Origin of the sequence: Lacticaseibacillus paracasei subsp. paracasei, from assembly GCF_000829035.1 — a bacterium.
GTDB lineage: Bacteria > Bacillota > Bacilli > Lactobacillales > Lactobacillaceae > Lacticaseibacillus > Lacticaseibacillus paracasei.
Genome location: NZ_AP012541.1, coordinates 115,343 through 346,028, shown reverse-complemented (window position 1 = coordinate 346,028; position 230,686 = coordinate 115,343). Strand labels below are relative to the sequence as shown.

Sequence of the window (230,686 nt, the reverse complement as noted above, 5' to 3'; positions counted from 1 at the left end):
CCCTGCTGATAATACTTGAAATCCCAGCAGTGTCTTGAAGGTTCCAGTTAGGACCGCGCCAAAGGACTTGCGTTGTAGAAGTAAGCCAAGCATCGCGATTAACGCAATGGTGATGGCTGCCTGAGTCAGAATATTTTGAATAATAAAGTTAACCACAACCATGATTGATTCCCCCTTTTAAACGCGATCACTGGCGCAGCAACCGCCACATAGGGACCTTGGATGCAATGGCCAAAGCCCGACCATCACATCCAAGACCGCTTATACTCCGGTTTCTAACCGCGCCAGCTCACGCTCTGTTTAAACGCGATCACTGACGCAGCAACCTCCACATAAGGACCTTGGATGCAATGGCCAAAGCCCGGCCATCACATCCAAGGCCGCTTATGCTCCGGTTTCTAACCGCGCCAGCTCACGCTCTGTTGTTCAAGCCGATTTTTCTGATAACTCTTTGATAACTGGCACGAGCTTGGCTTCAATTTCGTCTGGATCAACAATGTTGTGCAGAAAGACAAACTTGATGGCTGGATCGAGGTCATATTGTTTGAACTGCGAAGCAAAATTTTCCGCCGAGACAATGATGTCCGTCCGTAAACCTGGTGTTGATGAAATCGCCTCATGTTCAAGGTTTTCATCTAATCCCAAACGGTTTAAAACATCTTCTGCAGTCATCTGGCAAGCTAAGGAAGAGCCTAGGCCGGCACCACAGATGAAGTAAATCGTTAATTTCCTGGTCATTTAAATCGTCTCCTTTGACGTTTTCTCGTTGAATAAAATGTTTTTAAAGGTTTGAATATCTGTTTGTTGCGCCAGCTGATCAACTTTTTGCTGATCATTGATGAGTTGGACAATGGCTTTCATGACATTGAGATGCGAATAATTATCGATCGCGGCCAGACAAAAGATGATCTTCACGGGATCATTGTCTGGATTGCCAAAGTTGATTGGTTTTGCCAACGTTGTGATCGTCACGCCAAGCTTCTTTGTCCCATCCTCTGGCCGTGCATGGGCTAGCGCGATGGCAGGTCCAATGACAATATACGGACCGAATTTCTTAACTGAATCAATCATTGCTTGGATATAATTTTTGGTAATGTAATCCTCGTCAAGCAATGGTTTTGCTGAAATACGGATCGCATCTTCCCAATCATCAGCTTTCTGTTGAAGCTGGATCTGGTGATCGTTGATTAAATCTTTCAACATAGGCTGAACCTCCCTTTCATTAATTTCGACATGGTTCTCCTTGAATGCTGCTTGCAGATCAGCTAATAGTCGTTTATCAACTGTCACCTGATGGGTTTTCAGCACATCCAGAACTGTGCGAAATAGTCTTGTTGGATCTAACGTACGGCCTTCGTACTTAGTTAACGTTGTGTGTTTCTTCAAAAACGCTGCAACTCGGGTCAAATCAACTTCTGAAGGAATGGGATTAACCTTCAAACTCGGGATTTTATCGATTGGCATGTCGACTGTTTTGAAAACTAAGCTGACCGGTAATTTGCGGAGAATGCCAACTTCAGACGTGCTCAAAACGGCAAGAACATCAATGTTAAACCGTTCCTCCAGTTTGGCTGCCAACACTCTGCCCGTCGCCGTGCCGAAATTGCAGACAACTGCGGCTTGATACTGATAGTCTTGGCGCTGGCGATCCTCAGCTTGTGTCGCTGAGAAATACATCGCCAGAAATGCCTTCTCATCATCAGACATGGTCAGCTGATAGCGTCCCGTCTTGAAGAAACGATCAATCGCGTCATAGATCGGCCCATAGCCCTGCTGAATGGTCTTTCTCAGCGGATTAACCACTTTGACATGCTGTGACAAGCGCTTGAACAAAGCGGTCATATGGTTATATAGCTCTTCGAAAAGCTTTTCGTTTTTAGAAAATGGAAAGCCAATTTCAGTTTCCATATGATCAATGAGCGCAACGCTGAAAATCTGGGCCTTGACCCAGTCGTCAAGATCAATCGCACCGCGGCGATTAAAACTGTTGATCAGAAAACCGACATAACCTAACTCGCTGGCAACATCAATTTGTAAGGCATAATGCTGAATGAGTTCATTGAGAAACTTGGCATTTTCCTTATTGAGATCAACGGCAGTTTCATCATCTTTGACATAGTGCCCGCTGCGAACACGGTGTAACCAGATAATGAGTAACACGGTCACTTGCTGGCTGTACATGTCGTTGGCGGCCAAGGCCCCTTTTGGAAAACAACGGCGTAGTAAGTCCCGGATATAGGTCACATCTTGTTTGGTAAAGACTTCCTTCATCTTGTCGACATACATCCCGCTGGCGATTAATTGCTGGGCAATCAAGGTGACCAAAGCATGTTGCCGTGTTAGGACATCCCCAAACATCGTTCGAATTGATCGCTCGTTGCCTTCAATCTGTGCGCCTAACTTTGGGCTGGTCGTGAGTGTTAGATTGTATTTTGCTAGATCAGCCCGCAAGTTGCGGAGATCAGAATCCATTGAGCTTTTACTAATCTGCATCTTTTCTTGTTCATCGACGAGATAAACCGGTTGGGTGGCTTGAAGCAAATCCAATAAGAGATACACAGCGCGTTGCTCAGGGGTTAAAGCGCCTTGACTGATGCTGTCAAAATCAAGGACGTCAGACAGCGAATGCCGCTGTTGCGTTGAAATATGATTGTAGGCGACACCTCTTTTGATATCGAATAAGGGCAAGCTTTTCTCCGCCAAAACTTCATTTAAAACCTGAATCTCATTTCGAATCGTCTTTGTCGTGACGTTGAATTGCTTGCCTAAATCAGATAAAGAACTTGCCGAACTGTCCAACAATGTTCGCAGAAGATTCGTCAATCTTTCTCGCATTGCTTTGCCTCCTTACAGCTTCTATACTAAGCAAGCGCTTACATGCCGAAAAGTAGAACCTTTTTCCTTAACTTGGGAAACGAAGTACACCTTGCTCATCATTCTTCAAGTTTCAGCCTCGGTAAGTGACAAAAAGCCCCATAACGGCTAGGCTTGCCTGCCTAACAATTATGGGGCATATGAATTTTTGAGGCTGAGCGGACATCGCCATTTTCAGCGCGACGAATTGTCAACTCAAGTGCAACTTTTTACCCATGAAGACTTCTGATGGCGTCTTCCAGCCTAAGACCTTGCGTGGTCGATTATTCAGTTGTTCAATGTAAGTCTCAATTTCCTGGTCGCTCTGAAGGTCTAGGTCTGTGTTCTTGGGAAAGTATTCTCTAATCAGTCCGTTGGTGTTTTCGTTAGTTCCTCGTTGTTGAGGCGCGTGTGGGTCAGGAAAGAAGACCTTTGTATTCAGACGTTCTGCCAGCTCCCTGTACCGGGCAAACTCCCTTCCACGGTCAGGAGTCACTGTTCTTACTCGGTTAGCTGGTAAGGCACCAAGCAGCTCAATCATGACGTCTCTAACAGTGTCAGCTTTTGCGTTGGCCGTTCGCTTCGAAAGCAGATAGCGTGATTTACGGTCAACTAATGTTACTAATGCAGAGTGTCCTGTTTTACCGCGTACTGTATCGCCTTCCCAGTGACCAAACCAGCTGCGATTTTCTGCCGACCGGGGTCGGTCGTGAATTGATGGCACGTCATTGAAGCGCCCCCGGCGTTCATTTATGGTGCCTTTGATTTTGCGCGTCTTGCCTCGGTGTCGAAGCAGCCTTGGTAGCCCGCGAGCACCATGGCTCTTCAATGGAACACCGAGATTATCTAGGTAGATACCTCTGTAGATAGTCGAATAGCTGATGCGAATAGGACTGCCTTCTAGTGACAAGCGACCGGCAATCTGCTCAGGCGACCAATGTAGCACCGTGATATATCGAATGACAGCGTCACGAGTCCCCGGTCGATCGAGGATCCGAGGACGCCTGCTAGCCAAGCGAACCCGCCGGTAGCGGTCCTGAGCGGTGGCTGCCGAATAGTTCCGCCAGCCGCCGTTACGTGCAATTTCACGGCTGACTGTACTCTTGGAACGACCTATCTCTTTGGCGATGGTATCAAGAGTTTTGCCTGTAGAGATACCAAGCAGTATCGATTCACGGTCTTTTAAGGTAAGATGGGTGTACGGACTCATAGTCGAGTTCTCCTTGTAGTTGGTCTTGTGGTGATTCCATTTTACAAGGACTCAGGCTATGAGTCTTTTCTATTTGACTAATTTGTTGCACTTGAATTGTAAATCCATCGCATCAAAAAAAGGGTCTACACTTTCTGGTGTTGAGAAATAATCAACACTGAACGTGTAGGCCCTTTTTGGATAACGCAAAAAGACACCTACTCAGTGTCCATGCTATGCTTGTTAGCGTCGAAACCAAAAGCAAGCGAGGTTATGAGTAAATGTCCCAATACGATCCTACACTGTCCGTCCTTGGAATACCAGACCATAATATCAAAGTTGCCTTTGTTCGTCATGAATATCGCGGCAACGGGGTACGTCGCCGCCAGTATCATGTGATTGATGCCGAGCTGACTTACCGGTTAACCCGGTGCCCACTGTGTGGCTTTGAGGCCTTGCACCCTAACGGGTTTTATACGGCCCACGTGCGCGTCCTCAATGGGGTTGAAATGCCGACAGTCATTGACTTGCACAAGCAACGATGGCGCTGTCATAACTGTTACCACACAGTCAGTGCCAAGACGCCACTCGTGCAACCCAACCACACGATCGCCACTCACATGACAGAGCGAATCATGAAGTTAGCGCATGAACGGTTGCCAGTCAAAACCATCGCCCGTATTATCGGAATCTCAGCTTCCTCGGTTCAACGGATCATTGACCAAAATCTCAAACTCCGACCGGCTCGCCGGCTGCCCACGCGACTCTGCTTTGATGAGTTCCGTTCTACTCATGGCATGATGTCGTTTATCTGTCTTGATGCCGATTCACATCGTCTGATTGCCTTGCTTGGTGATCGATTCAACCGCACGATTAAAAACTTCTTCATCGCTCATTATTCACTCGCTGAACGCACTCGGGTCCAGACGGTCACCATGGACATGAATGCAGCTTATCAGACGATTATTCATGAGGTTTTCCCCAAGGCCCAAGTCGTCATTGATCGGTTCCATATCATTCAACTTGCGGCTCGTGCCCTTGATCAGGTACGCGTCCAAGCGCTCAAACAGCTTGATGACAAGCACAGCCGTCCTTATAAGATCATGAAGACAAACTGGCGGCTTTTTCATCAAACTGCGCCTGACGCTAAACACAAACAGTTCCTGTTTGGTTTGAATGAATACGTCACGCAACAGGAGGCCATCGATATCGCACTTGATACTGAGCCCAAGCTCAAGCAAACCTACGAGACCTACTTAGCGCTTCATGATGCCTTGATGGTGAAGAAACATCCCACGGAACTGGCAAACCTGTTAGCTACTTACGAGCCAAACGGTACGGCAATGGACATGACGATCGCGACGCTTAAGCGACACAAAGTCGCTGTTCTCGCCGCTGTCACCAGCCCTTATTCCAACGGTCCGATCGAAGGGGTTAACCGCCTCATCAAGTCACTCAAACGATCCTGTTTTGGCTTCAAGAATCAGCTGAACTTCTTCAAACGAATCTACCAAATCACGGCATAACATGACAAAGACGGCTCCCCAAATGGAGAACCGCCTCAAATGATAAATTTATTCTTCAACACCAGTTGACGTAGAGCCCAAAAAAAGCGATTCTCATCTGACGAGAACCGCCTTTAAGTCATTCAAGTTACTGTTGTGCTTTCACGTAAGCCGTCGCCTGCGTTCCTGCTTGGCGACCAAAGATCACAATATCGGCGACGGAATTGCCACCGATTCGGTTGTCGCCGTGTAGGCCGCCGGTGACTTCACCGGCTGCGTATAGTGCTGGGATTGGTTGCTGCTTCTTTGTCAGCACCTCAGTCTTGGTGTTGATCTTCACGCCACCCATGGTGTAATGGATGCCTGGGGCGATTTTGAAAGCATAGTATGGGCCGGTGGTGAGGCCATGGTCCATCCCAGTTGTCCGACCAAACTCGGCATCCTTTTTGTTGGTGACCGCTTCGTTCCAAGTTGAAACCGTCTTGGATAACGTGGCCGCTGGCACCTTCATTTTCTTGGCGAGTTCATCAAGGGTTTTGCCTTCGACACCGAGCTTGTCCTTGATATAAAAGTCAATGGCACTCGACCGTTGGCGGACGCCTGTATCAATCACGACCCAAGCATCCTTACCTTTTTGCTTGTTAATGGCAGCGGAAACCTTGTCACGGGTATTCATTTCGTTATAGAACCGCTTCCCGCTTTGGTTAACTAAAATGCCGCCTTCACCGCGGGTCGCTTCACCAATGAGAATATGCTTGCTTTGGTTAACAGTTGGGTGAATTTGGATCTTATTCATGTCGATCGCATAGCCGCCGACTTTCTCGATCATCTTGATGCCATCACCGGTTGCGCCAGCTTGGTTAGTGGTGACGTAATGAGCCAGATCAGGGCGATATTTCTTGATCATTTGCTTACTTGCCCCGAAACCGCCAGTGGTCACAATCACAGCCTTGGCTGCGATTTTTTTCGTCTTGTCTTGATTGATCTTGACGGTGACCCCGCTGATTTTACCATCTGTTTCATTCAACTTGGTAACATCTGAGTTCACAAACAGCGGAATCTTTTCTTTTTTGACTTCTTTCACGAGCCCATCAACGAGATAACCGCCAACGGCTGAACCATCGTGTGGCCGATGCGTGCGCTTGACCGACATCCCACCGGAAATCGTCAATTTGTCCAGCTTAATCCCAATCGAATCAAGCCAGTCAATGGCGCTGGCTGAGTTGTCGACAAAATAGCGCAGCAGTGCTTTGTCATTCGTCCCGCCGCCACCTTTTAGCGTTTCTTCATAGAACTGATCATTGCTGTCCTTAACCCCTTGGGCAGCTTCAACTTTCGTCTGACTGGCATTCATACCGCTAGAGGCTTTCAGCGTATTCCCGCCAGCAACGGGCATTTTTTCAAGAATGACGGGATTCATCCCTTGCTGCTTCGCCTCGATGGCAGCTGTCATCCCGGCACCACCAGCACCGACAATCACGATGTCATACTTGCCCTTCATCGTTTTCGGATCTGTGTAGGCCTGCTGTGAAGCCCCGCTAGTGACCTTGCTGCTAGCTGCTTTGTTTGCTTTTGAACTTGACGAACTCGACTTTGAACTCGCCCCGCTACTGCAACCAACCAGCACGACACTCATCAGCGCCAACAGCCCTGCGATTTTAACCCACTTTTTCAAAACATAGTCCCTCCCTTATGTTGTTGTCTACGTGAATAGATTAACAAAGTAGCGAAACCATCTCAACTTAACCTTGAGTTTGATGATATAAACGTTAATCGTTTTGCAAGAAAGCGAGCTTAGAAGCAGGAACGAAGGAAGACGACCGCTACAAACATGATTGCTGCTAGGACAGATAGACCAAGGCCTAACCACGTCCAGCCGCGATGTTTTTGCTGTAAGCCTACCAGGAACACCGAGATACCAACTAGGAAAAACAACAGCATCAATAGCGAAAAGCTCATTTTGATCACCCGTTCACCTAACCTGATTGCTATGACTGTATCAGAGTTTTCTTATTGGCTGAGGGCGGTTTGACAACTTTGCCTTAATCTTAACTTATAAGACGAATTGTCAACTCAAAGAGGGACATATTCGTCTTCATCATCAATTCAAAATTTAACATTTCCACAACTCAAACAATTTACAAGGCGTTCGTGCCCTCCTGATTTCAAACACATCAGCGTGATCAATCATTTTGATCGACTTGAAAAAGAGAACATCTTCTCCCGATGCTTTATTATCAAGATGACCAATACACAGAAAAGGCCTACAAGAAGGCCGCATGAATGCGCCACCTGAACATTTTTTTCAATATCTGACATGGCTAGATTCGGCCAATATCCCACTGTGACGTAATAAAGAGTCGATGTAAACGCAACAATCTTCGTCATAAAGGAAAATGTGGGTTTTTCGATTAAAAATGCCAATATAGCTAGTGGAAATAAGGCATATCCAGACAATGACACACCGTAAAACGATTCAATATAGGTGCCTATTCCAAACGCTGATTGAATGAACCCGCCGAATCCGAAGCAAAACAGCAAGACACCAAGCCAACTAGAAACAAAAAAACTAATGACGAATGGTGTACTGCCAATTTTCCACTCGATAAATGGCCCAAGCACAATCACTGCAAGCATATTCTTCATTAAGTGCGGCCATTCATAGTGGTAAACTGTGCTCGTTACAATTGCCAAAGTTCCCCTCTTAAAATTGAAGGTATGCTCCCGACAAAGTTGGCTGATGGTATTAAAAGAACATTCGTTAAAAACGAAAACAAAAGATAACAAACTATCAATATGCAGCAGATAAGGAATGTTCCTCTAGCATTCAAAAATACGGATAAAAGATTGGGTCTTCTCAACTTTAACAACATAAAATTCACCCGTTTTCTTTTCATTAGCATCATTAGCACCAAATTTTCTTAAGTCTTATAAGATCAGTTGCTCGGTTTGGCAGAAAAGAAGGGAACTTTCTTCCAATTTCTTAGCGCCACGACTATAAGGGCACAGAAAAGGCCGGAAAGAACACCGCATAATTGACTAATCTGTACAATGACTGCAGGCTCTGGTGTATCTGAATTCGGCCAAAACCCCACTGTAAAGTACAACAGAAGACCGCCAACTAAAACGCACTTTGCCAACAAAGAAAAGGCAGGTTTCTTTATCAAGAACGCTAATACTGCCAGTGGAAATAACGCATAGACTGACAGTGTGCCGCCATAAAAAGCATAAACGTAGGTGTTTATGCCAACTGTTGACCGAATGATACCGCCAAATCCAAAGCAAAATAACAAAATGCCGATCCAACTAGAAGCAAAAAAGCTCATAACAAGCACAGGACTGCCAATTTTCCATTCTATAAAGGGGCAAAGGACCAAAACTATAAGAACCGTCTTAATTAAGGGCGTCCATTCAGAAAAGTACACAGTACTCGTTATAACGCGCCAGAGTTCTCCTTTTAAAATTGAAGCCACATCCCCTAAAAGGTCGTTCGTGGGAATTAAAAACGTATTTGTCAAAGTTGAAAATAGTAAATAGCAGAAGAGCAATAGACAGCATATCAGAAGCGTTCCTCTGGCAGCCAAAACTATCGCGACAAAAGTCGAGTTTCTCAGCTTTTGCAACATAAAAGTCACCCATTTTCTCTTTCAAGTCAAACCTACGAAGTTGCAAACATATTGGCTCATTGATAAGTATTCAAAAAGGCGGATTTGCTCAGATCCGCCTTTTCTTCAACTCATAGACCTAGGTTTCATTCGATTGTTGCTTTAACTGTCCAATCCAAAAACTAGTTTGTGCCCAATGCGGACCGGCGAACCGGTATTGATAAGCATCACCATCATACGGAGTTGTTTGTGGTCCCAGAAGATCACTTCATGTGAAGGAACCACCACCATCTTGGGGATATAAGAACCCGCCAGATGTGTTCTAAAATTCATTGCTTATGAGAATGGCGCTGTCTAGCAGGCTGTTCCTGCTAATTTTTTCCCGTAGTCCATTATCCGCGTTTTTGTGAAAACGGTGGCAATCAGATAATATAGTCATGAGCTTATCGCTAATGTACTTTATCTATGGAGGAAAGTCAAGAAAAAAGATATTATTTATTATAACGAACTGTAAAATTTAAAAAATGATATAGGAATATTGTTTAAAGAATGACATTCAATCAAATCCGATTTATTTTCTCGAAATATCTAATAAGACTAAACGGTTTGTGACACTAGCTCTCTTGCCTGAAGAGGTTGCTGCAAATCTTTAATCACCACACACATTCTAAGATCCGGAAACTGATTGACAAAAAGAGGTTCTCAAATTGATCTCCCAGATGCCAAAAAACGCACCAAGGTCTGGCTGCTATGCCAAACCTTGGTGCGCTGCATGTTTTCCTGCAAAACTGAATGTTCAAGTTACCTTTTCAAACCATCTTCTCATTTCAAAGCACTATGATTCATCGTCAAATCGTGCTAACTGACGCTCCAGTTTCTCAATTTCGCCTTCAGTTTCTTCCAGCGCCCCCATGACTTCTTCCAATGTCAAGCCCTCAGAACTATAGCCTTTGTACTTGGCACTAATATAATCTTCGTCTGCTAGGCGCCGTGCACGTTCACGCAAGTCGCCCAGTTGCGTCACAAGCGTATCGAAATCTGCTTTTGCCATTCGGTCACCTCTTTACGCTAAGGCATCAGGTGCTGCTAATTGTGGGATCTTGCCTTGTCGCGCCAAAACCCAATTATCGTAGTTCCACATTTCGGTTGCCCGTCGATTTCTGAAGTAATCCCAAAACGACTCGCGCTCAATTTCAATAATCTGGTTGTCTGGCCCGATGGTGACCCAGTTATAGGAACCGTTGCGATGGGCAAACTTGATCCAGTAAACTGGCACGCTGACCTGCATCCCGTTATCTTCATAATGGCGCTCTTGCTGCTCGGTTCGCATGTAGCTTAAACCATCTGCATAATTTTGATCTAACTGACTAAATAACGTTATCGCCTGGCGTAGCGCTTTATCAGGTGACGGCAGTTTACCGCCATTTTTGAAGGTGCTGGCATTAAAACTGATCAAGTTGCCGTTTCTATCAGTCACAAGTGTCAGATGCTTGTTATTCGGGGTCACTTCATCATCGTTTTGGTAACGGTCCACCGTCACCTGCACTTTATTTCGCTTGCGGACGTCTGTTTGAACCACGTGATAATCTTCAGGAATTGGCAATAAAGCCATCATATCGTTTTTCAAAATTCCGACCCCTTTTCAGTTTCGTTAAGCACATCAAGCATCCTGACAAATTCAATTTTGTTAGCTTCAGACAGTTTTGCTGTCAAAGTGGCTTCATAATCGGCCACAATTTGCGTCACCATCGGGATCAAGCGCCGGCCTTTTGGCGTGAGGCTGATAATCCAAGCACGTTTGTCCTCGTCGGATCGGCGTTTTGCGACGAGTCCCAACGCAATCAGCTGGGCCAATCGGCGTGTGACGTTGCTGGGATTAAGGTGAATCGTTTTAAAAAGTGTTTCCTGCCGCATTTCATCGACTTTGCCAAGCTTCAAGATAAAGTAATAGTTACTCGCACTGAGCGTGGTTGGCGCTAACGCAACATCCAAGTCGTGTTGAATGTGGCGCGCTAGGATATTGACTCTTGAAAGCAATTCATCCGGTTCTTTTGGCATTTTCTACCTTCTTTCGTAACAACATGACGGCGATGAAAAACAGAGCAGCTGCTAGCATGAAGCTGACACCCTGCGCAACGAACAAAGCTTGCGGAGCGGCGTGGACGGCGGTAGTGTGCGGGCTGACGATCCCGAGGGTTTGATAGAACACTAAACCGGCAACCGCGCTACCGATACTCATCCCCAACTGTCTAGCAAGTGAAGTGGCCGCGCCAACCTGCCCCCGCATGGTCGCATCGACACTTTGCATCAACACGACACTGTTAGGATTCGTGAACAGCGCTGTGCCAACCGCAAACGCGACTGACACGATAACAAACGGCCAAATTGTCGTTTGATGAGGCAGCAAGGCAAAGGCCACATTCGTCAGAACCAGCATCAGCAAGCCGATTCGCATGAGTCGCTGGCGATCAAAGCGGTCACTAAGCACCCCAGCCACTGGATTGGCAGCCAACGAAACAAGTGGTGTCAGCATCAACAAATACCCAGACAAGGCCACTGGCAAGCGTAGCATCAACTGTAGATAAATCGGTGCGAGCAGCGTAAAAAAATAAGCCGCAACATAGTTCAAAAACGAAGCCGCTAAATTCCGTGAAAAGCGCTGGTTGCTGAACAACCGAGTATCAAGCATTGCTTGATCAGTCTGCCGCTCGTGACGCCAAAACCAATAGGCGCAGCTGCCAATCAAAATGACCAGAATTCCGGTGAACAACGGTTGCTTGTTGATCTGGATGAGCAACAACAACCCGCCAATCACAATCAATTGAAGGAAGCTGCGGCCATCGACGCCCCTTTTCCCAGAGGGTGCGTGTGTTCGCGGAAAAACCGCCCATTCGACTAGCAAACACACGATACCAATCGGCAAGTTCACCCAGAAAATGTAGCCCCACGGCAACTGACTCAGGATCAGGCCACCGATCCCAGGGCCGGCCAGTGCGCCGGCTGAAATGAAGATCGATTCAATGCCCAGCGCACGGCCCAAAATGGCGGGTGGGAAAACGTCCGCAACAATCGCATAACTCGTGGCCATGGTCATACTAGCACCCACTGCCTGCACTACTCGGGCGGCCAATATCAACTGAAAGTTAACGCCAAAACCAGCCAACCCAGAGCCAATCAGAAACAGATAGGTGCCCCAGATGAACAGCCGCGTTCGGCCATATTGATCAGCCAACTGACCAAAGAACAACAGGCAAACGCTGATCGTGGTGAGATAAACCGTCAGCAACAAGTTCACCTGACTCGGACTCACCGCCAAAGCCGAGGCGATGGTCGGTACCGCAACGACAACAATGGTGCCATCAATAATCACCATAAAGAAGAATAAACCAAGTGTGATGAGTATGAGCCAGCGTTTGAACAATCACTCACCTCCCTGTGAAGTATTATAGGCTGTTTTATTTGCTTGCGCAAGCAAATTTACTGATCTTTAACGCCAACCTTTCAACCAATTTAACTCACCACCATTTCTTCACAATACTCGAACGAGTAGAATGACCATATACACGGAGCAAAATCAGGAAATGGGGAAACTATCATGAAGAAATCGACCCTCACCATTATTGGCGGTGTGGCCGCGGCGATTGTGATCATTGCTGGCGGATTTGGCCTTTACCATTGGTATCAAGGCAAAACCGAAGCTGACGCGGTTCAGGCCACTGCGCAAACTTATACGCAGGCGTTTGCTAAGCGCCAATATGACAAAGCAGTTAAACAAGTTGATACCAGCCACTTGACTGGACCTGGTTGGCATTATACGGCCAAAACTTTAGCGGCGCGCAATCAGGCGGTTTTTGATCGGGTTGGCGCCAGTGATATCAAGATTACTAACGTGAAAACCAAGAAGTACGACAGCAAAACCTACGAGCTGACGTTTACGGCCAACATGAACACCAAAATCGGCAAGCTGAGTGCGCAACACTACGAAGCGCCGATTGTTAAAGTCGGCGATAACTGGCGAATACAGTGGTCGCCACGTCTGCTTTTCCCGTCAATGGATGGCCAAGACACGGTGCAGATTGACCTGATTGCGGCCACCCGTGGCCAGATTTATGACCGCAATAACCAGTTGCTGGCAAAAAATGGCGATGTGACCCAAGCTGGGCTGGTTCCCGGTAAGCTCGGAACCGGTGCCGATCGCACAGCCAACTTAGAGAAAATTGCTGCTGTGTGGGACGTCAAGGTCACTAGTCTTGAAACCTTGTTAAAGCAATCTTGGGTCACAGATGATACCTTCGTGCCTGTCAAAATCGTCACTGATTCACCAGTCATGACGGGCGCGGCCTATCAGACGATCGGCTCGCGCACCTATCCCCTTGGCGAAGCCGCGGCCCAGCTCATTGGCTACGTCGGTACCGCGACGGCTGATGACATTCGCAAAGATCCGACGCTAACAGCTAATAGCAAAATTGGCAAAACTGGGTTGGAACAAATTTACGACAAACAACTGCGCGGCACAGACGGTGGTCAGATTTCAATTCAAAACGGCGACAACATTCACCCGCTTTTAACTAAAAAAGCCGTTAATGGTAAAAGCCTGAAGCTAACCATTGATGCCAACCAGCAAAAGACGGCCTACACCCAACTTGCTGGCAAGGCTGGTAGTGTTGTGACGATGAATCCGACCAATGGCGAACTACTGACTTTAGCAAGCTCGCCAAGTTATGATCCAAACGCCTTTGTCAACGGGATCAGCCAGACGGACTATGATAAGTATGCCAACAACACCTCGTTACCATTCCTCAGCCGTTTCGCGCAACGCTATGCTCCCGGTTCAACATTTAAGATGCTGACGGCAGCGATTGCCCTTCAGAATAAGACGATCACCCCGGACACCACCAAGTCCATCTCCGGTCTCAAGTGGCAAAAAGACAGCTCCTGGGGTGACTACAAGGTAACACGCACAGTCGATGCCGACTCTGAAAACATGACGCAGGCTTTGGTCAATTCCGATAACATCTGGTTCGCCCAAGTAGCACTGAAAATGGGCGCCTCCGCTTACCTCAAAGGCCTCGCACCGCTTTTCAAAACCCAGGCCGACTTACCGCTGACCATGAAAAAAGCCCAGATTTCAAACTCTGGTAAGCTCGCTTCCGAAACCCTTTTGGCCGATACCGCCTATGGTCAAGGGCAGCTCCTCTTGTCACCAATTGAACAAGCCGCGATGTACAGCACGATTGCCAATGGCGGCACCATGCAGCAACCGACCCTCATTCAAGGCACGAAAGGCAAACGAACCAGCAGTGTCTTGCAGGCCAACGCAGCTAATACGGTTAAAACGGCGCTAACCCACGTGGTTTCTGATCAAGCCGGAACCGCCCACAATCTCGCAATTGACGGCCACACCATTGCTGCCAAAACCGGCACGGCCGAACTTAAGCAAAAGCAAGACACTGACGGCAAAGAAAATGGCTTTTTAGTCGCCATGGATGCTGATAAGAACACCTATCTCACGGTAGCTCTGATTGAAGGTACCGGCAGCGACGATGTGGTGACAGCGATGAAGCCTTATGTTGCTAGTCTTTATTAGGTTTGAATAACAGTAAGGATGACCCCCATGGAATGCAATGAGCTACCATCACTTTAAGCAGCATCTTAAAGACCACCTGAAACAAGTCAATGAAGATGCCATCCCATTAGTCGTCACTTTCAAGAATCCAGACGACAATGTTGTGGTGATGAGCAAACGCGATTTTGACGCTACCGAAGAAACCATGTATTTGCTTAGTAACCCGGAACTGATGGCCCGAATTCGCCGTGGGGACGCGCAAATTACGGCTGGTAAAGCCAAGCGCCAGATCTACCAAACGTATAATCAGGGCGCGATAGATCAACTCTCAGTTCAACTAAAACAAGAAAGCTGGCAATCGTGTGAGGTAAGCACGACTGCCAGCTTTCTTGTTTTGATTAAGGTAGGTTTTGCTCCAGTGATTTACTCGTTATACCCTCACTTGATTTTCGCTAACGCCGCCCGCACCTCATCCCCCATCGGAATGGACGGGAAGGCGCCAAGTTTCTGAACCGTGAAAGAACTTGCCATGCTGGCGTAGGTCGCAGCGGTGACAATGTTCTTGAGGTCTGTCTGCAAGACGCTTGCCAAGGCACCAATGAACGTGTCGCCCGCGGCGGTGGTGTCGACAGCCTTGACTTTAAAGGCTGGCACGATGGTTGCTTCGCCATCCAGCGAGATGAAGGAGCCTTTTGATCCTAAAGTGATGATCACCCCGCGAATGCCTAATTCATGATAATAAGCTGCCGAAGCCCGCATGCTGTCTTCATCTACCACCGGAATGCCGGTGATCAGCTCGCTTTCGGTTTCGTTCGGTGCGATGAGATCCACATTTTTCAGCAAGGCTGCTGGCAAATCCTTCTGTGCTGGCGCTGGGTTTAAGATGGTCATCTTCCCAGCGGCTTTGGCAATTTTGAAGGCCTCTGCCGTCGCATCCACCGGTGTTTCAAATTCCGCGACCACAAAGTCGGCAGACTGAATCAAGTCGGCTGCTCGTTGCACATCTGCTGGTGTCACCTCAAAATTAGCGCCATGCTGGATGATAATGGAATTTTGGCCAGAGGCTTGCAGCAAAATGTAAGCCTGACCGGTTTGCGTGCCAACCGTTGTCGCCACATATTGGGTGTCGATTTGGTTCTTGACAAGTTCACCGCGCATGAAGGCAGCGTTGGCATCGTCACCAACTCGGCCAATAAAACTGGTTTTGGCCCCCGAACGCGCAGCCGCAACTGCTTGATTCGCACCTTTACCGCCAGCCGCTTGTGAAAAGGTGTCCATTTTGATCGTTTCTCCCGGTTGTGGCAACCGTTGAATGTGCAAGATGCTATCCACATTGATACTGCCGATGACAACAACATGATTAGGCATAAGATTTCCTCCAATTGAAACGCGCTCGCTCGTCCAGAAAACGGCCTGCTCACGCTCTAATTAAAAAGGGCCGATAAGTCGGCCCCCTTTTCTAACTTAACTACCAAAGTGCCGGTTAATTTTAAGCGTAGCATGAAGCTTACTTGTTCGCATCCTCGGTTGTCACAAGTGACAATGGTGATTCAACGTTCTTCTTCACCGTTTTACCGTTGAAATGATCATAGGCTGCTTGTAAAGCCAATCGGCCCATTTCTTCTGGCTTCTGGGCAACCGTTGCAGCCATGTCGCCGGCCTTAACGGCTTTAATCCCGTCCGCTTCGCCATCGAACCCGACAATGGTGATCTTTTTACCAGCGGCTTTGACTGCTTGAACCGCCCCTAATGCCATTTCATCATTTTGCGAGAAGATACCGACAATGTCACCATTACCCTGCAAAATATTTTCGGTAACGGTCAGCCCTTTAGCGCGGTCGAAGCCGGCTGTTTGCTTGGACACGATATCGAGTTTGCCTTTAGCAGCGCCATCGAACCCTTTACCACGTTCACGGGTTGCGGATGCACCTGGAATGCCTTGCAATTCAGCAATTTTAGCGTCTTTACCAAGTTTTTCGATCATATACTTAGCCGCCATTTGGCCACCTTTTGTGGAGTTAGAAGCGACTAAGGTCAAAACTTTACCGCCGTCACTCGACCGATCAACGGTGATCACCGGGATGCCGGCATCATTGGCATCTTTAACGGCTGGTGTAATGGCACTTGAGTCAACTGGGTTGATGATCAGCACATCAACCTTCTTTTGAATTAAATCTTCAATGTTACTGTTTTGCTTAGCGGTATCATTTTGAGCATCGGAAACTTGAACATTGGTTTTGTTCTTTTTGGCTAAATCTTGGATCCCATTACGAACAGAAACGAAGAATGGATTGGACAGCGTTGAAAGTGAGACGCCAACTTTCAGATCTTTGGGCGCTTTCTTGGTCACTTTTGTGTTGCTGTCCGATTTGGAGCTGAGTCCTGTGCCGCCGCATGCGGTTAAGGTGAATAAAGCTGCCGTCGCAACAACAGCGACCATTAAAAAGCGTTTGAGTGATTGTTTCATGTCAATTTCTCCCCCTAGAGTTTTGTCTTTTGCCGCGAGCCCGCGCTCACGTTTTGTTACCCATTATTAGAAGACCGGCGATCGAGCAGAACCGCAATCAAGATCACGATCCCTTTGACAATCTGCTGGTAGAAACTAGAAATGCCCAGTAAGTTCATCCCGTTGTTCAGTGTGCCGATGATCAACGCACCAATCAGCGTGCCGAAAATGCGGCCTTTGCCTCCGGCCAGCGATGTGCCGCCAAGGACGACAGCGGCGATGGCATCCATTTCGTAGGATGTCCCGGCATCTGGTTGCGCGGAGCTTAACCGTGATGTCAGGATGATACCGGCAATAGCAGCCATTAACCCAGAAATCGTGTAAATCAGCATGGTGACCATTTTGGTGCGTACCCCAGCGATCCGGGCAGCCGTTTCATTGCCACCCAAGGCATAGGTTTTCCGACCAAAAGAGGTCTTGTGTAGCAGGACGAATAGCACACCGTAAGCCACGAGCATGATGATAATCGGGAATGGAATGCCAAACAGATACCCGCGGCCCATGAACTGGAATAAGAAACTGCTGTTCATTTTCGCGCCAGTGATGGGATTCCCGTTGGTGAACACATACGTGGCCCCACGGAAAATGGTCATGGTCGCCAAGGTCGCAATAAATGGCGCGGCTTTCCCATAAGCGATCAGGATACCATTCAGCAAGCCGAAAATGGCGCCGAGGACGAGGCCTGCCAGTAACGCAAGCGGGGCCGCAAAACCGCTGGCAAGCATGGACGCTGTGACTGCCCCTGATAAAGCCAAGATTGAACCGACAGACAAGTCAATGCCGCCGGTCAAAATCACGAAGGTCATCCCGAAGGCAATCACTGCGTTAATCGAGACTTGCCGTAACAGGTTTAATAGGTTAGCCGGTGATACAAAGGTGGGACTCATGATCGTCACGAGAATGACCAATACCACCAGTGCCAATAACGGTCCTAGCCGACTAAATATTTTCTTCACATCAATTTTGCTACTTGTTTTTGCTTTAGATTGCTCCTGCATGCTCTTCCACTCCCCCTGTTGCCAGTGTCATGATCGACTCTTGCGTCGCGGTTTTTCCATCTAAAATGCCAGTGATTTTGCCTTCATACACAACAGCAATGCGATCACTCATGCCCAATACTTCCGGCAAGTCGCTGGAGATCATGATGATCGCCACGTGCCGATCGGTTAGTTCATTCATCAAGTCATAAATTTCGCGTTTTGCCCCGACATCCACACCACGCGTTGGTTCATCGAGAATCAACACTTTTGAGCCGGAACCGATCCATTTAGCCAAAACGACTTTTTGCTGATTGCCGCCGCTAAGACTGCCTGCGGAGACATCCGGTCCCATCGCCTTGACTGTAAGCCTTTTCATTAACATCCGAACAAATTCATCTGTTGCCTTATCATCCACTAAGCCATGTTTGACGAAGCCATCAATTGAAGGCAAAACGATATTGTCATGCAACGAATCTTCTAGAATAAGCCCTTCATCTTTCCGATTTTCGGTTAAAAAGCCGATGTTATGGCGAATAGCATCTTGCGGATCGCGAATTTTGACCGGCTTGCCGTCTAATAAAATTTCACCAGACTGGTATTTATCAATGCCGAAAATTGCCCGCATGATCTCCGTTCGACCCGCGCCCATCAATCCTGAAAAACCAAGAATTTCACCTTGATGCACCGTAAAGCTGACATCCTTGAACACGCCATTTTCGGTCAAGCCTTTGACTTCCATCGCCACTGGCCCGTGATCAGGCGTACGATCCGGATAAAAATCGTCAATCTCGCGACCAACCATGTCCTTGACTAGTTGTTTCATGGTGACATCTTTGGTGGCGTATTCGGTGATTGACAGACCATCACGCATCACGGTAACTTTGTCAGCAATTTCAAAAATTTCTTCCATCCGGTGTGAGATATAGATAAAGCCCACGCCTTTTTCCTTGAGCCGCCGCACCACCCCGAAAAGCTGGTCAATTTCCGTTTCGGTCAAGGCTGCAGTCGGTTCATCCATGATGATAATTTTGGCATCGGTCATGAGTGACTTAGCGATTTCAACCATTTGCTGACGCCCAACACTCAAGTTGCCGATTGGTTGTTCAACATCAAGTTTGGCGCCGAGCAGACTAAGATAATGTGCCGCCTGTTCGCGCATTGCCTTATTGTCCATTAAGCCAAACTTGGTGCGCAGTTCCTTATTCAAAAACATGTTGTCGACCACGGAGATCTCTAGAAAATTATTCATTTCCTGATGAATAAAACTGATGCCATGCTGTTCGGCTTCCATCGGCCCTGAATACGTGGTTGGCTGACCATCCACCAGAATCTCGCCACTGTTTGCTTGATACAAACCAGTCAGAATATTCATCAAGGTCGATTTTCCGGCCCCATTTTCGCCCATCAACGCATGAACTTCACCTGACTCAACGGTGAAATCAACGCCTTCAAGGACCCGATTGGCGCCAAAACTCTTGGTGATCTTCTTCATTTCGATCTTCATTGTGATTCCCCCAAGTACATGCTGGTGCTTGCTTTTTCTAAACGCGTTCGCCTTGCGCAGAAATCTGCTCATAAGTAGCCTCAAGCCTAAAAGCCATTTAGGCTTGAGGCTACTTATGCTCCGGTTTCTAATCGCGCCAGTTCACGCTCTCTAAACGGTCTGGCTCACGCTCTAAAAAACAACGCCGCTTTCCAATAAAATATTCGAATAAGGTGTCATTTCGCCAGTGCGGACGAAGGCTTTGGTTTTGCTGAGGTCTTGTTTCATTTGATCATGTGGTATAAAGGCGATTGGCACATCGATGAGTTGCTGTATTTGCTTGAGTTGTTCCGGATTTTCAGTTTTGATTTCTTCTGCCAGATAAACCTTTTGGACTTGCAATTCTGATAAAACATTCTTCAGAACATCAATAAAACTCGGCAGATTTTTTGAAACAGCTAGATCAATTTTCCAGGTATCTTCTGGCACCGGCATCCCGGCATCCCCGATTCCCAGTAGATCAAAGTGCCCCATATCGGCAATGACTTGTGACAGTTGCGTGTTAATAACCGTTCCTTTTTTCAATCAAAACGCCTCCTCTTATTCGGCTTCTGCACCCTATTTTTTAAGATGCACGTTATGCTTTAAATCCGTTTTGTCGATCCGCGCTCAATCAACTTCACTGGCAGTTCAATCACGTTGCGATCTTGATGGTCACCAGCCATCTGGGCCAGCAACATGTCGATCGCGCGTTGGCCAAGTTCGTCAATTGGTTGCGCAATCGTGGTTAACCCGGGGGTCATGAATCGCGCCTGTGAGACATCATCGAAGCCAACTACCGCGTAGTCCTCTGGAATCCGCTTATGATGCTCATACAACCCGCGGTAAACACCGCTTGCGACATCATCATTGATCGCAATAATAGCAGTAGCATCAGTTTTGACTATCTGGTCGACAGCCTGGCGCCCGCCTTCCGGATCAAATGTTGCGCGGGAGATTAACTGCGGATCAAGTGCAACATTATGTAAATCGAACGCATGTTGATAACCAGCGAGACGATCCCGCAGATTAAAGGTCAGCGGCTCTGGCAATACTAGCGCAATCCGGCGGTGACCACGTTTAATGAGATGGTCAGCGACAAGAAAACCTGCATGAAAATCATCAATACGAATGCTGTCGCCAGATGTCAGCGTGGTAGCCTGATCCATAAAGACCATTGGCAGATGGAGCTGATCTTCCACTTTTTGAACGATCTCCTGTGACGCTTCTGGCGCCGCCAAAATCAAACCACGCTGAGTACCGCCTAAAAACTGACGAATAAAATAATCAACATTCTCATGGAAACCATTAATTGAAAAGATTTGTGGAAAGAGTCCCTGTGGAATGGCTGCCTTTTCGACACTGACCACAAAACTCGCGAAGAAGGGATTCATGATATCAGGTATCACAACCCCAATTGAGTTGCCACGCTTACCAACCAGCCCACGGGCAAAGAAATCCGGTTCATAACCCAACGCCTTCTTGGCAGCAAGCACCCGTTTTCGCGATTTTTCGCTAAACCGTTCCCCTTTACCATTTAAGATTTGTGAAACGGTTGTGACTGACAAACCAGTTTCCTTTGCCACATCAGTAATCGAAATCTTCTTTTTCATGCTGTCCACGACCTAAATCATTTGCTAGGTAAAACGTTTTACTTAATCTTGCAAGATCAGCTTAACCTGATTTTGGAAGCGCTGTCAACTGCCAAGATTCATTTCTCATGAAACAAAATAGGCTAATATGAGCATAAAGAGGGCATATCCTGTATAAAGACTGCCTCATCAAATACTAAAAAGTGTGTTTATAAAACTTAGGCCAAAATTCGGGAACTGCTAGTTGAGAGACGCATCTGTATTGGGTCTTTCGTTTTTCTGTTGTATAACAGATTTTCTTATTGACGCCGAGTCACTCGTGAAACGGTGTATAAGCTTGTGGAACTTTTTTAATAAAAAAAGCAACCACCTTCCTTTTAGCGTGAAAGGTGGTTGCTTAGTCACATATCCGATTTCTGCCTTTTGAAGAAGCTGATAAAGCGCTTCATTTCATCTTTTTTCAACGCTAGCAATGTGACTATGAGGACAATGATGTAGATGACAGCAGCCAAAATGCCCGACAACACCAAATCCTCTTGAAAACCGGGAATTGGCATAATTAGGAAAACCATAAACGCACCTGATACCAAAAACGCTATTGCTGTCGCTGCAAAATCTTTCCAATCACTTCTCAACTCATTAGACATCATTCTGACCCTGTTCTTGCTTCATGCCTTCAATATGCAAATTTATCATAAGCCAATTCACTTTGTTCATGGATTATTCTCCCTTTGACATTTAGATTGCGTGCTAGTCTGTTCAAGAAGAATGTACAATACAAATCAAAGTGATGGCACTTCCTTTTTTAAACGTCGTCAATAGACCGATAATCGTCGAAATTGCCATCATTATTGTCCTTTGACTACAAAAATGTCATTAAATTTTGAATGCGTATTCAAAAATGATGAAACATCACCCGCAACAGCGTGGTGACGCCTCATCATTTAGATTGGCTTACATGAGCCGTTCTTTTTTAACATCACGCCTTGCTAACAGCGGCATGATGAAGCCAAAACCGAAGAGTACCATCACGGAGATGATATTCATCACCAGTTGATGGGTCCAGCCATTGGTTCCGAAAACAACTTCCTGTGGTAAGAAACCAAGCGTCGCACAGATAAAGGTGAAGACAAAACACCAACCGCCAACTAGATAAGCACCGGCCTTACTTTTGATGAAGGTATAGCCGGAAGTGAACTTGTCTGCTTGCGCCCGCAACGCCAAGAAAGCCACAAAGACAAGCGCCGTTTTGTATGGCGATACAATACCATTCAAATTCAGTAACCAGTTGAAGATGGCATTAATATTCGGCAGCGTCCCTGACAGCAACAGCAAGAACAGGCAAAGTGAGGCGGTAAAAATATAACTATGGATTGGCCGACCTTGCTTGTTTTTCTGCAACAACCATTTAGGCATGAACCGCATGGCGGTGTCGGCTGACAATACCCGGCTGGAAGCATCAATCAACACCGCTAGCTGGGCGAGCATGAAGAGTAATTGCGTGATGGCAAACAAATACATCAGCACTTTGCCCCATCCCCACGCCTGACCAAGCATGGAAAAGGCATAATAAGCGCCATTCATTTTGAGATCATCTGGCAGATGGTTGGCATTGAACCAAACGCCTAATGCCAGCGATCCAAAAATCACCAAAAAACCGGTCATGAGCGCCAGAGCCCACATGGCTTTAGGAAACTCTTTTTTCGGGTTGCGCAACTGAGCAACATAAGTGGCGCCAAGTTCCGCCCCTGATGTCGCAAAAATCAAGAGTCCGGTCGTGGCAAAGTAATGCAGCGAAAAATGTGGCTTGAACGCGGCCCAACTAAAGTTTGTTGCCGAATGCATGCCTTTGGCCAAACCGGCCGCCGTCAAGACAACGAATAAAACCGCCATCAAAAACATCGCCGCACCGCCAATTAGCGACATGACTTCAAGTGATCGGGAGAACAGGTTCTCTAACACAATAAATAAAAGAATAATAGCAAAAGTCAGCAGGCCAAAGGTCAGATTCGACATTCGTTTACCCAAACTGTTATCACCCAGAATCATCCAGGAAAGCGCCACGATGACAGCGTTGGAAACATCGACTAAATATGGCAGGGTCTGAGCCCAATAAATCCAGCTTGTCCAGTATCCCCAAGTGTCCCCTAGCGTGCGGCGCATCCAAGTCGCCAAGCCACCGCCTTCATCAGCCCGGGTAAAAGTCGTCCCTAATTGTGCCGAAATCAAGGCGTACGGCACGATATAAATCACCAACAGGATGACCCAGTTAACAACAACGGAAAGCCCTTGGTTCTGAAAAGGATAAAAAATATTTTCAAAACCAATGACCGTAATAAAAACAAGTAAGCTTAAGACTGGCCAGCTCATATACCGCCGGGGCGTCAGTTCTTCTTCTTGCACAATTCAAAGCCTCCAAATACAAACTAAGAGCGCCTGTAGCTCGGTACTGGTCACATATCGGGATGCAGGCTGGTTTGATAGCCTCTTGATGACTGGCTAGTAACTAGGCGTGCTCCCAAAAATGGCCGCCAACTTGGCAGGTCATGAATTGGTACCATCCATTGAAGCGTCACGTTCATCCGCCATCAAAGGCATCGCGCCCTCCTTGATGTCAGTATAGCGGAAACTGGTCTAGAAAAATAGTGTTTCACAACACAACTATCAGTAGTGATCAGGCTTTGCGTGGCTATTTTGCAGGGATTGGCAACGTTTCACAACAACATGATTGAAAAAATCGACTTTTTCAAAAAACGCCGAAGACATTTCTATCTTCGGCACCCCTTCTTAACCTTGACGCAAACTCACTTTTTCACTCAACTTTGCCCAGTGATTTGTCGGGCCATGACCATGGCCAACTGAAATGCCTTGGCTGATGGCGCCTTGCAGAAAGGCTTTGGCTGTCATGATAGCTGCTTTCAATGGCTGCCCTTTTGCTAACTCTGCAGCGATACATGCTGAGAAAGTATCACCGGTTCCATGCGTGTTCGCAGTGGCAATTCGTGGTGCACTGAGCCAATAACACGTCCCGTCGGCCAATAGAATCAGATCCTCGGCCTTGTGATTCTGACGATGGCCCCCTTTAATAATGACATGCTTGACGCCAAGTGTTTGAATCGTACGCGCCGCCTGAACCATATCCGCATTGGTCACAATTTTTTTACTCACGAGAATTTCTGCTTCGGGTAGATTTGGCGTCACCACATCCGCCAACGGGAGCAGCTGTTCTTTGATGGTGACGACAGCTTCCGAGGCAAGTAACGTCGCGCCGCCCTTGGCTACCATCACTGGATCGACAATCAGCGGGCCAAAATCAACCTGTTGCAAATTGCGGACAACGGCTTCGACATGCTCACGATCCGCTAACATCCCCGTTTTGGCTGCGCGAATGTCAAAATCGGCAGCTAACGATTGAAACTGGGCGTCAATGAAGCCCACCGGAATCGGCAGACTGGCCTGGACCCCATACGTATTCTGCGCCGTCAGTGCTACCACAATACTCATCCCAAAGACGTGTCGGGCCTGAAAAGTTTTCAAGTCCGCTTGCAACCCTGCCCCGCCACCGGAATCGGAACCAGCGATGGTGACGACTTGCGGTGTGCGATTAACGGTCATTTGGTAACACCGCCTTTAATTTTGTGCGCAAAGCCTGCACTTTGTGAGCGATATCAGGTGCCTGCATGATTTCGCTCACAATCGCAACCCCGGCGATCCCGGTATCTTTAAACGTCGCCAAGTTGGCTTCTTTGACGCCGCCAATAGCCACGACCGGCACGGCAACTTGTGCAGTGATCGCCTTTAATGTCGCAATCGGGGTCACCGCTGCGTTTGCCTTCGTCTGCGTCGGGAAAATGGCGCCAACCCCCAAGTAATCAGCACCAGCGGCAACCGCGGCAACCGCCGTCTCGACGGTTTTTGTGGAAACGCCCAATACCTTGTCAGGACCGATCAACTGGCGGGTCATCGCAACAGGCAGCTCATCATCGCCGATATGCACACCAGCTGCATCTACAGCTAAACAAATGTCGACGCGATCATCAATAATCAGCGGGATCTGATAACGGTCAGTGATGAGCTTAACCCGTTGTGCCAATTCAAAATAGGCTCGAGTGCTCAGCATCTTTTCGCGTAATTGCACCATCGTGACGCCATTTTCACAAGCAGCCGCGATTTTAGCCAAAAAAGTTGCTTCGTTGTCATCGTAACGATGGGTGACTAAGTACAGTTTTAGATCTGTTGCGTTCATAACGCTTCCCCTTTCACCATTTGAAGCCAGTCAGCGATGGCAGCCAGTAAGGAAAGTTGATTCAAGGTACCTTCGCGAAATGCCGCCAGTCCGCCGGTTCGATTCTGCGCAGCTGCTACTTCGCCACAGCAGTTGAAGTAACTCACAGCCACGACGACTGCTGCGTCGTTGTCCAAACCTGTCCCCAACAGCGCGGCAATCAAGGCACCGACAATGTCACCAGTCCCGGTGAAACGATCCAGCTGCGGCACCCCATTTTTAAAATACCAAGTTCCCTTAGCACTCACAACGAGATCAATCTTGCCGGTTGCCAAGAAGGTAGTGGTGGGAAACGCTTGGGTCAGCTGCTGCAAGCTCGCGGCTAGTTCTCCCAAGGCGGTCACACTTTGATCTAACTGGCTTCCATCAACGCCGCGGCCTGTGCTTTTTAGATCAGCGAATCGGCGCATTTCAGAAATGTTACCTTTGACCACGTTCGGATGATTGACTAACAATTGATGGCCTAAATCATAGCGCAACTGGGTGGCAGAAACGCCGACCAAATCAATCACCGTTGGCTGGTTGGTGGCCTGCGCAAACTTGCCAGCGGCTAATAGATTCTGCTGACGCACTTCGGAAATGTGTCCAAGATTCAACAGCAACGCATCACTTTGAGCAAAGAATTCCGGGAACTCGCGCTGATCATCAGCCATGACCGGCTTCGCATCAATGTAAAGCAATGCATTAGCCATGGATTCGACGGTGATTTCGTTGGTAATGCATTGCACCAGTGGGGATGATGTTAATGGCAGGGCGGTTTTGAACGCGGTGTAAAAAACGTCAGTGATTGCTTTTGACATGGAAAAAGCCTCCTAGAAAATTTTTTGAATACGCTTGGTGATGCCAATGTGATCAAGTTCATATAGGACAAACAAGCCGATTAACGACCCTGAGATCGATCCACCAAAAAAACGTGGGGTGTAAACGAACCAGTAGAGCGATTGCGCGCTGCCGGTGAACCAAACCATCACGGGATAAGACAGCATGGATCCGATCAAACCAGTGCCAAGAATCTCCCCAGCGGCGGCCCACCAATTGTGTTTGCCAAAACGATAGCCGAGGCCAGCTAAGAGCGCCCCGAATATTGCACCGGTCAATGCCAGCGGTGGAATCCCCAATAATGCCATGCGAATCAGAGCACAACCAAAGGCCATGATGGTGGCATATAGCGGTCCCATCATGGCAGCTGCCACGACATTGACCACGCTGGACATAGGTGCCATCCCTTCAACGCGAAATAAGGGTGAAAGCACCACATCTAAGGCAATCATCATCGCTAATATCGCCAGTTTCTTAACGCTGCTTTGTGTCATCAACCTTTGCTCCTTTCGGCCACGCTTCTAAGTGATACGCCATCTCCCAAAAGCTGTATTCCATTTGACTGCTGATCCGAAACGCAGCCAGCATTTGTTGCTGCTCAGTCGGCATGCTTTGGTCGTACAACCGATCAATCAACGCAATCGCCGCTCGCTGATCGTCCGCGTTATCCGCACCGCTATAAGTGTCAATCCAGCGCTGATAAATCGGCACGGGTGATTTTCGTTGCTTCAACTGCTGTGCCACCTCCTGATACAACCATGGACATGGCAGCATCCCCGCAATCGCCACATGCGGCGTGCCTTCAACCAATTGTCGGTACATGTGGGAAACATAGTGATACGTGGTCGGCGCAATCGTGGTGGCCGCCAGCTCAGTTGTTGAGATGTTCAATTCGGCGAAAAAATCGTGGCGTATCGCAATTTCACCTTGGGCCAAACCTTCAGCCGACTGCAGCGCATAAGCTTTCAATTCCGGCTCCTGCGTCTGTGCGGCAATCAGCGTATATAAATGTGTAAAATGTTGCAGATAATAAGCATCCTGAATCAGATAAAAGCGGAAAATCGCCGGATCAAGGGTGCCAGCTTGTAGCTCCGTAATAAATGGGTGAGTGAAGCTGCCTTCCCAGTACGGAACAACTTGCTGCCGAGCTTTTTCAGAAAATTTCATCATCGTTTGCTCCTTTAATTCTGTCTATCTTGACCATATTCAAAGCCTAAAAACAGTATTTTTACTAGAATCAAGTTTTTTATGACGTTAATGGCCAATAAGATTCACCATCACGAACACTGCGCCTGCCATCAACAAACCGCGGCGGGAACTGATCAATTGCCGTTGAGCCGTTCGCGAACCGCCTTCTGTGTAGCCATGCGCATACATGGCGGTCACATACTGATCCTGCCAAGCCATCGCAACGAAGATGACCTTGACGTAAATCAGCGGTGACCAAGGACGCAGTTTCTGACCGCGCAGCAGACTCGCTTCCCGAAGATCAGCCACTTCCCGCATGATTTGCGGCAGGGCATGGATGACCACTAATAATCCATAGACAAAATTCGGCGATAGTTTATGCTGCTCAAGCCACAACAACAACGCCTCCAAATCAACGCCAGTGAGAAACACCAAGCCCAAAGCCGTAAACGCGTATGTTCGGACAAACAGTAACAGCGCATAAGATGTGTCTGTTCCATGAAGCGTGATGGCCCAATAGCTGCTCGCGGCTGGGATCAACGGCAGCAGCAGTAACACGATCAAGCTTCTAAAGGCTCGCCGCCACCCAAGAAAACCCAGTGCTAACACGATCAACGCGACATTTAGCTTCACCGCGTGACTAACCGAAATCTCTAGCGTTAAGGCTAGAATCAAGAGGCTCAAGTTGAGTGCATCTGTCTTCTTCTGTGCCATCACGTCACCCCTGCACAACCTGCAACCGGTGATTGGCTAGCAAAACCTGTTGCTGGCTAATGCCAGCTAACGGTGCCAATCGATGCGTCACAATCAAAAACGCTTGCGTGGCCGACTTAGCCTTAATCCATGCGGCAAAGTACTGACAGGCGCGATCATCCAAGCCGCTAAATGGTTCATCTAGTAGTAAAAATGACAAATCTAAGCTCAGCATCGTCATCAACTGAACCATCTTTTTCTGGCCTTCACTCAACTGGTAAAGACTAGTGGTCTGCTTTTCTGCTAGTCCAAGATAAGCTAATGCGGCTTGCTGTTTTTCCCGCACCGCAGCCGGTAACGCCGGCCCAAACGCTAGCTCATCAGCCAGCGTCAACGTCACGAATTGTTTTGCCGCGTCTTGCACGGCCAGCGTCATAGTTTGATAAAGTCGTTTCCGGCGACGCAAGCGTTGTTGACCAAGGAACATACGGCCTTGATAAGGATGGCGCTGCACCATCGATCGCAATAAGGTGGACTTGCCACTCCCATTGGCCCCAGTCAGGGTGGTGATGCCATCGTTAAAATCCCAACTCGGTGCTTGAAGCAAGATATGGTGATTTTGCTGGCAGACAACGTTTTCCAGATGGAAGATTTTATTGGTCGCCTGCCGTGGTTGCGTGAGGTTAAAATGCGTCGGTAGCGTGGTCAGCGTTGCGAGTGGTAGCCGACTTAGCTCGCCATTTTTCAAGGCAACCAGTTGATCTGCCACATCGGCATAATCTGTCAGGTCATGCTCTGCGATCACAATTGTTTTGCCATGATCACGTAACGTCCCTAATTTTCCAATTAGCAGATGGCGACTTGTCGGATCAATGCTGGCAAACGGCTCGTCCAGTAGCAAAATCGGTGCATCCATCGCCAGCAAAACCGTTAACGCCGCGCGCTGCTTTTCACCGCCTGATAAGGTACTCAAGTCACGATCCAGCAATGCCTGAGTCTCCCCAAGGGCAACCGCCTGGGCAAAGCGCCGCTGAATTTCAGCAACCGGTAAATTCAGATTTTCCAAGGCAAAAGACAACTCACCGCTCAAGGTTCGCATCGTAAACTGCTGGTCAGGGTTTTGAAACATCATGCCAACATGCTGTGCTTTGACTTGCATCGCGGCGTTCCGATCATCATGACCATTCAGCAAAATAGTGCCTTCGTATGGCATCGCTGCAAATCCCGCGATCAAACTGAGCAAAGTCGACTTCCCGCTGCCGCTATCACCGGTTAAAACGGTTAGTGCTCCTGTTGGAAATTCAAAATTCAAGTCCGTAAACAAATCCGTCTCGCGATGAAACCGTATCGCTTTTAACACAATACTCATTTGCCGCTACCTGCTAGCCAAGTGCTTGGCACCAGCCGCCTGTTCATAAAGTTTCAGAACGAGTTGGACCAGCACAACGCCGAAAAAGATCACTGACAACAAGCGAACCACCACAAGCGCCAAAATCATGCCAAGACTGTAAGCGCCGTATCCAAGTTTGAAATACTCGTAGGTAAAACTGAACACCGTGGTCCCAATCGCTGCGTACAAAAGACTCACGACGTCATAACGCCGATAACGTGTCACCATAAAGCCGGCCTCGCTGCCCAAACCTTGAACAAATCCAGAAAGCAAGACTGCTGGGCCAAAGTACGACCCGTAAAGCATCTCCGCTAAAGCAGCGAAACATTCGCCTAAAATTGAACTGCCTTTTTTTCGCAACAGCATCGTCGTCATCGGCGCCGCCATCACCCACATGCCAAACAACAATTCATTGGCAAACGGTGCATAACCCAGCGGTGTCAAAGCAGCTGCTACAACGGCATAAATTGCATCGGCACCCATGAAAACACCGCCGAAGAGGAAGGCTAAAAACGCCAGCAAAACCACATCGCGCAAAGACCATTTATCCATCAAAATAACCCCCGTTTTCCTCAAATAAAGACAGACGGGGGCTAAAAACGCGAATCATTACCAATCACGCCAACACCTATTCATGTTCAAAAAAGGACCCATCACCAAAATTTGGTGGGGCCCATGAAAACACAAACAAGCATCGTTACAGAACGATTCACTTCTTCGACATTTCCCTGCGGCAGTCCTAACTGCATCAGGTTCCATGGGTATCATCTCAGCTTTACAGCACCCCAAATGTTTCTATTCGATTGTAAAGGGAGTATATCATGTTTTATTTGGAACCGCTAGCAGGCAAGTGTCAACTGACGCAGAAACCTGATACTGAACTTGATATCAACGGATTGCGTTCGCCGTGCTTAAAATGATTTCTCCACTAGAAAAAGACTCACAAGTCATGCTATTCTTGAAACAGAAAAAGCCGCCGCGTGTCAGCGCAACGGCCGGGCAGAAATGCCCTCACAGAACCATCCAATGAACGATGGCTACTAGAATAGGCAACTAAAAGCCGCGAAGTCCCAGCGAAGGAAGTGCGGCTTTTAGTTTGCCTATTTTTCTCGAACTTTGTCGAGCGCCTGTTGGAATTCGGCCACTGCTAAAACGCTTTCACTCGCGCAGAAACCTGATACTGACTTCGATCAACATGTTGCCTACACTGTACTCAAAAATGATTCATACACTAGAAAAAGACTCACAAGTCATGCTATACTGAAATCAGAAAAAGCCGTTGCGCTGGAACGCAACGGCCGGGCAAAGTGCCCTCACAGAACCATCCAATGAACGATGGCTACTAGAATAGGCAACTAAAAGCCGCGAAATCCCAGCTGAAGGACTGCGGCTTTTAGTTTGCCTATTTTTCTCGAACTTTGTCGAGCGCCTGTTGGAATTCGGCCACTGCTAGTAGCAGTCTGGTACTGGCTTTGACCAGCCTTGTTAGGGCGACCACCAGTACCATGCACGAAACCACGCAGGCCGTGATCGTCGTTAATGCAGCGACCACAGACAAGCTTGTGTACCTTTCACATCAATGTGTGGCTGATAGGTTTCCCCATACGCACCACCACCTCTCTGATCCGATACCACCGCTCATTATCCTTTTCTGTGTTGCAATCAGTCTATCAGAATAACTGATTCCGTCATGCCTTCGTGTCAACTATACCGCTTTTTAACAAAGCTCATTCGAAATTTACAAGCCTTCATCTCTAGGTAAAATGAAGCATATATCATTCTTTTTGTTCCACATATTTTTATCTAATATTTTTTAGAAGTAATGATCAAAGCCATTATTAATCATCATGTCCTTTTAAGGAGGGCCCCATGACAACCACGATTCGCCCTGAACAACCGTCAGATTATCGACAAGTTGAAACTATTCATCGCAATGCTTTCTGGAATCTTTATGTCCCCGGCGCTGATGAACATTATTTAGCGCATATCATTCGAGATCATGCCGATTTCGTTCCTGAACTGGCTCTTGTGCTTGAACGCAATGCACAAGTGATTGGCAATATTATGTATACCAAGGCTAAATTAATTGATGAAGCCGTTGTTGAGAAAACGATTCTCACATTTGGTCCGGTCGCCATTGATCCAGCCTTTCAACGGCAAGGTTTCGGTAAGCAATTGATGGAAGTGTCCATGAAGCGAGCTGTTGAACTTGGTTACGACACCATCGTGATTTTTGGCGATCCCGACAACTATGTCGAGCGCGGGTTTAAGAGTTGCCAGAAGTTCAATGTCTGGGCGGCAAATAACACGCAGCCCACTGCCATGCTCGTGAAGGTTCTCAAACCAAATGTACTGGATGGCAGAAAGTGGACTTATCACGAGAGCTCGGCGATGGGTTATGACAAAGAAGCCGCAGCACGTTTTGATGCCACCTTTCCAACCAAGGCAAAGGGCTATCAGGCTAGTCAAGAAGCCTTCTATATTTTGAGTCACTCTGTGTTAAAGTCGTGATGCCAGCCATGAATGGGTTTTGAAGTGAACATGCATCGCCGTCTACCATAACGAGTTCCCCAGCCGAGAAACCTGCGTGTCAGGACCGTAGTCGCATTGGTCAACACACCCAAAGCCGCTTACTCTCCGGTTTCTAACTAGGCTGGCTTGCACTCAAAAAAATAGCGCGTCATGCTTACTGGGGAAAGCCCCAGCGGCATGATGCGCTATTTTGATTAAGCATGTTGTTCGTGACTACTTGATATACGCCGTCTTGAAGTCATACGGGGTGCCGTTTGGATTAAACGATACGCCCTTGACCGTTGGCCGCAGCAGTTGCAGGTTATTCGCCTGATACAGTGGCAACGTGCCTTGATCGTTCATCAAGATCTTTTCAGCATCTTGCAGCATTGTCCAACGTTTCTGCGGTTCATTGCCGTACTTAGTCTCAGTTTCGCTAAGTAATTGATCAAGTTTGGTATTTTTATAACCAGAAGTGTTGTAGCCAGAATTGCTGATCCAAACATCAAGGAAGTTGTAGGCATCGGCGAAGATTGATTGCCAACCAGTCACAACCATATCGTAATTACCAGACATCATGGCTTGTAGCCGTTGCGCCTTAGGAATGCTCTTAATCGTAACTTTGACATGCGGCAAACTTTCGAAAGCCCCTTGTAAGTATTCAGCAACTTGCTTAGAAACGTCAGCATCGTCTGCCAACAGCGTCAGGTTAAGCTCACTCTGACCAGATTCTTTCATACCTTCTGCAAATAGCTTCTTGGCCTTTGCCTTGTTATAAGCAACAGCACTCTTGACCTGCGTTGTCTGGGCAAAATCAGCACCTGTTTTTTGGTTGGTCTGTAACCCAATTGGCACGAAGCCCAACGCTGGTTTGGAACCGTCCTTTAAGACGTTCTTAGTGACCGCATTGCGATCAACGACCATTGAAAAGGCTTGCCGAATTTTGAGATTTTTAAAAGCCGGTACCTGTTTTTGATTCAAGTCAACTCGTGTCATATTGGATGACAGACGCTTAATCGCATCCTTATCATTAAGATGTGCTGCGGCCTGCTCACCAGTGAGAACAATTGAATCAAGTTTGTTGGTCTGATAAAGGTTCATACCTGTTTGAACATCCTTGATCACTGTCTCGTTGACTTTGCTCAACTTAACATTCTTTTTGTCCCAATATTCTGGATTCTTAACCAACGTCCAGCTATCACTGGCGCCGTTCCATTTTGTTAATTTAAATGGACCACTATAAACCTGCGCAGATGATGTTGTCCCGTATGATTTGCCATATTTTTCAACAGTTTTTTGGTTTTGCGGATAATATAATGGGAAAGCTAACATTTTCTTGAAGTAAGCCGTTGGATTCTCCAGTGTGATCGTCAGATGTTTGCTATCTGTCGCCTTAATCCCTAAATCACTCGCAGGTTTAGTGCCTTTAATAATAGCACTGGCATTCTTAACTGGCGCGAAGTAAAAGGCATCTGTTGCCTTCGTTTTAGGATCCACTGTGCGTTGCCAACTATAAACGAAATCCTGTGCCGTGATCGGATCGCCATTACTCCATTTTGCATTACGCAAGGTCACATTGTAAGTCATGCCGTCCTTACTAGTGGTCACCTTTTTGGCCAAAGCCAATTGAGTCTTTTGTCCTTTGTCTGTTAGCCGATAAATCCCTTCCTGCGTATTCGTCATCATTTGAAAAGACACGGTATCTGTCGACATAGATGGATCATTGGTCACAATGGAAGAAATTTCTGACCAATTTAGCGTCTGAGCCTTCTTCGATTGACTTGTACTACTACTGCTGTTTGACGAACAGCCAGCAGCTACCAACGCCAATGCAGCGAGTGGCAACATCAGTGTCCATTTTTTTAACTTAAACATATGTATTCCCTCCAAAAATCGCGGTAACAATCAACTATTGACAAAATACTAAGCCAGATCCAAACTTATTGCAATGCAATATTAATATTTTTCTCATCGAAAGGCAGGGATTTCATTGACAATACACATTGATTTGCCACAGTTACAATCTGACTTTATTCGGTACGCTAAGGTCAATACACGCTCCTATCCAGGGCGTGACACCACGCCCTCAACGCCAGGCCAGACTGAATTGGCTAAGCTTTTAGTCGCACAACTGAAGGACTTGGGACTCCAAGATGTCGGTCTTAATCCGGCCAACGGTTTTGTGACGGCCACACTGCCGGCCAACATTGACAAGCCGACAAAAAGTTTTGGGATCATCGCGCATTTGGATACCGCGGATTACAATGCGGAAAATGTGCAACCGCAAGTGCATCCTAATTACGATGGCAAACCGATTCATTTTGATAACGGCCTGAGCCTGACTGTTGAGCAGTTTCCAGCATTGAAACGGTATTTTGGCCAAACTTTAATTACCGGTGATGGCACCACATTGTTGGGGGTAGATGATAAAGCCGGGATTGCTGGCGCGGTAGCCACCGCCCGTTATCTGTTGGCTCATCCGGAAGTGAAGCATGGCTTGATCAAATTCGGCTTCGGCCCTGATGAAGAAATCGGGACTGGTGCGGATAAATTTGATGCTAAGGGATTTGCGACTGATTTTGCCTACACTTTGGACAATGGCGATCCTGGCCAAATTGAATATGAAACCTTTAACGCTGCACAGGCAACGGTGACCATCGAAGGTACCTCGGTTCATCCCGGCGAGGCGAAGGATTTGATGATTAACGCCAATACACTTGGTCGGCAATTGGATGCAGCATTGCCACTGTTCGATCGACCTGAATTCAGTGACGGCCATGAAGGTTACTTCCTGTTACTGAAATTCCATGGCGAAATCAGCGATGCTCAGTTGGTTTATATTATCCGGGATTTTGATCGCCAAAAGTTTGATGCGCGCAAAGCCTACTTTATGAAAACCATTGATGAGTTGAACGCCCCATTTGACCATCCGCGGTTTAAAGTTGAGATGCATGACCAGTATTACAACATGGCCGACATCATCAACAAAGATCCCTATCCGCTGCGCTTAGCTGAAGCTGGCATTCAAGCGGCTGGCATGACACCTAAGACAATTCCATTCCGTGGCGGCACTGATGGTTCAAAAATTACTTATCAAGGCATTCCAACGCCTAACCTGTTCAATGGCGGTATCAACTTTCACGGTCCTTATGAAGTAGTTTCGACTGAAGCGATGGGCAAAATTGCTGAGACCTTGGTCCATATGGCCGAACTGAATGCAGCTGGAACGGTTGACTAACATACAGTTGATACAATGACGATCAATCATTTACTCACTAAATCGTTTTTCAGAAATCATCTGAAAAACGATTTTTTGTTTGCATAAAAATATCGCCAATGGTTGCTGCAGAATATTTTGACAACACTCTTTGGAGATGGAAATTAACGAAACAACGCTATTAATATTATTCTATTTATTATGCGGGTAATGATTCTCATCGTATTATAGTCGCTTTCACCTCGTCAGTAATCTGTTTTGTTGTTAAACTACCTGACGGATAACGAGATAAACCAGCATGCTCAGGGTTTCTTAGCTTTCATCTGGACAAACTTGCAATGGTGACATTTTTGCCAACAACAGGTGCAAAAGTGGGACTTTTTGTTGGTTATATTGTCCGGCATAATGACGATGTTGATGGAAGCGCTTACTGATTGGAGGGCGAGTCATTGCGTGAACAAACCATTATCAACGCTTTACAAACCAACGGGCCGATGTCCGCAGCTGCTTTAGCAGCGACGTTGGGGGTCTCGCGGCGAACACTGCAAAGTGATTTTCGGCAATTAAATGAAGACAACACCGGTTTTATCATTACGGTTACCCGCAATGTGGGTTATCAGTTGACCATCACCGATAGTGCGCAGTTTGCTGCTTATCAAGCTAGTTTGCAAGATCAAGCACAACCGGCCATGCCGGCGAAACGATTGCCTGCCTTAATGCACGCCTTGCTGACCACGACCGAGTATCTAACAGTGGCGCAGTTAGCCGAGCACGAGCTGATCAGTTCAAAACAGTTGCAACGCGATTTACGCGAGTTGGAAAAGTTGCTGATTGGCACACCACTGCAATTGGAACGTAAGGCACATTACGGTATCCGACTTCAAGGCGAATGGCAAAGTCGCATTCATGCCTTACAACAACGGGGCTTGCCGCCGCATCATCAGACTTTGTGTCAGCGTTTAATGCCATTGGGGTTGGATCCAGCAATCACGGCGCAGTTTGCTGGCGAGGTTGGTTGGTCACTGGCGGTCAAAGGCCAGGCAACCGTGCCTGCGCCAACGACAGCGGCTTTTGCTGGCTTATTAGCCGATAGTCGGCTTAGTGAAGAAGCATGGCAATTTTTGACCGTCAGTTTCGCTGCGAAACACAAACAACTCACCACGCGGCTGGACCACGACCTGTTGAAAACAAAACTGCAAGCTTATTTCACCGCTTTAGATATGCGGCACAAAACTGATTTCGCCACCCATCCCGAATTTTTGTCGCTCATGTATTTTCATGTGTTGGCACTGATCGGACGATTGCAGAAACATCAAAGTTTGGCAGGGTTAAGTCTGGAACCATTGGCCCGTGACTACCCGATTGCGTTCAACTGGGCGGTCCAATTTGCCCAGTGGCTGACTCGCGAATATCAAATAGCGGTACCAAAAACCGAGATTGGTTATTTGACTACTCATCTGTTAGTCCCGCTCGAACAGGCACACGAGGCTTGGAGTCGGCGGCTGTATAAGATCGCAGTTCTTTGTGGCACTGGCGGCGGGATTGCGACGTTATTGTGTTTACGATTGCGCCGCATTTTCCCTGAGGCTGTGATCCAGACATTCGGTCTTAATGAACTCACTGCAATTCATGAGCTTGAACCAGATTTACTGTTCACGGTGACTGAGTTAACCGAGACGTTTGACTGTCCAGTCGTTCGGATTGATGAATTGGCATCTGATCTGGATTTTGCCAACCTGCGTCACGAACTATCAATGGCGGCACGCAGCAATAATACTGACACGTTGGTCGATTTACTAACACCGGCGTTGTTTTTCCAGACAAGTCAGGCGGCAGATTATCACGCTTTATTGCTCGCACTGACCGCCACCATGACTTCTTATTGTGGTCAGTCAGATTATGCCGAATCAGTGATGCAGCGGGAAAACTTTTTAGCAACCATCTATGACAACGGCATTGCGATTCCGCATCCCCTGTCATTCAATGCTGAAAAGAACGCCGTTGCGGTGGTGGTCTTGCCAAATGGTGCTGGCGGCAGTTCTCGACCGGTTAAGTTAGTCTGGTTAATCGCATTAAAACGCGATCAGCTACCGTTGCATCGCACACTAACAACGCAATTAGCAGCCTTAATGCAACAGCCAGATGTCATCGAGCAACTCGTCCACCAAACTGATTTCACCCGATTCATTAACATTTTACGCACGGCACTGGAAGGAGCAGAGCAAACATGGATTTACAACTGATGGCTGCGCTAAGTAACGCAGATGCAATCGCGTCCAACGAAGGCGAGGTTCGCACCATTTTGCGCGATTATCTAAAGCCTGTCGATCTAAAAGTTCAGACTGATGGCCTTGGCTCATTGATTTTCACGAAACGAACGGTTAAACCAGCGTTTTCGGTCATGATTTACGGTCATATGGATGAAGTCGGCTATATGGTGCGCACGATAACGCCTGAAGGTCTGTTGCGGTTGATGGTGGTTGGCGGCGTTAAGCCACTGGCAAGTCATTGGCAAAGCGTCCGCGTGACCACGGTTTCTGGCCAAAAACTGCCGGGTATGGTCATTCGTGATGAGAGTTTGGCCGCATTTGATCAGATTCTATGTGACGTTGGTGCCAATAGCGCAGCAGAAGTCGCAGCCCTTGGGATCACCATTGGCGACATGGTCACTTTTTCGACTGACTTCACCGAGTATGCTGCAGATGGCGTTTTTGGCGGTAAGGCGCTTGATGACCGGCTGGGCTGTTATGTCGGCGCACGCCTGCTGCAGGAATTAGCTGAAGATGAGTTACCGTTTACTTTACGTTTTGCCGCGACCAGCAGTGAGGAGGTCGGGATTCGAGGGGCGAAAACCGCAACTCAACTGATCCAGCCTGATCTCGCATTTATCGTCGATGTCGCCACCTTCCAAAATCCGCGCGAACGTAGCGAAGTGAACCAACGCCAAGTCGGCAGCGGCCCGATCCTGACGCACTTTGACCGCACCTTGGCACCTAATCGCACGTTGCAACAATTTGTGAAAGAAACTGCCGCAACCGCCTCCCTGCCGCTGCAGCTGGATATGTTTAACGGTGGCGGTACTGACGGTGGTGAAGCCCATAAAGTCGGTGTTGGCATTCCGACTGTCGTCACAATTCTGCCATGCCGCTATGGTCACTGTGCCCAATCGTTAGCGCAGGCACAGGATGTGGATCAAATGGTCGCTTTATATGCCGCAATGTGTCGACGACTGACCGTGGCAACGGCGGAGAAAGCTCGTTCATTTTGATCGTCTGGTACCGATAAAACGCGCTCGCAGTCGCAGGAATCTACGTGTAAGGACCTTGAAGCAAAAGAACCAAAAACCGGTTCTTTCACTTCAAAGCCGCTTACACTCCGATTCCTAAACGCTCCTGCTCGCGCTCTAAAGGAGATTAACCCCAATGGCAACGACCCAAGAATTAGAAATTATGCAGTTGATTGCTAATGCCGGTGAGAGTAAAACCAAGGCATTTGCGGCCTTGCAGGCGGTGCAAACACAGGATTTTGCCAAAGCCCGCAGCTTATTGGCTGAGGCTAAGGCGATTGATGTTGCCGCTCATAACGCCCAGACGGCAATGATTTGCCGCGAGTTTGATCCTAATCAGACGTCGGAACCGGTGAGTCTTCTGATGGTACATGCGCAGGATCACTACATGACCAGCCAACTCGCACGCGATTTGATTGAAACTTTGATTACCATTTTTGAAGCCCAAACAACGAAAACCAATGTGTGACAGGGTATCGGTCAATGGCCGTACCTAAACCTAAGGAGGAAAATAATGATGCGAATTCTTTTGTGCTGTGCCGGTGGCTTTTCCACCAATATGTTGATGCAAAATATGGCCAAGGTGGTCAAAGATAGCCATAAATTAAACGAAGATGATTTTAAATTCGACGCGATTCCCGTGGACGGTCTTGAAGAAGAAATCGATAACTATGACATCGTGTTGGTAGGACCACAAATTGGTCATAAAACTGGCCACATTGGGGAAATCTGTGATCCACGGCACATTCCATTTGCTGTCATTGATAAGGATGTGTATGGCCAAATGGATGGCGCCACGGTTATGAAACTAGCACTGCTGACCCATGCGAAGTATCAAAAAAAGCACGCTGGCTAACGTTTCATCGGTACGACTTTGAGAGGGGATTATACGATGTTCAGTCAATTCGAGTCTTTCATGAACCGCTTCTTCATGCCGATCGCACACAAGGTCGACAATCAGCGTCATCTAAGCGCGATCAAGGCGGGGATGGTCGCCATGACACCGTTCACCATCCTCGGCAGTATTTTCACGATTATTCCGGCGTTGCCTAACATGCTCGGTCCTAAAAATGCTGTCTCGCTTTTCATCACTAGCAATGCTGACTTGTTCGATCTGCCGGTGAAGTTATCCATCGGCATGATTGGTCTGTATGCCTGTTTATCCATCGCGTACAACTTAGGCAATCACTACAAACTCTATATTCCAGGCTGTGTCACCTTGTCCGGTTTTGCCTTCCTGATGATGGTCGCAACGTTCACTAAAACCGGTCAGTTAGACGTCACCAATCTAGGTGCTCGAGGACTTTTCACCGTCATGATCGTGGCCTTGCTGACAGTCGAGCTCTATCACTGGTGCAAAACCCATCACCTAACATTGAAAATGCCTGACGGGGTGCCAGATTTTGTCTCCCGTTCATTCGAACTGATTCCAGTCACCTTGATCACTGGTGGCGCGTTTATCGCTGGCCGATTCGCCTTCCTGAACTTTGCTGGCGAACTGCCGCCAAGTATTCTCACCCGCTTTCTGGCACCGCTGGTCGGCAGCATGGACAATCCATGGGCGGTCTTACTGCTCAACTTTGCGATTTGCACCGTGTTTTTCTTTGGCATCCACTCATCGGTCTTCTCCCCGATCACCAGCCCGATTATGGTCACGTTTATCGCTGAAAACATCGCTGCGATGAACGCCGGCGAAGCCATTCCGCATTTTTACACAGCTGGTGCTGTTTCTAGTTTCTTCGGTTTCACCGGTTGCGGCATTTCCATCGGCTGCGTCGTTGCCTGCATGCTCTCGAAGAGCAAACGCTATCGGAAAATCGGCAAAATTTCGTTGTTCCCGGCATTATTTGGCATCAACGAACCTATCCTGTTTGGCGCACCGATCATTCTCAATCCGATCATGTTCATCCCCCATGTATTCGGTGGTGCCATCATTGGCACGCTGCCGATGTTCTTCATGCACTGGGGCTGGATCGCCAAGCCGATTTTCAATCCACCATATGTCGGCGTTTTCCTTGAAGGGTTCCTAACCAACGGCGACTACCGCACCATCTTCGCCAACGCCCTCCAACTCGTGCTGGCTGTCGCCCTTTACTGGCCATTCTTCAAGGTCATGGAACGCGCAGAACTAAAACTCGAAGCCAAAAAAGCCGCGAAAAAGTCCATTTTCTCAAAAGAAGACGAAGACACCCTCGCTGGACTGGATTTAGACTTCTAGAGCGTGAACTGGCGCGCTTAAGAGCGTGAACCAGACCGGTTAGAAACCGAAGTGTAAGCGGCCCTGAACGTGATGGCCGGGCTTGGGCCATTGCGTTCAGGGTCCTTACACACAGGTTTCTGGTCTGGTGAACGCGTTTGAGATCGTGATCTAGCGCGCTTAGAAGTTAACGCACCCATAGGAGGCCAAAATGACACATTTGAAAAAAATCCAACAAGCACTCACGATGCAGGCAATTGACGCCTTACTGCTGCACGATCGTCAAAGCAAACGCTACGTTGGTGCCTTGCCTGGCAGTGGCGTGTATGTGGTGGTTACCCCCACCCAAGCGCTACAATTTCACGATGGCCGATATCGCAATGAAGCGGCTGACACCAGTGGGTTTACCAATATTGAAGTACCGCAAGGCGAATACTTACCGGAACTCGTTAGCTTTTTAAGCGCTCAATTATGTCGGCGGGTCGCACTTGTCAGTACCGGGTTCTCCATTCCTGAGTTTCAGACTCTGACCGCACAGAATTGGACGTTGAGTTTAGCTGATAGCCTGCTGGCTGAAAGTCGAGCGGTCAAGGATGCCGTGGAAATTCAAGCGATCACGGCTGCCTGTAAGGTCACAGATCAGGTCTTTGCCCATTTGCTACCGCATATTCGGGCCGGGGTCAGCGAACATGAACTGAATGCATGGCTGCACTTTTATGCATTACAGGCGGGCGCATCTGCCATGGCTTTCGATCCAATTGTCGCTAGCGGCCCATGTGGCGCTTTGCCACATGGTCGGGCGACTGCACGCCGCCTTAAAAACGGTGAATTCATCACAATTGATTTTGGTGTTGTCCTTAACGATTATCAGTCGGACATGACACGCACCCTCACAATCGGCGAACCGCAGCCCGATCTCGCAACCGTGCATGATGCCGTCCTCACTGCTCAACTCACTGCTATTGATGCCTTAAAACCCGGTGTGCAAGCGCGAGAGATTGACGCGATTGCGCGTGGCGTGTTAACCGCTGCCGGTTATGGCGATTGTTTCACCCACGGATTGGGCCATGGTCTCGGACTAGGCGGTGATCAACCGATTCTGAACCCTCAGAGTCAAACGGTTTTGCAACCGGGGATGGTGGTCACCATTGAACCCGGCGCCTACTTGCCCGGCATCGGCGGTGTCCGTATCGAAGACGATGTTCTAATCACGGATACTGGTGCACAGGTGCTGAATCAGACAAGTAAAGACTTGATGTTACTGGAGGACCAAGAATATGAGTCAGTTTGACACCCTTTTTGACCGTAAAGCCGGTAACGCGCGCAAATGGGCCGATAGTGTGTTGGCAAAGAAGTTCGGCCTAACGCCTAACGCGATTCCAATGGATCTGGCTGACCTGGACTTTCCTGTTGCACCACCGATTCACGATGCCGTTATGGCCCGCGCCGCAGTTTCTGACTATAGTTACACCTATATCCCAGATGCGTTTAACGAAACCGTTATTGCTTGGAACGCGCGCCGTTTTGGGCTTGAACTTGAAGCAGATTGGTTGAAATTGAGTTACGGTACAGTGCCAACCTTGCATTATATTGTTCAAACCTTTACGGCAGTTGGCGAAAGTGTACTGATTAACACACCGGCCTATGATCCGTTCGCCGAAGCCGTTGAGCACAACCAGCGACAGCTCATCACCAGCCCGTTAAAACTAGAAAATGACCGCTATGTGTTTGACTTTGAAGATATGGCCGACAAAATGGCACGGCCAGATGTGAAAGTATTCATCCTCTGCAGTCCGCAAAATCCATCTGGTCGTGTTTGGACGGCTGAGGAACTCGAACAGGTCGGTGATCTTTGCCTTCAGCACCACATCTTGCTGGTAAGCGATGAAATTCACCGCGATATTGTTTATCCCGGCGTCCACTTCACTAGCATCTGGCAGACTTGCCCAGCGATTCGCGATCACAGTATTTTGTGCTTGTCGCCTAATAAGGCCTTCAACTTAGGCGGGTTAAAAACGTCCTATGTCGTCATTCCTGACGCTGGGATTCGCGATCGGTTAGCGCAACAATTCGCCGCCAATTCAATCACTTCACCGAACAGTTTCGCCATACCTGCCCTGATCGCAGCCTATACCAAGTGTGACGCTTGGTTAGATGAAATGGTCGCCTATGTGGCTGACAATTTTGCTTATTTACGTGACCGGCTTGCTGAGATCCCGGAGATGCAGGTGATGCCAGCTGAATCTGGTTTTCTGGCTTGGATCGATGTCCGACGACTGTTTGCTGATGAAGCCGAGTTGAAGCGTTTCTTCACCGCTTGCGACCTTTCCTGTGTCGTCGGCAGCTATTTTGTGGCCGATGGTGAAGGTTTCGTCCGGCTGAATATTGGCATGCCACGGCCATTACTCAAAGAGGCCTTAGATCGAATACTCGCGATTTACGCCACTTGGCATCAGCAAGAAGCACCTGTCCCAAAATAGTCCCGCAAGGCCAAATCACCAACAGCCACACTCTTCTAAGAAAAATGCCCGTTTTCAGGCGACGATCACACGTCACAACCTGAAAATGGGCATTTTCTTGTCCCGTTATACAGCACCCTTATTCAGCCGCCTGCTCAATCTCTTGATCCGCCGTTTGCGTGCCAAAATGACGTTTATACCATTGCAACATGTTTCGCTCATTGGTATTCTTTGCCATCCAAATTGGTTTGCCAATTCGCTTAGCCTCGTCTTTAGCAGCATACATCTGTCCATGATCAACAAAATCGGTGGTCACAATGACCATGTCGGCCTTTTGAACCTTTTTCTTCAACATGGCGTTCGAATCTGAACGCGGCGAGAGAATGAGCTTGCCGCCACGGTCTTCAACATGCCGTTTCACCTTGCGCGGCATGGCGGAGTTTTCAATGCAAACGAGTAACAGTGACTTATCGGCGAAAACCTGGCGTAGTTGCCGCACAGGTGCCACGCTGACCTTCTTCTTGGCTGGCGCTGGCTGACTAGGCTTTGTTTCTGCCGACGCTTCTAGTGCAGATTTGGCAAATTGGCGTTTCATTCGGGTGGCGACTACAGCAGATGCCGTGTACTTCCAAACGATTTTGCCATCAATTTCTTGCCCCCGCCGGTAAGCATAGTCAATATAATCGCCTGGCTTCAGCTTGAATGAGAGCACATCATAGTCACCGAGCAACAATTGCTGGGTAGTTTCGTGCTCAGGCGATTGAACCTCAATATACCAGCGTTTGACATCTTGTCTATAGACAGCCGGTAAAAATTGCAGCCGAACAATTTCGGTCGGCAAGGGATCGCGTTTCAGCGTGGTAATTTTGTAGCGCAGCAGCTCGTCGTCCTTAATCTCCTCGGCCCTAACCCAATCTCCATTTGTCGGCGCATTTGCCATTTTATGTAGCTTACTCTCTGATACCTTAATCGGACCGACATGCCCACCATTTAAATCAAGGTGAAACCGGCCAATGTAAGCGTGACGCTGATCCAACCAATGTTCAGAAAAGAATGACACTTCTTTTTCAGAGGTTGCCTCGGTGGAGGCGGCTGGCACCTGCTCACTTGTAACTGGCTCAACATCGTCTTTGACCTCAGCAACCGCTATTGGTCTTTCTTCAGCCTGTGTCCTATCTTGACCAGTTGTGAGCGCTGTCGTCTCATCTTCCTGTGTTACTGAGGATGTAGCAACAAATTTAATTGTTGCTAAGTCATTGAGAATTTTAAGTAAGCTTTGAATATCATTAGTTATTTTTTGAATATTATCAGTCGTTAGTTGTGTTGTTTTAGCAGTAATTTGATTTTTTATAAGTTCAATTATTGCAGACTTGTCGCCCATATAGGTCCCACCTTCAACTTAGGATTGATTTTCTTTATTGTACTGTTATTGATATCAATTCAAAAGAATTTAAGCTTGGAATCAATCAAGCTTTGTAATCACAGACAAGATTTCAAAATTTTTGTGTTCCTAGATTGCATAATTAAAGTTACCACCCAGAAAATGTGAAAAAAGACCTGTCCGTTCTTGCTAAAATGGTGTTTGCATAACATACCATCTAGAGAGAAGGACAGGTCCCATGGCCATTATAACCTTAATTGAACGATCTCAGATAGAACTGATGCAACACCACACGATTCAATACATCGCCGCGACCTTAGGCCGCTCTCGTATTTCTATTAGGCATGAGCTTCACCGTTGCCCTGAAGGTGATTACTGCGCCATTATAGCTCAGGATCATGCCGATACTTGTCGGCATCGTTGTGGTCGGCACTCGATTTTAACGCCTAAGTTGAAGCGGATGGTAACTGAGAAGCTAAACCTAGGTTGGTCCCCTGAAATGGTCGGTTATGCCGTTCACTGTGCGCCACACACGATTTACCACTGGATTTATCAAAGACAAGTCGATTTTCAGCCAAGCCAACTCTTTGATCACGGTAAACGTCATAAAAGAAGACAAGACCTTCGGTCGCGCTATAACCAAGCAGTAGGCACCTCAATTGAGATTCGCAGTGAGTCAGCTAATCGGCGAACCGAAAAAGGACATTTAGAGATGGATACAGTTCGCGGTGGTCGCGGGTCAAAGGCTGCTGTTTTGACCATTGTCGATCGGGTGACACGTTTAATGGCGACAACTAAGCTTGAAAACTTATCACAAAATGCTGTTCTCAAGGGATTTGCAAGACTGATGGTGGACTTTCCGGGTCCGGTTCGATCAGTGACGGTTGATCACGGTAAAGAGTTTTCCTGCGATCAGGCGCTTACAAAGCGCTATCGGATACCGGTTTACTTTTGCCACGCCTATCACCCGAATGAACGGGGCACAAATGAACGGTTCAATCGAGAACTTCGCTACTATTTCCCGAAGGGAACACAGTTTGATCAGGTTTCAGAGACCGATATTCAACAAGCCACAGCGCTTATCAATAACAAACCTAGAAAATGTCTCCGTTGGCAAACCCCAGTTCAAGCAGTGAGCAAGCCTCTTTCTAGGTGGTAACTTTATTATTGCAATCTAGGGTTAAGTAAGCAATTATTGAAAAATCTAACTATTTTCTTGACGTCAGGGCCATTCTGTTAACTAAGGCAATTCATTTTTAGCGTGACGAATTGTCAACTCAAGTGCAACTTTTTACCCATGAAGACTTCTGATGGCGTCTTCCAGCCTAAGACCTTGCGTGGTCGATTATTCAGTTGTTCAATGTAAGTCTCAATTTCCTGGTCGCTCTGAAGGTCTAGGTCTGTGTTCTTGGGAAAGTATTCTCTAATCAGTCCGTTGGTGTTTTCGTTAGTTCCTCGTTGTTGAGGCGCGTGTGGGTCAGGAAAGAAGACCTTTGTATTCAGACGTTCTGCCAGCTCCCTGTACCGGGCAAACTCCCTTCCACGGTCAGGAGTCACTGTTCTTACTCGGTTAGCTGGTAAGGCACCAAGCAGCTCAATCATGACGTCTCTAACAGTGTCAGCTTTTGCGTTGGCCGTTCGCTTCGAAAGCAGATAGCGTGATTTACGGTCAACTAATGTTACTAATGCAGAGTGTCCTGTTTTACCGCGTACTGTATCGCCTTCCCAGTGACCAAACCAGCTGCGATTTTCTGCCGACCGGGGTCGGTCGTGAATTGATGGCACGTCATTGAAGCGCCCCCGGCGTTCATTTATGGTGCCTTTGATTTTGCGCGTCTTGCCTCGGTGTCGAAGCAGCCTTGGTAGCCCGCGAGCACCATGGCTCTTCAATGGAACACCGAGATTATCTAGGTAGATACCTCTGTAGATAGTCGAATAGCTGATGCGAATAGGACTGCCTTCTAGTGACAAGCGACCGGCAATCTGCTCAGGCGACCAATGTAGCACCGTGATATATCGAATGACAGCGTCACGAGTCCCCGGTCGATCGAGGATCCGAGGACGCCTGCTAGCCAAGCGAACCCGCCGGTAGCGGTCCTGAGCGGTGGCTGCCGAATAGTTCCGCCAGCCGCCGTTACGTGCAATTTCACGGCTGACTGTACTCTTGGAACGACCTATCTCTTTGGCGATGGTATCAAGAGTTTTGCCTGTAGAGATACCAAGCAGTATCGATTCACGGTCTTTTAAGGTAAGATGGGTGTACGGACTCATAGTCGAGTTCTCCTTGTAGTTGGTCTTGTGGTGATTCCATTTTACAAGGACTCAGGCTATGAGTCTTTTCTATTTGACTAATTTGTTGCACTTGAATTGTAAATCCGTCGTACAGAAAAAGCCCGCGTCACAACTCGACACGAGCTTTCCATGAACCTTTTGGCTGATTAATGCTTCACAATGTCATTGATATAAGCAATGCCAGCCTTACCATCGCCGATCAGATCTGGCTTCATGTCCAACATCTGGGCATTCAGGAAACTGATGACCATCGGCAGGTTCATGCCAGAATACAGGTCGAACTTGCCGCCTTCAGCCAAGACACGGGCTGCGACGTTATTCGGCGTTCCGCCTTTAAGGTCGGCAAGGACGACAACATCGTCTTGCCCCTCTACAGCAGCTTTAAACTTGGCCTGAAAATCTTCCGGACCTTCATTTGGCAACAGTGCAACGGTGGCAATATCGTCTTGGGGACCCATGATCATTTCAGCGCTCTTCTTAAGCTCCTCACACAGTTGCCCGTGACTAATCAAAACTAATTTACTCATATCGAAAGACTCCTTTAAAACGTTTCTGATACCAAATTAACCCTTAGCAATGACACCGAGTGCCGACAGCAGCACCGAAACGATCAATACGATGAAAATCGCCCGGGTTGAGGTCATATGCTTACGACCAAGCAACCAGTAAACCGCGCCAACAATCAAGGCTGGAAGCAGTTTTGGAATGATCAAGTCAAAGTATTTCTGGAAATCCAATGGTACACTGCCGATCTTCGGCGCAAAACCAATCTTAACATTGATCATGGTTGCGACCAAGGCACCAACCATGAAGACACCCATCAAGGTAGCAGCGTCAGTCAAAGCAGCCAATCGATGCGCCATTGTTGTGACCAACGAAACCCCTTCGTTATAAGCAATTCGCAATTGCTTCCAACGAAATACCATGACGGCAATTTGAGCAGCGATCCAGATGAAGACCCCAACTGGGTTGCCTTGCGTTGCCATTTGTGCAGCAATCGCCCCGAAAATAGCTGGAATCAAGGCAGCAAAGATTGAATCACCGATAGCAGCGAAGGACCCCATCAAACCGGTTTTAATCCCGGCAACAGTTTCTTCGCCAGCAATCCCTTCTTTTTCTTCGACCGCCAAATCAATCCCAGTGATGATGGTATTGAAGAAGTTTGACGTGTTGAAGAACTGGGTGTGGGTTTTCATGACTTTCTTGAGCTCTGGTGTGCCATCACCGTAGATTTTGCGCAATTGCGGCAAAATGGTGTAAAGATAACCCGAACCTTGCATCCGTTCGTAGTTCCAACCCAACTGGAAGCCGAACAGGCTGCGCCGGTTAATCTGCCGGAAATCTTTATCGGTCAATTTGTACGTAGGTTTATTAGAGTTCATCATCGGTGATTTCCCCCTGTTCATTAGTCTTGTTTGCGGCTGTGCCTGATGCTGCATCTGTATTACCATTGCCAACTGCGATATCGTGCAGCTTTGTTGTTTGTTGATAGCTGATCGCAGCAAAGGCAAACGCAATCAATGCCATAGCAAGCATGGACAAACCGTTGAAGGAAGCAGTGAACCCTTTAGCTACCCCAGCAACTGCGGTACCCAAGGTCTGAACGCTGCCAAACAGTGTCGTGAACAGCACGGTGAAAACAAAGCCCATAATGAGGTATGGGAAGTGTTTCTTAAGTGGCAGGTAATGCAACAGAATGGCAAACCCAACAGCAGGCAAGACGGCACCAGCTGTTGCCAAGCCATCGCCTAACCATTTCCAGCTGGTATTCAAAACATGGGCAAGGTCGGTAACGAAGCCGCCGCCAAATGCCAAAGCCAAGCCAACTGGAATCATCCGTGACAGCGCCCACGGAAGCGCGCCAGCGAGAAAGTAACGTTCGATACCTTTGTAGTTATTTTGATCAACCATCTTGTCAATCCGATGAGCAAAGAAAGTGTTCGAGAATCGAGCAAGAATATCAGTGGATGTAAGCTGATTCCTGAGACAACTTTTAAGAGAGGGTATAATGAATAAATCGTCTCTCAAAAGGAAGGAATTTTTACATGCCAACTCGTTACGACAAAGAATTCAAACAAAACATTATCAACCTATATAAGCAAGGCGAATCAGCTGCTCAACTGGCCAGAGAATATGGCATTGGCTATTCAACAGTTCATATGTGGATCCAGGGCCAGGCCAAAACTCAATCCGGTAAATCGCCAGACGAAATCAAAGCGATGGAAAAGCGACTGGCTTCGCTGTCTGAGGAGAACGAAATCCTAAAAAAAGCCCTGGGCTTCCTTGCGCAGAAGTAACCAATATCTTTGATTACATTCACCAAGAAAGCCATCACCACCAGGTAACCAAGATGTGCCGAATCCTCGGTGTTTCCAGAGCTCAGTATTATCGTTATCGATCCCCCAAACCTTCAAAACGCCGGGCCGAAGATGCGGACTTGAAACAACGGATTCTGCGGATCTTTGCGGAATTTAAGCAGCGATACGGTGTTATGAAGATCCACCATGAATTGAATCTGGAACTTCAACCACTGCAGCTTCGGTGCAGTCCACGACGGATTTCCCGGCTCATGAAGGAACTGGATATCCACTCCGTTACCGTCAATAAGTGGAAAGCGGCTTCGGCTTCCAAAACCAAGGTTGAACAGCGTCCCAACTTGCTTAAGCAGGATTTCTCGACCACTGGTTTAAATCAAAAATGGACCGCTGATATGACCTATATTCAAACGAAGCGTAATGGCTGGTGTTACTTATCAACCATCATGGACCTGCACTCACGACGGATTATCGGCTATTCGTTCTCAAAAAAGATGGATACTGATTTAGTCTTAAAGACCCTTGAAAGCGCGGTTAAAAATCGAACCATTACTGGGGACCTGATTATCCATACGGATTTAGGATCACAGTATACCAGCGATAATTACAATCAACGTTTAACTGAACTACATATCCGCCACTCATACAGCCGTAAGGGTTGTCCGTATGATAATGCGCCAATGGAATCCTTTCACGCTTCCCTCAAAAAGGAATGTGTTTATCCAGTGCCGGTCTTTGAAGATTATGAAACTGCCGCTGCCGTCCTTTTTGAATATGTGCATGCTTTCTACAATAGGAAGAGAATTCATAGTTCACTGGGCTACCAGACCCCCTTACAAGTTGAAATTGCAACACTTACGAGCCAAATGGCCGCCTGATTTAATGCTTTCCAGGGTTCAAATAAGTTATTAATCGCGATTAATGATTTATTTGAGCTGTGGAAGGTAAACGCGGTCCTGAATGTCTCTTAAAATCTGTCTCAAATATTGACTTCAATCCAACAATGACCTCATTGTGCCCGGTGTGAAGCAACCCGGCTGGCACATATAGTGACAAAGTTGGCCCCTTCTCCCAGAATCTGCCGATGTTAACACCATTGACCAGCATCACTCCTTTACCAAATCCACGACAATCAAGATACGTATCTTGTGGTTTCACCACATCAAACCCATATTGATAAAAAGCGGGTGTCCCTGCTTGCCAATCGCCGGTGAAATCAAGTTGCGGCGCCTTGTTCAAGTCAAGTGGGTATTGCAGGTAGTCCTTAATGAAATGGAGGTCTACCATGACACCGGTGCGAATCCCCTTAAACTGGGTAATCGCTTCGATTTTTGAGCCATAGTTGACGCGGCTCATGTTTTCGACCAACAGATCTAGTTGATGGCGGCCTTCAACTTCTGGGAGCAGGATGTCATCGCCGATGGCCTCTTGATACTGTGTTGCTAGCGACTTGCCATCAAAGAAGGCTTGAACCCGATCACGGGCATCAATCACGCGCAACTTAGCCGGCGTGCCTTTGTCGGTACCACTGATCAGCGGGTTTGTCCGATACAACGTATAACCGGTGTATTGGCCAAGAAACTCCTGTGTCTGCGGATAAGGTGCGGCTACTGGCTGAGCTAGCTGATCAAGTACTGAGAATAATGACACTTTCGCCGTCAACGGATTGTCCGCTTGCCTCATCGCTGGCTTGACCAGCGGTGCTGTCTGGGGCTGCGATGGCAAGACTTCGTGGATCATTTTCTGAATGGCAAAGTACTTTGGCGTTGGATTGCCTTGCTCATTCAATGGTGCATCGTAATCGTAGGAAGTCACTTGCGGCAGATCATGATCTTTGCGAGCTGAGGTACCGTTCATAAAGCCAAAATTAGTTCCCCCGTGGAACATGTAGAGATTGACACTGCCGCGTTGGATCACCGCTCGCAAGTCCTCGGCAGTTTCTTCTGGGTCGCGGCGAATGATCGGTTCGCCCCAGCGGTTGAACCAGCCGTCCCAGAATTCCATACACATCAACGGCCAATCATGTCCATGAGCTTGATTGAAGGCCGCCAACCGATCGAAATTCATGTCGGCACGTGAGCCAAAATTGCCGGTAGTCAAAATACCAGCGTCGGCCATGCTGCCAGCGTTCAAGGTTGCTGGCCAGGGACCATCCGAGGTAAAAAGAGGGACATCAACGCCATGCTTTTTCATAAGTTCGGCCACGGCGGCAAGATAGTCCTTGTCTTCGCCATATGAACCGTACTCATTTTCCACTTGCATCATGATGACATTGCCACCATGCGTGACTTGATGACCCACAAGATGAGGCATTAAAGCTGTGTAGTAACGGTCAATCGCTTGCAGATAGGCAGGATCGTCGGTTCGCAAGCGCATCTTTTTCGTTAACAGCCATGCTGGAAACCCGCCGAACTCCCATTCTGCGCAGATGTAAGGGGATGGTCGAACGATGGCATATAAGCCAAGATCCTTTGCGGTGTTTAGAAAGCGTTCAATGTCGAGAATCCCGCTGAAATCAAAGTCACCTTCGTTGTACTCGTGCAGATTCCAAGGGACATAGGTTTCTACCGTGTTAAATCCCAGTGCCTTCAAGTTATAAAGGCTGTGATACCAATCACTGGGATGGACTCGGAAGTAATGAATCGCGCCAGACAGAATCTTGAACGGCTGACCGTCCAACATAAACTCATGATCGATCGAAAAGGTCGTCATGCAGCGCTGGCCTCCTTTCATTCATAACAGCTTATGCTGCCATATTTAAGTGTCACACACTGACACCTTATTTCACAAGGTTTTGTGTCAGGAAAGCTTTCATGCTTCAGCTTGATAGCCTAATTTGCCATCAAGATAGGTGGCTTCGAGCTTGAGATCAGCGTCCAAAACTAGATAATCAGCGGCTCGGCCAGGTAAAATACTGCCGCATTGATCGTCGATATTGCAAGAAGCAGCCGGTGTTTGAGAAGCCATTCGAATAATTGCTTCTGGTGTTGCGGCGTTCCAAGCAAGGAGATTGGTCAACGCATCTTTCAATTCAAGAACTGAACCCGCCAGACTGTCGCCATCTTTCATCCGCGCCATCCCGTCTTTGACATAAACTGGGAATTCGCCAAGGACGTAATCGCCATCAGGCATCATCCCCGCACGCATGCAATCGGTAATCAATGCGATATGTTCAGCGCCTTTCAGTCGAATCAAGGTGGTGGCCACTTCAGGACGGACATGATGACCATCACAGATAAGCTCATCATCAACCCCTTGCAGATACATCGCTGCTCCGACCATACCAGGTTCGCGATGGCTCAAAGGACTCATACCATTGAAAGTGTGTGTGAAGACGGTTGCACCGGCTTCGATACAAGCTTTAGCCTGCTCAAAGGTGGCATCACTATGGCCCAAAGCCACCACCGTGCCGTCTGCGGTGGCATACCGAGTGAAGTCAGCAGCACCCTCACGTTCTGGGGCAATCGCAATTTTCTTCAACAAGCCATCAGCGGACGTCTGCCAAGCATCGTATTCTTGCTCACTTGGATTTTTGAAGTACTTCGGATTCTGTGCCCCTTTATGCTTGGTTGTAAAGTATGGGCCTTCAAAATAAATGCCTTGAATCTTCGCACCGCTTTCATCGCCAGCATGTGCGGCAATCGTTTTGCAAACCTCATTGAGTTGATCAAATGAACCGGTCAATGTGGTTGGCAGCCAACTGGTGACACCAGCTTTGAGCAAGTTCTTGCTCATTGTCTCAATGCCATCCCAATCGTTGTCCATTACGTCATGCCCTAACAACCCGTGAATATGGGTATCAACTAAACCTGGAGCAATCAATTTGCCGGATTGTTCAACAATATCGCCATCTGGCTTAGCTGTTTCCGGCAGATACTCGCCAAACTTGCCATCATCGGTGACTTCTAGATAACCACCAATTTCAGTCACATTCTTGAGAAAAAACTTTGCAGCGTGAATGTAGTAACTCATGAACTCTTTTGCCTCCTCTAAACTTGCTCGTTGATGCTGCTTGGTGCCAGTTCACGCTCTATTCTTTACCAGCGTAATCGTGCAAGGTCACGCCTTTAACAACTCGGTTAACGGTGCCGGTTGGTGATGGTGTGTCAGGCAAGTTACCAACTTTGATCGAAGCAAGCAATGCTACAGTCTGGGCGAACATGACATCTGGGAGAGCCTGATAAGCTTCTGGAAGATCTTTAAGGCCATTTTCAAAATAGAAGGCATCGCCTGAGAAGTTCTGATCTTGCTTGGTGCCCACTGCCATCACGGATTTAGCAATACCGTCACCCTTAACTTCCTCAAGGACATCGATATCATATTGACGGGTGTAGGCATTGTTGCTAACGAGGTCGAACAACAAAGTCTTGTCATCTAGGAAACTCTTTGGACCATGACGGAAGCCCATGGAAGTGTCAAACATGGTGGCATACTTGCCAGCTGTTAGTTCAAGCACCTTCAGGCGAGTTTCGCGGGTCAAGCCGCCAAGACTGCCGGAGCCAAGATAGACGATACGATCAAAATCAAGGTCAAGCACTTTTTGAACTTCCGCTTCACGCGCCACAACTTCTTGTCCCATTGCCGCAATGGCTTTCACCCACTTGCTCTTATCCGTGTCACTGGCGGTATCAAATACCAGCAAGGCACTCAAGGTCATGCAAGAGAAACTGCCTGTCATGGCAAAGCCTTTATCATTTGAACCAGCTGGCTGTAACAGCAACAAAGTCTTGTCTTCCGTTTCAGACTTCTTGGCCAATTGGCCTTCCGGTGCGCAGGTAATGCTGATTTGATGGAGATTGTGAACAACTTGTTCAGCCAGTTCAACAGTTTTCAAACTTTCCGGTGAGTTGCCGCTACGAGCAAAGGAAACCAGAATGGTCGGCGTGTCTGCTTCCAGAAAATCGTAAGGTGCAGACACAATATCAGTTGACCCAATTGATTCAAATTCGAACTTGCTGCGATCACCATGCGCGCGTAGGTATGGCGTCACCGTGTCACCAACATATTGTGAACTACCGGCACCAGTGAAAATAACGCGAACGGTTTTGCCATTAGCTGCGGCCGTCACCTGATCCAAAAAGACCGTGATCTTTTCCTTGGCGTTGGTATAGTTATCAAATGCTTCTTGCCATAGTTCTGGCTGCTGTTTGATTTCAGCAGTTGTAATTTGTGCACCTAACTTGGTTAGTTCTTCAGTTGTTTTTTCGAACAATGTTCTTCATCCTCCTATTGGAAACCTGCTTGCCAGCCCCTAAGCCGGACTGGCTTATGCTTTATTATCTAGTGATTAACGTGATGTACGTGATAAACAAATTGATCCGCGCGAGCCACACTCAAGGTGTATTCAACAATCTCGCCGGTATCGGCAAAAGTTGTTCGCCGAATGTTCAAACAGGCTGACGCTGGTGCAACTCGAAGTTGTTCAGCATCTTCCGGCGTGACTAATCCAGCAAAAAACGCTTCATCGACCGAAACAATGTGAATACCATAATGACCTTCCAGCCAATCGTATAATGGCGTTTTTGATAGTGCTTCCTGATTAAGACCTGGCACAGTGTTAGCAGGTAAGTAACTGCGCTCAATCATCATCGGTAACGTGTCAGCGATTCGTAATCGATCAAGGACGTAAACGGGCGTGCCTGGTTCGATGCGCATGCGCTTGGCAATTTTGGCGGGTGCCGCAATTTTTTCTAAACGCTGGATTCTAGTCACTGGTTTACGGTTCATTGCCAACATCTGTTTAGTGAAACTGTAGGACCCACTGACATCGGTTCGCTCATCAAATCGTTCTGCAACAAATGTACCTTTACCAGTGCTTCGATAAATGAAACCGCGCAAGAACAATTCGTTCAAGGCAGCACGAACTGTGTTGCGACTGACCTGATACAACTCGCTGAGATCCCGCTCGGACGGCAGCTTATCGTTGGGCTGAAGTTTTTCCTTAATGAATGTTTCCAGCTGATCTACCAGCTGTTTCGTCAACGGAACCTTTTCCATCATCTCACCTCCACGTGGTACCAACCACTTGTAGTGTATGCGTTCCCAGTTCGTGAAGTCAATACATGCGACTTATTTTTATTTTTAACGACTTACAGGTTCTCAAAATGACAACATGTACCAATTTTCGTTAAAAAAAGAAATTGAAATCATGAATTAAGCGATAACAGACATTTCCATAATTAGACCAAATCAGGAAAATAATTATTTCGATAAGAAAGCGTTCTCATTACGTTCTAATTTTTTGTTTGACAGCCATTTAATCACACCAGTAACAAAAAAATCCCTCGATGGTCTAAAAACCTGTCGAGGGATAACTTTTGTCTTTATGAATATGTTGGGCACCTGATGATCCGCAACCTTATGCGTCTACCCCTGGAGTAGAAGTGACGATTGCCAATTTGCCAGTGAATGCCCAAGTCTTGATCTGGTTGGGAATCAAGAAACTATCGCCTGTTTTGATCGGGTAATCCTTCCCGTCTGCAGAAAAGGTCCCGTCACCGTCAAGTACTGTTACATTGGTATAAGGTGCTTGTTGGGTGAATGTCATGGTGCCATCAACATCAAGGCGATAAACGGCAAAATGCGGTGACAGCGGCGGTTTAACAAACGTGGTGATTTGCCCGCCTGTCACTTGTTCTTTGGTGATATCAAGCTTCGGGTCATGGAAAGGAACGGTCGTCACATCAAGGCTTTGCTTAATATGCAACTCACGCTTGTGACCTTGATCATCTTTCCGATCATAGTCGTAAAGCCGATAAGTCGTATCGGAACTTTGTTGGGTTTCCAATGCCACGATGCCTTTGTTTAAAGCATGAATCGTGCCGCTTGGAACATACACAAAGTCGCCAGTCTTGACTGGATATTTCCGCAACAAGTGCTCCCAATCGCCGGCTTCGATCATTTCTTTGAGCTGTTCATGCGTTTTGGCGTGATGCCCATAGATCAAATAAGCCCCTGGATCAGCCTTCAGGATGTACCAGCATTCAGTCTTACCGAGTTCGCCTTTTGCTTCGTGGGCCGCAGCATAAGCATCGTCAGGGTGAACCTGAACACTTAAACTAGCTTCAGCATCGAGAATCTTCACGAGCAATGGGAACTCCTGACTATGTTGTGGACCAAAATAAGCGGGATCTTCATGCCACGCCTCGCGAAGGGTTTTACCCTTCAATGGACCGTTTTCAATGGTCGCCGGACCATGCGGATGACCTGAGATGATCCAAGCCTCACCGATTTTACCGTCTGGAATGTCAAAGCCGTACTCAGTTTCGAGTTTGCGGCCGCCCCATATCTTAGGATTGAAGTATGGTTTTAAAAATAATGGTTCTGTCAAAATGCCCACTCCTTTTTTAAACAAGCGCTTCAGATCAGAAATCCGCATGTTAAACCTCTGAACCCCATGATGAACACCCCATCATCTCATTCATGTCCGCTAATACGCCGTTTTCTAACCAATTTGCCTTTGCGCTGCTTTTTCGTCGTTTTCAAGTTCATTATACAGTACCTATCTAGACCGCTGACCTTTATTTTGTAAACTTGCGGCTCAATTAAACTAAATAACAAGACGGAACCTTACTAGCCGATTATTTTGCGGGTGAAGGCTGGCGAGGTAGTTGTCAAAACAGCCAAAATCATCTCAATGACATCACAATTTCATCAAATCCTTGCGTGACACTATGAAATGGTGTTGGCGCACAACACCAAACGGCCCGTTGCGCAAAAGATGCGTAGCGGGCCGTATTTTCGGTTATTGTCAGAAATTAGACGGCCATGCGATGTTGCCGCCAAAAGAAAACAATGCTAATGACACCAAAAATCGTGGCAAGCCCAGCTAGCATCAATTCCCACCCGGAAGCTTCTGCCGTTTTTGGTAAATACCGGTCTGGATTCACAATCGTTTTTGTTGGCACTTGCTGCTGCCTTGGATCGGGTTGCGGCGCCGGCTTCAGAACCAACGCAGCGATGGCAGCTGTAATCTTGGCAGCCATGGTATCAACTTGGGCTTGCTGGGTGATGCTGAGATTACGATTAACAGCAGCAAGCGCCGCATCAACGGCACTAAGGTCTTGATAGTGTGACCGGTCAAGTTTCTTTGCAGCTGCAATGGCGGCATCAACCTTTGTGTAATCGGCTGGCCGCAGTTGCAGTGCCTTGATGGCGACAGTAATGGTCTGGGCATAGCCGTCAACCAATGCCTGATCGGTTGCCTTTTTACCGCGGACAACAGCATTTAACGCTGCATCAAGTTTAGCAACTGATGCTTCGGTGTACTGATTAAGTTGCCGCGGCACGGCAGCGATGGCGGCATCAACTTTACTGTAATCGGCTGGGCGAACTAAGTAAGGTGCATAGGCTGTCGAAAATTGATCCATCAACTTCAACAGCGCCGGCATGTCTAACTGTGCACTCGGATCATCCGCCCAAACTGCCTGCATACTGCCAATAATCGGCACGGCACTCGAAGCGCCGGGTACATCAGTAAATTTTTTACTTGCTAAACTAGCTAGCGCCGTTTTGTAACTATAGAGATCGCCGTCCACGCGACCTAAAACCCAATACCAACCGTCATTGGTATTCATGATTTTCAAACCCTTATCGGTCAAAAATTCTGGCTTTGCGACATCATACCCGCCCCAGCCAGCTGTCCAATAAGAGACGATCAAATCCTTGTCAAAAGTCCCGAAACTGGTGTTATTGTCATAATAAATCCCGTCATTGAAAACCATCGGCTTCAGGCCGGCATTTTTGGCCATCGCCGCTAAGTCGTTGACGTATGCCACAAACTTTTTGTAGGTGCCACTTTGTTGCAACTTGGCCCAGCCGCCAGTATCGACATCATTTGCATACTCGTCACTGCCAAAGTTGAAGGTCGTAGCATGACCCTTGAAATACATCACATACTTCTTCAATAGCGCTTTTGTGAAGGCAATAGCAGTGTCATTGTTAAGATCGACAGTCCGTTTAGACCCATTAAAGGCAGGATTCTTAATGCCTAGTTGCGCCATCGCCGTCAAAATGGCATCCATATGGCCGGGACTATTGATAACCGGAATGATATTGATATCCCGTGCCGCTGCATATTTCAAGACCGCATCCATGTCGGTTTGCGTCAACGCATTCCCGTTTGGATCATCGTAGTACGCTTTGTTACCAGCCTGTATGGCCTGTTTCACGACATCACTGCCATATGTTTTGCCATTGATCGTCACGCTCATGTCATCAAGTAGCAATCGCAATGCATCGTTGCCCAATAAAACCTGCACATCGGTGTAACCGTCTGTATGTGCCCGATCAATGATCGTTTTCAACTGATCCGCGGAAAAATACTTTCGTCCCGCATCAATCGAAAAAACGCTTTTCAAGGTGTTATCAGCAGCAGCTACCTGCTTGGGCGGCTGACTCAGACTCAACACCATACCCAGCAGTCCAACAATCGCCAATAACCAAAATCGAAACCCGTGCTTCTTCAAAACTTCAACCTCCTTTTGTGGATGGTCTCTGCAACAAGATTGGCCTATTCCACCAACAAGTTAAGAATATGCTGGAATCGCTTTCAATTCAAAATGATTTTCATATCTCACACGTTATTCTCATATTTCGTTAATATTATTGTATGTTTGCTTTCAAATGGTTACCGCCTCGCTTTAAAGGGTCTAGATGGTCTTGTTGGTATGTAAAAAGAGCCATCCCAAATGGAATGACTCTTTTCAGCATGCGACTAGCAGCTTATTTCTTAGTTGTTCGCCGAGTGGTTTTGGGCGCCGCTTTTTTGGTCGTCCGCTTCGTTATCTTGGCCGCTGGCTTGGCCGCTGATGTTTTCGCCGCTGTCGTTGTTTTCTTGGTTGTTTTGCGCGTCGTTGTTCGCTTCGTTGCCGTCCGGCGCGTGGTCTTTTTGGCTGGTGTTTTTTGCTTATTAGCTGGCACCGGTTTTGCGGTTTCTTTGGGCTTCGCCATTTCTTCTTGAATATGGTCAAGTTTCTCATGAACGGAAGCGGTCATTTGCTTATTGAGCGTCTCAAAGCCTGTGAGATAATCCGCTGCCGTTGCAATTTCATCGATTCTCAAACCCGACACGTTCACAAATGGTGATGCCACCACTAAATAGACCCGAACCGGCACAATCTCGTCTGCCTCAAGAAAGTTCGTGACTTTATTGACATTCGCAAACGGCAGATTGATGATGCCAGTTTCAACTGTGATGATGGTCGGCTCAGGAAAATCGATGACGAGGTCGGCCTGAATCAGTTGCTGCTTGTCGATGGCCTTGCGGACGTCTGCAAACACCTTCGTCAAGCCCGCCTCGATGCCGTCCTTTTTGAACGCTGCAGCGGTCAGATGATTCTCGGTATGCTCGAAGCTGCCATCTAAAATGGCTTCCTGAAACTTGTGTACATTGATTTCCATATCAGTCTCCTTAAAAGCTTAGAACTGCTCAGACCATCATAGCCCACCACAGCAAGCAGACGCAAACTAAAAAAGACCATCAAGGCAAGCAACGCTCGCCTTCTAGTCTTTTTTAAATAAAGTTATTTATTTTCTTTTAAAATAGTTTCAGTCTGCTTTTGCAAATTGTTAAACGCTGTTTCGCCGCTGACATTCTTGGTCAGCGTGCTGTCGACAGTGCTCATCAAATCATTACGATAATCGGTGTAACCGGTAAAGACAGTTGAGGCAAAACTCTGTGAAACTGCAGAGACCGCGGCTTTATACTTGTCGTTCTTTTGTAGATAATTCTTAAATGTCGTGCTGTTAGATGCCGTTTTTGTCACCGGCACATAGCCAGAATCCATCGCCCACTGTGATGCATTTTCAGACTTCAGCAAGAATTTCTGGAACGCCCAAGCGCCTGCTTGTTGCGCTTTAGAAGCCCCTTTAAACAAAACATTGTAATTTCCGTTCAGTGGATTGCTGCGTTTACCTTCGTATGTCGGAATCACAGCAGTACCCCAGTCAAGATCCTTTGGGGCCTGTTGGATAAGAACCGGCACGGTTGCCGAAGAACCAATCCCAAAGACCGCTTTTCCATTTGCAAATGGCACACTGAAGTATTGATCTTCGCCAGCAGTTTTCAACGCACCGCTCTTGCGCAGATCCAGAATTTGATTCACAGCTGCCAATGTCTTCGGTGCATTCAAATTAGCCTTCAGTTTCGGTGTAATTAGTTGACTGCCAGCACCATATGCCATCCCCTCAAGCGCAACATCATAACTTTGATCTAACTCAATCGCGTTGACATCAGTTCCCTTGAGTTTCTCCTGATCGGCTGCAAAATCGGCCCATGTTTTCGGTATGCTGATATTGTACTGGGACATCAACTTCTTGTTATAAAACAACACCGAAGTCGAGACTGAGAATGGCAATCCGTAGTACTTGCCCTCATATTTACCTGCAGACAAAAAGCTTGGATAAATATCTTTTAAATCAGCATTGCTCAACTTATCCGCGCCATTTAACATTTCTGGATCAAATGGCAATAACAACTTGTTCTTCACGTAGTCGCCAATGTTCGTATACGGTGACTGCGCCATGGTCGGCAACGTTTTTGATTTGCCGGCTGCCATAATTTTCTGTTGCAACGCATTGTATGATCCCTGCGAAGTTGCGACAACTTTATACTTCTTTTGACTCTGGTTGAACTTGGTGATGAGCTTGTTCAACGATTTATCATAAGTCCCCGTCATCCGATGCCAGTAGGTGATTTTCACTGGCGCACTTGAAGACGATTTCGTAGCCGTCCCCTGCTTGCCACAGGCTGCCAGTAACAACAAAACAGCACCCATTAAGCCCAATAGCCGCCAAAAACTAGTCTTTTTCATTTCTATGTCCCTCATTCAGTGTCGCGGCTTACCGATCGACAGTGTTTGCAAGCCGCCGTATTTGTCATGTCTTGACACCCTTATTATGCCTCTTATATTTATAAAAGCAAAGAAACACCCGGTATTTTTAGTTTTCAAAAGTTACGCTAAAATTGCCGTGCCAAACTACGCAATCTCCGGCCGGATGGGGCTTGCGACGCGGAGCTAGAGCGTGACGGCGCATGACCCTGACTCACCAGTCTTCCCCATAGAGAATGTATGTTCTATACTAATAACTAACCATGACAAGCAAGGGGGCGCAGTGATGGCAAACAATCGCATTGGTATTCGTGAGTTCGTTGAGTTAACCGTTCGCACCGGCGACCTCAATCCAATCACCAGCAATTCAAATAACACCGCCATCATTGGTAGCCAAATTCATCGTAAACTTCAAGCTGCTCACCGTGAGTCCGATTACGAAAAGGAAGTTTACCTCAAAACCGCCGTCACCGTGAACAATGAAGACTATCAGCTCGAAGGCCGAGCGGATGGTGTCTGGACAGATGACACCAGCCTCACAGTTGAGGAAATCAAAACCAGTGCACGCCCATGGGAAGAGGCCACACAAAACACAAAAGACCGCTATTGGGCGCAAGCACGTATTTATGGCCATCTACTTTGTGAACAACGGCATTTGGATCAAGCAACAATCACGCTGGTTTATGTCCAGACCAGCACCGACACAGTCAGCCGTTTCAGTGAAGTCAAAAGTGCCGCCGAGTTGGCTGATGATTTCACTGATTTACTTGAAGAATTTCGCGACTGGCTCAAACTACGTAGTGATATCATCAAACGACGCAACACCTCCATCGACCAGCTTGATTTTCCATTTCCGCAATTCCGAGCTGGCCAACACGAGCTAGCCGCCGCTGTTTATAAGGCGATCTACAGCCAAGCACGTTTGTTTGTGCAAGCTCCCACCGGCACTGGTAAAACCATCTCTGCACTTTTCCCAACCTTAAAAGCGATGGGCACGGGCTTGATCCAGCGAGCCTTTTACCTAACTGCCAAGCAAAGCACTCGACGCGTGGCTGAACAGGCGATGGCCTTGATGGCGCAAGCAGGTTTAACCGCCAAAAGTATCACTTTAACGGCTAAAGACACCATCACATTTGCTGACGAACCTGATGACCCCAGCAAGAATCCTTACATGTTAGGTTACTATGATCGCCTAAAACCAGCCTTACACGATCTACTGGAACACGAGGATCAACTGACACGTCCCGTCATCGAGACTTATGCTCGCAAACATAGGCTCGATCCATTTGAATTTTCACTGGACGCCAGCCTATTTTGCGACGTCATCATCTGTGATTACAATTATCTCTTTGATCCGCTGGTTTTTTTGCAACGCTTTTTTAGCGAAAAAGATGACAGCAATTTCTTCCTGATCGATGAAGCGCACAACTTAGTCAGTCGCGCGCGGGACATGTACACCGCTGCCATCACAGATCAAGATTTCGTCCAGTTAAAAAAAGCGCTAACCCCTTATAAAAGTGCCCCGTTGACAAAAGTTCGCCGCGCCATGACACGTATTTTGAATACCCTTGATGCAACGACTTCAACCTTGTTGACCTCACAACCGACCATCTTTCAAGATGATCCGCTTGATGACCTCACCGCAGTTCTTTTTCGCTTCACCGAAGTCGTTCACGATTGGCTCAGCGAACCGCCAACCCCCGCGTTGCAACCTGCTGTCGATCTCGTTTTGCCGGTATTTTTTCTAGCCAATCAATATCTGCGAATTGGCGACTTCTATGACGCGACATTCAAAACCGAAGTCACTAAAGAAAACGGCCAGATTATGGTTAAAGAACTGTGTCTCGATCCGTCGCAATTTGTGGACGAAGCCTTGAAAAAAGGGCGTGGTGCCGTCTTATTTTCGGCGACCTTATCACCGATGGCATATTTTCAAAAGTTGCTTGGCGGGATCGACAACAGTCTCGCCTATACGCTGCCCTCCCCATTTGATCCCGCCAAACAAGCAGTTATTGTTGACGCTAGTGTCAATACGACTTATCGACGACGCACGCAGGATTTGCCGCAGTTGATTGCGAGCCTGACAACATTAGTTCGCACCAAAAGCGGCAATTATCTCTTCTTTTTTCCATCCTATGCCTACTTGAAAACGGCCTATGAAGCCTTCACTGCGGCGAATCCCGATCTAAAGGTTTGCGCTCAAGAAAATGCCATGACTGAAGCGGATCGGCAAACATTTCTAGATCATTTTCAAACTGGTAGTGAACCGATTATCGGGTTTGCCGTGCTTGGCGGGATCTTTGCTGAAGGCATTGATCTCAAGGGAAGTCGACTGATTGGCGTTGCCATTATCTCCGTGGGGTTGCCAGGTATCAATGCTGAAACCGATCAACTGCGGGCCTATTTTGATCGGGCGAACGGTCAAGGCTTCGCATATGCCTATCAGCTGCCGGGTTTCAATAACGTGTTACAAGCAGGTGGCCGCGTCATCCGCGGTACCAAGGACGTCGGGGTCATTCTGCTGATTGACGAACGTTTTATTACCCCACGTTATGCCCGCCTTTTTCCAGATCACTGGACCCACGCCCAAGTCAGCTACAACCCAACGCAATTAGCTCAACTCTTGACGCATTTCTGGGAGGCCCATCATGAAAACACAGCTAACGCTTGATTTAGAAAAAACGCTTTATGCCTACTGGCAAGAACAAGGGGCCACCGTGGTTGAAGAAGTGACGATGCCAGACGATCGCGGAATTGTCGATACCCTGGTTCGCCAAAAGCAGCAAGACGCGACCATTTGGCGTTGTTTTGAGCTCAAAGTCACCAAAGCCGACTTCCATAGTAGCGCCAAACTCAGCTTTATCGGTCATTACAACTATTTTGTCTTGCCACAACGACTGTACACGGCGGTGGCTAGCGAAATTCCACATGGGATTGGTGTTTTTACCTACCATCCCTTCTCTAAAGCCGCAATCGCAGCCAGCGCTGTTCCTGTGGTAACACCCGGTACTTTGACGATCGCCAAACCAGCTCGCCGTCAAGAACTGCAAGTCCCTGAAGCCACTTTGACCGACCATTTCATCGCCAGCCTCAATCGCGAAGTAGTCAAGGCCAAACAAGTTGCCAAGGGCCTTGGCCAATTCTCAGAAGCCGATCTATTTACTGAACTGAAAAAACGCTCAGCCGATTACGATATTTATCACCCTGACAAGAATCTTTATGATCAATTTGTTTCGGAGCTCGACAATACCACGATCAATGCCTTACAAGAAGAGATTGACGCGTTGAATGCTGAACTCGCTACCGCCAAAATGGACGCCAACAGATGAAGTATTTTCCGATTATCCGGGGTAAATTATATGATCTGGCTGCGGTGACACAGCTGGTTGCCGATCACCAATTACCAAAAACCGTCATCCCTGTCATTGAACCGGTCAAAGATATCCCCGGCGTCACGAAGGTAACTAGCGCTCTGGTTCAAGCAGCACATCCGGGCTATGTAATTCAAAATCCGCAAGTCGGCACGTATCAGTTACTGGCAGCGCCGCGCCATGTTGTTGTTTTAAGTGACGTTGTGCAGCCCGCCCGAATTTTTGATGCCCGACCAGCCGCACTGGTGATCGCAACGACAGCAGCGCAAGCAAAAGTTCTGCCACGGCGCCAGCTAGCCTTGGTGCCTGATGAGGCGCGGGTTCGCCGACTGGCTTTGCCTCACGCCATTTATTTAAATGACCATTTCACCGTTTATCCACACACGGATGACTATGGTATCTTGCAAGATGAGTTTTATCAGTACGCTCCGACTTCACTGCCTGGTATCGGCTTTGCGGACTATCCCCTTGCCACCAGTGACTATTTCGAGCATGGTTATCCGCAACGAGCTGTCGCCATTCATCTGGTTTATCCAGCGGGCGATGGCACATTGCGATTGCATCACTTCGTTTCGGTTAATAATGACGACTTTGCCAATCCGCAAGCCAAGTTTTTCGAAGTCTTGGATCAACTAACGGCATGGCTGCCATTTCACCCAGATGCGCAAACAACTGGAACCAGTGCGTTCATGACCGCGGCCACCCGCCATCATTTTCCCGGCCTTGGCATTGTTCGTAAATATCAGCTCATGCATCATCTCGAACTCATCGGGCGCTGGTTGCAACCCGCGCAGCGACATTAACGAAAAATCGATTGCCTATCAATTGGTAATCGATTTTTTATTGAAAGATTTTTTATATTGTTGAAAGCGTTTCTTAATAAATATTTCACAATTTTAGCCGTGGACAATCTAGTCACGAACAACTAATTATGTTACACTTTTTGTGAAAACCTTATCAATATATGAAGGAGTGTTTACCTAATGAAAGTTCTTGTTATTGGTGCGACTCATGCCGGTACATTCGCAACACAGCAAATTTTGACAGAGCATCCCGATTACGACGTGACTGTCTATGAACGAAATAGCAATCTATCATTTCTATCATGTGGCATCGCTTTGTGGGTTGGTGATCATATCAGTGATCCTGATAAAATGTTTTATTCCAGTCCTGAAGCATTGGCTGCGCTGGGTGCTAACATGCAAATGGAGCATGACGTTTTGGCGATTGATCCTGTAGCGAAAACGGTTGAAGTCAAGGATCTCAAAACCGGCAACGTGACCACTGATACATATGACAAATTGGTTTACACAACTGGTTCGACGCCGATCGTCCCAAACATTCCGGGCATTCACGACACGGATGTTCATCTTTGCAAAAATTGGCATGATGCCAAGGCTTTAAAGGCGCTTGCTCCGACCATTAAAAGTGCGATCGTGATCGGTGCCGGCTATATTGGCGCCGAGCTTGCCGAACAGTATGCACTAACTGACAAACAAGTTACTTTGATCGATGGCTTACCACGTGTGTTGGCGAAAAACTTTGACGCTACCATTACAGATCGAGTAGAAAAACTTTATACGGATCATGGCGTCAATTTAGCACTGGGTGAGATGGTCACCGGTTTCGACCAAGGCACTGATGGTGAGATGACCGTCACAACTGACAAAGGCAGCTATACAGCAGATATCGCTATTTTGTGTACCGGTTTCCGACCAAACACGGAACTGCTGAAAGACCATTTGGAGACCTTGCCAAATGGTGCCGTGATCACCGACGCCTATATGCAAACTAGCGATCCTGCTATTTTTGCAGCCGGCGACACTGCTACCGTGCATTACAACCCGACTGGCAAAAATGACTACATTCCGTTAGCAACCAATGCCGTCCGTCAAGGTATTTTAGTCGGCAAAAATATTGAAAAACCAACCGAAAAGTATCTCGGTACCCAATCAAGCTCAGCGGTTGAACTTTTCGAACACGCCATTGCTGCCTCTGGCATGACCACTGAAGGAGCCAAAGCCCGTGGCATTGAGGTTGCCAGCGTGACCATTGAGCAGGATTACCGACCTGATTTTATGCTGACCACCACGCCGGTTCTTTGCAGCTTGACTTGGGATCCTAAAACGCACGAAGTCAAAGGCGGGGCCTTCTTTTCCAAGCATGACATCAGCCAAAGTGCCAATGTCATCTCCTTAGCGATTCAAACGCACATGACGATCGAAACATTGGCCATGGTCGACATGCTCTTCCAGCCAAACTTTGACCAGCCAATCAACTGGGTCAACGCCGTCGCCATGGCAGCCGTTGCCAAAGCTCAGGAAATGGAAAAAACACCGGTGGCTTAATTCAGCTGAATTGCAAACGATTATCTAAGAGCAACAATTTCTTCTTAGAATTTATGATTTGTTAGGTTCCGAATAACCCGGAAAAAAGCGCAAGGGCAAAAAAGTTCTTTGCCGTGGCCCACTCATAAATCCCAGTCATTACCCGATAAAAACCAAAAAGCGAATGATTTCCCCTGTATAAGAAGAGGAGGTCATTCGTTTTTGCTTGACGTCTGAAAATTTTTCCCTGACTTTTCCAATGCACGGGTTACCCAGTCACTTTCGCGTCTGATCAAGCGCATGAAACTATTTGCCCACGAAATTTGAGCTTGAAGCAGCCAAACAAAATAGCCTTGAAACTGCCGGCCAACAAGTGCTATCTGAGCCGCGATCACGATTCAGAAACTGGTGATTTTTTTCGATTTTAATCATTGAATGTGGCCAAAGTTGTTTTTAATCTTGAGTAATTTTTAATCCTACCGTTAATGTCTAGTTTCAAACATATTAATCAACAGCAAAAAATAAACGTTGCAAAATCGTCTTTTTTCGTCGCATTTTGAAACTTATGGCTAAATAAGCCACGAAAAGCCCGAATAACGCAACGTTAATTTCTCTGCTGCCTATAAATCGCCTAATACTTGTATATTATGTACAGGGTCGCTAGCACCTAGATAGTTTTGTCTCAGATCTACGGCAATTAGCGGGAAGGAGAGGAAAGAGAAATCATTTTTGACCCCTTCAACCGTGACATACTAAGCACACTTTTTCATATGTGTTCTTGTACTATCCCAAACGAAGGGGCGACACTACATGGCAATTGCCGATACTACCTCAGCAATGGTTTCCGCACTGCTGGGCATTATGGACAATCGCCGTGGTTGTAGTAAGCCGAAACATTCAAAAAATACTAGGAGCTGAAACTTATGTTGGAAAATAACTTAGTGCTTAAAAACTTTTCGTGCATCGATGATTCAGAATTAGCAGAAAGTCAAGGCGGCATCGGTGTTGTCGCTACCGGCGTCATCATTGGAAGTCTCACTGTATTTCTGTCCGGTGTCTTCTCTGGCTTTACGGATGGCATGACGCAAGAAAAGAAACCTGCAACTGTATAAATAAGTGGTGAACGTGCCAAAGCAATTCGTACTTCGCGTTCTCGCACAGAAGCTCCCTTTGGCCATTACTGCCCGTCTTTTGATCTTGATGCTTTGGCAGTTTGGCACGGGAGTCTTGCAAACTTAATTTCATGTGGGTTATCAAAAAGGTAGCTCTATAGCTAGTTATTTGAAATAGACACGATAAATGGAGGAAGCCACAATGAATCAAAAAGCTTTGAATCAATTTCCTGAACTTACCTACACAGAACAAGTGTCGGTTGTTGGCGGCGATTTGTCAGTCGAGGTCATCATGAAAGGTATCTTCACCGGTATCTTTGATGCTGGGTACCAAGTGGGTCAGTCAATCGCAAAATGGGTTAAGTAATCATTGAGCTAAAGCTACAAAAGCTTGCATGATGCTCATCAGACCAAAACGCAGTGCACACTTATTGAGTGCACTGTTTGTGCTTTTCAGCTTTCTATTGTCCTCAGTTATCCCCCACTCCAAAAAAGCTGACGCATCTAAAGGTATCTCACTTGCTTAGAGAGATGTCGTTCAATACCGTTTAAAAATAAACGTAGCAAAATCCGCTTTTTTCGTCGTTATTTAGCTTTTTTGACACTGCTAGCGACGAAAAAGCAGCAATTATCAACGTTAAAATTTAAAGCAACAAAAAAGCGGCCGCCCATCGTATATTGTCTATAGGATAGCTACCCACCCTGCAAGTCTATCTAGGGACCAAATATTCAAACAGCAGATCAATCTAAGGAAGTGCCGAAAAAGCTCGGCAACAATTTATAGCTTTACATACCAACAGCTTGGACAAAATCGCTAGTGGACCGGACATTTTCTGTCATTGATCTCGACTCAACCACATGATGTTGCGTTACTGGAGATCTCACAAAATTGGGGACAGGCCTTAGCCAAGAACATTTCGCCATCCATTGCAAAATACATCTTTAAATCCCCTACAAAGACTGCTCCATCTGAACTGATCAAAAGTCCGGACTATGATGATTAGGATAGCTATCAATCGTTGAATCGTACTGGATATCCCGTGAATGCAGGATATTTTTTGCCCCGGAATGAAAAAAAGCAAAAAAAAGGAACACCCTCTCGCGAGAATGTTCCAGTTTAATTTTAGCCATTAGTTATCCTTATAGTGAAGGACGAACAGCAAAATCAGGCATGAAGTAAGCTAATGCCGTATACTTCACATTTTCACCTGGTTGTGGTGCCTGAATCATTGTACCGCCACCAATGTAGAGCGCTACGTGGTAAGAGCTACCATGTCCGCCCCAGAAGAGCAAATCACCAGGCTGAAGTGCACTCAGTGAGACTTGCTGACCAGAAGATTCTTGTGGCACTGTCCAACCACCGATGTTAACACCGGCGCCGTTCAAAAAGGCATAATACATCAAGCCTGAGCAGTCAAAGCTGTTAGGACCCTTGCCACCCCATACATAAGGTTTCCCAATTTGCTGTTCAGCAATTGAGATAACCGCCTGAATTTTTGCCTGACGTGACGGCGTAACAGGAGCTGGGGCTGGGGTTGGTGCAGGAGTCGGCGTTGGTGCAGGAGTCGGCGTTGGTGCAGGAGTCGGCGTCGCGTTATTTGTCGTTTCCTCGGCATTGACCGTATTGCTTGGTTCTGCCTGCTGTTGCTGTTCCTGAGTTGCATCAACCTGTGTCGTTGCAGGCGCAGCACTGGACTCAGGCGTCGTAGTCTGCACAGCTGCAGCGCTAGAATCAGCAGCAGACGATGCAGCAGCGCTAGAGGCATTTGCAACCGAAGCAGCAGCTTCTGAAGCGACAGCCAATGACGCTGCGGCACTGGACGCTGCGGCACTGGACGCTGCGGCACTGGACGCTGCAGCACTGGACGCTGCGGCACTGGACGCTGCAGCACTGGAGACAGCAGCATCCGAAGCGGCGGCATTTGAAGCAGCTGCGTTCGAAGCCGTTGCATCAGATACAGGCGCAGTCGGTGCCGCAACACTCGTTGCAGCAGATGACTGCGGTGCTGGTGCAGGTGTTGTGCTAGCAAAACGTTCTGGCACGTAACCGCCATTTGCTAACCGATACCATGTTTCGCCATTGGCTTGCAACTGGGCAACCGCCGTCAACGTCTGGTTGCCTTCCAGATACTGGCCAGTTGCCTGACTGTACGCTGGTGTTGCCCAAACTGTGACTGCAGAACCAATGTTTTTAACATATAACTGAATGTTTGCTGTCTGGGTATCAGGCTGTGTGGCTGCTTGACTCGCAGGTGCCTGACTTGCAGGTGCTTGGCTAGCTGGCGCTTGGCTAACCGGTGCCTGACTGGCAGTTTGTTCTGGTGCTTGAACGGTGACAGTCTTGCCGTCAAAATTCAAATAAATGCCAGGGATCCACTGATTGTCGCCGACTTTATACCAAGTAGCACCGTTTCGGTCAACTTTTTGACCTAGAACTTGTACTTTGTCACCAAAAGTCACATAGCGTTTTACTTGATGCCATGATGGACTATTCCATACGGTGGTCGCACCCGATTTGTAATTGACTGTCCCCGTTGAAGCGGAAACAGTATTAGCGCCGGTAGCTAAAGTTGCCAAACCGGCAGCACCAACGAATCCTGCCGTAACTGACAATACTTTCTTTGCATCTACCATGTATGTACTCCTCCAATCCAAAACTGAATTTTTTCAAAAATTGCGTTTTACTTGCGTTTACCATTTCTTAAGAAACCATATACAGAATAACACGTTTCCTACTGGTACGCACATTAAAAAAATATTTCAACTGTAAAATTCAAAGCGCCAAAGCCCTGGTATAACTAGATTTCATGCGTTATCTAACGATCAGGAACTGTTTTGGCAACACCGAGTGCCAGACCGATCATGTCATTAAAGCTGGTCTGTCGCTCTTGGGCTGAGGTTTCTTCACCTGTAACCAAGTGATTTGAAACCGTGAGGATCGATAACGCGTGCACATGGTACTTAGCCGCAAGTAGATAAAGTGCCGGCGTTTCCATCTCAGTCGCCAGCACTTCATAATCAATGAGTTTTTGACGATCCATCTCATCGTTATAAAAGCGATCCTCGCCAAGCACGTTACCAACATGATAGCGAATTGCACTAGTATCTGCCAAGTTTGCCGCCTCACGAAGAAGGTTGAAGTCGGCTAGTGGGGCAAAATAAAGCCCGGCGCCAAACGTATTCAAGATAATGCTGCTATCAGTCGAAGATCCTTGGGCCAGCACAACATCGCGAACTTTGACATTTTCGCCCATGCCGCCAGCTGTGCCAACGCGAATGAGCGTTTTAACCCCATAGTCTTGAATCAATTCATTAACATAAATTGAGATCGAAGGAATGCCCATCCCGGTCGCTTGAACCGACACGCGCCGGCCTTCAAACGTGCCGGTGAATCCAAATGCATTCCGCACCGTGTTGTAACGTTGGGCATTGTCCAGAAAGTTTTCCGCGATGTACTGTGCTCGCAATGGATCACCTGGCAATAAGACGACGTCGGCAATGGCTCCTTTTGGGGCATCAATATGTGTGCTCATGACAATGATTCTCCTTCAAAATGTGGGTTTATTTAAGTAGGTTTAAGAACGACTGGCCAACTTGATTACCTGTGACACCAAAATTATCTAAAATCGTGGCACCAAGATCTGAAAATGGCGAACGAATACCTAAATCGCCATTACCCGGCAATTGCTTGCTGTAGGCTAGCAACGGAACATACTCGCGGGTGTGGTCTGTTCCGCGGAAAGTTGGGTCATTTCCGTGGTCCGCCGTGATCATCAATAGATCCTGATGCCGTAGCACTGTCATTAAGTCGCCCAATTGTCGATCGAAAGTCATCAAGGCATCCCCGTCGCCTTGCGCGTTACGGCGATGGCCATACATCGCATCAAAATCCACTAAATTGGTGAAAATAAATCCGCGGCGGTCCGATTTGACTGCTTCAATTGTTTTTTCCATGCCATCAACATTACTAGTGGTATGAACACCGTCATCTAGCCCTTGGCCAGAGAAAATATCGTTAATTTTCCCAATGCCATAAGTCGCAATGCCAGCACCTTGAAGGCGATCAAGATCTGTCGGCTTATCCGGCTTAAGTGTGTAATCATGACGGTCACTGGTCCGCGTGAACGTAGTGGGGTCTGTCCCGACATATGGCCGTGCAATCACCCGACCAATGCGATATGGTGCGTCAATTGTGATGCTGCGAACGTAACGGCAAATGCGATAAAGTTCTTCAAGTGGAATGACATCCGTTTGCGCCGCAATTTGAAGCACCGAATCACCTGAGGTATACACGATCAGATCGCCAGTTTTCAGCTGTTGCTCACCATAGTCCTTGATCGCTTCTGTGCCAGAATAAGGTTTGTTCAAAACAACTTTACGGCCGGAAAACTCCTCAATTTGTTTAATCAACTCAGCCGGAAAACCTTTGGGAAAATAGCCTAAAGGTTCCGTCACAGGCAAACCCATCATTTCCCAATGACCATCCATACTATCTTTACCTGCAGAAATTTCGGCCATTTTGCCAAAATAGCCGCTGGGACTACCTAACGCCGTCACGCCAGCAATTGGTGTTGGTCGAGCAATATTACCCAACCCAATGGCCTGCAAATTTGGCAAAGCCAGTTTACCATCAAAATAGGCACCAATATGACCAAGTGTGTCAGCGCCGGTGTCATCATACTTAGCGGCGTCAGGTGCTTCACCAATACCGATTGAATCCAACACAATCGTGATAATGCGATCAAATGCCATCTTATGCTTCGCCTGCTTCCTTCAAAATTTGAATCCCTGCACTGGCACCAAGACGATCAGCGCCAGCATCAATCAATGCCTTAGCTTCAGCATAAGTGTGAATGCCGCCCGCTGCCTTAACCCCTAGTTTATCGCCAACTGTTTTGCGCATCAAAGCGACATCGTGCACCGTCGCGCCGCCTGCTGCAAATCCAGTAGATGTTTTCACATAATCAGCGCCCGCCGCAGCTGCTAACTTGCAAGCCGTGACTTTTTCATCATCCGTGAGCAAAACCGCTTCGATGATCACTTTTAGCAAACCACCTTTGGCATGGGTCATATCAGCAACTGCCTGAATGTCAGCACGAACATGATCGTCATGCCCTGCCTTCAATTCGCCAATATTCAGGACCATATCGATTTCCTGAGCACCTTCGTCAATTGCCTGTCCAGTCTCGAAAACTTTCGTCTGGGTGGTGTTTGCCCCGAGAGGAAAGCCGATAACCGTGCAGACGTTCACATCCGTGTCGCGCAAACTAGCCGCCGCCCGAACAACCCAATAGGGATTAATACAAACTGATGCAAAACCGTACTGTTTTGCTTGTGCCAATACTTCATCAATCTGATCCTGTGTTGCATCCGGTTTCAATAAAGTATGATCGATGTACTTTGCCAATGGTTTTGCCATTTTTACGCCTCCGTCATAAATAGCCTTCTGATCGCAGCCAAAAAGCTTATCTTATCTGCAGAAGATGAATGCGGTTACCAAATGACGCATTCATCAGATTGCCTTAAGAATACCATGGTATGGTTAATCGTGCATAGAAAGGGGTGAATAGATCATGAGTACGCGTACCGTCAAGCCAAGTTGTGGCTTGCAAATGCGTTTTGGCAAGGCAGTTGATTAAAGCAAGCTCGAAGGCTTCGGGACACCCGACCTATGGCAAAACAGTCATAAAGGTGTCCTTCTCGCCTTCACCTATTCTCATCCATTATAATAAAGTTAATCAAATTGTTTCTTGAAAGTGAGGTACTTCCATGACGAACATGCCCCCGAATTTAACTTCTAAGCTCCGCACTGATATTGTTCAAGCACCTTCAGCGATTAAAGCGGCCAGTGGCATTACGCTTTTTGGTAAAAAAATTCGCAGTATCATCTATACCATGGACGTCGCTGTAATCGCGAATTGCGATGCTGATGCGATTCTGGCTGTCTATCCGTGGACACCTAATACGCGCATTCTCCAAGCTGTAGCAACGGTGGCTAACGTGCCGATTCTGGCTGGCATCGGCGGCGGGCTAACCAAGGGCTTGCGAGCCGCAACCATTGGCGCTTTTGCGGAAGAAAGCGGTGCTCAGGCCGTTGTGTTAAATGCACCAACTCCGATTGAAACGCTCATCAATGTCAATCGTGTGGTGGACGTTCCAACGATCTATACCATTGTCCGTCATATGGATGATCTTAACGCCCGAATTGATGCCGGTGTCGCGGCCTTTAACATTGCTGGTGGCAAAGAAACCGCCAATCTTGTGGCCGAAGTTCGTGCGGCCATTGACAGCAAGCACCCGAATTTCCCGATTATTGCTTCTGGCGGTAAAACCGATGAGCAGATCACTGCCACGATCGAAGCTGGCGCTAATGCGGTAACATTTGCGGCCTATGGCGTGACGGAAGCGACTTTCCACGCCAAGATGGAGGCCTATCGAAAGCAGAAATCGTAAAACTCGACCTTTCATAAGGCGTCTCATCATTGTTTTAACTTTCTTTTCAATACGAAAACTACTCGGCGATATTAATATTTGTTAGAATAGCATTGATAATGCGCCATTAAAAAATTGAAAAGGGAGATGGCAGCCATGAGCAATCTGATGCAGAGATTGCTGCCCGTGCTCGTTAACAATAGCGTTCGGTTGCGACACACCCGCATTTATCGCGCGCTCCAACAAACCCTTGCCGTCATTTTCCCGTTTATTCTGGTCGGTGCTTGGGCTCAAATGTTGACGCAGAGTGTGTTTTCACGAAATGGCTTTTTTGCAGTCATTTATCATCTTGACACCGTCATTCCTTACTATAACCAGATCCGCACCATTTTGATGTCGATCCAAACAGTGACTCTCGATCTGATGGCGGTTATGGCGGCGTTTTTCGTTGCCAAATTTATTGCCCGATCTTATGGCAAAGATGATTCTTTGGCAGCCTTAACGAGTGTCGGGGCATTTATGATTCTTAATTTGGATTCACGACGCAATGGCCAATCACCTTTCCAAATGAATAATTTTGGTTATCGTGGTTTGTTTATTGCTATCTTTTTCGGCTTGCTTATCGGTTGGCTCTTCCGCTTCACACGTGCGGACCTCGAAGAACCAACGCATCGGTATACAATCGTTGCCTTGGTTGACCGTGGGCTGCGTGGCACCTGGCTTACTGTCGTGATCCTGGTGATCAGTGTGGCGATCAATTACAGCCTCAGCCGCATCTCGACAGAAGGTTTCATCGGTCTTTTCTACATTCCATTTCAGATACCTGCCTCCAGCCTCAGTCACGTGTCGATTCGATTGGCCTTGGTCACCACCATTAATGCCCTCATGTGGTGGGCTGGTATTGAAGGTCCGATTAATCCGTTAACAGTGCAAGCCGGTAGCACGACCAGCACTGCCAATTTGAATTATGCGCTTGAGCACAACAATTTGTTCAACGTGCCCAACCCGATCACTATTGGCACCATTTACCATCCCTTCGCGAGTTTCGGTGGCGTTGGGATGACCTTAGCCCTCATCATTGCGACACTTTGGGTTGCCAAAACCCGGCCATTACGCCGAATAGCTGGCATGTCGCTTTTGCCGAGCTTGGTCAATATCAGCTCACCAATCATGATTGGCTGGCCAGTCATGTTAAACCCTATTTTACTTGTGCCGTTCTTGATTGCACCGCTAGTTAATATGACGATTGCATGGGCAGCTATCCGCTTGCGTCTTATGCCGCCGTCAGTTTATACGATTCCAACGACAACGCCCGGACCGTTGGCAGCCTTCCTAGGCACCAATGGTAATTGGGTATCGCTTCTCGTGGCTATCCTCTGCTTAGCAATCTCGGTTCTTATCTATATCCCATTTGTGCGACTAGCAGAAACAATCAATCTTGAATCAGCAAAGGTCGGTGGTCATCATGATTAAACACTGGCGAAAATGGCTGTTGTTACTGGTCAGTGTCTTGGCGGTAACGGCTATCATGCTCCCCGCTACCAGCTGGATGGAACAAAACGTTAAATCTGCTCGCGTTGTTCACAACTCCCGTATGCAACCGATTATTTTGATTCCTGGGAGTTCAGCAACAGAAGATCGGTTCAACACCTTGATCACTCAGCTAAACGCCCAAACAACGGGCCATAGTTTGCTGAAAATTACGGTGAAAACGAATGGGACACTAACTTACAGTGGCAAAATCGCAGCACGTGATACCGAGCCGTACATCGTTGTCGCATTCGAAAACAATAAAGATGGTTATAACAACATCAAGAAACAGGCGGCGTGGTTCAACATTGCCTTTAAGCAATTGGCGAAAACCTATAATTTCAATCGTTTTCGTGGTATTGGTCACAGTAATGGCGGCTTGATCTTCACCCTTTTTCTCGAAAAGTATTACAGCGATTCTGATGTGCGGATGACACGACTCATGACCATTGGAACGCCGTACAACCTTGAAGAAAGCAATCCTGACAATCGAACACAAATGCTGAACGATCTCATTACTAGCCGCAACAAGTTGCCTAGCAGCTTGACTGTCTACTCAATTGCTGGTACCGAAAATCTGGACGGCGATGGCACCGTCCCAATCGAAAGTGTGGAAGCGGGTAAATATATTTTCCAAAACCAGGTCGCGCACTACACCCAGATCACCGTTTCCGGCGACGAAGCGGGTCACAGCTCACTACCGCAAAATCGACAGATTGTGAACTTGATCAGTCAATACATGGTCGCTACACCAAACCAACAGGGCATTCGGCCAGGGCAAGGCGGTAGTGGTCGAGGCGTCGGACAAGCACCAGGCGATACCGGACAGAATCCTTAAACGATCGTAAGACAAAAGGGCCGTCCAACCTCACTTAACTGATACAGACAAAAAATAAACAGGCACTGACGCATCTGTCAGTGCCTGTTTATTTGTCTTTGTACCGATCTTTTGTCACCAATAACAACAAAAAGCCAAGCCCTAAATATTGTGGCTTGGCTTTTTGACGCTTGTTAACTGTTCCCTTATCTAAGGCTTATCTAAGGCACTTGCATCCCCAGATAAGTTGCCTGCACAGCCGGATCGGCAAGCAGCTCTTCGCCTGTCCCGGTCAGCTTGACCGTGCCGCTGTCCAAAACGTAACCGCGATCGGCGATGGCCAACGCTTGGCGTGCATTTTGCTCAATCAGCAACACTGTTGTTCCCTGCGCGTTGATTTTCGTGATAATGTCAAAAATCTCTTGAATGAAAATCGGCGCCAAGCCCATCGAAGGCTCATCGAGTAACAGCAATTTGGGCTTTGCCATCAAAGCTCGCCCCATGGCTAACATCTGCTGTTCACCACCGGAAAGTGTTGCGGCATCTTGATGTTGCCGCTCCTTCAACACCGGAAAACGATCATAGACCATCGTTATTTGTTCGCCAGCAGCTTGCTTATCCTTCAGTCCAAACGCACCCATTTGCAGGTTTTCGGCTACCGTCAAACCAGCAAAAATATGTCGACCTTCCGGCACTTGCGAGATGCCTTGCTTCACAATTTTGGCTGCCGCCATGCCATTGATTTTCTGCCCTTCATAGTCAATGATACCGGAACGTGGTCGCAACAAACCGGAGATTGTTTTGAGAATCGTACTTTTACCAGCACCATTTGCGCCAATCAAGGCGACAATCTCACCTGTTTGAACGCTAAAGCTGACGTCTTTGACAGCTTGAATGCCACCATAGTTCACAACGAGATGTTTAACCTCAAGCATGGTTTTCACCTCCCAGATAAGCACTAATGACCTGCGCGTTAGTTTGAATCTCATTAGGGGTTCCAGAAGCAATCATGGCGCCATGGTCGAGTACATAAATTGACTCAGCCAATTTCATCACCAGCGACATGTCATGTTCAATCAAAACCACCGTGATGCCAAAATGCTCACGAATCCGAGTAATCAAACGCCCCAGATCTGCCGTTTCTTCTGGATTCATCCCGGCAGCTGGTTCATCCAGAAACAGCAGTTGCGGCTTCGTGGCCACTGCCCGCACTATCTCCACCCGCCGTTGCGTACCATATGGCAAACTAGCAGTCGGTTCATCGGCCACATCAGCAAGCTCAAAAAAATCTAACAATTCGTCGGCTGCAGTTGCTACGGCTGCCTCCTGTTGATAAAACTGCGGCAACCGCAGCATCGTGCCAATGAAACTTTCACGATAAAGATGTGTCCTGGCCACTAAAACATTTTCTTTGACCGTCATGGCGCCAAACAAGCGAATATTTTGAAAAGTTCGAGCAACACCGAGCTTCGCCACCTGATAGGCTTTCTTTTTCGTAATATCAACTGGTCCATCAGCCGTATACAAGGTAATCGTGCCAGACGACGGCCCAGATTCGCCAGTCAACATATTGAACAATGTTGTTTTCCCAGCGCCATTTGGCCCGATCAAGGCAATCAGTGTCCCTTGTTCGATCGTCATTGTGACATCCGCGACGGCTTTTAAACCGCCAAAAACTTTACTGACGTGATCAATTACCAATTGTTGCGTCATGATGCTGCTCCTTTCCGAATCTGGCGCTTGCGCTTGAACGACAACTCATAATGGCCTAATAAGCCAGCTGGTTTGAAAACCATTAGCAAAATGAGTGCCAGCGCATAGATAACCATTCGCAAAGTGCCAAAGTTCTGCAGCACTGTATCGATGATGCCCAACACAACCGCCGCGACAAAAGTGCCAGTGATACTACCGACCCCGCCTAAAACGACGATAATCAGCAAAGCAATCGAATTCATGATGCCAAAATCTCCGGGAGCAATCGTTTGCAAGTAACTCGCATGGAGTGAACCGCCAATGGCTGCCGTGGCAGCGCCGAGCACGAAAGCTGCCAGTTTCCATTTGGTCGGATTGATGCCAATCGACTCAGCGGCAATGTCATCATCACGAATGGCCATCACCGCGCGGCCCGCCCGACTGTGAATGAAGTTCACAACGATCACAGTAGTGACACACATTAAGATATAGACCGTTGGCCACGAAGCCAAAGGCGGAATATTAAACATACCAGCAGGGCCATTGGTGATTTTCAAATTATTAATAATGACTCGGATAATCTCGGCGGCGCCCATCGTGGCAATCGCTAAATAGTCACCTCGCAGCCGCAACGTGGGGATTCCGACAATCAAAGCGGCAATGATCGCAACGATCATGCCGACCAGCATAGCAAGGTAAAACCCAAGCGGCGTTGAGATGTTTTGTGTGATGATCGCCGTGGCATAAGCGCCAATCGCCATGAAGCCAGCATGACCAAGCGAAAACTGACCGGAAAATCCGATAATAAGATTCAAACCGACTGCCAAAATAATGTTAATGCCGATTGTGACCAGCGCATTTTCGATAAACCCGTTAATGACGCCGGTTAATTCACCAATGTCGATCAAGACAAAGCCAGCAATCATCGTCGCGAGCCAAATGAGCTTACTGCGCATATTTTTAAACATAGGCTCACACCTTCTCCCGTTGACGTTTGCCGAATAATCCAGCAGGTAACACGACCAGCATGATGATCAAAACAAGGTAAACCGCCGCATCTTTGTAGGCCGATAAGCCCACAGCCTGAACACCAGTTTCTAGCAAGCCAATCAAGAAGCCCCCTACAGCCGCTCCTGGGACCGATCCGATCCCACCAACAACCGCGGCGACAAACGCTTTGATTCCCGGCACCATTCCCATTAATGGATCAATCGAATTGTAATACAAGCCGATCATGACACCCGCTGCACCAGCCAGTGCTGATCCTAATGCGAAGGTGAAGGAAATGACGTGATCGGGATTGATCCCCACCAGTTGAGCGGCTTCTGGATCAACTGCCACCGCCCGCATCGCCTTGCCCATCGTTGTTTGCTTGATAATGAACTGCAGCATTACCATCAGTACCAAGGATGTGAACAAAATAAGCAGTTGCACATTTGAAACATCGACCCCTAGTATCTGGTAGGTTTTAGTGGTGATGACCTGTGGAAAGTTCCGGGCATTAGCACCGAATAGAAACGACATGCCATTTTCTAGGAAAAAGGAAACGCCAATGGCAGTGATTAACGCCGCAATTCGCGGTGAATTTCGCAACGGACGATACGCCAAGTATTCAATCAAGACGCCTGAGAGCGCAGCCATCACCATCGCCGACAACAATGCTGGAACAAAACTGAAGTGCAGGTAATTAATCGCATAATAGCCCCAAAACGCGCCGAGCATATAGATATCACCATGGGCAAAGTTAATCAGCTTGATGATCCCATAAACCATGGTATAACCTAGCGCGAGTAAAGCGTAAATACTGCCAAGTGAGAGTCCATTAATGATTTGTTGCATCAAGGTTTGCAAAATATGATCTCCTCATAAAAAGCTTCCGCAGTCATTTACTTAACGGTATAGACTTTGGCAATTTTGCCTTGTGTCAGTTGCTCAACCGCCAGCGGCTTCTCAGGATTATGGTGACTATCAATGGTCGTGGTGCCTGTCACAGCAGGCATTTTTTTGATCTTGGCCAAGCCCTTGGCAATGCTGGCTGAATCAGCAGCCTTCTGATCTTCAATCGCTTGCTTGATCATGTAAACCGAATCGTAGGCAAGTGCTGAGAACGTTGGTGCTTCTGTTTGATACTGCTTCTTAAAGCTGGTCATAAAGTTCTTCACCAGCTTGCTGCTGTTAGCACTCAGCGTCGAAAATGGCGTGGTGTAATAAATATCAGTTGCATTCGCAGCGCCGGCGATTTGTGCCAACTTAGGATCGGCCATGCCATCTGCACCAATAAACGGTACCTTGATGCCTGACTGCCGCGCTTGCTTGATGACGAGGCCTAATTCTGAATAATAGCCCGGTGCATAGATGGCATCAATTTTCTTGCTTTTGATCGCTGTCAGCATAGCATTGAAATCTTTATCACCTGATTGATAATACTGAGTCGTCACGATATTACCTTTAAACTTCTTCTTGAATGCCTTAGCCAACCCGGTTCCGTAATCAGTCGAGTTGTCAGCAATAATCGCCACGTTTTTGGCCTTCAAGGTATCGTTGGCAAATATCGCCGCATGGTCTCCTTGAAAATCGTTATTGAAGCAAGCACGGAAAACGTAAGGCTGCACGCTGCCATTTTTCTGAAGTGTAAAGTTTGGATCCGTAGCACTGGGACTCACCATTGGTACGGCCGCCTTGGTCACGTTTGGAATAGAGGCTGTTCCGTCATTGGTTGTCGCCGGTCCAACGATCGCAACCACTTTGTCAGTATTCGCCAGCTGTGTAGCTACTGAAGCCGCGCCGCTCGTTGACGATTTGTTGTCACGATAGATGGCCGTTATTTTTTTCTTAGTATTTCCGACCTTAATACCACCTGCAGCGTTAATCTGTTTCACGGCCAATTCAATGCCTTGTTTCTGCTGTTCGCCGTAACCAGCAACCGCGCCAGACAACTCCATGTTCACGCCGATTTTAATCGTGTTACCTGCCGTATTTCCTTTGCTCGTGGCACTCTTTGTCGCACAGCCTGCCAATGCCAGCATCGAAGCGGCGATGACGCCAGCGCTCATAATTGCTTTGACAATTTGCTTCTTCATCTTGGTTCCCCCTCATTATATTGCTTATGACTATATCTCATTGATTCTTAACAGAAAAAAGCACCCATTCAGACGAATGGGTGCTAATCGTACGCCCCATCGCCAATGCGAAAACGGGGCTCAACACGTTGATCTTAAACGATCAATTCGGTCGGGTCCCTGGCATCAACAACAAGGCTAAAAGAGCGTAATGACAGTTACGATTTGTTTTTCTTTGCATACACATCAATGACATCAATACGCCCTCCTAGTTAAGATTAATGGTTGGTTAAAATCTTAATATGATTACCAAGGAAAGTCAACTTATTTTCTCAGAAATTTTTATTGGTAATTTGCTGAATGTTTATTTTGATGACAATCTAACGCCTGGCAATAACTTTCTTAGAGGAAATGCATGTCTAAGTCAACCCTCTATTCTAATAAAGTTATTAGAGCAAAAAGAGTTTGTCTTTGTAGTCAGTCTAGTTAAATCGCAAATAAAAAAGGACGTCCTTACCCTTAAAGGCAAAAACGTCCTTTTTCTGCAGTACCCAAGTTGACTTGGATAGGATCTCGCTGGCTCCACAACCTTGAGATCGCTGACCCCACAAATCCGGCGGATGGCTTTTAACCAGTCAGCTGCAGCTTTCAGCACAAGTTGCGTGCTTACTCGACTCATCGCATAACATGATTATATCACTTTTTCGGTTTTAAAACAGCTCGTTTATACAACACTTCTGATAACAGCTGGGCCAACATAAAGCCGACAGCAATGGCACCAGCGATCATGACCACCCGACTGACATACTGCAAGGCCCCGTCCAGATCGCCTAAGACAGTTGCTCGTACTGCTTGGTAAGCAACAGCGCCTGGCACCAAAGGTACAAATCCCGGGATGTTGAAAATGATGACCGGCATTTTCTTATAGCGCGCAAAAAAGATACCACACAAGCCAATGACAAAAGCTCCGACTAAATTGGCCATCATCCGGCCACTACCGACTTCCATCAACAACCAGTAGGCCAACCAGCCCATCATCCCGGCCCAACCAGCCAAATTTAACGCCTTGCGCGGCACGTTGATAATGATAGCAAAAGCGACCGTTGCCAAATAACTGAACAAAAGTTGAACTAGTAAAGCAAACCACCACTGCAAGATGCCGCCCCCTTTATGTTTTTAGAAGAACCGGAAGATCATAGCAATACCAACACCGATGGCACAAGCGCTCAAAATGGCTTCCATCCCGCGGGCCATACCGGACAGCAAATGTCCTGCCAGCATATCGCGAATCGAATTGGTAATCGCTACCCCCGGTACAAGCGGCATAATCGCTCCAATAATAATAAAGTCCAGGTTGTGTCCTAGGCCTAACCGGACCCCAAGCCACGCAGTTAAGCCAACGACCAATGCGCCCAGTAATTCACTAATAAACCGAATGTTGGTCACTGCATTCACTTTGATATCAACTAGAAAGCCCAATGCACCGACCGCAGCTGCCAAAGGCATATCAAGCCAGTCATACTGTTGAGCAAATAACACCATGAGTGTCATGCTGACAACTGCCGCGCTCACCACCTGCAACCAAATCGGGAAAAAAGGGGTGTTCTGATCCAGTTTGATCAATGCCGCGTGCAATTCATCTAGATCAATCTGATCAGCCGCAAACGAACGAGAGAGTTGATTCACGCGCGTCACTTTTTCCATATCAATCGATCGTTTGCTAATCGGCCGCTCCTGAATATACGGCTGATTTTCGATGCTAGCAAATATACCGGTTGGCGTCGTAAACACCAACGTTTGTGGCTCACCGGCATTCACAGCAATTCGTCGCATCGTATCTTCAACACGATACATTTCCGAACCGCCTTCAATCATAATGCGTCCAGCAAGCAAGCATGTTGCCAATACTTGATTTTGGATTGCTGTATCCTGACGCTCAACTGAATGTGTCATACCTACGCCTCAAGTTTCTGTTCAAAATACCGTTTAAGTTTGTCTTTAGGGTAAACACCTGTCACTTTTTCGCGCGCCTCTCCTTGCTGATAAATGACTAAGGTGGGTACTGACATAATGCCCATAGTGCTCGGCAACGTATGATCTTTTTCAACATTATAACGAACCACTTTAAGCGCTGGCAGTTCTTGCTCTAGGGCCGTTAACATCGGATCAAGCACTTTACAAGGGCCGCACCACGGTGCCCAAAAATCAACGACAACCGTGCCTTCAGCTGTCAATGCCTTCAAGTTATCTTTCGTTGCCTCAATTGCCATGATGTGATCCCCTTCCATGCTTGCTCTTGCAATTTAGCACGACTGCCACTTACTTATCAAGGTATAAAAAAAGATCCGGTCAATGACCAGATCCTAACTTAGCGTGGCAGCTTCCTACCCTCGCAGGCAGTTTCCCACCAACTACTCTCGGCGTGAAGAAGCTTAACTTCTGTGTTCGGCATGGGAACAGGTGTATCCTTCTTGCTATCGCCACCACACTTATGAGAACTTTGCGCTCTCAAAACTGGCTATCATTGTTTAATTGCTGCCTTGAACTTAACGTACTTGTCATCGAAACGTGTTCGCAGTCGCAGAAACCTGCACATAAGGACCCTGACCGCAATGGCCAAAGCCCGGCCATCACGCTCAGGCCCGCTTATGCTCCGGTTTCTAACCGCTCCTGCTCACACTCTTACTTGGTTAAGTCCTCGACCGATTAGTACTGGTCCGCTCCATGCATCGCTGCACTTCCACTTCCAGCCTATCTACCTGATCATCTCTCAGGGGTCTTACTTCCATATAGGAATGGGAAATCTCATCTCGAGGGGGGCTTCACACTTAGATGCTTTCAGCGTTTATCCCTGCCGTTCATAGCTACCCAGCGATGCGCCTGGCGGCACAACTGGTACACCAGCGGAACGTCCATCCCGGTCCTCTCGTACTAAGGACAGCTCCTCTCAAATTTCCTGCGCCCGCGACGGATAGGGACCGAACTGTCTCACGACGTTCTGAACCCAGCTCGCGTACCGCTTTAATGGGCGAACAGCCCAACCCTTGGGACCGACTACAGCCCCAGGATGCGATGAGCCGACATCGAGGTGCCAAACCTCCCCGTCGATGTGGACTCTTGGGGGAGATAAGCCTGTTATCCCCAGGGTAGCTTTTATCCGTTGAGCGATGGCCCTTCCATACGGAACCACCGGATCACTAAGCCCGACTTTCGTCCCTGCTCGACTTGTCAGTCTCGCAGTCAAGCTCCCTTATACCTTTACACTCTGCGAATGATTTCCAACCATTCTGAGGGAACCTTTGGGCGCCTCCGTTACATTTTAGGAGGCGACCGCCCCAGTCAAACTGCCTACCTGACACTGTCTCCCGCCACGATTAGTGGCGCGGGTTAGAGTGTTCATACAGCTAGGGTAGTATCCCACCAACGCCTCCATCGAAACTAGCGTTCCGATCTCTACGGCTCCTACCTATCCTGTACAAGCGGTACAAACACTCAATATCAAGCTACAGTAAAGCTCCATGGGGTCTTTCCGTCCTGTCGCGGGTAACCCGCATCTTCACGGGTACTATAATTTCACCGAGTCTCTCGTTGAGACAGTGCCCAAATCATTACGCCTTTCGTGCGGGTCGGAACTTACCCGACAAGGAATTTCGCTACCTTAGGACCGTTATAGTTACGGCCGCCGTTTACTGGGGCTTCAATTCTGGGCTTCGCTTGCGCTAACTCATCCTCTTAACCTTCCAGCACCGGGCAGGCGTCAGCCCCTATACATCATCTTACGATTTAGCAGAGACCTGTGTTTTTGATAAACAGTTGTTTGGGCCTATTCACTGCGGCTGACCTTGCGGTCAGCACCCCTTCTTCCGAAGTTACGGGGTCATTTTGCCGAGTTCCTTAACGAGAGTTCGCTCGCTCACCTGAGGATACTCTCCTCGACTACCTGTGTCGGTTTGCGGTACGGGTAGTTTATTTCTCACTAGAAGCTTTTCTTGGCAGTGTGACATCAGGAACTTCGCTACTATAATTTCGCTCCCCATCACAGCTTGTCCTTAAGACTGCAAGCATTTCACTCGCTGTCAGACTTGCTGCTTGGGCGCACATTTCCAGCCGTGCGCTTTCCTTAGCCTCCTGCGTCCCTCCATCGCTTAAACAAAATAAACTAGTGCAGGAATCTCAACCTGCTTGTCATCGACTACGCCTCTCGGCCTCGCCTTAGATCCCGACTAACCCTGGGAGGACGAGCCTTCCCCAGGAAACCTTAGTCATACGGTGGATCAGATTCTCACTGATCTTTCGCTACTCATGCCGGCATTCTCACTTCTAAGCGCTCCAGCCGTCCTCACGATCGACCTTCAACGCCCTTAGAACGCTCTCCTACCGCGCACCCTTACGGGTGCACCCACAGTTTCGGTATTATGCTTAGCCCCGGTATATTTTCGGCGCAGTGCCACTCGACTAGTGAGCTATTACGCACTCTTTAAATGGTGGCTGCTTCTGAGCCAACATCCTAGTTGTCTGTGCAACGCCACATCCTTTTCCACTTAGCATAAATTTAGGGACCTTAACTGGTGATCTGGGCTGTTCCCCTTTCGACAATGGACCTTATCGCTCACTGTCTGACTCCCGGAGTAAGATCGATGGTATTCGGAGTTTATCTGAATTCAGTAACCCTTGATGGGCCCCTAGTTCAAACAGTGCTCTACCTCCATGATCCATCCTCCGAGGCTAACCCTAAAGCTATTTCGGAGAGAACCAGCTATCTCCAAGTTCGTTTGGAATTTCACCGCTACCCACAACTCATCCCAGCATTTTTCAACATACATGGGTTCGGTCCTCCAGTGTGTTTCACCACACCTTCAACCTGGTCATGGGTAGGTCACTTGGTTTCGGGTCTACATCTGCTTACTCATTCGCCCTGTTCAGACTCGCTTTCGCTACGGCTCCGACTTTTCATCTTAACCTCGCAAGCAAACGTAACTCGCCGGTTCATTCTACAAAAGGCACGCCATTACCCATTAACGGGCTTTGACTAATTGTAGGCACACGGTTTCAGGAACTGTTTCACTCCCCTTCCGGGGTGCTTTTCACCTTTCCCTCACGGTACTGGTTCACTATCGGTCACTAGGGAGTATTTAGCCTTGGGAGATGGTCCTCCCGGATTCCGACGGAATTTCACGTGTTCCGCCGTACTCAGGATCCTGGACGGAGGGTTCGACGTTTCGCTTACAGGGCTTTCACCTTCTGTGGCGCAGCTTTCCAGCTGACTTCGACTACGTCGGACTTTGGTAACTCCAATGTCCAGTCCTACAACCCCGAGAAGCAAGCTTCTCGGTTTGGGCTCTTCCCACTTCGCTCGCCGCTACTATGGGAATCGAGTTTTCTTTCTCTTCCTGCGGGTACTGAGATGTTTCAGTTCCCCGCGTCTGCCGCCGGCCAGCTATGTATTCACTGACAAGCAATACACTGATGTGTACTGGGTTCCCCCATTCGGAAATCTCCGGATCAAAGCTTACTTATAGCTCCCCGAAGCATATCGGTATTAGTTCCGTCCTTCATCGGCTCCTAGTGCCAAGGCATCCACCGTGCGCCCTTTGTAACTTAACCTGTACTGACTTGCGTCAGCGGTTATGCGATGCGAATTTCTTTTTCAGAAACTCATACAAATACGCTGTGTTCTCGGCAATTTAAAACAATTAATACAATGATATCCAGTTTTCAAAGAACAAAGTCGCACCCGTTAGGGTGCTTGAGGGTGATCCCCTCAAAACTAAACAAAGTTTCGTGTGTGCAGGTTTCCGTCAGACTTTCAGTCTGTTTCCTTAGAAAGGAGGTGATCCAGCCGCAGGTTCTCCTACGGCTACCTTGTTACGACTTCACCCTAATCATTTGTCCCACCTTAGACGGCTCGCTCCCTAAAAGGGTTACGCCACCGGCTTCGGGTGTTACAAACTCTCATGGTGTGACGGGCGGTGTGTACAAGGCCCGGGAACGTATTCACCGCGGCGTGCTGATCCGCGATTACTAGCGATTCCGACTTCGTGTAGGCGAGTTGCAGCCTACAGTCCGAACTGAGAATGGCTTTAAGAGATTAGCTTGACCTCGCGGTCTCGCAACTCGTTGTACCATCCATTGTAGCACGTGTGTAGCCCAGGTCATAAGGGGCATGATGATTTGACGTCATCCCCACCTTCCTCCGGTTTGTCACCGGCAGTCTTACTAGAGTGCCCAACTAAATGCTGGCAACTAGTCATAAGGGTTGCGCTCGTTGCGGGACTTAACCCAACATCTCACGACACGAGCTGACGACAACCATGCACCACCTGTCATTTTGCCCCCGAAGGGGAAACCTGATCTCTCAGGTGATCAAAAGATGTCAAGACCTGGTAAGGTTCTTCGCGTTGCTTCGAATTAAACCACATGCTCCACCGCTTGTGCGGGCCCCCGTCAATTCCTTTGAGTTTCAACCTTGCGGTCGTACTCCCCAGGCGGAATGCTTAATGCGTTAGCTGCGGCACTGAAGGGCGGAAACCCTCCAACACCTAGCATTCATCGTTTACGGCATGGACTACCAGGGTATCTAATCCTGTTCGCTACCCATGCTTTCGAGCCTCAGCGTCAGTTACAGACCAGACAGCCGCCTTCGCCACTGGTGTTCTTCCATATATCTACGCATTTCACCGCTACACATGGAGTTCCACTGTCCTCTTCTGCACTCAAGTTTCCCAGTTTCCGATGCGCTTCCTCGGTTAAGCCGAGGGCTTTCACATCAGACTTAAAAAACCGCCTGCGCTCGCTTTACGCCCAATAAATCCGGATAACGCTTGCCACCTACGTATTACCGCGGCTGCTGGCACGTAGTTAGCCGTGGCTTTCTGGTTGGATACCGTCACGCCGACAACAGTTACTCTGCCGACCATTCTTCTCCAACAACAGAGTTTTACGACCCGAAAGCCTTCTTCACTCACGCGGCGTTGCTCCATCAGACTTGCGTCCATTGTGGAAGATTCCCTACTGCTGCCTCCCGTAGGAGTTTGGGCCGTGTCTCAGTCCCAATGTGGCCGATCAACCTCTCAGTTCGGCTACGTATCATCGCCTTGGTGAGCCGTTACCTCACCAACTAGCTAATACGCCGCGGGTCCATCCAAAAGCGATAGCTTACGCCATCTTTCAGCCAAGAACCATGCGGTTCTTGGATCTATGCGGTATTAGCATCTGTTTCCAAATGTTATCCCCCACTTAAGGGCAGGTTACCCACGTGTTACTCACCCGTCCGCCACTCGTTCCATGTTGAATCTCGGTGCAAGCACCGATCATCAACGAGAACTCGTTCGACTTGCATGTATTAGGCACGCCGCCAGCGTTCATCCTGAGCCAGGATCAAACTCTCATATAAATATGAGCTGTTCGAATAGCTCAATTTGTTGTTCTAGCGAATTGACTTCGCAAATGTTACTTTTTGCCTCGGTACCGAAGTACCAAGGACCCTGCACATTTAAACGAAACTTTGTTCAGTTTTCAAAGGACCACTTTGTCGCCAAGCGACAACTTACTAAGAATATCAAATTGGCAACTCGTTGTCAACATCTTTTTTTTAATCGCTGTGCGGTTTAAACTGTTTTTATGACTGACAACTCGTACTATACTACGCAGTTTACTCACTCAAGTCAACCACTTTTTTAAAAAAGTTTTTCAAGAAAGGAAAAGCACGCACTATGACAGAGGATCAAGCTTTTTGGAACGCATTTGCGCCTGATTATGCCGCGGCAGAGCAGGCGTCGCGTTTGCCTATCGCACACGATGTCATCGCATGGCTGCGTTCAACGCAATTGCTGCCTGCGCATTCGGCAGTCGACTTAGCCGCCGGAACTGGCCGCTACGCTGTTCAAATGATGCCATGGGTTCAGGAACTGACGCTCATTGATTGGTCGTCTGCCATGCTCGCCTTTGCAAAAGAGCGCATGAATCAACAAGTCGATACTAAAGCTCAATTTATCGTGGCTGACTGGCGCAAATTACACAAGCCGCTTAATGCCGATATGTTGTTTGTCAGTCAGTTGCCGACACTTAAACCTCAAGACCTAAAAATGCTGATGAACTGGGCTAACCAAACCGTGGTGCTTAACTTTCAAACTGCACAGTCTGACGCTTTGCTTGAACAAGCGGCCTCGCTTTTAGGATTGCAGCTACCACCAGTTTATCAGGCGGACCCCGCCCGGATGACAAGATTCAAAGTTTGGCTGACAGCGCAACGGATACCTTTTCAAATTCATTCTTTGACATACGAAATTGAAGAGCAAACAACTTTAAGCGACTTGTTACCGGATCTGGCGACACCAATTGGTCTTAAAACTGTTGCCAGCCTTGCCAAGACCATCACCGGCCATGAGAATACGCATGTTCAGGTGACTGATCGGTTGACTTATACTTATACCCAACTGGTCTGGCATGTTTAATCACCACCCATTCAGTATGCTCGAAACACAAACCGAATTATCCAAATTTCGACTAAAAAAGACTTGCTGCCAGTATGAACGTTCATACAGCAGCAAGTCTTTTTATAGATAACAGCATAAACATCATTGATGGTCATGCCCGTCGATTTTTTCGAAACGTTAGGCTTTAACTTGCAACTGTTCAACGTTCACAACTGTGTCAACCCAGGAACTATCATAGAAGCCAGCTTCATGGGAAACTAGTAAAACTGCGCCAGGATATTGTTGCAAGCCTTCACGCAAAGCGTTTTTGGTGTCGTCGTCCAAATGATTCGTCGGCTCGTCCATCACTAGAATATTAGTCGTTTGGAGCATTAGGTCAGCCAACTTGACCTTAGCCTGTTCGCCCCCTGACAACATCGTCAGAGGATTGTTCGCCTCTTCACTGGTCAGTGCAGTGCGTGATAAGACCTGTCGAACGGTTTTCTGCGTGAGCGCTGGGAACCGTTGCTCCAAATACTGCACTGGGCTTTGTTTAGGTTGATCCCAGTGCAACTCTTGTTCATAGTAGCCAAAAACAACATTGTCAGCTATTTCAACGTTGCCACTGATCGCCGGTAAAAGACCGAGCAATGTTTTTAACAACGTCGATTTTCCGACACCATTGAAGCCTTCGAAAGCAATGATCTGATCTTTTGCAACCGAAAAGTTCATTGGTTGTAATAATGGCTTGTCATAGCCAACAACCAAATCGTTAACATCCACCAAGATTTGTCGATTAACAGGCGCATACGGAAACGCCAAATGCGCCTTGGATCGCGTCCCAGGAGGCGTCAATTTGTCCATTCGCGCCAGCTGCTTTTCACGGCTTTTAGCCATCGTGGCGCGCGTGCCTGCCTTAAACTTCCGAATAAACGCCTCAGTTTTCTTAATCGTCTCTTGCTGCTTGGCAAAAGCCTTCAAATAAGTCTCATGATCGGCCTCTTTTTGGCGCATGGCTTGTTTTAACGTTCCGGTGTATTTTGTGATTTGCCCGAACTCAATATCTAAGACAGCATTGGTTACATTTTCTAGAAAATCAAAATCATGTGAGATCACGATAAACGCGCCCTCAAAATTTTGGAGCCAGTCCGTTAGCCAGGCAATATGCGACACATCAAGATAGTTTGTCGGTTCGTCCAGGAGCAACATATCCGGCTTTTCAAGTAACAATTTTGCCAAGATTAACTTCGATCGCTGGCCGCCAGACAATGCTTCAACAGGATGATCCATCCCCATTGCTGTAATCCCAAGGCCTTCAGCAACAGTTTGAATCGTTGTTTCCAGATCATAAAAATCGCCCGCTTCAAGCTCTTGTTGCAGCTCGCCTGCTTTGGCCAGTAAATCGTCATCGGGATGATTAGCATAATCGGCATAAATCTGATTCATTTTTGCTTCTTTACGGTAGAGATCACTAAACGCGGTCCGCAAAAATTCAATAACTGTTTGGCCGGGTACAAGATTCGCATACTGATCCAAATAGCCAACATGTAAGTGCTTCTGCCAGACGATTTTACCTGCATCAGGCGTCAGTGCCCCTGTCAGAATCTTAATGAGGGTACTCTTGCCGACCCCATTTTGCCCGATCACGCCAAGGTGGTCTTCGATATTTACTTGAAAACTGGCATCTTGGTACAACACTTTGTCTAAAAAGCGCTGTGACAGGCCGGTTACGGTAAGAACACTCATGATTCCTCCTATACTAAAACGTATAAAAAACGACAGCTGATTGGTTGCTTAGAGCGTTTGCTGAAACCACTTCGCAAGCTGTGACAGTTTGCATGCGGGTGGCCTCAATGCCAATTGACACAATGATGACACTGGCTCTAGCTCCCTTATTCACGCTCTTTCTGAAAATAGTCACTGCTTGCTAGGCTATCACAGCATGGTTATTTTTACAACGGAGCAAATTTTTTGCAATTTTATGCGTTCTAGCGAAATAATAGCTCCATAGTAATATCAAAGAATTTATATGTGGTCTGCCCTTTGACAAGGTTAAGTGTGCCTCGGATGACCTGAGAAAATGTCAAAATCACGACACGACATATATATAGAGGGGGAACCTAAATGGGTATCATGGAATCACGCTTGATTCACGGCACCGTTGGTTTTGCGATCGGTGATGCGTTGGGATTGCCAGTTAAGGGACAAAATGCGGCTGAATTAACCGCAGCACCGGTGACCACCATGAAGGGTTATGGCACCTTTAGCCAACCTGCTGGCACCTACTCTGACGAAACTGGACTCGCGTTAGCCGGATTAGATGCCTTGCAGCACGGTTTTGATGAACAAGCCTTAATCAAGGCTTACCAGGCTTGGTTCACCGCGGGTAAGTATGCTCCTTATGGCAAACGCAGTCCGGATATCTGGCCAAGCATTGAAACAGCACTTAAAACTGGCCAATCAGTTGCCGCCGCCAAAGAACCCGGGGCACTCATTCGAATCTTGCCATTCGCCTTTTTCGCCTATCAAACGTTTGACACGAGTCTTTTTCAAAAAGCTGAAGGTGTTAAGGTGCTTGAAACTTTTGTTCATATTACTAACCAAGACGCTGAAAACTTGGTTGCTGCTGGCATTTACATGCAAATTGCCGTTGAATTACTTGGCGCGACGCCAGATTTACCGAGTGCCATTGCCACTGGTATCGACAAAGCAGGTAGTTATTTTGGAACCACGCAGCCTTACCAGCCAGTTTTTGAAGCTTTTCAAGCAGCTTTGGCAGATGATAAGTGGCCTGATGGGAGTGCTACCGATCCGATCAGTTTATTAGCACGTACACTTAAGGCACTGCAAAGTAAACCGGACTATCACGATGCCGTCTTACAAACCGTGAACCAAGGTGGCGCTACCGATACAACTGGCGCGCTTGTTGGCGGTTTAGCTGGACTTGCCTACGGGTATACAAGTTTGCCGCATCGTTGGTGCCTGATGTTAGCCGAATATGCGCAAATTGTCGACTTATGCCGGCAAGCCGAAAATAGCGGCTTTTTCCCAAAATACGATTAAATTGACCGGTGATCTTCCTAGTCGCGAGCGTTCGGCTTGTGGTAGACTGAAGTTATTCTGTTCCGGAAGGTGTCATTGTGAAAAATAACAGTCATTCCACCTTAAAAACGGTGCTCGAATTCCTTGTCCTTTTTGCCGTTATCTTCTTTGCCAGTCAACTACTGATGCGCTATGTGTTGAGCAAAGATGTGGTGCAAGGAACTTCGATGCAACCGACTTTGGAAAACGGCGATCGTTTGTATTCTATCCGCGTCAAAAAGCCTAAGCGAAACGATATCGTGGTTATTAATGCCCCTGATCGGCCTGGTTCTCTCTATATTAAACGTGTCATTGGCATGCCAGGTGACACCGTTAGTTCAAAAGATAATCAATTGTCAGTGAACGGCAAGAAGATTGCCGAACCATACTTGAACAAAAAGTTTGCCACCGACGAGATTAATAAATGGGCCAGTCAGCAGGGACTTGATGCTTCAACGATTAAATTCACCAATGACTTCAACATCAAAACCCTTTCCTCAACGAAATCCGCTAAGGTACCAGCCGGCAAATACTTCGTGATGGGTGATAATCGGCTAGTATCCCATGACAGCCGCGATTTTGGATTTGTTGATAAGTCAAAAATTCAATCAGTTGTTGTTTGGCGCTATTGGCCATTGAATCAGATGAAACTTTACTAGTCTGACAAAGCACTCAAAAGCACCGCCAGTCGTTAACCTTTTAATGGTTAGCGACTGGCGGTGCTTTTGGGTGAAACGTTGTTTGGTTGTCACTACCGGAGCTCATACATAAGTGACTCGAGCCTAAACGAGCTTGATTGATCTGCGGTCGTTTTCGCTTTTTGATGCTTGGCTTGCTGTCTATAACGCGCTCGCCATCGCAGAAACCTACACATAAGAACCTCGAACCTAAATGGCCATTTAGGTTCGAGGCCACCTATGCTCCGGTTTCTAAACGCGCTGGCTCGCGCTCACTGCGACTTTAAAACCTGCCGATCGATCAACCTGCGTAGTTTGGTTTGAATGGCCATCATCGTCATGCGATCACTGTCTTTAAATGCTTCGACGTAACTTGGCGGATCGGTGCTGATGCTGGCGGCTGGGTGGCCATCTAAATCGGTAATGTTGATAGTATCACCGTCAATCTTAGCCGTGAAGTAACTGCCCTCGAAACCTTCATCAAGCAACCACTGAGCCCAGTTTTGAATATTTTCAGCAATAGCCTGATCTAGCGGTACTTTATCTTTTAAGGCGGCTTGCCGAGCTTTCACTTCGGCAAGTGTCATATAGGCTTCAGTTTCCATCGTCTTTTGCCTCACCTTCAAAATGCTAATACCGATATACAATTCATTTTGTTGAGATCGCGGTCAGTATACCCCGTCTCGCAGCTGGCGACAACGATTCAGCTTTAGTCATGATTGAGCCGCTTGAGCCGCGATCTTGTAAGCGCGCCGATTTTCATAATAGTTAGCGTGAACCAATTGCAAGTATGGATTGATCGCCCAGTCAAATAAATGGAACGTGATGTTTTCCAGAAGATACCAACCGATCATGGAAACATACAGGCCGAGCAAATCGCCTTTGAAGCCGCGCATCAGTCGCCAAGAACCGATCAACGCCGATATCGAGGAAAAGCGCTGATTGGTTTCATGACCATCTTTAAAGACCCAAAAGGCCTGACGCCAGCCCAATGCAAGTAGTATTCCAGGAATCAAGAAAAATGACAGCCCCATCAACGTCAAGAAATACATAAAGATCCATAATGAGATGGCACCCCAGAACCACTGACCGTTAAATAGGCCTAGCAGCGCATGCAGTGGTTGAACTCGCTCTTTACGGCGTACAAGATCTAGCACGCCAAAATTGACCCCTTGAATCAGCATCGTATTGACCAAGCTTTGAATCGTATTCATACTTCCGGTACGATTGCCACTTTGCAGATAATTCTGGAATCCATCTGGATCAGTCAAAGCTTTGTCAATGCCGAATTTTTGAATTAAGGCGAAGACCATCAAGTACGTGATGATAGCGACAGCTGCCTGAATTAAACTCGGTAACAAATAAGCCAGCATCAAATCGCGCCGATTCGTGCCTTCTTTTAATTGCCCTTTTGCTTTTTGCTTAAGCTGGCGATAAGTCATTAAATGTTCTGTCAACGCCCGCGCCTCCAATGATCAATGTTCAATCTTAATTGCCTCTTTCTTAGTGACCTTTTCTGTTCGTCGTGCGACTCGTAAAACTTGATGAATCCGCCAAAGCGCATATAGCTGCTGCGGAACCGCACCGATGATCCCCAACGATTGGGTCGCTGAGTCTCGACGAACAACATGATGATAAGCTGGATGCCCGGTGTAAAGAAACCGGTGAGTGGCCATCACGTAAGTCGCCGTGAACAGTTCATCTTCCATAATTGTCATGCTTTCATCAAAACGTAGCCTTACTTGCTCGATGACATCACGTCGAAAAACTTTATTCCATAAATAACCGCGAATATAACCAATTGGATGAAGCATTTGCCGAATTAGGCCTTCCCGCGTGAGTTGCTTAGGCTTGCGTAAAGCCTCATGCACCGGTCGCGGGTCAGGATCATCCCGATAAAACGGCATCGCAATGAGATCCCAACCACGCGCCATCATGTCAACGGCGTGAGCAATAAAGTCCGGCTCGTACCAGTCATCGCCATCCATGAAAGCAACTAAATCGCCTTTGGCTAGGGCCAAGCCGCTGTTGCGTGCAGCCGAAACCCCATGATTCACCTGCTTCAGAATCGGTTGAATACGCGAATCCAGTTCTGCGAAATGCGCAATGATCTGCGGAGAATGATCTTTTGAGGCATCATCGATCACAATGATTTGCAAATGAGAATAAGTTTGTTCAATTAAGCTTTTCAAGCCGTGAGCCACATAGGCTTCAAGATTATAAACCGGCACAATGATGGTGACGAGTGGCTTTACCATGAACGCACCTCCTCACTCGTGCGAATCCCCGGATCATTTATTAGCTGTTGAATAGGTATCAATCCCTTTTTAGTCAAGCAGTTGTTAGTCGCCGAGCAGAAACTGGGTCTGTGGGGCAAACCATTGCTTGTGCGTCTGCGATAATTTTTTATCCGTAATAAGTGTGGTAATCTGGCCGAGTTCCAGCCCGCGATAAGGCGCTTCAATCTGAAACTTTTCGGTTTCAGAAACCACGACCACCCGGCGTGCTGATAACGCCGCCGCCTGCTTCACCTGAGCATCTTCCATATAGGAAAAGTAAACCCCATCTTCGGCAATAGCCGTTGCACCGATAAATGCCGCATCAAAGGCGATTCGGCGAAGTGTTTCAAGCATCGTTGGTTCAAAGAAGAAACGGGCGTGATGATCCAGTTTGCCACCAAAAAGATGTAAATTAACACGTTCTTCAACTGAAAGTGCGATCGCATTGTCTAAACTGTGCGTGTAAACTGTCACCGGTTGTCGAATGGACTGCGACAATTTTAATAAGGTTGTCGAATCATCAATGAAATAAACGCCGCCAGGTTTGATTAACGTCAATGCTGACTTAGCCATCTTTGTTTTCTGAGTTGAAAATCGTTTCAGCCGCGCGGAGTAGCTGGGAATCGTGTGACCAAAGCTAAGAGACACCAACCCGCCACGAGTTCGTCTCGCAACGCCTTGCGCATCAAGCGCAACAATATCTCGGCGTGCGGTATCTCGTGAAACACCAACCGCCTTCATAATATCCTCGATACTCAACTCGCTGCGTGCTGCCAACAGTTTTTTTATCTCTTCAAAACGTTTTTCCCGATACATTGCCACGAATTCGGCCTCCTTGACAGTTCAGCTTCATTATACCTGATTCTCAAAAGCACCGTTTAGGCCAGTCATTGAATTGTATCATGAACGATCAGAGTTAAAGTTTAGGCTCCCATAAATTTCCAAAAAATTCACAAATTGTGGTAGAAAATTGGCCAATATCACAGTAACTTCAAGGTCTCAACCCACTTTTTCGAGAAAAGTTCACTGATTGTTACGAAAAATTTTAACATTCCGTTTGTTACACGAACGTAACAATATTACTGAATTGAGTATATTTGTAATGATGTTGGTATTTTACTGACATACCACCCCTATATACTTCGTCTTGTGTTCTCGGGGGAACAAAACGACGACTATTCAAAATATTAGGAGTGAATATTTATCTTTACTAAGCAAATTAAATTATCTATCATCGCGTTACTCAGTGTCGCACCATTATTAGGGATGGCAAGTAACCATTCACAAAAGGTCGAAGCGATTGCCGATCACACCGATGCAGATAACGATAGTAGTCACGTAAACGCAAAGTCAATTGTGTTAAGCAATGAGGCTAAAGTTGAACAGGCGAATGCACATTCACTGATCAATCCTAAAAAAGAAATCACCTTCACAGTCGGCACGAATGATATTGCCGAAGCAGCACATCAGATTGCTGATCAAAAAGCTGCCGCTGCTAAAGCTGCCGAAGAACAAGCAGCTGCTGAACAGGCTGCAGCAGAACAAGCGGCTGCTGAACAGGCGGCTGCTGAAAAAGCACAACAGGAAGCACAACAAGCAGCTCAAAATGCTGCGGCAGCATCTGCTGCTTCAGCCGCTTCTGCTTCATCAAGCGCTGCTACAACAGTTTCGACAGAAACAACCACCAACAAAGGTACTTTCAAGTTAAGTTTCTATGATCCGTCCGTGCTTGGGTCTGGTTTGGGTTACGGCGGCGTTGCTGCTAACCTCTCCGTATTCCCGAAAGGTACCCGTCTGAAGATTACATTATCTGATGGCACTGTTTGGTATCGGACTGTTAATGATACTGGTAGTTTTGCAGCTGGCAACCCTAATCAATTGGATGTTGCAATGCCGAATTCACAGATTCCTTCAGCCGGAGTTTTGACTGCGACGGTTGAAGTCGTAGGTTAATAGATTGCTTTAACCCTTCGCATCAGTGCGGAGGGTTTTTGTTTGCGCAAATTTTGCTTAGAACCGTGTTGATTACTAAGGGACTACTTGATCTCGGAGATTTCAAAACGCGCAAACAGGCGCAGAAACCTGCTCATAAGGACCCCAAGCCTAAATGCCAAAGCCCGGCCATTTAGGCTTGAGGCAGCTTATGCTCTACTTTCGAAACGCGCAAACAGGCGCAGAAACCTGCTCATAAGGACCCCAAGCCTAAATGCCAAAGCCCGGCCATTTAGGCTTGAGGCAGCTTATGCTCTACTTTCGAAACGCGCAAACAGGCGCAGAAACCTGCTCATAAGGACCCCAAGCCTAAATGGCCAAGGCCCGGCCATTTAGGCTTGGGGCAGCTTATGCTCCGGTTTCTAAACGCGCCTGTTTGCGCTCTGAACTTTTTAGTTGACATCTGTCGTTTTTTTCGTAAAATAAACAACAATTCAACAAACGACTAAAAACGATGAGTAGAAGAGTACCTGAGTTGTCGGTGTCAGCGAGTCTCGGTTGGTGGGAAGAGACCTCTGGTAGCTTTGGGAAAGTAGTCTACGAGTTGCCGAGGTGACTTTGGAAGCTTCGGTTGGGATTGCGCCCATTATAGCAATCGTGTATCGCCAGGCAACTGGCCGTACACGGTAAGGCCGCTTACGGTGACGTAGCGGTAAATTAAGGTGGTACAGCGTGATTCGCGCCCTTAACAGTCTCGACTGTTAAGGGCTTTTCTTTTGGTTAATTAGCCAACTCCTTTGAAAACCTTCTTACAGTCAAGACGCTGTCGGCAATCGTTTTGATTAAATGGAGGGATATCAATGTCACCACAACCCACACTCACAAAGCGCCAGTATTTGACACTAGGGTCACTTTTGTTCGGTATGTTTTTTGGCGCTGGCAATCTGATTTTTCCGATCCACATGGGTCAACTGGCCGGTTCAGCTTGGCTACCAGCGGCAATTGGCTTTTTGCTGTCTGCTGTGTTGTTGCCGCTGCTGTCAATCATGGCGATCAGTCTAACCCGTGCGAGTAGTATGTACGATCTTGCTCGGCCGGCGGGACATAGCTTCGCATTGTTCTTTCTGCTGGCCACTCATGCGAGTCTAGGTCTGCTGATCGCGTCCCCGCGTACCGCTACTGTCACATACTCAATTGGCATTGCGCCGTTCTTAGGAAAAGGTCAACAACAAATCGGCCTTTTGATTTTCTCGTTTATTTTCTTTTTAACAACCTTCTTGCTTGCTCGCAACGAAAGTAAAATTACGACTTATATTGGCAAGCTGCTGAATCCGCTGTTGTTGATTTTGCTAGCAGTGATCTTCTTTTGGGCACTGGTCATCAAAGGTGATATTCGTGCGATAAGTTTTACCAGCAGCCCTAAGCTCATGAGCAGCAACTTGATTAACGGCTTTTTGCAAGGGTACAACACAATGGACGCACTGGCCGGGTTAGGCTTTGGTGTGACGATCATCACAGCCTTGAAACTCATGGGCTTGCACCAGGCATCCACTCGCGCCAAGGCTGTTGCGAAAGTAGGCTCCTTGGCAATGGGCTTGGAAGCTTTGATCTACATGCTCCTGATCTTGCTAGGAGCAATCAGTCTTGGCTTCTCTAAGCTCACAGCAAACGGTGGGACGGCGTTTAACCAGATCATGACACATTATACCGGTTTGATTGGCACGGCCTTGTTAGGCGCGATGACGCTGCTTGCCTGCTTAACCACCGCAATCGGTCTTGTGACATCCTTCTCGCAAGATCTCGGTCATCGTTTTCCAAAACTTGGTTATCACTTTTTCCTGCCAATGACGACAATTGGTGCTTTCCTGATTGCCAATTTCGGGTTGGATCAGATCATTGCCTATTCAACGCCAATTTTAATGCTGCTCTATCCGCTGGCAATTGCCTTAATCATGCTCGGCCTCATGCATCCTTGGATTGGAAAAAATACCCGAATCTATAAAACTACGGTTGCCTTCACGATGATCCCTGCGCTTTTAGATGCCATCCATGCCTTACCTGCTGGGCTAGCACAGCTACCGATTTTCAGTAGCATTCAACAATTCGCTACAACCTATATTCCTTGGTTCGGCATCGGGATGGATTTTGTGCCATTTCTGCTCATCGGCTTTCTTACCGGGTTCATCGCTGCTAAACTTAGCGGTCACAAGTTGGCCCCGGATCTGCCTGATCCAGATTAAAAACGTCTTGATTTCTCATCAGGTAAAAAATATTCAGTATAGTGCTTCACCATGACGCGCTCCCAGTCGCAGAAGCCTGAGCGCTCCTACTCGCGCTCACAAAAAAACAGCAGCCTTGGCAATGAAGCCAGAGTGCTGCTGTTTTTTTTGATCACGGTCCGGTTGTCGCACCATCGAGCGACACAGTGTAGACCGGATTGTTCGCTGTCCAATCAAATCCATTCGCATTGTTAATTTCATTTTGCTGAGTATTAAAATTACTTAGCGTCTTGCTTTCAAGCCCTAACTGCCCACGCAGCTCATTGGACATCTTTTGAAGCGTTTCGGTTGTCATCACCTGATAAGCAGCCTCATCAATATAAACGCCAATCCCTTTAAGCTGTTGACGATCAATGGTAGTTGCTGAAGCGCGATAATTTTGCGCAATTGCCATCATATCATCAAATGTTAGGTTGGTCCGCATGCTAGATGATAAGGAATCCATGACCTTTTGGTAATTTGTCAACGATTTGACCGATAAAAGGTGTTTAACGATTTGATTGATAACTTCCTGCTGACGTTTTTGTCGACCATAGTCGCCTTCAGGATCTTCGTCACGCATTCGGGCGTATGCCAATGCCATCCCGCCATCGAGATGCGCCTTTCCTTTTTTAAAGGTTTGGCCTCCGGTATTCCAGTCTGTCCAACTAAACGGAACATTGACATCCACACCGCCGACAGCATCAACGATTTTTGATAAGCCTGCCATATTGACCGTGACGTAATAATTAATCGGTACATCTAATAACTTTTCAACTGTTTTAATAGCTGCATCGGATTGGCCATACGCATACGCCGCATTAATCTTCTCGTATGTCGGCGAGTCGCTTCCAGTACCGACCATCTCTGCCAGCGTGTCACGAGGAATGCTGGTCATCGTTGTTTTCTTCTCTTTAGGATTGATTGTGACCAGCATCATGGTGTCAGATCGACCGGTATCTTTCCGACCAAAGGCTCCGGTATCGGTTCCTAATAGAAGAATACTGATCGGTTTTTTGCCATCGAGATCTGAGCTGACTGCCTTAGTACTAACTGGATCATACGTTTTCGCAACTGCTTTTTTTGCTTGAGAATAAAATCGAGCGGCATATCCACCGGCGAGAAAAAGGGCAACGAGAGCTATGATAGCCAATGCACGAAGAATCGGATGATGTCGTTTTGGTTTGCGTTTTAATGTTTGTTGATCTGAATCTGGTTGCTTGTCCATTCGAGCTTCACTCCACTTTTAGTTTCCAGAGTAGTTTAGCAGATAATTATGAAGAAAAAAGGGATTTACCTCAAATGCCGCCTCAATATGGTAACATTAAAGGAATATTAGAAATTGGAGCTGATTAGATGCAACATTTACCGGCACGCGCAGAAGTCCCTACTGAATTGACATGGGATCTCACGACCATTTATCCAGATGACAAGGCTTGGCAAGTTGACTTTGAAGCCGTTCGTCAGCAAGCAAAGGAAGCGGCAGCACTTAAGGGTACATTGGGCAAGTCGCCTGAAGCACTTGTCGCAGGTATCAAAGCCGTTCTCGCGGTGTTCAGACGCTTTGAAAAGGTTTATGTCTATTCCAGCTTGAAAAGTGATCAGGACACTGGTAATGCAGCGTATCAAGCCATGAATGCCAAAGCAGAAAGTCTGGCGGCTGATCTTGCCAGCCAATTAGCCTTCATGGATCCGGAAATTCTGGCGATTCCAGCCGATCAGTTGACCGCTTGGCGCGATACCGAAAGCCTCAAACCCTATGGTCACTTTATTGATGCCATCACTGTGAATCGCCAACACGTCCTGACCACAGTGGCTGAGTCATTAATTGCCAGTGCTGGGGATGCGCTGAATGCCAGTCATGCAACCTTTAATGTGTTGAACAACTCCGACCTGCAATTTGGCTTTGTTGAAAATGAAGACGGTGAGACCGTGCAACTCAGCAATGGTTTGTATGGTCAACTCATTCGGTCAACAAATCGCAAGCTGCGTAAAGACGCGTTTGAGGCTTTGCTGCGGGCATATGAAAGTCTTAAGAATACCTTTGCTCAAACATTAAGTGGCCAGATCAAAGCTCATAACTTCAATGCTTTAGCGCATCATTATCCCGATGCACGCGCTGCTGCAATGGCAAGTAACCACATCCCCGAAAGTGTCTACACAACACTGCTTGATCAAGTCAATGCTCACTTGCCATTACTACATCGCTATATTGCCTTACGTAAAAAGATCCTGAATGTCGATCAACTGCATATGTATGATATCTACACACCGCTGACCGGACGTCCGCCATTGAGTTTCACCCTCGATCAGGCAAAAGACGAAGCCTTAAAGGCATTGGCTCCGCTGGGAAATGATTATTTAGATCATATGCGGGAAATCTTTAATAATCGTTACATTGATGTCGTCGAAAATAAGGGCAAACGGTCCGGCGCTTATTCCGGTGGCGCGTATGACACCAATCCGTTCATTTTACTGAACTGGCACGATGCCGTTGATGAATTGTACACTTTGGTTCACGAAACTGGTCACAGTGTGCACAGCTGGTACACTCGTCATCACCAGCCTTACGTTTATGGCGACTACCCAATCTTCGTCGCAGAAATTGCCTCAACAACCAATGAAAATTTATTGACGGACTACTTCCTAAAAAACACCAATGATCCTAAAGTTCGGGCGTACATTTTGAATTACTATCTAGACGGCTTCAAAGGAACGGTCTTCCGTCAGGCTCAATTTGCCGACTTTGAACATTGGATTCATCAACAAGACCAGCATGGTGAACCATTGACGGCTACCAGCATGTCCTCCTATTATGCGGATCTCAATGCCCGTTATTACGGACCAGATGTTGCACGTGATCCTGAAATCGCCTTTGAATGGGCTCGTATTCCACATTTCTATTACAATTATTATGTTTACCAGTACGCAACTGGTTTTGCCGCTGCCTCGACTCTGGCCGCCGGCATCAGCGGTGGCGAACCAGAGGCGGTTTCCCGCTATATCGGCTACTTGAAATCTGGCAGTTCCAAGTATGCGATTGATACAATGAAAGCGGCCGGCGTTGATATGACCAAGCCAGATTATTTAGAAGCCGCCTTCTCACTATTTGAACAACGACTCGCTGAATTAGAAAAAATTTTGCAGAAAGGATGAGCAGTGTGAAACTTGGGTTTATTGGCACCGGTGTGATGGGCACCGGTATTATCAAGAACTTTTTAAAGAATGGCCAAGAAGTGGTCGTCTTTAACCGAACGCAGGCCCATGCACAGCCAGTCATTGAGGCTGGAGCTACTTGGGCCGAATCGCCGCACGCTGTTGCTGCGCAGTGCGACATTGTTCTCTCAATGGTCGGATTTCCGCAAGACGTCGAAACCATTTATTTTGGTAGCGATGGCATTTTAGCTGGGGCAAGAAAAGGGGCACTGCTCATTGACATGACAACCAGTACCCCCACTCTGGCGAAGAAAATTGCTGCTAAGGCTGCCGAGAAAGGCCTGCAAGCCGTTGATGCGCCGGTTTCTGGTGGTGATATCGGCGCCAAAAATGGCACGCTAACCATCATGGTCGGTGGTGACAAGACTTTGTTATCGCGATTGCAGCAACTTTTCGCGCCCATCGCCGCCTCAGTCAATTATTTTGGCCCGGCCGGCTCAGGGCAACATGCCAAAATGGCCAATCAAATCATGATCGCTGGCACTATGACCGGTCTTACCGAAATGCTTGTCTATGCTAAGGCTGCTGGCCTGGATCTTGACGAAACGCTTAAAGTGGTTGGCGGTGGTGCGGGTGCCAACTGGAGTCTCAGCAACTACGGACCACGTATCCTGCAAGGCGACTATACGCCGGGATTCTTTGCAAAACATTTTCTAAAAGATCTGCGCATTGCTTTGGATGAAGCCGATAACATGCACTTACAACTACCAGCCACGCAATTGGCCAAACAGCTGTATGAACAAATGGTTAATACTGGTAAGGGCAACCTCGGAACGCAAGGGTTGATTACGATGAACGACAGGTGGGATCAAGCATGACGACAATCGCCATTTTATCGGATATTCACGGCAATATGACGGCCTTTTCAGCGGTCATTCAGGATGCGAAGGCGCATCAGGCGGATGAATACTGGTTTCTAGGCGATCTGTTTTTACCCGGTCCAGGTTCTGATAAGTTATGGGCGACGTTGCACGAACTCAAACCCACACATATCGTTAAAGGCAACTGGGATGACGATTTATTCTGGGTACTGGATGGACCAGTTGATCTGTCACAGCCAACAGATGTTTACTTTAGTCGACTGGTTGCCTATCTGTGGCCTCACCTCACGGCTGAAAATCTGGCAACAATTCGAAATTGGCCGCTGCATGAAGTTTTCGAGCAAGATGGTTTGATCGTCAGTCTAGCACATAACCTTCCTGACAAAAATCATGGACATGCCTTATATCCTGATCAACCACAACTCAACTTTGACCAAATTGCCCCCGATTCGCAAATTGATCTAGCTGTTTATGGGCATACCCACCAACAGCTACTGCGCTATACCAGTAACGGTCAAGTCATCCTCAATCCAGGTTCTATTGGCCAAGCCTATTCACCCCGGCCACACCTGCAAACAACCACTTACGCCGACTATGCATTGCTGCAACTCAATGATGGTGCCATCACCGATCTTGATCTGCGGCAGGTGCCTTACGACGTGTCCGCAGAGTTATCACTAGCCAAGCAACAGCAGTTACCTTATCCTGAGGTTTACACGAAGTTACGCCACACTGGCGCCACCAGCACTCACAATGCTGCTTACCTCAAACAATTCGAACAGCGCCACGATTACCAACAGGAAGTTGCTGAATTTCTGCACAAATATCGCCATCAACACTACTAAGTCAAAAAGGACTCACAACACAACCGCTACTCAATACGGTTTGTGTTGCGAGTCCTTTTTCAATTGCTTAGTTTGTTCGGTGATGGTACCACAATGCCAAGAAATAAAAAAGAAATTCAATGGCAGCGATGAAAAACGTCACCGGCCAGTTCGTCAAAAAGCCTAAATACAAGCCGCTCCAAACCCCGATTAAAGCGGTAATGACGGAAATCACAATCATCTGCGGTAAAGTTCGACCCAAATACTTAGCGACATTAGGCGGTAAGGTCAGTAAGATAAAGACTAACAAACTTCCGACAATTTGTGCTCCAATCGAAACCGAAACAGCAAGGATAAGCAGAAAGTAAATGGAAATATATTTACTTTTCAATCCCTGTGCCGCTGAACCAACTGGATCGAACGAATCAAACGCGAGTCGCCGATAGCCAAAATACAACGTCACCAGCACGCCAGCCGCCAATGCTACCAGTTGCCAAACATCGGCGCGGGAGATCCCGATAATGCTCCCAAACAAAATGGTAGTTGCATAACTGGCATTGGCGCTGGAAAGTGACAAAAACAAAATCCCCAGGCCAATAAACAAACTAGAAACCGCGCTAATTGAGGCTTCTCGCCGCGATGCTTGAACGGACATACGGCCAACACTGATACTACTGATCGCTGTGAACAACAACATCCCGTCTAACGGTCTGATGCCAGCAAACACCGCAAATGCAGCGCCTGCAAACCCAACTTCAGAAAGTGTGTGGGCTAAGAACGACATGTTCCGCGCAACGACGAACACACCGACAATGCCTGTGGTAATGGCAATAAACGTACTTGCCATGAATGCATTTTGCATGAATGCATAAGCAAATAAATTCATGCGATCACCCCACGATTCTCGGCATCATTGCGTAATTCTTCTGGCATTGCTTTCAAATCCATTTGCGCTGTTGGCTTCATCTCATAACTTGACCCGGTCAGTAGTAAGTATTGTTGGGTGTACTTTTTGGCTAAGCTCAGATCATGCGTCACAAATAGCACCGTTAATTGCCGCGTTTGATTCAACTCCTGCACCAGATCCATCAACTCCTGCTTCGTGTTGACATCTAAGCTGGCCGTTGATTCATCCAGAATCAGAAAGTTAGGATCATCTAAAAGAGCTTGTGCCAGATAAGCCTTTTGTTTTTCGCCGCCACTCGCCATTCCAAGCCGCGTGTCAGCAATTTTACCAAGGTGAGTCGCTTTAATCACGGCATCCAAGGCAGCCTTCTCCTTACCCGTATGCCAGAAAAAGAGATGATCCAACTGCCGGAGTTGAATGAAACTGCGGATCGACAACGGAAATTCCGTATCAACATTCCGGAACTGGGGCACATAACCCAATCGAACCGGTGGCTGTTGCCGAAAGCGAATCGTTCCGGCTTGCGGTTTTAGTTGCGCCATTAGTAACCGAATTAAGGTTGTTTTGCCGACCCCGTTTGGACCGACAAGACTTGTCATTGAGCCCACATTCAACTGAAAACTCAGATCCTGATAAAGCTGTTGATCCCGAAAACCAAAACTGAGATGATTTACGGTCAAAATCGGTTCGCTCATAGCTGCCTCCCAATAGTAAACGGTAACGATTACGGTTTACTATTGTATCGAACTTTTCATGAAAAGGCCAGTTTTATTTGGATTCTTCTGCCTTAAACGGATTAGCCGTACTGAAATCCAGCCGAATTGTTTTCGGCTTATCTTTGACCACAAGGATATACCCATGACCCAAAAATGGCTTTTCGCCAGCATAGGTAAGCGGAAACTCTTGTGCTGGTGCAAGATTGCCTTGAATGATCATGGCATACATTTCATCATCGGTATAATCATCCGAAAATGCAATGGCGACTGGTGCTGTCACAATTTGCTTAGCCTTATTCATCACAGCGATCACATCAAAAATCTGATTGGTGACTTCTTTAGGGAAAACCTTAGCCACGTCTTCGGCAACGCGGCGTTTTTTAGTTGGTTCGTACATGTGTAAACGATCTCCATTTCTGTATTAGCGAATGGCGTAAGTTTATCATATTGTGGTCAGTCGGGCGAATCGAGATCATTTTAACCTTCGTGAATGCTGGCCGGTTTGACAGGAAAACGGTGACCGCGGTCTACTAAGTTGGGTCGGATAGTGCCAAACCATCAGTATCTCTAAGAACTTATCCATCCTCATTTCATCTTGAAACAGGACGGATTTACAATTCAAGTGCAACAAATTAGTCAAATAGAAAAGACTCATAGCCTGAGTCCTTGTAAAATGGAATCACCACAAGACCAACTACAAGGAGAACTCGACTATGAGTCCGTACACCCATCTTACCTTAAAAGACCGTGAATCGATACTGCTTGGTATCTCTACAGGCAAAACTCTTGATACCATCGCCAAAGAGATAGGTCGTTCCAAGAGTACAGTCAGCCGTGAAATTGCACGTAACGGCGGCTGGCGGAACTATTCGGCAGCCACCGCTCAGGACCGCTACCGGCGGGTTCGCTTGGCTAGCAGGCGTCCTCGGATCCTCGATCGACCGGGGACTCGTGACGCTGTCATTCGATATATCACGGTGCTACATTGGTCGCCTGAGCAGATTGCCGGTCGCTTGTCACTAGAAGGCAGTCCTATTCGCATCAGCTATTCGACTATCTACAGAGGTATCTACCTAGATAATCTCGGTGTTCCATTGAAGAGCCATGGTGCTCGCGGGCTACCAAGGCTGCTTCGACACCGAGGCAAGACGCGCAAAATCAAAGGCACCATAAATGAACGCCGGGGGCGCTTCAATGACGTGCCATCAATTCACGACCGACCCCGGTCGGCAGAAAATCGCAGCTGGTTTGGTCACTGGGAAGGCGATACAGTACGCGGTAAAACAGGACACTCTGCATTAGTAACATTAGTTGACCGTAAATCACGCTATCTGCTTTCGAAGCGAACGGCCAACGCAAAAGCTGACACTGTTAGAGACGTCATGATTGAGCTGCTTGGTGCCTTACCAGCTAACCGAGTAAGAACAGTGACTCCTGACCGTGGAAGGGAGTTTGCCCGGTACAGGGAGCTGGCAGAACGTCTGAATACAAAGGTCTTCTTTCCTGACCCACACGCGCCTCAACAACGAGGAACTAACGAAAACACCAACGGACTGATTAGAGAATACTTTCCCAAGAACACAGACCTAGACCTTCAGAGCGACCAGGAAATTGAGACTTACATTGAACAACTGAATAATCGACCACGCAAGGTCTTAGGCTGGAAGACGCCATCAGAAGTCTTCATGGGTAAAAAGTTGCACTTGAGTTGACAATTCGTCAGATAAAAAAAACCGGCATTGCCAGCTTTTTTTATTTCTTCACTTAAACCACCAAACTCAACAACAGCACCCCACCAAGTCCAACAACTGAAATAATGGTTTCTAACAACGTCCACGTCAACAAAGTCTGTTTAATGGTCAAATCAAAGTACTCACGAAACATCCAGAAACCGGCGTCATTAACGTGACTGGCAGCTAATGAACCCGCACCAATTGCCAGTACCATCAAAGCTGGCTGGATGCCAGCACTTTGCATGAGTGGCAGAACCAGTCCAGAGGCCGTCATGGCCGCAACAGTCGCGGATCCCAGTGCAATTCGTAAGACAACCGCAATCAGCCAACCCAAGATAAGTGGTGAAATGCCTGAGCCAACGAACAAATTTTTTACTGAGTCGCCGACGCCACCATCAATCAGGACTTGTTTGAAGGCACCGCCGCCACCAATGACGAGTAGTAACATCGCAATTGATTTCACAGCGTCCTCAAGGGTTGTCATAATGGCTTTGGCTGGCAGCTTGCGCGCATAGCCCATTGCCCACATAGCGAACAACAATGAAATCAGCATGGCGATACTTGGTGAACCAATGAATGCGATAACGTTATCAAGACCATTTGGTGTCTTTGGAAGTTTGCCACCATGAAATACCAATTCATAAACCGTGGCAATCGCCATCAAAATCACTGGGAAAAGTGATGTGAGAACGGAGATGCCAAAACTTGGTGTTTCCTCCAATTTAAAGGTTTTTTGCGGCCCCAATGCTTTCAAATTACCGCGCCTTTCAAAAGCATCTGGCGCAAAGCGATGCGCAAGTTTGGAAAACAACGGTCCGGCAATATAAACAGTCGGAATGGCGATGATCACGCCATAGGCCAAAACCAGACCAGCAGAAGCGCCTAATGCAGTCGAGATCGCCGTTGGAGCTGGATGTGGCGGCAAGAACCCATGGGTCACCGACAAAGCCGCTGCCATCGGGATACCAAGTGTCAGAATTGGAACGCCTGCTTCAGCCGCAATGGCGAAAACAATTGGAACCAGCAAGACAATCCCAACTTCAAAGAACAAAGCAATACCGATAATGAAAGATGCCAAAACAACGGCAAGTTGCAATCCGCGGCGACCAAAGGCATTGATGAGGGTATGCGCAATGCGGTAAGCTCCACCAGCATCAGCAACCAATCGACCAAGCATGGCACCGAAGCCGAAGACCAAGGCCAGCTCACCTAGTTGCGCGCCAATCCCATTTTGAATACTGGTTGCAATCTTGGCTGGCGCCATTCCCAAACCAAGGGCAACGACGACAGCTGTGATGATCAAGGAAACATACGTGTTGAACTTAAACTTGATGATAAGCACCAGCAAGAGCAGGATACCTAAGACCAGGACGAGTATATCCATTTCTATTCCCCCTAAATTTTACAGATTAAGAAATCGCTTACAATTTTATTTATGAAAAACGTTCATTGACGTTTTTCTCGAGACATGTCGTTTGATCTGTGTACCCAGTTGCTTCATTCTCGCTATTTTCCCATCGAACCAGCATATTCCGTCTTAGCACGGACAACAGGCGCAGTGCTGGCGACTAATCCTCAGCAGCTATATGGGCATTCGGATCTGGATGCGCCCGCTGATAGTCGGCAATTGCTTGATACTCGCTGCCAAGTTTACGCGTCAATCGAATCCAGATTGGCAACAACTCACGATAAGCTTGAAAATTGTCAGCATTGGGTTCATGGGTATTGGTGACACCAATCATATCTTTAACCACGTTCAAATCGTCAATCAGTCCCAGTGACTTCATTCCCAAAACAACTGCTCCCAAGGCTGAACTTTCAAAACTTTCCGGAATATTGACTTCCTGTTCAAAAACGTCAGCCAACATCTGGCGCCACAGTGCACTGCGCGCAAATCCGCCAGTAGCCTGGATGGCTTTTGGTTTGCCAGTAATACCTTCGATCATCAGCATCACCATATATAGGTTGTAAACGATCCCTTCCAGTGCTGCTCGCACCATATGCGCACGTGTATGCTGCCGGGTTAAGCCAAAGAAACTGCCACGAGCATTGGCATCCCAAATCGGTGCCCGCTCTCCGCCTAAATATGGATGGAAAAGTAAGCCATCAGCACCAGCGGGTATCTTGCTGGCAATTTCTGTCAGAATTTCATAGGAATCAACTTGCAGTTGCTCAGCTGTTAATTTCTCCGGTGCAAAAAGTTGATCACGAACCCAGCGGAAGACAATACCACCGTTGTTAACTGGACCGCCAACAACCCAGTGATTCGGTGACAGGTAGTAAGTGAACAGGCGCCCTTGCGGATCAACTACCGGCTTGTCAGTCACAACCCGTACTGCACCTGACGTACCAATGGTCACCGCCAAGACACCAGGATCAATCGCGCCAACGCCAAGGTTGCTCAATGTCCCATCACTGGCACCGAGAATGAAAGGCGTTTTAGCATCAATACCGGTCACCGCCGCATAGTTGGCATTTAATCCTGTCAACTGATAACTGGTGTCGACCAGTTCTGGCAATTGATCGCGCCGAACATTGGCAACATCAAGTGCACGGTCATCCCAATCCATGGTGTGAATATTAAAGAGCCCAGTTGCGTTAGCCAGCGAGTAATCCTGCACATATCGGCCAAAGAAGCGGAACAAAATAAAGTCTTTAATGCCAATAAAGTGGGAAGTCTGAGCGACCAATTCTGGATGTTCGGCACTCAACCAAAGCAATTTAACCAATGGGGACATCGGGTGCGTCGGCACACCTGTATTTTTAAACAGTGTCATCCCTAAATCGCTTTGCTTCAGCTTCGTTGCATAGGCTGCTGCTCGGTTATCAGCCCACGTGATGACGCGCGTCAGCGGCTTATCATTTTCGTCCATCAAAATCAGACTGTGCATCGCTGCGGAAAAGGAAACCCCGCCAAGTTCATCGGGTTGGACATTACCGCGATGCATCACTTCAGTTAAACCGCCAACTGTCGCTGCAAAAATCTCTTCCGGATCTTCCTCAGCCATGTCGGGCGTATCTTGATATAACGGGTAGGGATTATTGGCGGTTGCAATTGCGTGACCCTTGAGATCAAACAAAACGACCTTTGTGCTAGTAGTGCCCAGATCAACGCCAATCATATATTTGATTGCCATGCTTATCTCCTTTACTTAATCAATTTTGACTTAGTTATTAAAATGGCGATATCACGATGGTTTTGCAAGTTATTTTGACTTAATTGGATCAACCGCATGGCCGCCAAACTGATTACGCAAGGCAGCGACCACTTTACCCGTCATCGTATCTGCTTCTTCAGAGCGATAGCGCATCATCAACGAACTGGCAATCACCGGCGTTGCAACATGTAGACGTAAGGCTTCTTCAACGGTCCAAGCACCTTCACCCGAGCTGTGCATGATACCCTGAATCTTTTCAAGGTTCGCATCCTCGGTAAAGGCATTGGCGGCCAAATCCATCAGCCAGCTGCGAATCACCGAGCCATTGTTCCACATGTTGGCAACCGCCGCATTGTCGTAGTCATACGGACTGTGGGCTAACACATCGAAGCCTTCACCAATCGCCTGCATCATCCCATATTCAATACCGTTGTGAACCATTTTCAAATAGTGACCAGATCCAGCTGGGCCAGTATACAGATAGCCACCTTTTGCAGCGATCGCCTTGAACAGCGGCTCAATCTTGTTAAAGATCGCCTTGTCGCCACCAATCATGAAATTGCCATTGGCGCGTGCACCGGCCATGCCGCCTGAAGTGCCGACATCAAAAAAATGAATTCCCTCAGCAGCTAGCAGCTTTCCGTGTGCGATTGAATCCTGATAATAGGAGTTGCCGCCATCAATCACAATATCATCTGGCCGCAACAGTTTAGCTAGCTGACTAATCGTGGCTTCTGTCGGTTTGCCAGCAGGCACCATGCTCCAGATGATCCGCGGAGATGCCAAGCTCATAACCAAGGCATCCAGGCTTGCCACTGCCTTGGCCCCATATTGCCCTACCTCTTCTCGCGCTTTGTCGTTCAAATCAAATGCTGTCACTTCAATATCATGATCGCGCATATTTGCGACCAGATTCATACCCATTTTTCCTAAACCAACCATGCCAATATGCATGTTTGCTGCCTCCTCGTTATTTGACCCTGTGACCATCCGTTTTCAAAAAAACAAACCGCTTCTGTGATGGTTATCTTATATCCTGATGCCATTGTATGTAAATCGTTTACAAAAATCAAGTAATTTGACCGTAAATTATTTTCACGCCGCTATCATTCATGCTATACTGAATTCGAAAAGTGGTGTTTGGCTTGGTGCAATTAACCATCAGCCTTAGACAATAAACGCACTCTGACAATGCGACTTAAAATTCTGACATTCTCGTTTCTGCTCTGGTGAATGTATTTTTAGGAGGGATCAAGATGCATGACTTTCTGGTACAACTGCAAATTTATAAACCGAATCTAAGTGGCCAGGAGAAAAAGCTAGCTGCCTATCTTCAAGCCCACCCGGACCATGCCAGTCAGGCCAACATCTCGGAACTCAGCCAATTGACCGGCGTCAGTACAGCGACGATTTCCCGCTTTGCTAAAGCCTTAGGTTACACAAACTTTCAGGCCTTACGCATGGCGTTGGCGCAGACTTCACCAGAGGATGATCATGCGCTTTTTGCTGAGTTGAGTCCCAAAGATTCCGTTGATACGCTAGCGCAAAAAATTTTCACCTCCAACATTGATGCACTGAGAACAACCTTAGCAAACCTAGATACTGATGCTTTGACCAAGGCTGTTAAATGGATTACCCATGCCGAGCATCTCGGACTTTTTGGACTAGGTGCCAGTAATCTTGTTGCACTAGACGGTTACCATAAATTTTTGCGCACGGCGATTCCCGTGGCCTATGCGTCTGACTACCACATGCAGCTAATGGCCGCCACACATCTTGGCCCGCGCGATGCGATGATCCTGACATCGCATTCAGGAGAGGACAAAGATGCCATTGCATTAGCTGAACTAGCTAAGAAACAACAAGTGCCTTTAATCGTCATTACCGGTTCCCCAACTTCGCGTTTAGTCAAAATGGCAGATGCTGCCTTTGTTGCAGTTGCTGAAGAATCACGCTACCGCACTGAGGCGCTTCATGCACTGATTGCCGAAATCAGCATTATGGACACGCTCTTTATGATCAGTGCCATCAAAACCGATAGTCAGACAGCACCGCTTTTCCGCCAAGTAAGAGCAACAATTGATGCAACGCGGCACTAAGCGCTTGAGCTCGCCGCCTTGCCCTTGCCCAATCTTTCAAAGTATATAAAAAAGCATCTGCCGCAACCTCATGGCAGATGCTTTTCTCATGTAAAAAACTAAAAACCTAATATCGCTGATTTTGCCTTAGAAATCCGTTGTATCTGGGTCAGTTGCTAAGCCGGCTTCACCGTGCAAAGCATCAATCAAGGTCATATCATGATGGCTCAGTTCAAAGTCGAACAACTCGGTGTTTTCCTTAATCCGATCGTCATGAACGGATTTTGGCAATGGTAAGAAACCATGTTGCAATGACCAGCGGAGGACGATCTGAGCAACACTCTTGTGATAGCGTGCGGCAATTTTCTTTAAGGCATCAACTTGGAAAATTTTGCCTGTGCCAAGTGGGCTGTACGCTTCACTTAAAATATCATGGGCGTCATTATACGCCACAACTTCTGGCTGCAAATCACTTGGATTCAAGAAAATCTGGTTAACCATTGGCTTGACAGTAGCTGTTTTTAGCAAAGCGTCAATGTGCTTGGCGCGGAAGTTTGAAACCCCAATTGCTCGAACTTTGCCGGCTTTGTACGCTTCTTCCATGGCCTTCCATGACCCTGCATTAGTTTCTTCCCAATTATCACGGAACTTAATTGGGTTTGGCCAATGAATTAAATATAGATCCACATAATCAACGCCCAGTTTCTTGAGTGATTTATCTAGCGCTGCTTTAGTCGCCTCGTAACCGTGATCACCATTCCAAAGCTTAGTGGTTAAGAAGATCTGATCGCGAGGTACGCCGGATGCACGCAAACCTGCACCAACGCTTTCTTCGTTACCGTAAGCAGCTGCCGTGTCAATATGGCGATAGCCTGCAGCCAATGCCGCTTCGACACTATGCTTGGCAACGTCGCCATCAGGGGTCTGCCAAGTGCCGAACCCGACGATCGGAATCTTAACACCATTACTTAATGTATATGTGTCGGTCAATTTGGTTAAATGTGCCAAAATGAGCATCTCCTTTACTGGGTACTACTATAAGCTTACCACAAGTAAGTAGTTGATTGAATGTGTTAGCAGCCCAGCTTCACACTTGCATCAGTCAAAAATAGCGATATCCTGATCAATCGTCTTTCTTAGCATTCAAAAAATGCTTGGTTGCTAAGACATCTAGCAAAACCAAGCACCTTCTTTTAACACGCTATTAACGCGCCATCATTTGATTCAACAATGCCTTCCCAGCTGCTTCACTTTGACGGAAAGCTTTGCCTAACGCAATTGTTTTATCAACAATAATGCTTTGCGCATCAATCACATGATACGGATGATCACCGGCTTTTTCCTGTGCAAACGATAGCTCAGTACAGCCAAGGACAATGACGTTGACATTAAAATCGTCATGCATCCGTTGAAGAATACGATGATACAGGGCCGCGTTGACTTCGCCCTTTTCCTTGACGTATTTATAAATCAACTCAGTGACCATGTCTTGCAGCGCCTGATCGCCAAGAACGACTTCACGCCCGCTAGTTTCGATTTCATGACTGTAAATGCCGTCTTGGATCGTTCCTTGGGTCGCAATCAGTCCCACCCGCTTTTCATCTGGAAAACGCTCACACATATCGCTGATGGCTAAATGTGGCATGTGTAGCAATGGAATCGGTGTCACTGCGGCTAATTGGTCATAGAAATAATGAGCCGTGTTGCAGACAATGACCATGAACTCCGGATTGAGTAAACTTTGATCTTGAATGTCTTCCAACAAATCCGGATAAAAGCTAGGCTTGCTATGATCCAAAATGTAATCCGTACGGTCAGGAACAGTCGCATCGTTAACCAGAATGTAATTCAGATATTCCTGATCGCTATGCGCGTGGGTACGCTGGTTTAACAAGCGGACATAACTCTCGGTTGCCGGCGTGCCCATGCCGCCAATAACGGTGAAAAATTGACGCATTCGTATCAGCCTTCCTGTAGCGATTTAGCGACTTGCTTTACAACAGCCATGTCTGTTGGCCATGGTGTGTTGACGCCGCGTACCTTTTGATAGGGGTCGGCCCCTTTGCCAGCCACCACCACGATATCATTTGGTCCGCTGTCGCTAATAGCTTCAGCAATGGCCTTTTGCCGATCAAGCACTTTGTGTACTTTAACTTTGCTATGATCGATTTTACTATCGATTTCCTCAATGATGTTTGCTGGATCTTCGTACCCAGGATCATCGGTAGTCAAGAATGCCTCAGTTGCAAACTCAGTGAGAACCTTAGCAAATCCGGGACGACGAGAAACGCCTTTATCACCGGGGGATCCAACCACAACCAGTAATCGAGGATCCTTGTAAGCGTGTTTCAAAAACGACAATAACGCCTTCATACTAGCGTAATTGTGCGCATAATCAACATAGACAGCACCATGTCCGGCAACTTTCGTATGCTCCATGCGGCCGGGGATTTTAACTTTTGCAATCCCCGGAACAGCGGCAGATGCATCCACGCCAGCCAATCCAGCACCAATAATAGCAGCCGTCGCGTTACTTTCGTTAAAATCACCAATCAAAGCAAGCGAGTAGTGACCGCCGATGTTCAATGCTGCTGCTTTTTCCGTGACTGGTACTAAAGTGAAACGACTCTCAGCAACGTCAGCTTCCTGACTATCAAAGCGAAAATCAATATCGATATCATCGCGTTTAGGTCTGAAGCCAGCACTGGCAAACAGATAGATGCTTTCTGGATAAGTGGTGGTCGTTGCGGCAGCATAAACCTGGTCAAAATGCTCGGTTTCGGCATTAATGACCACTTTGCGCGCATTGACCAACAATTGCAGCTTGTTGTGTAAGTAATTAGCAAAGGTTGGATGTTCATTCGGTCCGATGTGATCTGGCGTAATGTTCAGGAAGAAGCCGACGTCATACGTCAATCCAAAAACGCGATTGCGCAAATATGCCTGACTCGACACTTCCATCACGAGATGGGTCATACCGTTTTCGACAGCCTCGCGCATATCGCGGAAAAGATCGAGGCTCTCTGGCGTTGTCAGATTAGACTTGAAACGCTGATCGGGCTCAGGGCCAACAACCGTATCAATTGTAGAAAAAAGCGCGATGTGTCGTGGACGAGCCTCATTTAAAATAGCTTCTGTAAAATAGGAAGCTGTGGTTTTCCCCTTGGTTCCTGTATAAGCGATCACAAACAAATCATCTTGCGGATAATCAAAGAAAGCAGCGCTCAAAATCGCCATTGCTTTAGTAATATTCCGCACGATCAAGGCGTTTAAGCCGTTGCCTTCAACGTAAGGTTTCTCGGCAACATAAGTTCGCGCACCGTTGTCCTTGGCCATGGAAAGATAAATTGGTCGGAACTTGTCGCCTTTGCAGAAAAACAGCGTTGGTCCAGAGACCTTGCGTGAATCATAGGCGATGCCGGTCATATCGACATCTTCAGTATTCTGAATTGCTGCACTCTTTAGCAGATGATGTTCCTTTAATAATAAGATACATGCTCTAAGTGATAGTGCCATTGGGCTGCTACTCCTTTTTATATGCCGTGAATTCAAGCTTCATTATAGCATAAGCGCGGTACTGGCATTAAACCAGTCGGACTGTCACAACTATCTGTGTGCCGTCTTGGTTCATGCTCAAAGTTCATTGATTATCTTTTTTTATGCAGATGCAATGTTCATTAACGTCACCTGATACGAACCGCTTGGCGCTGTCACCGTGACGGTATCGCCTGCGTGGTGCTACCGAATAGCGGCGCCCAAGGGAGAATTGATGGCAAGCTTGTCTTGGCCCATCCCAGCTTCGGCAGGGCCGACAAGTTCATAAGTCGCTTGGTCCTCGTCATCATCGAACTTAAGTGTGATCCTATTGCCAATATCGGCAATATCACTAGCGGCCGGGTGCGTGACTTTAGCATAACGAATGAGTTTATCCAGATATCGCAATCGGCCTTCTAGCTGGCGCAACTCACGCTTAGCAGCGCTATATTCCGCATTTTCCGAGCGATCCCCCAACGCTGCCGCATCGGCCAAGTTCTTGATCTTTGCAGGCCGAATAGTTTTAAGGTCTTCAACTTCCTGCTTCAAGTTAGCCAAACCTGTTGGCGTGATCTCGTGATAGGTGACCATTTCAATGCCTTCTTTTTTATCTGAAAACTAACTCTCTACTTGTTGCAAAAAAGGTGAACGTGATGATCTCCATTCGGAGTTCAGGACATTCACCACTTTTTCGTTTTTGGATCAATGAGGTAACTGCTGGACTAGAAAATATTGCTGAAGAAATCGCCAATGCCACGGAAGATCAGGACAAAGAAGTTTGCTTTGTTATCGGTCTTGGTGGTCTTTAAGGTAATGCCTTCGCTTGCTGAACTGCCGACAAAGCCAAGGTTGTCACCTTTGGCGCTAACTTCCAGCTGCGCAATCGTGGTACCTTTTTTGACTGGTGCTTCGACAGTATTCTTCTTCACGCCTTTTGCTGGCGTGTAAGTATATTGAAGTGATTGTTTGCTGCTGTTAGATGGCACAACAGCAACTGCCTTGGTTGACGGCGCAATCGGCGTTGTCCGTGATTGACCACGATTGACCTTGACGCTGTCGTACCCTTTAATCCCCTGACCAGCTTCAGCTAACGTCATCGTTTTCCAATTTTCCAAAACATTGGTCATCAATTTTTTGGTTTGATCAAAACGGCGAGTTTTAGCATCACCATTTGCATGCAAGATAACCGTAATAATTCGCATGCCATTTTTCTCAACCGTCCCTGTAAAACAATCCCCAGCGGCATCAGAAGTACCTGTCTTCAAGCCATCAACTGGGAGGTTCTTATCATAAGACACTAGGCCCTTGAGCATCCAGTTCCAATTTTCCATATCGATCGCATCACTGGTTCCCTTACGGAATGTCTGTTTAGCAATACTCGTGGTCTTAAGGACTTCTGGATGATCTTTCAGTAAATGTTGTGCCACCTGGGCCATATCTTTTGCGGACATTTCGTTCTCCGCGTTATCATCTGTACCGGGTACCTTAGCATCTTTCAATTGGCTGTTATTCAAACCGGTCACGTTGACAATTTTTGCATCGGTGATACCCCAGCTATTGAGTTTTGCAGTCATCTGACTGACAAATTTCTCCTGACTACCCGCTACTTTTTCAGCTAATAACATCATCGCTGCATTCGCCGAATAAATTAAAGAAGCATCGTACAGTTCGCGGACTGAATAAGAGCCATCGCGCCGCAACGGTACATTACTAAGGTCACGATTCTGACTGAGTTCCCAGATTGCGTTATTCAGTGTCACTTTGTCATCCCAATTGATCTTACCGGACTTAATTGCGTCAAGCACCAACTCAATGCTCAACATTTTGGTCATAGATGCAATTGGTAAAACACTGCTGGCATTCTTAGCATATAATATCTTGCCAGTAGTCGGTTCAATGGCTACTGCTGCCTTGGCGTCAACTAGATTGGTATCGCTGCTCTCTGCCGCAGATACCGACATTGCTGGCGCAGCACCCCCAATCATCAATACCGCCACCACTGCGGCAATCAACCCGCGCATCAACTTCTTCATTTTGACTTTCCTGCTTCCTCATTAGATTTATTTTTATTGTCTGTCAGCGAAGCGCCAACTTTTAATGGTAAATGAATCACAAAGCTTGTTATCTCCGGGCTAGAATCGGCATAAATATACCCGCCATGCAAAGCGATGATACTTTGGGCAATCGCTAACCCAAGACCAGTCCCGCCAGTTTCCTGCGATCGGCTTTCCTCAACGCGATAAAAACGATCAAACAACTGACTCAAAGCATCATTCGGAATTTGTGCACCATCATTTGAGACCTTAACAACGACTTCACTACCGATACGTTGTGCATCAAGAAAAATATGACGCCCGCCTTGGCCGTACTTAAGCGCATTAACAATTAAATTGTTGAACACCCGGCCTAATTTTTCGGTATCAGCTTCCATCATCAACGGGTCAGGTTCACCGCTGACCAGAATCCGCATATGCTTCTTATGAGCCTCCAGCTCAAAACTAGCTGCCAGTTGCTCTAGCATCGCAATCATGTTAAAACGTACGGGATTCAGCTTGGTCGTGGTCGATTTAACCTTGGTGTACTCAAAAAGGTCCTCAACCAGTACTTTCATCTGCTTAGCCTTCAAATAAGCCGTGTGCGTGTACTTGAGTAGCTCTTCTTCACTGCGATATTGATGATCTTCAATCAGGCCAAGATAACCGATAATGGACGTTAGCGGCGTTCGAATATCATGGCTGACATTAGTAATCAGCTCATCTTTACTCTGTTCGATCCGCCGTTCCTCGGCCATTGAATTGACGGTTGAATCAACAAGCGCGTTAATGCTGCTGACAACCTTTTGCAACTCCGTATTGACCTCAAACTTAATCCGATGATCAAGATGACCATCGGCAATAAAATGTAGCTCCGCAATGACGTGACGCATTTGCATTTGCCGATATCGCCGAGCAAGTCGCCAATACACCACAATGACATCAGCAATCGCCATCAGTGCTAGGAAAAGATTGGACCAGCTCCACAAATGAAATCCACGGCTGCCAAACGTCAGATTCGTTTTCACACCCCAGATAGCATTTTCCAAACCAGGATTGTGCGCGATCATCTGATTAATCAACACTAGCAAGGCAAAATTAAGCATTAACAGCAGAATCACCGTCACGATGCCTTCAATCCAAAGTTCGGATTTTTCCTTACCAGTTAGTTTGACTTTTTCGCTCATGATCGTTAGGCCTCAACCTTATAGCCGACGCCCCAAACTGTTTCGATCACCTTCTCGCCATCGGTCGCTTCTTCAATCTTGTCACGCAGATGCGAGACATGCACCATAACGGTTTTCGCTGAGACGATTGATTCCTGTTGCCAAACGCGTTCAAAAATCTCATCAGCCGAGAAAACACGATTCGGATGGCTAGCTAGCAAGTACAGAATGCCGAATTCCAGCGCGGTTAGCTGAATTTGCTTGCCGGTAAGGGTGGTGACTTCATGACTATCTTTTTTGATCGTTAGCGGACCGACTTCAAGCACATCCGGTTCCGTATTGGTCACCTCATTTTGACTTCGGCGCAACAAACTCTTGACGCGCGCCATGACCTCTAGCGGATTGAATGGCTTGGTGACATAATCGTCTGCTCCAGTAATAAGGCCTTGAATCTTGTCCATATCTGCTGTTTTAGCCGAGACGATAATGATTGGAATCTGTGAATCTTTGCGGACTTCTTTGACAACATCCATCCCAGACATATTAGGCATCATAATATCGAGGATCATCAAAGCAATATCAGGATTGGTCACAAGCTTAGTAATGGCTTCCTTACCGGAATACGCCTGAATCGGTTCGTAACCTTCGTTTTTAACGTAAATACTTAGTAATTCGACGATTTCTTTATCGTCGTCAACAATTAAAATTTTCATTGTATTGGCTCCGTTTATGAGAAGAACTGTAGGGTCTGTTACATCAAAGTCCATTGTACCAAAGTTGACCGGGGAATTCTTTACGAAAAGCCTAAGAAAACAGGGCTAGAATAGGTACAAAAGTGTTGATTTAATCTCGAAAGAAGGCGGCTAATTGAAAGATTTGACAAAAATGGTCACAGCAAGTTTACCCTCAACCATGCACATCGCTGGTATTAACATTGCCCGCTCAAGCGGAAGTACTTACTGGCTATTAAGGCAATCCTCCCAATGGCTCACCTTACGCCTTGCCACACATCCCCATTGGTTACGAGGTGTTCGTCAGCTACAGGTTGTCTTACCAGCATCATCAGCCCGCCACGACTCGATAACCATGTTGACAAAAGCCTTAGCGAGTCCTGCCGCGGCCAAAAACACATATACCTTTACAGCAATTGACACGGCCCTTGCCAACATGCTGCTGTGGACAGCGTCGCGTAAACTGGTCTTCATGCTGCGCCTGACCCCCGAGATGGCCACGACTCATAAAATGACCCCTTTTAGTTTACAACAAGATTTTGCGCCGTTACCGCTTTTCTTGGGTGATCGTAACAATAGTAATGACTTATTGCTACCTGTCCATGATGCCAAGTTGCAACAAAGTCTGATTGATTTTTATAGTGCTAATTTGCTATTCACGCAATTCTCCAGTCATCAGTTAGTGAAACTTTTGCCAACTGCACAATGGCTGCAAACCATTCTGACAACTGTACCCACTAATCCCGCTTGGCCATTGACATTGGCCACAACTTTCGGCACGGAACTACTTGACGTGATTCATCGGGCACGAATGTAGCCTCTTAATCATAGCGCGTTCACCACAAAAAGGCCCGCACTGCAACCAATGGCAGTACGAGCCTTTTTGTGATACCAATCTTTTATTGAACGGAATAGTTAGGTGCTTCCCGCGTGATCTGCACATCATGCGGATGGCTCTCGCGTAAACCAGCACCGGTAATTTGAATGAACTGCGCATTATCTTGGAGTTCTTGAAGATTCGGTGCACCGACATAACCCATGCCGGATTCAATACCACCGAGCATTTGGAAAATCACATCGCCGAGACTGCCCTTGTAAGCCACGCGGCCTTCGATGCCTTCAGGAACCAGTTTGTTTGCTTCGTTAACCCCGCTCTGGAAATAACGATCACTAGAACCGTGGGCCTGCGCCATCGCGCCAAGTGAGCCCATGCCGCGATAAGTCTTGAAGCGGCGGCCTTGATAAATTTCGAACTGGCCAGGTGCCTCATCAGTGCCGGCCAAAAGGGAACCGAGCATAACGGCATTGCCGCCAGCTGCCAAAGCCTTTACGATATCACCGGAATACTTGATCCCACCGTCAGCGATAATTGTCTTGCCGCGCTTACGAGCAACACTGGCGGCATCATAGATGGCAGTCAGTTGTGGCACACCGACACCGGCAACGATCCGGGTTGTGCAGATTGAACCGGGGCCAATGCCAACTTTGACAACATCGACACCAGCATCATACAACGCTTCCGTTGCTTCAGCCGTGGCCACATTACCGGCAATCAGAGTTGCTAATGGGAACTGTTCCCGAATCTCTTTGATTTTCCGAATCACGCCAGCACTATGCCCATGGGCCGTGTCGATCACAATCGCATCGGCACCGGCATCAAGCAAAGCTTGCGCCCGATCAAAGGTGTCAGAGGTAACGCCAACCGCTGCTGCAACCAACAAACGGCCATGCGCATCTTTAGCAGCATGCGGGAATTCAACCACTTTTTCAATATCCTTGATCGTAATCAGCCCACTAAGGCGGCCTTCCTTATCGATCAACGGTAATTTTTCAATTTTACGAGACTGCAAAATAGCTTCGGCATCTTCGATTGAAGTGCCAGCCGGCGCGGTCACCAGCCCTTCCTTGGTCATAACCGTGTCAATCAGCACACTTTTATCATCAACATAACGCAGATCACGGTTGGTGATGATGCCGGTCAACTTGCGATCTGTGGTGTTATTAACAATCGGGACGCCGCTAATCCGATATTTTTTCATTAAATCTTCAGCATCACTAACCGGTTTATCGGCCGTCAGGAAGAATGGATCGACAATGACACCATTTTCACTGCGCTTCACCTTCAGCACTTCATCTGCTTGTGCTTCGATGCTCATGTTCTTATGAATCACGCCCAACCCGCCTTGGCGTGCCATTGCAATTGCCATAGCACTCTCGGTAACGGTATCCATCCCCGCCGAGATGATTGGGATATTCAGCTTCAAGTTGTCCGCCAGTTGTACAGACAGATCGACATCGTGAGGTAAAACATGACTTTCTGCAGGTATCAACAACACATCATCAAACGTAAAACCGCGCCGGGCAAACTTTGTATCCCAAAGACTCATAGCGTAATCCCTCTTTCAATTTTTAGTTGTTGACTAATGTACTACCGGAATTTAGGCACGTCAAACAAGTCTAACCATTTTTTTCGAAACGCCGGTATCATAGGCTTAAAAATGAAAGAAAGTCTCATAATCGTTCATATGGAACCGAACAAAATTTTATCAGCTATAGCTTTCTCAAAATAATGTTCGGCTTTTGTCGTGTGTTGTGACGTGTCATTTAATATCATTCGTTTTTTACCCGCTAAAACCTTCGCATGTAAAATGACAAGAACATTTGCCGTTTTCCCTCACTGGCAATACAAAAAAAGCCGCCATTTCCGGCGACTGTTGGATTTTTTAAAAAGTAGATACCCGATGTTGAAATCGGACTATCAGCTTATCTCTGGAAAAAGCTTTTGAGGTGATACCGGTGCTGTAAGACCCAGTGAATCCCATAGGCAATGGCGCCAATAATGATATTGACGAACCACGGCATTGGGCGCGTGAACGGCGTGTCAAGCATCGCCAAGGCACTGCCAATGAACGTGATCGACACGACTAAGACAACACCGCCGCCCAAGACAAGCCAAGCACTTCGGCGTTTCTTTTTATCTTGCTGCATCCAGTCAGCATAATAAACGAAGAAGAGACCAGCCATTAGACTCAACATCACTAAGTAAACAAAACTGCTGCTGGCGGCGTTTTGCGACTTGGTATCGAAGTAGGCAAGTGCCCCATACATAACCGCTAAAATCGACATGAAGAACAGACTTTGGTCAATGACCATCAACCACATTGGCTTTTTAGGCTCAGGTTTTGGCGTATGCAGAATTTCGTCTGTCTTTACCGTAACCGGTCCGTAAAGCTGATTGGCTGGCTTGCCTTGTCGTTGCGCTGTGATGATCTCGGGCAACATCGTTTTGAGTAGTTCTTCTTCGTCCGCCGCGTTCATACCGCCGTCTTTTAACTCACGGCGTAGTTTGAAAATATATTCATCATTTTTATTTGTGAGCCGTGCAATCAGCTCTGGCACAGTGGTCGCAGGCTTTTCCTGTTTCACATGTGCATTTTTAGCCGCCGTTGCTTGATCTGCTGACGACTCATCAGTGGCTGCCGACTGTACTTTTGATGCTGTTTGTTCAGTCGTAGCAGTATTTTTACCATTTACTGCAGCATCGGTTGCCGTCTGTTTCGTCTCTTCTTCATGTTTCTCTGCCATTGGAAACTCCTATCTCCTAAGTCGTTATGCGTTAGACATTGAACCGGAATTCAATGATGTCCCCATCCTGCACTTCATATTCTTTGCCTTCAGATCGATAACGGCCCGCTTCTTTAACCGCCTGAACAGATCCGTACTTGTCTAAATCGGTGAAGGACATTGTCTCGGCGCGAATAAAACCGCGTTCGAAGTCGGAATGAATAATCCCAGCAACTTCTGGAGCCTTCATTCCCTGTCTAAATGTCCACGCACGGGTTTCTTTGCCACCGGCTGTGAAGAAGGTTGCCAATCCCAGCAAATGATAGCTAGCCTTGATCAGCTTATCCAACCCAGACTCGTCGACACCTTCTGCTGCCAAAAAGTCTGCCTTTTCATCATCATCCAGTTCAGCAATTTCTTCCTCAGTTTTGGCAGAAATCGCAATCACTTCGGCACCTTCTTTGGCAGCCTCGGCCTTGATTTGCTTGACGTAATCAACCGAATCCGGATCAGCCATCGCTTCTTCAGCAATGTTAGCGACATACAAAACTGGCTTGCTGGTCAGCAAGAACAAGCCTTTGACAATCTTCAGCTCATCTTTATCAAAGTCGATGCTGCGAACCATCCCGCCATCTTCCAGTACGGGCTTAATCTTTTTGAGCACCTTGAATTCAGCCTGCGCTTCTTTGTCATTGGTTTGTGTTCGCGCCACTTTTTCAACTTTAGCATAGCGTTTATTGACAGCATCAAGATCAGCGATGGCCAATTCCATATTAATCGTCGCCATATCCTCTAACGGGTCGACTTTGCCAGTTACACTGGTGATGTTGTCATCATCGAACGCTCGGACAACATGAACAATCGCATCCACCTGACGAATGTTTTCAAGGAACTTGTTGCCGAGTCCTTCACCCTTAGAAGCACCTTTAACAATGCCGGCAATATCTGTGAATTCAAAAGTTGTATGAATAATCTTCTTGGCCGGAATCAATTCATCGATTCGTGCCAGACGTTTATCTGGCACTTCGACCATCCCGACATTCGGGTCGATTGTAGCGAATGGATAGTTCGCCATCTCGGCGCCTGCTTTAGTGATTGCGTTAAAAAGCGTGGACTTACCGACGTTTGGAAGTCCTACGATACCTGCTGTTAAAGCCATTTGGTTACTTCACACTTTCTATTTAGTCTGTCTACTCTACATGACCCAACACTTTTTTGAGTCGTTTTTCAAAATCGCGCCGGGACATCATCACAATATGACCGCATCCGGTACATTTTATCTTGATATCAGCACCTAAGCGGATAATTTCCCATTTGTTGGTACCGCAAGCATGCGGTTTCTTCATCTGAACGAGATCATGTAAATCATACATTTGTCCACCTCCAGCGTTGTTGTGCTTGTCGGACCGGATTAAACGCGTTCGCTGGCCCAGAAACCTGCGTGTAAGGACCTTGGACGCAATGGCCAACCCCCGGCCATCACGCCCAAGCCCGCTTACACTCCGGTTTCTAAACGGGCCGCTCACGCTCTGCTTTTAAACGCGTTCGCTGGCCCAGAAACCTGCGTGTAAGGACCTTGAACGCAATGGCCAAAACCCGGCCATCACGTCCAAGGCCGCTTACACTCCGGTTTCTAAACGGGCCGCTCACGCTCTGCTAGTTAGTCAATATTGACGTCGAGCATGGCCAAGATCCGATTCAAATCTTTTTCGGAAGTGAAGTCAATCTCGATCTTGCCTTTGCCTTTGTTGCCTTCATTAATATTCACCTTGGTGCCAAAGCGTTCGCCAAGTTGGTTCTCAGTTGCCCGCACGTATGGCGACTTTGGCTTTTCTTTGGTTGCCGGGCGCGTGTTGCCAGCATTCATTTGATTAATGAGCCGTTCTAGCTGGCGCACAGTCAGGTTTTCATTGATTGTCTTCTTGGCCACACTCACCATTTTGGACTTATCTTTGAGACTTAACAGCGTCCGTGCTTGTCCCATTGACAGCTGATTGGCACTTAACATTTGTTTGACTTGCTGCGGCAGTGTCAAAAGGCGTAAGTAGTTCGCAATATAAGGTCGGCTTTTACCAAGTCGTGCCGATACTTCTGCTTGCGTCAGATTCAGACGCTTGATCAAGGTATCATAAGCCTGGGCTTCGTCTAGCGGCGTCAGATCTTCCCGCTGCAAGTTTTCCAGCACAGCGATTTCCATCATTTCGGGATCATTGAAGTCCCGAACAATGGATGGAATAGTCTCCTTGCCAGCCAATTTAGACGCACGGAAGCGACGTTCACCGGTAATAATCTCATAGCCTGAAACACTCTTGCGGACAATGATCGGTTGGAACACGCCGGTTTGTTTGATCGAACCAGCCAGTTCCTTCAAGCCTTCCTCATCAAACGTTTTACGCGGTTGGTAGGGATTTGGTCGGATGTCAATCAGCGGTAATTCTTCAACTGTATTATTGGCACTCAGATCTGGGCTCTCAAAATCTTTGAAAATCGCATCGATACCACGGCCTAAGCCTTTGTTATTCTTATTCGCCATGAGCAGCCAGCACCTCCTTGGCTAAAGCCTCGTAAACCTCTGATCCCCGGGACTTTGGATCAAAATCCACAATTGGCAGACCATAGCTTGGCGCCTCCGCCAATCGCGTAATTCGCGGAATCACCGTTGCATATACTTTATCGCCAAAATACTTGCGGACCTCGTCAATGACTTGTGCGCCGAGATTGGTCCGCGCATCATACATTGTCAACAACACCCCTTCGATCGCTAAGCTCGGATTAAAGTGTTTCTGAACCAACCGCACCGTGTTTAGTAACTGGCTTAATCCCTCCAGAGCGTAATATTCGCTTTGGACCGGGATTAAAATCGAGTCGCTTGCTGTAAATGCATTGATCGACAATTGGCCAAGCGATGGCGGGCAATCAATCAAAATATAATCGTATTGATCCTCCACAGGATGCAATCCCAACTTCAATCGCATTTCACGCGCCATTTGGCTGGTTAACTCGATCTCAGCGCCAGCCAGTTGAATGGTGGCTGGCACAATCGACATGTTCTTATGTTTCGTTGGCAGAATAGCTTCGGTAATCGGCTCTTCGTTGACTAGCACATCATAAATATCCTTTTCAACTTGGGCCTTTTGAACGCCGACGCCACTAGTCGCATTGCCTTGTGCATCAGCGTCCACAATCAAAATCTTCTTGCCAAGGTTGGCCAAACAGGCGCCCAGATTGACCGTGGTGGTGGTTTTGCCCACGCCGCCTTTTTGGTTAGCGACTGCGATGATATGTGCCATGAGCTCCTCCTATCTCTTTTCTTTCGGAATCTCGATGATCATTCGGTAAGCGTCGTCAGTATCTTCTTCTTTTGCTGTGACCGTCATACCGGTTTCCCGGATCATTTTAACCGAACGTTTTAATGTGTTCCAAGCAATGCGCGTATCATGGCTCACCGCGGATCGTCGAACTTTAGGTTTCGGTTTTGGGGTTGGCTTCTTAGGCCGCAACATCTCATTGATAAGGGCACTGGTTTCTTTAACGGTCAGATCGTCTGCAAAAATCTGGTGTAAGGCGGCAACCTGTTGCTTCTCGTCTAACTTCAGTAGTTCACGACCATGCCGTTCACTGATACGCGACTTCATTAAAGCTTCTTGAACTGGCTCGCTTAGTTTCAATAAACGGATTTTGTTGGCGACAAATGCCTGACTTTTACCGAGTTGCTCGGCCAAAGCGGCTTGTGTCAGGTGATTGAGTTTCATAAGTGCCACATAAGCTTGGCCTTCTTCAATCGCACTCAAGCCTTCGCGCTGCAAATTTTCAACTAGTGCCATGGACGCACTTTCGTCGTCGTCCATTTTCTGCACAATGGCTGGCGCTTTTTCCCAGCCCAGGGTTTGCATCGCGCGATATCGGCGCTCACCCGCGATGATTTCGTACTTCTCCGGTTTATATTCACGGACAATAATCGGCTGCAACAAGCCATGATCCTTGATCGTCGTTGCTAGCTCCCGAATCGATTCCGGCGTAAAGACTTTGCGCGGCTGGAATTGGTTAGGCACGATTGCGGTCATTGACAGTTGTTGAACAACCGTTTCGTCGTCAGGCTTTTTATGGCCAAAAATGGATGATAATGGCACGCGTTATGCACCTCCCAAAGGTTGCTTATTCGGTATCCCCGGCTTGCGCGGATATTTGTTTGGTGTTGGTTTAACTTTGTCGATGACCAGCAAATGACGTGGATCGCCGGTTTCCGGCAACGTCAACGCAGCATCTTGGGCCAATTTGCCGCCAAGTAAGCCAATCGCTGGCTTGGCCGCAATTAATTCTGCGGGTGTCGCCGCGGCTTTCATGGCCACAAAGCGACCTTGCGGCTTTACTAGTGGCAAACAGAGCTCAGCCAAGACATCCAATGCCGCAACCGCACGAGCCGTGACCAAATCAAAACTGGCACGGTGTGGCGATTTTTTGGCACCAAAAGTTTCGGCGCGGTCATGAAAGAGCTGAACATCTGTCAGCTCCAAACGCGCCGTTAATCGTTCGAGAAAGCCAATTCGCTTTTGTAAAGAATCCACGATGGTGATTTTGAGTTGCGGGAACGCAATTTTTAACGGAATTGATGGGAAACCTGCCCCAGCACCCACATCACAAACTGACATTACTTGTGTCTGAAGCTCAGGTAGCACCAACGCAAGCGTTAGTGAATCGTAGAAGTGTTTGAGGTAGACGTCCCCTTCAGCTGTAATGCCAGTCAGATTCATTTTTTCATTCTCACTGATCAGATACTGATAGTATGCCGCAAACTGATCCTGTTGGTGATCGTTTAAAACGATCCCGTGATCAGCCAAGGCTTGGACAAAAGCTGCTGGATCCATGCCTGCCTCCATTTTCGTAAACTTGATTTTGTGGAACAAACAGGGTTTCACGTACCCGTCAAGTGTAACGTAAAAGCGGCCTCTGCTCAACCGTCTTTATATGGAAAGAACAGGCGTTAAGCGCAAGTTTTTTGACACACCTGTTATGCCTTCCTGCTCAAATCAAGATTTGCTATCTAGGCTGGCTGCGGTCGCGCTACTCACCTAATTACCCAACCACAAGATTTGTCTGAACGGTCCCTTGTCATCTTGCAAAAACGCGTTCACAGTTCGATAATGAAATGGTAACTAAACTCAGAGGCGAGAAAAATGGAATTAGACGGTAAAGAAATCAAAGAAAATGAACAACTGACCGATGCCCAGCTGGCCGATTTACACAAACAGTATGAGGCTTTGTGGGATAAGTTAAAAAAAGACAACTACCGAACTGAACATCAATTCATGGAAGTTTTGTACGAGGAACCTGACAATAGTCAAAACTATGAAGCTGCCTTTTTCACTTATCAAATTCGTAAAGATACTGGCGATAATCAATTTGACCAGTTGACCATCACGTTAAACAACAAGCCAACCTTCCACGATCAGCCAGATGAATTTGTCTTCGAAATTAGTGACTACGCGGATATGGATGCTCTTCACAAGGCAATTGAGGAAAAAGCCCAACCGTGGATTAAGGCTCACAAACGTTAATAACCAGACTAACTCGAAACACTTATCTTGTTTCGAGTTTTTTTAATTAAAACCGCACTATGCACTTTCTTTCCTCTCAGCCAACACTTGTGGTAAGCTGTTGCCAGTCAAACAAACGGAGGGACCCGGCTAATGGCGGATAAAATTAAAATCGCTTATCTTTATGAAGACCTCATGAACACATATGGCGACAGTGGCGATGTCAAAATTCTACGTTATTTATTAAATCAACAAGGTTACCAAGTCGATGTCGATAATGTCAGTCTTGGCGATCATTTTAATGCGGACGACTATGATTTTATCTTCTTCGGCGGTGGTCAGGACTATGAACAAACCGTGGTAGCCAAAGACCTATTGCGCCATGCCCAAACACTTGGCCGGTATATCGAAAATGGTAAACCGATGCTGGCAATCTGTGGCGGTTACCAGCTGCTTGGCGATTATTACAAAACTAGCGAAGGCTCAGTCATCAAAGGCCTCGGCATTTTGCCGCTGCACACAGTTTTCAAGCCAGACAGTCGCATGATCGGTGATACCAAGTACGAAACCGAGTTCGGGACAGTTACCGCATTTGAGAATCACAGTGGCCGGACTTATTTTGACGACAAGCAAAAGCTCAAACCGTTGGGCAAAATGATTGAAGGTTACGGGAATAACCCTGAAGACGGTGTCGAAGGTATGCGTTATAAAAATACCATTGGCAGCTACTCCCATGGTCCCATTTTGAAAAATCAAAATATTGCGAAGGCGATCGCCAATATGATTGTGAAAAATCACAAGGCACGGATGGGTCAGCCTGCATAATTAAAAGAGCATTGCCGCAGTAGACGGGCAATGCTCTTTTTATACGAATTTCATATAGCTTTGGCGCCCAGAGTTAACCCTTTAGTGTTGCACTTGAGCACGAACCTGATCAGCATCGCCAGCAAATAAGAACAACGGTCCATCCGCCTGTGCTGGATAGCTATCTGATAGACTGCCGAGATCGACAACATCAAACCCAATTCGTTTGATCAATGTCGTGACCGTCTGCTTAGCGGCATTATCATCCCCGGCAATCGGAATGGCAATTCTTCCTGCTGGCTGACTTGGCTTGGCAAGACTACGAATTTTAGTCATCGCAATTGTATTGAATGCCTTGACCACTTTTTTCGTGCCAAAATGTTTAGCAACGAGTTCTGATGACGTGACTTGATGTGCTGCCAGTGCTGGCTGGTCGCCATCGCGGCTAGGATAATAGTTAGTCGCATCAATAATAATCGTCTTCGGATCCACGCTTGTCGGCAATTCCGGCAACGCATTAAATGGCACGGCCAGCACGACAATGTCTTGTTTAGCCGCGTCAGCAACGGTCCCAGCTTCGACCGTCGAGCGCATCTCTGCAATGACCGGTGCCAATGATGCCACACCATGCCGATGTGAAATAATCACCTGCTCACCAACATGACTAAACAGTTGGCCTAATGCCCGGCCGACATTACCTGATCCAATAATACCGATAGTCATCTAATCACCCTCTCTATTGAGATCACACCTTCATTATACCGCCTTGCTTCTTTAAATACCGGCCAGCAAGCATTCTAGCCCACTCAAAAAGCCGCACACCCGTCATGCGGTCTGCGGCAGTTCAAATAAAAAATGATCCACAACTATCTAGTGATTCTTGCCTTCAATCGTTTCGATATCGCCTTTGCCGTCACGGGCGACGATGGCCTTGATAGCGGCAGTGATGCCTAAAACATCATCATCCAATGACAACGCTGGTGTTTCCGGACGAGTGACAACCTGTTCCGGCAAAAATGGAATATGCATGAAGCCGGCCTTAATATCGGGAAACATCTTATCCCGCATATACTGTACCTGATAAAAAATGTGGTTGCAGACGTAAGTGCCTGCTGTGTTGGAGACTGCTGCCGGAACACCAGCTTCCCGAATGGCTTTGGCCATGGCCTTAATCGGTAACTGGGTAAAGTAGGCATTCTCGCCATCGCCATGAATCGTGTGATTAAGTGGCTGATACCCGGCATTATCTTGAATCCGACCGTCATCCAAGTTAATCGCAACTCGCTCCGGCGTGAGTTCAAACCGGCCACCAGCCTGACCAATGCTCAACACATAGTCAGGCTTTTCTTTGGCAATAGCATCTTTAACGACATCGGCTGAAACATTAAACTTTGTCGGAATTTCCAATTTAACGATTTGTGCCCCAGCAATTTCATCCGGCAAACGTTTCACGGCTTCAATCGCAGGATTAATTTTATCGTCGCCAAAGGTATCAAATCCGGTAACAAGAATTTTCATGAGAAGATTTCCTTTCTAAAATGCCAAGAAGTACATGAGGCCGATTTGAATGATCAACAATAGTATCGCAATTGGCGCCTGCTGTTTGATAACACCAAGTGGATCCTTCATTTCGAGCAACGCGACTGGCAAACTATTGAAGTTCGCCGCCATTGGCGTGAGCAAGGTCCCACAGTAGCCAGAGGTCATGCCAATAGCCGCCACAATCGCTGGATTAGCGCCTTGCGCAATGACAAAAGGAATGCCAACGGCTGCTGTAATCACGGCAAACGCAGCAAAGGCATTCCCCATAATAATCGTAAAGAGCGCCATCGCCACACAGTATAGAATCACGCCGCCAAGATGACTTCCAGTTGGGAATAAGCCGGCAATCAATTTCGCCGTGAGTGATCCGACCCCAGCAGCAGTAAAAACTGCCCCTAAGGTTGCTAGTAATTACGGCAAAATGCCAGCAGCACCAACTGACCGAACCATCCGCTGGGTATCATTATAAACCATTTTGCCTGGCGCCTTCGTCATGATGATAGCCACAATTAACGAAACCGCCGCACCAATGCCAATGCCAACCTGACCACCGAGTTTGGTAAACTGGGCGACACCGATGGAAACGACTGCAAGTACCACGCTTGGGACGAATACCCAACCGCCAAGCCGTTTGGCCGCTGTTGCCGCGTGTGCGCCGTCAACGGGCTTAATTTTGCCTATCTGAATCTGCTTGAACAACGCCAAAATACCGATAATAACAACTAGAACACCAACGACCATCGCGGGCATCAAGGTCCCAAAGGCAAAAATCACTGCCATGATCTCCCAAAACAAACCGGTTCCGATACGTGCCGGATTATCTTTTGCGCGAAACGCCTCAATACCAGCAATCGCCATCACGACGCCAATCAGAGCATAAAGGATCAATAAAAGGGTATTGACCATGATCATTTGCCTCCCTTATGCGACTGCTGTTCAAATTGGCGATCAAACCAGCGATTGTAGATAGCCACAATGACCAACGTGATCAATGCCACTGGAATGGATGCTAAAACGACCTGCATCGGCTCAACTGGATGATTGAGGCTCTTCATCGTGCTCGCGATCAACAAGACACCCGCTGTTGCAACAAACAGGTTCTGCGCAAAGAAATTGCCAAAGTTGTCAGTCGCCGCAGAACGCGCCTTAATAAGGTCGATATCTTTATCTGTTAGCTTACGTTTGGTTTCAGCCGCCGCCGTTACCATCGGCGTGATCAACGGTCGTACGAACTGCACTTGACCAGATAACGAGATACCAAAGACACCACCTAACTCGCGAATCACAAGATAAATATTCAAAATACGACTGGGTGTCAATTTCTTTAGCTTCTGAATGCCATTGACGGCAACTTCCTTGAGACCGTGGCTTTCCACTAACCCAATCATCGGCAGGGTCAGAAAAAATAACGACACCATGCGTTTATCGACAAAGCTCTGCCCAAGTGTGGTCAGAAAAGCCGGGATGCTCATGCCCGAAAAAACTGCTGTCACAACTGCTGCCAAAACCACTACCGCTGTCGTGTCCCACTTCAATGCAAACCCGACAACGATAATGACAATGCCAAGTAATTTTAAGTATTCCATGTAGGATCCCCCTTTGTTCTATGAAAGCAGTTTACGTGTTGTTGTTGACAGCGTCAATTCGTTAAGGGGGATTATCAATCGTGCAAACTATAAAAATAACTTGTGCGTCACTAGTTTCCTAACCGAGCTGCCTCGCGCTCATTTTAACGCGCTCGCCACCCCAGAAACCTGCATATAAGAACCTTGGTCGCAATGGTCAAAACCCGACCATCACACCCAAGGTCGCTTACACTCCGGTTTCTAACCGGGCTGCCTCGCGCTCACAAAAAAAGCCAGTTCAACGACTGAACTGGCAATTTATATCACGATTATGCTGGCTGAAGATCCTTTTCTTTGTCAGCATCTTTGTTCTTAGCCTCGTTACGAGCAATTTCGTCTTTGGTGAGCATATCCTTAACGGTCATCTTCACCTCAGTGACATTAAGTCCGGTCATTTGGCGGACATTCTTGACGATTGCCATCGTAACTTTGTTGAAAATTTCCGGTGCATTTTCACCATATCGAACGGTGGCATCAAGTGACACAGAAACATTCTGATCATCGCTCAGGTCTACATCCACACCTTTAGTCGGATCTTCATCTTTGCGGAAAAGATCGGTCATATTTGCCATCATGCCACCTTCAAGCGAGTATACGCCTTCGACTTCATTGCAAGTGATGCCCACAATTTTTGCAATGACAGCGTCATCGAATTTCAATTCCTTATTGATGCCAGCGTTTTTCGTGTTGTCCATGTTTATCTCTCCTTTGTCTTATGAAGGTTCAACATCATTTTTTTTGCCACTCGCGTTTAGTCAGTACATCTTTGACATGCAGATTGAGTTCAACTAGCTGTAGGCCCGTCATCCGGGTAATCTGAGCACTGATTTTTTCGCAGAGTTGTTTAAAAATAGCTTGCGCATCACTGTCAAATGCCAGAAACACATCCATATCAATCGCTACTTGTTTCTCGCCAACTTCAGCTGAGATGCCTTTGGTTATATTCTCGCCGCTAGAAAAGGTTTCGGTCAGATTGTCCATCATCGTTCCGTCCATTCCTAGCAAGCCATCAATCTCTCGAGCACAAAGCGCAGCGATTTTTTCAATCACTTTATCTTCAAACGTCAATCGACTATTGGCCATCAATGTTTCTCGTGTAACAGCTGGTGATGCTGCTACTGGCGGTGTTGCAACTGCGTCCATCCGTTCACCTACTTTCCTTTACTGAAAGCATCTTTGCCGGCGGTCAACCAACTGGTAAATGCATGCCAATTGGGTACTAGGTAACGCTCAATCAGCCAGCCTGCTGCGCCGAAGATCAAGACCAGCAGCATACCCATAAATCCGAATCGCATCCAGGCGAAGGCAAGCACGATCCCGATCACAGCACCGATCATTCCTCGCTGCATTGTCATCTCTCCTTCTAGCTGGGCACGTCGTCAAAGGCATCAACATCTTTGGAAAGTGTCCGCTTTGAATGCCATTTGCTTGTTGTCCCAGTGTTGTCATCGTTAAATCACACGGGCCGTTTTCGCTTTGACCTTTGTGGCTGGCAAGAGATGCACCCGCACATGCTTCACAGGAATACCGAGACAGGCCTGCAACTTCTGGCGAGCAGTTTCTTCGATTTGCTTGGCCTCTGCCTTCAGATCCTTGCTATTACCGGAAAAAGCTTCAATCCGCATTCGTGCGACTTGCTTCTTGCGAATGCTAACAGCTACCGCCACCGATTTGGCAAAATGTTGCGCAACAACCGCTTTGGCCACGGTGTTTTCGATCGCACTTTTATCAAGCGTCAGATCACCATCTTCACCAGCTAGAATCAGCGACTGAGCGGTTGACCGCCTGAAAATGGCGACCAATAGCATGATGAGGAAAACCAAAGCGACAAGCCCAGTCAGGCCTATCATGGTTGGCCGCAGCCAAACGACTTGTTGCAGATAAAATCGCGTAAACTCACGGCTTGGCCAAAGCAATAACCCGAAACCAACACTTTGCAATAAACCGCCAACGGCAATGATGCCAAGCATGGTTTTTGTGATGGGTCTCATGGTCATCGGCCTCCTATGCCTTGCGCCGTGTGGTTCCCAGCAACAGGGAAACAAGGAAGACGACGATGATGGCCCCTATAATAGCTGGGATCAAGGCCATTCCGGCCAATGAAGGCCCCCAGTCACCAAGGAGTGCCGTGCCGAGCCATGCACCGACTAAGCCGCCGATAATGTTACCAAGCCAGCCGAGTGGCATATCGCGCCCAACGATCAGCTGTCCAATACAACCAATCACCGCACCGATGATCAGTGTCCAAATAAAATGCATCATGGTTCTCACCCTTTCTTTTGGTTGACTTTCTTCTGACTATCCTAAGCTTAACGAAACGAGGTTATTCGAAGCAATAAATATGCTAATGATAACAATTAGTATTTTACTGGGTATACAAAAAATGCCTATAACCATGCATATTTGCAAAGTTATAGGCATATAAATTGTTTAATTAAAAATCATGGCATCATGAGCTGCTCGTTTTCCGCGTTAAAATCCGGGAATCAGCCCATCAACCTTCAATCACATCGCCAGCATTAGGACCGGCATCCAGTTTATAGATACGATCAACATTAATCAAAACGGCACTGATGGCTGCTGGCAGATGATGTGCCTTCGCGAATGCCTGAGCATCTTCAAAGATCTTGTCATCATGATGGAATTCAACGGTCCCTTCAAAACGAAAACCCTTGAGTGCCTTGTAATCAACCGTCGCAACCGCAGCCTTCTTAGAATACTGCAAATTATGCCATGCCTGCTTACCTGTCTCTTCGTTGTAAATCAGGTGATGATCATCGAAGACACGCATCGTGCCTTTGGGACCCACTTGTGGATTACCATTTTCATCGGCAGTAGCCAAATAGTTCAATTGTGCGCCGATCATGTCTTTCATATCTTGTGTCAAAGTTGCCATAAATGATCAATCTCCTTTTACTTACTTTTTATTAACAGAAAGAGTGTAACACAATCAGCCACGATTCGTCATATTTTTATATCAGAGCGTTCGCAGGCGCGCTTAGAAACCTGAGTGTAAGCGGCCTCGGGCGTGATGGCCGGGTTTGGGTCATTGCGTCCGAGGTCCTTACACTCCGGTTTCTGCGCCTGCGAACGCGTTTCAGTCAAGAGCGTGATGGCCGGTTTTTGGCCATTGCGATCAAGATCCTTACACGTATGTTTCTGGGCTGGTGAACAGGAGCGTGTATATCTAGAAATATGGTTTTAGGCAACGGCTTAACCATGATTGGATTTCTAAGAAGACAAAACTTCCGATGTGATTTCTTTCTTTTTGTCTAACCTGTACTACACTTAAGTTAGGCTCTTAAAAGTATCAGTTCGGGAACTTGTAACGCAATCCGCCATGATGATGCTAACCGCACACCCATAGTGATTGTGCAGACGTTAAGACTGATCAACAAGGTTAAGGAGGGAAAATGATCCATGGCAAAAGTTTATATTTCTGCGGCATTGCCGAAATCGGCGAATGCTGCCTTGCAAAAAGCTGGCGTGGATTTTGAAGCATATACCGGCAGTGGTTTAATCACCGAAAGCGACTTGCAAACACACTTGGCTCATACTGAGGTGTTGATCACCGCCTTGTCCACACCAGTGACGGCGGCAACTTTGGCAAAGGCCCCACATCTGAAACTGATCGCTAATTATGGTGCCGGTTTCAACAACATTGATGTCACTGCAGCCAAGGCCCAAGGTGTGCTTGTAACCAATACGCCAAAAGTATCGACCACTTCGACTGCCGAAGTCACGGTGGCCTTAATTCTGGCGGTCTTACACCGGGTCACGGAAGGTGATCGGCTAATGCGCGGCGCTGGTTTTGCCGGCTGGGCACCCACCTTTTTCCTTGGTCACGAACTGGCTGGCAAAACCGTTGGGATTATCGGGATGGGCCAAATCGGTCAGGCCGTTGCCAAACGCGTGCATGCTTTTGACGCAAAAATTCTGTATACCCAGCGCCACCAACTGACATCGGCCACAGAGCAAACACTAGGCGCAACCTTCACCGATCAGGCTACCTTGTTACGTGAAAGCGACATCGTGACCTTACATTTGCCGCTAGTACCAGCTACGCATCATTTGCTGGACGCGCAGGCAATGGCCACTATGAAGCCGACTGCCTACCTGATCAATGCAGCTCGCGGCCCGTTAATTGATGAAACCGCCTTGCTTCAGCAATTGCAGGCTCACAAGTTAGCAGGCGCCGCGTTAGATGTCTATGAGGCTGAACCGCATGTCAGTTCAGGTCTCAAGGCGCTTGATAATGTGGTCCTGACGCCGCACATCGGAAACGCCACCGTCGAAGCGCGGGATGCCATGGCCAAAATCGTGACTGACAATACACTAGCCATTCTAGCTGGTAAGCAGCCTGAGTACATCGTCAATGCCTAATCAGTGCTGGAGTTGACTAACCATAAAAAAGGCGCCTGTCGTCACACAATGCGTGTGGTAACAGGCGTCTTTTTGGATGAAATACCATTTCATTTAATCAAGGCTTACGCGAGTTCCGCGGTTGCCAAATGCTTGCGACTAACAATGCTAACACAATGCCAAGTGTTAAACCAAGACCGCCAACCAAAAAAGGATTGGCGATCTGATTTTGAGTCATGACAAGATCAAGAACGCCAATTAAGCCCACGGCAATGAGCACCAAGACAATACGGTACCACGCCGTTTTCGTCATAGATGAGCCAGAATCGTATACTTGCCAACTGCTTTATAGTCGCCTTTAGCCTTTGAATCAGGCGTTCCGGCAGCTTCGTAAAAAACGGAATACTTGCCGTCTTTATCTTTAGCGACAACCAAGCCTTCATCGACAACATGTTCGGCTTTGTAAATTTGGGCACTGCGTCGAGCCGCGGTGAAATCAAAATCATTGGCGACTGCATCGCCGGGGTTGAAGAAAACAATTTCTTCGCTCATGAAGATCCCCTCGCTTTCTGGCTTCATTATACCACGTCAACATCGTCTCACTTATCAGCTTGAAGCGCCTCAGCCTTGGCTATCAGGCTTTTGGTAAATGCTGCAAACTGGGGCATCTCCTCTTGCTTGACATTTAAGGCGATTTTCACAGGGTCAGCTCCTTGAACCGCCCCACTTGCCGCCAACACGGCTTCAAACAACTCTGGCGCGGTATTGTAATCTTTACCATAATACGGATCGCCTGTGCCAAGCACGCCAAATACCAACGGCTTAGCAGAAAAATCAAGCTTGCTGAGATCCTCGTAAAAGTCTTCGGTTTCTTCCGGAATAACGCCGCCAGTCCATGTATAAGTGGCCAAAACCAATACATCGTAATCCTTGATCGTCGTTGGGTCGGTTTGAATCATTTCACCAAGGGTCACATCCCAACCATAATGTTCAAAGAACTGCTGCTCGATCCGTGCCATTCCCTTGGCATTGCCTGTAATCGATGCATATAAAATGATTGCCTTCATCGTCCTCACCTCATTACCTTCAGTATACTGATAACATCAGGGTTGTAAAAGCTTTCAAAAAAAGCATGCACACGAAAAGTTGTTTTTTCATGCACATGCTTAAAAAATTCAGCTTTCACAGCGGGCAAGTTCCATGAATACTCACGACGTTGCCACTACAAAAACGTTCAACTGGCAGTTTCAACAGTACCTTCACCTTGCAAGATGAAATGAACGGCATCTGCCAACTCATTTTCCTTAAAAAACCGAATTTCCTGATGACCCGAAAAATCATCAATTTCGATAATCGGTTCAAAACCATTAAATCGTCGTAACTCTTGACGCAGCCAAGCATCCCAGACTTGTGTGGCTAAGCCTTGCTGCTGACCCAAATTACGCCGAATGATGATATTCTTATTGTCCCAAATTCGAACTCGCAATTGCCGATCATTTTGATCAGCTGCCAAGTCCTGTAGATAAGCATAGTGTTCCATAAGCTCACCTTACCTTTCAACAAAAGACAGCAAGCTAACAGTGTCTTTGCGTCAAGCAAACGACGAAGCATCATCGCCTAGGTGTCTATGCTAAACTAGAGGCAATGATCCAAAAAAACTTGATACAACCAATGCGCTAATGGCGCTAGGGGGCAATATGACGAATTCCGAAACTAAACAATATTCATGGCCTAAATTCCGGCGCTCACTGCGCTTTGGGCGACCATCTGCCATCATTCATTTTATCTACTTGCTAGCAATTGCCCCATATGTGTTTTGGGCCATTTACTTCATCGGGTTAACTGCACTGCTGCTGGTATCAAAACCAAGTATGTTGCTCGCTTTGCTAAGTTATATTGGCAAGCTATTATTACTTGATCCCATCTTGCAAACCTGGCAGTTACTGACATCTTTGAACTTCGCCGAAACCGGTTGGATGCTACTGATTGTTATCAGTTATTGGTGTGTCATCGCAGGCATTGTCATGCATATTGTCCACCGCATTCGCAAACGGCAGCTTTTCCATCAACTCATATCAGGACAGGCACAGATTATCACAAAAGCAGATCAGACCTTCGTCATGGACAAGCACCAGCATCATTACCCACTGCTTAAGCATCCCGTGCGATGGTGGCAGGCCAGTCCGGATCGGCGGTGGTACTAATGGTTAATCTGGTTAATACCGGATCAAGAACAACATGGTGTTAACCTTTGGTACAACCTCATTATACAAACATACGTTCGTAAATGCAATAGCTTTGTTTACTGTCGCTTTGAAATTGGCCATTAGAAGTTTGTTTTACCGCTTTAATCAAGCAACTCAGTCTGACAACGTTACGATTGAATGTCATACGTGCGCAGACTGGTAAAAATCGTTATACTGTTAGTAAAGGCTCACGAGGAGGAATCGTTTTGGCTGAAAAAGATCAAATCAGTGCATTTTCACGGGAGATTATTGACTTCCAGCGCAAAAATCATCTAACAGACACAGAGATGGCGCTAAACAGCCACGTATCAGTTGAACATATCCACAATATTAAATCCATGCGTGAGATGCCGGATTCTTCCGTCGTCGCCACACTGAAGGATTACATGGAACATAAGCCAAGCGGCAAATAATGATGCCACTGAAAAGCGCCGATGCAAACTCATTAAAGTTTGCATCGGCGCTTTTCGTTTGCCGGCTCAGAATAGCTAACTCATGAGCTACCGATTACCCAAGTAGCCAATTGTCATCGCACCCAGCAAGATAATCAAAACAATCGTCGTAATCCATACATATAACCGATCGTGTTCAACTGCAAAAGCGTAAATCGAAACGACCACTCGCAACACCGGTGTCAGGATCAGCAAGAAGATGCCCGTCATCAAAACCGCATACGGCTTCAGTGCCAGCGTCCCAGATAAAATATCACCAACACGTGTTGGATGAACGTCGGTCGCGTATCCCGTTGAGCCAGTGACTAACAATAAAAGCAGGCCAAGAATAATCACCAAGGCCGACAAAACGACCCCAATCTGCATGACCTTACCGATCATGATTTCAACGTCATCAATTTCAGTTTTGAGTTTTTTGTCCATCAGATGTTCACCCCGAATCCTTTAAGTGCCATCTGAATACCCATGTAGCCAATAACAGGAATAAAAATCAGACGTAAGACTTTTGTTGGTAGCATCGGCATGATGCGTGAGCCAACGGTTGCCCCAATCAAAATACCGATAGCGAGCGGTGCCGCGATTTGCGGCTGCAATTGTCCGCCAAAATAGTACACTGTCGCACTTGCTGCTGCCGTAACCCCCATCATCAGATTACTCGTGGCACTTGATGGCTTTAGCGGCATATGCATGATCGTATCCATAGCAATCACTTTAAAAGCACCGCTGCCAATGCCTAACAACCCAGAGGCAATGCCAGCCCCGAACATCATAGCAAATCCGCCTGGCACATTTGTCACAGTATAATTGATTTCTTTACCAGTCGCCTTGTCAAAATACGCGCCATTCAATCGCAGTTTATTCGCAATCTCATCTGGTTTTGACTGGCGCTCTTCAGGCTCCTTCAGCCGCATTTTACGAATCATGTTGAATGCAGAAAAAATCAGCAAGGCGCCGAACAAGACGTATAAGACTTTGCCGTCCACAAGACCAGTGACAACGGCACCAATAACTGCGCCAACGGTGGTCGCAATTTCTAGAAACATCGCAACGCGCAAGTTTAGCATCTCATCTTTTAAGTAAGCAATGGTGGCGCCTGAGCTGGTAGCGATAACCGATACAATACTAGCACCGATGGCATATTGAATTGGCAACCCCATCAACATCGTCAAAATCGGTGTAATAATCATCCCACCGCCGATGCCAAGCACGGCACCGAGAATACCGCCAAGTAAACCGGTGACCATTAACATTATCATTTGTTCCATTTATCTAGCCTCGTTTTCCAGCATTTTAGGATGGCAACGAAAACATCGCCATCAATTTGTTTTATTTTCTAAGGTTAGCCCACGTGGTAACAAGGTTTCAAGCCCTCAATATCATTCACGTTGCTTACCAACTGCCGCCAAATCCACCACCGCCACTGCTGCCACCGCCAAATCCACTACCGAAATTGTCAGAACCGCCGCTGCTACCGCTGCTGGCACTCGACCCAAAGTCGGATACAACCCAAAGTGGCAAGTCGTATTGACTTAAATCCTGATTTTTTTCTGGATGCCGAATATGGAACAAGATAACGCCAAACGTGGCAGCCAACATTTCGGCTGAAAAACGATCCGTTTCTTTAACGTTTTCAAGGAATTTCGACCAAGTTGTCACCGCGGCCTGACCAGCAACATTCTTTTGTTGGCCTAACCACTGGGCATAACTGGCTTCATAAGGTCTGCCTTTTGCAAAACGATCAGCTAATGCGGGGGTTAATAACGCTGCTAATGCTGAAACAGATGGGGCCGCCACCACATCTTGATCGGCTAATTGCCGCAGTGGTTTGCTTGTTTGGTAGTAGTACCAATAAGGATATGGTGCGGTCAACCGCAGCACGCGCGTCCACGACTCGAAACCACGACGAGCCAAATTGGCCAGACCGATTTCGCGTAGCTTGGCATGTGACCAAGCAAATTTGAATAGCGGTAAGGATGCTGTCTGTCGGCGTAGCGGAATGCCTGCTGCCATCACAGCCGCATACAACGGCATCGCCTCCAAAGCAACGGTATCACGCATAGCATCACGCAATCGGGCAGCCATCGCCATGTGGACTACGAAGAAGAGTACCAGCAAGGCCATCAAAATCAAAGCAGCAATCAAGATTGCTTGCTGAATAGCAGCATCACGTGCCCGTTTAGCGGTTATTTGGGCAGGTGTCGCGATGGCACTTTGGTTTGCTGTCACGCGTTGACCAATATGATCGAGAAACAGTGCGATTGCCTCATCGTAGTTCTGCGCCTTCAGCTGTGTTTTCACGTTCGAAGTAACAATCTCGTCTGCACTCCCGTCTGGCACGACGTCTTCTAACCCATAGCCGACCTCTAGCCAATACTTACGGTCTTCGCGGGAAAGCACAAGAAGCAAGCCATTGTCCCAGCCTTTTTTGCCAATACCCAATTTAGCAAACTGATCATTGGCATAGTCTTCGATTTCGTCATCATCAAGCGACTTGACCGTGATGACTGCAAGTTGAGGATGACCCTTTACCTTGGCAAACGTCTCATTATTCAAACGATTGACCGCCGCCTGGCTCTTAGCTCCCATCATGTCACCGTCATCGCGATACCATGTTCCCGAAGCCGCTTGAACCGACTGTTGCGTTGCTGCCCCAATACCAAGTAGCAAGACAAGCGGGATGAGCCACCAAAGATATTTGTGCATGTGAACCTCCTTTGACGCGTTTTGACGCATTCATCGAATCGAGTCGCGCTGTCAAAATTTGCAATTGTTGCTCTCATGATACCATGAGCCTTCGACCAGCTTACACGCCATCTGACAAAAATAACCATGCAGCAAAAACGACCTTCTCACTTTCGAGAAGGTCGTTTGGCTAACTTTGACTGAATTTAATCCTTGACGGGATCAATTTCCACAAACGTATCATTTGGTACCCGTAAAATCGAGAAACGGTCAGCAATGTTGCCAACATGCATACCTAAACCGTTTAAAAAGCCTGGCTTGTAACGAGCAGTGACCGTTGCCACGTAGGCTTGATCGGCCGTCTGATCCAATTTTTTCAGGTCTTTTTTCGACCATGGATAGCCTGCCGCCCGCGGGGTCAACGGTTGTGTACCGGCACTAACTTCAGCATTGTGACTTGTATTTTCGTATTTAGCGCCGTTAGTCCAGTAAGTGTAGTACAAGGTTGGATTCTTGCCATTCCCTGTTTGGACACGAACATAAAAGGAATGATCCTCGCCAGTTTGTAAAATGAGATGTTCTGCGCTGTGGCTAATAGCTACCGCACGACTATCACGATAATCAATAGGCCGTAACCAGCTCACCCAAACCATGCCAATCGCGGCAATCGCAAAAACAAGCACTTCTGCAATGTCAATTAACACCACCGAGCCACGAACTTGCTTTCCGGATTTAACAATTGCTTTAATGTGCCGTTGCCGAATGTGCCAGACGATGAAAATCAAATAGGCGATGAGTATCACCCATGCCAACAGTCCGATAAGATTCCACGAATTCATAATTTTCCCCCTACGCCGTCGTATTATCTGCTTGCGTCACAGCCAATTGCCCTAACAGATTCAAATAATGCCACGGTTTATCATAATTCGGATTGAACAGCATGTCGACATAAGCCAGCTGATCAATCGTGTTACGATTTTGGATCATCACAGAAATGAGATTAGCTGCATTTACAATATCATATTGACTATAAAACTGGGCACCCAGAATCCGGCGATCATCAGTATCATAGACGAGCACCATCGTAATTTTGACGGTGTCCGGCATGAATGGCGGTCGAAAATCATCCGTCATCGTGACACTGGCAGCCGACAGGTGATTGCGCTTGGCGTGAGCAAGCGTCAAACCCGTCACACCTAAGTTATGATCGTACAACTTCAGCGCGCTTGTGGCTTGCGTTCCCATATATTTAATCGTTGGTTTAAACAAGTTAGCGCCAGCCATCATCCCTTGGCGCACAGCATTGGTGGCCAAAGGCGCATAAGCGTCCTTACCAGTGGGATTGAAATGGACGGCGACCGCATCACCAGCTGCAAAAATATCCGGATTGCTGGTCTGCATATAATCATTCACGTGAATGGACCCATCAGGATTCATATCAACTTGGCCGATCAGCAACTCGGTCATCGGCCGGAACCCGACACAAACCACCGCTAAATCTGCCTGTATTTCGCCTTTATCTGTTTGAATAAAAACATGCTGCTCGTCACTATCAAAATGCTTGGCAACTGTGTTGGGTTTCAACTCAACCCCACGTGTTGTCAGGGCCTCACTGATTTCATGACTAAGTGGCAAGTCAACATAATGACTAAGTAAAGGCGAAACACCATTAATTAACGTTACCTGTTTATGGTTGCGGCTATACGCTTCCGCCAGTTCGACACCAATATACCCGCCACCAACAATCGCAATATGCTCAGCATCCTTAGCACTTTCTTTGATTCGCCGAGCATCATCGTAGTTTTTACACATCAGCACCCGCGGAATACTGACACCTGAAATCGGCGGAACAACAGGATAACTGCCTGTCGCCATGACTAATTTATCATATTGATAATGTTGTTGGTTGCCCGTTTTAAGATTTTCGGCCAAAATCCGATGATCAGCGGCATCAATGCTTAAAACATCATGTTTGAGATGAACGTGAACATGCGGCCCCAGCGCCTCTAAAGAAGCTGGCGTAGCATAAAACATATCTTCCAATCGGCCAACGGTACCTTCAAGGTATAACGCGATGCCGCAAGAAAGAAAGGAGATGTCTTCCCGCCGTTCAAAGACATCCACTTCTGTCTCTGGGTGCTTCATCAACAGTTCGCGCACTGCCGCAGTTCCTGCATGCGTACAGCCCACAACGACAACTTTCATCAGCATCTGCCTTCCTTTCAAGATTGTCAATAATGACATTATGACACGAAAATGGCTAAACCTAAAGCATGTCGCTAACCGCTTTCTGGCGCTTACAAGTATAATGAAATCGTTGCTTCACAAATATTCAACTCATAAAGGAGCGCTGCACATGCACATCACCCTCATCGGCGCCGGCCCTCGCGGCTTATTAATTTTAGAACGGCTACTCAGCTGGCAGCAAAATCGCTTTCCAAAACGCCAACTCACCATCGTTCTGACCGATCCTTATCCAATTGGCGGACGCGTTTGGAAAATCGATCAAGATCCGAACCTTATCATGAATACAGCAGCGTCACAGATCACCTTATTCACTGATCAAACGGTCACCAATGTTGGTCCATTCTTGACCGGACCTGATCTGAGCACATGGGCACTCACAACTGCATCTGGTTACCTTGATGCTCACCCTGAGTTCAATAACCGCGCGATCCTACTGCGGCAGGCAGCAGCACTGGGACCCAACAACTACGCTTCACGGGCACTTTATGGTGTCTACCAGCATTGGTTCTTTGACATGCTTGTAGCCCGCGCTGGTAACAATAGCATCACGTTTAAGCAGCAAACCGTTGTCAGTTTAGCTAAAAACGCCGCTAATTTCACAATTACCACCGATCAAGAAAGCTGGCACACAGACCAAGTTGTCATGGCGCTAGGCAACCTCAAGAATTCCTTGACGCGCGATCAAAAAGCATTGGACGATTACGCCCACGCTCACGATTTGTTTTATCTTGCCCCAGGTTTCCCTGAAGAAGGTGACCTTAGCACCATCGAACCGCAGGCACCTGTGATCATTCGCGGACTTGGCTTAAGCTTCTTTGATTTAATGAGCAGGTTAACTGAAGGCCGCGGCGGCCGCTTCCAGAAAACAGCAGACGGCTTGCTGGCCTATCATCCTAGTGGTCGAGAACCGCACATTTTTACTGGTTCTCGACGTGGTTTTCCTTACCGGGCAAAAGGTCGCAACCAAAAAGGACCCGGTGAAGAATGGGAGCCACAGTTTTTGACGACTGAACAGATCAATACTTGGCAAGCACATGGCGAAGTGAGCGGTCAAACCTTCTGGGAAGCATTGCAACACGAAGTTGAACTAGTTTATTATCGGCTCCTGCTAGTGCAACGCTACCCCGATCTAGACGTGACTGCCTTTGAACATGACTTCGTCGCCAATCCTGTTACGACGCTAGGCACATTGCCAATTGCCGCCAAAGATCGACTTGATTGGGATGCCTTGGCTGATCCAACCAAGTGGCATCCAAGCGGTCAGCCTTATCAGGACTTTATGCGGCATTATCTGCGTCGAGATGCACGCGAAGCCATGCGTGGCACCAAAACTGGACCATTAACTAGCGCACTAGAAGTTTTGCGTGATATGCGCGACCCGATTCGCCAGCTCGTCGAACGCGGTTTGTTGAGTCAAGATCAGTACCTCGATTTCTTCTTGCGCTGGTTCAACTCGCTGAATGACTTTCTCTCCATTGGGCCGCCTGCCTTGCGAATTGATCAATTGCAAGCTTTGCTGGGCGCTGGGATCATCACCATTTTGCCACCGGGGATGCAAATTAAAGGCATCAATGGTCAATTTTTATTGAAAACGCAAAGTGATCCCAGCTTTTCGGTTCAGGCCAAGAGCTTACTCGAAGCGCGTGTGCCGGCTGTCAATGCGCCAACTGCGCAAAACGCATTAATTCAGCAACTCTTGCATGACGGCTATGCGCACACATATGAGCTGCAGTTGAACGCTGACAAGCGATTCCAATCCGGCGCCATCGCCGTTGATCGCCAAACCCAACAACTGCTTGACGCCAACGAACACCCTCAACCTGGTCTCTTCTTCTGGGGCGTCCCTACTGAAGGCGTACATTGGCTCACCACTGCCAGCCCCCGGCCACTGGTCAATGATACTAGTTTGAAAACGGCAGAACAGATTGTGCAGACAATTTGGGAAGTGTGAAGTTGTATGTTGCATTAAAGCATCTAAGATTAATCTCTTGCCGTGCCAAACTCCGCGATCTCCGGCCAGCTGGGGCTGGCGACGCGTAGCTAGAGCGGAGACGGCGCTTCGAGCCCGCAAAGCCCGCGGTCTCGAAGTCGCCTAACAACATCAGCGCCAAGACCGGTCGCTGTGTTGTTTGCACGGCTGAGCCCCATCTGGCCTACGATTGCTCCGCCTTGGCACTACGGTCTTTAAAATCGCAATAAATAATCCATGAGCAGACAAAAGCGAACAAATTTCCTTTAAGTGGAAAATTGTTCGCTTTTATTTTGCCGACTAAGAATTATGTCCCAAACTCTTTATTTGCCGGTTGTAAATGATGTTCCACTTCTCCACTTCTATTGCGGAAAAGCTCTCTATCTTGGTAAAAACACTCACTGGACCCTCTATTTTCCCAATTCGATGAATTGCAATATCTCAGGGCTCAAACATTACCAGCAGAATCGTTACTTGATATTTTCGTTTCATTTATGAACATCTTCGCTTGATTGTTGAAAGCGACAAAAAAATTTGTCGATCCGATTTCTTTTTGAATTTCAATCATTCTTTTGACGTTATTTTCATGTTCAACTGTTGGCTCTCCGCAGTAGTCACAAAATGCGTCTGCGAGTGCAATCAGGTATCGTTCAGCCATCATACTATCTTCAACATGGCTATGTTTCATAACCCGTAAAAAAAGTCTGGCAGTTGTCAGGTCTTTTGCGGACAAATTTAAAATCACGACGTTATACAGCAAATTTATAGTCAATTGAAAGTTTTGATGTATCGCCCATGCTTCATTGATTTGAGCGGCTAGCTCCCGCGCCAATTGGTTGACAGTAACCAACGACAAAGCTGACATAGTATTTCCAAAGAGCAACAACTCAAAGTGTGTCCAGCCATCAACACTAAATAAATAGTCGGCGAGGACTTTAGTATCAGCCTTTGGAAGGGTTCCCTTTTCCATATCGCAAATCATCGCCTTGACCATGATCAACGTGAGCTGATTATACTTTCCATGGTGTTTTTTTAGATGTTGCTCCGCCCGTTCTTTCACGAGTTGCGCCTGGTCTTTGTTGTTATTGATAACTGCTTTTGTAATGTCCTCTAATATGGATTGTTCATACAGTCTTTCTTGAATTGCCAAAGCGTTCCCAAACTCAGTAAACGTCACATGGAGCCGTTCAAGTAAAGCCAGAAACTTATCAACGGAAATTTTCGTCAAATCTCGTTCAAACTTCGACAGCTGTGCTTTCGAAAGAATTCCTTCGCTGAGTTCCGCCTGACTCATACCTTTGTTTTCGCGAAAATGATTAATGAGTTCCCCAATTTTTTCCATGCTGCAGTTCCCCTTTTTCATATATGAAACAACATTTAATGGCACCATATTAGCACATATACTTGAGTCAGCAAAAACAACAAAGTCACACCCCACAAGAAAAGGAGCTGTCTCATGAAATCTACAAGTAAGTTGTTAACAAACCAAAAAACACTAACCATCCTGATGATATTCCTAACAGTTATTGAATCACTCGGCAGGGTTGCGAGTTCTTTAACACTTGCCCCGTTAACTGATCAACTCATTTCAAAAAACCTTCACGGCGTGGTTTTTTGGTTATTGTCTACCATTGGCATTTGGGGCGTCACATTGACGGTTAATTATGGTAACTCACTTTTAAAAGCCCAGATTATTCGTAAGGTAACCAATCAGTTGCGCGTTGATATTGCCAATGGTTTGAATACTGTTCCAATTTCCGAATACAAAAAAGTCAATCATAATGAATACGTTTCTTGGCTAACGAATGACGTTAACATGATTGATCAGAATGGGCTGGAGGCCTTCTTCTCACTTCTAAGCAGTGCCACTACCTTGCTATTTGCAATCACATCTCTGGCTTTCTATCATTACAGTTTAGCGCTTGCCGCTATTATATTAGGCCTCCTGACGATGACAATTCCCCAGTTTTTCTCAAAAGTCATGACGCATGAAACGAATCGCTTAGCAACTGCGAACAGCTCATTTTTAGGCAAGGCAGATGACATTATCGGTGGCTTCTCAGTTTTTTTTAGTCACAATCTTGGCAATACACTCACAAATAAGCTAGCGACTGCGTCTGATCATCAAGGAAAAGAAAAACTTCTTTACGCCAAAAATGTAGGATTGGTTAATTTGCTTATTAGCGGTGTTAATGTCGGAGCACAGATGCTAGTCATGACATTAACATGCTTATTGGTTATTGGTGGCTATTTCAGTGTAGGGGTTATCTCTGCCAGTGGTTCATTAGCAGGAACAGTGTTCAATAACCTTGCAGGCATGATTCAAAGCATCTTTCAAATGAAATCCGTTGCAGTATTGCTTGATAAAGACATACAAGCAACAAAAATTAAGACTGTTTCAGAAGACGATTCGTTTAATCATGCCTTGACAGTTGATCATCTTTCTTTTGGCTATGAAGGTAAACCCGTCATTAAGGATATCTCCTATAACTTCGAAAAGGGCGGTAAATATGCTGTCGTGGGGAAAAGCGGCGCCGGAAAATCGACATTGATCAACCTTATCAGCGGACGACTTCGTGATTATGCTGGTACTATCCAAGTTGATGGTGACGAATTAAAATCAATGCCGGCAACACTGCTTAATGCCAAAATCGAACTGGTAGATCAGAAATCATATATTTTCAATGAGAGTATTGAGGAAAATATTACGCTTGGCCATGCAAAATCACAGGCACTACTTTCTAACGTTGTAAGCTTCTTAGGGATTGATAAATTCACAAACCTAGCAACAAAGATTCACGAACACGGCAGCAATTTATCTGGTGGGCAGCGACAAAAGCTGGCTTTAGCGCGCGCACTTGCTTTTCATAAGCCCATCTTAATTGTCGATGAAGTCACTGCTGGCATTGATAGTGAAAATGCCCAAGAAATAGAGGACGCACTACTCGCTGAGAAAGATCTAACCGTCATTATGATTACCCACAATCTGACGGAAAAAACACGGGCACAACTAACAGACACCCTTGAACTAGCATAAGGAGATTTTTACGTTGAAAAACAATAAACGTTTTCTCTTTAAACCTTCGATCAGAATGATGGTTCCTTCTTTCGTGGCACCAGAATTCCTTGATTCATTGAGTGGCAAAACAGCCAATCTTTATAAGCAACAATTTTAGCCAAAGTTCCCTCATCAGAAACGTTCGGACAAAAAAAGCGACCAACTGGCGGGTCGCTTTTTCATTTCGACTAAAGAGCCTATGCGTAACGCACCATCGCACCGACTTCGACTGGCAAGTAGGCTTCTGTCAGCAGTTCAACTTGTCCGCCATGACTAAGGACGATGTCAGCTAAGTCATTTAAAAGATTAGCGTGCTGTGCATTGATCGAATCGCGTTCAATTTGGGTGCCTTCAAGACGCGCATGAATCCGTGCGCCGGATTGGACAAAAAGAATGGCGATTCGTCCGGCAACGGCTGCTTGAACGACTTCTTCCAAGTGATCCGTGTAGCTGTCATTTCCGCGAGCATTTTCGATGATCTCGCAAAGTTCTGGCGCCGGCGATCGCGCAAGGTGTCGCGTACTGGCGTCAACAAGTCGTCTAATTCAACAAAATCAAGGTTTGCTGGGCTCTTAACGACAGCCAGCTTCGGTAACAGATGATGGTTCTTGGAAATTTCGCGGAATACCGCCACGTTTTCCGCTAAGCCCATGAGTACGAGCGGCATTTTATGTGGATTGGAGTGATTGGCCAGCACATACTGATCCACCGCTTGATAAAAACGACGCTGATCGCTGGCTTTTTCCGCTGACTTCTCATTATGCCCGTGATGGGTCACACGTCCGCCACCTTGGGACACGCTGTTCGTTTCGCCACCACGAATTTCGGTGCCTAGCGTTCCCTTCAAAGTCTGCGGTGCATCGTCTGGCAACGATATCGGCCGCACCTGATGCCCGTGGTTATGATACATCTGAATGCTGTCGGCATTTAACGCTAAGATATCAAAGTCGGTTGCCGTTGCCTCATCCAGCATCAGTGGCAGAATCTGCGGCATGTCAGTAACCATTGCCACTTCATCAACCTCTTCATACATCGGCGTCACATAAGTCTGCGCGCCATTTGTCAACATGCCAAACCCATTTGTTTCGCAGGTTTGCCAGAATGTTGGGTCTTGTTCATATGGCTCAAGTTCAGCCGCGTATGCCGAAAAGTCCGTTTCAGGATAAGTCTCGGTCATGACGCTCTTGGTATGCTTCACCATGTTTTTGAACCGCAACCTCAGGGCCTCAACCGAGGTGTTCTCTGGCCAAGACATATAAAGCGAAACATACGGTCCATGTTTCGTGTCAGATAAAAAGTGCTGCAGTGTCGGTCTAGTCGTCATATCCATCATGATGTAACTCCCTTCCGGCCTTTAGCCTACCTTAAGCGTATCAATGAAAACGATGAAAGGCAAAGTAATCCGCTTTAATTATACTATTTATAATTAGGCGCTTCTGTTGATTCGAGTATCAATAGCCTTACCTCTCTACCAGCGTCAACCTAGGCGTCATTCTGTATGATGGTCGACAAGGTGGCGAATTGAATCGCCGGACGTTAAAAACTGTGCCAGTGATCGTGGCTGCAACAGCCTAGCTACCTTTTCAAACGGCAGCCACTCACCCTTCAAACCTTCCTGCCAAACCAAACCAGCCTTTTGTGCGTCAGTCAACGTCACCCGATGTACCATGATGAGTTGTTGGTAAGTTTGTTCAGGCTGTTGCCAAAACGATTCCACGATCCCCACCAGTTGCGGCACCACGTTCAGCTTTAGCTCTTCATGAATTTCCCGAGCAGCCGCTTCTGCCGCCGTTTCACCAAATTTAACCGCGCCGCCTGGCACAAGGGCGATACCGCTTGCCGAGTTAACTGTCGCTAAAAGTTGGCCTGCATGCACCAACAACACCGCCGCCCGGACATCGAATTTAGCCTGTGGATTCACTTGAAAGCGTAAATCATTCGGTTCTTGCACCAACACCATCAACCTCTTTTCAGTTAAACACAGCTCACATAACATGCTCTTGCCTTATTTTCTCGATGATTCAAATGGCACGATCTGAACCAGATTCTGCGAGTTTAGTGCTTGTGGCAAGGTCGTGATCACAACCCGATTGTCGGTCGCCCGACTATAGTACGCATCCATCATTGTGATCACTTTCTGATCTTGACTCAAGTCGGCTTGTGGTTCGTTTGGTACTTCCCGCCCCTCCCGCTGTTGGGCCAGTTGAAATTTCATATGTTTCATGTTCTGTTTAGTGATCGATTGTCTAAAATGAAGCCGGACACGCCACTGACCGTGTACGATAGTTGCTTCCACTTTTTCAAGTGAAACCGTCCTTCGATGTAACACAACTTTTGCAGGCAGACTTAGGCTACGCGTCTTCACTGCAGGGTGGGCCAATGGCGCGTTAAGTGTTTGATAACGCCAACTAAACAATGCTACGAAAATCATCATCATTGCCAAAAGCCCAACAGCCAAGAGACGTCGATGCAACTTTTTCATAGTGGTTGCCCAGCTTCCAGCTGATTAAGTTGGCCGCCTGTCAATTCAAAAATCTGATCGGCTAAAAACTGCAGCCACATGAAATCGTGGCTAGCTACCACGACCAATTTGCCTTGATCACGAAGCTCTCTTAATAAATCGGTCAAAAAAGCCACCCCTTCACGATCCAACGCATTAGTCGGTTCATCAAGCAAGATTAATTGCTGATCTTCCATGATGGCTTGAGCAATGCCAAGTCGCTGAATCATGCCAAGTGAATAATCGGCAACGGCTTTCCTATCATCGCTTAAGCCGACCTTTTCCATAATCGCCCGTATATCGGCGTCACTAAGTTGACTGCGAATGTTGCCTAATGCCATTAAATTGTCGTGCCCGTTCAGATCACCAATAAATCCTGGATGCTCAATAATCGCACCAACGCTGACTGGTAGATCATGACGCGGGTCAACCCGTACGCCATTCATCTTGACACTACCAGCAGATGGCCGAATAAATCCCAACAATGTTTTTAACAAAACCGATTTACCCGTTCCATTTGGGCCGACAATGCCGTAAATGTTTGGTGACACCAGTGAAAGTGACAGATGATCGAGAATCTTTTTTCGTTTAATTGTGACAGACAACTGCTCAACTTCTAAATGAACTGCTGGCTCATGTATGATTTGCGGCATAACGCCCCCACCTTCCCGGCATATAAAAAATCTGAATAAGGACTAATCCAATGATCAAACCCAACTGGTACCCGATGGCGCCTAATAGCTGCTGATCGTTCGCAAAGGTACTGCCAATCGCAAAGCGCAACGGCATCAATGGCACTTGAGGAAAACTCAGGAAAATCATGACCAAGGGGACGACGACACCGATGACGATGCCAAAATAACCTTCAAGAACCGTTTCCATGACCAGTAATAGCAGTTGACTCATCACAATCAAGCTGGTAAACAAGCCGGCTGTAAAAAGCTGTTGCTCTCGCCAGAATAAAAAAGTGGTTAGCCCAAACCCGGCACCCATGAACAGCAAAAGCCCAGTCTCAATCATCAAGGTTTGCTTCAAAGGCCACAGATAAGTTAAGACGCGCGGGCGAAATCGTAAATTCAGATAAGGATATAGTCCCTGCTGATAAGTATGCGTGAGACCAGCACTAGCAAAAATCGGTAACAACATGTAGCCAAACCAAAGGAGCAGCCACAGTAATTGACTACTGGCAAAACGTTTGGGGGACGCACCGATAAAGATCATCATGACTGGGTCGTGAACCTGGCGAAGTAACCCATTTGTGCGATCTTCAAAATACAACGCCACTGACCCCATGAGAAGTCCGACAAATAGCAGTATCACAATGATGACTCTTTGTCTTAGCAGTCGTACTTGCCATCGTTTTTGCATGCCACTCACACCTCTACCGGTACACGAATACGCCTCAAAGTTAACACCATCAAGCCCGTCACAAAAATCATCATCAAAAACTGTTTAACAACACTGATTGGCCACATAGCGTTTACGGCTAATTTTGGTGTGATCAGAGTCGCTATTTCACTCAGATTGAAAACAGGGGCCACATGAAAAACAATCACCAAACTCAATCCACAGAAAATGCCAATTGCTCGCGACCTAAATAAAAGACATCCTATCAGTGTCAGCGTCGTATAAGTAAAGAGTGCTGTTGCAACATTCATGACCAAATTGACATTAGCCACGACGGCGGTGCCACTTTGTCCACCCCTTGACCGTAACAGGACGGCAGTGAACCAAATCCCCCAGACTGAAAAAGTGACGACAGCGGTCAAAAAAATCAATTCCCTCAAAATACGCCGAGCGATCATGACCCGAGCGTCAATTCTTATTAGAACACTGGTGTTTTGTAACAGTCGTAAGAGCACAGCCGTCATCATGCCCGTCATAGGTAGAAAAAGAACCAATTGACCAAAAACGCGCTGCACCGATCGATTCGCATCAAAGAAACCCAACTGGAATCGCCCGGTCGTCAGCCCTATAGAGGTAAAACAAAGTGACACCAGCAATGTCACCAAAAGAAAGGTCACTCGCTGCCACCGAGGGGCAAATTGAGCTGTTAGAAAGCAATTTCTTCTTGGCATTGTTCACGCCTCTATCACGGGTATGCGAAGTGCTAATAGACTAATACTAATTAAAGCCACTGGCCACAAAATGACATACGCGATTGATGGTTGGCCAATCGTGGGGACAACTTGCAGATAAGCAATCGGCGCCAAGCTCACTTGCGACATTAGACTCACGCTCAAAAGTAACGGTTGCAGTCCCATCAATCCCAGCAAGGCCACAACCATTTTCCTCGTGACGAAATAGAGAAAGTTAGAGAAAATGGCATAACTTGCACCGTAAAGAGCCACCAATAAAACCCAACCGAGCATGTATAGCCAAATATGCGTATAGAAAAGATTGCCGCCGAAGCCTAAATAACTTATTGCCACATTGTTGTTAAGCCACTGACTCGGTAATACATTCGGGTGAATGACAAGCAGACCAAGAAAGTCCAACCCCAAAACAACAATCGGCAACATGGCACCCCAAAATCCAGCCGCAAGAAACGTTCGTCGCCGGTAAGTTAAAAAACTTTGGCGAGTTCGGAGCAGCCTTGCATACCCATTCCGACCTTGGTTAGCGGCAAACATACCACCAGCAAGTACTGACAACAACGGTGCTGCCATGTTCCAAGCAATCGGTAAATTTGAGGAAATATCGACTGGTAGCCAGTTCATATATGGTGAGAAAAAGAAGTATCCCGCCACTTGCTTACCACCATTAACTTCATAACCAAGATTGCCCAAGAGATGCCCTAAGAGAAACAGCAACGCCAATAAGAAGGCAGCAATCGTAGATCTAGTCTTCCAATACTGCTTACTGAACACCAATGTTAGCCTCCTTACAAGCCTACACTTTTTCCATGTTTCTAATCGGCAGCGATAAAGCCCTTGATGTAACGCCATTGCATTGGATATGGTTAAAAGTACATTTCATTCACTAAAACGTCAATCATTTATCGTTTTTTATTTTTAGAGATTCTTCACAACCTTCGATTATTATTTCCTTTTCATCATTGGATTTATAAACGGATCTCACTATCATTGTCAATGATGCATAAATATGATTTTGTTATTTTAAAGTGACTGGCGATACCTACCCACCTCGGTACCAACCCAAGACATGTTTTGTCTTTCTGCACAGCATTATTCAGAACAAAAAAAACATCCCCATCGCCAGTCAACTTACCTTGAACTGAACAAAATGGAGATGTTTTTTGATTTTGATAATATTACTTAGCCATATAAGCCCCAACAAAGTTATACATGTTGGCTGGGCTGAAAGTAGCACCTTTCAGCTTAGGATTGCGCAAATGGCCTTGAACAGTTTGATAAAGCGTTGCAACAGGTGATTCCTTAGAAAGCAGTTCCTGTGCCTTCAGAAGATCATCATATCGCTTGGTTTCGCTGTTAGCGTCCGTTCCCTTAGAAGCCTTAATCAGATCATCATATTGTTTATTGGACCAGTGACTAAAGTTGTAAGTGTTGCCAGTCGTGTAAAGGTCCAAGAAGGAAATTGGATCTGGGAAGTCACCTTGCCAGCCGGAGAGAATGAACTGAGCACTGCCATCTAATGACCGTTGGATCCGGGTCTTGAATGGAACAGAAGAGATGGAAACCTTCATGCCTGGCAATTGTTCCAAAGCAGATTGCAGATATTCAGCAGACTTCTTAGCAACGTCTGTGTCATCGGTCGTCAGGGTCACATCTTCACCAGATTTACCGACTTCCTTCAGGCCTTCAGCCCAAAGTTGCTTAGCTTTCTTAAGATCGTATGTCTGAACGGTCTTAGATTCCTTAGCAGCTTCCTTGGAGAAGTCTTCGCCGGTCTTTGGATTACTGCCAGAGTTTTCTGGTGTAATCGTTGAGATTCCGAAAGAACCATCGCCAATAACCTTATTCGCAAACTCATCACGATTAATAGCCATCGCAACAGCTTGACGCAACTTCAGATTCTTGAAGTCAGGTACCTTTTCTTCGTTCATATCCAAGTAAGTGGTCCGACCTTGCTTATCGCCAACGTAATCCTTGTCCTTGGCATGCTGCTTAGCAATTTCACCGGTCAGAACCGCATCGTCAAGTTTCTTCGTAGCGAATAAATTAGCGGCAGTGTTGGAATCCTTAACCACTTGAACGTGAATCTTATCGAGCTTAACTTGCTTGGCGTTCCAGTAAGAAGTGTTCTTCACTTCATCCCATGAATTACCAGTACCGTTCCAGTTAGTCAACTTGAACGGGCCATTGAAGACCAAGTACTTGCTTTGCGTACCGAACTTCTTGCCATACTTATCAACCGTCTTCTGGTTCAATGGGAAGAAGACCGGATTGACCATCATCGTGCTAAAGTACGGTACTGGCCGATCCATCGTCACAACCAGCTTATAATCGCCTTCTGCTTTAACACCAAGGGTTGAAGCAGCCTTCTTACCAGCAGTGATGTCATCCGCGTTCTTAATGCCAGAGAAAAGATAAGCATATTCTGACTTAGTTTTCGGATCTGCTGCTCGCTTCCACGCGAAGACGAAATCTTTGGCAGTAACAGGATCGCCGTTACTCCACTTCGTCTTCCGCAAGTTGAATGTATAAGTAAGGCCGTTATTCGTTGGCTTAACGACTTTAGTGGCAACAGCAGGTTCCAATTTCTTGCCTTTATACCGATACAACCCATCACCAGTATCAACGGCGGCTTGCCCACTAATAACATCCGTAATGTGGGCATTATCCATTGTGGAAATAACATCTTTTTCCATTCGATTAAAAGTTTCTGAGCTACTGCTGCTACTCTTGCTGCCACATGCGGCCAAGAGTGCAGCTGAGGCAAATACCATTGCCCCTGCTACCAATCGTTTAACTTTCATTTACTCACCCTCAAAATGATATTACGTTGAGAATACATTAGAGTATGAAGAAAGTAAAGAGAAAATTTGCAGATATTACTTGTTTTCGTGGCCTTTTTAGCAGCAGAAGTTACTCATCAAAGTCTCACGTCCCACTTTTTAAATATGTGAATTTCGTGAATCGCCGCGCCATCGCCAACTTGCTAGTCCGGCACAAAAAAAACACCCCTGCGCAAGCAGAAGTGTTTGAAAGACAACTGAAGTTACTTAATTGGTTTCCAGGTCCATTCCTGAACTTCTGGAATATCATCGCCGTTTGCGCGGATGAAGTCATGATGATATTGCAAGGTATCATCCATCTTCTGAACAAACGCGGCAGCCTTTTCAGCGTAAGCTGGCACATGCTGAATAACATCCTTGGCCAAGTGGTAACGGTCAAGTTCGTTGAGTACCCGCATGTCAAATGGTGTGGTAATGTCACCTTCTTCACGATAGCCGTGAATCAGCACATTGCGATTCGGGCGAGTGAAGAAGATGTCGCGAATCAACCCTTCAAAGCCATGATAAGCGAAGAGGATCGGTTTGTCGGTGGTGAAGTAGCTGTTGAATTCAGCATCACTCAAACCGCGCGGATCGATTTCCGGACTGCGCAGCTTCAGCAGGTCAACCACGTTAATGAAGCGAATCTTCAAATCTGGAAAGGCGTCGTGCAGCAAGTTAATGGCAGCAAGACTTTCCATGTTTGGTTCGGTTCCGGCAGCGGCAATGACAACATCTGGTTCGACGCCATCATCATTGGAAGCCCAATCAATCCGCTTCAAGCCGGAATTAGCCAAAACAGTGGCTTCATCAATGCTATAGAACTGTGGCCGCGGCTGCTTGGATGTGATGAGCACGTTCACGGTATTTTGTGAGCTGAACAACTTCGGAGAAATGGCCAGCAAGCTGTTGGCATCAGCTGGTAGATACTCGCGAATGTATTCAGCCTTCTTTTCAGCCATGTGTGTCAAAATACCTGGGTCCTGATGGGTGTAACCATTGTGATCCTGCTGGAAGGAAGTCGATGTTGAGACCACGTTCAGACTTGGATAAGCCTTATGCCATGGTTCTTCATGTGCCTTCCGAATCCACTTGAAGTGCTGAGTGAGCATGGAATCGACGACCCGGAGGAAAGCTTCGTAACTGGTGAATAAGCCATGACGGCCGGTCAACGTGTAGCCTTCGTTAAAGCCTTCCGCCTGATGTTCGGACAACTGCGAGTCAATAATCCGGCCAGCCGGTGCCAAATATTGGTCAGCCGGTTCCTTGATTGGTTCCAGCCATTGACGGTTGGTCACTTCAAACAAGCTATACAACCGGTTACTCATGGTTTCGTCAGGGCCAAAGATCCGGAAATTATGCGGATTCAGCTTGATCAAATCACGCAGATAATCAGACCACACGATCATGTCTTGCTTAATCTGCTTGCCGTGTTCCTTATTGTCCAGCGCATACTTGCGATAATCTGGCAATACCAACGGCTTCGGATCAATCCCACCGTTCGTAATTGGGTTAGCAGCCATCCGCTGCTCACCCTTTGGCGGCAATGCAGCCAATTCAGGGATCAACTTGCCGTTTTCATCGAACAGTTCCTCTGGATGGTAGGACTTCAGCCAGCCTGCCAAGGAATCAGCGTGTTCCATATCTTCAGCGTCGACAGGAATTGGAATCTGGTGCGCACGGAAGGAACCTTCGATTGGTTCGCCATTCCAACTCTTCGGGCCTGTCCAGCCCTTTGGTGACCGGAAAATAATCACTGGCCAGTGTGGCATCGTGGTGTCGCCGGTCTCACGTGCATGTTTCTGAATGGCCTTAATGTCTTCAATTGCTTCATCCAAAACTTTAGCCATTTCCGGATTCAGCTTCTCTGGATCATCGCCCTCAACGAAGAATGGCTTCCAACCCATACCACTGAAGTATTTGTCTAGATCTTCATCTGACTTACGTGACAAGATAGTTGGGTTGGAAATCTTAAACCCGTTCATATGCACAATCGGTAAAATCGCGCCATCCGTGATTGGGTTAATGAACGTATTGCTGAACCATGATGCAGCCAATGGGCCGGTTTCAGTTTCACCATCACCCGTGACAACCGCCGCGATGACCTCAGGATTATCAAGAATCGCGCCGGTTGCGTGACTCAAAGCATAACCTAATTCGCCACCTTCATGGATGGAACCTGGCGTTTGTGCACTCGCATGTGAAGCAACGCCACCTGGCCATGAGAACTGCGTAAATAGGTTCTTCATGCCTTCTTTATCCTGCGACACACGCGGATAAATCTCCGAATACGAACCGTCTAGATAGGAATTGGAAACCATCACTTGGCCGCCATGACCCGGGCCTTCAATATAAAACATGTTCAAGTCATACTTATTGATCACCCGGTTCAAGTGGGTATAAATGAAGTTCTGCCCAGCAATCGTGCCCCAATGGCCGATCGGATGCGGCTTGACGTCTTCGCTCTTCAGCGGCCGTTCCAGCAGCGGGTTGTCCTTCAAATAAAGTTGACCAACTGAAATATAGTTGGCTGCCCGCCAATAAGCGGTCATCTTGTCAAAGTATTCCTTGGATGAGTAATCAACAGTCTTTACTTTTGTATCCATGCTCATACCTACTTTCGATTTTAATGACCTCAGTATAACACAGATTTCGAAAAAAGCACTTACTTTGACTTAAATTCACTTAAAATGCCTTAAATATTTTGAAAAATCGGTTTGTACCAGATTTTAGCGTGCACAACACCTACTAAGAAACTATTCTGAAAACGCTCGTTGCTAAACTGGATTCATCCTGAACATTACCGTGCTAGAATGAAGGTAATGATGAATGGTTCCTAATCAAGGCAAACTAAGGAGGTCACTTATGGGCAAACATCTTTTAAAAACGGTCATGGCCGTGACGCTGATTGGCGCCGCCGCTTACTGTCTCAAACGATTTAGTGATGAACTCGTCGTGTATGTTTCACCTGATGATGCACCGGCCAACAAAGATTCTTGGACTGACTTTTAGTTTGAACATTCGGAAATGACATAGTTTGGCATTGTCACAATTTGATTGGTTCTGAACCGTCTTTGTCTTGCTTTGCACCTTTAGCTTGATCACCTCGGTAAACCATCATGATGATTATATAGAAGGTTAAGGTCGTCGAGATGATCTTGGTCTTCTGCAAACATGCAGCATGGTAAGCTTACGTGAACGTCTGACACTTTCTGTCAGGCGTTTTTTGTAACGTCAATTCATGGAACAATTTAAGAATTCACGCATCACAGTGTCCACGGTGCCAAGATTAGTAGCAGTCAGCATAATAAAAACGGTTCCAATTTATTTATTGCTATTAACTTATGACCTCCATTAGTTTATTATAAAGTTGTGCAAAATGTTTTTAAATTCTATGAGGAGGAGAAGCGTTTAAAAGCCCCTGATTATTTGAACTAATACGATATTAATGGTGTGTGCACCCGAATCCTTTTTCTTTTGGGAGTTCTTGCCGGTTGTGCTTCAAAGATATCAGGAGACGGAAATCGGGTGTTTTTTGATACCCAAAAATCTGAAGATAGCTGCACAAAGTGTTTACTTGACAGTCCCATAATAATTAAGGAGATATAGTCATGAAAAAAATTAGTAGTTTTTTTGCAGTTGGTGTATTGGCCGTTACATTAGGAATGTTTAGCTTTGGTCTGAACACACAAACTGTACAAGCAAAAACTTTGCCATACAAAACTTGGTATCACCAGAACATTTTTACTGGGGCAAAAAGTAACTTCCAGTATCAGTCTATCAATGTCGCTTCTAACAAATACGTTAGATACTCAACTAACACAATTGTGGGCCCGAACGGATGGAATTATAATCGATGGCTCACCTTCTTTGTTATTTACTAATTTCTTAATCAAACAGATTGCGCCCACTTAAGATTTCTAGCATCACGTTGATTGAGTATCCATCAATGGCTTTATCTTTATTTGATGGATTACTATACCGTCTGTTTGTTAGAGATCTTTCGCTTGAATATTCCTTTTCATGACAGGTCGCAAGGAATCTTGCATGACGGCAGTACGCAAACTAGAACGTTTGACGAAAGAATTCAATCGTGTCAATCTCTTTAGGTGATTTGGTGTAAGACAATTCTAGTATTCACGTTTAGGGCAAACGTTCGCATTTCAAGATGTGTACGTTTGCCCTAATCCTGTCGATAGAGAGCGGTTTATGTTACGGGGAAAGCTTTAATTCCGCAAAAAAAACATCAATTTTTTAGTCCCGACCTGCTATAAAAGTCAGAGACAAATAAGCGTTTAAAAAAGCACTTTGTGATGATCCAATTTTGTAGTTTTTAGTTATTCTCAAACGAGGGTTGTCCCTCGTCATTTAAATGACGATATTACCACTAGAGGATGAAGTAGAACTCAAAACTTGATTATCAGAATGTGTCGGGTATGCCTTTATCCATAATAAGCTCACGCAAAGACTCACAAGGGGGCAATATGATTATTGCAAAACATATTCAGTTAGTCGCAGAACACATACTTATCAGCGATGCTTCATTTACACTGAGCACTGGGAAAATCTATGGACTTTCCGCGCCAAATGGCAGTGGCAAATCGACTCTTTTACGTTCTTTAGCTGGTTTACGAAAAAGTGACGGTGGAACCATCAGCTTTAGCGATCTTCCATCTCAAACTTCCATCAAAGAACAATGTTTCTACTTTGAGAACTCTTCGTGGCTAGATTCAAATTTAACTGGGTATGATTATCTAAATTTGATCAATCATCTTTGGAAGGCTGATCCTAAACATATCGAAGAAGCAATAACTACTTGGCAGATGCAAGACTTTATTAACCGCCCTATTAAGAAGTACTCTCTTGGCATGAAACAAAAGGTCGTATTGGGCATGTATCAAGCCACAAACGCTCGTTATTGGCTGTTTGATGAACCTACGCTGGCGCTTGATAAACAATCGGTGGCTACTTTTCTAAATTACTTGAGCACTGCTCGAGCGAAAAATAAAATGGTCATTTTTTCATCACATGCAGGAGATGAAGTCTTTCATATATGTGATCACATCTTATCAATCACGAATCCAAGCCTTTTTCTTGATGGAGTAAAAACTAATGGGTAGTTATTCAAAGTTCATTATCAAAACCACATGCCGCAACAAGTTTAATCTTATTCCGGTAGTCCTCCTCATTGGCGTCACACTTTTTTTGCTCATCATGAATACTTCAACCATCAAAACGCAAGGATACAAAGCAAGTATTCAACAGAATATTAAAGAAACAAATTCACTCATTGATGTATATACAAAAAACATCAATGAGGCTAAAACAAGTAAGGATCGTGAAATTCCATACAGAGCCCGAGAGCAAGCTAAGCAAGTTAGATCCGATAATAAGCTTTCACTCGAATTAGCTACGCAGCAAAAATGGCAATCCTCACTTAAAGTTCAACTTCATATTATTAATAGTAATGATATGCAAACCATTAAGCATCATCCCTCATCGGTTTCTCCTGACTATATATCCTCAGTGTATGCTACCAGAACTTTATACAAACACTTGATTAAGCTAAATTTACGGCCGATGTTGTTGGAATGGAGACACAAGGCTTTCCATTCACCTTACGCATGGTGGATGTTCTCTTTCCTGTTGCTGTTGTTTTAGTCATGGTCACCTTGCTCACATCAGTCTTCACACAAACCTTTATTGACCATATTGATCTAGATGATATGTGGCCGTTATCCAGAAGTAAGCTGATCTTCACCAAAATCGGATTTTCAGTTGTTTTTGCATTTGCCATTTATCTGGTCTGTCTTGTACTTGGTTTCGTTGGCGCTAGTATGATTAACGGCTCAAGTAGTTTAGACTATCCTATTGTAATGGTTTCCAGTTCGTCAACAAATATCATCTCAGTTCGAACGCTCTTGTTACAATCACTACCTCTCCAGCTTTTATGTATAATTTTCATGACAATGTGCGTATATTTGATTACTTATTTAATTCGAAATCGGTTAGCAGCAATGTTTATGAATGTACTCATCTTCTGTGGTGCTAGTCTCTCCGTACTAAAGATTGAGCCAATCAGTCACATGGTTCATCTATTACCTTTCTCATACTTCAATACGATTAATGTGCTTACAAAGCAAGCAACTCATGATACCGGTAATCAGCAGTTAACTTTTGCTACAGGCATGTGGGTATTAATATTTTGGATTGCAGTGATTGGCGGTCTAATTACTATCATTAGCCGGATTCACCTTCGACGATTGCAATATCGCATGGTTTCGTAAAGACATTTTAAAATTGGATTAAATCCTGATTTATTCACAGATTGTCATTTTCTTCTTTCACATCAACACCTGACTTCTTGGAAACTAATTCTCTGGATTTTCAGCATCACAACGACGTCGATGCAACCTTGGACGTGCTTAATTGCTACCAAGGCCGATCCTCCTCATCTCTCGATCATTTCGTTTGAGTAAAAATCCTTGACCCTGACTGGTAAAATGGATTTATCAAGGAGATGTCAAGATGTCCACATCAGTAAAGCCTCAAAATCGCGGGCTTGTCATGGCGGCGGTTTTTATCGCCACATTCATGACTTCCGTTGAAGTTACCATTGTCACAACTGCTTTGCCAGCGATTATTAGTGACCTGCATGGATTGGCATATCAAAGTTGGATCATGAGTGCCTACTTGCTCACAACCGCTATTACCACACCGATTTATGGTAAATTAGCTGACACAATTGGCAGGCGCGGTATTTTTCAGTGGGGCGTGGTACTGTTCACGCTTGGTACCCTGTTAAGCGGGTTGGCACCGCATATCTTCTTGCTCATTTTGGCGCGGGCACTCCAAGGTATCGGTGCAGGCGCCGTGATGCCGCTGACATTTACCATTATTGCTGATTATTATGATTTTGCTCATCGGGCGAATGTCTTAGCGCTTAATAACACAGCTTGGGGACTTTCCGTCTTGGTCGGACCGCTAATTGGCGGTTTTCTGGTTGATCAATTGTCTTGGCATTGGGTCTTTTTTGTTAATGTGCCGCTTGGTATTCTCGTTTTTTTGCTTATTCAAATCGGTTATCGGGAACCTAGTCGTGAACACGGCGTTCTCACGATCGATTGGTTAGGGATTCTTTGGTTGGCGGTGACGCTGATTGCACTTCTACTTGGCATTCAGGCGCTGGATCGGCAACCAGTGCTCGCTGGCGTTTTATTAGTGCTGGCACTTGTGGCTGGCTTGCTATTGTACCATCAAGAACAGAAAGCCCCCGATCCGCTCATCGCGCCGAAAATGTTTCATAACTTCACGTTCACAGTGCAAATTTTAACTGCCTTGTTACTTAGCGGTGTCTTGATTGGCTATCAAGTTTACTTCCCGATCTGGCTTCAGTCGTTGTATCATCTCGGCGCGACAACAGCTGGTTTAGTTGTGACATCGAGTTCTGTCCTTTGGCTCGCCTCTTCATTTTTGGTCGGTCCATTAATCAAACGCTTTGTGCCGCGAACCATGACACTTTGGCTCGTCGCCATTCTGACCTTAGCTTACTTATTGCTCACCATTGCTTCCCCGCATTTTCCGGTTTGGGCTTTTTATGTCATTGCCATGATTAACGGCACGGTGATGGGCATTGTGATCAGTATGAATACCGTTTTGAGCCAGCATCTTGTTGGCAAAGAATACGTTGGTTCCGCCACCAGCATCCTAACCCTTGGCCGTTCGCTCGGGCAAACTTTGATGACCGGTATCTATGGTGCCACTTTGACGCTCGTGATTCGCGCTAATTTGCACGGTACCACTTTTAAAGCTGTCAATGCCGCGATTAGTGCTAATGCTGCCGCCAAAAGCCACGATCCTCAGGTAGCTGCCACCATTCTCACTGGCTTACACGGTGTTTTCGTGATGGTGGTCATCGTGATGGTGCTTGTGTTTATCCTCAATTTGCGCGATCCTAATCGCCACGTCATTCAATAAACCGCCGTTAAATGATCAGCCGCATCCAACATTTGGGTGCGGTTTTTTCGTGCACGCAGATCAACTCAACAGCCACGCACATGCAACACCACACGTCTGATTACTCCTATTTTTTGACAATCTACAATCTGTAGGTTGCATTCTTCAAATCATCGGCGTATATTCGTCTAACGTAATATAGATAACTCAAGGAGGTCGCATGGCTATCAAACATCGTATTTTGGATCGTGAAAAAGTGCTCGCCGCTGCCCGGGTGATGGTGACCCGTGATGGTATTCGTGAGCTCACCTTCCAGACACTGGCTAAGAACCTGTCTAGTATCTTTTAAGAACTATCTTCAGGAAGGCCAATACAACCATTTGAAGACTGCTGTTAAGAGCACGTTCACAGTTTTTCCAAAGTCGCCGACATTTGTCTAGCCAACTCCATGAACGTTCAACGATCCATCGTTGCGGTAACACCGTGAACATATGCAACTCGTTGCGTTTAGCTACCGTCGTCTTAGCATTCAAAATGAGCTTCACCTGATCCGCAAAGTCATTGCCAGTGTAGCCACCATCAACCATGACATGCTGAACCAGCTCTAAATTTTGGCTAGCCAAACTAAACATAGCCAATGCACCTGAACGATCTGATACATTAGCTCGTGTCACGAGAATGGCTTGTGGTAAACCATTAATATCAACCGCCATATGACGCTTAATCCCTGAAATCTTTTTGCCGCCATCGTAGCCACTATTTTTCGTTAAATCAGTGGTTTTAACACTTTGAGCATCAACAATCACAAACGACGTTCGGGCCGATCGGCCCTGTGCAAAGCGATAGGAAGCAACAGTTTTTTTAAAAGCCTTTCTACCTAGATTGCAATAATAAAGTTACCACCTAGAAAGAGGCTTGCACACTGCTTGAACTGGGGTTTGCCAACGGAGACATTTTCTAGGTTTGTTATTGATAAGCGCTGTGGCTTGTTGAATATCGGTCTCTGAAACCTGATCAAACTGTGTTCCCTTCGGGAAATAGTAGCGAAGTTCTCGATTGAACCGTTCATTTGTGCCCCGTTCATTCGGGTGATAGGCGTGGCAAAAGTAAACCGGTATCCGATAGCGCTTTGTAAGCGCCTGATCGCAGGAAAACTCTTTACCGTGATCAACCGTCACTGATCGAACCGGACCCGGAAAGTCCACCATCAGTCTTGCAAATCCCTTGAGAACAGCATTTTGTGATAAGTTTTCAAGCTTAGTTGTCGCCATTAAACGTGTCACCCGATCGACAATGGTCAAAACAGCAGCCTTTGACCCGCGACCACCGCGAACTGTATCCATCTCTAAATGTCCTTTTTCGGTTCGCCGATTAGCTGACTCACTGCGAATCTCAATTGAGGTGCCTACTGCTTGGTTATAGCGCGACCGAAGGTCTTGTCTTCTTTTATGACGTTTACCGTGATCAAAGAGTTGGCTTGGCTGAAAATCGACTTGTCTTTGATAAATCCAGTGGTAAATCGTGTGTGGCGCACAGTGAACGGCATAACCGACCATTTCAGGGGACCAACCTAGGTTTAGCTTCTCAGTTACCATCCGCTTCAACTTAGGCGTTAAAATCGAGTGCCGACCACAACGATGCCGACAAGTATCGGCATGATCCTGAGCTATAATGGCGCAGTAATCACCTTCAGGGCAACGGTGAAGCTCATGCCTAATAGAAATACGAGAGCGGCCTAAGGTCGCGGCGATGTATTGAATCGTGTGGTGTTGCATCAGTTCTATCTGAGATCGTTCAATTAAGGTTATAATGGCCATGGGACCTGTCCTTCTCTCTAGATGGTATGTTATGCAAACACCATTTTAGCAAGAACGGACAGGTCTTTTTTCACATTTTCTGGGTGGTAACTTTAATTATGCAATCTAGGCTAATAGCGAATCAGCTGTCGGGTCTGGTTTATCTCGCCACATATCGTAATAGCGGTAGACAGTGTGCCATTCCGGGAAATCGTGCGGTAATTCACGCCATTGACACCCTGTAGTAAGCGAGTAAAGGATGGCATTGAATACGTCATAAAGATCATAACGACGCGGTCTTGTATGCTTGCGGAAGTTTTCTAAATCAGGTTGTATTAACGCAAATTGCGCTCGAGAAATATTGCTTGGATAATCTGGCATGACAAACTCCTCAGTCGGTTTTCCACAATTCTACCAGATTCAGCAGATACTAGACAGGTTCTTATACTCCAGCTGAACGTGTTAGTAATGAACGCTTTAATCGGAATTTACGTTATTTTTATCCTAAAGGGACTCGTTTTGAGCACATTAGTGCTCAAGATTTAACGACGACGTTACTCCAAATTAACCAGCGACCGCTTAAAATACTCGACTGGCAAACACCGTATCAGGTTATGCTGACAAATTTGTCCAAAAATTCGGATTAAATTTGCAACCTACCACCCACAAATGTAAAATTACACCGAAATCAATTTTTATAGCATTATTTAATTTACGACCAACAATCTGATGTCTATAAAAGCTGTACATTATTGGGAGGAATTTTATATGAATAAGTTATTGGACAGATTTGACCCATTTATGTTTGTCGTCGGGATCTTAAGTATTTTCGTTGCGGTCATTTCTTTAAGAAATCCCCTAGCAACCTTCAGTGCGGTAGTCGTTATTGCAGCAATTACCGCAATTTTGTCCGGGATTTACAAGTTAACCGTTCTTAGAGGTGCTTTAGAAAATTCTGGATGGGTCGTTTTTAACGCGGTCGTTGACATTATTATCGGAATTTTAATGTTGTTCAACGGAAAGTTTGGCATTCTATTTGTTGCAATTTCGTTTGCAATTATGTTCTTGATGGATTCAATAATATCGTTATGGCTTTCGAACATTATCAAGTTAGTTAACGAAAAGTATTTTATGGTTGACGTGATTTTATCCGTAATTGGCATTATTTTAGGTGTTCTTTTATTGATTTATCCCGCCTTTTCAATCTTATCAATCTATTACCTAGTAGGATTATTCTTTATGATTACTGGGATTAGTGCGATTATTCACTCAATTTAATTTACTAAATTAAATGCCGCTTCCCGTTCTGGTGACTAGACGCAGTTCGATTCTGTGTACGGGAATAAGTCCAAACATTGATGACTTTAAAAGCTAAGTCGTTTTAGGAGATGAGTTTTTGGGAGTGTCAAGAAGTTTGTGTAAATGAAATGCCTTCGTACATATAATATGTATCTAACTTAAATAAATGATGCTTCCAAGGTGTCCTGGAGTCCTTGGAACCCTCGGTGGATCCGCTTCAGAGACTTCTCGTTATAAACATTAAACTGAGAAACCAGGAAGCGATCCAGTGAATCTTCCGTTGGAAATTGTTCTTTGTGGTGGGTGGTGCGCTTGAGATGCTTATTAAAGTTCTCAATCAGGTTAGTGGAGTATAGTGATTGCCGGATAGCTGGTGGAAAGTCCATGAAAGTGAGTAAATTCGGCATTTTAAGCAGATCTTTGATTAATTTGGGATAGGTCTGATGCCAGTTGTTGGCGAACTCATTCAGTTTCAGTTCGGCTGCTTCACGGTTGGCGGCCCGATGAACTTGTTTAAAGTCACTGATCACGGCCTTGCGGTCTTTTACGCGAACTTTGTTCATCAGATTCCGCCCAACATGAACCAGGCAACGTTGTCGTTTGGCTTTAGGGAAATGCCGATTCAAGCCTTCATCCAAACCAACTAACCCATCGGCCACAAACAACAGCACATCTTTAACGCCCTGCTTGATCAAGGTTCCCAGCAGTTCAGTCCAGATTCCAGTCGATTCCGTTGGCGCCACTTGGTAGTTCAGCACTTCTTTCGTACCATCTGGACGAATGCCAATTGCAATATGAACGGCTTCTTTTTGAACGGTATCCCGCTTTAACGGCAAGTAAGTGGCATCTAAGAAGATGGCCGCATATTGTGAAGCCAGTCGACGTTGCTGGAAAGCTTGAACCTGTTCATTGACGGCTTTAGTCATGTTGGAAACCGTGGCTTTGGAGTAGTGAGCACCGTACATTTTCTCAATGAGTTCGGCAATTTCAGCAGTGGTAATTCCCTTGGTATACAACTGAATGACCGTTGTTTCTAAATTATCACTGTGCCGACCGTAGGCTGGCAAGGTATGATTTTCAAACCGGCCATTGCGATCTCGAGGAATGGTTAAGTTAAGTTGGCCGTACTTCGTATCAAACGAGCGCTCATAACTGCCGTTGCGGTTATTACCAGTGTTAATCCCAGCGTATGAGTAGCGTTCGTAACCCAAAAACTCTGCCAATTCGGTTTGAAGCAGCTGGTTAATCGCAATTTCGAGGTGGTGACGAAAAACTTCGTCCAAATCTTGCTTTTGGGCTAGTGCAGCGATAATTTCTGTGGTAAGTTCATTCATGGGGAATGCCTCCTGTGATGTTTTCTGTGGTTACTAAATATCATAAGGGAAGGCATTCCCTATTTCTATACAATTCAGAAATCTTTTATGCATTTACACAAGATATTTTACGCTCTCGAGAATTCGTTTGCCCCTTAAATCTATCATGATGTTTACCTCTCACTACGGGGAACATTTGCTAGATCTTCTGCCTGATACTTTTCGATGCGATATAAGGTTACTGGTGCAATACCTAACATGCGGGCAATTTGTCGCTTGGTCAGAGTTTCATCTCCGTCTTTCTTCCTATTTAAAAGGCGACAGGCTTCTTTATAAATATAGCGTTTTTGACGATTAGGTGAATGAGGACCATATTCGCGAATTTTGCCTTTATATTTGCCCTGGCGTTTGGCAATTTCTATGCCTTGTTGTTGCCGTATCTTAATAGTTTCGCGCTCTTCTTGAGCAATATACTTATATAGTTCGACAATAATTGTCGTAATCAAGTTACGAAGGTTAGGATCTTCAATACTTGCAAAGCTAGGTAGATTTAGAACGTTCAATTGAGCTCCACGATGCCGAATGGTTTCGATGATGTCAGTCAAATCATGAGAATTGCGACCAAGTCGATCAAGGCTCAGTACCACTACTTCATCATCATCACGAATATAGTCTAACATTGCTTTCAGTTGAGGACGATCGGCATTTTTACCTGAAAGCTTCTCTTGAAAGATTTTATTAACACCGGCATCATGTAGCTGTTCAATTTGACGCGCCAGATTTTGATCACGCGTACTAACACGCGCATAACCGATTTTAGACAATTCTAGATCACCTCCGGGTCACTTATATGTAACTAATAATACTCCCTTCTCTCTTTAGCTACAATAGGGTTACACCCTAACGTGCCTTGACCGGTGTTTCTTTTGTAGTTACTCTTTGATAATCAACGATGCCATATTTTCTATTGACATTAATTTTTATAATTTGTCCTGCCTTAAATGGCCCAATATCGTGTTCACCTGTGCTTAATTTAAAACTCCTTATTTTTCCTTGCGCATCCTTAGCAGTACCTTGGTAAGTATATCCTTGAATTGATATTCCAACAGGTACTTCAACGTTTGAAATAATAGGCTGACTATCAATCTTCATGTAATATGAATGACCATCATATTGATACTTAGTGATACCAACAGAAAAAATAATTGTAGCCACAAAAGCTGCAAAAAAAGATGTCACCCATAGTCGTTCCTTGCGATCTTCATTCATACTAGCATCTCCTATGACGTTCTTTTAAACTAAAGATATATAAGACCCACATGTTGTGATTGGCTGATAGCTATCAATGCTTTATTGAATTCGTGTTTATTTTAAACCACTGGGCTACCAGACCCCCTTACAAGTTGAAATTGCAACACTTACGAGCCAAATGGCCGCCTGATTTAATGCTTTCCAGGTTTCAAATAAGTTATTAATCGCGATTAATGATTTATTTGAGCTGTGGAAGGTAAACGCGGTTCTGAATGTCTCTTAAAATCTGTCTCAAATATTGACTTCAATCCAATATGTTAAATACGGTTTACCTAGTCTGCGCTGTTCCTCGTTAATATACATGTCACCAACATCTCTAATATGCATAATCGGGATCATATTATTAAAACTTTTGGGCAATGCCTTCCGCTCAGCAATCACTTTGTCAATTGAATACACTTCACTGGCATATCCCATCGGGAAACCTGATATTTCTGTGTAAAATAGAAACATTCCGTTCGAAATTGAAAGAAACTCAATATAATCTGTTGGCAAGTTAAGGTTCTTTAGTCTTGCTAACTCAACAACGTTCGCTGATTCCTCAAATTTAAAAGAAACATTTTGTACATAACCTTGTAACTGAATGATTGAGATTGTTTTTTTGCCATTATCCGTCAGTTTCTTTAGTGATTGCATCCTTCGTCGAATTAATGATTCCAAACATGCTCCCCCTAATAATTATTAAACCATGACGTAATTAGCCTATGATTTGGTGCTAATATCGGCATCAAATTGTTAAATTCATTGCTACCACCATAAATTCTTGGCCGAATATGGTGCACTTCTCGAGTATTCCAAAAGTCTGCTGATTGATTTCCATAAGTTTCACTAAAGGTCTTGATATATAGATACCGGTCTTGCGTTGTCCAAACGGGAGACTTAGAACCTGTCTAGTATCTTTTAAGAACTATCTTCAGGAAGGCCAATACAACCATTTGAAGACTGCTGTTAAGGGCACGTTCACAGTTTTTCCAAAGTCGCCGACATTTGTCTAGCCAACTCCATGAACGTTCAACGATCCATCGTTGCGGTAACACCGTGAACGTATGCAACTCGTTGCGTTTAGCTACCGTCGTCTTAGCATTCAAAATGAGCTTCACCTGATCCGCAAAGTCATTGCCAGTGTAGCCACCATCAACCATGACATGCTGAACCAGCTCTAAATTTTGGCTAGCCAAACTAAGCATAGCCAATGCACCTGAACGATCTGATACATTAGCTCGTGTCACGAGAATGGCTTGTGGTAAACCATTAATATCAAACGCCATATGACGCTTAATCCCTGAAATCTTTTTGCCGCCATCGTAGCCACTATTTTTCGTTAAATCAGTGGTTTTAACACTTTGAGCATCAACAATCACAAACGACGTTCGGGCCGATCGGCCCTATGCAAAGCGATAGGAAGCAACAGTTTTTTTAAAAGCCTTTCTAATAGCGAATCAGCTGTCGGGTCTGGTTTATCTCGCCACATATCGTAATAGCGGTAGACAGTGTGCCATTCCGGGAAATCGTGCGGTAATTCACGCCATTGACACCCTGTAGTAAGCGAGTAAAGGATGGCATTGAATACGTCATAAAGATCATAACGACGCGGTCTTGTATGCTTGCGGAAGTTTTCTAAATCAGGTTGTATTAACGCAAATTGCGCTCGAGAAATATTGCTTGGATAATCTGGCATGACAAACTCCTCAGTCGGTTTTCCACAATTCTACCAGATTCAGCAGATACTAGACAGGTTCTGAATTAAAGGGCGCACCAGAGGAGCATTACTTTTCCAATATTCAGCGTGAATAAACTGGTGGGCCTGTAAATTCCCCTGCCACCATAACCGCATAATTTGATCCAATTGTTCGCGACTGGGCGCGCTTATTTATTCAATCGTGTATGGTGCCATACCGTCCCTCTTTTCTAATATCAAACTCTTGTTCTTTCTATCAATCATCATACTGGTTCAACTGGCAAAAATCAGCTTGAACTCGTCACTTGATTTTACCGAATCCTAACTTTCTTAAACGGAGATACTTTTCTTTTTCTCAATATACTGCGCCGTATAACTGGATATTATCATCAATTTCCGCGAAATTTTTTAGGCCATTTTTTGGGCATGATCTACATTTTGTAGATTGCATGCTTCAATCGGTAGGCGTATATTCGTACTTTGGAACATAGATTAGCTTTAAGGAGGCTTGCATGACAACCAAACATCAGATTTTACATCGGGAAATTGTTTTAGATGCTGCAAGAACGATGGTCGCCCAAGACGGTATTCGGGACTTGACCTTTCAGACGCTGGCCAAGGAACTGAATATCTGTTCTCAGTCGCTATATAACTACTTTCCGAATCTACCGGCAGTCATTGAAGCGTTGGGGACCGAATTTATGCATAACCTTTACCAAGAGTTGATAGAGAACGTCAGCGGTATCTCAGGCAAAGAGGCGATCCGTGCTTTTGCAGAAGTCGCTCATCGCTATTTTGAACGTCAACAGTCGTTAGATGAAATTATTTATTTTGTCCATCAATTCCCAGAAAGCAGTCCATTTGTGCAAGGCACCGGCGATGTTATTAACTTGCTGAAGCGTCTGATTGTGCACACGGAGCTGAAGCAAATGGCAAAAGAAAGTTTTGTCCAGGATTTCATTAGTAGTGTGCTTGGTTTTACCGTTTTGGAAGTCATGGGATTTTTACCTGACAATAAAGCCAGCCGCGACACATCTTTTGAATCTCTGCTGGACATGTATCTAAACGAAATAAAGGAGTAAAGTGCTTATGATCAAAGATGAATTTAAGTTCATCGGCAAAAATAAATTGATCTTAGTTTCGGTGCTTGTCATCATTTTAATTCCTTTTCTTTACAGCATTTTCTTCTTAAAGTCTGTTTGGGACCCTTATGGTGATACACAGAATCTACCCGTAGCCGTGGTGAACTTAGATCAGCCGGTTACTTACCAAGGTAAAAAACTTAACGTTGGTGAGCAGACGGTCAATAAACTCAAGAATAACAAAAAGCTTGGCTGGCATTTTGTTTCTAAAGCCCAAGCTGATAGGGGAATGAAAGCCAACAAGTATTACACGGTCATTACCCTACCTAAAGATTTTTCGAAAAATGCTGCCACCATTCTGGACGAGCATCCCCGAAAAATGGATCTTAAATATCAAACCAATGATTCGCTAAATTACATCGGCCAAGTCATCTCAGGAATCGGTCTGAATGCCTTAAACAGCGAGATTCGGGCAAATGTGACCAATGCTTACGCCAGTGCGGTTTTTGATCAAATCAAAACCATTGGCAAAGGCATGAAAAATGCCGCTGATGCCGCCACGCAAATCGACGAAGGTCAAGTCAAGCTTGACGATGGGATTGATCAGTATACCGTTGCCGTTTCACAGGTAAATGACGGGATTCAGACCATGAAAGTTAAAGTCTCGCCGATGTCTTCACAGATTCCCCAACTCGCAAGCGGCGCCAATCAAGTTGCAAGCGGCTTGCAAACACTCAATGGCAGCACCACCCAATTAGCTAGTGGTGTGGGTCAATTAGCCAATGGGTCAAACCAGGTAACCAATGGCTTGGGAACCTTACAATCCAAAACCGGAACCCTTAGCTCCGGCGTCGGTCAGTTAGCATCCGGATCCAACCAAGTGACGAGTGGATTGGGAACCTTGCAGTCGAAAACCGGAACCCTTAGCTCCGGCGTCGGTCAGTTAGCATCCGGATCCAACCAAGTGACGAGTGGATTGGGAACCTTGCAGTCGAAAACCGGAACCCTTAGCTCTGGTGTCGGTCAGTTAGCAACCGGCTCTAATCAGGTAACGAATGGACTGGGAACCCTGCAAACCGAATCAGGCCAACTGGCTAACGGGATCACCCAGCTCCAGACTGGTTCGGCAAGCTTAACAACAGGGGTAAAGAACTATACAGACGGTGTGACATCGCTCTCTAAAGGAATTGATCAGCTTGCAGGTAGCACCGGCTCTTTAGCAACAGACACTAACTCGTTGGCAACCGGTTCATCGGATTTAACCAACGGTCTTCAACAATTGAGTGGCTCTGTCGATAGCCAAAATAAGCAAGCAGTCGAATCAGCAGCCAAGCTTCAAGAAAGCCTCACAAAGTATGAAGCCACCTTAAAAGCCAAAACCAATCAAGATCCGGATTTGGTTGCCGGTTTTGAACAACTCGAGACAAATATCAATGCTTTAATGACTCAGACCGAAAGCAGTGGCACGTCGCTGTCGACGACTCTTAATCAGAAACTGATTCCTGGCTCAAAAAAGGTTTCAGATGGTCTGACGACACTTAACCAGCGGGTTCCGACATTAACAGCTGCTATTACTGGTCTTCAAAACGGTGCTACGAAAATCATCTCTAACAATGATCAACTTGTGACCGGGACGAATAGCTTGAACAGTGGCATCAACCAGCTAGCAACAAAAGCACCTTCACTGGTTGATGGCGTCAGTCAACTCTATTCCGGCTCTGGCAAAGTTTCTGGCGGCTTAAGCACCTTAAACGGTCAAATCCCAACGCTCACCAATGGCGTCAGCCAACTCTATTCCGGCTCTGGACAGGTTTCTGGCGGCTTAAATACCTTAAACGGTCAAATCCCAACGCTCACCAATGGCGTCAGCCAACTCTACTCCGGTTCTAGCCAGGTTTCTGGCGGGCTAACCAGCTTGAACGGTCAAATCCCGACGCTCACAAACGGGGTCAGTCAACTCTATTCCGGCTCCAGTCAAGTCTCTGGTGGCTTAAGTACCCTGAACGGTCAAGTACCGACCCTCACGAACGGAGTCAGCCAGCTGGCCAATGGTGCCGGTCAGGTTGCCAATGGCGTTGGTCAATTGAATGCCAATGTTCCAACGCTTGTATCCGGTGTCAACCAACTCGCGGATGGCACTAGCCAAATCACCGCCCAGAGTGGCACCCTTAAATCCGGTTCCACTCAGCTTAAAAATGGCGATAAAAAGTTTGCCAAAACGCTCTCTAGCAGTGCCAAAAAAGTCAACGGCATCACCGTCACCAGTGATACCAAGAAAATGTTTGCCGCACCAACCAAGATGTCGCATAAACATTATTCATATGTTCCTAATTATGGACATGCCCTTGCACCATACGTCTTGAGTCTTGCCCTCTACGTCGGTGCCTTGGTCTTTAACTTTGCTTATCCAATCCGTAAAGTTTCTAAAGCCGATGGCACTGCGACCCAGTGGTTCTTCAGCAAAATCACCATTGGCGCAGTTGTCGCCGTTGCAACCGCCATTGTTGAAGCAACACTGATCATGGCAGTCGGTCTGAACGTCGATCATGTCGGGCAATTTTATCTCACTGCGATTCTTTTCTCGCTAACCTCGATGTATCTCATTATGTTCCTTTCAATGGCATTTGATAATCCTGGCCGATTTCTTGCGATGGTCGGGTTAATGTTACAACTGGGCGGCTCTGGCGGGACCTTCCCAATGGAGATTACCAACCAGTTTTATAACATCATTCACCCATTCTTACCGATGTCGTATTCGATTATGAACTTCCGGAATGCGATTACGAGTGGCATTGCGTCCAACACGGTTACCTTGGGTTACATCGTCATCATCGCCTTCGCACTTGGCTCATTGTTGTTGCTCTGGATCACGATGATCTTGCTACAACGCTATCACAAAATGGGCATTTCACAGCTTGATGACAATCAAAAGCTTCAGGCAGTTGAAAAATAAGTTAACGTTGTCGACCTCTTATCACGAATAGGCGCCTTGATTGCGAGACATTAACATCCCGCGATCAAGGCGCCTATTTATTTACGGTTCTTATTTGTCGTTCTCCCGTCGTGCCGTCAAGGCTTTCCGCCGCTGCTCAATGCGTTCTTCACGTCGACGGTCATAGTCGCCAAATAAGATTGGATTCACTTTAACATACAAAATAATGGTCATAATGCCCATCAGGAGACACAACATCATATTGCCACCTAACAAAGCGATGGCGACACCGATCGTATCGATGAATACCAGAAAGGAGGCCATGATTTTACTCATCCGAATCATCCTTCTTCTTTTCATGACTGGTTTGACTAAAGTCTAATCCGCTCAGATCATTCAAATCAATATCATCCGCTGATTCATCCTGCTTTTTAGCCGGTGTCTTTTTGGCTTCATTAGAACCTGTCTAGCATCTTTTAAGAACTATCTTCAGGAAGGCCAATACAACCATTTGAAGACTGCTGTTAAGGGCACGTTCACAGTTTTTCCAAAGTCGCCGACATTTGTCTAGCCAACTCCATGAACGTTCAACGATCCATCGTTGCGGTAACACCGTGAACATATGCAACTCGTTGCGTTTAGCTACCGTCGTCTTAGCATTCAAAATGAGCTTCACCTGATCCGCAAAATCATTGCCAGTGTAGCCACCATCAACCATGACATGCTGAACCAGCTCTAAATTTTGGCTAGCCAAACTAAACATAGCCAATGCACCTGAACGATCTGATACATTAGCTCGTGTCACGAGAATGGCTTGTGGTAAACCATTAATATCAACCGCCATATGACGCTTAATCCCTGAAATCTTTTTGCCGCCATCGTAGCCACTATTTTTCGTTGAATCAGTGGTTTTAACACTTTGAGCATCAACAATCACAAACGACGTTCGGGCCGATCGGCCCTGTGCAAAGCGATAGGAAGCGACAGTTTTTTTAAAAGCCTTTCTAATAGCGAATCAGCTGTCGGGTCTGATTTATCTCGCCACATATCGTAATAGCGGTAGACAGTGTGCCATTCCGGGAAATCGTGCGGTAATTCACGCCATTGACACCCTGTAGTAAGCGAGTAAAGGATGGCATTGAATACGTCATAAAGATCATAACGACGCGGTCTTGTATGCTTGCGGAAGTTTTCTAAATCAGGTTGTATTAACGCAAATTGCGCTCGAGAAATATTGCTTGGATAATCTGGCATGACAAACTCCTCAGTCGGTTTTCCACAATTCTACCAGATTCAGCAGATACTAGACAGGTTCTAAGGAATTGAATATTCGTTCCCAGTCGCTATACAACTATTTTAGTAACTTGGATGCCGTGATTGAGGCGCTGGGGACTGAGTTCATGCACAACTTACATCAAGAACTCATTGAACAAGTCAGTGGCATTGCTGGCAAAGACGCCATTCGCACTTTTGCGCAAACCACGCATCGCTATTTCGAACAGCAACAATCATTGGATGAAATTATTTACTTTGTGCATCATTTTCCAGAAAGCAGTCCATTTGTTCAGGCAACCGGCGATGTGATCGGCTTATTAAAACGCTTGATCATCCATACCGAGTTCAAACACATGGCAAAAGAAAGTTTCGTCCAAAATTTTATCAGCAGCGTGCTCGGTTTTACCGTTCTGGAAGTCATGGGCTTTTTGCCAGACGGCCAACCTAGCCGCGATACGACTTTTGAATCCCTGCTGGATCTCTATCTCAGTGAAGTAAAGGAGTAACTCGACATGATCAAAGATGAATTTAAGTTCATCGGCAAAAACAAACTCATTTTGCTCTCAGTTCTCGTCATTACCTTAATCCCATTTCTCTACTGTATCTTCTTTTTGAAGTCAGTCTGGGATCCTTACGGCGACACCAAGAATCTGCCAGTAGCAGTGGTCAACCTTGACCAACCTGTCACCTATCAAGGCAAAAAGCTTGATGTTGGTGCGCAGACTTTGACCAAGCTTAAGAAAAATCATCAACTTGGCTGGCATTTCGTTTCTGAAGCAGAAGCTAAAAAAGGCATGAAGGCAGACAAATACTACACTGTCATTACGCTGCCAAAGGATTTTTCCAAAAATGCCGCCACCGTCTTAGACGAGCATCCTAAGAAAATGACGCTGAAGTACGAGACAAATGATTCACTCAACTATATTGGCCAAGTCATCTCCGGCATCGGCGTTGACAGTCTCAACTCCGAAATTCGGGCTAACGTGACCAACGCCTATGCCAGCGCGGTTTTTGATCAAATTAAGACTATCGGTAATGGCATGAAAACGGCAGCCGGGGCCGCTACCCAAATTGATGCTGGCCAAGTCAAACTTGACGATGGCATTGATCAGTACACCGTCGCCGTATCGCAAGTAAATGACGGTGTGCAAACGATGAAGGTTAAAGTTGCACCGATGTCCTCACAAATACCTAAGCTCGCAAGCGGCGCTAATCAAGTCGCAGGTGGGTTGCAAACGCTCAATGGCAGTACGACAAACCTAGCAAGTGGCGTTAATCAGCTTGCGGCGGGATCTGGCCAAGTTACGAGCGGTTTGGGAACCTTGCAATCGCAAACTGGAACGCTTAAATCTGGTGTAGGACAGCTTGCAACGGGATCAACTAAAGTGACTAATGGGCTGGGAACTTTGCAAACCAAAACAGGCCAACTCGTTGCTGGCACTAATCAGTTACAAACTGGTTCAAAGAAACTGACAGAGGGCATCAACAATTATACTCAACAAGTAACCTTCCTTTCTGATGGCATTTCTCAACTTGCTGGTCAGACGAGCAACTTACCAAAAGATACCAAGTCCTTGCAGAGTGGTTCAACTCAACTAAGCCAGTCTTTACAAAAAATTGGCCAAACTGTTAATGATCAAAATCAGAAAGCGGCCACAGAGTTGCCCGCCCTCGAAGAAAGTCTTGCAGCGTATAAGAGCCAATTAGAAGCCGAATCAAAGCAAAACCCGGAGTTAATCGCTGGTTTTGAAAAAATTCAGGCAAGCGTTAATGCTTTGATTGACCAAACTGAAACTAGCGGCACAGAAATGGCAACGACCTTTAATCAAGGCTTGATCCCTTATTCGACGCAACTAGCAGCTGGCGTCGATAAGCTTAACCAACAAGCGCCCATTCTGACGGAAAAAATTGGTGTTCTTCAAAATGGTTCAAAACAAATTACTGCCAGAAACGATCAATTAATTATTGGCGCAAATAAGCTAGACAATGGCATCAACCAAGCAGCAACACTAACACCCGCAATGGTTAGTGGCGTCAATCAGCTCTATACCGGTTCTAGCCAAGTTTCAGGAGGCCTTGGTAGCTTAAACAGCCAAGTTCCTGCTCTCACCAGTGGTATCAACCAACTCTACACGGGTTCCAGCCAAGTATCCGGCGGTCTTGGTACCTTAAATGGCCAAGTTCCGACACTTACCAATGGTGTCGGTCAGCTAACCAATGGTGCCAGCCAAGTTGCTGGCGGTGTCAATCAATTAAACGCTAGTGTGCCGACACTGGTATCCGGTGTCAATCAACTCGCCGACGGAACCGGTCAAATCAATGACAAGAGCGACACACTCAAATCTGGTTCCAGTCAGCTTGAAGACGGCGACAAGAAGTTCGCTAAGACACTTACCAGCAGCGCCCGTAAGGTCAATGGCATTACGTTAACCGGTGATACGGCAAAGATGTTCGCTGCACCCACCAAGACAGCGCAAAAGCATTATTCTTATGTGCCAAACTACGGCCATGCACTTGCCCCATACGTTTTGAGTCTGGCACTTTACGTTGGCGCCTTGGTCTTCAACTTTGCCTATCCAATTCGCAAAGTTTCCAGAGCAGATGGTACGGCAACTCAGTGGTTCCTGAGCAAAGTAGCCATTGGCGGAGCTGTTGCCCTTGGCACCGCAGTTCTCGAAGCAACTTTGATGATGGCGACCGGTCTCAAGGTCGACAACATCGGCTTGTTCTATCTGACCGCGATCCTCTTCTCCTTTACGTCAATGTATCTGATTATGTTCCTCTCAATGGCCTTCGATAATCCTGGTCGATTTGTGGCGATGGTGGGATTGATGCTGCAATTAGGTGGTGCCGGCGGGACATTCCCGATGGAGATCACCAATCAGTTCTACAACGCCATTCATCCATTCCTGCCAATGACCTACTCCATTATGAATTTCCGGAACGCGCTCACCGGCGGCATTGCCAATAGCACTGTCAACCTCGGCTTCATGGTATTGATCGCCTTCACGATCGGCTCGCTCCTGTTGCTGTGGGGCACGATGATTCTCTTACAACGTCATCACTTAATGGGTATCTCACAACTCGACGACAATCAAAAGCTCCAAGCTGTCGAAAAATAAACTTCAAGACGCAAAAAGATCACGACAATCGCCGTGATCTTTTTTTGTCTTCAATGCTTGAACTTTGTCACCTTGTCAGCAATCGTCAGGCCAGTATCTTCAGGAAAATAGTTAATTTTCGCATACACCATTTGACTAGTACCGCCTGCCTTCGCTGTGACAATCGGAATTTCTTTCAAAATCGCCATCAGCTGATCATAATCGCCTTCCATTGTGGTTTCAAAAGCACTAACTTCATAATTAATTCCGGTTGATTTGATATAGGCGATCACCGCATCAACCACTGCCAAGACCTTTTGTTTCTCTGGATACATCGGTAACACTTGCACAGCAACGCTAGCATTCATTTTTAGGTCTCCCTTGTGACAAGATTGCCAAAACAACTCACGAGTAAAAAGCATTTATTTATGAGTCATCGCTGACGGATCGGCGGCGTGCCGCCACTTGCCGCTACCCGGATCATCATGGGGCGGCTCCACTTGAACCGCTTCCGGCGGCCATGCCGCCTCAGTCAAATCTGGCTGCAGTAAAAATCGGTCGTCATACGCATGCCGAACTTGCGTTTTACCATGTTCGTCAATCAAGGCATGCCATTCGCGAGCTTCGTCTAACGTGATTTGATCAAGTGCTGGCGCAAAATCAGCCTGCATTTTGGCATAGTTCGTATATGGTCCAAAACCGAGCCGGTTGAAAAGACGCATGGCATACGTATCAGCTACAAAAGTTTTTTTGCCAAAGGTGTACATTAGCATGACATCCGCCGTTTCATTGCCAATGCCATTTAGAGCCAGCAGAGTTTCACGTAACTCAGCTGCCGGTTTTTCTGCAATCTTCTCAAAACTACCGCCTTGGGCCACAAACCACGTCAATAGATCGTGAATCCGCTGCGCTTTTTGCCGATAAAAGCCGGCTGGCCGCACCAACGTTTCCAGCTCTGATTGCGATAACGCCATCAAGCGATCAACCTGCATGTAAGGTTGCAAATTATGCACGGCTTGGGCAACATTATTTGAACTGGTGCGCTGAATGAGAATCATCATCAGCCAATCTTCCAATGAATTCTGCTGCCACCAATATTGTTTGCCATAATGACGGCTCAGATTATGCATGACGATTAAGCGTTTATCCATCTTTTCACCCCTATTCCCCTATTAATATCGCACATTCTTCTAAAAATAAAGTAAACTGGTCCTATCAGCAGTTTTTGCAAAACGCGGCGCAGTCCTGTTAGGAACCGAAATATAAGTCGTTTTAATCGTGACAGTCAAGCGCTGACTATTGCGACCAAAAGCCCTATCTGCAGGTTTTGGGACTGGAGCATGCGTTTTATAAGGAGGCAAACGTTATGACCATGATCGTGGTCTCAGATATTCACGGTCATCTGGAAACAATGGATCGAGTGCGGGCGATGCAAGCAAAGTATCCCCATACTTTGACCGTCTATTTGGGTGACTACATTGATGGCTATCCATACGGCGGGCGGGTGCTCACTCAAATTCGCGAGCAGGTGCAGGCGAGTCAGGCAATCGCGATCCGTGGCAATCATGATCAGATGCTGCTGGATTATCTCGCCGACAAAGATAATCCATGGTTCATCAATGGCGGCAAGGCTACCTTACGTCAAATGGTGCAAGATTACGCGCCAGCTAAAGCGCGTAAAAGCAACCTACAACAAGCCGTGTTGACCTACATGTCACCGCTGATTCAATTCATCGCCGAGATGCCAACTGCTGTTGAGTTTGACAAGCTGTTGCTCATCCACGCCGGTCTAGACCTATCGCTGGAAGATCCTTTAAAAGAAACGACGCCATTTAATCGAATGTGGGTCCGTGAGCCGTATATCTATAATATGGACGAAACCAAAAATCGGGAACATCCCATTTTTGCTCACAATCCGATCGCTAAAACGATTGTCACCGGTCACACGCCAACTGCCTTGATTTATGGCGACTATGAAAACAATGTCAAACCATCTCTACCACCAACTTCATTCAGTGACGGTTATCCTAAATGCCCGGTTAAAGTCATTCAATATCCTGACGAATCACCGCGGTACTTTATTGATGGCGGCAATCATATGACTTATAAAGAAAATTACGGCAATATCTGTGTTTTCGATGAAACGAAAGGGGTCATGATTGATTCAGATCAGGGGATTAACGCCAATTAATTGTCTGTTTGCTCGTCCATTCCTCAGAAGCTTATGCAGACACAAAAACCATCTCTCCTTCAGTCGAGAGATGGTTTTTTAATTGAGAAGTCATTAAACGCTTAGCTCAATGCCATGACGTCACGGACGATCATTAATTCTTCATTGGTCGGCACGAGCAATGTTTTGACAGTTGAATCTGGTGTGCTGAGATCAGCTTCAACACCGTGCGACTTGTTGTTGATGTCATTGTCGATTTTAGCCCCGAGGTAATCGAGTGAACGCATGATCTTGTCGCGAATCTCGTCACCGTTTTCGCCGATCCCGGCTGTGAAGACAAGCACATCCACGCCGTCCATCAAGGCTGCGTACGAACCCACGTACTTCACAACGCGGTTAACGAAAATATCCAATGCCAGTTTGGCGCGTGGCTTGGTATCTTCGTCAGCTTCTAGATCCCGCATGTCGTTGCTGATGCCGGAAATACCGAGCAGGCCGGAATCGTTGTTCAGGATATGAATCATTTGCCCCACATCAGGGACATCAAGTTTCTTCATGAGATAAGCCACAAGTGATGGGTCAATATCCCCGGATCGTGTCCCCATCGTCACCCCGGCTAACGGCGTAAAGCCCATGGAAGTATCAATAGACTGCCCGCCTTGGACTGCGGTAACACTGGAGCCTGAGCCTAAATGCATCACAATCATCCGTAAGTCTTCTAACGGCTTGTTAAGCATCTCAGCTGCCCGCACGCTGACGTAACGCACACTTGTCCCGTGGGCGCCATATTTGCGAGCACCATATTTCTTGTAATAGTCATAGGGAATACTGTAAAGGAAGTTCTCAGGTTGCATGGTTTGGTGGAACGCCGTATCAAACACTGCGACTTCTGTGGCCCATGGCATCATCTTTTTGAAAACATCAATGTAATCTGCTTCAACCGGATTATGCAAAGGCGCATAGTCACGCAGGTTTTGAATCTGCAACAAGGTAGCATCATCAACTACAACGGATTCGGCAAAAGTCTCCCCGCCGGCTACCACACGATGGCCCACACCAGTAATCTCATGCAGATGTTCAACCAACCCTAACGCCTTGATGTTACCCATCAAACTGGCGACGGCTTCTTGATAGTTAGCAATTGGCGTATCGCTTTCATATTTCTGCCCATCACCATACTTAATTTTAACTTTTGATTGCGGCTGTCCCAACCGATCAACCAAACCTTCTGCCAGCTGAACCTCAGCTGGCATATCAAAAAGCTTCCACTTCAGGGTTGAACTGCCTGCGTTGACTGCGAGAATTTTTGCCATTGTTTTTTTCCTCCTCTAAACGGGTAGTCGGATTGCCGCACACGTAATCGCACAGCATCATGACTTTTTCTTGGTTTTCGGCGAATCGGGGTCAGGGTGTTGCGCATGCCAGGCCTTGATCTGCTCTAGCCGTTCCTTGACCTTGGCTTCGCTGCCTTGAGTCGTGGGATGATAGTACGTTTTGCCGATAAGATTATCCGGCATGGTTTGCATGGTCGTTAGTTTATCTTTTGTGTTGTGAGCATATTGATAGTCCTTACCATAACCCAGATCCTGCATCAAATCCGTTACCCCATTTCGAATCTGAAGCGGAACTGGTTCGGCCAGCGTTTCGGTCGCATCTTTCTTTGCGCCTTCATACGCTGTGTAGAGTGCATTCGATTTCGGTGCAAGTGCCAAATAAGTGACTGCATGTGTGAGATGAACCGTGCACTCAGGCATCCCAATAAATTGACACGCCTGATAAACAGCAATTGTAATTTCCAATGCGCGTGAGTCGGCCATCCCGACATCCTCGCTCGCAAATCGAACTAGCCGCCGAGCGACATACAAGGGATCTTCTCCTGCTTCCAGCATGCGAGCCAGCCAATAAATGGCCGCATCAACATCGGAATTGCGCATTGATTTGTGTAATGCTGATATTAGATTATAGTGCTCCTCACCATTCTTGTCATACAATAAGGCTTTCTTCGTCAACAACTGGGCCACATCTGCTTGGGTGACCGTTACCACGCCGCCTTTGGTTTCGGCGTTTGTCACCGCCATCTCCAAGGTGTTCAAAGCGATTCGAGCATCCCCGTTAGCAAAATCAGCAATCTGGGCTAAGAGCTTTTTGCCGATCTTAACCTTCTGCAGACCATAACCGCGCGGATCTTTTAACGCTCGCTGTAACAGGTCAACCAATTCAGCACTGGTCAAGCCGTGCAACACGAAAACCCGCGTCCGTGACAAGAGCGCCGCATTGACTTCAAACGAAGGATTCTCGGTTGTCGCACCAATCAGGATAATGCTCCCGCGTTCGACATATGGCAGAAAGGCATCCTGCTGCGCCTTGTTGAAACGATGAATTTCATCAACAAACACAATGGTTTTCTGACCCAGCTCCCGATTCTGTTCAGCCTCTTTCATCACCTGCTTGATTTCTTTAATCCCGCTGGTGACTGCTGAAAATGTCACAAACTGTGCCTTCGTTCGCCGAGCAATGATCCGCGCCAATGTTGTTTTACCGACACCAGGCGGACCCCAGAAAATCATGGAACTAATCTCGTCATGTTCGATAAGATTGCTGAGCACCTTATCCTTCCCTAGCAAATGCGTTTGGCCGACAAACTCATCAAGCGTCTGTGGCCGCATACGACTCGCCAAAGGTTGGAAGTTACCATTTTGAAATAGACTTTGATCCATATGCTCACCTCCGATCAACGTCCAGACTTAATATTAAGCGTTTTCAGGCCGCGGCGCAAACATTCAATTGTTCTATTATTGTGTTACCATCATGATAAGTAAATTAATAACCAAACAGCGCTGCTGAATCACGCGTTTTGGCCACAGTAGCAAAGCACTTTAATCAGGAGGAATCACACCATGACACAAATGCCTTCATCACTACAAGGATTTCCAAAAGGTGAATTCGCAGCTTTTTCAACTGCAAAAATGACCCACTTCTTACCTTACTCACAAGAAACCAGCACTGACGACTTGAAAGGCTTCTTTGGCGCAAATTACCAATACCTCACCAAAACCCCGATTGGCCGTCTCAAAATTGACATCCCCAACACGGAGCAATTGATTGTACAATACGGTGAGATCATCGCTCGCTTCACCAATGGCAAATTCAAGATCATTGACAGCACCTACTTCCACAAAAACTTCAATGATCCGCTAGTAGATGAGGATGAAAAGGGTATCTATTAGCCAACGTTACGAGACCTTTACTTCATTAAAAAATGCAGCCGCGGCTGCATTTTTTTATACATTGAGTGGTGCTTATGCCTCATCGTCACGGAACTTGGTTGGCAGAGCAAAAATGACAATTTGGACGATGACAAGAAGTAAAGCAATTAGGCTTAACGGCACATTACCCGCATTTCGATCAAGAGCTGATAGAAATGCTGATACAACATTGAACGCAATCAACCACCATGGACTAACGCCGGCATCTTTGAATCGTCGCCAACCAACTGTCAATGCTGGCAAAGCTAACATTGACCACGCATAAATAATGGTAAAAATAATGAACCCAATGATGATCGCCCCAGTACCAAGTGAATTGACAAGATGGTCAACATTTTGGCTATTAAATCCGCTGACTGCCGCGCCACCAATAATAATTGACATAATTGACAAGAGCATAAACAAAAAAGTAGGGATAATGATAATCACGCTAAACAGAATGCTCCACCAATATTGGCTGCGACTGGATTCACCAGTAAAGTCACCACCGCGGATGAAGAAGTCCTTAACCGCTGTACCAAAACCAACACCAATCGTACCGCGCGTGTTAGGTTGAGCCGGAAACGGAACAACTTTCTGTTCTCGACTCGGCAACAATAGAATGACCAAGTTAGCAATGCCGCCAATTAAAGGAAACAGCAATGCCAACCACCAACTCATGCCGCTAACCGCTAGTAACGGGCCGATAAAACTAATGATAATAATACCCAGATACCACCACGGACTAACTTTGGCGTCACGATAACGGCGAATCGTTAAGCTCAATTGTGGATAGCCAAGATACCCAAAGATTGAAAATGCCAACGTTGTCAGCGTGAACATGATATTGCTGCCTAACGAATGACTATCCATGAGAGAAAATGGAATCGCAATGCCGAACAGAACACCAGCAGCCAACCCTAATAAAAATTGGGCAAGGAAAAGCCACCAATACTGTGGTCGTGAACTAACACCCTTAAAGTCACCGGCCCGAAAGAAAAAGTCCTTAATAGCCGGCCCAAAATCGTTTTCTCTTTTCATCGTGCCTCGCCTCCAAGTATTTGTTAAGGCGAGTATACCATTTGCGGTCGTCTCACCAAAACTTTATAACCTTCATAAACTTAAGAATTTTATGCACTGGCTTCGGCATGCCACTGAACAGGTTGATCACACTGCTCTCATCATGCCTTTTTCACCGTGCGATCGGCTAGCCGCAAATCCAGCAGTTCTTCAATGACATTCTCCCAATCTTCTGGTCGCGGCGGTGGCAGCCAGATGACTTTTGAAATGTCCGTATCATGATAAGCATTGACCAAATCCGTGATAATCAATTTAGTTTCTGGCCGGACTTCGTTGGTCACCTTGACATTCAATGTTGAAAAGTACTTGATGTCGCGTTCAATAATGGTGTTGTACTCCTTGCCCAGCGTGAAATCAACACAGACATAAAGTGGCTCCAGCACCTTGTTCAAAGGCACATTGGCTGCCAAGGTCAACAGACAATGGTAAAACATAAACTTCGACTGATTCCTATCCAACTTAACCGACCGCGCCTGGACAAATTGCTGACAATAGTCAAAGAATTCGGGATACATTCTAAAGAAGTAACTGACTTCAATATGATCATCAAAGAATTCACTCCTAAACGGCAAGGCCAGCACATCAATCAAACACTTGTTGACAACGTATTCGATATTGGCCTTCTCAGACAATGTCAACTGTACATCAAAATTGGCTTCAAACCCTTGAATGAAAGCCCGGCCGTGCTGTTTGATTGTATCGGGAAAAACGATCTCCTCCGACGTAATAATGCCAATAATAGCAAGGAACGTCCCAAAATAGTCGCACTCGCTGTCAATCGTCTGGTCGCTTGCGGTAAAATGCGCCTGATAAATCGCAATAACCCGTTTTCTGGTTTCCAGCGTGCGCTCGCGAATATTGCGCACCAAATCAACAATTTCCGGTGATGTGGCAATGACATGCCCTTGCTGGAATCTAACCAAACTGATCAAAAAATACGCTTTAGTCTCGATGAGCTGACTCATTGACGGCGTTGCTTCTGTCATCTTCAGCAACTGCAAAAGCTCATGCAGCGTACTGCAAACATTGTCATCAAACCCAGTTTCATCAATATGCACAACCACCATGATTTTGGTCAAAAGCAGTCTAATCGCCAATTCATCACCAGTCAGCTTGCCATCATTACTCAGCACAATACCCCAACTTTTGAGCGTATCCCGCAGAGCCGTATACCGTTTGTACATAAAGGCATAGCTACCAAAGTGTTCCTCGGCAAATTCGGTTAGATTAAATGCTGGTGGTTCGTGCATCAGCGTCATCAAGATCTTAATTTGAAGTGACTGCTTCAGATAATGTTCCAAAAAAACCGATGCATTCGTATTGTGATATTCATGCAAGATAACGGTAGTGTTCGTCACTTCGATCGCAAAAAAATCACTCAAGCCGAATGCTGCAATATCTTCAGCAATCTCTTTGGTCTGGCGTTTAAACAGATAATATGAAATCTGCAATTTATCTTGCAACTCGCTGTTCTTCAATTTGCGATTCGGATGCTGATCAAGATAATACAGTAACTGAAGTTTCTTTTGATCCTCAATTTTCAAGTCAAGTGCAACGATGATAACGAATTCTTGATAGTGGTCTAGGCTGTTACGCCATGCATCGGTAGTAATCGCATGGGCGAAGATAGTTCAGAATACGTCTGGGACGATGGTTCAGTGCGGATTGGACTGCTTGAATTTCAACCAGGGTAATTGCTCTGAGAGACTTCCCTTTCGGGAAGAATTCCCTAAGCAGTCCATTGGCGTTCTCGTTTGTGCCACGCTCCCAAGGCGAGTACGGATGTGCGAAGTAAATCTGGGTTCCAACAATCTCTGATAACTTGGCAAACTCGGAACCATTGTCAAAAGTGATACTCTCAAATTCCTTGGCCCCGTAGTCGTCGATCGTGTCCTGCAAGGCTTTAAGGCAGGTGCCCGCATGATAGTCAGGAATCTTGACGATGATCTCAGTCCGGCTGTACCGTTCTGTGAGCGTCATTAATGCTGGCTCATCAGCTAAGCGAATACCTTTGACCAAGTCGCCTTCCCAATGTCCCACGCCTGTGCGGTCATTCACGGCCGCAGGACGCAACTCGATTGAGTCGCCGTATATCTTCTTATTCTTGCGCTTGTGGGCGTTCTTATAGCCTTTGATGCGGCGTCGGAGCTTCTTGGGAAGTGTCATGTTGTCTAGCTCAAGCAGCCCGGCGTCGATGTAGCGATACACAGTTGTCGTTGAAGGGCAAGCCTTGCCCTGGTCGCGATAGAAGTGTACGAAGCTATCAACGCTGTGTACGCGCGGCTTACGAGTAAGCTCCCTGGCGAGAGCCTTGAAGAACGCACGGCCGGTCTTAAGAAAGGCGTAGTGACCGGTTCTATCGCGTTTACGGTCGTGCATGGCTTGGGCAGTTTCCGCAAGATAGACTTGATGCGAGTGACGCTTCGAGTCGAGCTGAGTTACAGATCCACGCGTGATTTCTCGTGAGATTGTCGCTTTACTGCGATGAAGCTTCTGTGCAATCACGGTCGCGGTGTCACCAGCAGCCTGAAGGGCCTGAATTGTAGCACGGTCGCTAAAACTGAGTTGTTGGTAATGCTTGTGGGTGTTAGTCTGAGAGTGGGTCATGAAGATTCCTGCTTTCTTGTTTAGCTAGCACTAACAAGAATAGGTCTTCATGGCCTTTATGGTCTAGTCGTCAGGGTGTTGCACTTGAATTGTAAACTGGGGAAGTTTCTTTTGATCGTTCTTTTCCATCAGTTCAAGTAATTTCACAAAATCCACCTTGTTTTTGAGATCGTACCTGTACGTGCCAGCAATGTTTTCCCAGCAAAACGGTAAGCAATATTGGCCAAATATGCTTGTTGTTGCGTTGTTTTCCCACTTTGTTTGTACCTGTCCACATCAAAAATTCGCACACTTTGGTCATCGGCAGTAAACATGTCCGATAACCAAATGTGCAAATTTTGTTGGGCTGCTTTTTCTTCCGCTTCAGTGTCCTTCACGAATTCTCATATTCCTTCTTAGTCAATCTAGTGTCACGACAATGTTGGTGCATCCCATGCGGACCTAGGTTCGACACAAGATACCGTTTCAAGATGACTGTTCCAATTCGCCAACGTCTCAATGTTGCCATTGATTCATTCGCAGCCCTGTCCATTAGTTTTATCGACTAATTTAATCACTGAATACTTACGAATATTGTACCATTATTCTTATTCATCCTTGATCAGGACGCTTGCTCCTTCTTCTTTCGTTTGAAAACAATGACGATTAGAAGCGCCACAATCATGATCAGTACAGCGACAACAACAATGAGTGCATACAATTGCCAGCTATTATCCTTTTTAATCGAGACATCTTTTTGATTCAGATTTTTGGCCACTTTATCGGTAATCGTGAATTGCTTTGTCAGCGTCCAGTGATCATGGTAATGCTGTTTGCCATCAGCTGTTTTACGAGTCATCCCGCCATCTGCCTGCTGATTGCCATACACCTCAAGATGAGCAACATACGTACCTGGCTTAAGCGCCTTGCCTTCTAACGCAATTGGAAAATCGAAGGTCGTGTCCGGCGCCATTTGCAAGCCTTCTTTAGCCACTTGATAGACAGATTTATCCGAACCTTTAGCCGTAATTTTGGCATCAACTGCCACTTTGTTGACGAACGTCGCGGCGTCGTTTTCCATGGATGCCAAGATCACATTGCGGTAATTGATCTGACTCGGCTTAACATCATTCAATTTCACATGAGCCGCTACGTGATCAGTGCTTTGTTGCATCAATAAGCCAATCACGTAGGAGAAGCGATTGTTGATGGCAACCCCTTTACCTGCATCTTTTGCAGCTTGATCGCCTGGCTGATGTTCCTTCAAGGTAATGCCGCCTGCCATCACGCCATGGAGTGGTTTGCTTGGCATGGTCACATCAAGATTTAAAACCGTTCTGCCTTTAGCGGGGATCTTGACCTGAGCTGGCGTTTTGACATAATCCTTCATGTTAAAGGCAAGGCTTTTCGCTGGCTTGATGGCATTTTGACCGTATTCAACCACGCCGTTAATATTCGTCGTTGCACTGGCAATGCCAACATCCACAGCCACCTCTTTTTCTGTATCATTTCGCAAGTCAACATGCAGGGCCTGCTTAGCACCCTGATCCATTTTGATGTCAAAATAGCTAACACCTTTATTGACCTGATTGTCCGGCATCTGGGCCTTGGCCGCAAAGTTCAATTCTGAGGCAAAAACATGGGCTGCAAGGGTCATCAACATGGCAACAAACGCTGCTATACAGAAAATTGTTTTTTTCACAAAGGATCTCCTTGTCTTTTAAGATGTGATCGGTCATGTCTATTCAAGTTGGAACTAGATGCTAGAAAATGTATGTGCGCTAACGGAAACCAATTGCGTCCAACATTTTCGGAGAATCATGAGCTTACTTGTTATCTGGTGTATCCGTTAAAGTCCAGGTGAATGTTGTCGCATACTTTTCAGCGTATTTCGTCGTGGCGCCCGGGACGGTCAATTCAACGCTGCGTGCCGCATCATCGGCATCTTTGCCCCAGTTCAATAGGTGCGTGCCAGTACCTGACCCAGTTTTAGCGTTCATCACCGTTTGCTCTGCGCCTGGGACCAAGGTCATCTCGGCTGTACCATCAGGGTGTGCTGCGGTGGAGGCGGTGACCACATGCCCATTCTTAAGCCGAATTTGTGCACCAGTTAATTCTTTCCCGCTAACGGACGTGAGTTGGTCATTTTGCTTCACAACTAATTTCCAACCGGCTTCGGTGCCGCGATTATCGGTGACCTGAACAAAGTTGGGTCCCACTTTTTCCGTACCTGCAGCATCTTGATATTTTTGTGCTGCTGCAAAGTAAGTCTTGGTTTCAGAAGTGATTTCTTGCTTGCCAAAATTGAAGCTGGAAGCAAAATCAATCGACAATGGGCCTTGTGTCCCTGGTTGAACAACCTTCTTCGGATCCTCCGCATCAATTGGGGTGGCCGTTTTAGTTGGATCAAGCGGATCGACTGGTTTTGTCACTTTTTCTGTTGGCTTAAATTCGATTGAACCGTTCGTGCTGTACACACCACCATTAGTTTGGGCAGCGAGTACGGTCGTGGCATTGACGGCCATGGTACCCATGGCTGCAGCGGCTGCTAATAAAACAAATTTTTTCATCATAACACTCCATTTTTTAGTTTTCATCGTGCATCTTTGTCAGGTGCCAGCAATCTTTGTTGTCAGTGATGACGCTATGCGAAACTAATGATCTTTGTTGGTTTGCTGCTTTGGTGCTAAGTTCCCCCGAATCACTGTTCCACGTTGATCTTTAACTTTTTGGTGACGGTGTTGTGTTGGTTGGCGTTGATTCTAACGTCCAGGTCAATTCGGTGACATATTCCTTGGCCATCTTCGGCGAAGTTCCAGGCACCGCCAACTCAATTGACTTGGCCATCGTCTGTTCATCCCCGAATCGATAAATCCAAGTGCCCATGCCCTGATCTTTAGCAGCCGCAAGCGGTGCGACCTCAGCACTGCCAGGCACAAGCGTGATTTCCTTTTGACCAGTCGGCGCATACTGCTGATCAATTGTTGATGTCACATTTCCATTCAAGAACTTCAACTGAGCACCGGTTAATTCCTTAGTGTCATCATCTTTAACTGAAAATTGTTTCTCTTGCTTCACTTTCAATGTCCAACCTTCAAACGTCCCTCGCTTGTCGGTCACCTGAACAAAGTTAGGACGATCCACGGTCTTGCCGTCATCCTGTGAGAAAACTTGCGGCTTCGCATAGTACTTAGCATCATCTGCGCTAATCATTGCTTCGCCAAAAGTAAAACTGGAAGCATAGTCCAAGGATAGTGGTCCGGTGGTACCATTGGTTGCCGTGCCAGTTGGGTTGGTCGGATTAGTCGGCTTACCTGGCTTGGTGTCGCCTGGATCAAGCGGATTCTTTGCTGGTGTCCGGGTGACATCGGTTTTAAACATCACCTGACCGTCTGATACAACTTCAGTCGTTGCCCCAACCATTGAGACTGGCATGCTGCTGAGACCAATCAGGGTTAACCCTGCCAGTGATGCCACTAGGTAACTTTTTTTCATTTTTTAATTTTCCTCTTCCTTGTCTTTTCCATTTCGTTTGAGAATCAAAAGCAATGTGATAATGAGTATCGTCAACAAGCCGGCCATGCTGCAAAGCCAAGCTTGCGTTGTACCAAGCCGTGGCATGAAGCCAAATTGATCTGCATTCGTTGTTTGCGCATCAGGCCTGTCTTTCGCGTCATCAGTTTGCCCTGTCCCTGCTTTTTTAGCCTGACTGTCAGTACTAGCGGATGACGGTGATTCGTAAAAGCCAACTTCAGCGCCTGAGGTATAGCCATCTCCTGCTTCGGCTGCATCAACCTGTGAAAACGGGTTGCAGGCGAAGCCCAATAAGAGGACAGTCAGTAAAATCATTTTTTTCATTTCATTCTGTCCTCCTTAATTAGCCGGCACATCTTGTAGCGACCATTCTACTTTTCCCGAGAAAGTGCCCAGTTTTTGTTTCTCAACTGGAATCGTCAACTTAAACCCACGGGCACTGCTGTCAATCGTTTGATTCCACTCACTGCTGACATCGCGTTGATCAACATCAGCTGTTTCTTCAACTAAGATGCTCTGGTCAGACAGAACCTGTTCCTGCCCTGTTTGACTGATATAACTCATGTTGCCAATCACATCGATCTCACCATTTTTGAATGGTTGAATCACTTTCATCGATAGCCGAGACTGCTTTTTGGCAATCTTTCGACTGTCCTCAATTAACAATTTCCCACGAATCTGCGGTCGCACAACCTGAGTCTCACCGCTAATGAGCAAGGTGCCAAAATCAAAGTCAGGCACTTCCACCAGTTTTAATGCGCCCGACTGTTTGTCTTTCTCATCTGGCTTCGGTTGATCCGGCGGCTTCACATCTGGAGACGTTGCTTTAAATGGTGAGCCATTGCGGGTAAACCTCAAGGCTGTGCTCTTTTGAATGCGATTCGCCGCCGATTTGTCTAACTTGGTTGGCGTACGTTCAACTTTCTTGCCATTCAGTTGCCAATCGGAATCATCTGATTGGGTTTCTAACAACTGATTATCGGCATAAATGTCATAACCTTTTGTCTCGGCACTGAACGGGGCGAAAATCAGATTCGCGGACTTTCCTGCCGTTAAACCAGTGGGACTTTTAGTACCGTGATCACCAGACCCGAACGATAACTCGTCGGCATTGTCAATCTTGATCGTGCCATCTCCTGAGTGGAAGAAATCACCGCGAAGGTTTTTTAAGTCCGCCTTGGCGCCGGGTCCAAGATTGATGCTTGATGCTTTCGTAAATGGCGTGGCTTTGGTTGTTTGGATCAACAACTGCCCATTCTTTTGGACATCTACCACTAAATCGTCATGATGATACATGAAAGCACCGTCATTTTTGTCCGTCAGGTAAGCATCCAGAACGGCATCTTCACCAATTGTGATGCGATTGTTGTGATGAGCGAGCAGATCGGTGTAAACCAGAGCATTACTGCTCACAACTTTCAGACGAGCGCGCTTTTTCAATTCCAAGTTCAGCGATCCGGCTGATGCCCAGAATGTTCCGAGCAGCGGATTGTCTGCCATTTCAATCGTGGTATCTGAATCTTCTTCAAAAAGGTAATTCGTTGCTTCAGCAAATTCCTGAACTAACGCGCCTTTTTTCATCGTATAAAATGTATTCTTACCTTTGAAAACGATCTGGTTGCTTGGCTTGCGGATATGGAATGGTTGAGCTCCGCGATCAGAATAGTAATCAACATTTTCAACGATGATCTTGCTGTTTTCAGTGTGATTGTCGGCTGGTGCGATCCCATAGTAGTTATTGGCTGATTCAGCGACATTACGATCACCGATTTTCAAGTTCTTAAACGTGATGCTAATGTTACTGGCGTTAAAGTAGATGCCGCGATGCCAGCTTTCGCCACTGTTGTACATGTACGTGTACTTGTGATCACCATCGATCGTGATTGAGTTTTTCACGGGAATCGCTTCGCGGCCAATATTGATGTCGGCCGTTAATCGCACATAAGGAATCCCTTTCTCAATCGCTTCTTTTAACTCGGCGGTTGTTTTCACCGGGCATGGATGATCTTGATCAAACACTGGCGCTGCACCAGATCGCAACCGACTATCTTCAATTGATCTTTTTGATCTGGCCGCAGTTGGCGGTTCTGGTTTGGCCGCCGATACTGCGACACTAGCAGATGCAGCAGCTTCTTTTGAAGAACTTGCCGATGATTCTTTGGCTTGCGTCGGTTTTTCGACACTGGCAGATGCTTTGGCACTTGATGCGGTCGCCTGTGTCATATTCTGCTGACTGGTACTAGGCTGAGACGTCTTACTTGAATCAAGGATACTTTCAGCGCCAGACACTAAACTGTCAGTCGCTGAGGTTGAAGACTCGCTTGGCATGAGCGATTTAGCAAGTTGCGTGCTCGCACTTGAGACAAGCGGCTGTAACAACATCAACCCAGACAAAAGCCAAAAAAAAGCTGCTTCATTCGTATCACTCCCCCTTCTCAATGTTATTGATTATATAAGTGAGTTCTATATTCTGTCATTTTTTCTTTTTATTTGAATCATGAAAAAATAAAAAATGATTTGTGTAAATCCTCACACAATCACTTTTTGGCCACTTCTCAAATGACCATCAATAACCACTAAGGGCATCGTGTCTTGACAGATGGTCTGATATCTCAAAAATGAAATCAGCGTTTTTTAATAATCGCAGCGTCAACGGATTGTTCGCCATTAGGCTCAAAACACGCATGTTGCGCAATCTATGGTAAGCTAACGTCATCACCATCACGGAGGCTATAACATGCAAAGTTTTGAGAAGTACCATCCAATCATGTCCGTGCATTACACCATGGACTGGTTGACGACATTTAAAATCAAGGATATTTTCCAGTTGCGCGCCGATCGGCAAATTGCCGCAGAATCAGGCCGTGAATTCGATCAAAAAATCACCGACACGGCCCGCTACATCAATCGTTCCATGCGCCTCGTCATGAGTAACAACGCCTTGTTATACGGGATCAAGGATCGTGCCAATGGTGATTTTCTTGGCAGTTTCTGTATTTGGAACTTCAGTGAAAAGAAAACCGTTGCCCAAGTACGCTTCGAAACCTTGGCCGAGCGTCAAGGTGAAGGCGTTATGAGTGAAGTCCTCAAACGGATGCTTGGCTTTGCCTTCTTTGAATTAGGTCTCAAACGGGTTTATGTCATCTTGCCAGCCACCAATGAACGAGCAGCGAAATTGTTAGCTGCCAACGTCTTCACAAAGGTCGGTGATTATCACCATGACCGCACTTTACCGGATGGCACCAAAGTTCCACTGGCGCGCTTTGAATTGACGGCTGATGCTGTTGCCGATAATGACGCCTTTCATTTTTAATCAACGCACCATAACGCGCTCGCCATTGCAGAAACCTACAGGTGATGTCCTTGAAGCTAATTGACCAAGCCTGGGTCATTTGGCTTCAAGTCCCCTATGTTCCGACTTCCAAACACGCCTGCTCGCGCTCAAAAAAAGATCTTTGTACAGAACGCCACACGCGTCCGTACAAAGATCTTTTTCGTTGTTTTAATGCTCATTTGCTCAACATACTTGGCTGCCGACTGACACCCAGTCTTGGCACGCGCCTATCGTTAGACCATTGGCGCCGGAAACAAGGTCATCATCACGAGCAAATACCCCGCCAAGGCCGGAATCGCAATTAAGGTACCTATCAAGCGGCTAAAACCATGTGACGCACCAAGTAATCGCAAGGCTTCAACAATCGCATCCATGATGAAGAAAGCCCCGGCAATGGCCGCGAACAAAGCACCAGTCATGACACTCAATCGAAACATGACCACACTAGCCACAATTGCCATGACGGCTACCAAAATCTCCATCTTCATCAATCGTTTATACTCTGCAGGATTATCCAAGAAATTAAACATCGCTGGCACGCGCTCCTTTTGGTCTGACAAGTCTTCAATGTCGAGAGCATACCACGCCTGCCAGGACCATTAGCCTCAGAGCCAAGAATTTTGAAAAGACCTTAAGCACTTTAACGAAAACGCAACCCTTGTCTTTTCACAAGAGACGTGGTACCTTTTACTTACTAAATGTAAGTAAAAGGAGCGCTGACCATGGCTAATCAACTCACTGGATTGCATCACTTGACCGCCATCACCTCAAGTTCATTAAGGATTTTTCATTTTATGAGCGGTATTTTGGGCCTGCATCTTATCAAGAAAACTGTCAATCAGGACGATGTGCGAACCTATCACCTGTATTTCACCGATGATATGGGCACTGCTGGGACAGACATCACCTTTTTCGACTTTCCGGGGATTCAAAAAGCTCAGCATGGTAATAATGAGATCGCGCGTACCAGCTTCCGCGTTCCGTCTGATGCCGCACTGACCTATTGGATCAATCGCTTTGATACGTATCGGGTGCATCACGATGCGATTGATGACTTATTCGGCGCGAAGATCCTCCGCTTCCATGATTTTGACGGTCAACAGTATCAACTCATCAGTGACGAGCATAACCATGGTGTTCCAGCAGGCACGCCTTGGCGCCATTCAACCGTTGACTCGCAATTTGCGATCGGCGGCCTTGGCCCAGCGTACATCACCACCGACCACTACGACGAACTGGTCGGTGTTATGACCGATCTGCTTGGCTTCAAGCAAATCGCCAAAGACGGTCAATATACCTTGCTTGAACTCAATGACGGCGGCCACGGTGCGCAAGTCATTATCGACTATCAACGTCTGATTCCGGCCGCTTATCAAGGTTTCGGCGGCGTTCATCACCTTGCTTTCCGCACCGATGATCGCGACAGCCTCCAGCACTGGATCGAAAAAATCGGTGCTGCTGGTTTAAACTCATCAGGCTTCGTTGATCGCTTCTACTTCGCCTCCGAATACTTCCGACCAATTCCAGACATTCTGTTTGAAATTGCGACAGATGGTCCAGGCTTCCTACTAGATGAAACCTACGAAGAAGCCGGTGTTCACCTCGAATTACCACCATTCTTGGAAGATCAGCGCGAGGCAATCGAACGGAATTTGGTGCCATTTAACACGGAACCGCAGACGGCGGGAAAGGCATAATTAACACCTTCTCCTCTATGACATGACCTCGTCAATATAATAAGGCAGGCTCAAAATGAGCAGGTCTATTTTTAAGGCTTTATGTACCCATACCCAGCCGCCTCAGCTTGTGCCAGTTTAACAACCCCGACCGGCACCACTGGTACGCCAGCCGGTAATTTTGTTTCGTCCAAGTGACGTTGCTGTAGGGAATTGTGGCAGGCAAAAAAGTGAACCTGAGGATGCGCAGCGATGAAGGCGGCTACCTTTTGGTCAAAAAAGACGGTGATGCCATCACCATTCACCAGCACTTCGATGTCTGCATCTGGCTCCGCCGCCAGATAGTTGTCGAGATTGGACGCCAGGTGTGACCAGCGTTCAGTTGTATCTAAATGACAAATTGTTTTTAGTGTCATCTTGTCTCACCTCAGCTTGAGGATACCACGAGTCGCCCATCAAAAAGAAGCTGAAACAGATTGCCGCCCTGCGCGTTTGGTTACAGCGCAGTGGCAGTGTCTGTTTCAGCTTCTTTTAAAAGACAGCCGTTAGTTGTGTGTTACAGCGATGCCAGAATCACGAAGTTCAGAATGAACCCGATTGTGACAATTGCCAAAACTGGGTGGATTTCCTTAACCTTGCCGGTGATCAGCTTGATCAGGCAATAGAAAATGAAGCCTGCCGCGATCCCGTATGAGATGTTGTAGACAAAGCCCATGACGATGGATGCCATGAAGGCCGGAACGGCTTGGGAAAGATCTTCCCATTCGATTTCCTTGAAGGTGCTCATCATCATGATCCCGACCAAGATCAAGGCAGGTGCCAAAGCTTGGGTCGGTACAATGGCGATGAATGGCGCAAAGACTGAGCTGAGCAGGAACATGCCGGCAACGACAACCGAAGTCAGCCCAGTTCGGCCACCAGCACCGATGCCGGCAGCACTTTCAACATAGGTCGTGACGTTACTGGTACCGAAGATGGAGCCAACACCTGTCGCAATTGAATCTGCAAACAGGGCGCGATCCATTTTAGACGAGAAGCCTGAACCTTGTTCCAGAGCACGTTCGTCAGCATCCGAGAAAATCCCGGTGCGCCGGCCTGTGCCGATGAAGGTTCCCAATGTGTCGAAAATGTCGGAGAAACTGAAAGCAAAAATGGTCATGATTGACAGGGCAATTTTGTCTGGGCTGGTAAATAACGATCCCATCCCCTTAGCGGAAAAAGCGGCGCCAAAGGTTGTCTGCAATGATGCAAAAGTGCTGCTAAAGGAATTTGCAGCGCTCAGATGCAAGTTGGTCACGCCCATTGGAATCCCAATGATGGTCGTCAGCAGAATCCCGATCAGAATTGCGCCGGGAACTTTTTTGACGTTCAGAATAACCATGATGATCAAACCAATCAGGGCCAGCAAAGCGCCTGCTTGGGTGAAGTTAACCAGTGCCGGCACAATGCCACCGTTGGAAACAACCGATTCAACCCCATGTTTGAGCGTCAGTGCGCCCGCCTTCAACGGTTGGCCGTTGATGGTGTTAATGCTGGAAGCTTCAGAAGTAAATTGTAAGAAGCCGGCGTTCTTGATCCCAATGTAAGCCACGAAGACCCCGATCCCACCGCCAATCGCATGCTGAATGGTTTCTGGAATCGCGACAATGATTAATTTCCGAATTTTGGTGACAGTGATTAAAATGTTGATCACGCCACAAATGAAGACCAGCGCCAAGGCTTCTTGCCAACTGAATCCCAGCGCGAAAACAACCGTATAAGTGAAGAAAGCATTGAGTCCCATGCCTGGTGCCAACGCGTACGGCACATTAGCGAAAAGACCCATGACCAGCGTTCCAACCGCACTGGCAATGATCGTTGCCAAGAAAACGGCCTGTGCCGGCATCCCCGTCTGTGATAGGACTTGGGGATTAACGAATAAAATATATGACATTGCAAAAAATGTGGTTAGACCTGCCATGACCTCGGTCATTGGCGTGGTCTTATTGTCTTTCAAATGAAAAAAGTTTTCCATGACACGCTCCCCTAAACTGTGAATAGGAAAAGTGTACCCGAGACTGACGACAGTTGCAATAGAAAATACGTTTATTTTTCTTTTTTTTATGATTAATGTTCGTGTTTTCCCTAATTTTAAACACGCTCGTCAGGCTTTTCGGAAAGCGGTATGATGAGACTACAACATTCGTTTACAGAAAGAAGGTCATTTTTATGTGGCTCTGGATGCATCTTGTTTCATGGGCAGTTCTAATCATTGCAGCGGGGATCGCTCTTTTTAGCAAGACTCGCCAGTTTATGTTATGGACGATGATCACCCGCGTTTGTTATCTTGTTTCCATTGTGAGCGGCATTGTCTTGATACGCTTTGCTTTTGCGCGCAATCCGTTGTTGACGGTAGTTAAAATTCTAATCGCAATTGGCCTCATCGGCTTAATCGAGATCGCCTTCGCTGGCAAAAAGGACCATCGCCTGAGCAAACCGATTGTGTGGAGCACCCTTGCAGCGTTAGTATTGGTGACAGTCGCCGGATTTGCCTTAGCCCAATTCCGACCGTTCCTATAAACATAGAGCGCTCTCAGGCAAGTTTAGAAAAATTGGGAACCAATCTCGTTTAGAAAGAAACGGAGGTGACATCGTGTCACTTATCAGCACCTTACTTGTCGGCTTGCTCGGTTTATTGCATTTGACGATCATGGCCTTGGAAATGTTCGGCAAACCAGAAAGTCAGGCCGAAAACTTCAGCATGCCGCTTGATTTTGTTAAACAACCCAATGCTCAAATTGCATTGAAAAATCAAGGCATCTATAACGGTGCTCTCGCTGTTGTCATGTTGCTCAGCCTAATACTGCTGCACGGCATTGATCAATTGATTACCTTGCGGCTGTTAACCGGCTTTGTCACCGTCGTGGGTCTATACGGCGGCGCGACCGTTAGCAAAAAAATCTACTTTGTGCAAGCAATTCCCGGTGCCCTTGCCTGCCTGACCTTATTCTTTTAACTGATTCGTTAAGTCACTGTGCAATGTGCATCCTGAACGCTTCACTTAATGCGTTTTTCGGCATCATGAAAACCACGATCATGACAAAAGGCGTTCTCACAAACGAGAACGCCTTTTGCATGGGCTAAGGTTGGAACACGAGTCGAGCCGCACCGCGATCTTGCCAGTGATCATGCACCTGACTGAGTGATAGGACCGTTGTTGGTGTCACAAATTTTCCAGCGGCTAAGGCCGTGAACAAAGCGGGCAATTCCCGTTGATAGTCAGCCAATGTCAGACTGCCTTGGCCACTGCCGACCAACGTTAATCCGGTACTTCGCAAAGCAGCGGCCGGCAAGGACAATGTTGGCCCAGCGGCACCACCAATCTCAATCCAAATCAACTTGGCAGCATGATCACGCCGCGCTTTTAGCAGTGTCATCATCACGGTTGCGCTGGGTGCGCCCCATAGAAAATCAAGCACAATGTCGGCTGGCGGTAAAGCCGCCAAGGCAGCAGTGTCACCAAGCTGCACTGTCGTATCAGCACCAAGATCGCTTAAGGCCGCCAACTTGTCAGGATTTCGACCAACCCCCGCCACATGTGCAGCGCCCATTGTTTTAGCAATTTGAACAGCGGCAGTTCCGGCCGCCCCCGTTGCACCCAGAACAAGAACCCGCTTGCCAACAACCTGCCCAGCTTTGACGCGCAAGGCCATCCAGCCTGCCATTGCCGGATTCACACTCGCGGCAATTTGCGCAGGATCAGCATCTTCCGGCAGTGGAAACATTAGCTGTTGCTGCGTCACTGTTTGCTCAGCTAAAGCGCCGAATTTTGGATCGCGTGTTAGAAAATAAACCAGTTGCCCATCACTGGTGCGACCAACGCCATCGAGTCCGGGAATAAATGGGAGCTCAGGGGTTTTGGTATAATGGGACCCATCCGCCTGCGAGCGAACGCGTTGATTGACACTGCTAGCCAAAACTGTGATCAATACCTGCTTAGGCGCTGGCTTCGGTGCTGGAAAATCCCCATAAATGGGGGCTTGGTCTAAATGAGTTACAATTGCTGCTTTCAAAGGACCACCTAGTTTCTTGAAATTTAATTACATGTAATATATTCTAGAGTGTAACTCCAAGATCTTCTGTTGTCAAAATATATTACTTGTAATTTAAAAAGGAGATACCTATGGCTTCTGATTTCACCCAATTACAACAAGCCATTCGCTTGCTCAATGCCCATACTCGAGCTGCTGATGAGCAAGCGTGGCAAGTGCTTTTTGATCGTTGGCTGGCAACTTTACCCTCTGAAACTCGCCGGCAAATGCAAACAGTTCGGTTTAATCATGCCCAATTGACGTTACTCACAACGCTGGATCAAAGCAGTTGCAAACAACTGCGCAATCAGGATTTAACCGCTGCTGTTCCGTTCTCACAAGGCCTAGTCTCACGCTATGTTGCTCGCCTTGTTCAATTAAACTTGCTGACAAAATTATCCTTGCCCGACAATCGCAAGGCCTACATTGTTGCACTAACTCCGCTTGGTCAACAAGTCGCTGCTTTACATCAGCAAATGCATCATCACACAAATGCTCAACTTGCCGCTGTGCTTGATACCCTTGATTCCCAAGACGTTCAAACCACCATTCAGGTACTCACAAAACTGACTGATCAGCCTTTACAGCCCCAGTCATAATCTCACTCACGATATGCTCGTCATAACGCCCTCGCCAGCGCTGAAACCTGCGTGTAAGGACCTTGGGCGCAATGACCAAAGAACGGTCATCACGCCCAAGGCCACTTACACTTCGGTTCCACCCGCGCTGGCTCGCGCTCACTTCAAAGGAGGCATTTACGATGGTTCTCATTTCGATCCTGCTCGATCTTATCGCTCTTGGCGGCTACTTTCTTGTCACTGCCAGTGCAACGCAGCCTATCTTCTGGTTGCTCACGATTGTTGAAGGCGTCATTGTCGTTATCTTGGTAGGCTTTTTCTTCTCTTACCGTGGCAAACGCCGTTCTCGCTTTTATGATCCTGACATCGGTGCCAGACCGTACACCGTTCGCTTTTCAATCATTGCCGTCTCCTTGTTCGTCAACGGAGCGGCCTTGTTCGTTTATATCATGGCAATTCGTGGCAATTCGATTTTTTAAGCAATCAATCCCAATATTAAAAAACGTGCTCTGCCATTAACGTATTCGTCAATAGGCAGGGCACGTTTTGCTATTCAGTTGACTACTTTGCTGGACCAGTAACTTCCGTGCTGGTTTCGCCTTTGGTCAAGAAATCAACGAGATGTTGTAGTGAGAAGTAAACCATATTATGCACAGCCGTCTCGGTGTAGTAGGCAATGTGCGGGCTGAGGACAACATTTGGCATCCCCAACAGCTCATCCCACAACGGATCCTTGAAGCTACCGTGCTTGGCGAGATTCAGCAAGTCCTCGGTTTCGTATTCATAGGTGTCAATCCCGACACCGGCCAACTTGCCAGACTTAAGATTGCTGAGCATGGCTTGCGTGTCAATCAGATTTGGCCGAGCCGTGTTGATCACAATCGCACCCGGTTTCATCAAATCAAATGCCGCTTCATTGATAATGTGGGTATTTTGTTCAATCCCAGGAACATGAAGATCAATGATATCACTTTGCTTAAAGAGGTCTTCAAGGCTGACATAGTCAAAATCTGGGTGATCGCCCTTCATTGGATAAGGATCGTAAGCAATCACTTTGGCGCCAAACCCTTTGAACAGTTTGATAGCAACCTGCCCAATATGACCGGTGCCCATCACGCCAACGGTTTGCTGACCGAGTTCATTACCGATGAAGGTGCCCGCTTTTTCATAATCGCCCGCCTGTAGTTGCGCCTGTACTTTACCCATATTACGTAGCAAGTACAAAGTATCGGTCAAAGCAAATTCAGCAATCGCTGCTGGCGAATAAGCCGGTACATTGCTCAAACGAATGCCGTATTGCTTCATGGCAGTCATATCAATGTTATCCGTACCCACATTCCGAATCGTCAAGAACTTGATACCATACGCGTGCATTTTTTCAAAAACGCCGGCTGCATATGGCGTTGTCTGCAATGAATTGATGCCATCAAACCCTTTAGCCCATTCAACGGTGTTTTCATCGAGAAATTCTGTATGGTATTCAAGTGTGTTGCCTGTATCCTTGGCCCATTGCTTGAAATATTGAATCTCGTCAACGCGTGCACCGTAAGCAATAATCTTCATGTGTTAAACTTCCTTTCCAATTTGTCCACTCACCAGTATACAAGATGCCTCTGTGAAAAAGCATCTTTAAAAAATGGGCCGCTGCCCTTGTTCAAGTGCCAACAAGTCTCGCTTCATTGGCAAACCGCCACGAAAGCCACCCAAACCACCATCTTTGCGCAGGACGCGATGACAAGGCACAGCGATCATAACGGGATTCTTCCCGACCGCAGAGCCGACTGCTTGGAAGGCGTGCGGATGACCGACTGCGGCTGCCACCTGTGCGTACGTTCGGGTCTCTCCATAAGGAATCGTCTGCAGATACTGCCAGACGGCTTCTTGCAGCGGTGTCCCATGGTAAGTCACCGGTACTGTGATGGTTTGCGCCTTGCCAGTAAGATAATCATCAATGGCGTTTTGAAACGGCAGCATCTCTTCTTGATTAAATTCAAGTGAACCGCTGCCATAATCAGCCGCCTCGCTAAGCGGCGCATCCGGTGACCCGACGAAGGCCAGTTTCCCTTGATCGGCCACGATAAAATAGGCGTGATTGGGCATTGCTAACCGTGTATATTGCATTCTTTGACTCCTTATCTGCGCCGTTTAGAGAAAGCGCGTTCACAACCGTGGCAGAGGGTTTAAAAGCCTTCTTAATATTACACCATTTTTTAGCATCTTTATCGCCGATGAGCCCGGATTGTGCTAAACTGAGGTTTCTATCAAACTCGGATAATACGCGGAGGTACTATCACATGAAAATTGTCGTTTTAGCAGGCGGCCGGAGCACGGAGCGCAATGTTTCCATTTCTAGCGGCTACCGGATCACGAACGCCTTGCGGCAAAAAGGGCAGCAGGCCACCTTTATTGACCTGTTTCTTGGCTACGACCTCGAAGGGAAGACGGTCGAGCAGGTTTTTGACGACGCCAACACCAGCAAGGATCTGAATATTTCAGATGCGATTCTGACTGATGAAGACATCAATAAGTTACGACCAGATGGCAGCACCCAGCTATTTGGTCCCAATGTTATGGCGATCTGCAAAGCAGCGGACATTGTTTTCCTCGCTTTGCATGGTGGCGATGGCGAAAACGGTAAGGTTCAGGCTGTGTTTGACATCAACGGGGTCAAGTATACTGGCTCTGGCCCGCTGGCTTCAGGCATCACCATGAACAAGGTTTTCAGTAAGGAAGTCATGTTGTATCATGGCATTCAGACTTCAGGATTCAAGGAATTCAAGCGCGATCAAGGGCCAAAACAAACGGTCCCGTTTGATTTTCCAGTTGTTGTCAAGCCAACATCCGGCGGTTCCAGCGTTGGGACACATATTATTCATAATCAGGAAGAACTCGAAAGTGGTCTTGAAGATGTTTTCCGCTTCGACAACAGCGCCATTGTTGAAGAGTTCACCCCAGGTCGCGAATTCTCGTTAGGCGTTGTCAATGGCCACGCTTACTCGGCCATTGAAATTAAGGTGCGTTCTGGTTGGTATGATTTCAAGCATAAATTCCAAGCCGGCTATACCGACTTCATCACCCCGCCAAAGGATCTCGATGAAGATGTCCATCAGGCTATGAAAGATGTTGCCGTCCAAACGATGGATGTTCTGGGCCTACAAAATTACGGCCGAATCGACTTCTTCGCCAACGAAAAAGGTGTTTGGGTCATTGAAGCCAACAACCTGCCGGGGATGACACCACTGTCACTGTTGCCGCAAGAAGCCGAAGCAGACGGTGTTGACTACGGCGATTTGGTGATGGATATTGTCAACGGCAAGCTCAAGCTCTACGCTGACGGCATGACCGAGGCTGGACTCTTAACGAAGTAAGCCACAACGGCCAAAATATATCTTCATTTTGCCCAAAGTAACCATAAAAAGTCGCTATCTGAAATCAACGTGATGCCGTTGACGATTCAGATAGCGACTTTTTCTTTGAGTACGAGCAGATTTCTGCAACTGGGAGTGCGTATCGCCTACAGTTCACACCCACCGTGGCGACTGCGGAAACTCAATTGTATCCCCGACTTTGACAGGTGCCGTGACGAGCAACCCGAGACACGGGACTTCGTCAGTATGGTGCGGATGTTGCCGCTTCTCAATCGCACAGACTTTACCTGTTGTCGTGCCATTAAGGCGGATCGGATCGCCCGGCTGAATGCGTTCAACCGGAGGCGCAATCGTGATCACTGTGCCACGCCCAGTAATCGTGGCAGTCGCTTGGATGGTATACATATCGCTTTCCCCCTGATACTGTGTCTTGTTAAAAATCGTACAGTTTAATTAACCAACACTTCCTGATAGGTCTTCTATTCGATCGTAACAGGTTGCCAGCCGGAAAAACAAGCAACCGGTTTACGGTTAGAACGACGATGGTGTCATCTTTTTGCCCGCTTGCGTTTCCTGCATGTTCAATAGATAATTAATGCATTGTATGAGAAAGCAGGGAGATCTTTATGATAAAGCCGCAAGCATTACAGCCACATGATCAAGTTGCCATTGTCAGCCTCAGCGCCGGAACACTAGGTGAAAGCTTTGCAGCCCATCAACTTCAACTTGGGACTGAGCGATTGAAAGCCATGAAGCTGGAACCGTGCTTTATGCCAAACGCCTTACGCGGCCAAGCCTATCTCAAAGCCCATCCAGAAGCACGCGCAGCAGATTTAAAAGCCGCTTTCCTTGACCCGAGCATCAAAGGTATCATCTGTGCCATCGGCGGCGATGATACTTACCGAATCATCCCTTACCTGCTAGATGATCCGGCTTTCACGCAAGCAGTCGCTGATCATCCCAAACTATTCACTGGTTTTTCCGACACGACCATTGACCATCTCATGTTTTATCAATTAAGCATGACTAGCTTTTATGGGCCTAATTTTTTAAATGATCTAGCTGAATTAGACACGCGCATGTTGCCGTACACCGCCGCCAGTTTTCAGCATTATTTCAAAAATCCGGCGACAACGGCGATTAGTTCCAGCCCGACTTGGTACGACGAACGCACGGACTTTTCAGAAAGTCAGTTAGGGGTACCGCGAAAATCACACAAAGAACAGCATGGCTACCTCGCGCTGCGGGGTCAAGGCCGTGTCACTGGCACCTTACTTGGTGGCTGTCTCGATAGTCTCCACGACTTAATCTACCCGGTTCGCTATCAGGACGAACCAGAAGTGGCCAAAAAGTACCAGCTCTTCCCGCAAGACTGGACCAACAAGATCCTTTTCATTGAAACATCAGAAGACAAAATAACCCCCGCAACTTACCGCACCTATTTAGAACATCTTGATGAACATGGCGTTCTTGCACAAGTGAAGGCGATTCTCGTTGGCAAGCCCCAAAATGAAACTTACTTTGACGTTTACCAGCAGGTGCTGCTTGATGTCACCCAACCATACAAGACGCCGATTCTGTACAACCTGAATTTTGGCCACGCCTATCCGCGAACCGTCCTGCCATACGGCCTGCAAACGACGGTCGATTTCGATCAGCGTCAAGTTACGGTAGATGAACCTTATTTTGCTGATAAGTTGTAAACTTCGTATCGACCACTTAAATGTTGCGTACAGGTACCGTAAATCCCGACCTTTTCTGTAAATGATGTGCTATTTTCAAAGAGCGAGAGCAGGAGCGCTGAGAAACTGAAGTGTCAGTGGCCTTGAAGTGAAAGGACCGCCTTTTTGGTCCTTTTGCTTCAAGGTCCTTACACGGAAGTTTCTGCGACTGCGAACGCGTCTAAGGAGGGAAAGGCTATGGACCAAACGCAAAAATTGAATGCTCCGATTCGCAAACATATTTTCTTGATCGTTGCTGGTGTACTGCTTTTATTGTTAGCTGCCGCTGCTGGGTTTGACTGGCAAATCTCGCAAACCATCGGTGACATGAACGACCCATTCGCCACTTTGTTCCAAGACGTTGGGCTGTGGACCGCACCGTTGATCATCATGCTCAGTTGCAACATTGTTTGTCATTATGCCATTCGTTCACAACAGCTGGCGTGGTATACCCGCACCTTAATGGTGATCGGTAGTGTCATCTACGCTGGTTGGGAACTTTGGGCCGGCTACCTCAAGTATGCCATGACCATGGTGATCACCTCGCTGAATGATATCAACGCTGGCAAGCCAATGGGCATGGCTAACTCTGACGGCAGCAAGCTAACACTGCCGGGTGCCACCAGTATCATTTTGTTCCTCATCCTCTACCTCGTCGTGTTCATCGGCAGTCAGTACTGGCTCGCCCACAAAACCGATGAACAGCTTCATTACTTATTGAAAATGGCTGTTGTCGCCACTTTGGTCTGCCTGCTATCTGATCAAATCGTCAATGCCATGAAAACTTTCTGGGGCCGCTTCCGTCCTTATGAATTGAACGGCAATCCGACCCACTTCACAAGCTGGTTCCAGCCAAACGGCGCCAATGGTCACATGAGCTTCCCATCTGGTCATACCCAAACCGCCGCGACCTTGCTAACTTTGACATGGTTCGTCGATCGTGACAAGCCAAAACGCCAGCGGCTGGTCTTCTGGCTCACCTTCGCTTACGGCGCCGTCATGGCCTACACCCGCGTGCGCATCCTCGCCCATTTCACCGGTGATGTCACCATGAGTCTGATCCTCACATGGTCGCTCATTCTGATCCTAGCTGCGGTTGTACAACAACCATTAGTCGATTGGGAAGCCCTAACCGCTCGCTCGTCAGCGAAGAACTTAAACACAGAGCCAATCTCCTGAAACCCAACTTATCAACATCGCTTATATCAAAATGCTAATTTATTTCGCCACAGCCGCTTGTGAAGATGGGCTGTGGTTTTTTGTTGTGGTATATGAGTAACAGTCCGTTCCCAAGCTGTTTATTGGAACCCGCGGCTTTCATTTTGTTAAAATTATATCAACAAAGTTAAAGTTGGGGGGGCGGTTAGTCGTGACATTGAATCCAATTTTGTTGCTAGATGAGGACGATCAGGAGTTTGTCAGACAATTCGTTTTATCTTCCGGTTCACTCAAGAAGCTTTCTGAAAAGTACTCGGTCTCTTACCCAACCATCCGGCTGCGTTTGGATCGCGTCATTCGCAAGCTAAAAGCGGCCGAATTGGATCAGAAAAACAAGTTTCAGGTTAGCATCATGCAGATGGTCATTGACGACAAACTCGATTTAGCCTTGGCCCAAGAAATCATTCAAAAATACAAGGAGACTACCAATGATTGAAACATTGATCATCGTCATCGTCATTTCTCTTCAAACCTTTTTTGGCTACATTGAAAATAAACTGCTAGGTGCCATTCTGCCAATCGCGGTTATTGTGGCCGACATCTACTTTTTAGCAAACGGTTTGCTTCAACTCTCTTTTAGAGATATTGCTATGCCCATCATTGGTCTTTTGACTTTGATTAGCCTGTGGGAAGGCGGACGGCAATCAAAATTAAGTAAGCAAAAGCGGGAGATGCAGAAAATGAAGGCTCAGGATAGTAAGCGTCAGGATTAATGCGCTTGTGTTTGCCTTGATACATTTATCTATGCTTCTGACAACCTTCTTAGCAGCCAAGAAGGTTGTTCTTGTCCGTCAGATCCGCCTTTCACCACCAACATTTGTACCAAATGAAGACAAAAAAATGGCGAGCCGCTTCGACCTTCTGAACGCTTACGCGCCGATCGTTACGAACTCACCGTGGTTTGGCACCGTCATGGAGTATAGCACGGAAGCTTGAGGTATGACAAGCAAAGAAATTGAACCTGTTATCATTGTCTTTGCCGCCTCTTATTCGCTACATACCCAGCAGCTATCGCGATGACGATGCAAACGATCAGTACAATTTTCATGGCATTCTACCCCCTCTGGTTAGTATACCAGAACAAATTTCTTTGATCCTTACTTGGCGATCTGTCTGTGCTTAGCCTGATCTTTCTACTGTAAGCATCGTTCTCATCACGGTTCAAGGTGTTGGTCTTCAAATGCTGCTGATAAACAAACATCAAGATTTTTTGTGAAGTCCACGTTCACGCTAGGGTAAGAGTTTTTATGTTTTTGAAGTCTTCATGTCTCTTCCTTTCACTTTTCGTCAAAAAGTATACTAGAATGAGAATGTTTAGCCGCAGAGCCTAATAAAGGCGTTTTCTAACATAGACGACTGTCGCTGATGATGAATCATTTTTTAGTATCTGTAAGAGCAATTTTTACCAACCATGAAAAAATTTTTAGGAGGAATTTGATGAATAACGATGTTAACGCCACGTGGCCTAAGTTACCAGTAGCACTAAAGAAGATTGCAATTGATCCCACTTCTGATGACTATGAACTTATGTGTTCAAATTATTTTGTCACCGGTCGTCCAAAGCTAATCTTAAGGGCAACGACAGAGCGTGATGTCATTGCTAGCATTCAATACGTCAAAAAAATTAGAGAAAGTGTTAGCCACAGTATTCCGTTTTCATTTCGTAGCGGCGGTCATGGCATTTCAATGGCTTCGGTGAATGATGGCGGTATCATTTTAGATATTTCACAGTTAAATAGCGTTACTGTCACTGACGCGGAACAGGGATTGGTTCAGGTTCAAGCAGGCGCAGTCTGGGGAGATGTTGCCGAGGCTTTACGTCCGTTTAATTTAATCATCTCAAGTGGTGATTTTGGTGATACAGGTGTTGGTGGGCTCGCCACAGGTGGTGGCATTGGCTTACTCGTTCGTCGTCTAGGGTTGACAATCGATCATATTGTCAGCGCTAGACTAGTAACCGCTGATGGTGAGATCCGTGTGACTGATCATCAAAAGTATCCTGATCTTTTTTGGGGTATTCGAGGTGGAAATTCACAGTTAGGAATGGTGACAGCGTTCACTTTTAAAGCAAGTAAGTTGGTTGAAGAGAAATCCGATATTTCGCTACCATTTACTGTACAAACCATTGAATCCCAAACGAGCAATTTGACAAAGTTCATTCAGCAATGGCAAAGTTGGATAACTCACGCATCTAGTAAAATGAGCAGCAATCTCATGTTGACTGCCGAGAATAGAAATACTGTTCACATTAATGCTAGTAATTTTTGGGCAGGTTCTATAAATTCTGATGCGAAAGCCTTGTTTAAATCAGCTCTAAGCCTTTCTGAAGTGAATAAACATCAATTAGAGACAAAAAGCTATGCTGAATTGGTCAAGGCTCCTCATATCCCGCATTCTGGACAACAACCTGTTTTCGTAAAAAATATTTTACTGGATGCCATGAATCCTAATATTGGCGATATTATCACCTCAATTTTCAAGGCAAGTGCAACGATGATAACGAATTCTTGATAGTGGTCTAGGCTGTTACGCCATGCATCGGTAGTAATCGCATGGGCGAAGATAGTTCAGAATACGTCTGGGACGATGGTTCAGTGCGGATTGGACTGCTTGAATTTCAACCAGGGTAACTGCTCTGAGAGACTTCCCTTTCGGGAAGAATTCCCTAAGCAGTCCATTGGCGTTCTCGTTTGTGCCACGCTCCCAAGGCGAGTACGGATGTGCGAAGTAAATCTGGGTTCCAACAATCTCTGATAACTTGGCAAACTCGGAACCATTGTCAAAAGTGATACTCTCAAATTCCTTGGCCCCGTAGTCGTCGATCGTGTCCTGCAAGGCTTTAAGGCGGGTGCCCGCATGATAGTCAGGAATCTTGACGATGATCTCAGTCCGGCTGTACCGTTCTGTGAGCGTCATTAATGCTGGCTCATCAGCTAAGCGAATACCCTTGACCAAGTCGCCTTCCCAATGTCCCACGCCTGTGCGGTCATTCACGGCCGCAGGACGCAACTCGATTGAGTCGCCGTATATCTTCTTATTCTTGCGCTTGTGGGCGTTCTTATAGCCTTTGATGCGGCGTCGGAGCTTCTTGGGAAGTGTCATGTTGTCTAGCTCAAGCAGCCCGGCGTCGATGTAGCGATACACAGTTGTCGTTGAAGGGCAAGCCTTGCCCTGGTCGCGATAGAAGTGTACGAAGCTATCAACGCTGTGTACGCGCGGCTTACGAGTAAGCTCCCTGGAGAGAGCCTTGAAGAACGCACGGCCGGTCTTAAGAAAGGCGTATTGACCGGTTCTATCGCGTTTACGGTCGTGCATGGCTTGGGCAGTTTCCGCAAGATAGACTTGATGCGAGTGACGCTTCGAGTCGAGCTGAGTTACAGATCCACGCGTGATTTCTCGTGAGATTGTCGCTTTACTGCGATGAAGCTTCTGTGCAATCACGGTCGCGGTGTCACCAGCAGCCTGAAGGGCCTGAATTGTAGCACGGTCGCTAAAACTGAGTTGTTGGTAATGCTTGTGAGTGTTAGTCTGAGAGTGGGTCATGAAGATTCCTGCTTTCTTGTTTAGCTAGCACTAACAAGAATAGGTCTTCATGGCCTTTATGGTCTAGTCGTCAGGGTGTTGCACTTGAATTGTAAACTGGGGTGGCGATATTATCAGCAAAATACTTGTTTCTCCAGGAATCATTGGTATTGAAATGAGAGCAATTGACGGCCCGCTAAATACCATTAATGCTGATGAAACTGCATGGCATGATCGAAAAGCGAAAGTATTCTTAGCTATGTGGTTGCAAAAGGACACAGAGCCTCATGCTAAGGAGGTTTTTGGCCCACTACAAGATTTAGGGACGGGTGTCTATAGTTCCTACTCAAGTGATCTATCGATAGAAGAAAGTCAACGTATTTGGCCGGAAGAAACAGGTCGCAAACTGAGAAAACTGATAACAAAGTATGATCCACAACATCTGTTTAACCAAGGACACTATTGGTAATACGTGTCCAATCTCGATGCCACCGAACGTTATTTCTGTGGTGAAATCACCGCTTAGCTGCCAAGTTGCATAGACAATACCCCTCAATAGTATTTTCAGTCGTTACCCATGACTTTAAAGAGGCCTAGGCAATCTGTTTCGAATTCACTAAGGCGGTTAACAGGGAATTCATACTCACTGATCTTTAACATCAAGCGGCTTAATTGAGAAATAATTCCAGATGCTTTTACGTATTAACTTAAATCGTGTTGCGCATTTTGGGCGCGAATTAGTGTATTTAAGATGCTATATCCTTGACTCAAGGATATTGTACTTCGAAGGTTATTCGCAATAAATTCGTTCTTGAAGGGGTATTCAGTCTGACTAATCAATTGTATTGCAGCTTGTTGATTGAAAATGGTTCTTTTATATTCAATTCTGTTATCCTCCAGCCACAACCATTGCGCGCCAAATTGGTTTGAGAATGGCATGCCTATGCTGCCTGCGTTGATAATCTTTTTATTAGGCAAGGACAATTCAAACTGTATATGAGTATGTCCACAAATAATATACGATTCTTGAACTCCTTTAAATAAAGCCTCTATGTAGGCTTTATTTTGTCGTGGAGAAAAAACAGTAGTGTTATCATTTTTCACAGCATGACAAAAGAAATAATTTCCAATACTAATACTGGGAAGTAAGTTTCTTAGGAAAGACACTTGCTTATAGCTCAATTGATTTGCTATCCAAGTCAATTGCTCAGTTGCCTTTCTAGATAGTCCAACTCTTTTTTTTGCATAAATATCAACGATATCTTGATCGTTGTTTCCCATAATTCCCACAGTTTTGAATGTGGTGGAAACGCGTTTTAATAACGACAACGTTTCCAAAGGCATAGGTCCCGCGATCAGATCACCTCCCAAAACAACTAAGTCTGGCCTAGATTGCAATAATAAAGTTACCACCTAGAAAGAGGCTTGCTCACTGCTTGAACTGGGGTTTGCCAACGGAGACATTTTCTAGGTTTGTTATTGATAAGCGCTGTGGCTTGTTGAATATCGGTCTCTGAAACCTGATCAAACTGTGTTCCCTTCGGGAAATAGTAGCGAAGTTCTCGATTGAACCGTTCATTTGTGCCCCGTTCATTCGGGTGATAGGCGTGGCAAAAGTAAACCGGTATCCGATAGCGCTTTGTAAGCGCCTGATCGCAGGAAAACTCTTTACCGTGATCAACCGTCACTGATCGAACCGGACCCGGAAAGTCCACCATCAGTCTTGCAAATCCCTTGAGAACAGCATTTTGTGATAAGTTTTCAAGCTTAGTTGTCGCCATTAAACGTGTCACCCGATCGACAATGGTCAAAACAGCAGCCTTTGACCCGCGACCACCGCGAACTGTATCCATCTCTAAATGTCCTTTTTCGGTTCGCCGATTAGCTGACTCACTGCGAATCTCAATTGAGGTGCCTACTGCTTGGTTATAGCGCGACCGAAGGTCTTGTCTTCTTTTATGACGTTTACCGTGATCAAAGAGTTGGCTTGGCTGAAAATCGACTTGTCTTTGATAAATCCAGTGGTAAATCGTGTGTGGCGCACAGTGAACGGCATAACCGACCATTTCAGGGGACCAACCTAGGTTTAGCTTCTCAGTTACCATCCGCTTCAACTTAGGCGTTAAAATCGAGTGCCGACCACAACGATGCCGACAAGTATCGGCATGATCCTGAGCTATAATGGCGCAGTAATCACCTTCAGGGCAACGGTGAAGCTCATGCCTAATAGAAATACGAGAGCGGCCTAAGGTCGCGGCGATGTATTGAATCGTGTTGTGTTGCATCAGTTCTATCTGAGATCGTTCAATTAAGGTTATAATGGCCATGGGACCTGTCCTTCTCTCTAGATGGTATGTTATGCAAACACCATTTTAGCAAGAACGGACAGGTCTTTTTTCACATTTTCTGGGTGGTAACTTTAATTATGCAATCTAGGGTTGTTACATTTGTCTCATATTGTCCCGTTAGTGTTAGTCTTACTGGTTCCTTTCTATCACGACATCGCTTCAAAGCTTCCAGCTGGGTTTGATATACCCAAACAGAAGGAATCCCCAGATAACTATTAGTAAAAGGTAGAACTTCGCGGTTAGCGAGATCCTCACTGATGTGTTCCCAAACCAGAATAACGCCGACTGCACCATTATCTTTGGCGGCTTGAATTTTACCTAAGGTCAATGTGGCTGCAACTAATGGGTGTCTTATGCTAAATCCAATGTGAGTATGCCGAGGGTACTTGGCAACCTGATGCATTAATAAAAGCTTAGGGATCGTAAAGTTTTTCACTTTAATAACGACCACTTTACCCTTGATCTTCACATCGTGTTTTGATTGAAAGAATCTAATTTCTCCTTTCACACCCATTTCTTTGGTGATTCCAGAATATGGAACTGGTCCTAAATTTGGTATCTTTTCTTTTGTTGAATCATTCTCAAGAGAACAGCTGCTTTGAAGACATCTATTAATTTTAAAAGGAAATTCGATAGTGTTAAAACCAAGATTCTTAATTTCGTCTTGCAATAACTCAATAAATTTGGCGTGACTGTCAGTAGCTGTTAGCCGCGGACCGATAGCCTTTAACTTATTTTGCCAGAAAGCCATAACATTCATATCAAGTGTCATTTGACCATCTCCTTATTCATCTAACTAAATTCAAAGTCTTTTTTAAACAACCAGTGAAACACTTATTATGTAATTAATGATATTCATCAATTATATCAACGACAATAGGGTACACCCTTACGTAAAGGTTGCAATTCTTAAAACCATAGGACACCAATGTTTTATACCGGAAACTAAAGAACGAATGTGGGTTCGTTTGCCCGACTTCTTCCAGCACTATTTCCCGGGTAATGACCCAGTCTCGAATAACGCGTCTTCTTATCCAGCCCGCTACCTTGCCACCGCCATCCATCTTTGCCACAATAAGCCCAAGCGAGGTGAGTAGCATGAATTTTTCAAAGCAGCTTCATCAGATCCGCTTGGCACACCAGATGACGCAGGTTAACTTAGCGGAACAGCTTCACGTTTCGCGCCATACTGTCTCCAACTGGGAAAATGACCGCAATCTGCCGGATCTAGAAATGGTGACGCGTATTGCCAGAATTTTTGAGGTCTCTCTTGATACGTTGATTCTTGACGATCCAAAACTAAACGAAAAACTGATCCAAGATAGCAAAATAAGTCGTCATCAAATGATCATGGCGGTCATGACGACGGCTGTTGCCATGATGTCAGGGATGGCAGCCACAACCTTATTTGGATTCTTTCCACAATGGCTTGCACGGCTGATTTGGTGGTCTTACGTGGCGGTTCTGTTTCTTTTTAGTTATATGCTCAGTCCAAAATCGGTGGGCATTTTTGCTGACTGGTCGGTTTTGAGTCGAAGTCTGATTGCTGGCGGCTTTTCTGTGTTCGGTTTGATCTTTTTATTGATAGGCATCGTCCTTATCGCGGTTCAAGGTGTTGATCTTCAAGTACTGTTGATAACGCTCAGTGGCCTCGTTACGATCCTCATGACTAAACCAGTATGGCCACGTCATCAACATGCTCGCTAAATCCTCGCAAGAGATCATCCATGATAGACCTTTTCCGTTGTCCATTCGCCCCCCATTTGATCAAGCGTGACGACCACTTCGTTTGTTGGCGTATACTGCTGGCTCGCTTGTGCTCTAGGGATGACGAGTGTTGCTGTAAATGTTTTGACGGGGTCAATGAAACCCAGTTGCGCATAGCCGCGATCTTTGAGATGGAACCGGTATCCAACTAAGGCAGCCACTTGACCGATATGAGTCGGGCCAGCATAACGATACACTAATCCACGAAACTTAAAATACGCCTCATGCGCATCTCGGCCCAAATACGTGACTGGTGCGGTGATTTGATGCCGTGTATACATTGGTAAGGTTGTTAAGGTTGGATAATCGTTCAATCCCGCATACGTTCTAATTTCATCTATCGGAATAGGTACGTACTTAAATAAAGCTGGCTTCTTAGTCCGAATCTGTGGGGTAATTTTCGTTGCCCATTGATTGAACTGGACATTGGCGGCATTATCCGTCCGCGCCCAGCTAAACCCGGCTAGTCCAATACACACCAAAGCAAATGGCACGATAAGCCACCATTTCCAGTGCTCGTGAATATAAAATCCAACAATCTGCAAATGAATAATCACAATCAAAATCACAACAGCCATCACAAAAAGCCATCCATTATTCCACTGCTCTGCTGTTTGCCATTGCTTGGCGGTAAAAATCTCGGCTACCATGGCGCACCTCCACTCTGTCACCACAGGAACATGCTTCATTTAGACACAACTTTTGATTTGAATTGTACACGCGCCCTAACAGAATCAAAACCGTCTAGCTCAAAATACGATAGGTTAAAGTCTAATATTCGAGGAAGGTTCATGATACAAAACCACGAAAAAAATCGCCCACGAAGGACGATTTTTTTCGTTACGCGACTATCCCAACCTGAGCATTTGCTAAGGCTTACTTGTCTCGCCGATTAGCCACTTGATTCAGGCTAAACGTGATATGTTTCTTCCGGTGAATAATTTCTTCCTGACGACCGTGAACCATTGGCCGCTTGTTCGGGTTGCCGAGGTAGCCACAAAGGCGCTTGACGACATCGCAAGTGGCTGGATCATGGTTACCGCATTCTGGGCATTGATAGCCTTTGGCCGTTGCGGTGAACTCACCTTTGAACCCGCACTTGAAGCATTGATCGATTGGCGTATTGGTGCCGAGATAGCCGATCTTGTCATACGCATAGTCCCAAACGGCTTCCAGTGCCTTTGGGTTCTGCTTCAGGTTCGGGTATTCACAATAATGGATGAAGCCACCGGCACTGTATTGCGGATAATCCTTTTCAAAATCAAGTTTCTCAAATGGGGTCGGTGATTTGCGCACATCGTAGTGGAAACTGTTGGTATAGTATTCCTTGTCCGTAATGTCCTTCACGATACCGAATTTCTTCGTATCTGCTCGGCAGAAGGTGTCGGTTAGCGATTCGCTTGGCGTGCCATAAACCGAGAAGTGGTAGCCATATTGTTTTTCCCAAGCCTTGCAGTGATCGTCCAAAGCCTTCACGATTGAAACTGAGAATGCCTTGGCATCGGGATTCTTTTCCCATGCAGAGCCGTAGAAAACAGTACCGACTTCATATAACCCAATATAACCTAGTGAAACCGTTGCCCGCCCATTTTTGAAAAGATCGTCAATGCTGTCGGTGTCAGCCAGCTTGTGACCAAAGGCCCCATACTTGTAGAGGATCGGTGCGCTTTCTGGCGTTGCTTGTTTGGTGCGTTCAACCTTATAGAGCAGGCCTTCCTTACAGATGCGCATCCGTTCTTCAAAAATCTTCCAGAATTTCGCCTTGTCGCCATTGGCTTCCATTGCAATCCGCGGCAAGTTGACGGTGATAACACCAAGATTCATCCGCCCAGCGTTCACTTCTTTGCCTGTCTTTGGATCAGTCCAACCCTGCAGGAAGCTACGGCAGCCCATTGGTGCTTTGAAGGAACCGGTCAATCGTTTGATGGTGTCATAGGAAACGACATCAGGATACATCCGTTTGGTGGCACATTCGATCGCCAATTGTTTGATATCATAGTTTGGATCTTCTGGTTTCAGGTTCAAACCGCGTTTCAAAGTAAAGACCAATTTCGGGAAGATGGCTGTCCGCCGTTCTTTACCCAGACCTAGAATTCGGATTTTCAGGATGTCTTTTTGGATCTCGCGTTCAATCCAACTGGTCCCCAAACCGAAGCCGACTGTGACAAATGGCGTCTGGCCTTGGGTGGAATAAAGGGTGTTCACCTGATATTCCAAAGTTTGCAAGGCATCATAAATATCCTTCTTAGTCTGCTTCACAGCCAGTGCTTCCAGCTTAGCCGGATCATCAATCACGCTGCCGAATTCACGCAAATGTTTTTGATAGTTTTTCTCGGCGAATGGCGCCAAGACCTGATCTGTTCGATCGCTGGAGCAGCCGCCGTATTGACTGGAGGCCACATTAGCGATGATCTGGGTCATTTGCGTCACAGCAACTTGAATCGAATGGGCCGGTTCAACTTCGGCATTGCCAATGCTGAAGCCATGGTTCAACATGTAGTCAAAATCAATCAGACAACAGTTGGTTTCGGCCATAAACGGGGTGTAGTCAAGATCATGCCAATGAATATCGCCACGTAAATGCGCGTTGGCAACAGCAGGCGGCAGCATTTTCAGGCCAATTGCCTTGGCCACTGCGCCTGCAGTTAGATCCCGCTGGGTTGAAAAGACCCGGCTGTCCTTATTGGCATTTTCGTTAACAACGCTTTCGTCGCGATTCACTAAGCGCGAGACGTTATAATTAACATCTTGCTTCTGTTTGCGAGCTAAATCACGCTTCAAGCGATACTCAGTATACGCTTCAGCCCAGTTATACTTTTCTGCAGCGATCAAGGTCTGCTCAACCACTGTTTGGATCTCCGCGATTTCCACATCATCGTGGTAGCGATCGCGAATCTTAGCCGTGACCGTATCCGTCAAGTGATCGATCGTCAGCACGTCACTCGGTGCCAGTTTTGCCACACTTTCTGCCGCCTTCGTGATTGCAGTGCTGATCTTGGATGCATCAAAATCAACAATGCGCCCGTCTCGTTTCTTGATTTGTGTATAAAATTCGATCATGGCTAATCCCCCATTACGTTAACTTGAAGTGCTTGTAACAATGTATCTAGTATACAAGACTCAGCAGGAAAAGTAACGGGTTATCCACTAAATTTTGTGGTTAATTATCGACTGCATACACTATATAGTGTGTTTTGCATTATTTGGTTGTTCACGATTCATCTTGACGATAACGACGGTAGGCCCGAGTGTTATAACGTTTGCGCATGTGAACCCGACTTCTGCTTTTTCAAAAATCGTTTGATCATAGCCCAAAAATAATCGATATTTTTGTTGAAGTTTGAGTTTAATCAACAAAAATTCGGCTAATTTTTTAAAGCTTTTTTCGATCCAGCAGCTTGATCGCCGCGAAAAATAAAACAACGGCGGCAACGACAGCAATGACCATGGCCGGCATCAATTTCGTTAGCGCATCACTGTTGACAAGGATTTTCATATTGTCGCCAATGAGGGCAACCGGATTAGCATGTTGCCAACTTTTGACCATTTGTGCCAAATACAACAGTGCCATCACCACAATCGTCAGCAGCAAACCGCCATAATTATTCGTTGCTAGTGTGGAGCCAAACACGATCAGGCTGAGGAAGAATAAGCCAAAGACTAATAATGGTAAGAACGCGAGTACCACATGCGGGCTGCGCGTATCAGGAAAGTAGTACGCGGTGTAAGCCCACGTTACCAAAAAGGCGAGGCTGGTGATCCAGATCCAGAGCAACATCCCGACAATCGCTTTGCCAACAATGACCGTCCAGCGCGGCAAGCCTTTGGTGACCAAGTTAACGAGTGTGCCTTGTTGAATCTCCTGACTGACACAACTGCCAAGCATGAGGGCGAACACGTAAATGCCCATCTGGGTGATGTTCTTGTAATAGTGGGTCCATGCATCCAGCGAAGTCGGCTTAGGGACCGCCACCTTAATGCCACCCAGACCGCCTTTTAACAGTTCCGGCATGAGTTTGGCGATCAGCGGACTCAAAATGCCGAAAATGAGGAAAACAACCGTCAAAATCAACAAGCGGTGAGTCCGCCAGCTTTCAAGTAGTTCTTTTTTGGTGAAAATAATGGCTGCGTTCATCGCGTCACCTCCATGAAGATCTGTTCCAAATTGGCTTCTTGCTGGGCAAGCGTGATCGGAATGAGTTTGGCTTCAAGTAACATGGTGAGGACGCGATCAGCCGCGGCAGCATAGGTACCGGTGTATGCTGCTTGAAGACTGTTTTTTTGTTGCTCAAGGTGCGTCAGCTGGCCCTGCTGCTGCAAGGTTGCCAACAAATGCGCGGCTTGTTGCGCTTGGGCAGTCGTCGCAAACGACAAGGCAATCTGGTTTTTAGCATACTGTTGCTTCAGATCGTCCAATGGCGCACTCACTTGTAGACGGCCATGATGTAGAATCCCGACATGGTCGCAAATCCGCTCCACATCACTCAGAATATGCGTTGAAAACAGAATCGTAGTCTGACCACGCAGACTAGCCAATAACTGTAAAAAATCCGTGCGGCCCTGTGGATCAAGCGCGCTGGTCGGTTCATCACAAATCAAGAGTTTCGGGGTGTTGAGCAAGGCCTGCGCAATCCCCAAGCGCTGACGCATCCCCCGCGAAAAGCCACTGATACGGTGCTTGGCATCTGCCAAGCCGACTTGGATCAACATGGCAGCCACCCGCGACTGCAATTCAGCGCCGCGCAAACCTGTCAGCTGACCGCATAATTTCAAGTATTCTGGTGCCGTCATGTACCCATAAAAAGCCGGCACATCAGGCAGATAACCTGTCTGCCGATTCGTCTCCGTTTCACCGAAATGCACAGGCTGACCAGCGACTTCAATGGCTCCGGCGCTGGCTTGATCCAAGCCTAGAATCAGTTTCATGGTCGTGGTTTTCCCGGCACCATTTTCGCCAACAAAGCCATAAATCGACCCAGCCGGCACAGTCAGATTCAGATCTTGCAGCACTTGCTTGCTACCAAAATGCTTGCTGACATGTTGCAAAGTTAGGATGTTCAATTTTCATCCTCCCGTCCAAAGACAAAGTACACAATCGGACCAATGATCTGGATGAAAATCACGAGCAACAGCCACAATAGACGATTGCCGAACCGATAATGCTGATGGCGCAGGATATGAATCACTGCGGCGATCATCAAGCCAAATTCTAAAATGATCAGTGGCACTAAAAATGGCCAGTAGTCTGCAAATAGTTGCCAATTGGTATTCATTTTCTTTCCTCCAAGGTTTGCTTTGATTTAAATTATTTAGGCTCTGAATGCCCGTACATACGAGTTCTAGCGATGTCCGCTCACTTGCTTTAACTCAGCCAACAACGGTTGCACTTCTGACAGTGTTCTGATCTTAGCCAATGCGGGGTTTTGCAAGACGAAATCAGCCAGAACCTGTTTGGCTTGACCACTAACCCGCGGTGATTGGCTACCTAGGTCCAGTTGTTCTAGCCATGGCTCAATGGCATCAAAGTAAGCATCGCCATGCAGCGTCAATGGCATTTTGGTTGCCGTCAAAACATGCGTGAACTCCTGCAAAAGGGCCACGGCTTCATCCGTTTTATCTTGTTTTGCAAAGCCATTCAAGGCAGCTAGTTGGAAATTGAGCCAGACTGCCGGATTGAGTGTTGCTAGATCAAAAGCCTTGGCAATCGCTTGCCCACGTTGATACGTCGCAGCCAATCGGTTAGGATCATCATTTAGCAAGGTCATGTAATTAGTCAGTTGACTCATGATGATGCTCAAGTCCTGCATCAAACCGCTTTGACTGGTTGCAATGGCACGCCGCAAGTCGCCTTTTTGCTGAAAAGCACCGGCGATTAAACTGTCTGCAGGCAGTTGTTCTGGCACATATTCGCCCAGCAACGCTAACACATCATCGGGTCGTTGGAGCAACAGCAGACTATAGCCTTCCAGTTCGACCGCCTTTGCCGTTAACTGCGCCTTTTGGCTATTTTGCCGCACACGGACAAACAATAGGCGGGCTTCATTCACATATTCGGTAACTTTCGCGGTTTGTGATGTTCCCGGTAAAAGATCGTAATGATTCAAAATCAGCAGCCCCATTTGCAGCAAAAATGGATAGCAGGCGTAATACCGCCGAATCAAGTTGCGAATTGATTTCAGTACCGCGTCTCCCGGTTGAGTTTCAAAGGCCTGCTTCATTGACGTATAGATGCGACGAATTTCCGTGCTGCTCAGTTGCGCATCATAGGCCATCAACTTGTCGATGCTAACGTCAAAATAAGCGGCCAGAATCGGCAACAACGTAATATCCGGATAGCTTTGCCCTGTCTCCCATTTTGAAACCGAGGCTTTGGAAACACCGACAAAATCTGCCAAAGCTTGCTGGGTGATGCCTTTTTGCTTGCGATTAGCACTGATCACAGCACCGACATTAATTTCCATCTTGTTCCCTCTTTTCACTTATCATTGTAGCGGCTCAATATGGGTAAGTATATCGAACGGTTGTTAACTTAGCCATCGCTAAATCAACCATTGAGATACTCATAATTCATCTCAACAAAACAAGCATTTGTAATTCGTCAAAAAATGCAAAGATATTTGGACATCATTCACATCCATGAAAAAGGACCAACAATTTTTGCCTCAGAATTGTTGGCCCTTTTATGGATAATTCATAGGGATTTAAAGATCCCAGTGCCAAGGCGGAGCAATCGTAGGCCAGATGGGGCTCAGCCGTGCAAACAACACAGCGACCGGGCTTTGTCGCTGATGTTGTTAGGCGACTTCGAGACCGGTTTTTGGGCTCGAAGCGCCGTCTCCGCTCTAGCTACGCGTCGCCACCCCAGCTGGCCGGAGATTGCGGAGTTTGGCACGGCTCAGGACTCTTTCTACAAAACTAATCGAACCTTATTTTGAATATTTCTCCGGTTCCCCACCCGAAAGTTGCTCCACAAATCTTGCCACTAATGGATTGTGTAACGACTCAGGCTGCCAAACGAGCGTCATGTGCGTCACCCATGGCTCATAATCAATCATGGCAAGGTGACTTTGCTGACTCGCCAAAGCGGCCATGGTCGCCGGTACCAACGCCACCCCCATCCCCATCTGGGCCCAATGCAACGCCGTGCGCGCGTCATCACACAACACCGCAATTGTCGGTGTGATGCCATACTCGGCAAACGTGGTTTTGAATAGCGAACTAAACCGGCGATACACAATCAGCGGCTGCTGCTTGAGGTCGGGAATGGTTAGCGTGGCTGGCAAGGGCTGCGACGCGGCAGCAACGGCGATCATGTGGTCACCGCTTAGGCGACATGAAGCTAGACCGTCATCATTAAATGGCGTTCGGACGATGGCCAAATCCAGAATGTTGCGGCGTAACTTGTCGAGGATGCCATAAGTGTTGTCCTCATAAAGCTCAAACTCGACCTGCGGATAGCGGCGATTAAAGGCCTGCAATTTTTGCCTCGGCAGGACATCACCGGCCGAAGAAGTCAGTCCCAGCGCCAGTGTGCCAATCTCACCTTCACCGCTACGCCGCGCTGCGTTCTCAGCTGCCGCAACCGTCTCAACGATCTGTTGTGCGTATGTCATAAACTGTTGGCCGCTACCAGTGAGTCGGACACCGCGCGACCCACGTTCAAACAGGCGTACACCCAGTTCATCTTCAAGTGCTTTCAATTGATAACTCAACGGCGGCTGCGCCATGTGCAATTGTTTCGCCGCCGCAGTCATCTGGCCAGCCTCTGCTACCGCTAAAAAATAGGTAATTTGCTTGAGATTCATCGCGATTGATCCCTTCATTTTTAATCGTCAGCTTCGCAATCCTTCAGCTCCACTATACACAAATTGTATGGATAGTACCTCGAATATGTATTTTTTATATTGCTCACCACGCGTTACACTTGAGTCACAAGCTTGTGATGAAGCAGCTGATAAGTTGGTCAGTCATGTCGACGACGTCCAGGAACTGTTTCGCACCAACTAAAAATTTTGTCGTTAATGTTTTGATTCAGGATGGGATGATTGAATGCTTGCAGATACTCGCAGTTATCAAGATAAAAGTCAGGCAGCAGTGTTAAAGCAACTCAACACGACAACGGATGGTCTCACGAGTAATGAAGCTAAAAAGCGACTAGCTCAGTATGGTCCGAATGCGATTCCTGAGCAAAAGCGCAATAACTTGCTTGATTTCTTAAAGCGCTATTGGGGTCCAATGCCGTGGTTGTTGGAATTGGCGATTGTACTGACCTTGATTTTAGGCCATGACACTGAAAGCATCATCATCTTCGTATTGCTGACGATTAATGCGGTGATTGGCTTTGTCCAGTCGAACAATTCGCAAAAAGCGGTTGCCCTTTTAAAAAAGAAGCTGGAGATTATGGCCACTGTTCGCCGCGATCAGGCTTGGCAAGCACTCGCCGCTAGCCAAGTTGTGCCTGGCGATATCGTGCAACTGAAAATTGGCGCCATTGTCCCAGCTGATCTTGCGATTATCGCTGGCAATGTCACCGTCGATCAGTCCGCCCTGACCGGCGAATCGCTGCCAGCTACTGCTAGCGCTGGCAACCTGCTTTACTCTGGCAGCATTGTCAAAAGCGGCGAAGTTCAGGCCGTCGTCTTAAACACCGGCACAACGACTTACTTCGGTCAAACGGTGACGTTGGTGAAAACCGCCAAGCCAAAGTCAAAACAAGAAGAACTGATGCTCGCCATTGTCCGTTATATGCTCTATCTTGGCATTGCCGCATCGGTCATTGTCGCCATTTACGGCCTTTACCTGCATGAAAGTCCGGTTTTTATTCTGTCCTTCGTGCTCATTTTCCTGATTGGCTCCGTGCCAGTCGCCTTGCCTGCTGTCCTAACCATTGTTCAGGCTGTCGGGGCAATGGCACTTTCCAAAAAAGGCATCATCGTCAGTCGCTTGACGAGCTTGGAAGACGCTGCTTCAATCGATATTTTCTGTTTTGATAAAACCGGCACCATCACCCAAAACAAATTGTCGATCATTGCTTGCCAACCGCTCACCGGCTATACTGCCGAGCAACTGTTGGATGCTGCAGGGTTAGCGGCAGATCAAGAACATCCGGATGCGATTGACCAGGCGGTGCTCAACTATGCCGCCGAAATCAAGCATCCCCTCGATTTCTCTAAACGGCAGCAGTTCACGCCGTTCGATTTTGCCACCAAGCGCACCGAAGCGGTCATCACAACCACTGATCACCGGCAAATGCGGGTCATCAAAGGTGCTGTTCCGACGATTCTGGCGTTATACGCCAAGCAGCATCCTGCTGACACTGCGCCTGCCAGCGCTGCTATTCAACAACTAGCAACCGCCAACGCCAAAAAAGGTTATCGTTCCCTAGCTGTCGCAAGCGTCGTCGATTCGCAAATGGCGTTAGTCGGCGTTTTGGCAATCGCCGATCCGCCGCGAGCGGATTCAGCATCCATGCTTGCACGGCTAAAAAACTTAGGTATCAAGCCGATGATGATCACCGGTGACAGTGTACCGATTGCCCGTGATGTTGCCGAACAAGTTGGCATCGGCACCAAAATTCTACCAGCCAAAGCTTTGAAAACCGGCACCACAGCCGATAAAATTCAATTGATTCATGAAAGTGACGGGTTTGCCAATGTTTTTCCAGATGACAAGTATCAAATCGTTAAGTTGTTACAAGAAGATGGCCATCTCGTTGGCATGACCGGTGACGGGGTAAACGATGCCCCTGCGCTGAAACAGGCAGAGTTAGGGACCGCCGTCAGCAGCGCCAGTGATGTTGCCAAGGCTTCAGCCAGCATCATTTTGACGCACCCGGGCTTGCATGACATCATCGCTGCTATCACGACCAGTCGCCAAACTTACCAGCGTATGCTGACTTGGGTCATCAACAAAATCACCAAAGTCATTGAGATCATTATCTTGTTTACACTCGGCTTCTTCTGGTTAAAAGTCAGCCTAGTGTCGCTGCTGGGGATGTCGCTGCTCGTGTTCGCCAATGACTTTGCGACCATGTCCATCGCTACCGATAATGTCCAGTCAACTGCCGGTCCTAATCAATGGCGACTCGGCCCGTTAACCGCGGCTTCCGGCGTTTTGGGCTTGTGGTTCGCCTTAGTCGACCTCGTGATCGTTTGGTTAGGGCTAAATCTGTTCCACCTCAGCTTGCCAGTCTTGCAAACCGCTGTTTTAATTGGTTTGGTCTTCAACTCCCAGTTCCGGCTGCTGATCGTCCGGGAACGGAGCCACTTTTGGACATCTTGGCCAAGCCGCACCTTGCTAGCTGTCAATCTTTTCACAATTGTCATCTTTGCGCTGTTAGCCTTGACTGGCTGGCTCATGCCGGCCATCAGCTCACCGCTTTTAGTCACCATTCTGCTACTGATACTGGCAGCCACAATCGTGCTTGATTTCCTTAAAGTTGCTGTCTTTCGTTGGTTAAAGATTGCATGATAATGCGTGCTTTGTTTACCCAAAAACCACCGATCCGCTTCAAATTCGGACTGGTGGTTTTTGTGTGCTTTTAAAATAAGCAATGACTAATTTTCTTGTCCATGCTGCTTTTCTTCAATGTGTGCCTTCGTCAACGCGTAGATTTCCAAAACATGGTCATCCACCAAATGATAATAAATCTGTTTGCCGGAGCGATCCCCCACAACCAACCGCGCTTGTTTGAGCAGGCGCAGTTGGTGGGAAACCGCTGACTGACCGAGGTCGAGCATGGCGGCCAGATCGGTGACTGTAATTGGCCCTTTGGCAATAGCAAGAATAATCCGCATGCGGGTCGGGTCACTCATGGTTTTAAACACATCAAGCACATCCCGCAATTCGGCGTCACTAGGCACCGCGTTCTCATTCATGTCCGCATTACGAACATCATTAGTTGTCATAGCACTGCGCTCCTTAAGATACTTATGGCCCATTTTAACAGACTTTGGTATCGAAAGGCACTTTTCACTGAGGGCGGATGTCGGCAGTTTTCCCTTAAGCTCTCTGCGGAATTAACAAGCGTAGGCCATTTAAGATGACAATCAGCGTGCTGCCTTCGTGGAACATGACGCCCCAAGCAATGTTGGTGAGTTGCAAGACGTTTAGGACAACCAGCATGACAACAACAGCCATGGAGAGTAACAGGTTCTCGATCACAATGCGATTCATTTTAGTTGAAACTTGATGGGCCAATGCTAGACGTGAAAGGTCATTTTCGACTAGAACCACATCGGCGACATCAATGGCAACATCAGTTCCTGATCCCATCGCGATGCCAACCTCTGCATTGGCTAGGGCTGGTGCATCATTGACCCCGTCGCCGACCATGGCAACGGGCCGCATGGTGGTCTGCAGCTCACGGACCACGGCAACCTTTTGTTCGGGCATCACATTAGCGACCACTTGATCAATGCCCAAGTCGGCGGCCACGGCTTCACCGGTTTGTTGCGCATCCCCCGTGATCATCACCGGTTGAATGTCGTGCCGTTTAAGGTAATTAATGGCCGATTTAGCGCTGCTTTTTGCTTGATCCATCAAGGCGATCAGGCCAACGACCCTTTGATCGACCGCAACGAAAACAACGGTTTTGCCTTGCTTACTGAGTGTTGCGGCTCGCTTGCGAAATGCCGAATCAACTTGCTTGAATCGCTGCGGCTTACCAATGGTGTAAGTGTGTCCCTGATACTCAGCGGTCAAGCCTTTGCCAATTTCGTTATGCACATCCGTGATAGGTACATCACTTTTTGAATAATGGCTCACAATCGCATTCGCCAACGGATGATTACTTTGCATTTCCATTGCTGTAATAATCTGAGTCAAGGCGGCTTCATCCACATCCGACACAAATTCGCTGTCCGTCACCACTGGTACGCCTTCCGTCAACGTCCCGGTTTTATCAAACGCAATGGCTTTTAACTGGGTCAGATTAGCTAAATAGCTGCCACCTTTAAAAAGAACCCCCTGCCGCGCCAGACTTGAAATGCCTGACAATGTGGCCGGCACCGCGCTGGCGGCCAAGGCACACGGCGACACAGCCACTAAGAAGACGATCGTGCGATAGATGCTGGTTGCCCATGACCAATGAAGTAAAAATGGTCCCGCAAGTAAAACAATCGGCAATACGGCCAATACCGCCT

At 46.8% G+C, this 230,686-nt stretch carries 214 protein-coding genes, 3 rRNA genes, 14 pseudogenes and 1 riboswitch (2 of these 232 cut by a window edge); of the genes and pseudogenes, 75 read left to right on the top strand and 156 right to left on the bottom strand.

Annotated elements, in window-relative coordinates:
- From LBPC_RS01685 to LBPC_RS01670, 4 genes are all read right to left on the bottom strand, one after another.
- Positions 1–162 carry the start of a PTS sugar transporter subunit IIC gene (locus LBPC_RS01685; RefSeq protein WP_003661526.1) on the bottom strand. 1,125 nt of this gene lie to the left of the window's left edge, so only the first 162 of its 1,287 coding nucleotides appear in the window; it begins with the start codon at positions 160–162; its stop codon lies off the left edge, out of view.
- 264 nt (positions 163–426) lie between these two features.
- Positions 427–738 (bottom strand): PTS sugar transporter subunit IIB, encoded by a 312-nt coding sequence (locus LBPC_RS01680; protein WP_003563244.1) that lies wholly within the window; start codon positions 736–738, stop codon positions 427–429.
- Positions 739–2,835 carry a BglG family transcription antiterminator gene (locus LBPC_RS01675; protein WP_003563240.1) on the bottom strand — a complete coding sequence of 699 codons (2,097 nt, stop codon included), beginning with the start codon at positions 2,833–2,835 and terminating at the stop codon, positions 739–741.
- A gap of 229 nt (positions 2,836–3,064) precedes the next feature.
- A complete protein-coding gene (locus LBPC_RS01670) occupies positions 3,065–4,063 on the bottom strand; it encodes an IS30 family transposase (protein ID WP_016377049.1) in 999 nt (332 codons plus the stop codon).
- A gap of 260 nt (positions 4,064–4,323) precedes the next feature.
- Between LBPC_RS01670 and LBPC_RS01665 the strand changes: the two genes are divergently transcribed.
- Positions 4,324–5,568, top strand: coding sequence for an ISL3 family transposase (locus LBPC_RS01665; RefSeq protein WP_003577841.1), 1,245 nt, complete (start codon positions 4,324–4,326; stop codon positions 5,566–5,568).
- A 127-nt stretch (positions 5,569–5,695) separates the two neighbouring features.
- Here LBPC_RS01665 and LBPC_RS01660 read toward each other — a convergent pair whose 3' ends face one another.
- The 7 genes from LBPC_RS01660 to LBPC_RS01630 all read right to left on the bottom strand — a co-directional run bounded on the left by LBPC_RS01660 (position 5,696) and on the right by LBPC_RS01630 (position 12,573).
- Positions 5,696–7,222, bottom strand: coding sequence for a flavocytochrome c (locus LBPC_RS01660; protein WP_003661524.1), 1,527 nt, complete (start codon positions 7,220–7,222; stop codon positions 5,696–5,698).
- Between the two features lie 512 nt (positions 7,223–7,734).
- On the bottom strand, positions 7,735–8,193 hold the full coding sequence (locus LBPC_RS01655) for a hypothetical protein (RefSeq protein WP_003661521.1): 459 nt from the start codon (positions 8,191–8,193) through the stop codon (positions 7,735–7,737).
- A gap of 290 nt (positions 8,194–8,483) precedes the next feature.
- Entirely contained in the window at positions 8,484–9,173 is a 690-nt protein-coding gene (locus tag LBPC_RS01650) for a rhomboid family intramembrane serine protease (RefSeq protein ID WP_003661518.1), read from the bottom strand.
- 814 nt (positions 9,174–9,987) lie between these two features.
- Complete coding sequence (locus tag LBPC_RS01645) at positions 9,988–10,203, bottom strand: hypothetical protein (RefSeq protein WP_003573429.1); 216 nt, start codon at positions 10,201–10,203, stop codon at positions 9,988–9,990.
- 12 nt (positions 10,204–10,215) lie between these two features.
- Positions 10,216–10,779, bottom strand: coding sequence for a hypothetical protein (locus LBPC_RS01640; RefSeq protein ID WP_003661516.1), 564 nt, complete (start codon positions 10,777–10,779; stop codon positions 10,216–10,218).
- Positions 10,776–11,210, bottom strand: a complete 435-nt coding sequence (locus LBPC_RS01635; RefSeq protein ID WP_003573425.1) for a MarR family winged helix-turn-helix transcriptional regulator — start codon at positions 11,208–11,210, stop codon at positions 10,776–10,778. The genes LBPC_RS01640 and LBPC_RS01635 overlap by 4 nt, the downstream gene beginning before the upstream one ends.
- Positions 11,191–12,573, bottom strand: a complete 1,383-nt coding sequence (locus tag LBPC_RS01630; RefSeq protein WP_016376831.1) for an MFS transporter — start codon at positions 12,571–12,573, stop codon at positions 11,191–11,193. The genes LBPC_RS01635 and LBPC_RS01630 overlap by 20 nt, the downstream gene beginning before the upstream one ends.
- A 174-nt stretch (positions 12,574–12,747) precedes the next feature.
- Between LBPC_RS01630 and pbp4 the strand changes: the two genes are divergently transcribed.
- Positions 12,748–14,739: a penicillin-binding protein PBP4(5) gene (pbp4, locus tag LBPC_RS01625; RefSeq protein ID WP_003661514.1), complete on the top strand. Its 1,992-nt coding sequence runs from the start codon at positions 12,748–12,750 to the stop codon at positions 14,737–14,739.
- A 37-nt stretch (positions 14,740–14,776) separates the two neighbouring features.
- A pseudogene (locus tag LBPC_RS16795) lies at positions 14,777–15,024 on the top strand (type II toxin-antitoxin system Phd/YefM family antitoxin).
- Positions 15,025–15,156: 132 nt separating this feature from the next.
- On the opposite strand, the gene rbsK reads toward LBPC_RS16795, so the two are convergent.
- The 16 genes from rbsK to LBPC_RS01545 all read right to left on the bottom strand — a co-directional run bounded on the left by rbsK (position 15,157) and on the right by LBPC_RS01545 (position 30,245).
- The gene (rbsK, locus tag LBPC_RS01620) at positions 15,157–16,086 is read right to left on the bottom strand and encodes a ribokinase (RefSeq protein WP_003563212.1); all 930 of its coding nucleotides are present in this window, start codon (positions 16,084–16,086) and stop codon (positions 15,157–15,159) included.
- 139 nt (positions 16,087–16,225) lie between these two features.
- Positions 16,226–17,185: a D-ribose ABC transporter substrate-binding protein gene (locus tag LBPC_RS01615; protein WP_003661512.1), complete on the bottom strand. Its 960-nt coding sequence runs from the start codon at positions 17,183–17,185 to the stop codon at positions 16,226–16,228.
- 56 nt (positions 17,186–17,241) lie between these two features.
- Positions 17,242–18,222 (bottom strand): ABC transporter permease subunit, encoded by a 981-nt coding sequence (locus LBPC_RS01610; protein ID WP_003573417.1) that lies wholly within the window; start codon positions 18,220–18,222, stop codon positions 17,242–17,244.
- Entirely contained in the window at positions 18,206–19,708 is a 1,503-nt protein-coding gene (locus LBPC_RS01605; protein ID WP_016376967.1) for a sugar ABC transporter ATP-binding protein, read from the bottom strand. Before LBPC_RS01605 ends, LBPC_RS01610 begins: the two co-directional genes overlap by 17 nt.
- Before the next feature lie 171 nt (positions 19,709–19,879).
- Positions 19,880–20,272, bottom strand: coding sequence for a D-ribose pyranase (gene rbsD / locus LBPC_RS01600; protein WP_003661509.1), 393 nt, complete (start codon positions 20,270–20,272; stop codon positions 19,880–19,882).
- Between the two features lie 59 nt (positions 20,273–20,331).
- A complete protein-coding gene (gene rbsR / locus LBPC_RS01595) occupies positions 20,332–21,339 on the bottom strand; it encodes a ribose utilization transcriptional repressor RbsR (RefSeq protein ID WP_003661507.1) in 1,008 nt (335 codons plus the stop codon).
- A 380-nt stretch (positions 21,340–21,719) separates the two neighbouring features.
- A complete protein-coding gene (locus LBPC_RS01590; protein ID WP_011674050.1) occupies positions 21,720–21,965 on the bottom strand; it encodes a hypothetical protein in 246 nt (81 codons plus the stop codon).
- A gap of 307 nt (positions 21,966–22,272) precedes the next feature.
- On the bottom strand, positions 22,273–23,721 hold the full coding sequence (locus tag LBPC_RS01585) for an APC family permease (RefSeq protein ID WP_003586619.1): 1,449 nt from the start codon (positions 23,719–23,721) through the stop codon (positions 22,273–22,275).
- Between the two features lie 384 nt (positions 23,722–24,105).
- Positions 24,106–24,933: a bifunctional hydroxymethylpyrimidine kinase/phosphomethylpyrimidine kinase gene (gene thiD / locus LBPC_RS01580; RefSeq protein ID WP_003661504.1), complete on the bottom strand. Its 828-nt coding sequence runs from the start codon at positions 24,931–24,933 to the stop codon at positions 24,106–24,108.
- Positions 24,923–25,564, bottom strand: coding sequence for a thiamine phosphate synthase (gene thiE, locus LBPC_RS01575; protein WP_003568887.1), 642 nt, complete (start codon positions 25,562–25,564; stop codon positions 24,923–24,925). The genes thiD and thiE overlap by 11 nt, the downstream gene beginning before the upstream one ends.
- The gene (gene thiM / locus LBPC_RS01570) at positions 25,561–26,403 is read right to left on the bottom strand and encodes a hydroxyethylthiazole kinase (protein ID WP_003661503.1); all 843 of its coding nucleotides are present in this window, start codon (positions 26,401–26,403) and stop codon (positions 25,561–25,563) included. Before thiM ends, thiE begins: the two co-directional genes overlap by 4 nt.
- A gap of 12 nt (positions 26,404–26,415) precedes the next feature.
- Positions 26,416–26,916 carry an energy coupling factor transporter S component ThiW gene (gene thiW / locus LBPC_RS01565; protein WP_003563188.1) on the bottom strand — a complete coding sequence of 167 codons (501 nt, stop codon included), beginning with the start codon at positions 26,914–26,916 and terminating at the stop codon, positions 26,416–26,418.
- Positions 26,897–27,589, bottom strand: coding sequence for a thiaminase II (tenA, locus tag LBPC_RS01560; protein ID WP_003592935.1), 693 nt, complete (start codon positions 27,587–27,589; stop codon positions 26,897–26,899). The genes thiW and tenA overlap by 20 nt, the downstream gene beginning before the upstream one ends.
- An 87-nt stretch (positions 27,590–27,676) precedes the next feature.
- Positions 27,677–28,324 (bottom strand): energy-coupling factor transporter transmembrane component T, encoded by a 648-nt coding sequence (locus tag LBPC_RS01555; protein ID WP_003661501.1) that lies wholly within the window; start codon positions 28,322–28,324, stop codon positions 27,677–27,679.
- Positions 28,325–28,328: 4 nt separating this feature from the next.
- Positions 28,329–29,672: an ABC transporter ATP-binding protein gene (locus LBPC_RS01550; protein ID WP_003661500.1), complete on the bottom strand. Its 1,344-nt coding sequence runs from the start codon at positions 29,670–29,672 to the stop codon at positions 28,329–28,331.
- A 6-nt stretch (positions 29,673–29,678) separates the two neighbouring features.
- Positions 29,679–30,245 (bottom strand): ECF transporter S component, encoded by a 567-nt coding sequence (locus tag LBPC_RS01545; RefSeq protein ID WP_003577536.1) that lies wholly within the window; start codon positions 30,243–30,245, stop codon positions 29,679–29,681.
- 156 nt (positions 30,246–30,401) lie between these two features.
- Positions 30,402–30,491: riboswitch (TPP riboswitch) on the bottom strand.
- 1,071 nt (positions 30,492–31,562) lie between these two features.
- Between LBPC_RS01545 and LBPC_RS01540 the strand changes: the two genes are divergently transcribed.
- Positions 31,563–32,204: a GNAT family N-acetyltransferase gene (locus LBPC_RS01540; protein WP_003661498.1), complete on the top strand. Its 642-nt coding sequence runs from the start codon at positions 31,563–31,565 to the stop codon at positions 32,202–32,204.
- Positions 32,205–32,438: 234 nt separating this feature from the next.
- On the opposite strand, the gene LBPC_RS01535 is transcribed toward LBPC_RS01540, so the two are convergent.
- Positions 32,439–34,079: a peptide ABC transporter substrate-binding protein gene (locus LBPC_RS01535; protein ID WP_003563175.1), complete on the bottom strand. Its 1,641-nt coding sequence runs from the start codon at positions 34,077–34,079 to the stop codon at positions 32,439–32,441.
- Between the two features lie 115 nt (positions 34,080–34,194).
- Here LBPC_RS01535 and pepT point away from each other — a divergent pair, with 115 nt between their 5' ends.
- From pepT to LBPC_RS01495, 8 genes are all read left to right on the top strand, one after another.
- Entirely contained in the window at positions 34,195–35,442 is a 1,248-nt protein-coding gene (gene pepT, locus LBPC_RS01530; RefSeq protein WP_003661496.1) for a peptidase T, read from the top strand.
- A 428-nt stretch (positions 35,443–35,870) separates the two neighbouring features.
- Positions 35,871–37,664 (top strand): BglG family transcription antiterminator, encoded by a 1,794-nt coding sequence (locus LBPC_RS01525; RefSeq protein WP_032781050.1) that lies wholly within the window; start codon positions 35,871–35,873, stop codon positions 37,662–37,664.
- Complete coding sequence (locus tag LBPC_RS01520) at positions 37,649–38,689, top strand: M20/M25/M40 family metallo-hydrolase (RefSeq protein WP_003573383.1); 1,041 nt, start codon at positions 37,649–37,651, stop codon at positions 38,687–38,689. Before LBPC_RS01525 ends, LBPC_RS01520 begins: the two co-directional genes overlap by 16 nt.
- Before the next feature lie 154 nt (positions 38,690–38,843).
- The gene (locus LBPC_RS01515) at positions 38,844–39,176 is read left to right on the top strand and encodes a PTS lactose/cellobiose transporter subunit IIA (RefSeq protein ID WP_003661492.1); all 333 of its coding nucleotides are present in this window, start codon (positions 38,844–38,846) and stop codon (positions 39,174–39,176) included.
- A gap of 48 nt (positions 39,177–39,224) precedes the next feature.
- On the top strand, positions 39,225–39,563 hold the full coding sequence (locus tag LBPC_RS01510; protein WP_003661490.1) for a PTS sugar transporter subunit IIB: 339 nt from the start codon (positions 39,225–39,227) through the stop codon (positions 39,561–39,563).
- A gap of 36 nt (positions 39,564–39,599) precedes the next feature.
- Positions 39,600–40,925 carry a PTS sugar transporter subunit IIC gene (locus LBPC_RS01505; RefSeq protein ID WP_003661488.1) on the top strand — a complete coding sequence of 442 codons (1,326 nt, stop codon included), beginning with the start codon at positions 39,600–39,602 and terminating at the stop codon, positions 40,923–40,925.
- 190 nt (positions 40,926–41,115) lie between these two features.
- Positions 41,116–42,195 carry a M24 family metallopeptidase gene (locus LBPC_RS01500; RefSeq protein ID WP_003661485.1) on the top strand — a complete coding sequence of 360 codons (1,080 nt, stop codon included), beginning with the start codon at positions 41,116–41,118 and terminating at the stop codon, positions 42,193–42,195.
- Positions 42,182–43,384 carry a MalY/PatB family protein gene (locus LBPC_RS01495; RefSeq protein ID WP_003661484.1) on the top strand — a complete coding sequence of 401 codons (1,203 nt, stop codon included), beginning with the start codon at positions 42,182–42,184 and terminating at the stop codon, positions 43,382–43,384. The genes LBPC_RS01500 and LBPC_RS01495 overlap by 14 nt, the downstream gene beginning before the upstream one ends.
- Before the next feature lie 118 nt (positions 43,385–43,502).
- Here the strand turns inward: LBPC_RS01495 and LBPC_RS01490 are convergent, their stop codons facing one another.
- Positions 43,503–44,744 (bottom strand): DUF2325 domain-containing protein, encoded by a 1,242-nt coding sequence (locus tag LBPC_RS01490; protein ID WP_003661483.1) that lies wholly within the window; start codon positions 44,742–44,744, stop codon positions 43,503–43,505.
- A 238-nt stretch (positions 44,745–44,982) separates the two neighbouring features.
- Between LBPC_RS01490 and LBPC_RS01485 the strand changes: the two genes are divergently transcribed.
- Positions 44,983–45,903, top strand: coding sequence for an IS30 family transposase (locus LBPC_RS01485; RefSeq protein WP_003574021.1), 921 nt, complete (start codon positions 44,983–44,985; stop codon positions 45,901–45,903).
- 113 nt (positions 45,904–46,016) lie between these two features.
- Here LBPC_RS01485 and LBPC_RS01480 read toward each other — a convergent pair whose 3' ends face one another.
- From LBPC_RS01480 to LBPC_RS01465, 4 genes and pseudogenes are all read right to left on the bottom strand, one after another.
- Positions 46,017–47,015, bottom strand: a complete 999-nt coding sequence (locus LBPC_RS01480; RefSeq protein ID WP_016377049.1) for an IS30 family transposase — start codon at positions 47,013–47,015, stop codon at positions 46,017–46,019.
- A gap of 167 nt (positions 47,016–47,182) precedes the next feature.
- Entirely contained in the window at positions 47,183–47,563 is a 381-nt protein-coding gene (locus LBPC_RS01475) for a PTS sugar transporter subunit IIA (protein WP_003563142.1), read from the bottom strand.
- 36 nt (positions 47,564–47,599) lie between these two features.
- Positions 47,600–48,421: a PTS system mannose/fructose/sorbose family transporter subunit IID gene (locus LBPC_RS01470; protein WP_003563140.1), complete on the bottom strand. Its 822-nt coding sequence runs from the start codon at positions 48,419–48,421 to the stop codon at positions 47,600–47,602.
- Positions 48,408–49,010: pseudogene (locus LBPC_RS01465) on the bottom strand (PTS sugar transporter subunit IIC); the annotation flags it as partial. The pseudogene LBPC_RS01465 and the gene LBPC_RS01470, both read right to left, overlap by 14 nt.
- A 71-nt stretch (positions 49,011–49,081) precedes the next feature.
- On the opposite strand from LBPC_RS01465, the gene LBPC_RS01460 reads away from it, so the two are divergent.
- Both LBPC_RS01460 and LBPC_RS01455 read left to right on the top strand, forming a co-directional pair.
- The gene (locus tag LBPC_RS01460) at positions 49,082–49,333 is read left to right on the top strand and encodes an IS3 family transposase (protein WP_041091356.1); all 252 of its coding nucleotides are present in this window, start codon (positions 49,082–49,084) and stop codon (positions 49,331–49,333) included.
- Positions 49,334–49,338: 5 nt separating this feature from the next.
- Positions 49,339–50,229: an IS3 family transposase gene (locus LBPC_RS01455; RefSeq protein WP_338131915.1), complete on the top strand. Its 891-nt coding sequence runs from the start codon at positions 49,339–49,341 to the stop codon at positions 50,227–50,229.
- Between the two features lie 40 nt (positions 50,230–50,269).
- On the opposite strand, the gene LBPC_RS01450 is transcribed toward LBPC_RS01455, so the two are convergent.
- From LBPC_RS01450 to LBPC_RS01415, 8 genes are all read right to left on the bottom strand, one after another.
- The gene (locus LBPC_RS01450; protein WP_041091353.1) at positions 50,270–52,063 is read right to left on the bottom strand and encodes a glycoside hydrolase family 35 protein; all 1,794 of its coding nucleotides are present in this window, start codon (positions 52,061–52,063) and stop codon (positions 50,270–50,272) included.
- Between the two features lie 99 nt (positions 52,064–52,162).
- The gene (gene nagA, locus LBPC_RS01445; RefSeq protein WP_003573361.1) at positions 52,163–53,323 is read right to left on the bottom strand and encodes an N-acetylglucosamine-6-phosphate deacetylase; all 1,161 of its coding nucleotides are present in this window, start codon (positions 53,321–53,323) and stop codon (positions 52,163–52,165) included.
- 58 nt (positions 53,324–53,381) lie between these two features.
- Positions 53,382–54,563 carry an SIS domain-containing protein gene (locus LBPC_RS01440; protein WP_003661479.1) on the bottom strand — a complete coding sequence of 394 codons (1,182 nt, stop codon included), beginning with the start codon at positions 54,561–54,563 and terminating at the stop codon, positions 53,382–53,384.
- Between the two features lie 68 nt (positions 54,564–54,631).
- Positions 54,632–55,348, bottom strand: a complete 717-nt coding sequence (locus LBPC_RS01435) for a GntR family transcriptional regulator (RefSeq protein WP_012490884.1) — start codon at positions 55,346–55,348, stop codon at positions 54,632–54,634.
- 361 nt (positions 55,349–55,709) lie between these two features.
- On the bottom strand, positions 55,710–56,729 hold the full coding sequence (gene manA, locus LBPC_RS01430) for a mannose-6-phosphate isomerase, class I (protein WP_003592893.1): 1,020 nt from the start codon (positions 56,727–56,729) through the stop codon (positions 55,710–55,712).
- A gap of 379 nt (positions 56,730–57,108) precedes the next feature.
- Positions 57,109–58,818: a family 20 glycosylhydrolase gene (locus LBPC_RS01425; protein ID WP_003661478.1), complete on the bottom strand. Its 1,710-nt coding sequence runs from the start codon at positions 58,816–58,818 to the stop codon at positions 57,109–57,111.
- Between the two features lie 256 nt (positions 58,819–59,074).
- Positions 59,075–59,752, bottom strand: a complete 678-nt coding sequence (locus LBPC_RS01420; RefSeq protein ID WP_003661476.1) for a hypothetical protein — start codon at positions 59,750–59,752, stop codon at positions 59,075–59,077.
- 122 nt (positions 59,753–59,874) lie between these two features.
- Positions 59,875–61,164, bottom strand: a complete 1,290-nt coding sequence (locus LBPC_RS01415; RefSeq protein WP_032781048.1) for an ABC transporter substrate-binding protein — start codon at positions 61,162–61,164, stop codon at positions 59,875–59,877.
- A gap of 304 nt (positions 61,165–61,468) precedes the next feature.
- Here LBPC_RS01415 and LBPC_RS01410 point away from each other — a divergent pair, with 304 nt between their 5' ends.
- The 4 genes from LBPC_RS01410 (at position 61,469) to LBPC_RS01395 (ending at position 66,901) form a co-directional block, all read left to right on the top strand.
- Entirely contained in the window at positions 61,469–63,853 is a 2,385-nt protein-coding gene (locus LBPC_RS01410; protein ID WP_016383800.1) for a helicase C-terminal domain-containing protein, read from the top strand.
- Positions 63,831–64,511, top strand: coding sequence for a hypothetical protein (locus LBPC_RS01405; RefSeq protein WP_003661473.1), 681 nt, complete (start codon positions 63,831–63,833; stop codon positions 64,509–64,511). The genes LBPC_RS01410 and LBPC_RS01405 overlap by 23 nt, the downstream gene beginning before the upstream one ends.
- Positions 64,508–65,356, top strand: a complete 849-nt coding sequence (locus LBPC_RS01400) for a sce7725 family protein (protein WP_003661472.1) — start codon at positions 64,508–64,510, stop codon at positions 65,354–65,356. The genes LBPC_RS01405 and LBPC_RS01400 overlap by 4 nt, the downstream gene beginning before the upstream one ends.
- Positions 65,357–65,536: 180 nt before the next feature.
- Positions 65,537–66,901, top strand: a complete 1,365-nt coding sequence (locus LBPC_RS01395) for an FAD-dependent oxidoreductase (protein WP_003661471.1) — start codon at positions 65,537–65,539, stop codon at positions 66,899–66,901.
- Between the two features lie 191 nt (positions 66,902–67,092).
- On the opposite strand, the gene LBPC_RS01390 is transcribed toward LBPC_RS01395, so the two are convergent.
- Positions 67,093–67,275, bottom strand: coding sequence for a hypothetical protein (locus tag LBPC_RS01390; protein ID WP_003661470.1), 183 nt, complete (start codon positions 67,273–67,275; stop codon positions 67,093–67,095).
- Between the two features lie 528 nt (positions 67,276–67,803).
- Between LBPC_RS01390 and LBPC_RS01385 the strand changes: the two genes are divergently transcribed.
- Together LBPC_RS01385 and LBPC_RS16875 are read left to right on the top strand one after the other, a co-directional pair.
- The gene (locus tag LBPC_RS01385) at positions 67,804–67,992 is read left to right on the top strand and encodes a hypothetical protein (RefSeq protein ID WP_003563110.1); all 189 of its coding nucleotides are present in this window, start codon (positions 67,804–67,806) and stop codon (positions 67,990–67,992) included.
- 202 nt (positions 67,993–68,194) lie between these two features.
- Positions 68,195–68,359: a hypothetical protein gene (locus LBPC_RS16875; protein ID WP_003577430.1), complete on the top strand. Its 165-nt coding sequence runs from the start codon at positions 68,195–68,197 to the stop codon at positions 68,357–68,359.
- A gap of 773 nt (positions 68,360–69,132) precedes the next feature.
- Here the strand turns inward: LBPC_RS16875 and msp1 are convergent.
- From msp1 to deoC, 4 genes are all read right to left on the bottom strand, one after another.
- Positions 69,133–70,626 carry a cell wall hydrolase P75 gene (gene msp1 / locus LBPC_RS01375; RefSeq protein WP_003661468.1) on the bottom strand — a complete coding sequence of 498 codons (1,494 nt, stop codon included), beginning with the start codon at positions 70,624–70,626 and terminating at the stop codon, positions 69,133–69,135.
- A 182-nt stretch (positions 70,627–70,808) separates the two neighbouring features.
- Entirely contained in the window at positions 70,809–71,525 is a 717-nt protein-coding gene (deoD, locus tag LBPC_RS01370; protein ID WP_003563103.1) for a purine-nucleoside phosphorylase, read from the bottom strand.
- A 28-nt stretch (positions 71,526–71,553) separates the two neighbouring features.
- On the bottom strand, positions 71,554–72,744 hold the full coding sequence (locus LBPC_RS01365) for a phosphopentomutase (protein ID WP_003661466.1): 1,191 nt from the start codon (positions 72,742–72,744) through the stop codon (positions 71,554–71,556).
- Position 72,745: 1 nt separating this feature from the next.
- On the bottom strand, positions 72,746–73,411 hold the full coding sequence (gene deoC, locus LBPC_RS01360; RefSeq protein ID WP_003563099.1) for a deoxyribose-phosphate aldolase: 666 nt from the start codon (positions 73,409–73,411) through the stop codon (positions 72,746–72,748).
- Between the two features lie 350 nt (positions 73,412–73,761).
- Here deoC and LBPC_RS01355 point away from each other — a divergent pair, with 350 nt between their 5' ends.
- From LBPC_RS01355 to LBPC_RS01345, 3 genes are all read left to right on the top strand, one after another.
- Positions 73,762–74,445 carry a beta/alpha barrel domain-containing protein gene (locus tag LBPC_RS01355; protein ID WP_003563095.1) on the top strand — a complete coding sequence of 228 codons (684 nt, stop codon included), beginning with the start codon at positions 73,762–73,764 and terminating at the stop codon, positions 74,443–74,445.
- Between the two features lie 135 nt (positions 74,446–74,580).
- On the top strand, positions 74,581–75,897 hold the full coding sequence (locus tag LBPC_RS01350; RefSeq protein WP_016383802.1) for a PTS sugar transporter subunit IIC: 1,317 nt from the start codon (positions 74,581–74,583) through the stop codon (positions 75,895–75,897).
- Positions 75,890–76,792, top strand: coding sequence for an alpha/beta hydrolase (locus LBPC_RS01345; RefSeq protein WP_003563091.1), 903 nt, complete (start codon positions 75,890–75,892; stop codon positions 76,790–76,792). Before LBPC_RS01350 ends, LBPC_RS01345 begins: the two co-directional genes overlap by 8 nt.
- Before the next feature lie 200 nt (positions 76,793–76,992).
- On the opposite strand, the gene LBPC_RS01340 is transcribed toward LBPC_RS01345, so the two are convergent.
- From LBPC_RS01340 to LBPC_RS01320, 5 genes are read right to left on the bottom strand one after another with little or no spacing between them, the layout of a single operon-like run.
- A complete protein-coding gene (locus LBPC_RS01340; RefSeq protein WP_003661463.1) occupies positions 76,993–77,706 on the bottom strand; it encodes an ABC transporter ATP-binding protein in 714 nt (237 codons plus the stop codon).
- Positions 77,699–78,484 carry an ABC transporter ATP-binding protein gene (locus tag LBPC_RS01335; protein ID WP_003573329.1) on the bottom strand — a complete coding sequence of 262 codons (786 nt, stop codon included), beginning with the start codon at positions 78,482–78,484 and terminating at the stop codon, positions 77,699–77,701. The genes LBPC_RS01340 and LBPC_RS01335 overlap by 8 nt, the downstream gene beginning before the upstream one ends.
- Positions 78,481–79,431 carry a branched-chain amino acid ABC transporter permease gene (locus LBPC_RS01330; protein WP_003563086.1) on the bottom strand — a complete coding sequence of 317 codons (951 nt, stop codon included), beginning with the start codon at positions 79,429–79,431 and terminating at the stop codon, positions 78,481–78,483. Before LBPC_RS01330 ends, LBPC_RS01335 begins: the two co-directional genes overlap by 4 nt.
- A 4-nt stretch (positions 79,432–79,435) precedes the next feature.
- A complete protein-coding gene (locus LBPC_RS01325) occupies positions 79,436–80,314 on the bottom strand; it encodes a branched-chain amino acid ABC transporter permease (protein WP_003563083.1) in 879 nt (292 codons plus the stop codon).
- A gap of 35 nt (positions 80,315–80,349) precedes the next feature.
- Positions 80,350–81,543, bottom strand: coding sequence for an ABC transporter substrate-binding protein (locus tag LBPC_RS01320; protein WP_003661461.1), 1,194 nt, complete (start codon positions 81,541–81,543; stop codon positions 80,350–80,352).
- A 281-nt stretch (positions 81,544–81,824) separates the two neighbouring features.
- Between LBPC_RS01320 and LBPC_RS17205 the strand changes: the two genes are divergently transcribed.
- Positions 81,825–82,082, top strand: coding sequence for a hypothetical protein (locus tag LBPC_RS17205; RefSeq protein WP_003661460.1), 258 nt, complete (start codon positions 81,825–81,827; stop codon positions 82,080–82,082).
- A gap of 136 nt (positions 82,083–82,218) precedes the next feature.
- On the opposite strand, the gene LBPC_RS01310 is transcribed toward LBPC_RS17205, so the two are convergent.
- From LBPC_RS01310 to LBPC_RS01285, 6 genes are all read right to left on the bottom strand, one after another.
- Positions 82,219–82,677, bottom strand: coding sequence for a threonine/serine exporter family protein (locus tag LBPC_RS01310; RefSeq protein WP_003563079.1), 459 nt, complete (start codon positions 82,675–82,677; stop codon positions 82,219–82,221).
- A gap of 21 nt (positions 82,678–82,698) precedes the next feature.
- Entirely contained in the window at positions 82,699–83,475 is a 777-nt protein-coding gene (locus tag LBPC_RS01305) for a threonine/serine exporter family protein (protein WP_003563076.1), read from the bottom strand.
- Positions 83,476–83,477: 2 nt separating this feature from the next.
- Positions 83,478–83,792, bottom strand: coding sequence for a thioredoxin family protein (locus LBPC_RS01300; protein WP_003568841.1), 315 nt, complete (start codon positions 83,790–83,792; stop codon positions 83,478–83,480).
- 101 nt (positions 83,793–83,893) lie between these two features.
- Positions 83,894–84,010: ribosomal RNA gene (gene rrf, locus LBPC_RS01295) — 5S ribosomal RNA — on the bottom strand.
- A 198-nt stretch (positions 84,011–84,208) separates the two neighbouring features.
- Positions 84,209–87,126 (bottom strand): 23S ribosomal RNA (locus LBPC_RS01290).
- Positions 87,127–87,345: 219 nt separating this feature from the next.
- A 16S ribosomal RNA gene (locus LBPC_RS01285) occupies positions 87,346–88,915 on the bottom strand.
- The 16S, 23S and 5S rRNA genes sit together here, the layout of an rRNA operon.
- Before the next feature lie 319 nt (positions 88,916–89,234).
- On the opposite strand from LBPC_RS01285, the gene LBPC_RS01280 reads away from it, so the two are divergent.
- A complete protein-coding gene (locus LBPC_RS01280; RefSeq protein ID WP_004562173.1) occupies positions 89,235–89,975 on the top strand; it encodes a class I SAM-dependent methyltransferase in 741 nt (246 codons plus the stop codon).
- A 159-nt stretch (positions 89,976–90,134) separates the two neighbouring features.
- Here LBPC_RS01280 and LBPC_RS01275 read toward each other — a convergent pair whose 3' ends face one another.
- Entirely contained in the window at positions 90,135–91,682 is a 1,548-nt protein-coding gene (locus LBPC_RS01275; protein WP_003573180.1) for an ABC-F family ATP-binding cassette domain-containing protein, read from the bottom strand.
- A gap of 378 nt (positions 91,683–92,060) precedes the next feature.
- Here LBPC_RS01275 and LBPC_RS01270 point away from each other — a divergent pair, with 378 nt between their 5' ends.
- Positions 92,061–92,999, top strand: coding sequence for an ADP-ribosylglycohydrolase family protein (locus LBPC_RS01270; protein ID WP_004562172.1), 939 nt, complete (start codon positions 92,061–92,063; stop codon positions 92,997–92,999).
- Positions 93,000–93,076: 77 nt separating this feature from the next.
- On the top strand, positions 93,077–93,676 hold the full coding sequence (gene lepB, locus LBPC_RS01265; RefSeq protein WP_003563036.1) for a signal peptidase I: 600 nt from the start codon (positions 93,077–93,079) through the stop codon (positions 93,674–93,676).
- Positions 93,677–93,966: 290 nt separating this feature from the next.
- Here the strand turns inward: lepB and LBPC_RS01260 are convergent, their stop codons facing one another.
- From LBPC_RS01260 to LBPC_RS01245, 4 genes are all read right to left on the bottom strand, one after another.
- A complete protein-coding gene (locus LBPC_RS01260; RefSeq protein WP_016365491.1) occupies positions 93,967–94,299 on the bottom strand; it encodes a hypothetical protein in 333 nt (110 codons plus the stop codon).
- A gap of 108 nt (positions 94,300–94,407) precedes the next feature.
- Positions 94,408–95,151, bottom strand: a complete 744-nt coding sequence (locus LBPC_RS01255; RefSeq protein WP_003577421.1) for a DUF975 family protein — start codon at positions 95,149–95,151, stop codon at positions 94,408–94,410.
- A gap of 18 nt (positions 95,152–95,169) precedes the next feature.
- Entirely contained in the window at positions 95,170–95,952 is a 783-nt protein-coding gene (locus LBPC_RS01250; protein ID WP_003563028.1) for a glycosyltransferase family 2 protein, read from the bottom strand.
- An 84-nt stretch (positions 95,953–96,036) separates the two neighbouring features.
- On the bottom strand, positions 96,037–96,795 hold the full coding sequence (locus LBPC_RS01245) for a DeoR/GlpR family DNA-binding transcription regulator (protein ID WP_003563026.1): 759 nt from the start codon (positions 96,793–96,795) through the stop codon (positions 96,037–96,039).
- A 444-nt stretch (positions 96,796–97,239) separates the two neighbouring features.
- Between LBPC_RS01245 and LBPC_RS01240 the strand changes: the two genes are divergently transcribed.
- Positions 97,240–97,926: a hypothetical protein gene (locus LBPC_RS01240; protein ID WP_004562168.1), complete on the top strand. Its 687-nt coding sequence runs from the start codon at positions 97,240–97,242 to the stop codon at positions 97,924–97,926.
- A gap of 839 nt (positions 97,927–98,765) precedes the next feature.
- On the top strand, positions 98,766–100,145 hold the full coding sequence (gene brnQ, locus LBPC_RS01235) for a branched-chain amino acid transport system II carrier protein (RefSeq protein ID WP_003573173.1): 1,380 nt from the start codon (positions 98,766–98,768) through the stop codon (positions 100,143–100,145).
- A 151-nt stretch (positions 100,146–100,296) separates the two neighbouring features.
- On the opposite strand, the gene LBPC_RS01230 is transcribed toward brnQ, so the two are convergent.
- Positions 100,297–101,391 (bottom strand): LCP family protein, encoded by a 1,095-nt coding sequence (locus LBPC_RS01230; RefSeq protein ID WP_041091344.1) that lies wholly within the window; start codon positions 101,389–101,391, stop codon positions 100,297–100,299.
- Between the two features lie 128 nt (positions 101,392–101,519).
- Between LBPC_RS01230 and pepF the strand changes: the two genes are divergently transcribed.
- Genes pepF through LBPC_RS01215 form a run of 3 tightly spaced genes read left to right on the top strand, consistent with a single transcriptional unit; the run spans position 101,520 to position 105,045 of the window.
- Positions 101,520–103,319 carry an oligoendopeptidase F gene (gene pepF, locus LBPC_RS01225; RefSeq protein WP_004562162.1) on the top strand — a complete coding sequence of 600 codons (1,800 nt, stop codon included), beginning with the start codon at positions 101,520–101,522 and terminating at the stop codon, positions 103,317–103,319.
- A complete protein-coding gene (locus LBPC_RS01220; protein WP_004562160.1) occupies positions 103,316–104,197 on the top strand; it encodes an NAD(P)-dependent oxidoreductase in 882 nt (293 codons plus the stop codon). Before pepF ends, LBPC_RS01220 begins: the two co-directional genes overlap by 4 nt.
- Positions 104,194–105,045: a metallophosphoesterase family protein gene (locus tag LBPC_RS01215; RefSeq protein ID WP_004562158.1), complete on the top strand. Its 852-nt coding sequence runs from the start codon at positions 104,194–104,196 to the stop codon at positions 105,043–105,045. Before LBPC_RS01220 ends, LBPC_RS01215 begins: the two co-directional genes overlap by 4 nt.
- 67 nt (positions 105,046–105,112) lie before the next feature.
- Here the strand turns inward: LBPC_RS01215 and LBPC_RS01210 are convergent, their stop codons facing one another.
- From LBPC_RS01210 to LBPC_RS01200, 3 genes are all read right to left on the bottom strand, one after another.
- The gene (locus LBPC_RS01210; protein ID WP_003563011.1) at positions 105,113–105,910 is read right to left on the bottom strand and encodes a metal ABC transporter permease; all 798 of its coding nucleotides are present in this window, start codon (positions 105,908–105,910) and stop codon (positions 105,113–105,115) included.
- Positions 105,907–106,626, bottom strand: coding sequence for a metal ABC transporter ATP-binding protein (locus LBPC_RS01205; RefSeq protein ID WP_003563009.1), 720 nt, complete (start codon positions 106,624–106,626; stop codon positions 105,907–105,909). Before LBPC_RS01205 ends, LBPC_RS01210 begins: the two co-directional genes overlap by 4 nt.
- A 73-nt stretch (positions 106,627–106,699) precedes the next feature.
- The gene (locus LBPC_RS01200) at positions 106,700–107,044 is read right to left on the bottom strand and encodes a hypothetical protein (protein WP_003563007.1); all 345 of its coding nucleotides are present in this window, start codon (positions 107,042–107,044) and stop codon (positions 106,700–106,702) included.
- Between the two features lie 316 nt (positions 107,045–107,360).
- On the opposite strand from LBPC_RS01200, the gene LBPC_RS01195 reads away from it, so the two are divergent.
- On the top strand, positions 107,361–108,359 hold the full coding sequence (locus tag LBPC_RS01195; protein WP_016377049.1) for an IS30 family transposase: 999 nt from the start codon (positions 107,361–107,363) through the stop codon (positions 108,357–108,359).
- A 52-nt stretch (positions 108,360–108,411) separates the two neighbouring features.
- On the opposite strand, the gene LBPC_RS01190 is transcribed toward LBPC_RS01195, so the two are convergent.
- The 3 genes from LBPC_RS01190 to gnd all read right to left on the bottom strand — a co-directional run bounded on the left by LBPC_RS01190 (position 108,412) and on the right by gnd (position 112,492).
- Positions 108,412–109,764, bottom strand: coding sequence for a gluconate:H+ symporter (locus LBPC_RS01190; RefSeq protein WP_004562156.1), 1,353 nt, complete (start codon positions 109,762–109,764; stop codon positions 108,412–108,414).
- A gap of 184 nt (positions 109,765–109,948) precedes the next feature.
- Positions 109,949–111,517, bottom strand: coding sequence for a gluconokinase (gene gntK / locus LBPC_RS01185; RefSeq protein ID WP_003563002.1), 1,569 nt, complete (start codon positions 111,515–111,517; stop codon positions 109,949–109,951).
- A 69-nt stretch (positions 111,518–111,586) separates the two neighbouring features.
- Positions 111,587–112,492 (bottom strand): phosphogluconate dehydrogenase (NAD(+)-dependent, decarboxylating), encoded by a 906-nt coding sequence (gene gnd, locus LBPC_RS01180; protein WP_032781273.1) that lies wholly within the window; start codon positions 112,490–112,492, stop codon positions 111,587–111,589.
- Between the two features lie 302 nt (positions 112,493–112,794).
- On the opposite strand from gnd, the gene LBPC_RS01175 reads away from it, so the two are divergent.
- Entirely contained in the window at positions 112,795–113,637 is an 843-nt protein-coding gene (locus LBPC_RS01175; RefSeq protein ID WP_003597215.1) for a MurR/RpiR family transcriptional regulator, read from the top strand.
- 126 nt (positions 113,638–113,763) lie between these two features.
- Here LBPC_RS01175 and LBPC_RS01170 read toward each other — a convergent pair whose 3' ends face one another.
- From LBPC_RS01170 to croR, 7 genes and pseudogenes are all read right to left on the bottom strand, one after another.
- Positions 113,764–114,624 (bottom strand): aldo/keto reductase, encoded by an 861-nt coding sequence (locus LBPC_RS01170; protein WP_003573127.1) that lies wholly within the window; start codon positions 114,622–114,624, stop codon positions 113,764–113,766.
- A gap of 196 nt (positions 114,625–114,820) precedes the next feature.
- Positions 114,821–115,573 carry an aspartate/glutamate racemase family protein gene (locus LBPC_RS01165; RefSeq protein ID WP_004562152.1) on the bottom strand — a complete coding sequence of 251 codons (753 nt, stop codon included), beginning with the start codon at positions 115,571–115,573 and terminating at the stop codon, positions 114,821–114,823.
- 5 nt (positions 115,574–115,578) lie between these two features.
- Positions 115,579–117,132 carry a UDP-N-acetylmuramoyl-L-alanyl-D-glutamate--2,6-diaminopimelate ligase gene (locus LBPC_RS01160; protein ID WP_003584773.1) on the bottom strand — a complete coding sequence of 518 codons (1,554 nt, stop codon included), beginning with the start codon at positions 117,130–117,132 and terminating at the stop codon, positions 115,579–115,581.
- A gap of 141 nt (positions 117,133–117,273) precedes the next feature.
- Positions 117,274–117,741: pseudogene (greA, locus tag LBPC_RS01155) on the bottom strand (transcription elongation factor GreA).
- Positions 117,742–117,872: 131 nt separating this feature from the next.
- Positions 117,873–119,183 (bottom strand): D-alanyl-D-alanine carboxypeptidase family protein, encoded by a 1,311-nt coding sequence (locus LBPC_RS01150; RefSeq protein WP_003562961.1) that lies wholly within the window; start codon positions 119,181–119,183, stop codon positions 117,873–117,875.
- A complete protein-coding gene (locus LBPC_RS01145) occupies positions 119,180–120,370 on the bottom strand; it encodes a sensor histidine kinase (RefSeq protein ID WP_003562959.1) in 1,191 nt (396 codons plus the stop codon). Before LBPC_RS01145 ends, LBPC_RS01150 begins: the two co-directional genes overlap by 4 nt.
- 5 nt (positions 120,371–120,375) lie before the next feature.
- Complete coding sequence (gene croR / locus LBPC_RS01140) at positions 120,376–121,062, bottom strand: response regulator transcription factor CroR (RefSeq protein ID WP_003562957.1); 687 nt, start codon at positions 121,060–121,062, stop codon at positions 120,376–120,378.
- 154 nt (positions 121,063–121,216) lie between these two features.
- Here croR and LBPC_RS01135 point away from each other — a divergent pair, with 154 nt between their 5' ends.
- Positions 121,217–121,897 carry a hypothetical protein gene (locus LBPC_RS01135; protein ID WP_003573122.1) on the top strand — a complete coding sequence of 227 codons (681 nt, stop codon included), beginning with the start codon at positions 121,217–121,219 and terminating at the stop codon, positions 121,895–121,897.
- 82 nt (positions 121,898–121,979) lie between these two features.
- Here the strand turns inward: LBPC_RS01135 and guaB are convergent, their stop codons facing one another.
- From guaB to rsmG, 8 genes are all read right to left on the bottom strand, one after another.
- Positions 121,980–123,467, bottom strand: a complete 1,488-nt coding sequence (gene guaB / locus LBPC_RS01130; protein WP_003562953.1) for an IMP dehydrogenase — start codon at positions 123,465–123,467, stop codon at positions 121,980–121,982.
- A 376-nt stretch (positions 123,468–123,843) separates the two neighbouring features.
- Positions 123,844–124,665, bottom strand: a complete 822-nt coding sequence (locus tag LBPC_RS01125; RefSeq protein ID WP_004562150.1) for a DUF1129 domain-containing protein — start codon at positions 124,663–124,665, stop codon at positions 123,844–123,846.
- Between the two features lie 31 nt (positions 124,666–124,696).
- Positions 124,697–125,803 (bottom strand): redox-regulated ATPase YchF, encoded by a 1,107-nt coding sequence (gene ychF, locus LBPC_RS01120; protein ID WP_003562949.1) that lies wholly within the window; start codon positions 125,801–125,803, stop codon positions 124,697–124,699.
- Positions 125,804–125,834: 31 nt separating this feature from the next.
- A complete protein-coding gene (locus tag LBPC_RS01115; protein ID WP_003562948.1) occupies positions 125,835–126,017 on the bottom strand; it encodes a DUF951 domain-containing protein in 183 nt (60 codons plus the stop codon).
- 287 nt (positions 126,018–126,304) lie between these two features.
- Complete coding sequence (locus tag LBPC_RS01110; protein ID WP_003562946.1) at positions 126,305–127,177, bottom strand: ParB/RepB/Spo0J family partition protein; 873 nt, start codon at positions 127,175–127,177, stop codon at positions 126,305–126,307.
- A complete protein-coding gene (locus LBPC_RS01105) occupies positions 127,167–127,934 on the bottom strand; it encodes a ParA family protein (protein ID WP_003562943.1) in 768 nt (255 codons plus the stop codon). Before LBPC_RS01105 ends, LBPC_RS01110 begins: the two co-directional genes overlap by 11 nt.
- Before the next feature lie 9 nt (positions 127,935–127,943).
- The gene (gene noc, locus LBPC_RS01100; RefSeq protein WP_016366040.1) at positions 127,944–128,774 is read right to left on the bottom strand and encodes a nucleoid occlusion protein; all 831 of its coding nucleotides are present in this window, start codon (positions 128,772–128,774) and stop codon (positions 127,944–127,946) included.
- A 3-nt stretch (positions 128,775–128,777) separates the two neighbouring features.
- Positions 128,778–129,509 carry a 16S rRNA (guanine(527)-N(7))-methyltransferase RsmG gene (gene rsmG, locus LBPC_RS01095; protein WP_016366041.1) on the bottom strand — a complete coding sequence of 244 codons (732 nt, stop codon included), beginning with the start codon at positions 129,507–129,509 and terminating at the stop codon, positions 128,778–128,780.
- Between the two features lie 309 nt (positions 129,510–129,818).
- Between rsmG and LBPC_RS01090 the strand changes: the two genes are divergently transcribed.
- Positions 129,819–130,199 (top strand): hypothetical protein, encoded by a 381-nt coding sequence (locus LBPC_RS01090; protein ID WP_003562937.1) that lies wholly within the window; start codon positions 129,819–129,821, stop codon positions 130,197–130,199.
- Between the two features lie 132 nt (positions 130,200–130,331).
- Positions 130,332–131,003 (top strand): type 1 glutamine amidotransferase, encoded by a 672-nt coding sequence (locus LBPC_RS01085; protein ID WP_003573114.1) that lies wholly within the window; start codon positions 130,332–130,334, stop codon positions 131,001–131,003.
- 81 nt (positions 131,004–131,084) lie between these two features.
- On the opposite strand, the gene LBPC_RS01080 is transcribed toward LBPC_RS01085, so the two are convergent.
- The 10 genes and pseudogenes from LBPC_RS01080 to LBPC_RS01035 all read right to left on the bottom strand — a co-directional run bounded on the left by LBPC_RS01080 (position 131,085) and on the right by LBPC_RS01035 (position 137,045).
- Entirely contained in the window at positions 131,085–131,705 is a 621-nt protein-coding gene (locus tag LBPC_RS01080; protein WP_003562932.1) for an NADPH-dependent F420 reductase, read from the bottom strand.
- 147 nt (positions 131,706–131,852) lie between these two features.
- On the bottom strand, positions 131,853–132,500 hold the full coding sequence (pcp, locus tag LBPC_RS01075) for a pyroglutamyl-peptidase I (protein ID WP_004562146.1): 648 nt from the start codon (positions 132,498–132,500) through the stop codon (positions 131,853–131,855).
- Between the two features lie 15 nt (positions 132,501–132,515).
- Positions 132,516–133,430: pseudogene (locus LBPC_RS16270) on the bottom strand (DUF979 domain-containing protein).
- Positions 133,431–133,432: 2 nt separating this feature from the next.
- Positions 133,433–134,110, bottom strand: a complete 678-nt coding sequence (locus tag LBPC_RS01065; protein ID WP_004562143.1) for a DUF969 domain-containing protein — start codon at positions 134,108–134,110, stop codon at positions 133,433–133,435.
- Positions 134,111–134,418: 308 nt separating this feature from the next.
- Complete coding sequence (locus LBPC_RS01060; protein ID WP_003562920.1) at positions 134,419–134,844, bottom strand: Asp23/Gls24 family envelope stress response protein; 426 nt, start codon at positions 134,842–134,844, stop codon at positions 134,419–134,421.
- Between the two features lie 34 nt (positions 134,845–134,878).
- A complete protein-coding gene (locus tag LBPC_RS01055) occupies positions 134,879–135,292 on the bottom strand; it encodes an Asp23/Gls24 family envelope stress response protein (protein WP_003562918.1) in 414 nt (137 codons plus the stop codon).
- 8 nt (positions 135,293–135,300) lie between these two features.
- A complete protein-coding gene (locus LBPC_RS01050; protein WP_003562916.1) occupies positions 135,301–135,498 on the bottom strand; it encodes a hypothetical protein in 198 nt (65 codons plus the stop codon).
- A 102-nt stretch (positions 135,499–135,600) separates the two neighbouring features.
- Positions 135,601–136,140 carry an alkaline shock response membrane anchor protein AmaP gene (amaP, locus tag LBPC_RS01045; protein ID WP_016365281.1) on the bottom strand — a complete coding sequence of 180 codons (540 nt, stop codon included), beginning with the start codon at positions 136,138–136,140 and terminating at the stop codon, positions 135,601–135,603.
- Positions 136,141–136,153: 13 nt separating this feature from the next.
- A complete protein-coding gene (locus tag LBPC_RS01040) occupies positions 136,154–136,411 on the bottom strand; it encodes a GlsB/YeaQ/YmgE family stress response membrane protein (RefSeq protein WP_003562911.1) in 258 nt (85 codons plus the stop codon).
- Positions 136,412–136,643: 232 nt separating this feature from the next.
- Positions 136,644–137,045 (bottom strand): pyridoxamine 5'-phosphate oxidase family protein, encoded by a 402-nt coding sequence (locus LBPC_RS01035; protein ID WP_004562140.1) that lies wholly within the window; start codon positions 137,043–137,045, stop codon positions 136,644–136,646.
- A gap of 524 nt (positions 137,046–137,569) precedes the next feature.
- Here LBPC_RS01035 and LBPC_RS01030 point away from each other — a divergent pair.
- The gene (locus LBPC_RS01030; RefSeq protein WP_003562906.1) at positions 137,570–138,532 is read left to right on the top strand and encodes a 2-hydroxyacid dehydrogenase family protein; all 963 of its coding nucleotides are present in this window, start codon (positions 137,570–137,572) and stop codon (positions 138,530–138,532) included.
- Positions 138,533–138,629: 97 nt separating this feature from the next.
- On the opposite strand, the gene LBPC_RS01025 is transcribed toward LBPC_RS01030, so the two are convergent.
- The 4 genes from LBPC_RS01025 to LBPC_RS01010 form a co-directional block, all read right to left on the bottom strand.
- Positions 138,630–138,824, bottom strand: a complete 195-nt coding sequence (locus tag LBPC_RS01025) for a hypothetical protein (RefSeq protein WP_003562904.1) — start codon at positions 138,822–138,824, stop codon at positions 138,630–138,632.
- Positions 138,821–139,063 carry a hypothetical protein gene (locus LBPC_RS01020; RefSeq protein ID WP_016365279.1) on the bottom strand — a complete coding sequence of 81 codons (243 nt, stop codon included), beginning with the start codon at positions 139,061–139,063 and terminating at the stop codon, positions 138,821–138,823. Before LBPC_RS01020 ends, LBPC_RS01025 begins: the two co-directional genes overlap by 4 nt.
- 47 nt (positions 139,064–139,110) lie before the next feature.
- On the bottom strand, positions 139,111–139,578 hold the full coding sequence (locus LBPC_RS01015) for a flavodoxin domain-containing protein (RefSeq protein WP_003577391.1): 468 nt from the start codon (positions 139,576–139,578) through the stop codon (positions 139,111–139,113).
- Between the two features lie 167 nt (positions 139,579–139,745).
- Positions 139,746–140,051, bottom strand: coding sequence for a hypothetical protein (locus LBPC_RS01010; RefSeq protein ID WP_003562898.1), 306 nt, complete (start codon positions 140,049–140,051; stop codon positions 139,746–139,748).
- A 157-nt stretch (positions 140,052–140,208) separates the two neighbouring features.
- Between LBPC_RS01010 and LBPC_RS01005 the strand changes: the two genes are divergently transcribed.
- On the top strand, positions 140,209–140,715 hold the full coding sequence (locus LBPC_RS01005; protein ID WP_003573098.1) for a hypothetical protein: 507 nt from the start codon (positions 140,209–140,211) through the stop codon (positions 140,713–140,715).
- A 248-nt stretch (positions 140,716–140,963) separates the two neighbouring features.
- Complete coding sequence (locus LBPC_RS01000; protein ID WP_003562894.1) at positions 140,964–141,170, top strand: LBP_cg2779 family protein; 207 nt, start codon at positions 140,964–140,966, stop codon at positions 141,168–141,170.
- Positions 141,171–141,257: 87 nt separating this feature from the next.
- Here LBPC_RS01000 and LBPC_RS00995 read toward each other — a convergent pair whose 3' ends face one another.
- From LBPC_RS00995 to LBPC_RS00975, 5 genes are all read right to left on the bottom strand, one after another.
- Positions 141,258–141,632: a DUF1634 domain-containing protein gene (locus LBPC_RS00995; RefSeq protein WP_004562135.1), complete on the bottom strand. Its 375-nt coding sequence runs from the start codon at positions 141,630–141,632 to the stop codon at positions 141,258–141,260.
- On the bottom strand, positions 141,632–142,474 hold the full coding sequence (locus LBPC_RS00990; protein WP_004562134.1) for a sulfite exporter TauE/SafE family protein: 843 nt from the start codon (positions 142,472–142,474) through the stop codon (positions 141,632–141,634). The genes LBPC_RS00995 and LBPC_RS00990 overlap by 1 nt, the downstream gene beginning before the upstream one ends.
- 124 nt (positions 142,475–142,598) lie before the next feature.
- Positions 142,599–143,912, bottom strand: a complete 1,314-nt coding sequence (locus LBPC_RS00985; RefSeq protein ID WP_016376470.1) for a TPM domain-containing protein — start codon at positions 143,910–143,912, stop codon at positions 142,599–142,601.
- A gap of 185 nt (positions 143,913–144,097) precedes the next feature.
- Entirely contained in the window at positions 144,098–144,730 is a 633-nt protein-coding gene (locus LBPC_RS00980; protein ID WP_003562871.1) for an LVIS_2131 family protein, read from the bottom strand.
- Positions 144,731–144,740: 10 nt separating this feature from the next.
- A complete protein-coding gene (locus LBPC_RS00975) occupies positions 144,741–146,102 on the bottom strand; it encodes an FAD-dependent oxidoreductase (RefSeq protein WP_003584805.1) in 1,362 nt (453 codons plus the stop codon).
- Positions 146,103–146,247: 145 nt separating this feature from the next.
- Here LBPC_RS00975 and LBPC_RS00970 point away from each other — a divergent pair, with 145 nt between their 5' ends.
- A complete protein-coding gene (locus LBPC_RS00970) occupies positions 146,248–148,089 on the top strand; it encodes an FAD/NAD(P)-binding protein (RefSeq protein ID WP_032781271.1) in 1,842 nt (613 codons plus the stop codon).
- A 466-nt stretch (positions 148,090–148,555) separates the two neighbouring features.
- Here the strand turns inward: LBPC_RS00970 and LBPC_RS00965 are convergent, their stop codons facing one another.
- Positions 148,556–149,449 (bottom strand): helix-turn-helix domain-containing protein, encoded by an 894-nt coding sequence (locus tag LBPC_RS00965; RefSeq protein ID WP_016365276.1) that lies wholly within the window; start codon positions 149,447–149,449, stop codon positions 148,556–148,558.
- 114 nt (positions 149,450–149,563) lie between these two features.
- Here LBPC_RS00965 and LBPC_RS00960 point away from each other — a divergent pair, with 114 nt between their 5' ends.
- Positions 149,564–151,144, top strand: coding sequence for an ABC transporter ATP-binding protein (locus tag LBPC_RS00960; protein WP_004562129.1), 1,581 nt, complete (start codon positions 149,564–149,566; stop codon positions 151,142–151,144).
- A 218-nt stretch (positions 151,145–151,362) separates the two neighbouring features.
- Here the strand turns inward: LBPC_RS00960 and LBPC_RS00955 are convergent.
- The 9 genes and pseudogenes from LBPC_RS00955 to LBPC_RS00915 form a co-directional block, all read right to left on the bottom strand.
- A pseudogene (locus LBPC_RS00955) lies at positions 151,363–152,495 on the bottom strand (baeRF6 domain-containing protein).
- Between the two features lie 159 nt (positions 152,496–152,654).
- A complete protein-coding gene (locus LBPC_RS00950) occupies positions 152,655–153,125 on the bottom strand; it encodes an NUDIX domain-containing protein (RefSeq protein WP_016365274.1) in 471 nt (156 codons plus the stop codon).
- Positions 153,126–153,170: 45 nt separating this feature from the next.
- Positions 153,171–153,647, bottom strand: a complete 477-nt coding sequence (locus LBPC_RS00945) for a hypothetical protein (RefSeq protein ID WP_004562126.1) — start codon at positions 153,645–153,647, stop codon at positions 153,171–153,173.
- A complete protein-coding gene (locus LBPC_RS00940; RefSeq protein ID WP_004562125.1) occupies positions 153,644–154,318 on the bottom strand; it encodes an ABC transporter ATP-binding protein in 675 nt (224 codons plus the stop codon). Before LBPC_RS00940 ends, LBPC_RS00945 begins: the two co-directional genes overlap by 4 nt.
- On the bottom strand, positions 154,299–155,033 hold the full coding sequence (locus LBPC_RS00935; protein WP_004562124.1) for a hypothetical protein: 735 nt from the start codon (positions 155,031–155,033) through the stop codon (positions 154,299–154,301). Before LBPC_RS00935 ends, LBPC_RS00940 begins: the two co-directional genes overlap by 20 nt.
- Before the next feature lie 5 nt (positions 155,034–155,038).
- Positions 155,039–155,743, bottom strand: coding sequence for a hypothetical protein (locus tag LBPC_RS00930; protein WP_004562123.1), 705 nt, complete (start codon positions 155,741–155,743; stop codon positions 155,039–155,041).
- Positions 155,744–155,746: 3 nt separating this feature from the next.
- Positions 155,747–156,535 carry a hypothetical protein gene (locus tag LBPC_RS00925; RefSeq protein ID WP_016365892.1) on the bottom strand — a complete coding sequence of 263 codons (789 nt, stop codon included), beginning with the start codon at positions 156,533–156,535 and terminating at the stop codon, positions 155,747–155,749.
- Between the two features lie 404 nt (positions 156,536–156,939).
- Positions 156,940–158,565, bottom strand: coding sequence for a peptide ABC transporter substrate-binding protein (locus LBPC_RS00920; RefSeq protein WP_003562852.1), 1,626 nt, complete (start codon positions 158,563–158,565; stop codon positions 156,940–156,942).
- Between the two features lie 242 nt (positions 158,566–158,807).
- On the bottom strand, positions 158,808–161,189 hold the full coding sequence (locus LBPC_RS00915; protein WP_003562849.1) for a phosphoketolase family protein: 2,382 nt from the start codon (positions 161,187–161,189) through the stop codon (positions 158,808–158,810).
- Between the two features lie 259 nt (positions 161,190–161,448).
- Between LBPC_RS00915 and LBPC_RS16870 the strand changes: the two genes are divergently transcribed.
- From LBPC_RS16870 to LBPC_RS16255, 7 genes and pseudogenes are all read left to right on the top strand, one after another.
- The gene (locus LBPC_RS16870; protein ID WP_003562847.1) at positions 161,449–161,595 is read left to right on the top strand and encodes a hypothetical protein; all 147 of its coding nucleotides are present in this window, start codon (positions 161,449–161,451) and stop codon (positions 161,593–161,595) included.
- 599 nt (positions 161,596–162,194) lie between these two features.
- Positions 162,195–162,467: a hypothetical protein gene (locus tag LBPC_RS00905; RefSeq protein WP_003663123.1), complete on the top strand. Its 273-nt coding sequence runs from the start codon at positions 162,195–162,197 to the stop codon at positions 162,465–162,467.
- A 600-nt stretch (positions 162,468–163,067) separates the two neighbouring features.
- On the top strand, positions 163,068–163,703 hold the full coding sequence (locus LBPC_RS00900; RefSeq protein ID WP_025375935.1) for an ABC transporter ATP-binding protein: 636 nt from the start codon (positions 163,068–163,070) through the stop codon (positions 163,701–163,703).
- The gene (locus LBPC_RS17200) at positions 163,696–164,244 is read left to right on the top strand and encodes a hypothetical protein (RefSeq protein WP_003663119.1); all 549 of its coding nucleotides are present in this window, start codon (positions 163,696–163,698) and stop codon (positions 164,242–164,244) included. Before LBPC_RS00900 ends, LBPC_RS17200 begins: the two co-directional genes overlap by 8 nt.
- A 362-nt stretch (positions 164,245–164,606) precedes the next feature.
- The gene (locus LBPC_RS17195) at positions 164,607–164,870 is read left to right on the top strand and encodes a hypothetical protein (RefSeq protein ID WP_225349873.1); all 264 of its coding nucleotides are present in this window, start codon (positions 164,607–164,609) and stop codon (positions 164,868–164,870) included.
- Between the two features lie 241 nt (positions 164,871–165,111).
- Complete coding sequence (locus tag LBPC_RS00885) at positions 165,112–166,560, top strand: MFS transporter (protein ID WP_003663116.1); 1,449 nt, start codon at positions 165,112–165,114, stop codon at positions 166,558–166,560.
- Between the two features lie 199 nt (positions 166,561–166,759).
- Positions 166,760–166,876 (top strand): annotated as a pseudogene (locus LBPC_RS16255) (TetR/AcrR family transcriptional regulator); the annotation flags it as partial.
- Here the strand turns inward: LBPC_RS16255 and LBPC_RS00880 are convergent.
- The 3 genes and pseudogenes from LBPC_RS00880 to LBPC_RS14950 all read right to left on the bottom strand — a co-directional run.
- Positions 166,875–167,402, bottom strand: a pseudogene (locus LBPC_RS00880) (IS5 family transposase); the annotation flags it as partial. The pseudogenes LBPC_RS16255 and LBPC_RS00880 overlap by 2 nt on opposite strands.
- A 33-nt stretch (positions 167,403–167,435) precedes the next feature.
- Entirely contained in the window at positions 167,436–168,356 is a 921-nt protein-coding gene (locus LBPC_RS00875; protein WP_041091334.1) for an IS30 family transposase, read from the bottom strand.
- A 111-nt stretch (positions 168,357–168,467) separates the two neighbouring features.
- Positions 168,468–168,716: pseudogene (locus tag LBPC_RS14950) on the bottom strand (transposase); the annotation flags it as partial.
- A gap of 59 nt (positions 168,717–168,775) precedes the next feature.
- Here LBPC_RS14950 and LBPC_RS16250 point away from each other — a divergent pair.
- A pseudogene (locus LBPC_RS16250) lies at positions 168,776–168,982 on the top strand (IS30 family transposase); the annotation flags it as partial.
- Between the two features lie 121 nt (positions 168,983–169,103).
- Positions 169,104–169,613, top strand: coding sequence for an HdeD family acid-resistance protein (locus tag LBPC_RS00870; RefSeq protein ID WP_016376044.1), 510 nt, complete (start codon positions 169,104–169,106; stop codon positions 169,611–169,613).
- A 179-nt stretch (positions 169,614–169,792) separates the two neighbouring features.
- Here the strand turns inward: LBPC_RS00870 and LBPC_RS00865 are convergent, their stop codons facing one another.
- The 5 genes from LBPC_RS00865 to LBPC_RS14935 all read right to left on the bottom strand — a co-directional run bounded on the left by LBPC_RS00865 (position 169,793) and on the right by LBPC_RS14935 (position 173,936).
- The gene (locus LBPC_RS00865) at positions 169,793–170,968 is read right to left on the bottom strand and encodes an IS256 family transposase (protein WP_001748085.1); all 1,176 of its coding nucleotides are present in this window, start codon (positions 170,966–170,968) and stop codon (positions 169,793–169,795) included.
- A 152-nt stretch (positions 170,969–171,120) separates the two neighbouring features.
- The gene (locus LBPC_RS00860; protein ID WP_003601979.1) at positions 171,121–171,771 is read right to left on the bottom strand and encodes a recombinase family protein; all 651 of its coding nucleotides are present in this window, start codon (positions 171,769–171,771) and stop codon (positions 171,121–171,123) included.
- A 76-nt stretch (positions 171,772–171,847) separates the two neighbouring features.
- Positions 171,848–172,216: a YxeA family protein gene (locus LBPC_RS00855; RefSeq protein WP_003662076.1), complete on the bottom strand. Its 369-nt coding sequence runs from the start codon at positions 172,214–172,216 to the stop codon at positions 171,848–171,850.
- 273 nt (positions 172,217–172,489) lie between these two features.
- Positions 172,490–172,918, bottom strand: a complete 429-nt coding sequence (locus tag LBPC_RS00850) for an SMI1/KNR4 family protein (protein WP_016384013.1) — start codon at positions 172,916–172,918, stop codon at positions 172,490–172,492.
- 230 nt (positions 172,919–173,148) lie between these two features.
- Positions 173,149–173,936 (bottom strand): IS5 family transposase gene (locus LBPC_RS14935; RefSeq protein ID WP_392389504.1). Its coding sequence is split into 2 segments (ribosomal slippage): positions 173,149–173,645 and positions 173,645–173,936, totalling 789 coding nucleotides; the frame shifts between segments, so codons are not numbered across the junction.
- A gap of 512 nt (positions 173,937–174,448) precedes the next feature.
- Here LBPC_RS14935 and LBPC_RS00840 point away from each other — a divergent pair.
- Both LBPC_RS00840 and LBPC_RS00835 read left to right on the top strand, forming a co-directional pair.
- The gene (locus LBPC_RS00840) at positions 174,449–175,018 is read left to right on the top strand and encodes a TetR/AcrR family transcriptional regulator (RefSeq protein WP_003662080.1); all 570 of its coding nucleotides are present in this window, start codon (positions 174,449–174,451) and stop codon (positions 175,016–175,018) included.
- 7 nt (positions 175,019–175,025) lie between these two features.
- A complete protein-coding gene (locus LBPC_RS00835) occupies positions 175,026–177,971 on the top strand; it encodes a YhgE/Pip domain-containing protein (RefSeq protein WP_003662082.1) in 2,946 nt (981 codons plus the stop codon).
- Between the two features lie 90 nt (positions 177,972–178,061).
- Here LBPC_RS00835 and LBPC_RS00830 read toward each other — a convergent pair whose 3' ends face one another.
- On the bottom strand, positions 178,062–178,286 hold the full coding sequence (locus LBPC_RS00830; protein ID WP_003597463.1) for a hypothetical protein: 225 nt from the start codon (positions 178,284–178,286) through the stop codon (positions 178,062–178,064).
- A 130-nt stretch (positions 178,287–178,416) separates the two neighbouring features.
- Positions 178,417–179,204 (bottom strand): IS5 family transposase gene (locus tag LBPC_RS14925; RefSeq protein ID WP_144340476.1). Its coding sequence is split into 2 segments (ribosomal slippage): positions 178,417–178,937 and positions 178,937–179,204, totalling 789 coding nucleotides; the frame shifts between segments, so codons are not numbered across the junction.
- 53 nt (positions 179,205–179,257) lie between these two features.
- Here LBPC_RS14925 and LBPC_RS00820 point away from each other — a divergent pair.
- Together LBPC_RS00820 and LBPC_RS00815 are read left to right on the top strand one after the other, a co-directional pair.
- Positions 179,258–179,731, top strand: a pseudogene (locus tag LBPC_RS00820) (TetR/AcrR family transcriptional regulator); the annotation flags it as partial.
- Positions 179,732–179,737: 6 nt separating this feature from the next.
- The gene (locus LBPC_RS00815) at positions 179,738–182,347 is read left to right on the top strand and encodes a YhgE/Pip domain-containing protein (RefSeq protein WP_003662086.1); all 2,610 of its coding nucleotides are present in this window, start codon (positions 179,738–179,740) and stop codon (positions 182,345–182,347) included.
- Positions 182,348–182,397: 50 nt separating this feature from the next.
- Here the strand turns inward: LBPC_RS00815 and LBPC_RS00810 are convergent, their stop codons facing one another.
- The gene (locus LBPC_RS00810) at positions 182,398–182,694 is read right to left on the bottom strand and encodes a thiamine-binding protein (RefSeq protein ID WP_003562840.1); all 297 of its coding nucleotides are present in this window, start codon (positions 182,692–182,694) and stop codon (positions 182,398–182,400) included.
- A 54-nt stretch (positions 182,695–182,748) separates the two neighbouring features.
- A complete protein-coding gene (locus tag LBPC_RS00805; protein WP_003662090.1) occupies positions 182,749–183,477 on the bottom strand; it encodes an endonuclease III domain-containing protein in 729 nt (242 codons plus the stop codon).
- A 215-nt stretch (positions 183,478–183,692) separates the two neighbouring features.
- Here LBPC_RS00805 and LBPC_RS00800 point away from each other — a divergent pair, with 215 nt between their 5' ends.
- Positions 183,693–184,517, top strand: coding sequence for a metallophosphoesterase family protein (locus tag LBPC_RS00800; RefSeq protein ID WP_003583009.1), 825 nt, complete (start codon positions 183,693–183,695; stop codon positions 184,515–184,517).
- Between the two features lie 101 nt (positions 184,518–184,618).
- Here LBPC_RS00800 and LBPC_RS00795 read toward each other — a convergent pair whose 3' ends face one another.
- Together LBPC_RS00795 and LBPC_RS00790 are read right to left on the bottom strand one after the other, a co-directional pair.
- The gene (locus LBPC_RS00795; protein ID WP_003662094.1) at positions 184,619–185,809 is read right to left on the bottom strand and encodes an acetate kinase; all 1,191 of its coding nucleotides are present in this window, start codon (positions 185,807–185,809) and stop codon (positions 184,619–184,621) included.
- A gap of 57 nt (positions 185,810–185,866) precedes the next feature.
- A complete protein-coding gene (locus LBPC_RS00790; protein ID WP_003662096.1) occupies positions 185,867–187,213 on the bottom strand; it encodes a replication-associated recombination protein A in 1,347 nt (448 codons plus the stop codon).
- 180 nt (positions 187,214–187,393) lie between these two features.
- Between LBPC_RS00790 and LBPC_RS00785 the strand changes: the two genes are divergently transcribed.
- A complete protein-coding gene (locus LBPC_RS00785; RefSeq protein ID WP_003573065.1) occupies positions 187,394–187,723 on the top strand; it encodes a hypothetical protein in 330 nt (109 codons plus the stop codon).
- Between the two features lie 72 nt (positions 187,724–187,795).
- Here the strand turns inward: LBPC_RS00785 and LBPC_RS00780 are convergent, their stop codons facing one another.
- From LBPC_RS00780 to LBPC_RS00740, 9 genes are all read right to left on the bottom strand, one after another.
- Entirely contained in the window at positions 187,796–188,782 is a 987-nt protein-coding gene (locus LBPC_RS00780; protein WP_003662097.1) for a DUF805 domain-containing protein, read from the bottom strand.
- A gap of 140 nt (positions 188,783–188,922) precedes the next feature.
- Complete coding sequence (locus LBPC_RS00775; RefSeq protein ID WP_081038467.1) at positions 188,923–190,365, bottom strand: helix-turn-helix domain-containing protein; 1,443 nt, start codon at positions 190,363–190,365, stop codon at positions 188,923–188,925.
- Positions 190,366–190,411: 46 nt separating this feature from the next.
- Positions 190,412–191,428, bottom strand: a complete 1,017-nt coding sequence (locus LBPC_RS00770) for an IS30 family transposase (RefSeq protein WP_003596308.1) — start codon at positions 191,426–191,428, stop codon at positions 190,412–190,414.
- A gap of 143 nt (positions 191,429–191,571) precedes the next feature.
- Complete coding sequence (locus LBPC_RS00765; RefSeq protein WP_003562813.1) at positions 191,572–191,805, bottom strand: hypothetical protein; 234 nt, start codon at positions 191,803–191,805, stop codon at positions 191,572–191,574.
- 224 nt (positions 191,806–192,029) lie between these two features.
- A complete protein-coding gene (locus tag LBPC_RS00760; RefSeq protein WP_003662101.1) occupies positions 192,030–193,109 on the bottom strand; it encodes a WxLIP family cell surface protein in 1,080 nt (359 codons plus the stop codon).
- 124 nt (positions 193,110–193,233) lie between these two features.
- Positions 193,234–193,977 carry a WxL domain-containing protein gene (locus LBPC_RS00755; RefSeq protein WP_003568704.1) on the bottom strand — a complete coding sequence of 248 codons (744 nt, stop codon included), beginning with the start codon at positions 193,975–193,977 and terminating at the stop codon, positions 193,234–193,236.
- Between the two features lie 151 nt (positions 193,978–194,128).
- Positions 194,129–194,902 (bottom strand): WxL domain-containing protein, encoded by a 774-nt coding sequence (locus LBPC_RS00750; RefSeq protein WP_003577370.1) that lies wholly within the window; start codon positions 194,900–194,902, stop codon positions 194,129–194,131.
- A 3-nt stretch (positions 194,903–194,905) separates the two neighbouring features.
- On the bottom strand, positions 194,906–195,265 hold the full coding sequence (locus LBPC_RS00745) for a hypothetical protein (protein ID WP_003662104.1): 360 nt from the start codon (positions 195,263–195,265) through the stop codon (positions 194,906–194,908).
- Positions 195,266–195,280: 15 nt separating this feature from the next.
- Entirely contained in the window at positions 195,281–197,335 is a 2,055-nt protein-coding gene (locus LBPC_RS00740) for a WxL domain-containing protein (RefSeq protein ID WP_003662105.1), read from the bottom strand.
- 343 nt (positions 197,336–197,678) lie between these two features.
- Between LBPC_RS00740 and LBPC_RS00735 the strand changes: the two genes are divergently transcribed.
- Positions 197,679–198,254, top strand: coding sequence for a GNAT family N-acetyltransferase (locus LBPC_RS00735; RefSeq protein WP_003662106.1), 576 nt, complete (start codon positions 197,679–197,681; stop codon positions 198,252–198,254).
- A gap of 254 nt (positions 198,255–198,508) precedes the next feature.
- Here LBPC_RS00735 and LBPC_RS00730 read toward each other — a convergent pair whose 3' ends face one another.
- Complete coding sequence (locus tag LBPC_RS00730) at positions 198,509–198,805, bottom strand: hypothetical protein (protein ID WP_003662107.1); 297 nt, start codon at positions 198,803–198,805, stop codon at positions 198,509–198,511.
- A 192-nt stretch (positions 198,806–198,997) separates the two neighbouring features.
- On the opposite strand from LBPC_RS00730, the gene LBPC_RS00725 reads away from it, so the two are divergent.
- Entirely contained in the window at positions 198,998–199,972 is a 975-nt protein-coding gene (locus tag LBPC_RS00725; RefSeq protein WP_016376777.1) for a ring-cleaving dioxygenase, read from the top strand.
- A 71-nt stretch (positions 199,973–200,043) separates the two neighbouring features.
- Here the strand turns inward: LBPC_RS00725 and LBPC_RS00720 are convergent, their stop codons facing one another.
- Together LBPC_RS00720 and LBPC_RS00715 are read right to left on the bottom strand one after the other, a co-directional pair.
- Positions 200,044–200,367, bottom strand: a complete 324-nt coding sequence (locus LBPC_RS00720; protein WP_003662109.1) for a DsrE family protein — start codon at positions 200,365–200,367, stop codon at positions 200,044–200,046.
- 140 nt (positions 200,368–200,507) lie between these two features.
- Positions 200,508–201,965, bottom strand: a complete 1,458-nt coding sequence (locus tag LBPC_RS00715; protein WP_003562776.1) for an NCS2 family permease — start codon at positions 201,963–201,965, stop codon at positions 200,508–200,510.
- A 194-nt stretch (positions 201,966–202,159) separates the two neighbouring features.
- On the opposite strand from LBPC_RS00715, the gene LBPC_RS00710 reads away from it, so the two are divergent.
- Entirely contained in the window at positions 202,160–202,510 is a 351-nt protein-coding gene (locus LBPC_RS00710) for a YisL family protein (protein WP_016365840.1), read from the top strand.
- Positions 202,511–202,583: 73 nt separating this feature from the next.
- On the top strand, positions 202,584–202,946 hold the full coding sequence (locus LBPC_RS00705) for a DUF1304 domain-containing protein (RefSeq protein WP_012490818.1): 363 nt from the start codon (positions 202,584–202,586) through the stop codon (positions 202,944–202,946).
- Positions 202,947–203,070: 124 nt separating this feature from the next.
- Here LBPC_RS00705 and LBPC_RS00700 read toward each other — a convergent pair whose 3' ends face one another.
- On the bottom strand, positions 203,071–204,003 hold the full coding sequence (locus tag LBPC_RS00700) for a quinone oxidoreductase family protein (protein ID WP_003662112.1): 933 nt from the start codon (positions 204,001–204,003) through the stop codon (positions 203,071–203,073).
- Between the two features lie 110 nt (positions 204,004–204,113).
- Between LBPC_RS00700 and LBPC_RS00695 the strand changes: the two genes are divergently transcribed.
- Positions 204,114–204,620, top strand: coding sequence for a MarR family winged helix-turn-helix transcriptional regulator (locus tag LBPC_RS00695; RefSeq protein ID WP_003662113.1), 507 nt, complete (start codon positions 204,114–204,116; stop codon positions 204,618–204,620).
- A 161-nt stretch (positions 204,621–204,781) separates the two neighbouring features.
- Positions 204,782–205,078 carry a hypothetical protein gene (locus LBPC_RS00690; RefSeq protein ID WP_003592707.1) on the top strand — a complete coding sequence of 99 codons (297 nt, stop codon included), beginning with the start codon at positions 204,782–204,784 and terminating at the stop codon, positions 205,076–205,078.
- Positions 205,079–205,160: 82 nt separating this feature from the next.
- On the opposite strand, the gene LBPC_RS00685 is transcribed toward LBPC_RS00690, so the two are convergent.
- Together LBPC_RS00685 and LBPC_RS00680 are read right to left on the bottom strand one after the other, a co-directional pair.
- Entirely contained in the window at positions 205,161–206,162 is a 1,002-nt protein-coding gene (locus LBPC_RS00685; protein WP_003662115.1) for a D-2-hydroxyisocaproate dehydrogenase, read from the bottom strand.
- Between the two features lie 66 nt (positions 206,163–206,228).
- The gene (locus LBPC_RS00680) at positions 206,229–206,720 is read right to left on the bottom strand and encodes a methylated-DNA--[protein]-cysteine S-methyltransferase (protein WP_003662117.1); all 492 of its coding nucleotides are present in this window, start codon (positions 206,718–206,720) and stop codon (positions 206,229–206,231) included.
- A gap of 173 nt (positions 206,721–206,893) precedes the next feature.
- Here LBPC_RS00680 and LBPC_RS00675 point away from each other — a divergent pair, with 173 nt between their 5' ends.
- Positions 206,894–207,967, top strand: a complete 1,074-nt coding sequence (locus tag LBPC_RS00675; protein ID WP_003562759.1) for a D-alanine--D-alanine ligase family protein — start codon at positions 206,894–206,896, stop codon at positions 207,965–207,967.
- A 153-nt stretch (positions 207,968–208,120) separates the two neighbouring features.
- Here the strand turns inward: LBPC_RS00675 and LBPC_RS00670 are convergent, their stop codons facing one another.
- Positions 208,121–208,372 carry a hypothetical protein gene (locus LBPC_RS00670; RefSeq protein WP_003562754.1) on the bottom strand — a complete coding sequence of 84 codons (252 nt, stop codon included), beginning with the start codon at positions 208,370–208,372 and terminating at the stop codon, positions 208,121–208,123.
- A 221-nt stretch (positions 208,373–208,593) separates the two neighbouring features.
- On the opposite strand from LBPC_RS00670, the gene LBPC_RS00665 reads away from it, so the two are divergent.
- The 6 genes and pseudogenes from LBPC_RS00665 to LBPC_RS00640 form a co-directional block, all read left to right on the top strand.
- Complete coding sequence (locus LBPC_RS00665) at positions 208,594–209,670, top strand: S66 family peptidase (protein WP_003662119.1); 1,077 nt, start codon at positions 208,594–208,596, stop codon at positions 209,668–209,670.
- A 216-nt stretch (positions 209,671–209,886) separates the two neighbouring features.
- The gene (locus tag LBPC_RS00660) at positions 209,887–210,867 is read left to right on the top strand and encodes a phosphatase PAP2 family protein (protein WP_016366148.1); all 981 of its coding nucleotides are present in this window, start codon (positions 209,887–209,889) and stop codon (positions 210,865–210,867) included.
- Between the two features lie 190 nt (positions 210,868–211,057).
- Positions 211,058–211,342, top strand: coding sequence for a DUF2089 family protein (locus LBPC_RS00655; RefSeq protein WP_003577349.1), 285 nt, complete (start codon positions 211,058–211,060; stop codon positions 211,340–211,342).
- Entirely contained in the window at positions 211,335–211,619 is a 285-nt protein-coding gene (locus tag LBPC_RS00650; protein WP_003577348.1) for a hypothetical protein, read from the top strand. Before LBPC_RS00655 ends, LBPC_RS00650 begins: the two co-directional genes overlap by 8 nt.
- A 7-nt stretch (positions 211,620–211,626) precedes the next feature.
- Positions 211,627–211,842, top strand: a complete 216-nt coding sequence (locus LBPC_RS17150; protein ID WP_013245354.1) for a hypothetical protein — start codon at positions 211,627–211,629, stop codon at positions 211,840–211,842.
- Positions 211,843–212,343: 501 nt separating this feature from the next.
- Positions 212,344–213,381: pseudogene (locus LBPC_RS00640) on the top strand (FAD-binding oxidoreductase); the annotation flags it as partial.
- Between the two features lie 51 nt (positions 213,382–213,432).
- Here the strand turns inward: LBPC_RS00640 and LBPC_RS00635 are convergent.
- Entirely contained in the window at positions 213,433–214,449 is a 1,017-nt protein-coding gene (locus tag LBPC_RS00635; RefSeq protein ID WP_041091321.1) for an IS30 family transposase, read from the bottom strand.
- Between the two features lie 103 nt (positions 214,450–214,552).
- Between LBPC_RS00635 and LBPC_RS00630 the strand changes: the two are divergent.
- Positions 214,553–214,897 (top strand): annotated as a pseudogene (locus LBPC_RS00630) (FAD-binding oxidoreductase); the annotation flags it as partial.
- A 233-nt stretch (positions 214,898–215,130) separates the two neighbouring features.
- Here LBPC_RS00630 and LBPC_RS00625 read toward each other — a convergent pair.
- The 3 genes and pseudogenes from LBPC_RS00625 to LBPC_RS00615 all read right to left on the bottom strand — a co-directional run.
- Positions 215,131–215,814 (bottom strand): annotated as a pseudogene (locus tag LBPC_RS00625) (metallophosphoesterase family protein); the annotation flags it as partial.
- 20 nt (positions 215,815–215,834) lie between these two features.
- Complete coding sequence (locus LBPC_RS00620) at positions 215,835–216,755, bottom strand: IS30 family transposase (protein WP_025375985.1); 921 nt, start codon at positions 216,753–216,755, stop codon at positions 215,835–215,837.
- A 109-nt stretch (positions 216,756–216,864) separates the two neighbouring features.
- Positions 216,865–217,548, bottom strand: a pseudogene (locus LBPC_RS00615) (PA domain-containing protein); the annotation flags it as partial.
- A 326-nt stretch (positions 217,549–217,874) separates the two neighbouring features.
- Here LBPC_RS00615 and LBPC_RS00605 point away from each other — a divergent pair.
- Positions 217,875–218,483 carry a helix-turn-helix transcriptional regulator gene (locus tag LBPC_RS00605; RefSeq protein WP_003662132.1) on the top strand — a complete coding sequence of 203 codons (609 nt, stop codon included), beginning with the start codon at positions 217,875–217,877 and terminating at the stop codon, positions 218,481–218,483.
- A 14-nt stretch (positions 218,484–218,497) separates the two neighbouring features.
- On the opposite strand, the gene LBPC_RS00600 is transcribed toward LBPC_RS00605, so the two are convergent.
- From LBPC_RS00600 to LBPC_RS00575, 6 genes are all read right to left on the bottom strand, one after another.
- Entirely contained in the window at positions 218,498–219,193 is a 696-nt protein-coding gene (locus LBPC_RS00600) for a hypothetical protein (protein ID WP_016366216.1), read from the bottom strand.
- A gap of 226 nt (positions 219,194–219,419) precedes the next feature.
- Positions 219,420–221,603 carry an anaerobic ribonucleoside-triphosphate reductase gene (nrdD, locus tag LBPC_RS00595; protein ID WP_003573004.1) on the bottom strand — a complete coding sequence of 728 codons (2,184 nt, stop codon included), beginning with the start codon at positions 221,601–221,603 and terminating at the stop codon, positions 219,420–219,422.
- Positions 221,604–221,916: 313 nt separating this feature from the next.
- Entirely contained in the window at positions 221,917–222,678 is a 762-nt protein-coding gene (locus LBPC_RS00590) for an ABC transporter permease (RefSeq protein WP_003662136.1), read from the bottom strand.
- A complete protein-coding gene (locus LBPC_RS00585) occupies positions 222,675–223,604 on the bottom strand; it encodes an ABC transporter ATP-binding protein (RefSeq protein WP_003573002.1) in 930 nt (309 codons plus the stop codon). Before LBPC_RS00585 ends, LBPC_RS00590 begins: the two co-directional genes overlap by 4 nt.
- Complete coding sequence (locus LBPC_RS00580; protein WP_003562727.1) at positions 223,601–223,816, bottom strand: PLDc N-terminal domain-containing protein; 216 nt, start codon at positions 223,814–223,816, stop codon at positions 223,601–223,603. The genes LBPC_RS00585 and LBPC_RS00580 overlap by 4 nt, the downstream gene beginning before the upstream one ends.
- A gap of 66 nt (positions 223,817–223,882) precedes the next feature.
- Positions 223,883–225,004 carry a helix-turn-helix transcriptional regulator gene (locus tag LBPC_RS00575; RefSeq protein ID WP_003662139.1) on the bottom strand — a complete coding sequence of 374 codons (1,122 nt, stop codon included), beginning with the start codon at positions 225,002–225,004 and terminating at the stop codon, positions 223,883–223,885.
- A gap of 252 nt (positions 225,005–225,256) precedes the next feature.
- Here LBPC_RS00575 and LBPC_RS17190 point away from each other — a divergent pair, with 252 nt between their 5' ends.
- Positions 225,257–225,478: a hypothetical protein gene (locus tag LBPC_RS17190; RefSeq protein ID WP_225349885.1), complete on the top strand. Its 222-nt coding sequence runs from the start codon at positions 225,257–225,259 to the stop codon at positions 225,476–225,478.
- On the opposite strand, the gene LBPC_RS00570 is transcribed toward LBPC_RS17190, so the two are convergent.
- Positions 225,470–226,348 carry a LysR family transcriptional regulator gene (locus tag LBPC_RS00570; RefSeq protein ID WP_016365941.1) on the bottom strand — a complete coding sequence of 293 codons (879 nt, stop codon included), beginning with the start codon at positions 226,346–226,348 and terminating at the stop codon, positions 225,470–225,472. The two genes, LBPC_RS17190 and LBPC_RS00570, sit on opposite strands and share 9 nt — an antisense overlap.
- 244 nt (positions 226,349–226,592) lie before the next feature.
- On the opposite strand from LBPC_RS00570, the gene LBPC_RS00565 reads away from it, so the two are divergent.
- Positions 226,593–229,013, top strand: coding sequence for a plasma-membrane proton-efflux P-type ATPase (locus LBPC_RS00565; protein ID WP_003662146.1), 2,421 nt, complete (start codon positions 226,593–226,595; stop codon positions 229,011–229,013).
- Positions 229,014–229,099: 86 nt separating this feature from the next.
- Here LBPC_RS00565 and LBPC_RS00560 read toward each other — a convergent pair whose 3' ends face one another.
- Both LBPC_RS00560 and LBPC_RS00555 read right to left on the bottom strand, forming a co-directional pair.
- Positions 229,100–229,450 (bottom strand): ArsR/SmtB family transcription factor, encoded by a 351-nt coding sequence (locus tag LBPC_RS00560; RefSeq protein WP_003562714.1) that lies wholly within the window; start codon positions 229,448–229,450, stop codon positions 229,100–229,102.
- Positions 229,451–229,544: 94 nt separating this feature from the next.
- A protein-coding gene (locus LBPC_RS00555; RefSeq protein WP_003662151.1) for a heavy metal translocating P-type ATPase crosses the window boundary here: on the bottom strand, positions 229,545–230,686 show its 3' portion. The gene runs 718 nt beyond the window's last position; only the last 1,142 of its 1,860 coding nucleotides appear in the window; its start codon lies off the right edge, out of view; its stop codon occupies positions 229,545–229,547.

Coding starts and splice junctions, on each gene's coding strand:
- LBPC_RS00815 (WP_003662086.1), top strand. CDS start 179,738: ATGATCAAAGATGAATTTAAGTTCATCGGCAAAAACAAACTCATTTTG.
- LBPC_RS01240 (WP_004562168.1), top strand. CDS start 97,240: ATGGCAAGTAACCATTCACAAAAGGTCGAAGCGATTGCCGATCACACC.
- nagA (WP_003573361.1), bottom strand. CDS start 53,323: ATGAGTTACTACATTCACGCTGCAAAGTTTTTTCTCAAGAATGTGACT.
- LBPC_RS00750 (WP_003577370.1), bottom strand. CDS start 194,902: ATGAAAAAAAGTTACCTAGTGGCATCACTGGCAGGGTTAACCCTGATT.
- LBPC_RS01340 (WP_003661463.1), bottom strand. CDS start 77,706: ATGCTTGAGGTTAAACATCTCGTTGTGAACTATGGTGGCATTCAAGCT.
- LBPC_RS00920 (WP_003562852.1), bottom strand. CDS start 158,565: ATGAAAGTTAAACGATTGGTAGCAGGGGCAATGGTATTTGCCTCAGCT.
- LBPC_RS01410 (WP_016383800.1), top strand. CDS start 61,469: ATGGCAAACAATCGCATTGGTATTCGTGAGTTCGTTGAGTTAACCGTT.
- LBPC_RS01065 (WP_004562143.1), bottom strand. CDS start 134,110: ATGGAATACTTAAAATTACTTGGCATTGTCATTATCGTTGTCGGGTTT.
- LBPC_RS01365 (WP_003661466.1), bottom strand. CDS start 72,744: ATGGCATTTGATCGCATTATCACGATTGTGTTGGATTCAATCGGTATT.
- LBPC_RS01015 (WP_003577391.1), bottom strand. CDS start 139,578: ATGAAGGCAATCATTTTATATGCATCGATTACAGGCAATGCCAAGGGA.
- LBPC_RS01435 (WP_012490884.1), bottom strand. CDS start 55,348: ATGGAAAAGGTTCCGTTGACGAAACAGCTGGTAGATCAGCTGGAAACA.
- LBPC_RS00660 (WP_016366148.1), top strand. CDS start 209,887: ATGGACCAAACGCAAAAATTGAATGCTCCGATTCGCAAACATATTTTC.
- LBPC_RS17200 (WP_003663119.1), top strand. CDS start 163,696: ATGGGTAGTTATTCAAAGTTCATTATCAAAACCACATGCCGCAACAAG.
- LBPC_RS01300 (WP_003568841.1), bottom strand. CDS start 83,792: ATGGCAATTGAGGCAACGAAAGATAACTTGAAGGCATTGACAGCTGAA.
- LBPC_RS00770 (WP_003596308.1), bottom strand. CDS start 191,428: ATGACCCACTCTCAGACTAACACCCACAAGCATTACCAACAACTCAGT.
- LBPC_RS00735 (WP_003662106.1), top strand. CDS start 197,679: ATGCAAAGTTTTGAGAAGTACCATCCAATCATGTCCGTGCATTACACC.
- LBPC_RS01330 (WP_003563086.1), bottom strand. CDS start 79,431: ATGTTTAAAAATATGCGCAGTAAGCTCATTTGGCTCGCGACGATGATT.
- LBPC_RS01175 (WP_003597215.1), top strand. CDS start 112,795: ATGCATGACTTTCTGGTACAACTGCAAATTTATAAACCGAATCTAAGT.
- LBPC_RS01415 (WP_032781048.1), bottom strand. CDS start 61,164: ATGAAAAAGACTAGTTTTTGGCGGCTATTGGGCTTAATGGGTGCTGTT.
- LBPC_RS01635 (WP_003573425.1), bottom strand. CDS start 11,210: ATGCCAAAAGAACCGGATGAATTGCTTTCAAGAGTCAATATCCTAGCG.
- rbsK (WP_003563212.1), bottom strand. CDS start 16,086: ATGCCTAATCATGTTGTTGTCATCGGCAGTATCAATGTGGATAGCATC.
- LBPC_RS00930 (WP_004562123.1), bottom strand. CDS start 155,743: ATGCCAAGAAGAAATTGCTTTCTAACAGCTCAATTTGCCCCTCGGTGG.
- LBPC_RS00665 (WP_003662119.1), top strand. CDS start 208,594: ATGATAAAGCCGCAAGCATTACAGCCACATGATCAAGTTGCCATTGTC.
- LBPC_RS01220 (WP_004562160.1), top strand. CDS start 103,316: ATGAGCAGTGTGAAACTTGGGTTTATTGGCACCGGTGTGATGGGCACC.
- LBPC_RS00605 (WP_003662132.1), top strand. CDS start 217,875: ATGAATTTTTCAAAGCAGCTTCATCAGATCCGCTTGGCACACCAGATG.
- LBPC_RS01030 (WP_003562906.1), top strand. CDS start 137,570: ATGGCAAAAGTTTATATTTCTGCGGCATTGCCGAAATCGGCGAATGCT.
- LBPC_RS01280 (WP_004562173.1), top strand. CDS start 89,235: ATGACAGAGGATCAAGCTTTTTGGAACGCATTTGCGCCTGATTATGCC.
- pepF (WP_004562162.1), top strand. CDS start 101,520: ATGCAACATTTACCGGCACGCGCAGAAGTCCCTACTGAATTGACATGG.
- LBPC_RS00575 (WP_003662139.1), bottom strand. CDS start 225,004: ATGGAAATTAATGTCGGTGCTGTGATCAGTGCTAATCGCAAGCAAAAA.
- LBPC_RS00980 (WP_003562871.1), bottom strand. CDS start 144,730: ATGAATTCGTGGAATCTTATCGGACTGTTGGCATGGGTGATACTCATC.
- LBPC_RS01545 (WP_003577536.1), bottom strand. CDS start 30,245: ATGGATAAATGGTCTTTGCGCGATGTGGTTTTGCTGGCGTTTTTAGCC.
- LBPC_RS01040 (WP_003562911.1), bottom strand. CDS start 136,411: ATGATGCATTTTATTTGGACACTGATCATCGGTGCGGTGATTGGTTGT.
- LBPC_RS01615 (WP_003661512.1), bottom strand. CDS start 17,185: ATGAAACAATCACTCAAACGCTTTTTAATGGTCGCTGTTGTTGCGACG.
- LBPC_RS00795 (WP_003662094.1), bottom strand. CDS start 185,809: ATGGCAAAAATTCTCGCAGTCAACGCAGGCAGTTCAACCCTGAAGTGG.
- LBPC_RS00915 (WP_003562849.1), bottom strand. CDS start 161,189: ATGGATACAAAAGTAAAGACTGTTGATTACTCATCCAAGGAATACTTT.
- gntK (WP_003563002.1), bottom strand. CDS start 111,517: ATGGCAATCAAATATATGATTGGCGTTGATCTGGGCACTACTAGCACA.
- LBPC_RS01555 (WP_003661501.1), bottom strand. CDS start 28,324: ATGGCACAGAAGAAGACAGATGCACTCAACTTGAGCCTCTTGATTCTA.
- LBPC_RS01550 (WP_003661500.1), bottom strand. CDS start 29,672: ATGAGTATTGTGTTAAAAGCGATACGGTTTCATCGCGAGACGGATTTG.
- LBPC_RS00835 (WP_003662082.1), top strand. CDS start 175,026: ATGATCAAAGATGAATTTAAGTTCATCGGCAAAAATAAATTGATCTTA.
- LBPC_RS01610 (WP_003573417.1), bottom strand. CDS start 18,222: ATGCAGGAGCAATCTAAAGCAAAAACAAGTAGCAAAATTGATGTGAAG.
- LBPC_RS01275 (WP_003573180.1), bottom strand. CDS start 91,682: ATGAGTGTTCTTACCGTAACCGGCCTGTCACAGCGCTTTTTAGACAAA.
- LBPC_RS01200 (WP_003563007.1), bottom strand. CDS start 107,044: ATGTACGAACCAACTAAAAAACGCCGCGTTGCCGAAGACGTGGCTAAG.
- LBPC_RS01005 (WP_003573098.1), top strand. CDS start 140,209: ATGACGAATTCCGAAACTAAACAATATTCATGGCCTAAATTCCGGCGC.
- LBPC_RS00650 (WP_003577348.1), top strand. CDS start 211,335: ATGATTGAAACATTGATCATCGTCATCGTCATTTCTCTTCAAACCTTT.
- LBPC_RS00965 (WP_016365276.1), bottom strand. CDS start 149,449: ATGGAAAAAATTGGGGAACTCATTAATCATTTTCGCGAAAACAAAGGT.
- deoC (WP_003563099.1), bottom strand. CDS start 73,411: ATGGCAAAACCATTGGCAAAGTACATCGATCATACTTTATTGAAACCG.
- LBPC_RS01655 (WP_003661521.1), bottom strand. CDS start 8,193: ATGAAGAATATGCTTGCAGTGATTGTGCTTGGGCCATTTATCGAGTGG.
- LBPC_RS01535 (WP_003563175.1), bottom strand. CDS start 34,079: ATGTTTAAGTTAAAAAAATGGACACTGATGTTGCCACTCGCTGCATTG.
- rbsR (WP_003661507.1), bottom strand. CDS start 21,339: ATGAAAAAGAAGATTTCGATTACTGATGTGGCAAAGGAAACTGGTTTG.
- thiE (WP_003568887.1), bottom strand. CDS start 25,564: ATGAACGCAACAGATCTAAAACTGTACTTAGTCACCCATCGTTACGAT.
- LBPC_RS01385 (WP_003563110.1), top strand. CDS start 67,804: ATGTTGGAAAATAACTTAGTGCTTAAAAACTTTTCGTGCATCGATGAT.
- LBPC_RS00870 (WP_016376044.1), top strand. CDS start 169,104: ATGAATAAGTTATTGGACAGATTTGACCCATTTATGTTTGTCGTCGGG.
- LBPC_RS00905 (WP_003663123.1), top strand. CDS start 162,195: ATGAAAAAAATTAGTAGTTTTTTTGCAGTTGGTGTATTGGCCGTTACA.
- LBPC_RS01230 (WP_041091344.1), bottom strand. CDS start 101,391: ATGGACAAGCAACCAGATTCAGATCAACAAACATTAAAACGCAAACCA.
- LBPC_RS00715 (WP_003562776.1), bottom strand. CDS start 201,965: ATGGAAAACTTTTTTCATTTGAAAGACAATAAGACCACGCCAATGACC.
- LBPC_RS00990 (WP_004562134.1), bottom strand. CDS start 142,474: ATGGAACAAATGATAATGTTAATGGTCACCGGTTTACTTGGCGGTATT.
- LBPC_RS01485 (WP_003574021.1), top strand. CDS start 44,983: ATGGCCATTATAACCTTAATTGAACGATCTCAGATAGAACTGATGCAA.
- LBPC_RS01320 (WP_003661461.1), bottom strand. CDS start 81,543: ATGAAGAAGCAAATTGTCAAAGCAATTATGAGCGCTGGCGTCATCGCC.
- LBPC_RS01480 (WP_016377049.1), bottom strand. CDS start 47,015: ATGAGTCCGTACACCCATCTTACCTTAAAAGACCGTGAATCGATACTG.
- LBPC_RS00685 (WP_003662115.1), bottom strand. CDS start 206,162: ATGAAGATTATTGCTTACGGTGCACGCGTTGACGAGATTCAATATTTC.
- LBPC_RS00855 (WP_003662076.1), bottom strand. CDS start 172,216: ATGAATGAAGATCGCAAGGAACGACTATGGGTGACATCTTTTTTTGCA.
- LBPC_RS00745 (WP_003662104.1), bottom strand. CDS start 195,265: ATGAAAAAAATGATTTTACTGACTGTCCTCTTATTGGGCTTCGCCTGC.
- LBPC_RS00805 (WP_003662090.1), bottom strand. CDS start 183,477: ATGGATAAACGCTTAATCGTCATGCATAATCTGAGCCGTCATTATGGC.
- LBPC_RS01050 (WP_003562916.1), bottom strand. CDS start 135,498: ATGCAGCGAGGAATGATCGGTGCTGTGATCGGGATCGTGCTTGCCTTC.
- rsmG (WP_016366041.1), bottom strand. CDS start 129,509: ATGGATCCAGCAGCTTTTGTCCAAGCCTTGGCTGATCACGGGATCGTT.
- manA (WP_003592893.1), bottom strand. CDS start 56,729: ATGCGGATTTCTGATCTGAAGCGCTTGTTTAAAAAAGGAGTGGGCATT.
- tenA (WP_003592935.1), bottom strand. CDS start 27,589: ATGAAATTTTCTGAAAAAGCTCGGCAGCAAGTTGTTCCGTACTGGGAA.
- brnQ (WP_003573173.1), top strand. CDS start 98,766: ATGTCACCACAACCCACACTCACAAAGCGCCAGTATTTGACACTAGGG.
- LBPC_RS00695 (WP_003662113.1), top strand. CDS start 204,114: ATGGCTTCTGATTTCACCCAATTACAACAAGCCATTCGCTTGCTCAAT.
- LBPC_RS01085 (WP_003573114.1), top strand. CDS start 130,332: ATGGCGGATAAAATTAAAATCGCTTATCTTTATGAAGACCTCATGAAC.
- LBPC_RS00580 (WP_003562727.1), bottom strand. CDS start 223,816: ATGAATACCAATTGGCAACTATTTGCAGACTACTGGCCATTTTTAGTG.
- LBPC_RS01505 (WP_003661488.1), top strand. CDS start 39,600: ATGTTCAGTCAATTCGAGTCTTTCATGAACCGCTTCTTCATGCCGATC.
- LBPC_RS01090 (WP_003562937.1), top strand. CDS start 129,819: ATGGAATTAGACGGTAAAGAAATCAAAGAAAATGAACAACTGACCGAT.
- LBPC_RS01305 (WP_003563076.1), bottom strand. CDS start 83,475: ATGACACATTCAGTTGAGCGTCAGGATACAGCAATCCAAAATCAAGTA.
- thiW (WP_003563188.1), bottom strand. CDS start 26,916: ATGACACAAAGCAGCGTTAAGAAACTGGCGATATTAGCGATGATGATT.
- LBPC_RS00600 (WP_016366216.1), bottom strand. CDS start 219,193: ATGGTAGCCGAGATTTTTACCGCCAAGCAATGGCAAACAGCAGAGCAG.
- nrdD (WP_003573004.1), bottom strand. CDS start 221,603: ATGATCGAATTTTATACACAAATCAAGAAACGAGACGGGCGCATTGTT.
- LBPC_RS01205 (WP_003563009.1), bottom strand. CDS start 106,626: ATGAGCGAACCGATTTTGACCGTAAATCATCTCAGTTTTGGTTTTCGG.
- croR (WP_003562957.1), bottom strand. CDS start 121,062: ATGAAAATTTTAATTGTTGACGACGATAAAGAAATCGTCGAATTACTA.
- LBPC_RS01650 (WP_003661518.1), bottom strand. CDS start 9,173: ATGTTGCAAAAGCTGAGAAACTCGACTTTTGTCGCGATAGTTTTGGCT.
- LBPC_RS01210 (WP_003563011.1), bottom strand. CDS start 105,910: ATGAATTTATTTGCTTATGCATTCATGCAAAATGCATTCATGGCAAGT.
- LBPC_RS01165 (WP_004562152.1), bottom strand. CDS start 115,573: ATGCGTCAATTTTTCACCGTTATTGGCGGCATGGGCACGCCGGCAACC.
- LBPC_RS01420 (WP_003661476.1), bottom strand. CDS start 59,752: ATGGAAATCAATGTACACAAGTTTCAGGAAGCCATTTTAGATGGCAGC.
- LBPC_RS00995 (WP_004562135.1), bottom strand. CDS start 141,632: ATGGACAAAAAACTCAAAACTGAAATTGATGACGTTGAAATCATGATC.
- LBPC_RS01260 (WP_016365491.1), bottom strand. CDS start 94,299: ATGGAAACTGAAGCCTATATGACACTTGCCGAAGTGAAAGCTCGGCAA.
- LBPC_RS00940 (WP_004562125.1), bottom strand. CDS start 154,318: ATGCCGCAAATCATACATGAGCCAGCAGTTCATTTAGAAGTTGAGCAG.
- LBPC_RS00975 (WP_003584805.1), bottom strand. CDS start 146,102: ATGCTGATGAAAGTTGTCGTTGTGGGCTGTACGCATGCAGGAACTGCG.
- gnd (WP_032781273.1), bottom strand. CDS start 112,492: ATGCATATTGGCATGGTTGGTTTAGGAAAAATGGGTATGAATCTGGTC.
- LBPC_RS01335 (WP_003573329.1), bottom strand. CDS start 78,484: ATGACGCAACAATTGGTAATTGATCACGTCAGTAAAGTTTTTGGCGGT.
- LBPC_RS01470 (WP_003563140.1), bottom strand. CDS start 48,421: ATGATGAACTCTAATAAACCTACGTACAAATTGACCGATAAAGATTTC.
- LBPC_RS01495 (WP_003661484.1), top strand. CDS start 42,182: ATGAGTCAGTTTGACACCCTTTTTGACCGTAAAGCCGGTAACGCGCGC.
- LBPC_RS01060 (WP_003562920.1), bottom strand. CDS start 134,844: ATGGACAACACGAAAAACGCTGGCATCAATAAGGAATTGAAATTCGAT.
- LBPC_RS01490 (WP_003661483.1), bottom strand. CDS start 44,744: ATGGGCGACAAGTCTGCAATAATTGAACTTATAAAAAATCAAATTACT.
- LBPC_RS01020 (WP_016365279.1), bottom strand. CDS start 139,063: ATGAGCGAAGAAATTGTTTTCTTCAACCCCGGCGATGCAGTCGCCAAT.
- LBPC_RS01110 (WP_003562946.1), bottom strand. CDS start 127,177: ATGGCGAATAAGAATAACAAAGGCTTAGGCCGTGGTATCGATGCGATT.
- LBPC_RS01675 (WP_003563240.1), bottom strand. CDS start 2,835: ATGCGAGAAAGATTGACGAATCTTCTGCGAACATTGTTGGACAGTTCG.
- LBPC_RS01520 (WP_003573383.1), top strand. CDS start 37,649: ATGGATTTACAACTGATGGCTGCGCTAAGTAACGCAGATGCAATCGCG.
- LBPC_RS00590 (WP_003662136.1), bottom strand. CDS start 222,678: ATGAACGCAGCCATTATTTTCACCAAAAAAGAACTACTTGAAAGCTGG.
- LBPC_RS01355 (WP_003563095.1), top strand. CDS start 73,762: ATGACGAACATGCCCCCGAATTTAACTTCTAAGCTCCGCACTGATATT.
- LBPC_RS01160 (WP_003584773.1), bottom strand. CDS start 117,132: ATGGCACTATCACTTAGAGCATGTATCTTATTATTAAAGGAACATCAT.
- thiD (WP_003661504.1), bottom strand. CDS start 24,933: ATGACCGTTAATCGCACACCGCAAGTCGTCACCATCGCTGGTTCCGAT.
- LBPC_RS00710 (WP_016365840.1), top strand. CDS start 202,160: ATGTGGCTCTGGATGCATCTTGTTTCATGGGCAGTTCTAATCATTGCA.
- LBPC_RS01515 (WP_003661492.1), top strand. CDS start 38,844: ATGGCAACGACCCAAGAATTAGAAATTATGCAGTTGATTGCTAATGCC.
- LBPC_RS01190 (WP_004562156.1), bottom strand. CDS start 109,764: ATGGATATACTCGTCCTGGTCTTAGGTATCCTGCTCTTGCTGGTGCTT.
- LBPC_RS01270 (WP_004562172.1), top strand. CDS start 92,061: ATGGGTATCATGGAATCACGCTTGATTCACGGCACCGTTGGTTTTGCG.
- LBPC_RS01150 (WP_003562961.1), bottom strand. CDS start 119,183: ATGAAGAAGTTGATGCGCGGGTTGATTGCCGCAGTGGTGGCGGTATTG.
- LBPC_RS01670 (WP_016377049.1), bottom strand. CDS start 4,063: ATGAGTCCGTACACCCATCTTACCTTAAAAGACCGTGAATCGATACTG.
- LBPC_RS00675 (WP_003562759.1), top strand. CDS start 206,894: ATGAAAATTGTCGTTTTAGCAGGCGGCCGGAGCACGGAGCGCAATGTT.
- msp1 (WP_003661468.1), bottom strand. CDS start 70,626: ATGGTAGATGCAAAGAAAGTATTGTCAGTTACGGCAGGATTCGTTGGT.
- LBPC_RS00970 (WP_032781271.1), top strand. CDS start 146,248: ATGCACATCACCCTCATCGGCGCCGGCCCTCGCGGCTTATTAATTTTA.
- deoD (WP_003563103.1), bottom strand. CDS start 71,525: ATGAGCACACATATTGATGCCCCAAAAGGAGCCATTGCCGACGTCGTC.
- LBPC_RS00960 (WP_004562129.1), top strand. CDS start 149,564: ATGAAATCTACAAGTAAGTTGTTAACAAACCAAAAAACACTAACCATC.
- LBPC_RS01080 (WP_003562932.1), bottom strand. CDS start 131,705: ATGACTATCGGTATTATTGGATCAGGTAATGTCGGCCGGGCATTAGGC.
- LBPC_RS00840 (WP_003662080.1), top strand. CDS start 174,449: ATGACAACCAAACATCAGATTTTACATCGGGAAATTGTTTTAGATGCT.
- LBPC_RS00720 (WP_003662109.1), bottom strand. CDS start 200,367: ATGACACTAAAAACAATTTGTCATTTAGATACAACTGAACGCTGGTCA.
- ychF (WP_003562949.1), bottom strand. CDS start 125,803: ATGGCTTTAACAGCAGGTATCGTAGGACTTCCAAACGTCGGTAAGTCC.
- LBPC_RS01145 (WP_003562959.1), bottom strand. CDS start 120,370: ATGAGCGAAAAAGTCAAACTAACTGGTAAGGAAAAATCCGAACTTTGG.
- LBPC_RS00790 (WP_003662096.1), bottom strand. CDS start 187,213: ATGGATCAAAGTCTATTTCAAAATGGTAACTTCCAACCTTTGGCGAGT.
- LBPC_RS00785 (WP_003573065.1), top strand. CDS start 187,394: ATGACACAAATGCCTTCATCACTACAAGGATTTCCAAAAGGTGAATTC.
- LBPC_RS01215 (WP_004562158.1), top strand. CDS start 104,194: ATGACGACAATCGCCATTTTATCGGATATTCACGGCAATATGACGGCC.
- LBPC_RS00730 (WP_003662107.1), bottom strand. CDS start 198,805: ATGTTTAATTTCTTGGATAATCCTGCAGAGTATAAACGATTGATGAAG.
- LBPC_RS00670 (WP_003562754.1), bottom strand. CDS start 208,372: ATGTATACCATCCAAGCGACTGCCACGATTACTGGGCGTGGCACAGTG.
- LBPC_RS00900 (WP_025375935.1), top strand. CDS start 163,068: ATGATTATTGCAAAACATATTCAGTTAGTCGCAGAACACATACTTATC.
- LBPC_RS01010 (WP_003562898.1), bottom strand. CDS start 140,051: ATGGAACACTATGCTTATCTACAGGACTTGGCAGCTGATCAAAATGAT.
- LBPC_RS00935 (WP_004562124.1), bottom strand. CDS start 155,033: ATGCAAAAACGATGGCAAGTACGACTGCTAAGACAAAGAGTCATCATT.
- thiM (WP_003661503.1), bottom strand. CDS start 26,403: ATGTCAAAAGCAATCACTGACGTTTTTTACACCGCGTTCAAAACCGCC.
- LBPC_RS00620 (WP_025375985.1), bottom strand. CDS start 216,755: ATGGCCATTATAACCTTAATTGAACGATCTCAGATAGAACTGATGCAA.
- LBPC_RS01605 (WP_016376967.1), bottom strand. CDS start 19,708: ATGAAGATCGAAATGAAGAAGATCACCAAGAGTTTTGGCGCCAATCGG.
- LBPC_RS01510 (WP_003661490.1), top strand. CDS start 39,225: ATGCGAATTCTTTTGTGCTGTGCCGGTGGCTTTTCCACCAATATGTTG.
- LBPC_RS01395 (WP_003661471.1), top strand. CDS start 65,537: ATGAAAGTTCTTGTTATTGGTGCGACTCATGCCGGTACATTCGCAACA.
- pcp (WP_004562146.1), bottom strand. CDS start 132,500: ATGAAAATTCTTGTTACCGGATTTGATACCTTTGGCGACGATAAAATT.
- pbp4 (WP_003661514.1), top strand. CDS start 12,748: ATGAAGAAATCGACCCTCACCATTATTGGCGGTGTGGCCGCGGCGATT.
- guaB (WP_003562953.1), bottom strand. CDS start 123,467: ATGAGTCTTTGGGATACAAAGTTTGCCCGGCGCGGTTTTACGTTTGAT.
- LBPC_RS00830 (WP_003597463.1), bottom strand. CDS start 178,286: ATGAGTAAAATCATGGCCTCCTTTCTGGTATTCATCGATACGATCGGT.
- LBPC_RS01460 (WP_041091356.1), top strand. CDS start 49,082: ATGCCAACTCGTTACGACAAAGAATTCAAACAAAACATTATCAACCTA.
- LBPC_RS17195 (WP_225349873.1), top strand. CDS start 164,607: ATGAATGTACTCATCTTCTGTGGTGCTAGTCTCTCCGTACTAAAGATT.
- LBPC_RS16875 (WP_003577430.1), top strand. CDS start 68,195: ATGAATCAAAAAGCTTTGAATCAATTTCCTGAACTTACCTACACAGAA.
- LBPC_RS01450 (WP_041091353.1), bottom strand. CDS start 52,063: ATGACGACCTTTTCGATCGATCATGAGTTTATGTTGGACGGTCAGCCG.
- LBPC_RS00945 (WP_004562126.1), bottom strand. CDS start 153,647: ATGAAAAAGTTGCATCGACGTCTCTTGGCTGTTGGGCTTTTGGCAATG.
- LBPC_RS00885 (WP_003663116.1), top strand. CDS start 165,112: ATGTCCACATCAGTAAAGCCTCAAAATCGCGGGCTTGTCATGGCGGCG.
- LBPC_RS01035 (WP_004562140.1), bottom strand. CDS start 137,045: ATGGCAACTTTGACACAAGATATGAAAGACATGATCGGCGCACAATTG.
- LBPC_RS00755 (WP_003568704.1), bottom strand. CDS start 193,977: ATGAAAAAATTTGTTTTATTAGCAGCCGCTGCAGCCATGGGTACCATG.
- LBPC_RS00635 (WP_041091321.1), bottom strand. CDS start 214,449: ATGACCCACTCTCAGACTAACACTCACAAGCATTACCAACAACTCAGT.
- LBPC_RS01195 (WP_016377049.1), top strand. CDS start 107,361: ATGAGTCCGTACACCCATCTTACCTTAAAAGACCGTGAATCGATACTG.
- LBPC_RS00865 (WP_001748085.1), bottom strand. CDS start 170,968: ATGAATGAACTTACCACAGAAATTATCGCTGCACTAGCCCAAAAGCAA.
- LBPC_RS00800 (WP_003583009.1), top strand. CDS start 183,693: ATGACCATGATCGTGGTCTCAGATATTCACGGTCATCTGGAAACAATG.
- amaP (WP_016365281.1), bottom strand. CDS start 136,140: ATGAGACCCATCACAAAAACCATGCTTGGCATCATTGCCGTTGGCGGT.
- LBPC_RS00725 (WP_016376777.1), top strand. CDS start 198,998: ATGGCTAATCAACTCACTGGATTGCATCACTTGACCGCCATCACCTCA.
- LBPC_RS00690 (WP_003592707.1), top strand. CDS start 204,782: ATGGTTCTCATTTCGATCCTGCTCGATCTTATCGCTCTTGGCGGCTAC.
- LBPC_RS01250 (WP_003563028.1), bottom strand. CDS start 95,952: ATGGTAAAGCCACTCGTCACCATCATTGTGCCGGTTTATAATCTTGAA.
- LBPC_RS00950 (WP_016365274.1), bottom strand. CDS start 153,125: ATGGTGTTGGTGCAAGAACCGAATGATTTACGCTTTCAAGTGAATCCA.
- LBPC_RS01400 (WP_003661472.1), top strand. CDS start 64,508: ATGAAGTATTTTCCGATTATCCGGGGTAAATTATATGATCTGGCTGCG.
- LBPC_RS01405 (WP_003661473.1), top strand. CDS start 63,831: ATGAAAACACAGCTAACGCTTGATTTAGAAAAAACGCTTTATGCCTAC.
- LBPC_RS00875 (WP_041091334.1), bottom strand. CDS start 168,356: ATGGCCATTATAACCTTAATTGAACGATCTCAGATAGAACTGATGCAA.
- LBPC_RS01645 (WP_003573429.1), bottom strand. CDS start 10,203: ATGGCAAAAGCAGATTTCGATACGCTTGTGACGCAACTGGGCGACTTG.
- LBPC_RS00680 (WP_003662117.1), bottom strand. CDS start 206,720: ATGCAATATACACGGTTAGCAATGCCCAATCACGCCTATTTTATCGTG.
- LBPC_RS01350 (WP_016383802.1), top strand. CDS start 74,581: ATGAGCAATCTGATGCAGAGATTGCTGCCCGTGCTCGTTAACAATAGC.
- LBPC_RS00565 (WP_003662146.1), top strand. CDS start 226,593: ATGCTTGCAGATACTCGCAGTTATCAAGATAAAAGTCAGGCAGCAGTG.
- LBPC_RS00985 (WP_016376470.1), bottom strand. CDS start 143,912: ATGCACAAATATCTTTGGTGGCTCATCCCGCTTGTCTTGCTACTTGGT.
- LBPC_RS01475 (WP_003563142.1), bottom strand. CDS start 47,563: ATGAGTAAATTAGTTTTGATTAGTCACGGGCAACTGTGTGAGGAGCTT.
- LBPC_RS01115 (WP_003562948.1), bottom strand. CDS start 126,017: ATGTATGATTTACATGATCTCGTTCAGATGAAGAAACCGCATGCTTGC.
- LBPC_RS01665 (WP_003577841.1), top strand. CDS start 4,324: ATGTCCCAATACGATCCTACACTGTCCGTCCTTGGAATACCAGACCAT.
- LBPC_RS01590 (WP_011674050.1), bottom strand. CDS start 21,965: ATGTCTAATGAGTTGAGAAGTGATTGGAAAGATTTTGCAGCGACAGCA.
- LBPC_RS00810 (WP_003562840.1), bottom strand. CDS start 182,694: ATGAATGCTAGCGTTGCTGTGCAAGTGTTACCGATGTATCCAGAGAAA.
- LBPC_RS01125 (WP_004562150.1), bottom strand. CDS start 124,665: ATGGCAGAGAAACATGAAGAAGAGACGAAACAGACGGCAACCGATGCT.
- LBPC_RS01025 (WP_003562904.1), bottom strand. CDS start 138,824: ATGACGAAAACGGCGTGGTACCGTATTGTCTTGGTGCTCATTGCCGTG.
- LBPC_RS01105 (WP_003562943.1), bottom strand. CDS start 127,934: ATGGCACATATCATCGCAGTCGCTAACCAAAAAGGCGGCGTGGGCAAA.
- LBPC_RS16870 (WP_003562847.1), top strand. CDS start 161,449: ATGGGCAAACATCTTTTAAAAACGGTCATGGCCGTGACGCTGATTGGC.
- LBPC_RS01500 (WP_003661485.1), top strand. CDS start 41,116: ATGACACATTTGAAAAAAATCCAACAAGCACTCACGATGCAGGCAATT.
- LBPC_RS00570 (WP_016365941.1), bottom strand. CDS start 226,348: ATGAATCTCAAGCAAATTACCTATTTTTTAGCGGTAGCAGAGGCTGGC.
- LBPC_RS17205 (WP_003661460.1), top strand. CDS start 81,825: ATGATTACCAAGGAAAGTCAACTTATTTTCTCAGAAATTTTTATTGGT.
- LBPC_RS01540 (WP_003661498.1), top strand. CDS start 31,563: ATGACAACCACGATTCGCCCTGAACAACCGTCAGATTATCGACAAGTT.
- LBPC_RS01680 (WP_003563244.1), bottom strand. CDS start 738: ATGACCAGGAAATTAACGATTTACTTCATCTGTGGTGCCGGCCTAGGC.
- LBPC_RS01055 (WP_003562918.1), bottom strand. CDS start 135,292: ATGGACGCAGTTGCAACACCGCCAGTAGCAGCATCACCAGCTGTTACA.
- LBPC_RS00780 (WP_003662097.1), bottom strand. CDS start 188,782: ATGAAAAGAGAAAACGATTTTGGGCCGGCTATTAAGGACTTTTTCTTT.
- LBPC_RS00560 (WP_003562714.1), bottom strand. CDS start 229,450: ATGACAACTAATGATGTTCGTAATGCGGACATGAATGAGAACGCGGTG.
- LBPC_RS01345 (WP_003563091.1), top strand. CDS start 75,890: ATGATTAAACACTGGCGAAAATGGCTGTTGTTACTGGTCAGTGTCTTG.